At 71.6% G+C, this 227,218-nt stretch carries 207 protein-coding genes, 3 pseudogenes and 1 riboswitch (2 of these 211 running past the window's edge); of the genes and pseudogenes, 93 read left to right on the top strand and 117 right to left on the bottom strand.

Features of this window, described 5'->3' with window-relative positions; all coding sequences use genetic code 11:
* The 4 genes from OG199_RS40015 to OG199_RS40000 form a co-directional block, all read right to left on the bottom strand.
* On the bottom strand, positions 1-251 hold the 5' portion of the coding sequence (locus tag OG199_RS40015) for a hypothetical protein (protein WP_405833781.1). The gene continues 388 nt to the left of window position 1, outside the view; only the first 251 of its 639 coding nucleotides appear in the window; the start codon lies at positions 249-251; its stop codon lies beyond the left edge, outside the window.
* A 112-nt stretch (positions 252-363) separates the two neighbouring features.
* Entirely contained in the window at positions 364-1,191 is an 828-nt protein-coding gene (locus tag OG199_RS40010) for a rod shape-determining protein (protein ID WP_405833780.1), read from the bottom strand.
* Positions 1,188-1,562, bottom strand: a complete 375-nt coding sequence (locus OG199_RS40005; RefSeq protein ID WP_405833778.1) for a TraR/DksA family transcriptional regulator — start codon at positions 1,560-1,562, stop codon at positions 1,188-1,190. Before OG199_RS40005 ends, OG199_RS40010 begins: the two co-directional genes overlap by 4 nt.
* A 99-nt stretch (positions 1,563-1,661) precedes the next feature.
* Positions 1,662-1,988: a TraR/DksA C4-type zinc finger protein gene (locus OG199_RS40000; protein ID WP_405833776.1), complete on the bottom strand. Its 327-nt coding sequence runs from the start codon at positions 1,986-1,988 to the stop codon at positions 1,662-1,664.
* A 294-nt stretch (positions 1,989-2,282) separates the two neighbouring features.
* Between OG199_RS40000 and OG199_RS39995 the strand changes: the two genes are divergently transcribed.
* The 5 genes from OG199_RS39995 (at position 2,283) to OG199_RS39975 (ending at position 8,077) form a co-directional block, all read left to right on the top strand.
* Positions 2,283-3,236, top strand: coding sequence for a HAMP domain-containing sensor histidine kinase (locus OG199_RS39995; RefSeq protein ID WP_356804719.1), 954 nt, complete (start codon positions 2,283-2,285; stop codon positions 3,234-3,236).
* Positions 3,237-3,238: 2 nt separating this feature from the next.
* Positions 3,239-3,898: a response regulator gene (locus OG199_RS39990; RefSeq protein WP_401803796.1), complete on the top strand. Its 660-nt coding sequence runs from the start codon at positions 3,239-3,241 to the stop codon at positions 3,896-3,898.
* Positions 3,899-3,965: 67 nt separating this feature from the next.
* The gene (locus tag OG199_RS39985; protein WP_405833774.1) at positions 3,966-4,517 is read left to right on the top strand and encodes a hypothetical protein; all 552 of its coding nucleotides are present in this window, start codon (positions 3,966-3,968) and stop codon (positions 4,515-4,517) included.
* A gap of 75 nt (positions 4,518-4,592) precedes the next feature.
* On the top strand, positions 4,593-6,866 hold the full coding sequence (secD, locus tag OG199_RS39980; RefSeq protein WP_405833772.1) for a protein translocase subunit SecD: 2,274 nt from the start codon (positions 4,593-4,595) through the stop codon (positions 6,864-6,866).
* Between the two features lie 380 nt (positions 6,867-7,246).
* Positions 7,247-8,077 carry a ribonuclease BN gene (locus tag OG199_RS39975; protein ID WP_405833770.1) on the top strand — a complete coding sequence of 277 codons (831 nt, stop codon included), beginning with the start codon at positions 7,247-7,249 and terminating at the stop codon, positions 8,075-8,077.
* A gap of 22 nt (positions 8,078-8,099) precedes the next feature.
* On the opposite strand, the gene OG199_RS39970 is transcribed toward OG199_RS39975, so the two are convergent.
* Positions 8,100-9,575, bottom strand: coding sequence for an MFS transporter (locus tag OG199_RS39970; RefSeq protein ID WP_405833768.1), 1,476 nt, complete (start codon positions 9,573-9,575; stop codon positions 8,100-8,102).
* A gap of 220 nt (positions 9,576-9,795) precedes the next feature.
* Here OG199_RS39970 and OG199_RS39965 point away from each other — a divergent pair, with 220 nt between their 5' ends.
* Positions 9,796-10,890 carry an Lrp/AsnC family transcriptional regulator gene (locus OG199_RS39965; protein WP_405833766.1) on the top strand — a complete coding sequence of 365 codons (1,095 nt, stop codon included), beginning with the start codon at positions 9,796-9,798 and terminating at the stop codon, positions 10,888-10,890.
* Between the two features lie 79 nt (positions 10,891-10,969).
* On the opposite strand, the gene OG199_RS39960 is transcribed toward OG199_RS39965, so the two are convergent.
* Positions 10,970-12,100: an ABC transporter permease gene (locus tag OG199_RS39960; protein WP_401803549.1), complete on the bottom strand. Its 1,131-nt coding sequence runs from the start codon at positions 12,098-12,100 to the stop codon at positions 10,970-10,972.
* A gap of 666 nt (positions 12,101-12,766) precedes the next feature.
* Here OG199_RS39960 and OG199_RS39955 point away from each other — a divergent pair.
* Positions 12,767-13,456: a TetR/AcrR family transcriptional regulator gene (locus OG199_RS39955; RefSeq protein ID WP_356801159.1), complete on the top strand. Its 690-nt coding sequence runs from the start codon at positions 12,767-12,769 to the stop codon at positions 13,454-13,456.
* A 101-nt stretch (positions 13,457-13,557) separates the two neighbouring features.
* On the opposite strand, the gene OG199_RS39950 is transcribed toward OG199_RS39955, so the two are convergent.
* From OG199_RS39950 to OG199_RS39935, 4 genes are all read right to left on the bottom strand, one after another.
* Complete coding sequence (locus OG199_RS39950) at positions 13,558-14,169, bottom strand: flavin reductase family protein (protein WP_405833764.1); 612 nt, start codon at positions 14,167-14,169, stop codon at positions 13,558-13,560.
* 170 nt (positions 14,170-14,339) lie between these two features.
* Positions 14,340-15,779, bottom strand: a complete 1,440-nt coding sequence (locus tag OG199_RS39945) for a gamma-aminobutyraldehyde dehydrogenase (RefSeq protein ID WP_405833762.1) — start codon at positions 15,777-15,779, stop codon at positions 14,340-14,342.
* A gap of 16 nt (positions 15,780-15,795) precedes the next feature.
* Entirely contained in the window at positions 15,796-16,197 is a 402-nt protein-coding gene (locus OG199_RS39940) for a nuclear transport factor 2 family protein (protein ID WP_356801157.1), read from the bottom strand.
* Positions 16,198-16,210: 13 nt separating this feature from the next.
* Complete coding sequence (locus OG199_RS39935; protein ID WP_405833760.1) at positions 16,211-16,363, bottom strand: hypothetical protein; 153 nt, start codon at positions 16,361-16,363, stop codon at positions 16,211-16,213.
* A gap of 97 nt (positions 16,364-16,460) precedes the next feature.
* Here OG199_RS39935 and OG199_RS39930 point away from each other — a divergent pair, with 97 nt between their 5' ends.
* Both OG199_RS39930 and OG199_RS39925 read left to right on the top strand, forming a co-directional pair.
* Positions 16,461-17,912, top strand: a complete 1,452-nt coding sequence (locus tag OG199_RS39930) for a PucR family transcriptional regulator (RefSeq protein WP_405833758.1) — start codon at positions 16,461-16,463, stop codon at positions 17,910-17,912.
* Positions 17,913-18,063: 151 nt separating this feature from the next.
* Entirely contained in the window at positions 18,064-18,882 is an 819-nt protein-coding gene (locus OG199_RS39925; protein WP_405833756.1) for an SAM-dependent methyltransferase, read from the top strand.
* 63 nt (positions 18,883-18,945) lie between these two features.
* Here OG199_RS39925 and OG199_RS39920 read toward each other — a convergent pair whose 3' ends face one another.
* Positions 18,946-19,866, bottom strand: coding sequence for a helix-turn-helix domain-containing protein (locus OG199_RS39920; RefSeq protein ID WP_405833754.1), 921 nt, complete (start codon positions 19,864-19,866; stop codon positions 18,946-18,948).
* A gap of 98 nt (positions 19,867-19,964) precedes the next feature.
* Positions 19,965-20,195 (bottom strand): DUF397 domain-containing protein, encoded by a 231-nt coding sequence (locus OG199_RS39915; RefSeq protein WP_187285659.1) that lies wholly within the window; start codon positions 20,193-20,195, stop codon positions 19,965-19,967.
* Between the two features lie 353 nt (positions 20,196-20,548).
* Here OG199_RS39915 and OG199_RS39910 point away from each other — a divergent pair, with 353 nt between their 5' ends.
* Together OG199_RS39910 and OG199_RS39905 are read left to right on the top strand one after the other, a co-directional pair.
* A complete protein-coding gene (locus tag OG199_RS39910) occupies positions 20,549-20,983 on the top strand; it encodes an ATP-binding protein (RefSeq protein ID WP_356801153.1) in 435 nt (144 codons plus the stop codon).
* A gap of 62 nt (positions 20,984-21,045) precedes the next feature.
* Positions 21,046-21,519: a hypothetical protein gene (locus OG199_RS39905; protein WP_356801152.1), complete on the top strand. Its 474-nt coding sequence runs from the start codon at positions 21,046-21,048 to the stop codon at positions 21,517-21,519.
* A 427-nt stretch (positions 21,520-21,946) separates the two neighbouring features.
* Here the strand turns inward: OG199_RS39905 and OG199_RS39900 are convergent, their stop codons facing one another.
* The 4 genes from OG199_RS39900 to OG199_RS39885 all read right to left on the bottom strand — a co-directional run bounded on the left by OG199_RS39900 (position 21,947) and on the right by OG199_RS39885 (position 26,054).
* Positions 21,947-22,171 (bottom strand): hypothetical protein, encoded by a 225-nt coding sequence (locus OG199_RS39900; RefSeq protein WP_356801151.1) that lies wholly within the window; start codon positions 22,169-22,171, stop codon positions 21,947-21,949.
* 410 nt (positions 22,172-22,581) lie between these two features.
* Positions 22,582-23,490, bottom strand: a complete 909-nt coding sequence (locus OG199_RS39895; RefSeq protein ID WP_356801150.1) for a serine hydrolase — start codon at positions 23,488-23,490, stop codon at positions 22,582-22,584.
* A 266-nt stretch (positions 23,491-23,756) separates the two neighbouring features.
* Positions 23,757-24,899, bottom strand: coding sequence for a PP2C family protein-serine/threonine phosphatase (locus tag OG199_RS39890; RefSeq protein WP_356801149.1), 1,143 nt, complete (start codon positions 24,897-24,899; stop codon positions 23,757-23,759).
* A gap of 912 nt (positions 24,900-25,811) precedes the next feature.
* Complete coding sequence (locus OG199_RS39885) at positions 25,812-26,054, bottom strand: DUF5302 domain-containing protein (protein ID WP_356801148.1); 243 nt, start codon at positions 26,052-26,054, stop codon at positions 25,812-25,814.
* 189 nt (positions 26,055-26,243) lie between these two features.
* Here OG199_RS39885 and OG199_RS39880 point away from each other — a divergent pair, with 189 nt between their 5' ends.
* Entirely contained in the window at positions 26,244-26,741 is a 498-nt protein-coding gene (locus tag OG199_RS39880; protein WP_266696397.1) for a peptidylprolyl isomerase, read from the top strand.
* A 174-nt stretch (positions 26,742-26,915) separates the two neighbouring features.
* Here OG199_RS39880 and OG199_RS39875 read toward each other — a convergent pair whose 3' ends face one another.
* The gene (locus OG199_RS39875) at positions 26,916-27,176 is read right to left on the bottom strand and encodes a hypothetical protein (RefSeq protein ID WP_356801147.1); all 261 of its coding nucleotides are present in this window, start codon (positions 27,174-27,176) and stop codon (positions 26,916-26,918) included.
* Between the two features lie 300 nt (positions 27,177-27,476).
* Here OG199_RS39875 and OG199_RS39870 point away from each other — a divergent pair, with 300 nt between their 5' ends.
* Positions 27,477-30,683: an alpha-L-rhamnosidase gene (locus tag OG199_RS39870; RefSeq protein WP_405833750.1), complete on the top strand. Its 3,207-nt coding sequence runs from the start codon at positions 27,477-27,479 to the stop codon at positions 30,681-30,683.
* A 233-nt stretch (positions 30,684-30,916) separates the two neighbouring features.
* Here OG199_RS39870 and OG199_RS39865 read toward each other — a convergent pair whose 3' ends face one another.
* On the bottom strand, positions 30,917-31,534 hold the full coding sequence (locus OG199_RS39865) for a helix-turn-helix domain-containing protein (RefSeq protein ID WP_356801145.1): 618 nt from the start codon (positions 31,532-31,534) through the stop codon (positions 30,917-30,919).
* A gap of 133 nt (positions 31,535-31,667) precedes the next feature.
* Here OG199_RS39865 and OG199_RS39860 point away from each other — a divergent pair, with 133 nt between their 5' ends.
* From OG199_RS39860 to OG199_RS39850, 3 genes are all read left to right on the top strand, one after another.
* Positions 31,668-32,813 carry an NAD(P)/FAD-dependent oxidoreductase gene (locus tag OG199_RS39860; RefSeq protein ID WP_356801144.1) on the top strand — a complete coding sequence of 382 codons (1,146 nt, stop codon included), beginning with the start codon at positions 31,668-31,670 and terminating at the stop codon, positions 32,811-32,813.
* 512 nt (positions 32,814-33,325) lie between these two features.
* The gene (locus OG199_RS39855; protein ID WP_405833747.1) at positions 33,326-33,787 is read left to right on the top strand and encodes a hypothetical protein; all 462 of its coding nucleotides are present in this window, start codon (positions 33,326-33,328) and stop codon (positions 33,785-33,787) included.
* Between the two features lie 104 nt (positions 33,788-33,891).
* Positions 33,892-34,557 (top strand): DUF4328 domain-containing protein, encoded by a 666-nt coding sequence (locus OG199_RS39850; protein ID WP_405833745.1) that lies wholly within the window; start codon positions 33,892-33,894, stop codon positions 34,555-34,557.
* A gap of 28 nt (positions 34,558-34,585) precedes the next feature.
* On the opposite strand, the gene OG199_RS39845 is transcribed toward OG199_RS39850, so the two are convergent.
* On the bottom strand, positions 34,586-34,966 hold the full coding sequence (locus tag OG199_RS39845; protein ID WP_356801165.1) for a CAP domain-containing protein: 381 nt from the start codon (positions 34,964-34,966) through the stop codon (positions 34,586-34,588).
* Positions 34,967-35,674: 708 nt separating this feature from the next.
* Positions 35,675-36,250, bottom strand: coding sequence for a TerD family protein (locus OG199_RS39840; RefSeq protein WP_356801141.1), 576 nt, complete (start codon positions 36,248-36,250; stop codon positions 35,675-35,677).
* A gap of 330 nt (positions 36,251-36,580) precedes the next feature.
* Between OG199_RS39840 and OG199_RS39835 the strand changes: the two genes are divergently transcribed.
* Positions 36,581-37,888: an LCP family protein gene (locus OG199_RS39835; protein ID WP_405834818.1), complete on the top strand. Its 1,308-nt coding sequence runs from the start codon at positions 36,581-36,583 to the stop codon at positions 37,886-37,888.
* A gap of 130 nt (positions 37,889-38,018) precedes the next feature.
* Here the strand turns inward: OG199_RS39835 and OG199_RS39830 are convergent, their stop codons facing one another.
* From OG199_RS39830 to OG199_RS39820, 3 genes are all read right to left on the bottom strand, one after another.
* On the bottom strand, positions 38,019-40,406 hold the full coding sequence (locus OG199_RS39830; RefSeq protein WP_405833742.1) for an ATP-binding cassette domain-containing protein: 2,388 nt from the start codon (positions 40,404-40,406) through the stop codon (positions 38,019-38,021).
* Between the two features lie 489 nt (positions 40,407-40,895).
* Positions 40,896-41,153 carry a hypothetical protein gene (locus OG199_RS39825; protein ID WP_401803578.1) on the bottom strand — a complete coding sequence of 86 codons (258 nt, stop codon included), beginning with the start codon at positions 41,151-41,153 and terminating at the stop codon, positions 40,896-40,898.
* Entirely contained in the window at positions 41,140-41,454 is a 315-nt protein-coding gene (locus OG199_RS39820) for a DUF6400 family protein (protein WP_405833740.1), read from the bottom strand. The genes OG199_RS39825 and OG199_RS39820 overlap by 14 nt, the downstream gene beginning before the upstream one ends.
* 470 nt (positions 41,455-41,924) lie before the next feature.
* On the opposite strand from OG199_RS39820, the gene OG199_RS39815 reads away from it, so the two are divergent.
* The 4 genes from OG199_RS39815 to metE all read left to right on the top strand — a co-directional run bounded on the left by OG199_RS39815 (position 41,925) and on the right by metE (position 49,789).
* Entirely contained in the window at positions 41,925-43,739 is a 1,815-nt protein-coding gene (locus tag OG199_RS39815; protein ID WP_405833738.1) for a methylmalonyl-CoA mutase family protein, read from the top strand.
* Complete coding sequence (gene scpA / locus OG199_RS39810) at positions 43,739-45,910, top strand: methylmalonyl-CoA mutase (RefSeq protein WP_405833736.1); 2,172 nt, start codon at positions 43,739-43,741, stop codon at positions 45,908-45,910. The genes OG199_RS39815 and scpA overlap by 1 nt, the downstream gene beginning before the upstream one ends.
* A 5-nt stretch (positions 45,911-45,915) precedes the next feature.
* Entirely contained in the window at positions 45,916-46,902 is a 987-nt protein-coding gene (gene meaB / locus OG199_RS39805; protein ID WP_356807506.1) for a methylmalonyl Co-A mutase-associated GTPase MeaB, read from the top strand.
* A gap of 228 nt (positions 46,903-47,130) precedes the next feature.
* Positions 47,131-47,281: riboswitch (cobalamin riboswitch) on the top strand.
* A gap of 183 nt (positions 47,282-47,464) precedes the next feature.
* Complete coding sequence (gene metE / locus OG199_RS39800) at positions 47,465-49,789, top strand: 5-methyltetrahydropteroyltriglutamate--homocysteine S-methyltransferase (RefSeq protein WP_405833734.1); 2,325 nt, start codon at positions 47,465-47,467, stop codon at positions 49,787-49,789.
* An 85-nt stretch (positions 49,790-49,874) separates the two neighbouring features.
* Here metE and OG199_RS39795 read toward each other — a convergent pair whose 3' ends face one another.
* Genes OG199_RS39795 through OG199_RS39785 form a run of 3 tightly spaced genes read right to left on the bottom strand, consistent with a single transcriptional unit; the run spans position 49,875 to position 52,345 of the window.
* A complete protein-coding gene (locus tag OG199_RS39795) occupies positions 49,875-50,432 on the bottom strand; it encodes a cysteine hydrolase family protein (RefSeq protein ID WP_405833732.1) in 558 nt (185 codons plus the stop codon).
* 16 nt (positions 50,433-50,448) lie between these two features.
* On the bottom strand, positions 50,449-51,906 hold the full coding sequence (locus OG199_RS39790; protein WP_405833730.1) for an MFS transporter: 1,458 nt from the start codon (positions 51,904-51,906) through the stop codon (positions 50,449-50,451).
* Complete coding sequence (locus OG199_RS39785) at positions 51,899-52,345, bottom strand: MarR family transcriptional regulator (protein ID WP_356807514.1); 447 nt, start codon at positions 52,343-52,345, stop codon at positions 51,899-51,901. Before OG199_RS39785 ends, OG199_RS39790 begins: the two co-directional genes overlap by 8 nt.
* A 166-nt stretch (positions 52,346-52,511) precedes the next feature.
* Between OG199_RS39785 and OG199_RS39780 the strand changes: the two genes are divergently transcribed.
* The 3 genes from OG199_RS39780 to OG199_RS39770 all read left to right on the top strand — a co-directional run bounded on the left by OG199_RS39780 (position 52,512) and on the right by OG199_RS39770 (position 53,549).
* Positions 52,512-52,691, top strand: a complete 180-nt coding sequence (locus tag OG199_RS39780) for a DUF6480 family protein (protein WP_168526039.1) — start codon at positions 52,512-52,514, stop codon at positions 52,689-52,691.
* Between the two features lie 255 nt (positions 52,692-52,946).
* The gene (locus tag OG199_RS39775) at positions 52,947-53,372 is read left to right on the top strand and encodes an ATP-binding protein (RefSeq protein WP_356807516.1); all 426 of its coding nucleotides are present in this window, start codon (positions 52,947-52,949) and stop codon (positions 53,370-53,372) included.
* Positions 53,373-53,423: 51 nt separating this feature from the next.
* Entirely contained in the window at positions 53,424-53,549 is a 126-nt protein-coding gene (locus OG199_RS39770; protein WP_405833727.1) for a hypothetical protein, read from the top strand.
* 28 nt (positions 53,550-53,577) lie between these two features.
* On the opposite strand, the gene OG199_RS39765 is transcribed toward OG199_RS39770, so the two are convergent.
* Entirely contained in the window at positions 53,578-54,045 is a 468-nt protein-coding gene (locus tag OG199_RS39765) for a helix-turn-helix domain-containing protein (protein ID WP_356807518.1), read from the bottom strand.
* Between the two features lie 91 nt (positions 54,046-54,136).
* Here OG199_RS39765 and OG199_RS39760 point away from each other — a divergent pair, with 91 nt between their 5' ends.
* The gene (locus tag OG199_RS39760; protein ID WP_401803604.1) at positions 54,137-54,631 is read left to right on the top strand and encodes a PaaI family thioesterase; all 495 of its coding nucleotides are present in this window, start codon (positions 54,137-54,139) and stop codon (positions 54,629-54,631) included.
* Between the two features lie 565 nt (positions 54,632-55,196).
* On the opposite strand, the gene OG199_RS39755 is transcribed toward OG199_RS39760, so the two are convergent.
* The 6 genes from OG199_RS39755 to OG199_RS39730 form a co-directional block, all read right to left on the bottom strand.
* The gene (locus OG199_RS39755; protein WP_148009846.1) at positions 55,197-55,400 is read right to left on the bottom strand and encodes a cold-shock protein; all 204 of its coding nucleotides are present in this window, start codon (positions 55,398-55,400) and stop codon (positions 55,197-55,199) included.
* A 406-nt stretch (positions 55,401-55,806) separates the two neighbouring features.
* Complete coding sequence (locus OG199_RS39750) at positions 55,807-56,571, bottom strand: carbonic anhydrase (RefSeq protein ID WP_405833724.1); 765 nt, start codon at positions 56,569-56,571, stop codon at positions 55,807-55,809.
* A 300-nt stretch (positions 56,572-56,871) separates the two neighbouring features.
* A complete protein-coding gene (locus OG199_RS39745) occupies positions 56,872-58,581 on the bottom strand; it encodes a SpoIIE family protein phosphatase (RefSeq protein WP_405833722.1) in 1,710 nt (569 codons plus the stop codon).
* A 149-nt stretch (positions 58,582-58,730) separates the two neighbouring features.
* Positions 58,731-59,141, bottom strand: coding sequence for an ester cyclase (locus tag OG199_RS39740; RefSeq protein WP_356806638.1), 411 nt, complete (start codon positions 59,139-59,141; stop codon positions 58,731-58,733).
* A 218-nt stretch (positions 59,142-59,359) separates the two neighbouring features.
* Positions 59,360-60,376 carry a GlxA family transcriptional regulator gene (locus OG199_RS39735; RefSeq protein WP_405833720.1) on the bottom strand — a complete coding sequence of 339 codons (1,017 nt, stop codon included), beginning with the start codon at positions 60,374-60,376 and terminating at the stop codon, positions 59,360-59,362.
* Positions 60,364-61,011, bottom strand: a complete 648-nt coding sequence (locus tag OG199_RS39730; protein ID WP_356806640.1) for an HD domain-containing protein — start codon at positions 61,009-61,011, stop codon at positions 60,364-60,366. Before OG199_RS39730 ends, OG199_RS39735 begins: the two co-directional genes overlap by 13 nt.
* Positions 61,012-61,233: 222 nt before the next feature.
* Between OG199_RS39730 and argG the strand changes: the two genes are divergently transcribed.
* The 4 genes from argG to OG199_RS39710 all read left to right on the top strand — a co-directional run bounded on the left by argG (position 61,234) and on the right by OG199_RS39710 (position 67,052).
* Complete coding sequence (argG, locus tag OG199_RS39725) at positions 61,234-62,676, top strand: argininosuccinate synthase (RefSeq protein WP_356806642.1); 1,443 nt, start codon at positions 61,234-61,236, stop codon at positions 62,674-62,676.
* A 238-nt stretch (positions 62,677-62,914) separates the two neighbouring features.
* The gene (locus OG199_RS39720) at positions 62,915-64,354 is read left to right on the top strand and encodes a hypothetical protein (protein WP_405833717.1); all 1,440 of its coding nucleotides are present in this window, start codon (positions 62,915-62,917) and stop codon (positions 64,352-64,354) included.
* Positions 64,355-64,455: 101 nt separating this feature from the next.
* Positions 64,456-65,718, top strand: coding sequence for an AAA family ATPase (locus tag OG199_RS39715; RefSeq protein WP_405834816.1), 1,263 nt, complete (start codon positions 64,456-64,458; stop codon positions 65,716-65,718).
* The gene (locus tag OG199_RS39710; protein WP_405833715.1) at positions 65,715-67,052 is read left to right on the top strand and encodes a DUF2201 family putative metallopeptidase; all 1,338 of its coding nucleotides are present in this window, start codon (positions 65,715-65,717) and stop codon (positions 67,050-67,052) included. Before OG199_RS39715 ends, OG199_RS39710 begins: the two co-directional genes overlap by 4 nt.
* A 94-nt stretch (positions 67,053-67,146) precedes the next feature.
* Here OG199_RS39710 and OG199_RS39705 read toward each other — a convergent pair whose 3' ends face one another.
* Positions 67,147-68,007 (bottom strand): DUF427 domain-containing protein, encoded by an 861-nt coding sequence (locus tag OG199_RS39705; RefSeq protein WP_405833714.1) that lies wholly within the window; start codon positions 68,005-68,007, stop codon positions 67,147-67,149.
* A 190-nt stretch (positions 68,008-68,197) separates the two neighbouring features.
* On the bottom strand, positions 68,198-69,067 hold the full coding sequence (locus OG199_RS39700; protein ID WP_356806650.1) for an alpha/beta hydrolase: 870 nt from the start codon (positions 69,065-69,067) through the stop codon (positions 68,198-68,200).
* 270 nt (positions 69,068-69,337) lie between these two features.
* On the opposite strand from OG199_RS39700, the gene OG199_RS39695 reads away from it, so the two are divergent.
* Both OG199_RS39695 and OG199_RS39690 read left to right on the top strand, forming a co-directional pair.
* Positions 69,338-71,074 (top strand): MOSC domain-containing protein, encoded by a 1,737-nt coding sequence (locus OG199_RS39695; RefSeq protein ID WP_405833711.1) that lies wholly within the window; start codon positions 69,338-69,340, stop codon positions 71,072-71,074.
* A gap of 497 nt (positions 71,075-71,571) precedes the next feature.
* A complete protein-coding gene (locus OG199_RS39690) occupies positions 71,572-72,261 on the top strand; it encodes a type 1 glutamine amidotransferase domain-containing protein (protein WP_356809405.1) in 690 nt (229 codons plus the stop codon).
* Between the two features lie 81 nt (positions 72,262-72,342).
* Here the strand turns inward: OG199_RS39690 and OG199_RS39685 are convergent, their stop codons facing one another.
* The 3 genes from OG199_RS39685 to OG199_RS39675 form a co-directional block, all read right to left on the bottom strand.
* Positions 72,343-73,335, bottom strand: coding sequence for an aldo/keto reductase family protein (locus OG199_RS39685; RefSeq protein WP_405833709.1), 993 nt, complete (start codon positions 73,333-73,335; stop codon positions 72,343-72,345).
* 146 nt (positions 73,336-73,481) lie between these two features.
* A complete protein-coding gene (locus OG199_RS39680; RefSeq protein WP_356809407.1) occupies positions 73,482-74,048 on the bottom strand; it encodes an SMI1/KNR4 family protein in 567 nt (188 codons plus the stop codon).
* A 96-nt stretch (positions 74,049-74,144) separates the two neighbouring features.
* Positions 74,145-74,504 carry a DUF6204 family protein gene (locus OG199_RS39675; protein WP_356809408.1) on the bottom strand — a complete coding sequence of 120 codons (360 nt, stop codon included), beginning with the start codon at positions 74,502-74,504 and terminating at the stop codon, positions 74,145-74,147.
* A 258-nt stretch (positions 74,505-74,762) separates the two neighbouring features.
* Here OG199_RS39675 and OG199_RS39670 point away from each other — a divergent pair, with 258 nt between their 5' ends.
* The 3 genes from OG199_RS39670 to OG199_RS39660 all read left to right on the top strand — a co-directional run bounded on the left by OG199_RS39670 (position 74,763) and on the right by OG199_RS39660 (position 77,857).
* On the top strand, positions 74,763-75,401 hold the full coding sequence (locus OG199_RS39670; RefSeq protein WP_401803632.1) for a sulfite oxidase-like oxidoreductase: 639 nt from the start codon (positions 74,763-74,765) through the stop codon (positions 75,399-75,401).
* A 131-nt stretch (positions 75,402-75,532) separates the two neighbouring features.
* Entirely contained in the window at positions 75,533-76,402 is an 870-nt protein-coding gene (locus tag OG199_RS39665) for a LysR family transcriptional regulator (protein ID WP_356808814.1), read from the top strand.
* Between the two features lie 228 nt (positions 76,403-76,630).
* Positions 76,631-77,857, top strand: a complete 1,227-nt coding sequence (locus OG199_RS39660; RefSeq protein WP_405833706.1) for an MFS transporter — start codon at positions 76,631-76,633, stop codon at positions 77,855-77,857.
* Positions 77,858-77,927: 70 nt separating this feature from the next.
* Here the strand turns inward: OG199_RS39660 and OG199_RS39655 are convergent, their stop codons facing one another.
* Both OG199_RS39655 and mmsA read right to left on the bottom strand, forming a co-directional pair.
* The gene (locus OG199_RS39655) at positions 77,928-78,446 is read right to left on the bottom strand and encodes a hypothetical protein (RefSeq protein WP_356808816.1); all 519 of its coding nucleotides are present in this window, start codon (positions 78,444-78,446) and stop codon (positions 77,928-77,930) included.
* Positions 78,447-78,737: 291 nt separating this feature from the next.
* Positions 78,738-80,246, bottom strand: coding sequence for a CoA-acylating methylmalonate-semialdehyde dehydrogenase (mmsA, locus tag OG199_RS39650; RefSeq protein ID WP_405833704.1), 1,509 nt, complete (start codon positions 80,244-80,246; stop codon positions 78,738-78,740).
* Positions 80,247-81,193: 947 nt separating this feature from the next.
* Here mmsA and OG199_RS39645 point away from each other — a divergent pair.
* From OG199_RS39645 to OG199_RS39625, 5 genes are all read left to right on the top strand, one after another.
* Positions 81,194-82,351, top strand: coding sequence for a PP2C family protein-serine/threonine phosphatase (locus tag OG199_RS39645; protein ID WP_356808818.1), 1,158 nt, complete (start codon positions 81,194-81,196; stop codon positions 82,349-82,351).
* Positions 82,352-82,503: 152 nt separating this feature from the next.
* A complete protein-coding gene (locus tag OG199_RS39640) occupies positions 82,504-83,019 on the top strand; it encodes a hypothetical protein (protein ID WP_401803638.1) in 516 nt (171 codons plus the stop codon).
* 220 nt (positions 83,020-83,239) lie between these two features.
* Positions 83,240-83,641: a hypothetical protein gene (locus OG199_RS39635; RefSeq protein WP_356809577.1), complete on the top strand. Its 402-nt coding sequence runs from the start codon at positions 83,240-83,242 to the stop codon at positions 83,639-83,641.
* A 156-nt stretch (positions 83,642-83,797) separates the two neighbouring features.
* Positions 83,798-84,283 (top strand): HIT family protein, encoded by a 486-nt coding sequence (locus tag OG199_RS39630; protein ID WP_405833701.1) that lies wholly within the window; start codon positions 83,798-83,800, stop codon positions 84,281-84,283.
* Positions 84,284-84,337: 54 nt separating this feature from the next.
* The gene (locus tag OG199_RS39625; protein ID WP_356809575.1) at positions 84,338-84,997 is read left to right on the top strand and encodes an MSMEG_1061 family FMN-dependent PPOX-type flavoprotein; all 660 of its coding nucleotides are present in this window, start codon (positions 84,338-84,340) and stop codon (positions 84,995-84,997) included.
* Positions 84,998-85,199: 202 nt separating this feature from the next.
* On the opposite strand, the gene OG199_RS39620 is transcribed toward OG199_RS39625, so the two are convergent.
* On the bottom strand, positions 85,200-85,946 hold the full coding sequence (locus OG199_RS39620; RefSeq protein WP_356809574.1) for a VOC family protein: 747 nt from the start codon (positions 85,944-85,946) through the stop codon (positions 85,200-85,202).
* A gap of 330 nt (positions 85,947-86,276) precedes the next feature.
* On the opposite strand from OG199_RS39620, the gene OG199_RS39615 reads away from it, so the two are divergent.
* The gene (locus tag OG199_RS39615; RefSeq protein WP_405833698.1) at positions 86,277-87,311 is read left to right on the top strand and encodes an NlpC/P60 family protein; all 1,035 of its coding nucleotides are present in this window, start codon (positions 86,277-86,279) and stop codon (positions 87,309-87,311) included.
* 976 nt (positions 87,312-88,287) lie between these two features.
* Positions 88,288-88,812 (top strand): hypothetical protein, encoded by a 525-nt coding sequence (locus OG199_RS39610; protein ID WP_405833696.1) that lies wholly within the window; start codon positions 88,288-88,290, stop codon positions 88,810-88,812.
* A gap of 99 nt (positions 88,813-88,911) precedes the next feature.
* Here the strand turns inward: OG199_RS39610 and OG199_RS39605 are convergent, their stop codons facing one another.
* The 3 genes from OG199_RS39605 to OG199_RS39595 all read right to left on the bottom strand — a co-directional run bounded on the left by OG199_RS39605 (position 88,912) and on the right by OG199_RS39595 (position 93,063).
* Positions 88,912-90,309 carry an FAD-binding oxidoreductase gene (locus tag OG199_RS39605; RefSeq protein WP_405833694.1) on the bottom strand — a complete coding sequence of 466 codons (1,398 nt, stop codon included), beginning with the start codon at positions 90,307-90,309 and terminating at the stop codon, positions 88,912-88,914.
* A 110-nt stretch (positions 90,310-90,419) separates the two neighbouring features.
* Entirely contained in the window at positions 90,420-92,543 is a 2,124-nt protein-coding gene (gene glgX / locus OG199_RS39600) for a glycogen debranching protein GlgX (protein WP_405833692.1), read from the bottom strand.
* Positions 92,544-92,547: 4 nt separating this feature from the next.
* Positions 92,548-93,063 carry a pep a2 gene (locus OG199_RS39595; protein ID WP_356809523.1) on the bottom strand — a complete coding sequence of 172 codons (516 nt, stop codon included), beginning with the start codon at positions 93,061-93,063 and terminating at the stop codon, positions 92,548-92,550.
* 318 nt (positions 93,064-93,381) lie between these two features.
* Here OG199_RS39595 and OG199_RS39590 point away from each other — a divergent pair, with 318 nt between their 5' ends.
* The 5 genes from OG199_RS39590 to glgB all read left to right on the top strand — a co-directional run bounded on the left by OG199_RS39590 (position 93,382) and on the right by glgB (position 101,214).
* On the top strand, positions 93,382-93,750 hold the full coding sequence (locus OG199_RS39590) for a DUF5133 domain-containing protein (RefSeq protein WP_356809524.1): 369 nt from the start codon (positions 93,382-93,384) through the stop codon (positions 93,748-93,750).
* A 62-nt stretch (positions 93,751-93,812) separates the two neighbouring features.
* On the top strand, positions 93,813-95,831 hold the full coding sequence (locus OG199_RS39585; RefSeq protein ID WP_405833690.1) for an alpha-1,4-glucan--maltose-1-phosphate maltosyltransferase: 2,019 nt from the start codon (positions 93,813-93,815) through the stop codon (positions 95,829-95,831).
* On the top strand, positions 95,828-97,549 hold the full coding sequence (gene treS / locus OG199_RS39580; RefSeq protein ID WP_401803660.1) for a maltose alpha-D-glucosyltransferase: 1,722 nt from the start codon (positions 95,828-95,830) through the stop codon (positions 97,547-97,549). Before OG199_RS39585 ends, treS begins: the two co-directional genes overlap by 4 nt.
* 46 nt (positions 97,550-97,595) lie before the next feature.
* The gene (locus tag OG199_RS39575; protein ID WP_356809891.1) at positions 97,596-98,969 is read left to right on the top strand and encodes a maltokinase N-terminal cap-like domain-containing protein; all 1,374 of its coding nucleotides are present in this window, start codon (positions 97,596-97,598) and stop codon (positions 98,967-98,969) included.
* Positions 98,970-99,057: 88 nt separating this feature from the next.
* A complete protein-coding gene (glgB, locus tag OG199_RS39570; protein ID WP_405834814.1) occupies positions 99,058-101,214 on the top strand; it encodes a 1,4-alpha-glucan branching enzyme in 2,157 nt (718 codons plus the stop codon).
* Between the two features lie 85 nt (positions 101,215-101,299).
* On the opposite strand, the gene OG199_RS39565 is transcribed toward glgB, so the two are convergent.
* From OG199_RS39565 to OG199_RS39550, 4 genes are all read right to left on the bottom strand, one after another.
* On the bottom strand, positions 101,300-102,724 hold the full coding sequence (locus tag OG199_RS39565; RefSeq protein ID WP_405833687.1) for a M1 family metallopeptidase: 1,425 nt from the start codon (positions 102,722-102,724) through the stop codon (positions 101,300-101,302).
* A gap of 126 nt (positions 102,725-102,850) precedes the next feature.
* Positions 102,851-103,711 carry an ABC transporter permease gene (locus OG199_RS39560; RefSeq protein WP_356800280.1) on the bottom strand — a complete coding sequence of 287 codons (861 nt, stop codon included), beginning with the start codon at positions 103,709-103,711 and terminating at the stop codon, positions 102,851-102,853.
* Complete coding sequence (locus OG199_RS39555) at positions 103,671-104,648, bottom strand: ABC transporter ATP-binding protein (RefSeq protein ID WP_401803666.1); 978 nt, start codon at positions 104,646-104,648, stop codon at positions 103,671-103,673. The genes OG199_RS39560 and OG199_RS39555 overlap by 41 nt, the downstream gene beginning before the upstream one ends.
* Complete coding sequence (locus OG199_RS39550; protein ID WP_405833684.1) at positions 104,645-105,100, bottom strand: MarR family winged helix-turn-helix transcriptional regulator; 456 nt, start codon at positions 105,098-105,100, stop codon at positions 104,645-104,647. Before OG199_RS39550 ends, OG199_RS39555 begins: the two co-directional genes overlap by 4 nt.
* Positions 105,101-105,300: 200 nt before the next feature.
* Between OG199_RS39550 and OG199_RS39545 the strand changes: the two genes are divergently transcribed.
* Complete coding sequence (locus tag OG199_RS39545; protein ID WP_405833682.1) at positions 105,301-106,206, top strand: Gfo/Idh/MocA family protein; 906 nt, start codon at positions 105,301-105,303, stop codon at positions 106,204-106,206.
* An 87-nt stretch (positions 106,207-106,293) separates the two neighbouring features.
* On the opposite strand, the gene OG199_RS39540 is transcribed toward OG199_RS39545, so the two are convergent.
* Positions 106,294-107,637, bottom strand: a complete 1,344-nt coding sequence (locus tag OG199_RS39540) for an MFS transporter (RefSeq protein ID WP_356800283.1) — start codon at positions 107,635-107,637, stop codon at positions 106,294-106,296.
* Positions 107,638-107,752: 115 nt separating this feature from the next.
* Positions 107,753-108,364 (bottom strand): LysE family transporter, encoded by a 612-nt coding sequence (locus OG199_RS39535; protein ID WP_356800284.1) that lies wholly within the window; start codon positions 108,362-108,364, stop codon positions 107,753-107,755.
* Positions 108,365-108,433: 69 nt separating this feature from the next.
* Here OG199_RS39535 and OG199_RS39530 point away from each other — a divergent pair, with 69 nt between their 5' ends.
* Both OG199_RS39530 and OG199_RS39525 read left to right on the top strand, forming a co-directional pair.
* A complete protein-coding gene (locus OG199_RS39530) occupies positions 108,434-109,351 on the top strand; it encodes a LysR family transcriptional regulator ArgP (RefSeq protein WP_405833680.1) in 918 nt (305 codons plus the stop codon).
* Between the two features lie 383 nt (positions 109,352-109,734).
* Complete coding sequence (locus tag OG199_RS39525) at positions 109,735-112,275, top strand: SpoIIE family protein phosphatase (protein WP_405833678.1); 2,541 nt, start codon at positions 109,735-109,737, stop codon at positions 112,273-112,275.
* Positions 112,276-112,334: 59 nt separating this feature from the next.
* Here OG199_RS39525 and OG199_RS39520 read toward each other — a convergent pair whose 3' ends face one another.
* A complete protein-coding gene (locus tag OG199_RS39520) occupies positions 112,335-113,321 on the bottom strand; it encodes an aldo/keto reductase (RefSeq protein ID WP_405833676.1) in 987 nt (328 codons plus the stop codon).
* Between the two features lie 73 nt (positions 113,322-113,394).
* Positions 113,395-113,553: pseudogene (locus tag OG199_RS39515) on the bottom strand (GDP-mannose pyrophosphatase); the annotation flags it as partial.
* A gap of 193 nt (positions 113,554-113,746) precedes the next feature.
* Here OG199_RS39515 and OG199_RS39510 point away from each other — a divergent pair.
* Positions 113,747-114,100 carry a hypothetical protein gene (locus tag OG199_RS39510; protein WP_266696465.1) on the top strand — a complete coding sequence of 118 codons (354 nt, stop codon included), beginning with the start codon at positions 113,747-113,749 and terminating at the stop codon, positions 114,098-114,100.
* A 72-nt stretch (positions 114,101-114,172) separates the two neighbouring features.
* On the opposite strand, the gene OG199_RS39505 is transcribed toward OG199_RS39510, so the two are convergent.
* The 4 genes from OG199_RS39505 to OG199_RS39490 form a co-directional block, all read right to left on the bottom strand.
* Entirely contained in the window at positions 114,173-115,045 is an 873-nt protein-coding gene (locus tag OG199_RS39505) for a universal stress protein (protein WP_356800288.1), read from the bottom strand.
* A 91-nt stretch (positions 115,046-115,136) separates the two neighbouring features.
* Complete coding sequence (locus tag OG199_RS39500) at positions 115,137-116,177, bottom strand: LacI family DNA-binding transcriptional regulator (protein ID WP_356800289.1); 1,041 nt, start codon at positions 116,175-116,177, stop codon at positions 115,137-115,139.
* A 62-nt stretch (positions 116,178-116,239) separates the two neighbouring features.
* Positions 116,240-117,988: a discoidin domain-containing protein gene (locus OG199_RS39495; protein WP_401803681.1), complete on the bottom strand. Its 1,749-nt coding sequence runs from the start codon at positions 117,986-117,988 to the stop codon at positions 116,240-116,242.
* A gap of 105 nt (positions 117,989-118,093) precedes the next feature.
* Entirely contained in the window at positions 118,094-119,188 is a 1,095-nt protein-coding gene (locus OG199_RS39490; RefSeq protein ID WP_351724419.1) for a DUF1996 domain-containing protein, read from the bottom strand.
* Positions 119,189-119,619: 431 nt separating this feature from the next.
* Between OG199_RS39490 and OG199_RS39485 the strand changes: the two genes are divergently transcribed.
* A complete protein-coding gene (locus OG199_RS39485; RefSeq protein ID WP_405833672.1) occupies positions 119,620-121,428 on the top strand; it encodes a coagulation factor 5/8 type domain-containing protein in 1,809 nt (602 codons plus the stop codon).
* A 22-nt stretch (positions 121,429-121,450) separates the two neighbouring features.
* Here OG199_RS39485 and OG199_RS39480 read toward each other — a convergent pair whose 3' ends face one another.
* The 7 genes from OG199_RS39480 to OG199_RS39450 form a co-directional block, all read right to left on the bottom strand.
* Positions 121,451-122,722 carry an SGNH/GDSL hydrolase family protein gene (locus OG199_RS39480; RefSeq protein WP_405833670.1) on the bottom strand — a complete coding sequence of 424 codons (1,272 nt, stop codon included), beginning with the start codon at positions 122,720-122,722 and terminating at the stop codon, positions 121,451-121,453.
* Positions 122,719-125,136 (bottom strand): glycosyl hydrolase family 95 catalytic domain-containing protein, encoded by a 2,418-nt coding sequence (locus OG199_RS39475; protein WP_405833668.1) that lies wholly within the window; start codon positions 125,134-125,136, stop codon positions 122,719-122,721. Before OG199_RS39475 ends, OG199_RS39480 begins: the two co-directional genes overlap by 4 nt.
* A 147-nt stretch (positions 125,137-125,283) precedes the next feature.
* On the bottom strand, positions 125,284-127,122 hold the full coding sequence (locus OG199_RS39470) for a CBM35 domain-containing protein (RefSeq protein ID WP_356800293.1): 1,839 nt from the start codon (positions 127,120-127,122) through the stop codon (positions 125,284-125,286).
* Between the two features lie 39 nt (positions 127,123-127,161).
* Positions 127,162-128,082, bottom strand: a complete 921-nt coding sequence (locus OG199_RS39465; RefSeq protein ID WP_405833666.1) for a carbohydrate ABC transporter permease — start codon at positions 128,080-128,082, stop codon at positions 127,162-127,164.
* Positions 128,079-129,053, bottom strand: coding sequence for a carbohydrate ABC transporter permease (locus OG199_RS39460; protein ID WP_401803694.1), 975 nt, complete (start codon positions 129,051-129,053; stop codon positions 128,079-128,081). The genes OG199_RS39465 and OG199_RS39460 overlap by 4 nt, the downstream gene beginning before the upstream one ends.
* A gap of 26 nt (positions 129,054-129,079) precedes the next feature.
* Positions 129,080-130,393, bottom strand: coding sequence for an ABC transporter substrate-binding protein (locus tag OG199_RS39455; RefSeq protein ID WP_405833663.1), 1,314 nt, complete (start codon positions 130,391-130,393; stop codon positions 129,080-129,082).
* Between the two features lie 171 nt (positions 130,394-130,564).
* Complete coding sequence (locus tag OG199_RS39450; RefSeq protein ID WP_356800297.1) at positions 130,565-131,743, bottom strand: ROK family transcriptional regulator; 1,179 nt, start codon at positions 131,741-131,743, stop codon at positions 130,565-130,567.
* Positions 131,744-131,925: 182 nt separating this feature from the next.
* Between OG199_RS39450 and OG199_RS39445 the strand changes: the two genes are divergently transcribed.
* Positions 131,926-134,049 (top strand): alpha-galactosidase, encoded by a 2,124-nt coding sequence (locus OG199_RS39445; protein WP_405833661.1) that lies wholly within the window; start codon positions 131,926-131,928, stop codon positions 134,047-134,049.
* Between the two features lie 109 nt (positions 134,050-134,158).
* On the opposite strand, the gene OG199_RS39440 is transcribed toward OG199_RS39445, so the two are convergent.
* Complete coding sequence (locus tag OG199_RS39440) at positions 134,159-134,797, bottom strand: hypothetical protein (protein ID WP_401803700.1); 639 nt, start codon at positions 134,795-134,797, stop codon at positions 134,159-134,161.
* Between the two features lie 311 nt (positions 134,798-135,108).
* Here OG199_RS39440 and OG199_RS39435 point away from each other — a divergent pair, with 311 nt between their 5' ends.
* Positions 135,109-136,272, top strand: coding sequence for a glycoside hydrolase family 64 protein (locus OG199_RS39435; RefSeq protein ID WP_405834812.1), 1,164 nt, complete (start codon positions 135,109-135,111; stop codon positions 136,270-136,272).
* Positions 136,273-136,321: 49 nt separating this feature from the next.
* Here the strand turns inward: OG199_RS39435 and OG199_RS39430 are convergent, their stop codons facing one another.
* Positions 136,322-137,440 (bottom strand): sulfite oxidase, encoded by a 1,119-nt coding sequence (locus tag OG199_RS39430; protein WP_401803701.1) that lies wholly within the window; start codon positions 137,438-137,440, stop codon positions 136,322-136,324.
* A 37-nt stretch (positions 137,441-137,477) separates the two neighbouring features.
* On the bottom strand, positions 137,478-138,185 hold the full coding sequence (locus OG199_RS39425; RefSeq protein ID WP_356800302.1) for a TetR/AcrR family transcriptional regulator: 708 nt from the start codon (positions 138,183-138,185) through the stop codon (positions 137,478-137,480).
* A 128-nt stretch (positions 138,186-138,313) separates the two neighbouring features.
* Between OG199_RS39425 and OG199_RS39420 the strand changes: the two genes are divergently transcribed.
* Positions 138,314-138,877 (top strand): NAD(P)H-dependent oxidoreductase, encoded by a 564-nt coding sequence (locus tag OG199_RS39420; RefSeq protein WP_356800303.1) that lies wholly within the window; start codon positions 138,314-138,316, stop codon positions 138,875-138,877.
* Positions 138,878-138,991: 114 nt separating this feature from the next.
* Positions 138,992-139,669 carry an AIM24 family protein gene (locus tag OG199_RS39415; RefSeq protein ID WP_405833658.1) on the top strand — a complete coding sequence of 226 codons (678 nt, stop codon included), beginning with the start codon at positions 138,992-138,994 and terminating at the stop codon, positions 139,667-139,669.
* A 55-nt stretch (positions 139,670-139,724) separates the two neighbouring features.
* Here the strand turns inward: OG199_RS39415 and OG199_RS39410 are convergent, their stop codons facing one another.
* The 3 genes from OG199_RS39410 to OG199_RS39400 form a co-directional block, all read right to left on the bottom strand.
* The gene (locus OG199_RS39410; protein WP_405834810.1) at positions 139,725-141,485 is read right to left on the bottom strand and encodes a M4 family metallopeptidase; all 1,761 of its coding nucleotides are present in this window, start codon (positions 141,483-141,485) and stop codon (positions 139,725-139,727) included.
* 356 nt (positions 141,486-141,841) lie between these two features.
* A complete protein-coding gene (locus OG199_RS39405) occupies positions 141,842-142,894 on the bottom strand; it encodes a polyprenyl synthetase family protein (RefSeq protein ID WP_405833657.1) in 1,053 nt (350 codons plus the stop codon).
* Positions 142,891-143,970 carry a tetratricopeptide repeat protein gene (locus OG199_RS39400; protein ID WP_405833655.1) on the bottom strand — a complete coding sequence of 360 codons (1,080 nt, stop codon included), beginning with the start codon at positions 143,968-143,970 and terminating at the stop codon, positions 142,891-142,893. The genes OG199_RS39405 and OG199_RS39400 overlap by 4 nt, the downstream gene beginning before the upstream one ends.
* A gap of 402 nt (positions 143,971-144,372) precedes the next feature.
* Between OG199_RS39400 and OG199_RS39395 the strand changes: the two genes are divergently transcribed.
* Positions 144,373-144,999, top strand: coding sequence for an alpha-ketoglutarate-dependent dioxygenase AlkB (locus OG199_RS39395; protein ID WP_356800308.1), 627 nt, complete (start codon positions 144,373-144,375; stop codon positions 144,997-144,999).
* Between the two features lie 37 nt (positions 145,000-145,036).
* Here OG199_RS39395 and OG199_RS39390 read toward each other — a convergent pair whose 3' ends face one another.
* The 3 genes from OG199_RS39390 to OG199_RS39380 form a co-directional block, all read right to left on the bottom strand.
* Positions 145,037-145,636, bottom strand: coding sequence for a TetR family transcriptional regulator (locus tag OG199_RS39390; RefSeq protein WP_356800309.1), 600 nt, complete (start codon positions 145,634-145,636; stop codon positions 145,037-145,039).
* Positions 145,633-147,078 carry an MFS transporter gene (locus OG199_RS39385; protein WP_356800310.1) on the bottom strand — a complete coding sequence of 482 codons (1,446 nt, stop codon included), beginning with the start codon at positions 147,076-147,078 and terminating at the stop codon, positions 145,633-145,635. Before OG199_RS39385 ends, OG199_RS39390 begins: the two co-directional genes overlap by 4 nt.
* Before the next feature lie 102 nt (positions 147,079-147,180).
* Positions 147,181-148,383 carry an FAD-dependent monooxygenase gene (locus OG199_RS39380; RefSeq protein ID WP_401803714.1) on the bottom strand — a complete coding sequence of 401 codons (1,203 nt, stop codon included), beginning with the start codon at positions 148,381-148,383 and terminating at the stop codon, positions 147,181-147,183.
* Between the two features lie 346 nt (positions 148,384-148,729).
* Here OG199_RS39380 and OG199_RS39375 point away from each other — a divergent pair, with 346 nt between their 5' ends.
* Positions 148,730-149,104, top strand: coding sequence for an apotyrosinase chaperone MelC1 (locus OG199_RS39375; RefSeq protein WP_356800312.1), 375 nt, complete (start codon positions 148,730-148,732; stop codon positions 149,102-149,104).
* Positions 149,105-149,181: 77 nt separating this feature from the next.
* Positions 149,182-150,006 (top strand): tyrosinase MelC2, encoded by an 825-nt coding sequence (locus OG199_RS39370; RefSeq protein ID WP_356800313.1) that lies wholly within the window; start codon positions 149,182-149,184, stop codon positions 150,004-150,006.
* A 277-nt stretch (positions 150,007-150,283) separates the two neighbouring features.
* Here the strand turns inward: OG199_RS39370 and OG199_RS39365 are convergent, their stop codons facing one another.
* The 4 genes from OG199_RS39365 to OG199_RS39350 all read right to left on the bottom strand — a co-directional run bounded on the left by OG199_RS39365 (position 150,284) and on the right by OG199_RS39350 (position 154,440).
* Positions 150,284-151,009: a ribonuclease H gene (locus OG199_RS39365; RefSeq protein ID WP_405833651.1), complete on the bottom strand. Its 726-nt coding sequence runs from the start codon at positions 151,007-151,009 to the stop codon at positions 150,284-150,286.
* 19 nt (positions 151,010-151,028) lie between these two features.
* Positions 151,029-152,045 carry a helix-turn-helix domain-containing protein gene (locus tag OG199_RS39360; RefSeq protein WP_405833649.1) on the bottom strand — a complete coding sequence of 339 codons (1,017 nt, stop codon included), beginning with the start codon at positions 152,043-152,045 and terminating at the stop codon, positions 151,029-151,031.
* 367 nt (positions 152,046-152,412) lie between these two features.
* The gene (locus OG199_RS39355) at positions 152,413-153,300 is read right to left on the bottom strand and encodes a glycoside hydrolase family 19 protein (protein ID WP_401803717.1); all 888 of its coding nucleotides are present in this window, start codon (positions 153,298-153,300) and stop codon (positions 152,413-152,415) included.
* A gap of 420 nt (positions 153,301-153,720) precedes the next feature.
* Entirely contained in the window at positions 153,721-154,440 is a 720-nt protein-coding gene (locus OG199_RS39350; RefSeq protein WP_405833647.1) for an SDR family oxidoreductase, read from the bottom strand.
* Positions 154,441-154,575: 135 nt separating this feature from the next.
* Between OG199_RS39350 and OG199_RS39345 the strand changes: the two genes are divergently transcribed.
* Positions 154,576-155,400: a LysR family transcriptional regulator gene (locus tag OG199_RS39345; protein WP_405833645.1), complete on the top strand. Its 825-nt coding sequence runs from the start codon at positions 154,576-154,578 to the stop codon at positions 155,398-155,400.
* On the opposite strand, the gene OG199_RS39340 is transcribed toward OG199_RS39345, so the two are convergent.
* The gene (locus OG199_RS39340; RefSeq protein WP_401803723.1) at positions 155,344-155,886 is read right to left on the bottom strand and encodes a hypothetical protein; all 543 of its coding nucleotides are present in this window, start codon (positions 155,884-155,886) and stop codon (positions 155,344-155,346) included. The two genes, OG199_RS39345 and OG199_RS39340, sit on opposite strands and share 57 nt — an antisense overlap.
* Positions 155,887-155,978: 92 nt before the next feature.
* Positions 155,979-156,776, bottom strand: coding sequence for a VOC family protein (locus tag OG199_RS39335; protein WP_356804248.1), 798 nt, complete (start codon positions 156,774-156,776; stop codon positions 155,979-155,981).
* A gap of 168 nt (positions 156,777-156,944) precedes the next feature.
* Between OG199_RS39335 and OG199_RS39330 the strand changes: the two genes are divergently transcribed.
* Positions 156,945-157,961: a zinc-binding alcohol dehydrogenase family protein gene (locus tag OG199_RS39330; RefSeq protein ID WP_405834808.1), complete on the top strand. Its 1,017-nt coding sequence runs from the start codon at positions 156,945-156,947 to the stop codon at positions 157,959-157,961.
* A 130-nt stretch (positions 157,962-158,091) separates the two neighbouring features.
* Here OG199_RS39330 and OG199_RS39325 read toward each other — a convergent pair whose 3' ends face one another.
* The gene (locus OG199_RS39325) at positions 158,092-158,487 is read right to left on the bottom strand and encodes a nitroreductase/quinone reductase family protein (RefSeq protein ID WP_401803726.1); all 396 of its coding nucleotides are present in this window, start codon (positions 158,485-158,487) and stop codon (positions 158,092-158,094) included.
* 266 nt (positions 158,488-158,753) lie between these two features.
* Here OG199_RS39325 and OG199_RS39320 point away from each other — a divergent pair, with 266 nt between their 5' ends.
* The gene (locus tag OG199_RS39320; RefSeq protein ID WP_401803729.1) at positions 158,754-160,517 is read left to right on the top strand and encodes an ABC transporter ATP-binding protein; all 1,764 of its coding nucleotides are present in this window, start codon (positions 158,754-158,756) and stop codon (positions 160,515-160,517) included.
* A gap of 39 nt (positions 160,518-160,556) precedes the next feature.
* Here the strand turns inward: OG199_RS39320 and OG199_RS39315 are convergent, their stop codons facing one another.
* The gene (locus OG199_RS39315) at positions 160,557-161,039 is read right to left on the bottom strand and encodes a VOC family protein (protein WP_356800781.1); all 483 of its coding nucleotides are present in this window, start codon (positions 161,037-161,039) and stop codon (positions 160,557-160,559) included.
* A 226-nt stretch (positions 161,040-161,265) separates the two neighbouring features.
* On the opposite strand from OG199_RS39315, the gene OG199_RS39310 reads away from it, so the two are divergent.
* From OG199_RS39310 to OG199_RS39300, 3 genes are all read left to right on the top strand, one after another.
* The gene (locus tag OG199_RS39310) at positions 161,266-162,492 is read left to right on the top strand and encodes an epoxide hydrolase family protein (RefSeq protein WP_405833642.1); all 1,227 of its coding nucleotides are present in this window, start codon (positions 161,266-161,268) and stop codon (positions 162,490-162,492) included.
* A gap of 70 nt (positions 162,493-162,562) precedes the next feature.
* Complete coding sequence (locus tag OG199_RS39305; protein WP_401803734.1) at positions 162,563-163,216, top strand: ATP-dependent Clp protease proteolytic subunit; 654 nt, start codon at positions 162,563-162,565, stop codon at positions 163,214-163,216.
* A gap of 1 nt (position 163,217) precedes the next feature.
* Positions 163,218-163,820 (top strand): ATP-dependent Clp protease proteolytic subunit, encoded by a 603-nt coding sequence (locus tag OG199_RS39300; protein WP_356800778.1) that lies wholly within the window; start codon positions 163,218-163,220, stop codon positions 163,818-163,820.
* Between the two features lie 28 nt (positions 163,821-163,848).
* Here the strand turns inward: OG199_RS39300 and OG199_RS39295 are convergent, their stop codons facing one another.
* Complete coding sequence (locus tag OG199_RS39295; protein WP_405833639.1) at positions 163,849-164,322, bottom strand: helix-turn-helix domain-containing protein; 474 nt, start codon at positions 164,320-164,322, stop codon at positions 163,849-163,851.
* Positions 164,323-164,434: 112 nt separating this feature from the next.
* Between OG199_RS39295 and OG199_RS39290 the strand changes: the two genes are divergently transcribed.
* A complete protein-coding gene (locus OG199_RS39290; protein WP_356800776.1) occupies positions 164,435-165,214 on the top strand; it encodes a class I SAM-dependent methyltransferase in 780 nt (259 codons plus the stop codon).
* A 7-nt stretch (positions 165,215-165,221) separates the two neighbouring features.
* On the opposite strand, the pseudogene OG199_RS39285 reads toward OG199_RS39290, so the two are convergent.
* Positions 165,222-165,742: pseudogene (locus OG199_RS39285) on the bottom strand (DinB family protein).
* Between the two features lie 206 nt (positions 165,743-165,948).
* On the opposite strand from OG199_RS39285, the gene OG199_RS39280 reads away from it, so the two are divergent.
* Positions 165,949-166,176 carry a DUF5133 domain-containing protein gene (locus OG199_RS39280; RefSeq protein WP_356800775.1) on the top strand — a complete coding sequence of 76 codons (228 nt, stop codon included), beginning with the start codon at positions 165,949-165,951 and terminating at the stop codon, positions 166,174-166,176.
* A 121-nt stretch (positions 166,177-166,297) separates the two neighbouring features.
* Here OG199_RS39280 and OG199_RS39275 read toward each other — a convergent pair whose 3' ends face one another.
* The 5 genes from OG199_RS39275 to OG199_RS39255 all read right to left on the bottom strand — a co-directional run bounded on the left by OG199_RS39275 (position 166,298) and on the right by OG199_RS39255 (position 171,786).
* Entirely contained in the window at positions 166,298-167,743 is a 1,446-nt protein-coding gene (locus tag OG199_RS39275) for a diacylglycerol kinase family protein (protein WP_356800774.1), read from the bottom strand.
* 113 nt (positions 167,744-167,856) lie between these two features.
* A complete protein-coding gene (locus tag OG199_RS39270; RefSeq protein WP_168526182.1) occupies positions 167,857-168,300 on the bottom strand; it encodes a response regulator in 444 nt (147 codons plus the stop codon).
* Positions 168,297-169,943: an ATP-binding protein gene (locus OG199_RS39265; protein WP_356800773.1), complete on the bottom strand. Its 1,647-nt coding sequence runs from the start codon at positions 169,941-169,943 to the stop codon at positions 168,297-168,299. The genes OG199_RS39270 and OG199_RS39265 overlap by 4 nt, the downstream gene beginning before the upstream one ends.
* The gene (locus tag OG199_RS39260; RefSeq protein WP_405833636.1) at positions 169,940-171,178 is read right to left on the bottom strand and encodes a PP2C family protein-serine/threonine phosphatase; all 1,239 of its coding nucleotides are present in this window, start codon (positions 171,176-171,178) and stop codon (positions 169,940-169,942) included. The genes OG199_RS39265 and OG199_RS39260 overlap by 4 nt, the downstream gene beginning before the upstream one ends.
* A 155-nt stretch (positions 171,179-171,333) precedes the next feature.
* A complete protein-coding gene (locus tag OG199_RS39255; protein WP_148008389.1) occupies positions 171,334-171,786 on the bottom strand; it encodes an ATP-binding protein in 453 nt (150 codons plus the stop codon).
* A 270-nt stretch (positions 171,787-172,056) separates the two neighbouring features.
* Between OG199_RS39255 and OG199_RS39250 the strand changes: the two genes are divergently transcribed.
* Positions 172,057-172,785, top strand: a complete 729-nt coding sequence (locus OG199_RS39250; protein ID WP_405833634.1) for a MarR family winged helix-turn-helix transcriptional regulator — start codon at positions 172,057-172,059, stop codon at positions 172,783-172,785.
* 7 nt (positions 172,786-172,792) lie between these two features.
* Here the strand turns inward: OG199_RS39250 and OG199_RS39245 are convergent, their stop codons facing one another.
* Together OG199_RS39245 and OG199_RS39240 are read right to left on the bottom strand one after the other, a co-directional pair.
* The gene (locus OG199_RS39245) at positions 172,793-173,155 is read right to left on the bottom strand and encodes an STAS domain-containing protein (protein ID WP_356800771.1); all 363 of its coding nucleotides are present in this window, start codon (positions 173,153-173,155) and stop codon (positions 172,793-172,795) included.
* A gap of 239 nt (positions 173,156-173,394) precedes the next feature.
* Entirely contained in the window at positions 173,395-173,907 is a 513-nt protein-coding gene (locus OG199_RS39240) for a MarR family transcriptional regulator (RefSeq protein ID WP_356800770.1), read from the bottom strand.
* A gap of 128 nt (positions 173,908-174,035) precedes the next feature.
* Here OG199_RS39240 and OG199_RS39235 point away from each other — a divergent pair, with 128 nt between their 5' ends.
* From OG199_RS39235 to OG199_RS39225, 3 genes are all read left to right on the top strand, one after another.
* Positions 174,036-175,229, top strand: coding sequence for a PP2C family protein-serine/threonine phosphatase (locus OG199_RS39235; protein ID WP_405833631.1), 1,194 nt, complete (start codon positions 174,036-174,038; stop codon positions 175,227-175,229).
* Between the two features lie 285 nt (positions 175,230-175,514).
* Positions 175,515-176,093 (top strand): PRC-barrel domain-containing protein, encoded by a 579-nt coding sequence (locus tag OG199_RS39230; RefSeq protein WP_401803754.1) that lies wholly within the window; start codon positions 175,515-175,517, stop codon positions 176,091-176,093.
* Complete coding sequence (locus tag OG199_RS39225; RefSeq protein WP_356800766.1) at positions 176,090-176,518, top strand: PRC-barrel domain-containing protein; 429 nt, start codon at positions 176,090-176,092, stop codon at positions 176,516-176,518. The genes OG199_RS39230 and OG199_RS39225 overlap by 4 nt, the downstream gene beginning before the upstream one ends.
* A gap of 80 nt (positions 176,519-176,598) precedes the next feature.
* Here the strand turns inward: OG199_RS39225 and OG199_RS39220 are convergent, their stop codons facing one another.
* Positions 176,599-177,009 (bottom strand): hypothetical protein, encoded by a 411-nt coding sequence (locus tag OG199_RS39220; protein WP_168526199.1) that lies wholly within the window; start codon positions 177,007-177,009, stop codon positions 176,599-176,601.
* A 383-nt stretch (positions 177,010-177,392) separates the two neighbouring features.
* Here OG199_RS39220 and OG199_RS39215 point away from each other — a divergent pair, with 383 nt between their 5' ends.
* Positions 177,393-177,770, top strand: coding sequence for a nuclear transport factor 2 family protein (locus tag OG199_RS39215; protein WP_405833629.1), 378 nt, complete (start codon positions 177,393-177,395; stop codon positions 177,768-177,770).
* 239 nt (positions 177,771-178,009) lie between these two features.
* On the opposite strand, the gene OG199_RS39210 is transcribed toward OG199_RS39215, so the two are convergent.
* Positions 178,010-178,939, bottom strand: a complete 930-nt coding sequence (locus tag OG199_RS39210) for an AraC family transcriptional regulator (protein WP_401809486.1) — start codon at positions 178,937-178,939, stop codon at positions 178,010-178,012.
* Positions 178,940-179,041: 102 nt separating this feature from the next.
* Here OG199_RS39210 and OG199_RS39205 point away from each other — a divergent pair, with 102 nt between their 5' ends.
* A complete protein-coding gene (locus OG199_RS39205) occupies positions 179,042-180,031 on the top strand; it encodes an oxidoreductase (RefSeq protein ID WP_405833626.1) in 990 nt (329 codons plus the stop codon).
* Positions 180,032-180,064: 33 nt separating this feature from the next.
* Here the strand turns inward: OG199_RS39205 and mgrA are convergent, their stop codons facing one another.
* Positions 180,065-181,054 (bottom strand): L-glyceraldehyde 3-phosphate reductase, encoded by a 990-nt coding sequence (mgrA, locus tag OG199_RS39200; protein ID WP_266696571.1) that lies wholly within the window; start codon positions 181,052-181,054, stop codon positions 180,065-180,067.
* Positions 181,055-181,181: 127 nt separating this feature from the next.
* Between mgrA and OG199_RS39195 the strand changes: the two genes are divergently transcribed.
* From OG199_RS39195 to OG199_RS39185, 3 genes are all read left to right on the top strand, one after another.
* Positions 181,182-182,075: a LysR family transcriptional regulator gene (locus tag OG199_RS39195; protein ID WP_401809481.1), complete on the top strand. Its 894-nt coding sequence runs from the start codon at positions 181,182-181,184 to the stop codon at positions 182,073-182,075.
* Positions 182,076-182,276: 201 nt separating this feature from the next.
* Positions 182,277-183,116 (top strand): DUF1206 domain-containing protein, encoded by an 840-nt coding sequence (locus tag OG199_RS39190; protein WP_405833624.1) that lies wholly within the window; start codon positions 182,277-182,279, stop codon positions 183,114-183,116.
* A 138-nt stretch (positions 183,117-183,254) separates the two neighbouring features.
* Complete coding sequence (locus tag OG199_RS39185; protein ID WP_405833622.1) at positions 183,255-183,770, top strand: DinB family protein; 516 nt, start codon at positions 183,255-183,257, stop codon at positions 183,768-183,770.
* Here OG199_RS39185 and OG199_RS39180 read toward each other — a convergent pair.
* Both OG199_RS39180 and OG199_RS39175 read right to left on the bottom strand, forming a co-directional pair.
* Positions 183,752-184,822 carry an adenosine deaminase gene (locus tag OG199_RS39180; RefSeq protein WP_356800759.1) on the bottom strand — a complete coding sequence of 357 codons (1,071 nt, stop codon included), beginning with the start codon at positions 184,820-184,822 and terminating at the stop codon, positions 183,752-183,754. The genes OG199_RS39185 and OG199_RS39180 overlap by 19 nt on opposite strands.
* 75 nt (positions 184,823-184,897) lie before the next feature.
* Positions 184,898-185,290: a VOC family protein gene (locus OG199_RS39175; protein WP_356800758.1), complete on the bottom strand. Its 393-nt coding sequence runs from the start codon at positions 185,288-185,290 to the stop codon at positions 184,898-184,900.
* A 296-nt stretch (positions 185,291-185,586) separates the two neighbouring features.
* Here OG199_RS39175 and OG199_RS39170 point away from each other — a divergent pair, with 296 nt between their 5' ends.
* The 3 genes from OG199_RS39170 (at position 185,587) to OG199_RS39160 (ending at position 188,153) form a co-directional block, all read left to right on the top strand.
* Positions 185,587-186,363 (top strand): phosphatase PAP2 family protein, encoded by a 777-nt coding sequence (locus tag OG199_RS39170; protein ID WP_356800757.1) that lies wholly within the window; start codon positions 185,587-185,589, stop codon positions 186,361-186,363.
* Entirely contained in the window at positions 186,317-187,369 is a 1,053-nt protein-coding gene (locus tag OG199_RS39165) for a sodium-dependent transporter (RefSeq protein WP_405833619.1), read from the top strand. Before OG199_RS39170 ends, OG199_RS39165 begins: the two co-directional genes overlap by 47 nt.
* Positions 187,370-187,442: 73 nt before the next feature.
* The gene (locus OG199_RS39160; RefSeq protein ID WP_356800755.1) at positions 187,443-188,153 is read left to right on the top strand and encodes a dienelactone hydrolase family protein; all 711 of its coding nucleotides are present in this window, start codon (positions 187,443-187,445) and stop codon (positions 188,151-188,153) included.
* 127 nt (positions 188,154-188,280) lie between these two features.
* Here the strand turns inward: OG199_RS39160 and OG199_RS39155 are convergent, their stop codons facing one another.
* The 6 genes from OG199_RS39155 to OG199_RS39130 form a co-directional block, all read right to left on the bottom strand.
* Positions 188,281-189,204 (bottom strand): aldo/keto reductase, encoded by a 924-nt coding sequence (locus tag OG199_RS39155; protein ID WP_405833617.1) that lies wholly within the window; start codon positions 189,202-189,204, stop codon positions 188,281-188,283.
* 142 nt (positions 189,205-189,346) lie between these two features.
* Entirely contained in the window at positions 189,347-189,745 is a 399-nt protein-coding gene (locus tag OG199_RS39150) for a DUF4440 domain-containing protein (RefSeq protein WP_405833615.1), read from the bottom strand.
* A gap of 124 nt (positions 189,746-189,869) precedes the next feature.
* Positions 189,870-191,192 carry an aldehyde dehydrogenase family protein gene (locus OG199_RS39145; RefSeq protein WP_405833613.1) on the bottom strand — a complete coding sequence of 441 codons (1,323 nt, stop codon included), beginning with the start codon at positions 191,190-191,192 and terminating at the stop codon, positions 189,870-189,872.
* Between the two features lie 288 nt (positions 191,193-191,480).
* A complete protein-coding gene (locus OG199_RS39140) occupies positions 191,481-192,083 on the bottom strand; it encodes a TetR/AcrR family transcriptional regulator (RefSeq protein WP_356800752.1) in 603 nt (200 codons plus the stop codon).
* A gap of 158 nt (positions 192,084-192,241) precedes the next feature.
* Positions 192,242-193,432 carry an RNA polymerase sigma factor gene (locus OG199_RS39135; RefSeq protein ID WP_405833611.1) on the bottom strand — a complete coding sequence of 397 codons (1,191 nt, stop codon included), beginning with the start codon at positions 193,430-193,432 and terminating at the stop codon, positions 192,242-192,244.
* On the bottom strand, positions 193,432-193,779 hold the full coding sequence (locus OG199_RS39130; protein ID WP_266696584.1) for a YciI family protein: 348 nt from the start codon (positions 193,777-193,779) through the stop codon (positions 193,432-193,434). Before OG199_RS39130 ends, OG199_RS39135 begins: the two co-directional genes overlap by 1 nt.
* Positions 193,780-193,890: 111 nt before the next feature.
* Here OG199_RS39130 and OG199_RS39125 point away from each other — a divergent pair, with 111 nt between their 5' ends.
* A complete protein-coding gene (locus tag OG199_RS39125) occupies positions 193,891-194,967 on the top strand; it encodes an acyl-CoA dehydrogenase family protein (RefSeq protein WP_356800749.1) in 1,077 nt (358 codons plus the stop codon).
* Positions 194,968-195,499: 532 nt separating this feature from the next.
* Here OG199_RS39125 and OG199_RS39120 read toward each other — a convergent pair.
* From OG199_RS39120 to OG199_RS39100, 5 genes are all read right to left on the bottom strand, one after another.
* Positions 195,500-196,642: an LLM class flavin-dependent oxidoreductase gene (locus OG199_RS39120; RefSeq protein ID WP_405833609.1), complete on the bottom strand. Its 1,143-nt coding sequence runs from the start codon at positions 196,640-196,642 to the stop codon at positions 195,500-195,502.
* A gap of 13 nt (positions 196,643-196,655) precedes the next feature.
* The gene (locus tag OG199_RS39115; protein WP_356800783.1) at positions 196,656-197,825 is read right to left on the bottom strand and encodes an SfnB family sulfur acquisition oxidoreductase; all 1,170 of its coding nucleotides are present in this window, start codon (positions 197,823-197,825) and stop codon (positions 196,656-196,658) included.
* A gap of 144 nt (positions 197,826-197,969) precedes the next feature.
* Positions 197,970-198,524: an NADPH-dependent FMN reductase gene (gene ssuE, locus OG199_RS39110; RefSeq protein ID WP_356800747.1), complete on the bottom strand. Its 555-nt coding sequence runs from the start codon at positions 198,522-198,524 to the stop codon at positions 197,970-197,972.
* A gap of 35 nt (positions 198,525-198,559) precedes the next feature.
* Positions 198,560-199,684 carry a dimethylsulfone monooxygenase SfnG gene (gene sfnG / locus OG199_RS39105; RefSeq protein WP_356800746.1) on the bottom strand — a complete coding sequence of 375 codons (1,125 nt, stop codon included), beginning with the start codon at positions 199,682-199,684 and terminating at the stop codon, positions 198,560-198,562.
* A 176-nt stretch (positions 199,685-199,860) separates the two neighbouring features.
* Positions 199,861-199,944 carry a putative leader peptide gene (locus tag OG199_RS39100; protein WP_351720866.1) on the bottom strand — a complete coding sequence of 28 codons (84 nt, stop codon included), beginning with the start codon at positions 199,942-199,944 and terminating at the stop codon, positions 199,861-199,863.
* Between the two features lie 137 nt (positions 199,945-200,081).
* Between OG199_RS39100 and OG199_RS39095 the strand changes: the two genes are divergently transcribed.
* Positions 200,082-201,008, top strand: coding sequence for a LysR family transcriptional regulator (locus OG199_RS39095; RefSeq protein ID WP_405833607.1), 927 nt, complete (start codon positions 200,082-200,084; stop codon positions 201,006-201,008).
* Between the two features lie 145 nt (positions 201,009-201,153).
* A pseudogene (locus OG199_RS39090) lies at positions 201,154-203,136 on the top strand (hypothetical protein).
* 53 nt (positions 203,137-203,189) lie between these two features.
* Here the strand turns inward: OG199_RS39090 and OG199_RS39085 are convergent.
* Positions 203,190-203,357, bottom strand: a complete 168-nt coding sequence (locus OG199_RS39085) for a hypothetical protein (protein WP_356803679.1) — start codon at positions 203,355-203,357, stop codon at positions 203,190-203,192.
* Positions 203,358-203,895: 538 nt separating this feature from the next.
* Between OG199_RS39085 and OG199_RS39080 the strand changes: the two genes are divergently transcribed.
* From OG199_RS39080 to OG199_RS39070, 3 genes are all read left to right on the top strand, one after another.
* Positions 203,896-205,431, top strand: coding sequence for an SDR family oxidoreductase (locus OG199_RS39080; protein WP_356803682.1), 1,536 nt, complete (start codon positions 203,896-203,898; stop codon positions 205,429-205,431).
* Positions 205,432-205,606: 175 nt separating this feature from the next.
* On the top strand, positions 205,607-206,980 hold the full coding sequence (locus OG199_RS39075; protein ID WP_356803683.1) for a deoxyribodipyrimidine photo-lyase: 1,374 nt from the start codon (positions 205,607-205,609) through the stop codon (positions 206,978-206,980).
* 161 nt (positions 206,981-207,141) lie between these two features.
* On the top strand, positions 207,142-207,864 hold the full coding sequence (locus tag OG199_RS39070) for a DUF4142 domain-containing protein (protein ID WP_266696594.1): 723 nt from the start codon (positions 207,142-207,144) through the stop codon (positions 207,862-207,864).
* A 26-nt stretch (positions 207,865-207,890) separates the two neighbouring features.
* Here OG199_RS39070 and OG199_RS39065 read toward each other — a convergent pair whose 3' ends face one another.
* A complete protein-coding gene (locus OG199_RS39065; protein WP_405833604.1) occupies positions 207,891-208,919 on the bottom strand; it encodes a MerR family transcriptional regulator in 1,029 nt (342 codons plus the stop codon).
* Positions 208,920-209,337: 418 nt separating this feature from the next.
* Between OG199_RS39065 and OG199_RS39060 the strand changes: the two genes are divergently transcribed.
* The gene (locus OG199_RS39060) at positions 209,338-209,922 is read left to right on the top strand and encodes a sigma-70 family RNA polymerase sigma factor (RefSeq protein WP_356803689.1); all 585 of its coding nucleotides are present in this window, start codon (positions 209,338-209,340) and stop codon (positions 209,920-209,922) included.
* On the top strand, positions 209,919-210,689 hold the full coding sequence (locus OG199_RS39055; protein ID WP_405833602.1) for an anti-sigma factor domain-containing protein: 771 nt from the start codon (positions 209,919-209,921) through the stop codon (positions 210,687-210,689). Before OG199_RS39060 ends, OG199_RS39055 begins: the two co-directional genes overlap by 4 nt.
* A gap of 190 nt (positions 210,690-210,879) precedes the next feature.
* Here the strand turns inward: OG199_RS39055 and OG199_RS39050 are convergent, their stop codons facing one another.
* The 7 genes from OG199_RS39050 to OG199_RS39020 form a co-directional block, all read right to left on the bottom strand.
* Positions 210,880-211,686, bottom strand: a complete 807-nt coding sequence (locus OG199_RS39050) for a DUF1295 domain-containing protein (RefSeq protein WP_405833600.1) — start codon at positions 211,684-211,686, stop codon at positions 210,880-210,882.
* Positions 211,683-212,993, bottom strand: coding sequence for a class I SAM-dependent methyltransferase (locus OG199_RS39045; RefSeq protein ID WP_405833598.1), 1,311 nt, complete (start codon positions 212,991-212,993; stop codon positions 211,683-211,685). The genes OG199_RS39050 and OG199_RS39045 overlap by 4 nt, the downstream gene beginning before the upstream one ends.
* On the bottom strand, positions 212,990-214,258 hold the full coding sequence (locus OG199_RS39040) for a class I SAM-dependent methyltransferase (RefSeq protein WP_405833597.1): 1,269 nt from the start codon (positions 214,256-214,258) through the stop codon (positions 212,990-212,992). Before OG199_RS39040 ends, OG199_RS39045 begins: the two co-directional genes overlap by 4 nt.
* Entirely contained in the window at positions 214,255-215,139 is an 885-nt protein-coding gene (locus tag OG199_RS39035) for a DUF1365 domain-containing protein (RefSeq protein ID WP_405833596.1), read from the bottom strand. Before OG199_RS39035 ends, OG199_RS39040 begins: the two co-directional genes overlap by 4 nt.
* Entirely contained in the window at positions 215,136-216,446 is a 1,311-nt protein-coding gene (locus OG199_RS39030; RefSeq protein ID WP_405834806.1) for an NAD(P)/FAD-dependent oxidoreductase, read from the bottom strand. The genes OG199_RS39035 and OG199_RS39030 overlap by 4 nt, the downstream gene beginning before the upstream one ends.
* Before the next feature lie 568 nt (positions 216,447-217,014).
* Entirely contained in the window at positions 217,015-217,458 is a 444-nt protein-coding gene (locus tag OG199_RS39025) for a hydrolase (RefSeq protein ID WP_356803697.1), read from the bottom strand.
* Positions 217,436-217,594: a hypothetical protein gene (locus OG199_RS39020; protein ID WP_356803699.1), complete on the bottom strand. Its 159-nt coding sequence runs from the start codon at positions 217,592-217,594 to the stop codon at positions 217,436-217,438. The genes OG199_RS39025 and OG199_RS39020 overlap by 23 nt, the downstream gene beginning before the upstream one ends.
* 112 nt (positions 217,595-217,706) lie before the next feature.
* Here OG199_RS39020 and OG199_RS39015 point away from each other — a divergent pair, with 112 nt between their 5' ends.
* On the top strand, positions 217,707-218,147 hold the full coding sequence (locus tag OG199_RS39015; RefSeq protein WP_356803700.1) for an SPW repeat protein: 441 nt from the start codon (positions 217,707-217,709) through the stop codon (positions 218,145-218,147).
* A 134-nt stretch (positions 218,148-218,281) separates the two neighbouring features.
* Here OG199_RS39015 and OG199_RS39010 read toward each other — a convergent pair whose 3' ends face one another.
* Together OG199_RS39010 and OG199_RS39005 are read right to left on the bottom strand one after the other, a co-directional pair.
* Entirely contained in the window at positions 218,282-218,890 is a 609-nt protein-coding gene (locus tag OG199_RS39010) for a hypothetical protein (protein WP_401809442.1), read from the bottom strand.
* Complete coding sequence (locus OG199_RS39005; RefSeq protein WP_405833593.1) at positions 218,859-219,419, bottom strand: ATP-binding protein; 561 nt, start codon at positions 219,417-219,419, stop codon at positions 218,859-218,861. Before OG199_RS39005 ends, OG199_RS39010 begins: the two co-directional genes overlap by 32 nt.
* Before the next feature lie 348 nt (positions 219,420-219,767).
* Here OG199_RS39005 and OG199_RS39000 point away from each other — a divergent pair, with 348 nt between their 5' ends.
* From OG199_RS39000 to OG199_RS38990, 3 genes are all read left to right on the top strand, one after another.
* Entirely contained in the window at positions 219,768-220,598 is an 831-nt protein-coding gene (locus OG199_RS39000; RefSeq protein WP_401809520.1) for a helix-turn-helix domain-containing protein, read from the top strand.
* Between the two features lie 27 nt (positions 220,599-220,625).
* Positions 220,626-220,880 (top strand): DUF397 domain-containing protein, encoded by a 255-nt coding sequence (locus OG199_RS38995; protein WP_356803716.1) that lies wholly within the window; start codon positions 220,626-220,628, stop codon positions 220,878-220,880.
* Between the two features lie 92 nt (positions 220,881-220,972).
* A complete protein-coding gene (locus OG199_RS38990; protein WP_402175683.1) occupies positions 220,973-221,788 on the top strand; it encodes an SAM-dependent methyltransferase in 816 nt (271 codons plus the stop codon).
* An 80-nt stretch (positions 221,789-221,868) separates the two neighbouring features.
* Here OG199_RS38990 and OG199_RS38985 read toward each other — a convergent pair whose 3' ends face one another.
* Positions 221,869-223,647, bottom strand: coding sequence for a helix-turn-helix domain-containing protein (locus OG199_RS38985; protein WP_401809518.1), 1,779 nt, complete (start codon positions 223,645-223,647; stop codon positions 221,869-221,871).
* A gap of 155 nt (positions 223,648-223,802) precedes the next feature.
* On the opposite strand from OG199_RS38985, the gene OG199_RS38980 reads away from it, so the two are divergent.
* The 3 genes from OG199_RS38980 to OG199_RS38970 all read left to right on the top strand — a co-directional run.
* Positions 223,803-225,596 carry an Hsp70 family protein gene (locus tag OG199_RS38980; protein WP_405833591.1) on the top strand — a complete coding sequence of 598 codons (1,794 nt, stop codon included), beginning with the start codon at positions 223,803-223,805 and terminating at the stop codon, positions 225,594-225,596.
* Between the two features lie 29 nt (positions 225,597-225,625).
* Positions 225,626-226,624 carry a hypothetical protein gene (locus OG199_RS38975; RefSeq protein ID WP_405833589.1) on the top strand — a complete coding sequence of 333 codons (999 nt, stop codon included), beginning with the start codon at positions 225,626-225,628 and terminating at the stop codon, positions 226,622-226,624.
* A gap of 499 nt (positions 226,625-227,123) precedes the next feature.
* Positions 227,124-227,218: the 5' end (the start) of a phosphotransferase gene (locus OG199_RS38970; protein WP_405833587.1), read on the top strand. 1,276 nt of this gene lie beyond the right edge of the window; the window shows 95 of its 1,371 coding nt (coding positions 1-95); the start codon lies at positions 227,124-227,126; the stop codon falls past the right edge of the window.

Genomic DNA, 227,218 nt, shown 5'->3' with positions numbered 1-227,218 from the left:
GGCTGTCTCACCTGCTGCTGGTGCTCGGCGGTGCGCTTGTAGTGGCGGTAGGCGGTGTCGCCGACGAGGAACATGGCGGCGGGGGCCGCCGCCAGTACGGCCAGCAGCAGTCCGATGCCGATCCACCCCTGCAGCAGGTCGGTGCGGCGCCGCAGCGGACTGCGGCGCAGTCTCCACAGCATGACGCGCGGAAGGTCTTCGGGAGGGGGATCCTCAGCGGGCGACTGTGCCTCGGGGGTGCCGCCTGCCATGGTGTCCTCCTTTCCCCGGCTGGACAGCCGGATCGGGGCGCGGCGGTGCGGCCCGCGCTTGGTGACGCGGAGGCGGGGCCTGGCACGACGGGAAGTGGGGACGGGGCGCGGGTCACGGCCGGTCCGCCGCCGAGGCGACGGATCCGGTCACGGAGGGATGGGCATGGGCGGCTTGCAGGAGCGCCGCCGCCCCGCGGACGGCAGCGGTGTGCGGGGCCGCGACGGTGCGCAGGGGCGTGCGGAGCCCGCGGGTGAGGCGATAAGTGATCTCGGGGCGCAGCGCACCTCCGCCGGCCAGCAGTGCGCCCCTGGCCAGGGCGTCGAGGGTGAGTGACGTACGGTCCTGGCGCAGCATCGTGGTCACCATGGCGGCCACCGCCTCACTGATGCGCGACGCCGGGACGGTGTCGAGGTCGCCGGTGCCCAGGGCGGTGCGGTGCGCGTCGACGACGGCGCCGTCCGCCAGGAGCACCACTTCGGTGAGGTGGGCGCCGATGTCCAGGACGAGCAGCGGCCGGGACAGGTCGGCGCCCGCGCCCAGCGCGATGGCGCGGGCGCCGGGGACGGTGATCACGCCGCGCGGCCGCAGTACCTCGACGGCCGCGCGAGCCGCTGTCCGGTAGGCGACGCCGTCCAGTACGGGTGCGGTCACGACGATCAGCGGGCGGGTGCCGCCGGGCAGCCGGTGGCCGAGCAGCCGGTCCAGCATCCGGGCCGCTCCAGCGGTGTCGACGATGGCGCCGCGCTGGATCGGGTACACGACGCCGGCACCCGGAAAGGTGACCGTGGGGACGTCGAGGACCAGGCCCCGGCCCGCGATCCAGGCGCGGGTGCGGGTACTGCCCATGTCGAGAGCAATCCCGCAGCACTTCCGGCAGAGGGGCCACGGCCGGTGCCGGGCGGGACGGGCTCCGCCACGGAGGCGGCGTGTCGTGGTCACCGGCCGGCCTCCCTGACCTGCTGGCAGCGGGTGCAGTGGCGGGCCTGCGGCACGATCGCGAGCCGCTCGCTCCCGATCGGACGCCGGCACAGCGCGCAGGCGCCGTACCCGCCCTCGTCCATGCGGACGAGGGCGGCGTCGACGTCGGCGAGGACCATGCGGGCGCAGAAGGCGAGTTGGACGCGGACCTCGGCCTGCGGGACGGCCCGCTGTCCGGGCGGCGCGTCCGCGGAGGACGTGGCGGCTATCTGCCGCAGCTGCTCCTGGCGGAACAGGCGCTGCTCGAGCAGGTTCTCGCGGAGCGCCACGAGGTCGAGGTCCTCGGGCGCGAGATGTGGGTCGCGGGCGCCGATGATCTGGTTGTTCACCACTTCACCCCTTGGGCAGGGCAGTTGACGGGAGTCGCAGGACGGGTGTCGGAGAAGGGGACGGGATTGGGAGGAAGGGGACGGGAGCGGGACGGACGGCGGTCAGGTGGCGCGGCGCCGGCAGGCGACGCAGTGGCCTGCGTACGGGAGGATCTCCAGGCGCTCCGCCGGGACGGACTTGGCGCAGCCCAGGCAGGTTCCGTACGTGCCGTCCTCGATACGGGCGAAGGCCGCGTCGATCTCTTTGAGCACGCGTTCGATGGAGTGCTTCTGTGCGGACGTCAGATGGTCCTCGACCGTCAGGCCGGTGTCGGTGAGCGCCCGCAGCTGCGTCAGCCTGGTCCCCCGGGCGTGCTCGAGACGCCTGCGGGTCTCCTGAGCCGTCGGACGGTCGCGGCTCGGTTCGGTTCGGGGGACGTCGAGCGACATGGTGCGTTCCTTTCGCGGGGCCTGCTGAGCAGGGGGTGCGGCATGCCTTCAGCCTGGTCCTCCGGACCGCGGAACCCCATAGGGCGCAGGCTCCATTCGCGCGGGGTCGGGGCATCCACGCCGTACGGGCATGGGTGGTCCGGGCCTCGGGAAATGGGCGCTGGACCCCATGGACCCGGCCGCCCGGGACACGCAGGCTGGCGGCAGGCCGGATCGGGAACCGGGGCCGCACGTCGTCCGGGGTGCGCGATGCCCTCCGTGCAGGCCGCGTCACAGAAGGAGGCTCAACCCGCGATGTCCCTGTTCTGGCGGATCTTCGGGCTCAACGCGGTGGTGCTGGGTACGGCCACCGCGCTGCTGCTCTGGGCTCCGGTGACCGTCTCCGTGCCGGTCGTGCTGACGGAGGCCGTCATCCTGGTGGGCGGCCTGGTGGTCATGCTGGTCGCCAACGCCGCGCTGCTGCGCTGGGGTCTTGCTCCACTGGTCCGGCTGACCGGGCTGATGACCACCGTGGACCTGCTGCGCCCCGGTCAACGGCTGCCCGCGAAGGGCGGTGGTGAGGTCGCCGAGCTGATCCGCACGTTCAACGCCATGCTCGACCGCCTCGAACAGGAACGGGCCACCAGCAGCGCCCGCGTCCTGCTCGCCCAGGAGGCCGAGCGGCGCCGTATCGCGCATGAGCTCCATGACGAGGTGGGCCAGAGCATGACCGCGATCCTGCTGGCCCTCAAGCGCGCTGCGGACGACGCGGACGGGCCGCTGCGCGACGAGCTGCTCCAGGCCCAGGAGATCACCCGGGGAAGCCTGGACGAGGTCCGCCGTCTGGTGCGGCGGCTGCGCCCCGGCGTTCTGGACGACCTCGGTCTGGTCAGTGCCATGACCTCCCTCACCCACGACTTCGCCACCCATACCGGGCTGCGCGTACTGCGTCACTTCGACGCCGACCTGCCCGCCCTGGAGCCGGAGACGGAACTGGTTCTCTACCGGGTCGCGCAGGAGAGCCTGACGAACGTGGCCCGCCACGCCGACGCCGAACGGGCCGAGGTCAGCCTGCGTCACACCGACGGCGCCGTGGTGCTGGCCGTCGCCGACGACGGCCGCGGTATCGAGGCCGTCCGCGAGGGCGCCGGAATCCGCGGCATGCGCGAACGTGCCCTGCTCATCGGGGCCGCCCTCGACATCAGTCCCGCGGCCCGCACCGGTACCCGGATCCGACTGACCGCGCCGGTCCCCGGGAAGCGGCCGTGACCATGACCGGACCCACCAGGATCCGTATCCTGCTCGCCGACGACCATGCGCTGGTACGGCGCGGGGTGCGGCTGATCCTGGACCGGGAACCGGACCTGGAGGTGGTCGCCGAGGCCGGGGACGGCGCGGAGGCGATCGGGATGGCTCGCACCCACGACATCGACCTAGCCGTCCTGGACATCGCGATGCCCCGCCTGACCGGGCTGCAGGCCACCCGCGAACTGGCGTCGCTGAAGCCGGACCTGCGCATCCTGATGCTCACGATGCACGACAACGAGCAGTACCTCTTCCAGGCCCTCAAGGCCGGGGCCTGCGGCTACGTGCTGAAGTCGGTCGCGGACCGGGACCTGGTCGCCGCCTGCCGGACCGCGATGCGCGACGAGCCGTTTCTCTACCCCGGCGCCGTCGCCGCCCTCATCCGCAACTACCTCGACCGCGTCCGTCACGGCGAGGATCTCTCCGGCCAGACGGTGACGCCCCGTGAGGAGGAGGTCCTCAAACTCGTCGCGGAAGGGCACTCGTCCAAGGAGATCGCCGACCTCCTCTTCATCAGTGTCAAGACCGTCCAGCGGCACCGCGCCAACCTGCTGCACAAGCTCGGCCTGCGCGACCGTCTGGAGCTCACCCGTTACGCCATCCGGGCCGGTCTCGTCGAACCCTGACCGGCCTCGGCCGCACCGCCGGACGCCACCACGGAACCCGGCCGCCATCACGAAATGAGGACGGTGCATGCACGACGCCTCGCGCACCGGTCGTCGCGTGACCGGTGACCGGCGCCCCATGGCCCGCACCGTACTGGTGGCCGTCCTGCTGGCGCTGTTCACCACGTTCGCCGTGGGCGCTCCACCGGCAGGGCGGGCGGACCGGGCGGGAGGCGACGCCGCCTCGGCCGGCCTCCACGCCCTCATGACCGCGCCCGACCACCGCCCCGGCCCGAACGCGGCCGACCACCCTCCAGGTCCGGACGCCGCCGACCACCCTCCCGGCACGACCGTGGCCACCCCCGCTCACTTCCCGGACACCACCGACCACCGTCCCGGCGTCGTCCCCCCTGCCCACGAGGAGTGCGCGGCCGTCTGCTCCACCCGGGCCGGTGGTCGCCACGCGCTCGACGGTGAGCGGCCGGCGCCGCCCGTTCACCTCGCCACCACCGCCGACGCGACGGCTGTCCGCCCGGTCGCGTTCGTGCGAACACCCCGCCTCTCCGGCCCCGCGCCCCATTCCGCCGCTCCCGCGGTTCACGACCGTGGGCGGGCACCTCCCGCGTCTTCCGGCACCTGACGACCCGTCCCGTTCCCCGTTCGTTCGCCGCGACCGCGCCGACCGCGGTCGCGGTGTGCCCGCCGGAGGCCACCGTTGATCCGCTCCGCCCGGGTGAGGGCGCTGCTCGCCCTCGCCCTGATCGCCGTATCGCTGTACATCGCCCGCACCGTGCCGGTCCGTCTCGGACTCGATCTGCGCGGCGGCACCCAGATCGTGCTGGAAACCCGCTCCACGCCGACGACCCACGCCGGCCGCGAGGCCACCGACCGCACGCTGGAGGTGCTGCGGGGACGCGTCGACGCGCTCGGCGTCGCCGAACCCACCCTCGTCCGCTCCGGCAGCAACCGGATCATCGTCGAGCTGCCGGGCGTCCGGGATCCCAAGGAGGCGGCCGATGTGCTGGGCCGCACCGCTCAGCTCACCTTCCACCCGGTGCTCGGCACGGTGGGCGGACCCGCGGACCGGCGCGAGGACGCCCGGGACCTCGTCCTGCCCGACGAGTCGGGTCACCCTCTCCGCCTCGCCGGGAACAGTGCCCTGACCGGAAAGGACGTCAAGGGCGCCGCGGCGCGCTTCGACCAGGAGACGGGGGCCGGCTGGCACGTGACCCTCGACTTCGACGGCGCGGGCCGTCACCGGTGGGCCCGGCTGACCGGAAAGGCCGCCTGCCGGCCGGCGGGCGACCCCGCGCGCCGCGTCGCCATCGTCCTCGACGACAGGATCATCTCCGCTCCTCAGATCGACCCGTCGGTGTCCTGCGGGACGGGCATCCCCGGCGGCTCCACGCGGATCACCGGCTCCTTCGACGACACCGAGGCCCGGGAACTGGCCCTGCTCATCAACGGCGGCGCCCTGCCGGTACCGGTCGAGACCGTCGAACAGCACACCGTCGGGCCCACCCTGGGCGCACGCGCCGTCACCGCAAGCGCCTGGGCGGCGGCCATCGGCACCGCCCTGACCTCACTGTTCATCGTCGCCGTCTACCGGCTGATGGGCTTCCTGGCCGCCGTGGCCCTGCTCTGCCACGGCCTGATCTCCTACGCCGCCCTGGCTCTCCTCGGCGCCACGCTGACCCTGCCGGGTCTGGCCGGCTTCGTGCTGGCGATCGGTATGGCCGTGGACGCCAACGTGCTCGTCTTCGAACGCGCCCGCGAGGAGTACACCTCCCGGAACCGTCCCAGTCCGCGCTCGGCCCTCACCGCCGGATTCCGCAACGCCTTCAGCGCGATCGCCGACTCCAATGTCACCACGCTGATCGCGGCCGTACTGCTGTTCTTCCTCGCCTCCGGGCCCGTGCGCGGATTCGGTGTCACCCTCGGCATCGGCGTCGTCGCCTCCATGGTCAGCGCGTTGGTGGTCACGCGGGTGCTCGCCGACCACGCCGCGTCCCGCACGTGGGTGCGCCGTCGTCCTCGTATCACCGGAATCGCGACAGCCGGCCGGGTCCGCGACCGTCTCGTGCGCCGCGGGCCGGATCTGATGCGCCGGCCGCGCCGCTGGCTGGCCGCCTCCGCCGCCGTCCTCGTCCTCGCCTCGTCGGGGATCGCGGTGCGCGGCCTTCAGTTCGGCATCGACTTCACCGGAGGCCGTCTGGTGGAGTACGCCACCGGCGTCCCCGTGGACCCGGAACGCGCCCGCGCCGACCTCGCGGACGCGGGCGTCGCCCGAGCCGTCGTCCAGTCCTCCGGCGACACCGGACTCACGGTACGCACCGAGGAGTTGACCGACACCGAGGCGGCCACGGTGACACGGACCATCGGCTCGCTCGGCGGGGGTGCGGACAAGGTCCGCGACGAGCTGATCGGCCCCAGCCTGGGCGATGAGCTGCGCCGCAACGCGCTCATCGCGCTCGCGGTGGCGCTCGGCGCCCAGCTGCTCTATCTCGCGGCCCGGTTCCGCTGGCTGTTCGGCACCGCCGCGGTCGTGGCGCTCGCCCACGACGTTCTCATCCTCGTGGGCGTCTTCGCCTGGCTCGGCAAGCCCGTCGACGGCGTCTTCCTCGCCGCCCTGCTCACCGTCGTCGGCTACTCGGTCAACGACTCGGTCGTCGTCTTCGACCGGATCAGGGAGCTGCTCCGGCGCGACACCGGGAGCCCGCTGCCGGACCTGGCCAATCACGCGATCCTGCAGACGCTGCCCCGTACCGTCAACACGGGCATGGGCGCGGCGCTCATCCTCACCGCGCTGGCCGTCCTCGGCGGGGATTCGCTCACCGACTTCGCGCTCGCCCTGCTCATCGGTCTCGCGGTCGGCACGTACTCCTCCGTCTTCACGGCCGTCCCCGTGGCGATCGAACTGCACCGGCGTGGCCGGCCCCGGCGTCCCGCACGCCGTGCGCGCAAGGTCGCCCCCGGCGGAATCCCCTGACCAACACACGGCGGGCGGCGGCGAGTTCACGGAACGTGCCGATGAGGTCGGGTCCGTCGGCGCCCACCGCCGGTGCGCCCGGCTCCCTCCGCTGCGGGGCACGCTGCCTCGTCGTGACACGACGCGCCGGCCAGGCCTTCCGCGTCGCGACGGTGACCTCGCCGAAGGGGACCGCCCGCCGGAGGGGTGATCGGCCGCCGGAGCGGGTTTGGCCCGGGAGCGGGACGGGAAACCGTCAACGTTCCCCCAGGCGGCTGGGCCGGACCTCCGGCCCCGCTGTCCGTGGGTGCCGGCTCAGGGAAGGAGCGCCAGATGCCGGGAGCCTTTCGGCGCGCGGGAGGCAGCCAAGGGCCTCGGAAGCGCCGGGAAGCGAGGTGCACATGACGGGCTCCTCCGACGCGCCAGGCAACGGACGACGCCGGCGCCGGACCCCGCGAGCCGTCTGGCACGACTCGGCCCTCGGACGTCTCTGGCAGCACGGCAGCGAACTGGAGCTGCTGCACCGGGCCATGGGGTTCGCGGCACTGAGTCTGGTCACCCTGACGCCGCTGCTGATCGTCGTCGCGGCGGCGGCCCCCTTCGAACACCGGGGATTCGCCCTGTGGGTGATCGACGGCATGAGCCTGTCGGGGCATCCGGCGGACGCCGTGGAGAAGTTGTTCTCGGCGCCGCGGAGGGTGCTGAGCTCGACCAGCGTCTTCAGTGTGCTCGCCGTCGTGCTGTTCGGTGTCAGTTTCGCCGCGAGCGTGCAGAACGGCTACGAGAGGATCTGGGAGATTCCCGCGGGCCCGTGGCACCACGCGTGGCGCCGCGTGGTGTGGCTCGCCGCTCTGACGGCGTACCTGTTCAGCGAGGCGGAGAGCGGCGCGGTGCTGGTCGGCGGGCTCACGGAGACCATCGTGCGCGTCGCTCTCACCGTGTTCTTCGGTGTCCTCTTCTTCTGGTGGGGGCAGCACTTCCTGCTCGGCGAGCGAGTGGCGTGGTCGGCGCTGTTGCCGGGCGCGGTGGCCACGATGGCGGGGCTGGTCGGTCTGCGCGGGTTCTCGTACGTCGTGTTCTCGCCGCTGATCGTGAACAACGCGATCAGCTACGGGACCGTCGGCACCGTTCTCGTCGTGCAGTCGTGGCTCATCGGCGTCGGTTTCGTCGTCTTCGGCGGAGCCCTGGTGGGCCGCCACATCCACGACGCCCTGGAGCGGCGCTCCCTGTGAAGGCCGCGCGTCGGCGGTGGTCTCACGCCCGGTCGCGGTCGTAGCCCCTGTTCCGCGGCCGCGCCGTCATCGTGGCCGCGGCGACCGCGGTCGCCGCCAGGACGGCCCCGGCCGTGCCGAGCGCCGCCTGCGCGGCGCCGCGCGGGGTGCCGTCCGCGGCCAGGTACACACCGCCGACCACCGCGACGCCGAGCGTGCCGCCCAGCTGCTGGACGGCGTTGAGGAGCCCGGCCGCCGAACCGGTCTCCTGCGCACCGACACCGCTGAGCGCGGTGGCGAAGAACGGCGGGGTGAACAGACCGGTGCCCAGGCCCGCGACGACGAGCGCGTAAGGGAGTGCCGCCGGGTACGTGTCGAGCGGGGCGGACCGGTAGGCGAGAACCGCGCCGGCGAGCCCGACGGCGAGGGTGGCGACCCCCGCGTGCATGACTCGGGTCCCGTACCGCGGGACCAGGTACGCGCCCGCGGCCCACGACGCGACGGCCAGCCCGGCGGACCACGGCAGCAGGGTCAGGCCCGCCGTGAGCGGGCCGCGGTGCAGACCCAGTTCCAGGTGGAGCACCACGGTGATCATGACGCCGTTCATGACGGCGAAGAAGAGCGTGGAGGTGGCCAGTGCGGCGGGAAACGCGCGACCGCGCAGCAGAGCCGGTTCGATCAGCGGAGCCCGACCGGTGCGCGCGGTGCGGCGCTGGTGGGCGACGAACAGCACCAGGACGGCCGCGCCCACGGACGCCGCCGTCCATCCGGCCGGTCCCGGTGTGCCGGTCGTCAGCGGACACACCACCAGCGCGATGCCGGCCATCGCCAGCACCGTCCCCACCGGGTCCAGTCGCGGCCGGACCGGCGCGTGGTCCTCACGCAGTCGCCGCGCGACGAACAGCACCACGACGGCGAGGGGGAGGTTGACCAACAGGCAGGCGCGCCATGACATGCCGAACAGGTCGGCGTGGGTCAGGACCCCTCCGAGTACCGGACCCAGGACCGCCGACAGACCCATGACCGGGCCTATCGTGCCCAGCGCCCTGGGCAGTTCGTCGCCGTCGAACATCGCCCGGATCAGGCCGAACGTCTGCGGGATGACCAGTGCCGCGGCACCGCCCTGCAGCGCGCGCAGCCCGATCAGCACCTCGGCGTTCGGCGCCAGCGCGCACGCCAGGGACATGGCGGCGAACGCCGCGACGCCGACGCGGAAGACACGACGGCGGCCCGCGATGTCGCCGAGTCTGGCGCCGGTGAGCAGTCCGAGCGCGAACACGAGGGTGTAGGAGGCGCTGAACCACGGAACGGCGGCCTCCGCGCCGCCCAGCTCGGTGTGGATGACCGGGCCCGCGACCTGGACGATCGTGGTGTCCAGCAGGTTCATCGCCTCGGCGACCAGCACCGCGGCCAGCGCGGGCCACCGCCACCGGTACGCGCTCGGGGCAGGCGGGCCGCCCTTCTCCCCACCCTTCGGGCCGGTGTCGATCGGCGTGCCATGACCGGTGCTGCGGGACATGTGTCTCCCCCCTGGGTGTGCGATACGCGGCTTGTCGTGCGCCGTGTGTCTTTTGCGGTCCGTCGTGCGCGGTACGGCCGGTTGGCGGGCCACCGAGTGCGCGATCCGCTTCCGACCACCGACGACCGACGACCGACGACCACCGTCCCGCCGATCGGGCACGTGGTTCCATTTCCGGGGAAGACCTCGTCGATTACTTCCACGAAGAGGGTCCGGACGGATGGATATGCTCACACTCGATGATCTGGACCGCGGCCTGATCCATGCCCTGCAGGTGGACGGGCGGGCGCCGTTCACGCTCGTCGCCGAGATCCTCGGCTGCTCCACCCAGACCGTCGTACGCCGCTACCGCCGCCTGTACGCGCAGGCGGGCCTTCGCGTGGTCGCTCTGCCGTCGCCGCGCAGCTCCGGCACCCATCAGTGGTTCGTGCGACTGACCGCCGCGACGCGCACCGCGCACGACATCGCGATCGCGCTCGCGCGCCGCCCCGACACCTCCTGGGTGCGGTTGACCTCCGGCGGTACCGAGATCGTCGCGATCATCCACACCACACCCTCGGGCCCGGACGCGCACGCACTGCTGCTGCGTGACATCCCGCGCACCGCCGGGATCACCGCGGTCTCCGCGCATTACCTCCTGCACACCTACCTCGGCGGGCCGACCGCGTGGCGCGGACGCGTCGACGCACTCGACGCCGCCCAACAGGCACGGCTGCGCGCGGAAAGCACGTCAGGCCCGGCGCCGGGAAAGGACACCGGCACGGACTCCAACCCGGGCACGGGCACAGACGCAGACACAAGCACAGAGGCAGGCACAGGCACAGGCACAGGCACAGGCACGACGAAAGCCGACCCGCCCGGCTCCGCATACCTGCTCACCGACGCCGACCGGCTCCTGCTGAACGCGTTGCGCGACGACGCTCGGCTCAGCTACGCCGAGCTCGCCGCCGCGACCGGTTCGACCGCGTCCACCGTGGCCCGCAGACTCACCGAACTGCGGGCGCGCGACGCGCTGTTCTTCGACGTGGACATCGAGCCGTCCATGCTGGGCGTGACCGTGTCGGCGCTGCTGTGGATGCAGGTCGCGCCCGCGCATCTGGACGCGGTCGCCACCGAGTTGGCCGGTCACCAGGAGCTTGCGGTGGTCGCGGCGACGACCGGACCGACGAACCTGGTCGCGCACGTGCTGTGCCGGGACGCCGAGGCGCTGCACCACTACCTGACCCGCAAAGTGGCGCTGGAGGCGGTCGCGCGGATCGAGACCGCGCCGGTCCTGCGCACCTACAAGGCCGCCGCGACGCTGCGCACGGGCTGAGGGCCGGACCGAGCCCCCGGCAGCCCGTGCACATCACGTCCGGACAGCACCGAAAGCCTCCCCAACTGCCCGTCCCCGGTCAGCGGCCGACCACGGCGGCGGGGAGCGCGGTCGCCTCCCGGCGCGCGGCGACACGGTCCAGGAGGTACTGGAGCGCCAGGCAGCCCACGACCCAGGCGACCAGGGCGAGCAGCGATCCGGTGAGGTGCGCGTTGTCGAAGTAGGCGGCGTCGCGCAGAGCCTGTATCGCGGCCGCCGGCGCCAGGAGCTCGGCCAGTGGGGAGAGCCAGCCGGGCAGGAAGGTGGCGGGCAGGATGCCGCCGGAGGTGGCGTTGCCCAGGATCAGCAGCAGCACGGAGGCGACCGGCATGCCGATCGGGCCGAACAGCCGCAGCAGCACTCCGGTCGCGGCGGCGGTCGCCCACGCGAGCAGCCCCACCACGACGGCGACGGTGAGGAAGGACGCGGGGAGCGCGCCGAATCCGGTGTGCGCGATGAGCGCCACCGTCACGCCGGAGGCGGCGGCGAAGACCAGCATCGAGACCGCCCGGGCCGTCAGCGCCAGGCGCGGGGCGATCTGGTAGGAGGACACCGCGAAGAGGAACCCGGCGAGCACCACGCCGAACGCGGCGTAGAACGCCGACAGACCGCGGGCGTCCCCGGCCGCCAACGGCCGCACATCCCGTACGGGTACGGGGTGGCCGACCGCTTGGGTCGCGGCCGTGGCGAGGCTGGAGACGACGGAGGGCCCCTGCGCGCCGGCGGCCAGCAGACGCATGCCGCGGGCGTCACCGACCAGTGCCGCCGGAACCTCGTCGTGGACGATGGCCCGGCGGGCCGCGTCCGCGTTCGCGTAACGGTGGAAGGAGTAGGCGTCCGGTGCCGCGCTGTTGAGAGCGAGTTCCGTGCGGGCGGCCACCGTGTCGGACGCGGCGATGCCGAGCGGCTGGTGACGCGCGGCGGGGGCGTGGAAGGCCGCCAGATAGACGGCGACGAATATCGTCCCGATCGCCAGCGCGGTGACGACCGGCACGAGCATCGCCTTGCGGACTCCGGCGGCGGCCGCGAGCACCGGGGCCGGAATGCCCGGCTCGGTGTCGGCCAGCGCGTGGCGGCCGTGAGCGGGTCGATGGTCCGCCGGATACGCGTGCGGGTCGTACGGGGTGCCGTCGGGTGAGGCGATGGCGGGGAGTTCCGAGCTGGGCTGCATGGAGGAAGGGCTCTCTGGGAGTCCGCGACGTGCCGCGGAAGGTGTTCTCGGTCCAGGACGCGACCGGTGGTCAGGAGGTGGGTGCGGGGTGGTGGCGGGGCTTACGTGACGGGAGTGGGCCGCGGTGCGCCGCCGCTCCGGTGGGCGATGCGGTGGGGCCCGGTCGGGAGCGGGCGATGCGGTGGGGCCCGGTCGTGAGGCTCCGTGTCCGGCCGCACGCGTACGCCTCGGCCGGCCGGCGGTTCGATCGGCGCCGGTGTCAGCTCCGGAGCGACGGCACCGGCCCGCACGGCGACCGCCCCGTGCTCCGACGCGCGCACTCGACGACCAGCCGGTCAGCCACCTCCGTGGCACCCCGGTGGCAGGTCGCCACCGCTCCGCCCTTGCAACGTGCCAACTGCACGGTCGTCACCGCTTCTCTTCTCTCGCGACAGGTGAGGAGTGCCGCGAGAGACACCGTCGGCGCCCGCGACGAACGCCGGCCCGCGCAGCGGGGGCACCCCGCGCCAAGAGGCGCACTCATGGCGTGCCGCTCGAGCCGACCTCGTCGACGGTACACTAAACGCAGAAAATCCTGCACTTGTTGTCCTGTGGGGACCGCCACTGCCGTAACCTCGACGCATCCGCCAGTACAGACCGCACAGACCAGAAGGCGACGGGCCCACGGTGACTCCCAGCGCATCGCGAGAAGACGGCAGACCGCGGTTGCGGGCGGACGCCGCACGCAACCGCGACCAGATCCTGGCCGCCGCGCGAGCCGCCTTCCGGGAGCTGGGCACCGCGGCCCCCCTGGACGAGATCGCCCGCCGCGCCGGGGTCAACATCGCCACGCTCTACCGGCGTTTCCCGGACCGTGACGCTCTCATCCGGCAAGTCGTCGTCGACGGTTTCACCCTGGTGCACCGCACCGTGCGCCGTGCGCTCGAGGCCGCGCCCCGCGACCCGCTGGCCGCCATCAGGGAGTTCCTGCTCACCCTGGTGGACGAGCGGGAGATGCTCGTCCTGCCCCTGATCGGTGGTCCCGTCACCGACGATCCCGAGGCCGCGGCCCTGCAGCGTGAGATCGTGACCGCCCTGGAGGAGCTCCTGGCCACGGCCCGGGCCCAGGGCGTGGTCCGTCCGGACGCGACGGCGGTGGACCTGATCGCCACCGGAGCGCTCTCCTGCCGCCCGCTCCCGTACCTTCCCGCCGACCAGGCCAGCGCGCTCGCCACCCGTCACGTGCGCATCTTCCTCGACGGCCTGCGCCCGGACGGTGCCCGGCCGCTCCCCCCGCCGCCCACGAACGAGGACCTCACCGTCCACCTGCACCCCGTCAAGGGCACCGACCGCGGGAGGGGCCCCGCCGCGAGGTGACCGGGGCCGGCCCACTCCCCGTTCGGGGGGCGAGACCGGCCCACTCCCCGTCCGGGGGGCGAGACCGGCCCGCTCCTCGTACGGCGACGGCCCGGGAACCCTCAGTCCCTCCCCCGCAGTTCTTCGTAGGGGATGCGCGAAAGGTGGAGGACCTCGCCGAGCGTCCCCCACTCGTCACCGCCCAGCTTGGTCAACGGGCGCAGCCGTGTGGAGCTCGGCCGACGCCCGGCCATGAACTGCTCGTGGACCGCCATGTGCAGCACGCGTCCGAAGACCACCGTGGAATTCCCCAGCCGCACCGTCGTGTGCGACCGGCATTCCAGGACGACCGGCGAGGCGGCCACCCTGGCCGGTCGCACATGCAGGCTGGGTTCCCGTTCGATGCCCGCGTGGCTGAACTCGCTCACGCTCCGCGGGAAGTCCGTGGCGGTGGCGTTGACCTGATGGAGCAGGGATTCGGAGGCGAAGTTGACGACGAACTCGCCCGTGTCCTCGACGTTGCGCAGCGAGTCCTTGCGGCCGATCGAGGTGAACTGCACGATCGCCGGATCGGTGCTGGCGATGGTGAAGAAGGAGTGGGGTGCGAGGTTCTCCGTGGCCCCGTCCGGGGTGACGGTGGAGATCCACGCGATCGGACGGGGCACCACGACGGAGGTCATGAGCCCGTAGAAGGACGTGCTGTCCATGGCCTCTGGATCGAAGTCGACGCGCATGGCCTCACCTTCCACGGACGGCGCGCCGGTCGAGGCGTTCGACACGCGCGGGCCCGGCGCGGCACGCCGGCGTCCGGCGGCAGCCGTCCGGGCGCGCCCGTCGCCCCCGTGTTCCCGTGGCGCCGGAGCTGTGCGTGGTCCGGCGCCACGCCGGCGGATGCCCTACGCGGTCAGAGCGACGTCATGACGTGCTTGACGCGGGTGTAGTCCTCGAAGCCGTAGGCGGACAGGTCCTTGCCGTAGCCGGACTTCTTGAAGCCGCCGTGCGGCATCTCGGCGACGAGGGCCATGTGGGTGTTGATCCACACGCAGCCGAAGTCGAGGTTCTTCGACATCCGCATCGCCCGCGCGTGGTCCCTGGTCCACACCGAGGAGGCCAGCGCGTAGTCGACGCCGTTGGCGTACCGCACGGCCTGCGCCTCGTCCTCGAACGACTGGACGGTCATGACGGGGCCGAAGACCTCGTTCTGGACGATCTCGTCGTCCTGCCGGAGGCCGGAGACCACCGTCGGGGCGTAGAAGTAGCCCTTGTCGCCGACGCGGTGTCCGCCCGCCTCGACCGTGGCGTGCTCGGGGAGGCGCTCGATGAAGCCGCTGACCTGGGCGAGCTGGCCCGCGTTGTTGAGCGGTCCGTACAGGACGTCCTCGTCGTCCGGCTGCCCGGTCCTGGTGTCGGCCGCGGCCTTGGCGAGGGCGGCGACGAACTCGTCGTGGACCGACTCGTGGACCAGGACGCGGGTCGCGGCCGTGCAGTCCTGACCGGCGTTGAAGAAGCCGCCGACCACCAGGTCCTCGACCGCCTTCGCCAGGTCGGCGTCCTCGAAGACCACGGCGGGGGCCTTGCCGCCGAGTTCCAGGTGGACCCGCTTGACGTCCTTGGCCGCGCTCTGGGCGACCTGGATGCCGGCGCGTACCGAGCCGGTGATGGAGGCCATCGCCGGAGTCGGGTGCTCCACCATCAGACGGCCGGTGTCCCGGTCGCCGCAGACCACGTTGAAGATCCCGCGAGGCAGGTCCAGCTCCTCCAGGACGCCGCCGATGATCCCGGCGAGCAGCACCGTGGAGGCCGGGGTGGTGTCCGAGGGCTTGAGGACGACCGCGTTGCCCGCCGCGAGCGCCGGCGCGAACTTCCACACCGCCATCAGCAGGGGGTAGTTCCACGGTGCGACCTGCGCGCAGACACCGACCGGCTCGCGACGGATCACGGAGGTCATGCCCTCCATGTACTCGCCCGCCGAGCGACCTTCGAGCATGCGCGCCGCACCCGCGAAGAAGCGGACCTGGTCGATGGCGGGGACGAGTTCCTCGCTGCGGGTCAGGTGGAGCGGCTTGCCGGTGTCGCGGCTCTCGGCGGCGACCAGTTCGTCCGTCCGCGCCTCCATCGCGTCGGCGATCTTCAGCAGCACGCGCTGCCGCACGGACGGTGTCGTGTCGCGCCAGACCGGGAACGCCGCGGCCGCGGCCGCCATCGCCGCGTCGACGTCCGCGGCTCCCGACAGCGGGGAGGTCGCGTAGACGTCTCCGGTGGTGGGGTCCACCACTTCGAGCGTGCGGCCGTCCGAGGCGTCGGCGAACTCACCGTCGATGTAGTTGCGGAACGTGGTGCTCATGGAACGTCTCTCCCGGTCAGGCGGTGGTACGGGCGGACAGGTGCTCGTGGACGGCGGTCCAGCCGCCGGTGTCGGCGCGGGTGAAGACGATGGTCTCCCGCTCGTGGACCGTCTCCTCCCCCGCGTGCGTGGCGACCCGCGTCTCCACGTCGTGGCTGAAGACAGCCGTGTCCCCGAAGTGCTGGATCAGCTGGGCGCTCGAGACGCAGCCGAGGACACGGAAGCCGTCCTGCTCCACCCAGCGCCGCCAGAGCGCTCGGTACTCGGCCGTCGAGCCGAGCCGCTCGGGGGTGGTGTGGAAGACGAAGGTCGCGTCCGGGGCGAACGCCCCGAAGTAGTCGTCGAGCCGGCCCTCGGCGAAGGCGCCGACGAGCGCGTCCGCGGCGGCCCGGACTTCCTGGACGGTGGTGGTGATCATGCTCAGCTCCTGGTCACGGGCGTACGGCGGGGAGGCCGCGCCGCCCGGTGGTGGCGCCCCCGAAGGCGAGCCGGAACAGGCCGATCGAGCGGGCCGCACGGTCCTCGCCCGGGATCCGCTCGACACCGTAGGTCCCGATCTCGGTGACCGAGGCCGTCACGGACATTCCGCCCTCCGTTCATGGGCGGGGGCGGTCCCAGCAGTCTGTGGCCCCGGATGATCACCGACAATTGTGTCCGTCACGGAGATGTACGGTTGATTTTGTGGCTGCCGACAAACTCACCGTCGAGGATCTGCTGTCCTACCCGGCTCTCCAGCTCTCGGTGAAGGCCGGCCGCGGCGGCCTGGGCCGGTCCGTGTCCTGGGCGCACGCGAGCGAGCTCGCCGATCCGACACCCTGGCTCCTGGGCGCCGAGGTGATCATGACGGCGGGCCTGGCGGTGCCCCGTACCGCGGCCGGGCAGCGCGCCTATCTGGAGCGGCTGGACGACGCCGGGGTGTCCGCCCTCGCCCTCTCCGCGCAGCTGCACATGCCCCCGCTCCACGACGCCTTCTTCCAGGCGGCGGAGGAGCGCGGCTTCCCGGTTCTCGAGGTACCGCTCGCCGTTCCGTTCATCGCGGTCTCCCAGGAGGTGGCCGCCTCGGTCCAGGAGGACGCCCGGCACCGGCTGGGGGCCCAGCTCCAGGTCTTCGGCTCGCTGCGCTGGCTGGTCGCCGAGGATCTGGACACACCGGCACTGCTCCGCCGTCTCGAAGGTCTGTCGGGATACGACGTCTACCTCTGTACGCCGCAGGGCCGCCCGCTGCTGCCCGGCGTTCCCACGCCGGATCCCGGCGTGCTGCCCGCGTCCGTCGACGCCCCGCCGACGATCCCCGGCGGGTTCGTGCTGCCGGTGCCCGCGCCCGGCGGACCGGCGGGCTTCCTCGTCGCGTACGAGCGTCAGGGCGCCCAGCCCGCGGGGCTCGCGGTCGTCCAGCACATCGCCACCGTGGCCGCGCTGCGACTGGCGATGGTGCGCAACGAACGCGAGACGCTGCGCCGTGAGGGCGCGGAGACGCTGGCGGAGCTGCTGCAGGAGGTGCTCGACCCCGACGCGGCCCGGCGCCGGCTCGCCCGGCACGCGATCGAGGGCGATGCCGTGCTGCTCGTGGTGCGCCACACCACCGACGAAGCACTGCTGCGCTGCCTGGAGAACCATCCCCATCTGCTGCTCACCTGGGGCGAGGACCACTATCTGCTGGGGGCGCCGGAGCTGGCGGAGGCGGTCGCCGAGCTGCCGGACGTGGCAGCCGGGATGAGCCGCCCCTTCCTGCCCGGCGCCGCGCTGAAGGTCGCCCAGCGCGAGGCGCTCTGGGCGGTCTCGAAGGCCGTGGAGTCCGGCCGCCCCGTCGTCCGGTACGGCGACGACTCGACGGGCCGGTGGCTGCCCGACGACCCCGCCGTCCTGACCGCGCTGGTCGAGCACGTGCTCGGTGAGGTGCTGCGCTACGACGCGGCCCACGACTCGCAGTTGCTGGTCTCCGCCCGTACCTGGATGGAGCGCGACCGCCGCACCGAGACGGCTGCGGCGGCGCTGCACATCCACCCCAACACGCTCTCCTACCGGTTGCGCCGCTTCGGCACGCTCGCCGACCGCGATCTGACCTCGACGGGTGCGTTGGCGGAGGTCTGGCTGGCGATCCAGGCAGCGGGGGCCCTGGGCCTCACCGACTGACCGGCCCCACGGCGCACCGGATCGTGAAGACGGCCGGCCGAGCCTGTTCCGAGATCCTTGGTCAACAGGCTGGCATCCCCAAATGCCCTTTGCCTAGGATGTATTGTCTGTCAAGCCAAGCCACCTGAAGCAGCTTGGAGCTGGGGGAACGATGCAGGCTGGAAAGCAGTTGTCCACGAAGATCGACGCCACGGTACCCACCGCCGCTCGCATGTACGACCACTATCTGGGCGGCAAGGACAACTACGCTGCGGACCGGACGGCCTGCGCCGAGCTGGACAAGGTGGTGCCGAGCACCCGCGCGCTGGCGCTGAACAACCGGCGCTTCCTGCAGCGGGTCGTCAGGACGCTGGCAACCGACTTCGGCATTCGGCAGTTCCTCGACCACGGGTCAGGCCTGCCCACCCAGGACAACGTCCACCAGGTCGCCCAGCGCGTCGACCCCGAGTCGCGGGTCGTGTACGTCGACAACGACCCGATGGTGCTGGTGCACGGCCGGGCGCTGCTGGACCAGAACGACCGCACCACGGTCATCCACGCGGACCTGCGCGAGACGGAGAAGATCTTCTCCCACCCGGACACCCAGCGCCTGATCGACTTCTCGCAGCCGGTGGCCGTGCTGTTCAACTCGGTCTTCCACTGCATTCCGGACAGCGAGACCGACGGCCCTCTCGCCGTGTCCCGCCGGGTGGCCGAACGGCTGGTGCCCGGCAGCTGCATGGTGATGTGTCAGCTGGTCAGCGAGGACGCTAAGGTCCGCGAGTTCGTCACCGATTTCATGGACCAGGCGACCCAGGGGCATTGGGGCCGGGTCCGTGAGGAGAAGGACGTGGCCGAGTGGTTCGAGGACCTCGACGTCCTGGATCCCGGCCTCGTGGAGGTGTCCACCTGGCGGCCCGACAATGAGGTGGCGCCTCGTCAACTGACCCAGGAGTGGATCGAGTTCGGCGGCGTCGGACGGCTCAGGTAAGAGCAGACAGGGCGTACGCGCTTCGGCTCCACCGGCTTCCCGGCCGGTGGAGCCGAAGTGCTTTCACGAGGCGGAATACCGCTCGTCGGCCGTCTTCTGAAGCAGCGTCAGCGTTTCCCGCGGGGTGAGGGCCTCGTCTCCCAGCCGGTCCAGGGCCAGGCGGTACTCCTCGGTCTCGTCCCGGTCCTCCAGGAAGTTCGCGCTCCTGATGTGCTCCAGGTACACGATGTCGGGCAGGTCAAGACCGCCGAAGCGCAGGTAGGTGATGGGGATGGCGGGCGCGGACGCGTTCGTCACGTCCAGGGGAACGATCTGGAGCGTCACGTGGGGGCGCTGCGCCATCTCGACGAGGTACTGCAGTTGCTCGCGCATCACCTCGCGGCTGCCCAGCACACGCCACAGGACCGACTCGTCGATGACCGCCCACAGTTGGGGGGCGTCCTCACGGCGCAGCAGTTCACGGCGGCGGGTGCGCAGCTCCACCCGCCGCTGCACCTCACCGGCCGGTGCCGTGGGCAGACCTCGTTCCACAACGGCCTTGGTGTAGGCCGGAGTCTGGAGCAGCCCGGGGACGTACTGGATCTCGAAGGTACGGATGGCGGCAGCGGCCTCCTGCAGCCCCACGAGCCGGTCGAACCACTCGGGCATCAACCGCTTGTCGTAGCGCTGCCACCATCCCTGCTCGCCGGCCCGCTGCAACAACTGGAGCAGGACCGAAGCCTCGTGGCCGTCGGTGTCATAGAGGTCCAGCAGTGCGCGGACGTCCCCCTCCGTCGGAGGCCTACGGCCCTTGCCCGCCTCGATGCGCGACAGCTTCGCCGGACTGAATCCGATGGCCCGGGCGGCCTGGTCCTGCGAGAGGCCGACATCCTCGCGGATGCCCGCGAGTTGGACGCCGACCAGCATCTTCAGCAGGGTCGGAGCCGGCTCGGTCCGCTTCAGATACGGTTCGAGGCGGGAGATACGAGGTGACTCGGCGGACATCCTTACTCCCTGTGGACCGGCAGACGAGAAGACCTATCCTCGCATCCTCAGGGCCTCTGTCGCATACTCCGGCAGAAGTGGAACCCTATGGCTCCGCTTCACACCAGGTGATCGAACTCCCCGTCCTTCGCTCCGGCCAGGAAGGCGGCCAGTTCGGCGGCCGTGTAGATGAGGGCCGGTCCGTCCGGGTCGCGCGAGTTGCGCAGCGCCACCCCTCCTTCGTCGAGAGGTGCCACCTCGACGCAGTTGCCCTCGGCGTTGCTGTGCCGGCTCTTCACCCAGCGGACCCCCAGCGAACTGGCCCGCGTTCCGTTTCGCACTGATGGCACCGGACTCTCCTTGCTCACGTTCCACCACGGTGTACACGTCGGCCGCCCCCGGGTCGGACCCATCCCGCGCGGTCCTGTTCCAGCCACACCTGTGCAATTTCCCGTGAAATTGCACGACGGGCGTCGACAGGATGGATAATAGCTCGGGCGTCAACCGCACCGTTGGCGCACCGGACCTGACGTCAGATCAGGGAGATGTCGTGTCGTTAACCGCACGCCAAGCACCAAGTCCCGCAGCCGGAAAGGCCGCTCCGTGGGCCAGTCGGACAACTCCGTCCGGTTCGCCCGCTGACGGGGCGCCCGCCCGCGTCCAGGGACAGGAGCAGCCCGGGAGGAGCGATCCCGCGGGCAACGTGCCCAGATCCGCGAGCCTGCGCATCAGCGAATCCCCCCAGGGGTTCGCCCAGGCGCGCGACTTCACCCGCCGCACGCTCGGCCGCTGGGCGCTCGGCGACCGCAGTGACGACGCCATCCTCGTCATCACCGAGCTAGCCACCAACGCGGTGCTGCACGCGGCTCCGCGGGCCGGTGCCGGACAGACGGGAGTGTGGCTGAAGCTGACGCTTCGCCGCGCCCACCTCGTGTGCGCCGTCACCGATCAGAGCGACAGTCCGCCCCTGTGTCCCCGCACGGACGGCGCTCTGGAGGTCCACGGTCGCGGACTGCGGATCGTCGAAGCACTGTCCGAGCACTGGGGCTGGACCCGCTCGCCCGCGGGCAAGACCGTCTGGGCCATGCTGCCGACACCTCCCCGGCCGACATCGCCTGCCTGGCAGGGCCCGGCATGACACACGTCGCGGCGGAGCGTCCCGCCGCACCTCATCACGGAACTCCTCGCGCGGGAGCGGACATGGAGACAGCTCTGAAGGACCTCGAACACGTTCCCTGGCGCGAGCTCCAGGACTCCACCGGAGCGGCCACGGCGATCCCCTCCCTGCTCACCGCCATCACGTCGGGCGACGAGGCCACCGCCGTCGACGCACTCGCGCGTCTGAGGCAGCGCATCTGCCAGTACGGCTTCGTCGTGGACCAGGCGACCGCCGCGACGGTCCCCTTCCTGTGGGAGCTCGCGCAGCTTCCCCAGGTCGCGTGCCGCGTGCAGATCCTCCGGCTGTTGAAGAACATCGCCGACGCCCGGCAGTGGGAGAGCACGGCCATGGCCTACCCCAAGCTGCTCAACCGGCGTGAGAACTACGTGGGTTGGGAGCGCGAGGCGCGCCGGGCCGTACGGGACCATCGCGGGACCATCCAGCGCCTGCTCGCGGAGCCGGACAAGGAAGTCGTGCAGGCGACGAGGGAACTCGCCTCCGCCCTCGCCGACTGACACGCCGTTGGCGAACGCCCCCACTGATCACTTCACGGCCCGGCCTCAGCGGACCCCGTCGCCCGGCGCCGCCCGGTACGTCTCCAGTGCCGAAGCGGCCGGCAGCCACGCGATCAGCACCGGGGAGCCACCGTCGCAGGTGCTCACCGGATCCGCGTCCCGTCCCCGGCATCAGGCATCAGGCACGGTCCCGCGGCCACCACAGGTCCGGCGGCTCGGCGGACTCACGCTCGTCCCGGACCCCGGGAAGACCGTACTGGGCTGCGTCGTGATGGTCGCCGTCAGCCCCGGTCAGCTCGTGCCGGTCGGTGCCGGCGCCCTGCGGCGAAAGCCGTCCCCGCAGCGCTTCCGCCTGGTCGCAGCCCGGTGCGCCCTGGCACACCGGGCGTTCCCGCTCCGCGTCACGGACCCGCGGTCGCTCGATGCCTCAGCGCACGACGATGGGGGCGATGTCGATCGTCCCGTCGTGGTTGTCATAGAGACAGAAGGTCGTCTTCGTCGGGATGTCGAACACGACGCCTCCTGTCGCCGCGCACTCGGCCTTGGTGACCGCGGGCCGGGAGGCGGCGTCGGCGGCCGCCCCCGTGGCGAGGACGAGCCCGGCAGCCCCGAGAGTCGCGGCCGTGGCCAGGGCGGCAAAGCGAGAGCGCATATCTGTCTCCTTCTCCTGATGATCCGCAGTTCGGCAGGAGACAGCCTGCGGCACTCGTCACGAGGAATTCCCTAGTGTGGGAGCACGCGGGGCGGCCGGGCACGTCGTGCCCGGGAGCGACCGCTTCCGCCCGTGCCCGGCCGAGGGCCGTCGGCAAGCGGGCCGCCGACAGCCGGTGCGGGCCGGGCCTGTGGCGCGTGTCCGGCGACGCGGACACCGGCCGGTTGCCGACAAGGCATCGTCGTCCGCACCCGGGCCGGCACCACCCGCACGATCCTCGACGGCGCCGACAGACCCGGCTCGGGCCGGCCGAGCCGGGGACTCGCGCCCGGGGTCGGCGTGGTGCACCGGGTCGTCGGTACCCGGTGCACCACGTCATGGCCGGCGGCGCGCCCCGCCGCCGACGCGGGTCAGTGTCCGGACGCCGAGGTGAGGGCTGCCCGAGCGGCTCTCTCCACCAGCGCGACACCGTCCTTCATCGAGGTGCTGCCGTCCGAGAGGACCGCGACGAGGTAGTGGTGTCCGTCCACCACGATCCGTCCCACGCTGTTGACGTCCCACAGCCCGGAGGTGCTGCGCTGCAGCCAGCCGTTCTTCAGAGCCGCACCGGAGCCCCCGGCCGCCGAGACACCCCATGCCTGCTCGGTCGCGACGCCGGCCATCAGGGTCCGGACATAGGTCCGGGACTCCTGGTTCAGCGCGGTGGCGCCCCCGTCCGACTTCCCGCCCGTGCCGAACACCGCGCGCAGCAGGCGGATCTGGTCACTCACCGTCGTCCGGGTCAGTCCCCAGCGCGTGCCGGATCCGCCCTTGGTCTCGGTCAGGCCCAGGCGCTTGTTCGCCGCCTCCAGACCCGGTGCCCGGCCGATCTCGCGCCACAGCGCGTTCGCCGCCGCGTTGTCGCTGTGCCGGATCATCGGTTCGGCACGTGCGCGTTCCTGCGCGGTGAGTCGCCTGCCCTCGTCCTGCGCCTGAAGCAGCAGTGTCGCGAGGATGTCGACCTTGATGATGCTCGCGGTGTCGTACGTGACGTCGTCGCCGTAGACCGTGGGCACCCGGCCCGTGCCGTCGAGGTCGAGCACCGCCGCCGTCACGCGTGTCGTGTGGCGAGGTTCGGCCATTGCCGGAGGTCCGGTCTCGGCTCCGGTCTGTTCGGAAGGCCTTGCGACCGCGGCGGCCGCGGGTGCCGCGTGCGCCGTGCCGCCCGCGAGAAGTGCCGTCGACAGAGCCAGGAGGACACCGGCGCCGGCGAAGGCGCGCCTGCCTCGGTGTCCCGCCGGGGACTCCGCGTGCTGCGGGGGGCGCGGTTGGTTGGGCATCTTCAAGCGAGCCTCGACAAGTGGTGTGGAAGGGTCACTGAAGAGCGAACATAAACAAATCGCGCACCACGCGGGGTGACCGGGGTCACGACGGCCCTCTTCCCGGCCGGAATGTGAAAAGAGCCATAAGGAGCGCCATCGCCTCGGGCGATCATCAGGCGCGAGTGCCCCGCCCTTGATCCTGACCGACCGGCGCCCGTGCGGACCGCCGTGGTCCGCTCACGCCACCCGCCCACCCGGGGAAGGCGACGCGGCGCCCGCCCCTCTCAGCCTGACGCCGACGCGTTCCGCGCCCGGGCCGGCAGTGCCTGCTCCCCGGTGCGGCGGATGGCGATGAGGGCGGCGTCGTCGCCGAAGCCGCCGCCCGCGTGGGCGAGCAGATCGCGCTGCACGTGCTGGAGGAGGACATCGGGCGGACGGCCGACCCACTGGGCGACACGTTCCATGAGCGGATAGAAGACACCGTGGCGGTCCCGCGCTTCGACGACACCGTCGGTGAACAGGAGCAGGGTGTCGTCCACGGCGAACGGCAGCACGGCGACCGTGACCTCGCCGGGATCGGTGAGACCGACGCCGAGCGGAGGCGCGGGAGCCAGCTCCGGTGCGCTCACCGCGCGGCCCGGACGCAGCAGCAGCGGCGCGAGGTGGCCACAGCTGACCATCCGGACCACGGGATCGTCGTCCGGGATCTCCAGCAGGAGCGCGGTGACGAAGCGTTCCCCCTGCTCGTCCGTGGGCTCGAAGTCGTCGAGGTATCTGCTGAGGCTCCGCTCCAGGGAACCGGCCAGCGCGGGCAGCCCGGCGTTCTGGTGCACGGCCTCACGGAAGGCGCCGAGCAGGAAGGCCGCCTCGCCGATGGCCGGCAGGCCCTTGCCGCGCACGTCCCCGATCACGACCCGGGTGCCTTGCGGGCTGCGGGCGGCCGCGTAGAGGTCACCGCCGATCTCGGCCTCCTCTTCGGCGGCCAGGTAGACACAGGACAGCCGCAGGCTGCCGAGTCGGCTCGGCAGCGGCCAGAGCAGTACCCGCTGTGCGGCCTCGGCGACCGACCGTACCCGGGCGAGCTCGCGGCTGTGCCGGTCGCGCACCACGGACAGGATGACGATCAGCGCGGAGAGCGCGGCCAGGGCGAACAGCTGCACCAGGACGTTCCGCGAGAGCAGCAGGCCCGAGCGCCAGCCGATGAACGCCTGAGCCGCCATCGCCGCGGCCCCGACGCCGCCTGTGACCAGGGGGCCGGCGCCCCATGCGGTGATCGCGGGTGCGATGACCAGCAGGGGCCCCAGCACGATGTCGGAGGGGGCGACGATATCGGCGACGGTGATGAGGACGATGAGCGCCACGGGAATCAGCAGCAACAGACGGCTTGTCCGGCCCGCCTGCGCAAAGCCCCGATTCCACGCCGTCATGGTTTCCACAGTGCACCGACGCGGGCGGGGTCGCGAACCCGAGGGTCACTTGAAGCCGACGATGTCTTCCTGACTTCTTACCTGACGTGACCGCCGGCCTCACCTGGTGTGACCGCTCGTCGCCCGGCACGACCGCTCGCGGTCGTCGCCACGCGCTCCACACCAGGAACACGGTGCTCACCCAGGGCGGACGGCTCTGATCCTGTCCATCCGGACCGGAAGGTAAAATTCGGGTGAGGGACGATGCCGACAGCCGGGCCGGACCGGACCTCTCGCCGCCGCCCGGGGGCCCTGCTCCGCTCGGACCCGCGGGATCACCGGTCCCGATTCGTACGCGGCCGTGCCGGCCTCGTCGACGTCGGTAGTGGCGCACGGCCGCGCGCGTCGAATTCCGGCCGGCCCCCGGGACACCGGCTGCCCGCCGGCCGGACGGCTCCCGGACCACCACGAGCGCGATCAGCGTGCAGGCGACAGGCGGCGGGGGCGTACGCGCTCCTCGGCGCGGCATGAGCGCCGGCCTTCTTGCGGCGGCGTCAACCCACCGCTCCAGCAGGGGTGTTGCAGACGGCGCGGCCGCGGGAGCCGGACCGGCCGGGCAGTAGCCGCCCGCGCTGGGGCGCGGACTCCGGCCGGTGTACGACGGGGCAGCCGCGCCGCCGGCCCCGTCGTCGTGGCACAGCGGCGCCGCCTGCCGTGCGGAGCCGTACGGCCCGTCCCGCTCCGGCCTCTGTCGGGATGCCCGTCCGGGATGGCCCGCGCCCGGCGACGAGCTGCGGGCCGTCGACGTACGACTTCGCGTGGGCGCGCCCTGTCGTCACTGGTGCCTACGCGCCCCGTTGACGACCGTCCTGATGCCCGGTCCCGGCTCCGGCCGGCCGCGCGGAGAGCGGGTACGCGCGATGGGGATCCGGCTCAGCCGCCGCTCTTGCGGCGGAACGACCGCTGGCTGGACGCCGGTCCGTGGGCTCCGCGGATCTTCGACGCGTCCGGTTTGCCGTTGCCCCCGGTGCCGTCCGTCTGCATCCCGCGCTTGCGCGCCAGGGCCTCCCGGAACTTGCGCTTCAGGTCGTACTGGCCGTCTTCGTCGGGCGTCAGGGCGGGGCTCTCGGCCTCGGTGGGCTCCGAACCTTCTTGTGGCTGTGACTCGGCAGTCATGCTGACCTCCTGGGTTCGGGCGCTTGAAGGTACAGCTTGTCATGCCGGCACCGCGCGGACCGCCGCCGCCGGTACACGAGCCCGGCCGGCCGGGCGTGCGCCCGCTCTCCGGGCTAGCACGTCGGGTCCCGGCGCGTCACCCGGGGAGGTGTGTGCCATCGGAGAACGAAGAGATGTGAGGATGTCTTCATGAGCGACAACGTCTACTTCGACATCACCATCAACGACGAGCCCGCGGGCCGGATCGTCTTCAAGCTGTTCGACGAAGAGGTCCCCAAGACCGCGAGGAACTTCCGCGAGCTGGCCACGGGCGAGCACGGCTTCGGCTACGAGGGTTCGAGCTTCCACCGGGTCATCCCGGACTTCATGCTGCAGGGCGGCGACTTCACCCGGGGCGACGGCACCGGCGGCAAGAGCATCTACGGCGAGAAGTTCGCCGACGAGAACTTCCAGCTCAAGCACACCAAGCCCGGCCAGCTGTCGATGGCGAACGCGGGGCCGAACACCAACGGCTCGCAGTTCTTCATCACCACCATCGTGACCGACTGGCTGGACAACAAGCACGTCGTCTTCGGCGAGGTCGTCGAAGGCATGGACATCGTCAAGCAGGTCGAGTCCCTCGGCTCCCGCAACGGTTCCACCAAGGCGAAGATCACTATCGCGAAGTCCGGCGTCGTCGGCGCCTGACGACCGCCGTTCGTCGTCTCCCCCGAACCCGGCCCCGGACAGGCCGTCTGTCCCACGCGGCGCCGGGTTCGGGGCGGCCGAACATCAACCGATCGCGCGGCCACCCGACTTCGCCGGCCCGGCCGAGGACGACGTCCGCGCCCGGGAGGGCTCGCGGGAGCCGGACTGCGTGTTTCAGGACTCGATGGGATGACCGCCGTCGCCGTCGACGACGATACGGTCCTCGCCCGGCTCGTCGGCTCGTTCGACCATCGTGACGTCCACCTCCCCGTCGCCCGTCGTGTCGAACTGGTAGAGGTCGGCCTTGCCGTCTCCCGTGGTGTCGGTCATCCACACATCGGGCTTCCCGTCACCATTGGTGTCGGCACTGAGGACGACATGGTGTTCGTCCCCCCGGGTTTCGATCGCTTCCGCCTGATCTTCGCCGTTGTTCATAGCGGCCGGTTGCCCGCACCCGCGCATCCGAAACAGCCCGCGCCGGAACGTGGACCGTGGCCCACGGCGGACACCGACGACGGCGAAGGCACGTGCGCTACCCGCGGCCGGGGACCCAGGGATTGAAACCGTTCAATCGGTCGCCTCGCGAGCCCCTCGGGAACCTCCCGAAGCCCGTTCCTTGGTGATGGCCCGTCAAGAAATACCCTGCACACTCATTGACCCTCACACCGCGCGCCCCTACGTTCACCTCAGTCCACCGGTGTGAATCGATTCATCATTCCTGCGTGAGGGGCCGTAGTGATCAGTAGGAGGAACATCCTGGCGGGCGCGGCGGCCACGGTCGGTGCCGTGGTCGCCGGAGCCGGACCGTCCGTGGCCGCACCGTCCGCATCCGCTGCGACGGGGGCCCGGCACGGCGCCCCGCGCGTCACGGTGCCGACCGTCGAGTACGTCCAGCACCCGTTGGGCCTCGACGTGCAACACCCCAGGCTGAGCTGGCCGGTGGCCTCGGACGAACCGGGCATGCGCCAGAGGGCGTATCAGATCCACGTCGCCTCCAGCGCCTCGCGTCTGTCGCACCCGGACGTCTGGGACAGCGGGAAGGTCGTCTCCGGCGACTCCGTCCTCATCCCCTACGCGGGCCCCCGACTCGAGCCGCGGACACGCTACTTCTGGAGTGTGCGCGTGTGGGACGCCGATGGCGGGGCCTCCGGCTGGAGCGAGCCGTCGTGGTGGGAGACCGGTCTCATGGACGCCGCGCAGTGGTCCGCGGAATGGATCTCCGCGCCCCCGGTCCTCACCGACGCTCCGTCCCTCGAAGGCAGCGACTGGATCTGGTTCCCCGAGGGTGAACCGGCCAACAGCGCCCCGGCGGCGACCCGTTGGTTCCGTCGTACCGTCGATCTGCCGGCCGGGATCACGGCGGCGACACTGGCCATCACCGCGGACAACGTGTACGCCGTCTCGGTGAACGGCACCGAGGTGGCCCGCACCGACCTGGAGACGGACAACGAGGGCTGGCGCCGTCCGGCCGTCGTCGACGTGCTCGCCCAGCTGCGTTCCGGTCAGAACGTCCTCGCGATCGCGGCGACCAACGCGAGCGAGGGACCCGCCGGTCTCGTGGCCGTCCTCGCGCTCCACACCGCGTCCGGCGAGCAGCGGATCCTGACCGACGCCTCCTGGAAGTCGACGGACCAGGAGCCCGCAGGCGCCTGGCGCGAGGCCGGTTTCGACGACAGCGCCTGGCCGGCGGCGAAGGAGGCCGCCGCGTGGGGGGCCGGGCCGTGGGGCAGGGTCGTCCCCGCGTCGTACGCCGCCAACCAGCTGCGGCACGAGTTCAGGCTGCCCCGCAAGAAGGTCGCCCGCGCGCGCCTGTACGCCACGGCTCTCGGCCTGTACGAGGCCCACCTGAACGGCCGCCGCGTGGGTCGTGACCACCTCGCTCCCGGCTGGACCGACTACCGCGAACGCGTCCAGTACCAGGCGTACGATGTCACCACGCTGCTGCGGTCGGGCGGAAACGCCCTCGGCGTGTACGTGGCGCCTGGCTGGTACGCCGGCAACGTCGGCATGTTCGGGCCCCACCAGTACGGTGAACGTCCCGCGCTTCTGGCCCAGTTGGAGGTCGAGTACGCCGACGGGACGAGCGAGCGGATCACCTCGGGGGCGGACTGGCGGGCCGCCTCCGGGCCGATCCTCGCCGCCGACCTGCTGGGCGGCGAGACGTACGACGCGCGCAAGGAGACCGCCGGCTGGACCTCCGCCGGCTTCGACGACCGGACCTGGCTCGCCGTCCGCGGCGCGGGCGACGCCGCTCCCGCCCGGATCGTCGCGCAGGTGGACGGGCCGGTGCGGGTCGCCGAGGAACTCGCGGTCAAGAAGGTGACCGAACCCGAGCCGGGCGTCTTCGTCCTCGACCTGGGCCAGAACATGGTCGGCTCCGTGCGGCTGCGGGTCTCCGGCAAGGCGGGAACGACCGTACGTCTGCGGCACGCCGAGGTCCTCAACCCGGACGGCACCCTCTACACCGCGAACCTGCGAACCGCCGCGGCGACCGACTCGTACACCCTCAAGGGCGGCGGCGAGGAGACGTACGAGCCCCGCTTCACCTTCCACGGGTTCCGCTACGTCGAGCTGACCGGATTCCCCGGCACTCCCTCGGCGAAGGCCGTGACCGGCCGCGTCATGCACACGTCCGCCCCCTTCACCTTCGAGTTCGAGACGAACGTCCCGATGCTCAACCAGCTGCACAGCAACATCACCTGGGGTCAGCGCGGCAACTTCCTCTCCGTGCCGACGGACACACCCGCGCGCGACGAGCGGCTGGGCTGGACCGGCGACATCAACGTCTTCGCCCCGACCGCCGCGTACACGATGGAGTCGGCCCGGTTCCTCAGCAAGTGGCTCGTCGACCTGCGCGACGGGCAGACCTCGGACGGCGCGTTCACGGACGTGGCGCCCATGGTCGGCACGGTCGGCAACGGCGTCGCGGGCTGGGGCGACGCGGGCGTCACGGTTCCCTGGTCCCTGTACCAGGCGTACGGGGACCGGCAGGTGCTGGAGGATGCCTGGCCGTCCGTCCGGTCCTGGCTGAAGTACCTCGAGAGGAACAGCGACAACCTGTTGCGGCCGGCCAGTGGATACGGCGACTGGCTGAACGTCGACGACGAGACGCCGAAGGACGTCATCGCCACCGCGTACTTCGCGCACAGCGCCGATCTCGCGTCCCGGATCGCCCGGGAGATCGGCGAGGACGCCACCTCCTGGCTCGATCTCTTCGGCCGGATACGCGAGGCGTTCCGGAACGCCTATGTCGCCGCCGACGGCAGGGTGAAGGGCGACACGCAGACGGCCTATGTGCTCGCCCTGTCGATGAACCTGCTGCCGGACGCGCTGAGAAAGGCCGCGGCCGACCGTCTCGTCGCCCTGATCGAGGCCAAGGACTGGCATCTGTCGACGGGCTTCCTCGGTACGCCCCGGCTGCTTCCCGTCCTCACCGACACCGGGCACACCGACGTCGCCTACCGGCTGCTGCAGCAGCGCTCCTTCCCCAGTTGGGGCTATCAGATCGACAAGGGCTCGACCACGATGTGGGAACGCTGGGACTCCATCAAGCCCGACGGGAGCTTCCAGACCCCGGACATGAACTCCTTCAACCACTACGCCTACGGCTCGGTCGGCGAGTGGATGTACACGAACATCGCCGGCATCGCGGCCGGCCGGCCCGGGTACCGCGAGATCGTCGTACGGCCCCGCCCGGGCGGCGACGTCACCTCCGCCCGCGCCACGTTCACCTCGGTCTACGGCCCGGTCTCCACACAATGGCGCACACGGTCCGGCCACTTCGCCCTGACCTGCAGCGTGCCTCCCAACACGACCGCGGAGGTGTGGATCCCCGCTGCCGACCGGCGGGCGGTCACCCATGACCACGGCACCTTCCTGCGCGAGGAGGACGGCTGCGCGGTGTACCGGGTCGGTTCCGGCACCCACCGCTTCAGCGCGTAGCGCGCGGGACCGGCCGCGCCGCGAACAAGCGGGCTCCGGCCCTTCACTCCCCGGTTCGAGCGACCGGGGGGTGAAGGGGTACGGGGAGGGCTCGGGGTCGTCGCGGACAGGAACTGAACGCCGCCACCGAACGCCTGGTATGTGCGGCTGAACCACAGGTCGTTGCTGGTTTCACGCGTGCCCGCGACGCGGTCGGACTCGATCAGGGTTCCGTCGAAAATGACCTGGGTCCCCTAGCTGCGGTCACGTTGGGCGACGGTGGTCGTCCAACCCTGGTCGAGCAGGAGACAGGCCTGGTCGACGGCCGCGACGGGATCGGGACGGGAGTCGGCGAACGCGAGGATTTCGAGGGTGAACCGGGCGTAGGCGGCGCAGACGAGGTCGCCGTGCGGCAGGCCGGTCTCGTCGGCGAGAGCGTGGGCCAGAGCGCTTTCATGGCGCAACCACATCGTGCGGGAGTACTCGCGCAGGGCCGGGGTCTCCTGGATGAGCCGCTGGAAGTCGGCGAAGCGGGGGTCCCTGGTGTGGGCCGAGTCGACGAAGCCGGTGAGGTGGGCGCGCAGAGCCTGGGGGACGGTCCGACCTGGCGGTCGGTCGGTGACCGCGCGGACCAGGGCGGCCTCGTTGCGGGCGTCCTCATCGAAGACCAGGGCCTCTTTGCCTCGGGGGAAGTAGTTGAACAGGGTCGACACTGACACGTCGGCTCCCTCGGCGATCTCGCGGACGCCCACCTGCTCGTAACCGCGTTCCAGGAACAGTCGCAGCGCCGTGTCGGCGATCGCCTGGCGGGTGGCGGCCTTCTTGCGTTCGCGCCGCCCGCCCGTTCCTGCGCGGTCGATCGTCTCTGCCATGTCTTCAACCCTACCCGGCGTCGAACAAACTTGGAATGGTTGTATGTTTGTATCTGTTGCAAAAAATGGCGGTGCCCGACGGGTCCGCGGCACAGGGCCGCGCCCATGATCCGGCGCCGGCGAAAGGAACGACATGAACCACGCAGCACCTGCCCAGGCCAGGATCAGCATCATCGGCGCCGGACCCGGCGGGCTGACCTGCGCCCGCATCCTCCAGCGACACGGCATCGCGGTCACCGTCCACGACCGCGCACCGGGCCCCGACTCCCGCGATCAGGGCGGCACCCTGGACCTGCACGCGGACAACGGCCAGATCGCCCTGCGCGAGGCCGGCCTGCTTGACGAGTTCTTCGAGCTGGCCCGCCCCGAAGGGCAGGAGATGCGGCAGATGGACCCGACCGGCACGATCACGTCCCACAAGGTCCCGGAGGCCGACGAGCTCTTCAAGCCGGAAATCGACCGCGGCCAGCTGCGCGACCTGCTGCTCGACTCCCTGCGGCCGCGAACCGTGCGCTGGGGACAAGCCCTTGACACGATCAGCGGCCCCGCCGACGGGCCCCGACGCCTGCACTTCGCCGACGGCACGACCATCGAGACCGATCTGGTCATCGGCGCCGACGGCGCCTTCTCCCGGGTACGCCCGGCCGTGTCCCCCGCCGTCCCCGAGTACACAGGGGTGAGCTTTCTGGAGGCGTGGTTCTCCGACGTCGAGAACCGCCACCCCGACATCGCCGAGCTGGTCGGCCGGGGCGGCGCCCATGCCGCTGACGGCGATCGTGGCCTGTTCGCCCAGCGCAACAGCGGAGAACACATCCGCGTCTACCTCATCCAGCGAGTCCCGGTCGACTGGATCAGCCGGAGCGGCCTGACCACCGACGACACCGACGGCATCCGCACCCTGCTCCTCGACAGGTACGCCAACTGGTCGCCCCGGATGCGCCAGATGATCACCGACAACGACGGCCTCTACGTCGACCGCCCGATCTTCGCCCTCCCCGTCCCGCACACCTGGGAGCACGACCCGACCGTGACCCTGCTCGGCGACGCCGCCCACCTCATGCCCCCGCTCGGCGTCGGCGTCAACCTCGCCATGCTCGACGCCTGCGAACTCGCCCTCGCCCTCGCCGGCTCCGCCACCGTCGAGGACGCCGTCCGGACCTACGAGAAGACCATGCTCCCCCGTTCCACCGGAACGGCAGGGATCCTCGAAGGCGGCGCCGAGCACCTGCTGTCCGCCGACCTCCCCGACTTCGGCGACGACCACGACGCCCAGCCCTGAGCCCCTGTCCGCGAGAACGAGCGCACCCCGGAGAAACCATCGGGCAGCCAGGCCGTGGGACCGAGTGGTTGGTCCGGACCGGCGACATCGCCCGCGCCTCCGTCGCCCTCAACGGCCAGGGGAAGTGACAGTCAGCCCTTCGGCACTCGGCGCCCCGCGCGGGATTCCGAGTTCTCCACCGCGGGCCGTGTTTCATCGGGGCGGCGACGCACACCGCCCGTCGGCGACGGGGCCGACGGAAGCCGGCGGTTCCAACCGGCTCGGTCGAATCGGTGGAAGCCGGTGCGGGCGTCGCCGGAGACCATTCGCAGGAAGGAACTCGGCGACAGCGGGGGCCTCTTGAGCGGGGGCCTCTTGATCCCCAGAGTCTCGCCGAGACCGCTCGTCCCGGCGGACACGCCGAACCCGCTCCCCCGGGACCACGCGGAGGTCGAGTAGCCGTCCACCCCGCACACAAATAGCCTGGTACCAGACGATCCGACCGGTCTGGGCGCCACGCGCACCACAGGGGGATGCCTTCTCGTCAGGAGTCCAACGTGATGTCCACGCTCCGCTCTCGCACGGCCCGCGCGCTCGCCGCGGGTGTCCTGTCCGCCGCTCTGCTGTCGGCCGGCACCGCCGGCGCCTTCGCCGCCGGACAGGCCGCCGTCTCGAACCCCGCTCTCACCAGGACCAGTACCACGAAGGCCACACCGTCCGGCAAGAGCTCGATCACCATCAAGGCCGACAAGTCAGAGGTGAAGGCGGGAGAGTCGGTCACCTTCACCGGCCACTCCAAGGGCCTGAAGATCCACACCAAGGTGACGCTCCAGCACAAGAAGGACGGCAAGTGGAACTCGCTGAAGGCGAGCACCACGGTCAAGAACGGCAGCGGGTACACCCTGAAAGCCAAACTCAACACCAAGGGCAAGGAACAGCTGCGCGTCAAGGCGGACAAGACTGTCTCACCGACCGTCACCGTCACGGTGAAGTAGCCCGGTCCGACAGCACCGTTCACGCTGCTGACCTATGATCCGAGGCGCCGATTCCCCCGCCGCGCTGCCGCAGTGCGCGCCGCCCGCGAAAAGTAGGTCTCCCCGTGACCAGGCTCGCCAGTACGCCGCCATGGCTCCTTGCCCGCTTCGCACAGGGCGCGATAGCCGTCGCGGGTGTCGCGGAGGTGTTCCGGGCAGTGGCTGTCCGGGCCCACCACCTGCATCCCTCGGACGCTCCGTCGAGGGACTCGGGACTCGGGTCGATGGTGTTCGTCTATGTCATGACGGGGACGTTCGCCGTCTTCCTGACGTGGTTCAGCCGGTGCTGGGCGAACGCGCGGGCACTCTCGTCCGAAACCGAAACCGAAACCGGAACCGGAACCGGAACGGGCACCGGCACCGGCACCGGCATGGACGCCGTCACCGGGTCCGGCACCTGGGCCGTGGTCGCCTGGCTCGTCCCGGTGGTCAACCTCTGGGCCCCGCGCCGACTCGTTCTCGCCGTGGACCACGCGAATGCCGCGCGCGGAGCCGATCAGGGACGAGGCGATCTCCTGGTGAACGTCTGGTGGTCGGCCTGGACCGGGTACGCGGTGGTCACCGTGGTCTCGCAGACCGGTCAGGGAACCTCGATGCCCCTCCTCGTCGCCTCGGGAGCGCTCGACATCGCCGCGGCGGTCCTCGCGATCCTCGTCATCCAGCGCATCACCGCGGGACAGGGCGCCGCGCTCCGGGCCGACCCGGCCGTCGAACCACTCACTCCCGCCTGACCACACCGGCGACGGTCGCGCGGGTGGGTCACAGGGGGCCGCGAGGTGCCGGCCGGCGGACCGTGCCGAAGTCCTGGGTCCAGTAGCTGCCGGGCTGCGCGAAGCCGACGCCGATCTCCCTGAACTCGCACGTCAGGATGGTGTGCCGGTGGCCGGGGCTGGACATCCAGGCCGCCATGACCGCCGCGGAGGTCGGGTAGCCGTACGCGACGTTCTCGCCGTACGCACTCCAGTCGTAGCCGGCCCGCGCGATCCGCCGGCCGGGACCCGAACCGTCGGATCCCCAGTGCGACATGTTCCGATGGCGCGCCATGTCCACGCTGTGGTGTCGAGCGGCCTTCGAGAGCTTCGCGTTCAGGATCACCGGGTAGCAACCGGCCCTGTGACGGGCTCTGTTGACCAGGGCCACGAGGTGAGTCACGGCCACGTGAGCCGGGGCCGCCGCGCCAGGGGCGCTCAGGGGCGCTCCGCCCCCGGCCCCCCGTCCCTCCGGGCACGCGACGGCGGCGGACGGTATCACCAACGCGCCCAGCGCGATCGCGACGACGGCCGCCTTCCGGTGGCGCGTCTTCCTGCGGTACTTCCTCAAACGGACCTCGCTGGGTCACGGGGCGTCTCCGGTGAGGGCGGCGCCGCACGGACGCCGTGTCCGAGCCGCGGGGACACCTGGTGGGACGTGCTGGTCGGAACCTGTGTGAGTGGGGGCGACGAGCATCAGTCCTACCCGCCCCCGTGGCGCACGACGACGCCGGCATCGGGTGCTCGGGGGCGCGGGCCCGGCTCACGGGAGCGTGACGCCAACGGCGGCATCCTCAGGGCGCCCTGTACACGCGAGGAACAGCGTGATCCGGTACAACCGGCCAACCGGGGCGGAACACGGACCCGTTGGGCCAGCACGGCGCCAGGGGGCTACCGCGGCGTCGCAGATCTTCATCGAGAAGGACGCGCGGTCACCGCGTCCCCGACGGCATGGGGTGGAGCGTGGCCGGGGTGAAGTCCGGTCGGCCCGCCGGTCGGAGGCGGGACGCGTGGGAGGGGTGGTCCCCCGGCGGGCTCGCCGGCGTCGGGGGTGAGGACCCGGGCACTGCCCTCACCCCCGACCCCGGGGCGCGGTTCGTCAGACGTTGACGCCGAAGTCGGCGGCGATCCCGGCCAGACCGGAGGCGTACCCCTGACCCACCGCCCGGAACTTCCACTCGGCGCCGTTGCGGTACAGCTCTCCGAAGACCATCGCGGTCTCCGTCGAGGCGTCCTCGGACAGGTCGTAGCGGGCGAGTTCGGTCCCGCCGGCCTGGTTGACCACTCGGATGAAGGCGTTACGGATCTGTCCGAAGCTCTGTCCGCGGGACTCGGCGTCGTGGATCGACACCGGGAAGACGATCCTGTCGACGTCGGCGGGTACGGCGGCGAGGTTCACCTTGACGCTCTCGTCGTCGCCCTCGCCCTCACCGGTCAGGTTGTCGCCGGTGTGCTCGACGGAACCGTCCGGGCTCTTCAGGTTGTTGTAGAAGACGAAGTGCTGGTCCGAGACGACCTTGCCCGACGCGTTCAACAGGAGCGCGGAGGCGTCCAGGTCGAAGTCGGCGCCGGTGGTGGTCCGAACGTCCCAGCCCAGCCCCACCAGCACCGCGGTCAGACCCGGCGCCTCCTTGCTCAGCGAGACGTTGCCGCCCTTGCCCAGGGAAACACCCATGGCTGATCCCTCCACGTAGTCGGTCGGTTCGGGTCCGCAGAACGGACCCGGTCAGAATCTACAACACTGTAGAAATCGCAGCTGGGGCGGCGTGTGCCACCGCGACGAGGGAGCGGTGTCGACAGACCCGAGGTGGCGGTCGGCTGTTGAACGCCGCGCCGCCCGGGAGCGTAACTCCCTCGACAACTGCGTAGAGTTCAAGGCTCACGTGGCCGGACGGTCGTGAACAGTGTGGCAGCGGAGCGGGCGATCGGGCCGGAGGTGGTCGGGGTGGGGCAGCGGGGCGTACAGCGATCGGGGGGTACGCGCGCGGGGCGGCGCCGAACGCTGCTGTGGGTCGCGGGAGTTCTGTCCGCGACACTCCTCGTCGTCGCCGGCATAGGTGCGTGGGTCTACAAGGATCTCAACGACAACATCCAGGCCGCGGACCTCGACAACAAGCTCGGTGAGGGCAGGCCGGTCAACCTCAGCCCGGGTTCCAAGAACATCCTCCTCGTCGGTTCGGACACCCGCGCGGGCGGCAACGCCAAGTACGGCAAGGGGCTGACGACCATGCAGTCGGACACCCTGATGGTGCTGCACATCGCCGCCAACCGGAAATGGGCCACCGCCGTGTCCTTCCCCCGCGACTCCTGGGTGCGGATCCCGGCCTGCGACAAGGGCGACGGCAGCACGTCCACCGTCCACCGCTTCAAGATCAATGAGGCGTTCGCGATCGGCGGGAGCAACGGTAAGGTCGCCGACGCCGCCGCCTGCACCATCAAGACGGTCGAGCGGAACACCGGGCTGCGCATCGATCACTTCATGTCCATCGACTTCCAGGGCTTCAAGGGCATGGTCAACGCGCTGGAGGGAATCGAGGTCTGCCCCGAGCAGGCCATCCACGACACCAAGGCCCATCTTGACCTGAAGGCCGGCTGCCAGACCATCAAGGACGAGAAGGCACTCGGTTACGTCCGCGCCCGCTACAGCGTCGGCGACGGCTCCGACCTCGGACGCATCGGCCGCCAGCAGGAGTTCATGCAGGCCCTCGCCGAGAAGGCGCAGTCGAAGCTGACCAGTCCCGGTTCCCTGTACGGCTTCCTGCAGTCGGCGACCAAGTCGCTCACCACGGACAAGGACCTGGCCGGCATCAAGCCGCTCTACGGCCTGGCGTCCCAGGTCAAGGGAATCCCGAGCGACCGCCTCGCCTTCCTGACCGTGCCGAACTACCCCCGCGAGGCCGACGCGCCCACCGACCAGGCCAACGTCGTGTGGCAGTACCCGCAGGCCGCCGACCTGTTCACCGCGCTGGCCAGGGACCACGAAGTCCGCAAGAAGCAACTCCAGGCGGAAACCAAGGACTTGGTGTACGCGTCGTCCGTGCGCGTCCAGGTCCTCAACGGCACGGGGGTCGGCGGGCGAGCCGCGGCCGTCGCCGAGCAGCTCCGCGAGGTGGGCTTCACGGTCGTCGCCACCGGCAACGCGCCCTCTCCCGTCCGCACGACGACGGTCAGCCACCCGCGGGGACTCGACCGGCAGGCCGCCGTGCTCGTCTCCCGGCTCCCCGGGGTCTCCGCGGAGCAGGACACCGCGGCGACGGGCGGCGCGGTGACCCTGGTGGTCGGCCCGGACTTCAAGCTCGACGCCGTCCGATAGCGGCCCCGGGCCGTGTGGGGCAAGGCGGATCAGTCGCGCGGGACGAGCCGGATCAGCCGCGCGGGACGAGCCGGATCGAACGAGACAGCTCGTCCGGCCGGGCCGGTAGGTCGCGCGTCCGGGGCCTCGGTCAGCCGCCGACGTAGGCCGCGAGGTGCTCGCCCGTGAGCGTGGAACGGGCGGCGACCAGATCGGCGGGGGTGCCCTCGAAGACGATGCGGCCGCCGTCGTGACCGGCGCCGGGACCGAGGTCGATGATCCAGTCGGCGTGTGCCATGACCGCCTGGTGGTGCTCGACGACGATGACCGACTTGCCGGAGTCGACGAGTCGGTCGAGCAGGCCGAGCAGCTGCTCGACGTCGGCGAGGTGAAGGCCGGCGGTCGGCTCGTCGAGGACGTACACACCGCCCTTGTCGGCCATGTGCGTGGCCAGCTTGAGCCGCTGCCGTTCACCGCCGGACAGGGTCGTGAGGGGCTGACCCAGGCTGAGATAACCGAGCCCCACGTCGGCGAGGCGGCCGAGGACGCGGTGCGCGGCCGGCGTGCTCGCCTCGCCGGCGCCGAAGAACTCCAGGGCCTCGGTCACCGACATCGCGAGGACCTCGCTGATGTCGCGGCCCCCGAGGTGGTACTCCAGCACCGACGCGTCGAACCGCTTGCCCTCGCACTCCTCGCAGGTGGAGGTGACGCCGGCCATCATCGCCAGGTCGGTGTAGATGACGCCGGCTCCGTTGCAGGCGGGGCAGGCGCCTTCGGAGTTGGCGCTGAACAGGGCCGGTTTCACGCCGTTGGCCTTGGCGAACGCCTTGCGGATCGGTTCGAGCAGTCCGGTGTACGTCGCCGGGTTGCTCCGTCGCGAGCCGCGGATCGCTCCCTGGTCGACCGACACCACGCCCTCACCGGCGGGGATCGACCCGTGCACGAGCGAGCTCTTGCCGGAGCCCGCGACGCCCGTGACGACGGCGAGCACCCCGAGCGGGATGTCGACGTCGACGTCCCGCAGGTTGTGCGTCGTGGCGCCGCGGATCTCCAGCGTTCCGGTGGGTTTGCGCACCGTCTCCTTGACGAGGGCCCGGTCGTCGAAATGGCGGCCGGTGATGGTGCCGCCCGTCCGCAGACCCTCGACGGTGCCTTCGAAGCACAGGGTGCCGCCCGCCGTACCTGCGCCGGGGCCGAGGTCCACGACGTGGTCGGCGATCGCGATCACCTCCGGCTTGTGCTCCACGACGAGCACCGTGTTGCCCTTGTCCCGCAGGCGCAGCAGCAGGCCGTTCATGCGCTGGATGTCATGCGGATGCAGGCCTGTGGTGGGCTCGTCGAAGACATAGGTGACGTCGGTGAGTGAGGAGCCGAGGTGCCGGATCATCTTGACGCGCTGTGCCTCGCCGCCGGACAGGGTGCCCGAGGGACGGTCGAGCGACAGGTAGCCGAGGCCGATCTCGGCGAACGAGTCGAGGGTGTGTCCCAGCGCGGCCAGCAGCGGCGCGACGGACGGTTCGTCCAGACCTCGTACCCACTCCGCCAGGTCGCTGATCTGCATCGCGCAGGCGTCGGCGATGCTGATCCCGGCGATCTTCGACGAGCGGGCCGCCTCGCTCAGCCGCGTGCCGTCGCACTCGGGGCAGACGGTGAACGTCATCGCGCGCTCCACGAAGGCGCGGACGTGCGGCTGCAGGGCGTCGACGTCCTTGGACAGCATCGACTTCTGGATCTTCGGGATCAGTCCCTCGTAGGTCAGGTTGACGCCGTCGACCTTGATCTTGGTCGGCTCCTTGTGGAGGAGGTCGTGGAGCTCCTTCTTGGTGTACTTGCGGATCGGCTTGTCCGGGTCGAAGAAGCCGCAGCCCTTGAAGATGCGCCCGTACCAGCCGTCCATGCTGTAGCCGGGGATCGTGAGGGCGCCCTCGTCGAGGGACTTGCTGTCGTCGTACAGCTGGGACAGGTCGATGTCGGTGACCGTGCCCCGGCCCTCGCAGCGTGGGCACATGCCGCCGAGGCGGTTGAAGGTCGCCTTCACCGCCTTCTTGGCACCCCGCTCGACCGTGATCGCTCCGCTCGCCCGGACCGAGGGCACGTTGAAGGCGAACGCGCCCGGCGAGCCGATGTGCGGCTGCCCGAGCCGGCTGAAGAGGATGCGCAGCATGGCGTTGGCGTCGGTGGCGGTGCCGACCGTGGAGCGCGGGTCGGTGCCCATGCGCTGCTGGTCCACGATGATCGCGGTGGTCAGGCCTTCGAGCACGTCGACCTCGGGCCGCGCCAGCGTCGGCATGAAGCCCTGCACGAAGGAGCTGTAGGTCTCGTTGATCAGGCGCTGCGACTCCGCGGCGATCGTGCCGAACACCAGAGAGCTCTTGCCCGAGCCGGAGACGCCGGTGAACACGGTCAGGCGCCGCTTCGGGATCTCGACGCTGACGTCCTTGAGGTTGTTCACGCGCGCGCCGAGCACGCGGATCAGGTCGTGGCTGTCGGCACCGTGCGGCGCAGGCGACTGCGTGCCCGTCCTCGTGACCTTGCTCATCGTGTCTCCATCTGTTGCGCGGGGCCGCGCTCACGGTCCCGGGCGGCGTCGCCCGGCTCGATCTAACCACCTTCGACCACTGCGTCCGGGTCGCTCGCGCTCCGGCCCGTGGGCCCTGGATCCCGGCCGCACGCAGTGCCGCCGTGGTGTCCGGGCCGCCCTCGGCCGACGCGTCGTACCGGAGGAAGCCCGCGCGAGGGGTGCCGTCCAGGACCGTCACGCTAGCCGCGGCTCACCGGTCCTGGCTTCTCGATTCCTGATCGATCCGGCCGCGCGGGGCCGGCGGGGCCAGGGCCGCCGGCGCGGATCGCGTACGAGCGCCTCGACGTCCCGCGGCGCGGGTCCCCGGCGACCGGCCGGCGATCGGCGGGCGAGGAGTCGCGACGGCGGGGTGGACGCGGCAGCGCGTGGCAGGGACGCGCCGCCCGGCGGACCCGCGGACGGATCGTGCGGGAGGCCGGCCGGACGACCGGTCACCGGGTCCGGCGGTCAGCTCCGCGGACCGCCGCCGGTGATGCGGTTCCACAGGGAGCGGGTGGCGCCGAAGCCGCTCTCGTGCACCCAGACATGCGTGCACGACGGGCACTGCAGGTGGAGCAGGCTGCCGGTGTTGGTCAGCAGGTAGCGCCAGTGCTCGGAGCACGTGCGCCGCTGCTCGCACGGCTCGCATCCGCGGCTGTCGTCGCAGTTCGGGCAGGCCACCCAGGCGCGGCGCCCGAGGTCCGCCTGCGGGTCAAGCGGCAGCATGGCCGTCGCCTCGCCGGGGCAGCACACCCGCCGCGACGAGTTCGTCGTACACGCGCTGCTGCTCCTCGTCGAGACCGGAGTACAGCAGGTCGTACGCCGCCTCCTCGCCGTGCAGCGCCTCCACCGGGCTCCAGTCGGCGCCGAGCGCGTCCAGGACGTGGGCCTGCCGGAGCACCTCCTGTGAGGTGAGGTCGACGATGAAGTCCACCAGCTCGGGGTTCTGCGATCGTCCGGCTTCGGGCGTGGGCCGGCCGGCGGCCTCGTCCGGGCCGTGCGGATGCGGGGGGTCATGTGAAGCCATGACAAAGAACTTAGGGTTGCCTTTTTTCATGGGGCAAGAGGGGGTGGGGGAAGTCACAGCAGGTCAGCGACGCGGGCGGTACTCCTCGTCACGCACGGCGACGGCCCGTCCGAGGCCGCGCGGCGCCCGCGACATCGACGGCCGATCGGCCTCCCGCGCCGCCATGGACCGGGGTCAGGCTGCTCGGCACCCTGCTGCCGCCTGCCCTCGACGACGGACCGGGACGCTGACCGGCCGTCAGGAAGCCACGCCGCACGGCCTCTTCCGGTTCCGGGGCAGGCGCGACCGTGCACCGGGGGCGCGCCCTGCCGTGGCCGGCGCCCTCCTGGTGCCGGGGCAACCGGCATTGTCCGACGCGGACGTGCTCTCGTGACAGGGAACCGGCCGAACGACCAAAAGATATGAGAAGAGTGCTAGGTCACAGCCGCGCCCTCTGCTGCCCGTTTGTGGGTCTGCCCTAGCATCCGAGCATGACGGTCCTGCCTGACGACGAGTTTTCGCTGGCCGCCGAGTTTCCTGACGCGACTCATGAGCAGTGGCAGCGCCTCGTGGCAGGCGTACTGCGCAAGTCGGGGAAGGAAGTCTCGGGCTCAGCGGCCGAAGACGCCCTGTCCACCACGGTGGAGGACGGGCTCACGACCCGCCCCCTGTACACCGCGCTCGACTCCGCGCCCGATCCCGGTTTCCCCGGCTTCGCTCCCTTCGTACGCGGAGGCCGGGCCGAGGGGAACACCGTCGGCGGCTGGGACGTACGCCAGCGGCACGGGGCGGTCTCGGACGGCGCGGTGCTCGCGGATCTGGAGAACGGCGTCACCTCGCTCTGGCTGCTCGTCGGTGAGAGCGGCGTTCCGGTGTCGTCGCTCCCGCGTGTGCTGGACGGCGTCTACCTCGACCTGGCGCCCGTCGTCCTGGACGCGGGGCCCGAAACCGAGTCCGCGGCACGGGAGTTGCTGGCGCTGTACGAGAAGCGCGGCGTCGCGGCCGGGGACGTGCGCGGCAATCTCGGCGCCGACCCGTTGGGCCACGAGGCCCGTACGGGCAAGGCGTCCGGCTTCACGCCGGTGGCCGAGCTCGCGCGGCGGTGCGCCGCGGAGCACCCGGGACTGCGGGCGCTCACCGTGGACGCGCTGCCGTACCACGAGGCGGGCGGCTCCGCCGCGCAGGAACTGGGCTGCTCACTCGCCACCGGCGTCGCCTATCTGCGGGAGCTGACCGCGGCGGGGGTACCCGTCGAACTCGCCTCCGCTCAGCTGGAGTTCCGCTACGCGGCCACCGCCGACCAGTTCCTGACCATCGCCAAGCTGCGGGCCGCGCGCAGGCTCTGGGCGCGGGTCGCCGAGGTCTGCGGGGCGCCCGGGGCCCAGCTCCAGCACGCCGTGACCTCACCGGTGATGATGTCGCGCCGCGACCCGTGGGTGAACATGCTGCGCACGACGGTCGCCACGCTGGCCGCCGGAGTCGGCGGCGCCGACGCGGTCACCGTGCTCCCCTTCGACGACGCGCTCGGTGTGCCGGACGCGTTCGCGCGGCGCATCGCCCGGAACACCTCGACGATCCTGGTCGAGGAGTCGCATCTGGCCCGGGTGATCGACCCGGCGGGCGGGTCCTGGTACGTGGAGCGTCTCACCGACGAACTGGCCCACGCGGGCTGGGAGTTCTTCCAGCAGATCGAGCGTTCGGGCGGCCAGGCGGCCGCTCTGCGCTCGGGCCAGGTCGGCGAGGACCTGGCGCGGACCTGGGCCGCGCGCAGCGCGAAGCTCGCCAAGCGGCGCGAACCCATCACCGGTGTCAGCGAGTTCCCGCACCTCGCGGAGCGACTCGTCGAACGCGCACCCGCGCCCGCGCCACCGTCCGGCGGCCTCCCGCGTGTGCGGCGCGACGAGGCGTACGAGACGTTGCGTGCCCGCTCCGACGCCCATCTCGCGGCCACCGGCACCCGGCCGCGGATCTTCCTGGCCACCCTGGGCCCCGCCGCCGCCCACACCGCTCGGGCGACCTTCGCCTCGAACCTCTTCCAGGCGGGCGGCATCGAGCCGGTCACCGGGGAGCCCACCGCCGAGGCGTTCCGCGCCGCCGGTGCCACCGAGGTCTGCCTGTGTTCCAGCGACGCGCTGTACGAGGAGCAGGCCGAAGCGGCGGCCGGGGCGCTCAGGTCGGCGGGCGCACGGCATGTGTTCCTCGCCGGGCGCCCCGGGCAGTACACCGATGTCGACGCGTACGTGTTCGCGGGCTGTGACGCCGTGGACGTGCTCTCCACCACCCTCGACCGCATGGGAGTGTCCTGATGGGAATCCCCGACTTCTCCGGGATCGAACTGGGGACGCCCACCGTCGAGGGCGGCTCCGACGAATGGCGCGCCGCCGTCAAGGGCGCGTCCGGAGGCGACGACCTGCTCTGGGAGACGCCCGAGGCCATCGCGGTCAAGCCGTTGTACACCGGCCGTGACCTCGAGGGCCTGGACTTCCTGGGCACCTACCCGGGCATCGCGCCGTATCTGCGGGGCCCGTACCCGACGATGTACGTCAACCAGCCCTGGACGATCCGCCAGTACGCGGGCTTCTCCACCGCCGAGGAGTCCAACGCGTTCTACCGGCGCAATCTGGCGGCCGGTCAGAAGGGCCTGTCCGTCGCCTTCGACCTGCCGACCCACCGCGGCTACGACAGCGACCACCCCCGGGTGACCGGTGACGTCGGCATGGCGGGCGTCGCCATCGACTCGATCTACGACATGCGCCAGCTCTTCGACGGCATCCCGCTGGACAGGATGACGGTGTCGATGACGATGAACGGCGCGGTGCTGCCCGTGCTCGCGCTGTACATCGTGGCCGCCGAGGAGCAGGGTGTCCCGCCCGAGAAGCTGGCCGGGACCATCCAGAACGACATCCTCAAGGAGTTCATGGTCCGCAACACCTACATCTATCCGCCGAAGCCGTCGATGCGGATCATCTCCGACATCTTCGCCTTCACCTCCCAGCGGATGCCGCGCTACAACTCCATCTCCATCTCCGGGTACCACATCCAGGAGGCGGGCGCGACGGCCGATCTGGAGCTGGCCTACACGCTCGCGGACGGCGTGGAGTACCTGCGGGCCGGACAGGAGGCAGGGCTGGACGTGGACGCGTTCGCTCCCCGGCTCTCGTTCTTCTGGGCGATCGGCATGAACTTCTTCATGGAGATCGCCAAGATGCGGGCCGCCCGGCTGCTGTGGGCCAGGCTGGTCAAGCAGTTCGACCCGAAGAACGCCAAGTCGCTTTCCCTGCGCACACATTCCCAGACGTCGGGGTGGTCCCTCACCGCGCAGGACGTGTTCAACAACGTGACGCGCACGTGTGTGGAGGCCATGGCCGCCACCCAGGGCCACACGCAGTCGCTGCACACCAACGCCCTCGACGAGGCGCTCGCCCTGCCCACCGACTTCTCGGCGCGCATCGCCCGCAACACCCAGCTGCTGATCCAGCAGGAGTCGGGCACGACGCGGGTGATCGACCCGTGGGGCGGCAGCGCGTACGTGGAGAAGCTGACGTACGACCTGGCGCGCCGGGCCTGGCAGCACATCGAGGAGGTCGAGGCGGCCGGCGGCATGGCGCAGGCCATCGACGCGGGCATCCCGAAGCTGCGTGTGGAGGAGGCCGCGGCCCGCACCCAGGCCCGGATCGACTCGGGCCGTCAGCCGGTCATCGGCGTCAACAAGTACCGGGTCGACAGCGACGAACAGATCGACGTCCTCAAGGTCGACAACTCCTCCGTACGGACTCAGCAGATCGAGAAGCTGCGGCGGCTGCGCGCGGAGCGCGACGAGTCCGCGTGCCAGCACTCGCTGCGCGCGCTGACGGCGGCCGCCGGGGGCACCGGCAACCTGCTGGAGCTGGCGGTGAACGCGGCCCGTGCCAAGGCCACCGTCGGTGAGATCTCCGACGCTCTGGAGAAGGTGTACGGGCGGCACGCGAGCCAGATCCGTACGATCTCGGGTGTGTACCGCAACGAAGCAGGCGAGTCGCCGTCCGTGGAACGCACCCGCACCCGGGTGGACGCCTTCGAGGAGTCCGAGGGCCGCCGGCCGCGCATCCTGGTGGCCAAGATGGGCCAGGACGGCCACGACCGCGGGCAGAAGGTCATCGCCACCGCCTTCGCCGACCTCGGCTTCGACGTGGACGTCGGCCCGCTGTTCCAGACCCCGGCCGAGGTGGCACGGCAGGCCGTCGAGGCCGACGTGCACATCGTCGGGGTGTCCTCGCTGGCCGCCGGGCACCTCACCCTGGTCCCGGCGCTGCGGGAGCAACTGGCCGAGGAGGGGCGCGAGGACATCATGATCGTGGTGGGCGGGGTGATCCCGCCGCAGGACGTGCCGACCCTGCTGGAGATGGGCGCGGCGGCCGTCTTCCCGCCCGGAACGGTGATCCCGGACGCGGCGTACGACCTGGTGGAACGGCTGGCCACCGGTCTTGGACACGGCTGAGGCCCATGGCGATCGACCTCGACTCCTATGTGAAGGGCGTGCTCGACGGGAAGCGTGCGTACATCGCACGGGCCATCACCCTCGTCGAGTCGACCCGGGCCGACCACCGGTCCCTGGCGCAGGCCCTGCTGACCGAGTTGCTGCCGCACGGCGGCAACGCCCGGCGCATCGGCATCACCGGGGTGCCCGGTGTGGGCAAGTCGACCTTCATCGACGCGCTCGGCACGATGCTCACCTCGCTCGGGCACCGGGTCGCGGTGCTCGCCGTCGACCCCTCGTCGACCCGTACGGGCGGTTCGATCCTGGGTGACAAGACCCGGATGGAGCGCCTGGCGGTGGACCCCGCCGCTTTCGTACGCCCCTCCCCCACCGCCGGCACCCTCGGCGGCGTGGCGAAGGCGACACGGGAGTCGATGGTGGTGATGGAGGCGGCGGGCTACGACGTGATCCTGGTGGAGACGGTGGGCGTCGGCCAGTCGGAGACCGCGGTGGCGAACATGGTCGACTCCTTCCTGCTGCTCACGCTGGCCCGCACCGGCGACCAGTTGCAGGGCATCAAGAAGGGGGTCCTGGAGCTCGCGGACGTGATCACCGTCAACAAGGCGGACGGCCCGCACGAGCGCGACGCACGTTCCGCGGCACGGGAGTTGGCGGGCGCCCTGCGTCTGATGCACCCGGTGGACGCGGCCTGGACTCCCCCCGTGCTGAGTTGCAGCGCCCGGGAGTCGACCGGCCTGGACACCGTCTGGGAACGTCTCGAACAGCATCGCGTCCTGCTCGACTCGACCGGCCGCCTCGCCGCCAAGCGCCGCGACCAGCAGGTCGACTGGACCTGGACGATGGTCCGCGACGAGCTCCTCGGCCGGCTGCACGCGGATCCGGCGGTACGAGCCCTCACGCCTTCCCTCGAACGGCAGGTCCGGGACGGGGAGTTGACGGCCACGCTGGCGGCGGAACGCATCCTGGGCGTGTTCGGCGGCGCCGCCGACTGACTCGTCGCGCCACTCCGCCCGTCCACGACGGGGCCCGGCACCGTGTCCCTCGGGCGGACACGGTGCCCACCCGTGCCTCCTCGGACGGATCCTGCCGAGCCGTGGGCGACCGCGGCCAGTGTCCCATGTCACCGTCCGCGATGTGAGCCGCTCCCCGCACAAGGCCGCGTCGCCCTCTAGGGTGGCCGGTGCAGCTGGTTCGCCCCGTCCGCCAGGCGGGATGCGTCGTAAGAGGGAACCCGGTGGGAATCCGGGACTGCCCCGCAGCGGTGAGTGGGAACGAACGCCGTCATACGCACTGGGCCCGACCGGGTCTGGGAAGCGACGGCCAGTAGGTGGTGGCCCTTCGGGGAGACCGCGCCCGCGAGTCCGAAGACCTGCCCGTTGCCCGCGCGTGACCGTTCGCGCGCGGACATCCCGGTGACCTCGTGGGCGGGTCGGCGTACATACCGGCGGACGGCCGCGCCTCCTGGCGCGGGTCGACTCCGCCCGGTTCGTCACCCCTTCGCGCTCACGTCCCGCCGCCGGGATCTCAGGGAGACATCTCGCGAAGGAGATTTCCGTGACAGCCAAGCCCGCAGCCGCGGCAGCACGGTCCACCGTGTACGGCTACCCCCGTCAAGGCCCGGACCGTGAGCTGAAGAAGGCGATCGAGGGCTACTGGAAGGGCCGGACCACCGCCGCCGCCCTCCGGGAGACCGCCTCAGGTCTGCGCCGTTCGAACTGGCGCCACCTGGCGGAATCCGGCATCCACGAGGTGCCCACCGGCGACTTCTCGTACTACGACCACGTCCTCGACACCACTGTCATGGTCGGTGCCGTCCCCGAGCGGCACCGCAAGGCCGTCGAAGCCGACCCGCTCGACGGGTACTTCGCGATGGCGCGCGGCACCCAGGACGTGGCGCCGCTGGAGATGACCAAGTGGTTCGACACCAACTATCACTACCTGGTGCCGGAGTTGGGGCCGGACACGGTGTTCAGGACGGACTCCGCCCAGCAGGTCGGGCAACTCGGGGAGGCGATCGCCCTCGGTCTCGCCGCCCGGCCCGTCCTCGTCGGTCCGGTCACCTATCTCCTGCTGGCCAAGCCGGCGCCCGGTGTCGCCGCGGACTTCGAACCGCTGACTCTGCTGGACCGGCTGCTGCCCGTCTACGCCGAGGTGCTCGCCGACCTCCGCGCGGCGGGAGCCGAGTGGGTGCAGCTCGACGAGCCCGCCCTGGTCCAGGACCGTACCCCCGCCGAACTCAGCGCCGCCGCACGCGCCTACCGCGGCCTCGGCAGGCTGACCGACCGGCCGAAGCTGCTGCTCGCCTCCTACTTCGACCGCCTCGGCGACGCCCTGCCCGTACTGGCCAAGGCCCCGGTGGACGGCCTCGCGCTGGACTTCACCGGCGCGGCCGCCGCCAACCTCGACGGCCTGGCCGCCGTCGGCGGACTGCCCGGAAAGCGTCTGGTGGCCGGTGTGGTCGACGGCCGCAACATCTGGGTCAACGACCTGGAGAAGTCCCTCGGCACACTCGGCACCCTGCTCGGGCTCGCCGACCGGGTGGACGTCTCCGCCTCCTGCTCGCTCCTGCACGTACCGCTCGACGCGTCCGCCGAACGGGACATCGACCCGCAGATCCTGCGCTGGCTCGCCTTCGCCCGCCAGAAGACGGCGGAGATCGCCGTCCTCGCCAAGGGCCTCGCCCGGGGCACCGGCGCCATCGCCGCCGAACTGGCCGCGAACCGGGCCGACCTCGCCTCCCGGGAGTCCTCCGTGATCACCCGTGACAGCGCGGTACGGGCCAGGGTCGCCGCGGTCACCGCCGCCGACGGCCACCGCTCCCAGCCGTACGCCGAGCGGGCCACCGCCCAGCGCGCCGGCCTCGGGCTGCCGCTGCTGCCGACCACCACGATCGGCTCGTTCCCGCAGACCGCGCGACTGCGCACGGCCCGCGCCGACCTGCGGGGCCGCCGGATCGACATCGACGGGTACGAGGAGCGGGTCAGGAACGAGATCCGCGAGGTGATCTCCTTCCAGGAGGAGGCCGGTCTCGACGTACTGGTGCACGGCGAGCCGGAACGCAACGACATGGTGCAGTACTTCGCCGAACAGCTCACGGGTTACCTCGCCACGCAGCACGGCTGGGTCCAGTCGTACGGCACCCGCTACGTCCGTCCGCCGATCCTGGCCGGCGACATCTCGCGGCCCGAACCGATGACGGTGCGCTGGACGACGTACGCCCGGTCGCTCACCACCAAGCCGGTCAAGGGCATGCTCACCGGACCGGTCACCATGCTCGCCTGGTCCTTCGTCCGCGACGACCAGCCCCTCGGCGAGACCGCCCGCCAGGTCGCACTCGCCCTGCGCGACGAGGTCGACGACCTCGAGGCGGCCGGCACCCCGGTCATCCAGGTCGACGAACCCGCGCTCCGCGAGACGCTGCCCCTGCGCGCCGCCGACCGCGCCGCCTACCTGGAGTGGGCCACCGAGGCGTTCCGTCTCACCACCGGCGGTGTACGGCCGGAGACCCAGATCCACACCCACATGTGCTACGCCGAGTTCGGTGACATCGTCCAGGCCATCGACGACCTCGACGCCGACGTCATCAGCCTGGAGGCCGCCCGCTCCCACATGCAGGTCGCCCGGGAACTCGCCGCCCACGGCTACCCGCGCGAGGCCGGACCCGGGGTGTACGACATCCACTCACCGCGCGTGCCCAGTGCCCACGAAGCCGCTGAACTGCTGCGTACCGGACTCAGGGCCATCCCCGCCGAACGGCTGTGGGTCAACCCCGACTGCGGCCTGAAGACCCGCGCCTGGCCGGAGGTGCGGGCCGCGCTGGAGAACCTGGTGGCGGCGGCCCGCGAAGTCCGCGGCGACCTGGCGCCGACGGTTTCCTGACACAGGTGTGGCCGGGGCGGACCATCTCGGTCCGCCCCGGCCGTGCGCCGTTCCCGCAGGACGTTCGCCGGGCTCACCGGCCCGTTCACGAAGCGGCGTTGAGGCTGTCGGCCCACTCCTCGACGGTGGTGACCTCGCCGCGCCGGCTGAGGACGTCGTTCACGAGCGTGTGGTGCAGTGCGGTGTCGGGGTCGGCGCAGGCGTCGGACAGGACCGTGACCCTGTACTCGAGGTCGGCTGCCTGAAGGGCCGTGGACAGGACGATGCCGCCCGTGGCGATGCCGGCCAGGACGAGGTGGTCGATGTCCTGGACGGCCAGGATCTGCTGGAGGTTGTTGCCCGAGAAGGCGCTCACGCGGTTCTTGTGGACGACGATCTCGCCCTTTGCGGGCGCGACATCGGGGTGGATGGCGGCACCAGGATCGTCGGCGGTGAAGAGGTGCGACGGAAGGGAGCCGAAGATCTTGTTGCGGGGGTGGGCGTCGAGGTGGCCGGGACGCAGTCGCAGTGCCACGTGGATGACGGGGACGCCCGCGGCGCGCGCCGTGCCGAGTGCCCGTACGGCGTGCGGCAGGTAGTCGTCGGGTGTGTGGGCGACGTGGTTGAGCTGGAGATCCATCAGGAGGAGGGCGGTGCGGGGCATGGGTCTGCGCTCTCGTTCAGGTGTGGTGGGAGCCACCGGGTGGACTACGACGTCCGCGGCGCGTCGGCCGAGGTGTCCCGGCCGTCGCGCGGCCGAGCGTGCGGTCGAAGGCGGTCAGGAGGAGGTAGAGCACGCCCGCGCCGAGCATGACCCAGGCGAGGTGGTGCATGCCGCCGGTGTCCGCGCGCCGCCCGAAGGAGGCGGCCGTCGTGGAGGAGGCGACCATCGAGCCGACGTAGGCGAAGGTGCGCAGCAGGCCGGCCGAGGAGGCGGTCCGCTCGGGATCGGCCTGGAAGTAGACCGAGTTCTGCAGGGCCAGGCTGTTCAGTCCCTGCGGGACGCCGAAGATCAGGGCGACGAGAACCAGCGTCCACACGGGGCTGTCCCCGGTGAGTGTCAGCATCACCACACAGGCGACGACCTGCCCCAGCCCGCCGACGAGCAGCTTGCCGCGCACGCCCTCGCGGCGCCCGGAGACGATCGAGACACCGATCGCCACCAGGAACATGGGGATCTGCGCCAGCCCGGCGTGGAAGGGCGAGAGCCCGAAGCCCTCCTCCGTCCACTGGGTGAACCCGTACAGGAAGGCGTAGGAGACGACGTAGGCGACCAGGGCACGCCCGTAGGTGGCCAGCAGTGGTGTGTTGCCGCCCAGCACCCGCAGGTCGATGAACGGGGTGGTGGCCCGTAGCTCCCGCGCCACGAACACGGCGAACGCGGCGACGGCGGTCACCGGCAGGTACCAGTCGCGCAGGTGCGGGTTCATCAGGAACAGCAGCAACGAGACGAGCGTGACGGCGAACAGTGCCATGCCGGGCAGGTCGAGCCGGGCCGTGAGGCGCCCGCGCCGCGGGGACTCCCCCGTAGCAGCCTCCTTGGGCAGCCGGAGCAGCCCCAGCAGCACGGCCGCGGCGGCCAGTGGCACGTTCAGGGCGAAGGTGGCGCGCCAGCCGCCCAGAGCGATCAGGAGGCCGCCCAGCAGCGGGCCGATCACGGCGATGGTCTGGTTGGTGACCGCGAGGGCGGTCAGCACCCCGCCGGGGCTGTCCCGCCCGGTGCGCCGGGCCTCGCTGCGCAGCAGCGCCATCGCGGCGGGATACCCGGCGCAGGTGCCGAAGCCGAGCAGGACCCGGGAGGCGATCAGCACGCCCAGGTTCGGCGCCAGGGTGCCGACGACGCCGGCGACCCCGACGAGACTCGTGCTGACGAGGAAGAGCCTGCGCGGCCCGAAGACGTCGATGAGCCGACCGACGACGGGCTGCCCGAGGGCGGTGGCCAGGTAGAGGGCGGACACCAGCCACGCGGTCTGCGAGGGCGGCGCGCCCAGCGCGTCGCCGATGGGTATCAGCGAGACGGCGATGATCGTCGAGTTGACCGGGTTGAGGACGGAGCCCAGCATCATCGGCGGCAGCAGCCGCCGGTCGAAGCCCGCCGTCGCCGCCGTGCCCCGTTCCTCCGTCTTCGGTTCAGTCATGGGTGAGGCGCTCCAGTACCGTCATGGCGGCCATCACGGTCCGTAGTTCCTCTTCCGTGCACTTCTCCCGCAGCTGACCGGCGAGCCATTCCTGCCGGACCTGTCGCCCCTCCTCCACGCGCCTGTGCCCCTCCTCGGTCAGCGCGATCAGCAGACGGCGCCGGTCGTCGGGGTCGGGATGCCGTTCCACCAGTCCCAGGGCGGTCAGCGACGCGATCGTCGTGGTCATCGACTGGTGGCGCACCCCCTCGGCGGCGGCGAGTTCACTGGCCGTGACGCCCGGCTTGCCGGACAGGTGAGTGAGTACGGACGCCTGCCCGAAGGTGATGTCCTCGGCCTCTGCGGCGTTCAGGATGCGGCGCCGCAGGCGGCCGATGACCGTTCGGACCTGTCGCGAGGCCTGAACCGCCGAGGGCGACGGGCGCGGGGTCTCCTTCATGCGTTCCACAGTAGAACCCGCAGCTTGAGTTGTACAGTTTCAGCTGTACAGCTGAGGCTGCCTGAAAGGCTCCACCCTCGCGAGGCCGTTCGGGCCACGCCGTTCGGGCCTTCCGGGCCCGGCCTCCTGAGATGCGGCGGCGTCCCTGGAGGTGGAGAGTTGAAACATGTCACAGCCATTGGTGCCACCGGGCGAAACCCCTCCGGTCGAGGGTTCGATCGCCGAGGCACATCAGGAACGGCCGGACGGCGGGATCTGGGAGCACCCCCTGTGGTGGCTCGGACTGATTGTCATCGGGGCGATCATCGTGGCGGCCTATTTCGCCGCTCGCATCATCGGCTACTGAGGTCACCGGGACCCGCCCCGCGTGGAGCTCGCTCCGTGCGGTGCGGGCGCTCCAGGTCCCGGGAACGCTCGTGTCCGACGCGTGGCGCACGCGGCGTCCTCACTCCCGCTCCACTCCCCACCCCCCTCGCCCGGGCCGGCCTCGGACGTGGGCCCCTTCGCGCGGCTCGACCGCACGTGGGTGACGCCACTCCCTGAGGCATCCGCTCCTCCCTTGGCGCGAAGAACCGCTGGAGGCCCACAAGGGATGCGCATCATGACATCTGAACCAGATGGTTTCGTCTGCGACCCGACCCTCGGCACGAGCGCCGCACGCCGGAACGTGCGCAGCTGCCTCAGTCAGTGGCATGTCGAAGGGCTCGCCGACGACGCGGCGCTCGTACTCAGCGAACTGCTGTCGAACGCCCTGCGGCACGGAGCACCGCCCGTCCGGGTCTCCGTGACCCTTCGACGTACGCGCCATGACGGCCCCACCGTGCACATCGAGGTCGCCGATGCGGGCCACACCCTCAACTGCGGTGTCACGGGCTCCCGTTGGGGGCACCCCACCTGCACGTTGGACGAGAACGGCAGGGGTCTGTGCCTCGTCGACGCGCTCTCCAGCCGCTGGGGCGACGAACCGACACCACAGGGGCACACGGTCTGGGCCGATCTCGCCTGCGACGCCGGGAGAGCCACCTGAATCCCGTGGAGGACGGCCGACACCGGCCCCGGCGGCGTCGTCCACTGCCCCATGGTCGCCAGCGACGTGAAGGACGGCGGCGGTGCCTTCGAGGTCGTCATCGGGCACCGGGACGACCTGCCAGTCGGTGACAAGGGTGCACCGCTCGCGCGTGGACGCGTCGTCGGCACGGGCTGACCTCGGTCACACCCGCCACCGACCTCACTCAGGTACGAGGTCGCGCGCTCGGACCGGGCAGGACCGTGACCTCCGCCGGGGTGAGCGCGACGTGTTCGTCGGCGCACTCGACCACGACCCGGACCGGTGCCGCGCACTCACTGTGCCGAATGTCGAGAACCGGGCCCTCCGGATCCGCCACGTACGCCTCGCCCCACTGTCTGAGCGCCACCAGGACAGGCCACAGGTCCCGACCCTTGCGGGTCAGGCGGTACTCGTGCCGCGTACGGCTGCCCGCTTCCCGGTACGGCTCGGTCCGCAGGATCCCGGACGCCACCAGCTTGCGGAGCCGGCCGGCCAACACCGCCTCCGAAAGCCCCACATGACGGCGGAAGTCGTCGAATCGGCGGACGCCGTTGAAGGCGTCGCGCAGGATCAGCAGCGTCCACTTCTCGCCCACCAGGTCGAGCGTGCGCTGGACCGTGCAGTTCTCCGTGCTCACTTCGAGCCACTCCATACCCGCATCATAGGCGAGCTGGCTTCGTCATTGACAGTCAGCTGCGGCCCCGGCTAGCTTCGATTTACGCAGTCAGATGAGGAGCACGGGCATGGGCAGGTCACGTACGTACGAGTGGGAAGACCCCTCGGTCTCGGCCTCGGAGGTCGGACGGACCAGTGGTCTCGACTTCCTGCGCGCGATGATCGATGGCCGGCTGCCCGGCCCGCCCATCGGCGCCACGCTCGGGTTGGTGCTCGAAGAGGTCGATCACGGGCACGCGGTGTTCTCCCTGGAGCCCGGCGAGGAGCACTACAACCCCATCGGCAGCGTCCACGGCGGGATCTACGCGACCCTGCTCGACTCCGCGGCGGGGTGCGCCGTACAGACGACGCTTCCGCAGGGCATGGCCTACACCTCGCTCGACCTGACCGTGAAGTTCCTGCGCCCGATCACGGTGGACACCGGCAAGGTCCGCGCCGTGGGCACCGTCCTGAACGGCGGCCGTCGCACCGCGCTGGCCCAGGCCGAGCTGTTCGACTCCACCGACCGGCTGCTCGCCCACGCCACCAGCAGCTGCCTGCTGTTCCCGGCGCCGACGGCCTGAACCGCGTACGGCACGTCGGGACTGTCGTCGCCGCAAGGCCCCTTGAGAGGCGAAGTCGTCGTCCTGAGGTCTGGTGAGCCGACTCGGCATCCGCGCGGCCGTGGGGCTCCGCTCGGGGCGCGAGATGCGCTCTGGCGGGACCCGGGGGCGCCCAGGCGCTCCGCCCCAGGGTGGCCGCGGGACGCGCAATCACGGCGCGCGAGTCGTTCACGGCTTCGGTGCGGTGGCTTCCCTCAGCACACAGACGGGTTCTCCGCTGCTCGAAGGCCGGTTCGCCGCGGCCGGGAAGTCGACTCGGATCGACGGCCGGTTCGCCCCGCCAGGAGGTCGCTCTCGCCTCGGTGAGGGAGTCGGCTCACCGCGGGCCGGAAATCGGAACTCGGTCCGGAAGCTGCGGGTCGGGCGCCGGGCGGCCCGGGCGCGTGTCGCGCCCCCGCACCTGCTGCCGGGGCGTATGTCGCGCCCCCGCGGCTGCTGTCGCCCCTGAACCTGCCTCCGGGACCGGGACCGCCCGTGCCCGCGGAGTCTGCGCTCCGCAGGCACGGGCAGGCTGCCCTGCCGTAGGTCAGGCGGGGGTGATGTTCTCGGCCTGCGGGCCCTTCTGGCCCTGGGTCACGTCGAACGTGACGGCCTGGCCCTCCTGGAGCTCACGGAAGCCACTCGAGTTGATGTTCGAGTAGTGCGCGAAGACGTCGGGGCCGCCGCCGTCCTGCGCGATGAAGCCGAAGCCCTTTTCCGAGTTGAACCACTTCACGGTTCCGGTGGCCATGTCAATGCCTCTCAGTCGATTTCGGATCCGCACCGCGCGGATCCGGAGGTGATCGCCCTGGTCCTCAGGCACTGCACAGCAAAAAGCCCGCACCGGAGCGCGGGCAGGTACTGCGAACCACGACATCTGCGAGCGACGCTACACGGCGAATCCGCGTACCACCAGAGAGCAACGGCCATCAGGAGACGGAGCCGCCCCGGCCCGGGCGCGGCAAAGGCCCGCAGTTCGGGCCGTTTCACACCAGGGGGTGACGGCCGAACGATGGGCGGCACCGGCCTCCACAACGGACGGCACGGGCGTCCACCACCCTTTCCGCACCCCCGGCCGGGTGAGCGGGCCGCGCGGAACCACACGCGGGCTCGCTCTCCCGGGGACTCCACGGTGGGTCGACCGGGCTCCGAGTGGTTCAGGAGGGCGCGCCGGTCAGGACTTCCACCTTGCCGGTGTCGAGCGAGTAGTAGGCGCCGACCACGGCGAGGGCGCCCTTCTTCACGAGCGGCGCGAGGTCCTTGTTGGAGCGCAGGTCGTCCGCGGTCAGCTTCACCTGGACGCGGGCCATGGTCTCGACGGGGTCGGAGCCGCCTTCCCGGGCCGCCCGGTCGTATGCCGGACGCAGGGCCTCGACGATCGCCTGCAGATGGCCGGGCAATGGTTTGCTGTCGCGAATCGACTTGTACGCCGCCTCGACCGCGCCGCACCGCTGGTGTCCGAGGACCACGATGAGCGGAGTGCCGCTCGTCATGGGCCCGTATTCGACCGAACCGGTGACGACCGGGCCGATCGCCTCCCCGCCCGTGCGCATCACGTAGAGGTCGCCCAGTCCGGTGTCGAAGAGCAGTTCGGGCGGCACCCGGGAGTCGATGCACGAGAGGACCGACCCGAAGGGCACCTGCTCCTGGGCGACGAGTTCCCGGCGGTCGGGATCCCGGTCGGGGTGCTCGAGGTCTCCGCTCACCCAGCGCTTGTTCCCGTCCATGAGTCTCGCGAAGGCCGCGGCGGGCGTCGTCGGACGTGCCGCCGGCGACGTGCCGGTCGCCGGCGAGGTCCCGGGCGCCGACACCACGGCCTTCGTGGCGGAGGAGCACCCGGCGATCGCGGCCGCCGCCACCGCGAATCCACCGGCAAGAAGCACTCTGCGTGCCGGGCGTTCCGGACGTCCGGTTGTGTCCATCGTCTTTCCCCTCGCCGCCACTCGGACACGTCTCCGCGTCTTGACCAGGGCGATTGTTCAGCGCGGCGCGAGGATCCAGGCGACAGGCGCAAGCAGGCGCGGACCGCATTGCCACCAACGGCCCACACATCCGGGTCGGACCACCGCCCGGGGCACCCTGCCGGCGCCGCGCCCCGCCGCGCCCCGCGCAGAACGGCAGGTCACTGCCGCGCCGACGCCATCCGACCGTTCGCAAGGGTTCGCATGACATCGGTCGGCGAACGCCGGTCTCCGCCGGGCCCGGTCACCGGTCGGGCCCGGTCACCGGCCGGGCGACCCGTCGTCCGGCGCGGCCGGGTCACCAGGGGGTCGGTGCACGCCGACGGGACCTGTCCGGGCCAGCAGCAACGTGGTGTCGTCGGACGGCGAGGGGGTGCGTCGGGCGGCGAAGGCCCGCTCGCACAGTTCCTCCAGGGGCAGCCTCGGGTGGGCCAGCGCGGCGGCCAGGCGACGTATCCCGAACTCGATGTCCTCGGTAGGGAATTCGACCAGTCCGTCGGTGTACAGGGCGATCAGACTGCCGTCGGGGATCTCGATCCGGACGGATTCGAAATGCCCCAGACCCAGGCCGATCGGGACTCCGGGGGGAATCTCCGTGACGGTCGCCTCGCCGGCGGGACTGACCAGGACGGGCGGAAGGTGTCCGGCTCCGGCGATGTCGACGTGCCGTTCGGCCGGGTCGTAGACGACGTACAGACAGGTCGCGCCCACACCGGAGACGGTGGCGCCCGGGGAGTCCGCGTCCTCCTGCGTCAGGCGGCCGACCGTGCGGTCCAGGCTCGTCAGAAGCTCGACGGGCGGCAGATCCAGGTCCGCGAGCGTACGCAGCGCGGTACGGAGCCTGCCCATCGCGGCCGCCGCCTGGATACCGTGCCCCACCACGTCGCCGACGACCAGGGCCACCCGGTCACGGGGCAGCGCTATCACGTCGTACCAGTCGCCTCCCACACCGTGGTCCAGGTCGGCGGGGACATACCGTGAGCCCACCTCCAGGGAGGGTCCGCCGGACAGGCGGGACGGGAGGAGGTTGCGCTGCAGTGCCAGGGCCGCGGTGTGTTCGCGGGTGTAACGATGGGCGTTGTCGAGGCTCAGCGCGGCACGGTCGACGAGTTCCTCCGCGAGGACCAGATCGTCCTGCTCGAACGGGGCGGGATTGTCCGTCCGCACGAAGACGGCGATACCGAGTGCGACGCCCCTCGCCTGGATCGGCACCATCATCACGGTGTGCATGTCGGTCCTGCGGATGACCCGGGACCGTTGCGGATCGCACCGCAGCCAGGTGCCGAGGGATTTCCGCAGCATCGGCTCGATGTAGGACTTCCCCGTGGTCAGAACCTGGGTGAACGGCGAGGCGGGCGGGACGAAGACGGGGTCGCCACGGTGCCACAACGCCTCCGGGATGCCTTCGTGGATCGACGCCACCCCCGCCCGGCGGAAGACGGGGATGCGTCCGGCGTCGGGTCCCAGCCGCGCCAGGGGCTCCTCACCGAGGGGCACCGAATCCGCCAGATCCACGGTGACGTAGTCGGCCAACCGCGGGACGGCGAAGTCGGCCAGTTCCTGCCCGGTCTGCATGACGTCGAGGGTGGTGCCGATCCGGGTACTGGCCTCGCTCAGCAGGGCGAGGCGCTCGCTCGCGAGCCGTCGGCGGGCGTCGGGATGAGGGTCGAACGTGACCAGCCACCGGGGCGCGCCGTCCCGGGCGGCCAGTCGGGACACGCGCAGTTCCACCTCCAGCCGGTGCCCGCGGCGGTGACGCAGCCGAGCGGTGCCCGTGGGGGCCAGCAAGTCCCCGAACGGCCGGCCGATGACCTCCTCGGCCGGGTAGCCCAGGAGTCGCTGTGCCCCCAGAGTCCAGCCCGCGACGCTCCCGTCCGCGTCGATGACCGCCGCCGCCATGCCCTCCGTCTCGACGGGCGCGCCCCACAGTCCGTCCCGGCGGTCGGCGGCGGCTCCCTCGTCGGTGGTCATGGCTGTCTCCCGGTGAGCGGACCGGTCACTGCCCCGACGGTGCGGAACCAGCGTCTGCCGTGGTCACCGGAGTGCGGGGACCGTGAAGCCGAACTCGGCGCCGTGGACGTGTCCCTGAGGCAGCCGCGCTCATGGAGGGCCCGCGGTGATCACGGGGTGAGACCGAGCTGGCGCAGCATGCCGAGCTCATCGCTGCTGCCCCAGCGCTCGACCATCTTCCCGTCGGCGAACCGGCTGATCTGCATGCCCCGGTAACTCACCGTCCGGCCGGTCGCGCCGTGCCCCATCAGTTCACCGAGATGTGTGCCCGTGATCGTGTACGCGAAGGCGATCTCGTCGTCGGTGGCCATGACGTGCTCGACCTCGACGTGCAGATCGGGGAAGGCCCGTCTCATCGTGGCGAACATCTCCTCATAACCCTCGGGTCCGGGCACCTGGCCCGGGGCCGGGTCGTGGTCCACGGAGCCCGGTGCGACGTATTCGTCCAGCTCGCCGAGGTGGTCACCGTTCACCGCTGAACCGAAGCTCTCCAGGACGGCGATGTTGCTGCTGCGCGACATGACGCGCTCCCTGAGGTCGGGGGGGGTCGGTCTCGGGCGCACACACTCCCAGGATGTGCGGTCGCCTGTTCCTCCCCTCCACGATAGGTCTGGCGGACTGGGGTGGCCTGCTGGAACCGGCGGCGCCGGCCCCTTCACGCGTCAGGTGCGTCCGGCGGCCCGGACGCGGAGGACGACGAGCCGGGCCACTCCGCCGGGCGGACACCGCGGCACCCGGTTCATCCCCGGGTGCCCTGCGCCGCCGTGCTCCGGAATCGGGCGCGGTAGACCGTGGGCGCGATACCGATGATGTGCTGGAAGCTGCGTCGCATGGATTCGGCGGAGCCGAAGCCGGACCGCTCGGCGACGGCGTCCACCGAGTCGTTGCCGCTCGTGAGGAGCGCCTGCGCGGCTTCGACGCGCACCAACTCCACGTACCGCCCGGGTGTCATGCCGACCTCCGTGCGGAAGAGCCGGCTCAAGTGCCGGGTGCTGACGCCCGCCTGCAGCGCGAGCGCGTCCATGTGGTGGGCCTCCGCCGGGTCGGCCACGATGGCGTCCATGACTCCGCGCAGCACGGGATGTCCGGAGCCGCGCGGGGTCATCCGGGCGCTGAACTGGGACTGCCCGGCCGGCCGGGCCATGAAGACCACGAGCTGCTGGGCGACGGCGCGTGCCAGGTCCGCCCCGTGATCCGCCTCGACGAGCGCGAGCGCCAGATCGATGCCGGTCGTGACACCGGCCGAGGTCAGGACAGGACCGTCCTGGACGAACACGGGATCGGCCTCGACGCGCACGCGGGGGTAGCGCGCGGCGAGTTCACCCGCGAGCCGCCAGTGCGTCGCGGCGCGGCGGCCCTCCAGGATCCCGGCCTCGGCCAGCAGAAAGGCGCCCGCGCAGACGGACGCCGTGCGGGACGAACGCGTGGAGAGCGCCGTGACGAGGTCCACCAGGTCACGGTCGCCGACCGCCTGCCGCCAGTCCGGGCGGCCGGGCACCACGAGGGTCCCGAGCCGCTCGGGCAGTTCGGCGGCCGACGTGTCCGCGCTGAGCCGCACCCCGGAGGAGGTACGGATGCCCGCGCCGGTCTCCGACACGATGTGTACGTCGTAGTCGGCACCGTCCTCGTTCGCGGTGGTGAACACCTCGGCGGGACCGGCGACATCGAGCAGTTGGACTCCGTCGAAGGCGAGCACCGCCACCGTGTGAGGCGAACTCGGGCCGCCCGTGCGGGGATCGGCCCTCACTCGGGCCATGGCGAGTCCAGGATGGTGCTGACGAAGTCTCCGCGTTCGAACCCGGGGACGTAGTGGGCGAGGACGTCGGCCTTGACGTTGCCGAAGGTGGTCTCCGGCTTGTTCCGGACGCCTTCGGTGAAGGAGTCGAGGATGCGGCGCTTGAAGTCGGGCCGGGGATGCAGGGCGGTGATCGCCGCGCGGTCCTCGTCGGAGACGTCGGCGTAGCCGATGCCGAGCACGTCGTACTCGACCCCCGCGGTCACCAGGGCGACCTCGGGTTCCATGAACTGCGGTACGCCCGGGGTGGTGTGCAGGGCGATGGCCGTCCAGACCCTGCGGATGCTGTCCTCGGGCACGTCGTGCGTGCGCAGGAACCGGCGGGCCTCGTCGGCGCTGTCCACCTCGAACCGGCGGCCGCTGTGGTGGAAGCGCTCGCCGAGTCCGAGGTCGTGGAACATGGCCCCGATGTACAGCAGCTCGGGATCGAAGCTCAGGTCCCGGTTGCGCCCCTGCAGACTGCCGAACCAGAACACCCGGCGCGAGTGGTGGAAGAGGAGTTCGGTCGAGGTGTCGCGCACCAGCTCGGTGGCTTCGCGCGCCAACCGCGTGTCGGGCACCGTCACCCCTGCCGCTGTGTCTGTACGACTCGACATCACATCCGCCTCCTTGTCGCCGTCCACCGGTCGGGGCCGGGGGATCTTCCGTGTTCCTCCTCAAGGTTCCGCTCGGATCGCGGGAGCCGCCATGGCGCTGGAGCCATATGCCCCACAGATCCGGACACCGGAGTACGGGCCGCAGGACGAACGCCGGGACACCACGGACGATCCGACACCGAGGACTTTGCATGATCATGCGTTTCAATGCATACTCTTTCTATGTCTAAGGTCCTCACCTCCCTTCCCGCCGACGAGCGCGTCGGCATCGCCTTCTCGGGCGGTCTCGACACCTCGGTCGCGGTCGCGTGGATGCGCGACAAGGGAGCCATCCCGTGCACCTACACCGCCGACATCGGCCAGTACGACGAACCCGACATCGCCTCGGTGCCCGGCCGCGCGAAGACCTACGGCGCCGAGATCGCGCGCCTGGTCGACTGCCGCGCGGCACTGGTCGAGGAGGGCCTGGCGGCGCTCACCTGCGGGGCGTTCCACATCCGCTCGGGCGGCCGCGCCTACTTCAACACCACCCCGCTCGGGCGTGCCGTCACCGGCACCCTGCTGGTCCGGGCGATGCTCGAGGACGACGTACAGATCTGGGGCGACGGCTCGACGTTCAAGGGCAACGACATCGAGCGTTTCTACCGGTACGGCCTGCTCGCCAACCCGCACCTGCGGATCTACAAGCCCTGGCTGGACGCGGACTTCGTGACCGAGCTCGGCGGCCGCAAGGAAATGTCGGAGTGGCTCCTCGCCCACGACCTGCCCTACCGCGACAGCACGGAGAAGGCGTACTCCACCGACGCCAACATCTGGGGTGCCACCCACGAGGCCAAGACGCTGGAACACCTCGACACGGGCGTGGAGAGCGTGGAGCCGATCATGGGCGTCCGGTTCTGGGACCCCTCGGTCGAGATCGCCGCCGAGGACGTCACGATCGGGTTCGACCAGGGCCGTCCGGTGACGATCAACGGTGAGAAGTTCGACTCCGCCGTGGACCTGGTGATGGCGGCCAACGCCGTCGGCGGCCGGCACGGCATGGGCATGTCGGACCAGATCGAGAACCGGATCATCGAGGCCAAGAGCCGCGGCATCTACGAGGCGCCCGGCATGGCCCTGCTGCACGCCGCGTACGAGCGCCTGGTCAACGCGATCCACAACGAGGACACCGTCGCCCAGTACCACAACGAGGGTCGACGCCTCGGCCGGCTGATGTACGAGGGCCGCTGGCTGGACCCGCAGGCACTGATGGTGCGTGAGTCGCTGCAGCGCTGGGTCGGCGCGGCCGTCACCGGCGAGGTGACCCTGCGGCTGCGGCGCGGCGAGGACTACTCGATCCTCGACACCACGGGCCCCGCGTTCAGCTACCACCCGGACAAGCTGTCCATGGAGCGCACCGAGGACTCGGCCTTCGGCCCCGTGGACCGGATCGGCCAGCTCACCATGCGCAACCTCGACATCGCCGACTCGCGCGCCAAACTGGAGCAGTACGCCGGGCTCGGCCTGATCGGCACCTCACCCGCCATCGGTGCCGCGCAGGCGGCCGCCACCGGACTGATCGGCACCATGCCGGAAGGCGGCGCCGAGGCCATCGCCTCCCGGGGCGAGGTCTCCGAGGACGAGGAGATGCTGGACCGCGCCGCGATGGAGTTCGGCACCGACTGACCCGCCCGGTCGAACGCGGCGTCAGCATCCCCTGGGACGCCGCTCGTCGGGAGGGACGGGCCGCGCCCGCCCCTCCCGACGAGTACTGCGGGACGGCACAACGACGGGGCGCACCGGGCGGGTTGGCGCTCCGATCGAAAACTCCTGGCGCATCGCCGACGGGGAACGCTACGATCCCGGCGATGACGACTCACTCTGTTCACAGATTGGGGGCCCCGTCCGCGCAAGGTGAGTGCTGATGCTCACTCGAACCGCGAACCGGGATTCCCGCCTTTCCCTCTGGCTGCGCGTGCGCGAGTTCGCCGTGCCGCCCTCCATGATCGAGACGTCGACCGCCCGCCGCCGTGCCGGCGACTGGGCGGGGGCCTGTGCCGCCGCGCGGATCGACATCGACTTCGGTCCCCGTTCGGTGGCACGCACCCATGGCCGGGAGCTCGCCGCCCGGATCCGATCGGACCTGCGCCATCTCGCTCCCGACCTGCTGCGCTGGCACATGCCGAGGATCGCCCCCGACGGCCTGTTGCGGCCGGGTCTGACCATCGCTCTGGCGCGGTACGACGAGGCGGGGCCGGACGGTACGGGCCCGGTGCACCTGGTCGCACGGACACCGCCGGCCTGGGCGGACGCCGGTCAGCGGATCAGCCTCGCGCTCTGGGACGGCTCCCGCTCCGACGTCGGCACCCGTCGCCACCCCCACCCCCATCCCGACCGGCGGTTCCGTCTCGACCTCCACCGCCATCTGTGGGACGCGCGAAGGACGGATGAGCTGGGGATCCGTTCGGGTGCCGAGCAACTGCCCACGGACGCCCGCCCTGTGGTGGATCCGGACCCGCCGACGCGGGCGCCGCTGGGACACCGGTGCGCCGTCGACCGGTGGGCGGCCGAGGCGGCGATCGTGCTCCGCGCCGAGGGGCGACCCGACGATGCCGTCGTCGCCGTGCGGATCGGAGCCCGGCACCGAGTGGTCCTGAACCTGGTCGGGGACGGCGTAGGGCCGCCCGTATTGCGGATCACGTCGGTGCCCGCCCAGGCTGACACCTCCACGCTGCCGGTCCTGCCCGACGCGGCGACCTGGGTGCTGCCCGACCTGGACCTGATCCGCGCCGGCGCGATCGAGCTGGACCGGCTGCACCCGCTGGTCGCCTCGGCACTGGCACCGGGGGGACCGGGCCGTCACGAGGTCCGCCCGGCGCCGACCGTGGACCGCCCAGGACAACCGCACCTCGTCGAGTGCCGGGGAGCCCGGCACCGGATCGGCCTGGTCGACGGAGCCCTGGCCCCACTGGACCACGACCCGGACGAGATCCGCCGCGAGGAACTCCTGGCCGCGCTGACCGGGACCCCACTCCCCTGCCTGCGCGCCATCGATGTGGCGCACCGTCATCCGGACTGCCTCGCCGGCGTCCGCGAGCGACTGGACCACGGGGACACCGCCGGTGCGCTGACCGTCGTCGAAGATCTGCTCGGCCCCGACGCGCTGCTGCGCAAAGGCGCCCTGCGGGACGAACTGGAGGCGGCGGCGCGGCGGCGGATCACGTACGGGCTCTACAGAGCGGGCCTGATCGGCCCCGGACCGGACACCGACACCGGACCCGGCACCGGACCCGGTGGTATCCGCCGCGACCGTCGTCACACCCACCCCGGCCGCCCGCACCCGCGCCACGCGACCTTCCGCTGACCCGGGGCGTTCCTCCCTCGCACCTCCCCGCCGCCCCGGTCTCCGTCCCCCGCGCCCCCTTCGGGCCGCCGCACATCCCAAAGGTGATCACACACATGTCCATGTCCACACACACCCGTTCCCGGCCGACCGGCATCCGCACGGCTCCGCCCCGTCCCGCCCAGCTCGACGTCGCCGGCGCGTTGCTGACCCTGCTGCGCGACACGTCCACCGAACCGCGCCCGGACATCCAACTGGAGGCCCTGACACTGGCCGTGGCCGCCGACCTGCCCGTCCTGCTGTGGGGTGAACCGGGGATCGGCAAGACCGCGGCGCTGACCCAGCTCGCGGACTCCCTCGACCTGCCGTTGACCACGGTGATCGCCAGCGTGCACGAGCCGTCCGACTTCTCGGGGCTGCCCGTCATCGGCGACGATCCGGCGGAACAAGGGGTGCCCATGGCCCCGCCGGACTGGGCGGTGCGGCTGGTCCGGGCCGGCCGGGGACTGCTGTTCCTGGACGAACTGTCCACCGCGCCGCCCGCCGTGCAGGCCGCCCTGCTCCGCCTCGTCCTCGAACGGCGGATCGGCGCCCTGCGACTGCCGCCCGATGTCCGGATCGTGGCCGCCGCCAACCCACGGGCCTCGGCGGCCGACGGCTGGGAACTGAGCCCGCCGCTGGCCAACCGGTTCGTCCACCTTCAGTGGACCCACGACCACGAGGTCGTGGTCCGCGGGCTCGGTGGGACCTGGCCCCGGGCCACACTGCCGCGGCTCGACCCCGAGCGGTTGCCGGCAGCGGTGGACTTCGCCCGCCGCGCGGTGTGCGGACTCCTCGCCGCCCGCCCCGGGCTCGTACACCGGCTGCCCAGCAACGAGACGCGCAGGGGCGGCGCCTGGCCGTCTCCCCGGAGCTGGGAGATGACACTGTGTCTGATCGCTTTCGCGACCGCGGCCAGCTCTTCCCGCGAGGTGCTTTCCCTGCTGGTCAGGGGCACCGTGGGGGACGGTCCGGGGCTGGAGTTGCTGGCCGGTCTGGACCGGATGGACCTCCCGGACCCCGAGGTGCTGCTCGCCGACCCGGCCGGTGCCGCCCTGCCGGAACGGGGGGATCTGCGTCAGGCCGTGCTCGACGGCGTGGTGGAGGCGGTCCGCAAGCGCCCGGAGAGGTCCCGCTGGGAAGCGGCCTGGGCGCTCCTGGTCCGGGCGGTGGAGACCGGGGCACCGGACCTGGTCGTCGTGCCCGCGAACACACTCGCCTCGCTGCGCCACGAGGACTGGGACGTTCCGGCGTCGATCGAGAAGCTCGCCGGAGCGGTCTCCCTGTCCCGCCGGGCCGACCTCGCGGCGGCCCGGACCGCGGTCGCCCCATCGGCCGGCCGATGAACGCGGCCGCGCCAAGGACGCCGCCACTGACCGTACCGGGGCCCCCGGACACGCCCGCTGTCCCGGACACGCCCGCGGCAGCGGACGCACCCGGGGCGCTGGACCGCGACAAGCTCTTCGCCGCCCGGCTGCACGCCGCCCGGGTCCGGCCCTACCTGGCGACGGCACTCTTCGCCCTGCACACCGTGGAGTCGCGGCGGGTGCCGACGATGGCCGTCGACCGGTACTGGCGGTGCTATGTGTCACCGCCGTTCGTGGACCGGATGTCGGTGGAGGAGCTGGCCGGAGTGTGGGTGCACGAGGTGTCGCACCTGCTGCGCGACCATCACGGGCGCAGTGACCGGGTCGCGCGTGAGCGCGGGCTGACCGGCCCGGGTGAACGGCTGCGGATGAACATCGCGGCGGACTGCGAGATCAACGACGACGCGTTCGGCGAAGGGCTCCTCCAGCCCGAAGGCGCTGTCACGCCGGGGGCTCTGGCGCTGCCCGAAGGTGAGCTCATGGAGGACTATCTGCGCCGGTTCCGGCTCGGGCCGCGCACGCAGGGTCTCGTGTGGCTGGACTGCGGCAGTGGCGCCGACGGACTGGACCGGGAATGGGAGCGGGGACCGGACGGAGCGTACGGCCTCAGCGACCAGGAACGGGACGCCGTCCGGTTCCGCGTGGCGCAGGGCATCACCGCACGTCCGGGAGACACCCCCAAGGGGTGGCGGCGATGGGCACAGGAGGCGTTCCAGCCGCCGCAGCCGTGGCGGGACCTGCTGGGAGCGGCCGTCCGTTCGGCGGCCTCCGGCTCCGGAGCGGGTGAGGACTACACCTACGGCCGGCCGTCGCGGCGCTCGGCCGGGGTACCCGGCGCCGTACTGCCGAGCCTGAGACGCAGACCGCCTCGGGTCTCGGTGGTCATCGACACCTCCGGGTCGGTCAGCGACGCCGAACTGGGCAGTGCGCTGCGCGAGGTTGCCGCGATCTCCCGTGCCGTGGGTGGCCGTCGCGACCTCGTCACCGTACTGCCGTGCGACGCGTCCGCCCGGATCGTGCACTCGCTCTGCCGAGCCGAGGGGATACCGCTGGTGGGCGGCGGGGGCACCGACCTGCGTACGGGCTTCGCCCGAGCCCTTCGAAAGGGACCCCGACCGGATGTCGTCGTGGTCCTGACCGACGGTCAGACGCCCTGGCCGAGCAGCCGGCCACCGTGCCGGACGGTGGTCGGCCTGTTCCCCCGACACCTCTCGTCCGCCTCGTGGGACGAGGACGATCCCGACTACGTCCCTGACTCACCGCCCGAGTGGGCGCGGGTGGTCGTCATCGAATCGGATGCCGCCGCTCGGTGAGTTCTTCGAAGCCTCTCGGGACGGGAGGAGGCCGGAAGGGCGTGCCGGAGCGACCTGACGGGGCGGCCGGCGTGGGTTCGAGGGGCATCAGGGGTCAGCGGGACCTGATCTCGTCGGCGTCCAGGCCGCGGTCGACGCCGTGGGGGACGACGTGCTGGCCCGGCTCGATCTCCAGCCGCCGGCCGTCGAGACGGACCTCGACCCGGTCCGGCTCGAAGGAGACCATGTCGTCTATGCGGCCGACCTCGCCGTAGGCGTCGCGGTACGACCAGGCGGCGCGGTGCGCGGTACCGATGTCGTAGTAGTCGCACAGCCCCTTGTACGGGCAGAAGGTCTGCCCTTCGACGGGGCTCAGGCGGCTCTCGTCGATGTCCGCGCGCGGGACGTACCAGCGCGGGGCGAAGCCGGACTCGTAGAGCACGACCGGGTGCTCGGAGCGGGCCACCACGGCGTCGTCCAGGCGCACTTCGAGCGTGCGGGAGGTGTCGCGGATGTCGATACGGTGGTAGGCGTCCGCCGCGTGTCCCAGGATGCGTTCGTCCTCCTCGTAGAAGGCGTCCATCGCCCGCCAGGCGAAGGCGACACGGTCCTCGAACGCGGCGGCGTGCCCGGGCGGATCGATGAATTCCCAGGCGGCGCGTTCGGTGGTGCGGTCGCCCACGTGCGCGGCGTACCAGGCGGTTTCGCCGAGATCCTGATGCCGGGTGACCTTGTCGCTCCTGACCAGGACCTGCGGATCCACGTCGGCGCGGGGGTAGTAGGCGACCGGGTAGCGGCCCGGCTCGTGCAGCAGGAGTACGTTCTCGCTGTCGGCGATCCAGCTCCCGTTGAACCGCACGCGCATCCGGCGACGCAGCGGCTCGGCGAACCGCAGGCGCTGCGGCAGGGGTTCGGGAGTGAGGAAGTGTCCGATCGCGGTCTCCGCGAGGGGCCCTTGTTGCCAGGACAGTCCCATGGCTCGTTCCTTCCGGGTGCGGGGTGGCAGGGTGCCGGACGCGGCGGACGCCTGCGCCCCGAGGGGGTGTTGTCGCGGTCCGCTCCGGGTGTGCTGGAGCAGCGCATGCCCGCGGAGTTGCCCCCGGGAGCAGGGGCCGGTCGGGGCCCGCGCGGCCCTCGGCCGCTCCGGTCACCCCGGCCCTGGCGCGTCAGGCGACGACGCGGCCGAGGAAGTCGCGGATGTACTGGGTGATGTTCTCCAGGTGGCTCTCCAGCGCGAAGTGCCCCGATTCGAGCAGATGGACCTCGGCCTGGGGCAGGTCCTGGCGGAACGCCTCCGCGCCCGCGGGCCCGAAGATCTCGTCGTTGGCGCCCCAGACCGCGAGCACCGGCACCTGGGAGTCGCGGAAGTACTGGTGGACCTTCGGGTAGAGGTCCACGTTGGTGGGGTAGTCGCGGAAGAGCTCGAGCTGGATCTCGTCGTTGCCGGGCCGGTCCAGCAGGGCCTGGTCGTGGACCCAGTTGTCGGGGCTGACGAGACTGGGGTCGGCGACGCCGTTGACGTACTGCCAGCGGGTGATCTCGGGGGTCAGGGCACCGCGCATCGGGGCTTCGGTCTCCGGTCCGGGCGCCTCGGCGTAGGCGAACACGCCGTCCCAGAAGGGTTTGACGAAGCCCTCGACGTACGCGTTGCCGTTCTGGGTGACGATCGCGGTGACGCGGTCCGGCGCCTGCAGCGCGAGCCGCCAGCCGATGGGAGCACCGTAGTCCTGCACGTACATCGCGAAGCGGTCGACACCCAGTTGTTCGAGCAGGTCGGAGGTGACCTGGGTGAGGGCCTCGAAGGTGTAGGGGAAGTCGCTCGGCGCGGGCATCGCCGACTGACCGAAGCCGATGTGGTCGGGGGCGATGACGTGATAGCGGTCGGCGAGCGCCGGGATCAGGTGACGGAACATGTGCGAGCTGGTCGGGAAGCCGTGCAAGAGGACCAGGGCCGGCGCCTGCGGGTCGCCGGCCTCCCGGTAGAAGACCTCGAGGCCATTGACGGTGGCGGTGCGGTGATGGACTACGGAAGTCATCTCTCTAACCTCTCACTTCACCTTTAAGGGTTACGCGATCAGTCGACCACGCCTCGCTCTAACCTGTCAATGCATTTTTACTGGTTAGCTTGACGCGGGTCCCTCCTCCGGGGCTGGAGCCGCCCGGGCCCTCACCTCCAGCGTCCGCCCGCGAGCGCCCCCGGGCCACCGAGCCGGTACGACAGCGGACGAAGAACTAAAATCGACCGTGGCGCAACAAGAGCCACAGGGGAGTTGCTCCCGGCCGGCCACCCACGCAGGAGTACCGCAATGGCGACGCTGCTGTCCGTGAACGTAGGGGAACCCAAGGACGTCCCGTGGCAGGGAAGGACCGTCCACACGGGCGCGTGGAAGGCACCCGTGCACGGCCGCCGGATGGTGCGGCACCTGAACATCGACGGGGACGGCCAGGGAGATCTGGCAGGGCACGGGGGCGAGAACCGGGCGGTCCTCGTCTACCAGCTGCAGTCCTACCAGTACTGGGAGAACGAGCTGAGCCGCCGGGACCTCACGCCCGGCAGCTTCGGAGAGAACTTCACCGTCGACGGGCTCCCCGACGACGAGGTGTGCATCGGCGACCGCTACCGGATCGGCGAAGCGGAGTTCGAGGTCACCCAGCCCCGCGTCACCTGCTACCGCGTCGGAATGCGCCTGGGCGAACCCGCCATGGCCTCCCTCCTGGTCGCCCACCACCGCCCCGGCTTCTACCTGCGCGTCATCACCGAGGGACATGTGCAGGCCGGCGACGACATCACCCGCACCCGGCGGGGCCCGGAAGCACTCAGCGTCGCCGACATCGACGCGCTGCTCTACCTCCCCGACCGTGATCCCGCGAAGCTGCGCAGAGCGCTGAGCATCCCTGCCCTCAGCCCCGGATGGCAGCAGTCGTTCCGTGAACTCGCGCAGGGCGAGTCACCGCAACAGGAAACGGGATGGCCCGGCTTCAGGACCTTGCGCGTGGCCCGCGTCGTCCCGGAAACACCCAGCGTCACGTCGTTCCACCTCGACGCCACCGACGGCACTCCGCTGCCCGGGGCCCGGCCCGGTCAGTACTTGTCCATCCGGCTCACCACGGGGAAGGACGCCCCCGCGGTACGGAGCTACTCCCTGTCCTCCGCGCCGGACGCCGGCACCTACCGCATCAGCGTGAAACGCGAGCCCCACGGCCGGGTCAGCGGCTACCTCCACGCATGCCTCCACCCCGGGGACCTGATGGACATCGCGAGCCCCCGCGGGACGTTCGTGCTCGACGAGGGCACCGGCCCGGTCGTCCTCGTCTCCGCGGGGATCGGCGCCACCCCCGTGCTGGCGATGCTCCACCGGCTCGCCGCGGCCCGGGACCCCCGCCCGGTGTGGTGGATCCACACGGCCCGGGACCACACGCAGCATGTCTTCGCGGCCGAGACCCGGGCGCTGCTGGCCCGGCTCCCCCAGGGCCGCGCGTACATCTCCTACACCGCGGCCGGCGAAGTCCCCCGGAGCGACGGTGCGGCCCACATCCGCCAAGGACGTCTGACCGCCCAGGCCCTGGCGGACATGGCCATTCCCGCCGACGCGGACGCCTACCTCTGCGGCCCGGCCGCCTTCATGGACACCGTCGGAGGTCATCTGCGCGCCCAGGGGCTGACGCCCGAGCGGATCCACACCGAGGTGTTCAGCGCCCTGCCCGCCATCAACCCGGGCATCACGGCCACGCCGGCGGTCCGGCCGCACCAGCCGGCCGATCCCGTGGCCACCGGTTCCGTGGCGACCGGGCCGCTCGTCACCTTCGCCCGCAGCGGCATCGCCACGCCCTGGTCACCGGAGCGCGCGTCCCTCCTCGACCTCGCCGAGGCCTGCGACGTCCCCACCCGCTGGTCCTGCCGCACCGGCGTGTGCCACACCTGTGTCACCCCCGTCGTCTCGGGCGACATCGCCTACACGGCCCAGCCCCTCGAACCTCCCGAGGCCGGCACCGTCCTGATCTGCTGCAGCCGGCCGGCCACCGACGTCGTCCTCGACCTCTAGGACTCGGACACGTCCGGTCCGCGAGAGGTACGGCAAGCAGCCCGTCCCGGGCGAGGCGTCCGCTCGGAGAGGGGCCCTGAACAGGTCACTCTCGGTCACCGGCCACGACATGCGTGCTACGCCATACGGGCCCATACTCGAATAGCGGCACCACGGCGGCCCACAGCTTGACTACCCCCTGGGGAGGTCCTGTGATCATGCTTGCTTTGCTAGCGCCGGGTCTCATGATGGCGTTCCTCTTCGGGATGGACGCCCTCGAAGATCGACTCATCCCGCGACCAGTCCCGCTCCCGAGCGACGACGGCGAGGGCACTCCGGTCCCGGACGACGTGCCACCGCCCTCGCCCTGACGGCATCCCCCGAGGTACGGGCCGGCGACCGCGGAGACTCCGTGAGAAGGGGCCCCACCGCACCGGTCCGCCGCACCTCCGTCCCAGGCAGTTGCGCGACGCGCTGCCCGCGCCCGTGCCGGGCAGAGACGAGGAGGCAGTCCCACCATGGCGAAACTTCTGTTCGTGATGACCGGAGCGACGTACTGGACGCTCAAGGACGGCACCCGGCACGCAACCGGTTACTGGGCCGAGGAGTTCGCGGCCCCGTACAAGGCGCTCACCGAAGCCGGACATCAGATCGTCGTCGCCACCCCCGGCGCGGTGGTGCCGAACGTGGACATGATGAGCCTGCGCCCCGAGATGGCGGGCAGTGCGCAGACCGCTCTCGATCTGGAAGCGATCATCCGCTCCGCGGAGGAGATGCGGCGGCCCATCCAGCTGGCCGACGCCCGCCTGGAGGACTACGACGCCGTCTACTTCCCCGGCGGTCACGGTCCGATGGAGGACCTGTGTGTCGACGCCGACGCCGGCCGGCTGCTGACCGCGGCGCTCGCCTCCGGTAAACCCCTCGCCGTGGTGTGCCACGCCCCGGCCGCCATGCTGGCCACCAGGATCCGCGGCGTCTCGCCGTTCGCCGGTTACCGGGTCTCGGGCTTCACCAACGACGAGGAGAACGCCGTCGGTCTCGGCTCCCGCGCCAGATGGCTGTTGGAGGACGAACTCAACGACCTGGGCGTCGAGTTCACCCGCGGCGAGATGTGGAAGCCGTACACGGTGGTGGACCGCAACCTGTTCACCGGGCAGAACCCCGCTTCGGCCGCCGTCCTGGCGGAGAAACTGGTCAAGGTCCTCTGACGGAGCGTCGGCCGTGGCGCCGCACGTGGCGCACCGACCGGGACGGCGGACTGGCGGGGCGGCAGGCTGCGGCCGGGTGCGTCAGCGGCGCAGGACCCCCTCGGCCGCGAACGGTGCGAGGGTCGGACGACTGACCGGTACGTCGCCGAGCGCCGCGTCGACGGCGGCCAGTACGTCGTCCGTGAGGTGCACACCCGCGGCCGCGGCGTTGGCGCGCACCTGCTCGGGCCGCGAGGCTCCGGTGATCGCCGACGCCACCTCACCGCGGCGCAGCACCCAGGCCAGCGCCAGGGTCGGCAGGCTCACACCCGCGCCCTCGGCCACGGGAACGAGCCGCTGAACGGCCTCCAGGCCGGCGTCGTTGAGGACGAGGTCCTTGGAGCCGCTCATCGCGTCGTTGGCGAAACGGCTGTCGGCGGGGAGCGGCTGTCCCGGCTTGTACTTGCCCGTGAGCACACCCTGCGCCAACGGGGACCAGACGATGTGCGAGATGCCGTTGGCCGCGCACACGGGGAACACCTCCGCCTCGGGCGCCTGCCAGAGCATCGAGTACTGCGGCTGCGAGGAGACGAAGAGCTCCGGCCCCGCGAGGTCGACGGCCGCCTGGATCTGCTCGGGAGTCCACTCGCTGAAACCGAGGTAGCGGGCCTTGCCCTGTCGCACGACCTTCTGGAGTGCCTCGACCGTCTCCTCGATCGGCACGGTCACGTCGAATCGGTGGGCCTGGTACAGGTCGACATGGTCGGTCCGCAGCCGCTTCAGCGAGGCGTCGATCTGCTTGCCGATCTGGTCGGCGGACAGGCCCTGGTCGGTGTCCGACATCTGCCCCCAGACCTTGGTCGCCAGGATGTACGAGTCTCGGGGGTGCGCGGAGAGGATCTCGCCCCAGGCCGACTCGGCCGCGCCCCGGCCGTAGACATTGGCCGTGTCGAAGAAGTTGATGCCCGCGTCGAACGCGGCCTCGGTGCAGGCGCGCGTCTGCTCGGCCTGGATGCCTCCGGAGTAGGTGAGCCAGGAGCCCAGGGAGATCTCCGAGACCTCCAGGTCCGAGCTGCCGAGTTTCCGAAAACGCATGACGGTTCCCTTCCGTGGTTCCTTCGACGAAGCGGACGATCACCATGTAACCCGCAAACGCTCTGGCGTGGAAACCGGGCCCGGCACCGGGAAGGGCGGCCGGCGGGGCTCTCCTGTCCACGCGCCCCGGTCCGGGCTTCCGTCGTTCACTCGGCGGCGTCGTACCAGGAGTTGCCCGCTGCCCAGTGTCCGACCCAGCCCGCGAAGCCCGGATCGGCGGTCGTGTGACCGAACGGTGCGCCGAAGGGGTTCGCGCCCTCGCCCGTGATGTTCCAGATGTGCCCCCGGTGCGGACCGGTGACGACCAGGTGCCAGTTCATGCCGCAGCCGTCGGTTCCCAGCACGATCGAGCCGTGTCTGAAGACCTGGTCGAGGGTCGGTTCGAGCTCTTCGGCGGGCCGGGGGTCGTCCTCCCACAGCCACGCCTCGGTCAGCGGGAACGGCCGGCTGAGGACCTGTCCGCGCTCCTCGTCGGTCGCTTCGCCGTCGGGGTGGTCGGCGAGCCCCACCAGTCCGTGGTCCGGTGGACCGGCGTAGGACCCGTCGGTCACCTCGGCGACGAACGTCCGGTAGGGCTCCGGCAGCACGATGCCGTGTTCGTTCTCGAAGGCGTGCACCGCCGGCCAGCCGAGCGCCGACGCGCCGTCGTCATCGACGTCGAAGGCCGCGCGAAGCGCCTCGATCTCCGCAGGGGCGGCATGATCCGTGTTCATGTCGCCCATGGATATCACTCGCCTGCGACAGCGGGATTCCTCGGTGGCGGTGTGGAATGAGGAGTGGTTCTCGGCGGCGGTGGCGGCTGTGCGGAATCAGGCGTACTTCTCGGCGGCGGCGCGGCGCTGCCGCTTGCCCAGGGGTGCCAGGGAGAGGTCCTCGGCGGTGGACCTGAGGTTCTTGTAGGGATAGCCGCGCTGGGTCAGCCACGCCTTCGCCGCCTCTTCGGCGCGTTCGGTCGCCTCCAGGATGTCCTCCTCCTCTTCGCCCGAGTCCAGGAAGCGGAAGGTGAAGGCGGACCGTGCGGCCAGGTCGTAGCTGAGGTGCCCCTCCGCGGTGAACGCCGCGCGCAGCACGTCGTGCTCCGCCGCCCGGGCCAGGAGCTCGGATCGCTGGTCGGCGCCGAGGCCGTCGAAGACACCGCGCACGGTGACACGGAAGGTACGAGTACTCATTCCGCGACCCTAGCCAGTGACGCCCCCGGGGCTCCAGCGCATTTGCGTCCGCGGCGTCCCACGGGCCGGGCGCCGTCGCACGGTGTCGGGGCGGGGCACCGGCCGAGTGCGTCCCGGGTGTCGTGGACGCCCGTGCGCCGCCGCGGCGAACTGCCGCGGGCTGCGCCGGGACGGGCGCGCCCCTGCCTCGGCGTCACCATGAGTGAACGCTTACCCTGCACAGGTGGAGAGGCGGCCGCAGGAGAGGGGAGCCGGAGCATGACAGGCGACCGACCGGGCGCGATCGGCGGCGCACCGAGTGCACCCCACCCCATCCCTCCGGGTCAGCGCCGAGTGCAGGGCTGGCCCGTCTCGCACTACGGCCCGGTACCCAGGTTCCGCCCGGAGCGCTGGGACCTGCGGGTCTTCGGGGCCACCGCCGCGGGCGAGGAGCGTGCGTGGTCCTTCGACGACCTCACCGCGCTCCCGCACATCACGGTCGTCGCCGATCTGCACTGCGCGACGGGCCCCACGTCGACGGACCACGAGTGGTTCGGCATCGCCGCCGCGACCCTGCTGGACCTGGCGCGTCCGGCCCCTGAGGTCACCCATGTGATGGCCTGGGCCGAATACGGCTACGGGGCCAACCTCCGCCTGGCGGACTTCACTGCCGAGCGGACCCTGTTGGCCACCCACCACAACGGTGAGCCACTCACCGCCGAGCACGGCTTCCCGCTGCGTCTTGTCGTGCCGCACCTCTACGGCTACAAGAGCGCCAAGTGGCTGCGCGGCATCGAGTACATGACCGAGGACCGGCGCGGTTTCTGGGAGGAGCGCGGTTACCACAACCTCGCGGACCCCTGGAAGGAGCAGCGGTACTCCCACCAGGAGCAGGAGGGCGACGGCCCGGCCGGGTGACCGGCCCGGCGGCGTCCGCGACGCACGGCCGGCGGAACTCCCCGGACCTCGCGGACGGGGCTCACGGTGGGGGACACCGTCGGCGGGAGGTCATCATCATGGGGAGATGATCCGCGGCGTCGGGAGAGCACATGGATCTGCGGCAGATGGAGGTCGTGGTCGCGGTGGCGGAGGAAGGCGGCTTCACCGCGGCGGCGCAGCGGCTGCATGTCGTGCAGTCCGCCGTGTCGAGCACGGTGCGCGCGCTGGAGCGTGAGCTGGGAACGGCGCTGTTCGACCGCACCACGCACCGGGTGTCGCTGACCACGGCCGGCGAGGCCTTCGTACCGGCGGCGAGGGCGACCCTGCGGGCCGCCGAGCAGGCCCGGTCGGCGGTCGACGTGGTCCAGGGACGGCTACGGGGACGGGTGACGGTCGGCACGATGCAGGGGGTGTGGGCCGATCTTCACCTCCCGCTTGCCGCGCTGCGGGCGGAGCATCCGGAGGTCTCGGTCCGGCTGCGGCAGGCGGCGGTGACCGACATCCGCCAGGCGCTGCGCGAGGGCACGGTGGATCTGGCCGTGGTCGCCCTCGACCGCCAGCAGCAGCGCGGGCTGGTCACCCGGCTGCTGTCCCGCGAGGAGATGGTGCTGGTGTCCGCGCCGGAGCGGGCGCTCGCCGGGTCCGGCACGGAGGGGACGGTCACGCTCGCGGACGCCGCGCGGCTGCCGCTGGTGGACTTCACGCCCGGCTGGGCGATCCGGCTCTCCGTCGACCGGGCGTTCCGTGCGGCCGCCGTCGAGCGCGAGCCGACCTTCGAGGTCAACGACATCGTGGCGGCGTCCGAGCTGGTCCGCAACGACCTGGGCGTCTGTGTCATGCCCGGCTCGATCGCCGCCCGGTTCCCCGACCTGCGGACGCACCGGTTCGACCGGCACGCGCCGAGCTGGAAGGTGATGGTGGTCCGGCCGCGGGGCGAGGCGCCGCCGGCCGTCGCCGCACTGCTGCGGCACATGACCTGAGTGGAGCCGGCGCCGCTCGTCACGCCGTGCGCGCCCGTCCCTCGACGCACCCTGGGCACACTCATCTCTCTTCGAGATGACAGACATCTTCGATCATCGTCAGGACGGGGGAAGCAATGCGGCCGCCGCAACGCTGAGGCAACCATGCGAACGACATGGAAGCCGTTCCGCCGCCACCCGGTCCGTCCCCGAACCGTCCACCCGGTTCCCCTTTCCGAGAAGGTGCCCGTGTCCGTATCCCCCGAACTCAAGCGCTCGGACCCGACCGCCACCGGCACGACCGCGCAGGGCGTGCCGGGATGGCTGGTCGCCCTCTTCGCCGTCGCCTCCGGCATGACGGTGGCCAACCTGTACTACGCCCAGCCCCTGCTGTCCTCGCTGCGCGACGTCTTCCACGTCGGCACGGCGGCCGCCGGCGGGCTCATCACCCTCACCCAGGTCGGCTATGTCCTGGGCATGCTGTTCCTGGTGCCGCTCGGCGACCGGCTGGAGAAGCGCAAGCTGATCACCGTGCTGCTGACGGTCACCACGCTCGCCCTGGTCGCGGCCGGTCTCGCCACGAACTTCCCGATGCTGCTGATCGCGTCCCTGATCAGCGGCGGCACCTCGGTCGTCGCCCAGATCCTGATCCCCTTCGCGGCGAGCCTCGCCCCGGATCACGCCCGCGGCCGGATCGTCGGCCGGGTGATGAGCGGCCTGCTCACCGGCATACTGCTCTCCCGCACCCTGAGCAGTCTGGTCTCCGACGTCGCCGGCTGGCGCGTCGTCTACCTCGGCTCCGCCGTCCTGATGGCACTGCTGGCCGTCGCCCTGCGCGCCGCACTGCCGCGGCACGCGCCGACCACGACGATCCCGTACACCCATGTGCTGCGCTCGACGCTGCAACTGGTGCGCACCCACCCCGTGTTGCTGCGCCGCGGTCTCTACCAGGCGGCGATGTTCGGTGCGTTCAGCGCGTTCTGGACGACCGTGTCATACGTCCTGACGGGCCCCCACTTCCACTACTCCCCCGTCGGAGTGGGCCTGTTCGCCCTGGTGGGTGCCGCCGGTGCGGCCGTCGCCCCGCTCGCCGGGCACTGGGCGGACCGGGGTCACGTACGTCCCGTGACCGGCATCGCGTTCGTCGTCGCGGCCCTGGCCTTCGCGGTCGCGGGCTTCGGTCAGGGGTACGTGGCCCTCCTCGCGGTGGCCGCGGTCCTGCTCGACATGGCCGTCCAGACCACACTGATCCTCGGCCAGCACACCATCTACCAGCTCGACGCCAACGCCCGCGCCCGGCTCAACAGCGCCTTCATCGCCACGTTCTTCGTCGGAGGCGCGCTCGGGTCCCAGTTCGGGTCGATCGCGTACCACGCGGCGGGCTGGACCGCCGTCAGCATCCTGGGCACCGCGCTGCCCGTCCTGGCCCTCCTCTACTGGACGACGGAGCGCCGTGCCGCCACCGCCGCGGCCTGACCGGCACGCTCAGGACGACCGGACGGACCGGCCGGCCGGACACAGGTCCCGACGCGGCTCGCACCGCCTGTCAGGAACCGGCTTCCTTCCTGAGGAAGTTGCTCACCTGGCAGGCGAGGCTGTCCCCGCCGAGGTCGGCGCGGGTGTCGGCGTCGGCCGAGCCCTCGGACAGATCGATACCGCCCGCCCAGAGGTACCGGTCGGTCCACTCGTCGTCGACCTTCAGCTGGATCTGGATGTCCACCCGGGGCAGTGACGCGTCCGGACCCGCGGCGTAGAGGACCGCGGTGGCCCGGCGCAGCGGGTAGACGTCATACCCCTCGATGAACTGGGAGTTGCGCCAGTCCAGGAGGGCGCTCTCGCCGTCGGGGCCGATACGGATGTCGATCTGGCCGTCTTCGAGGTGGATGCCGAAGTGTTCGCCGGCGCGGTTCTCGACGGTCACACGGCAGCGGAAGTAGGTCAGTCCTTCGGCGGCGTCGTCGCGTCCCCGCGGCGGCTCCGCCGTCTCCACGCCGTGGACGCGGACGCGCAGGCCGGCATGCTCGTCGTACTCCTGCCAGTCCCCGACCACGTTCGGCTCGTGCACAGTCCACCTCTCCACCTCAGAGAGCTGTTTCCTATCTGTGCCCTCAAGTGGGTGTCAAATGAGCCGAACATGCCGTGGCCAGCGTTTTTGCCCTCGTTGATCGGCGATCAAGCCGTGCCCAGCCAGAACCTGGGCCCGTGCCGTCGAGGGACATTTCCGCGCGTGCTGCACATCACGTTTCTCAGGCGTCGCGGCGCACCGCCCGGGTCCGCTCGTCGAGCGGACCCCGACCGGCGTCGCGACGCCGCTCTGAGGCGGTCTTCCATGATCGAAGATCATCACCCGTGGCGGTCAGCGGGACGCGGGGAAGCCCAGGTCCGGGCCGGCCGCGGTCTCGGCCGGGTCCGGCCAGCGGCTCGTGATGACCTTGCCGCGCGTGTAGAAGTGCACGGCTTCGCTGCCGTACATGCGGTGGTCGCCGAAGGCCGAGTCCTTCCAGCCGCCGAAGGAGTGGTAGCCCACCGGCACGGGCATCGGCACGTTCACCCCGACCATGCCGGTCTCGACCTCCAGCTGGAACCGGCGGGCCGCGCCGCCGTCGCGGGTGAAGACGGAGCCGGCGTTGCCGAACGGGGAGCCGTTGATGATGTCCATGGCCTCCTCGTAGGTCTCCGCGCGGACCACGCACAGGACGGGACCGAAGATCTCGTTCCGGTAGGCGTCCGAGTTGGTGCTCACCTTGTCGAGGAGCGAGATGCCCATCCAGTGTCCGTTCTCCAGGCCCGGGACCGTGAAGTCCCTGCCGTCGAGCACCACGTCGGCTCCCTGGGCGGCCGCGCCCGCGACGTAGGCGGCGACCTCGTCGCGGTGTGCCTTGGTGACGAGCGGGCCCATCTCGGACGTCGGGTCGTTGCCCGGACCGATCCTGACCTTCGTGGCCCGCTCGGCGATCCGGGGCACCAGCGCGTCGCCCGCCGAGCCGACCGCGACCACCACGGAGACCGCCATGCAGCGCTGGCCCGCGGAGCCGAAGGCCGCGGTCGCGGCGGCGTCGGCGGCCGCGTCGAGGTCGGCGTCGGGCAGTACCAGCATGTGGTTCTTCGCCCCGCCGAGGGCCTGGACGCGCTTGCCGGCGGCGGACGCCCTGCTGTAGACGTGGCGGGCGACCGGCGTGGAACCCACGAACGACACGGCCGCCACGTCCGGGTGGTCCAGCAGCGCGTTCACCGCGATCTCGTCGCCGTGCACGATGTTGAGCACACCGGCGGGCACCCCGGCCTCGGCCGCGAGTTCCGCGAGGAGCATGGATGCGGAAGGGGCTTTGCTGCTCGGCTTGTGGACGAAGGTGTTCCCGCAGGCGATCGCCATGGGGAACATCCACATGCTGATCATCGCCGGGAAGTTGAACGGTGAGATCCCGACGATCACACCGAGCGGCTGACGGACGGACGCCACGTCGATGCGGCCGGACACCTCCGTGGACGTGTCGCCCTTGAGCGCCGTGCCGAGCCCGCAGGCCAGTTCGACGATCTCCAGGCCCCGGGCCACCTCGCCCAGCGCGTCCGCGTGGACCTTGCCCTGCTCGGCGGTGATCAGCGCGGCGAGGTCGTCGCGGCGCGCGTTCAGCAGCTCGCGGTAGCGGAAGAGGATCGCGGTCCGCTGCGCGAGCGAGGACGTGCGCCAGGCGGCGTACGCCTCCTTCGCCGCTGCGACCGCTGCGTCGACCTCGTCGGCGCCCGCCGTCGCGACCAACGTGGTGACCTCTCCACTCGCCGGATCGGTCACCGGGCTCCAGGTGCCGGAGGCCGTTGAACCATCCCCGTAGTGCTTGCCACCGATCCAGTGGGTGACGGTCTTCATCGGCGGAACTCCTTCGCTGAGGGTGGGGGCGGGGCCGCGAGGTCGTCGTCGGTGGACCTCGGGGGCCTCGACTACGGCCGGTCGGTCTCGGCCACGGGCACGTCCCACCAGGTCTGCGGGCGGGACCGCCGGTTCAGCATCCCTCCGCGCAGAGGCCGACAACGGCTTCGGAGCCCCTCGCGGCCCGAAGTGCCTCACCCAGGTCCCGTTCCGTCGTGGCGCGGATCACTCGTACGCCGGGGCAGCCCCGTATCCCCATCAGCCCGCGCGGCACGGGGCGGCGGGCGCCCTCGTGAGGGAGAGGCCGGTGTGCCCGGCAGGGTGCACGTGCAGCGGGCCGGGCCGATACGGGCTTGGAACGGGCGGGGGCGCCGTGCGGCTCGACCACAATGGACAAAAGAGGACTTTCTTGCGCAAGTCTTCCCTCGGTCTTACCCTTGGCCGAAATGAGGCTCCCCTCATCAGGGCATGCCGAGTCGCCGACACTCCGGCGGCCCGGACAGCGCAGGCCCTCCCTGCGGGCCCCTGGTGCTCGCGTGCCTCGTAAGGGCGCTCGCCCCCACACCGGCTACCGATGGCTGTTTCGTGAGTCGTCGGTCGTGCGGGACGAACGCAGCGGCCGCGGTGGAGCAGCGCGCGGGAAACGCTGCCGCTCCTCCGGTCGCCCAGACGCACGGCCATGTGCGCGCGATGGACCGCGCAGGCCAGTCGTCCCAAGGATCGCCGTAGCGGAGATACAGATGGTGGACCATGCCGGGCGTCGTCGTACCAGAGCCCTCAAGAGCCGCTCTGAGCACCGCCAGAGCCGCGCCGGGACCGCTCGCTTCGACGAGACCCCACGGTTTCTCACACGCACCGCCCGGCTCCTGCGCCTCGTGTACACGGAGCGCCGCTCGGCCCCGCCCCGCACGGCGCGATCGGCTCGCATCCGGGCTGCGGGGCACGCCGTGACAGCCAGCCGTTACGGCCCGTTCCTCTTCGCGATCGCCATGATCGCCGCGATTCTGGGCTTCGGCTTCATGCTGCCCACGTCCGAACACCTCGGCTCACTCATGGCCACGGTTCCCGCGGCAACGGCCGCGCTCGCCGGAGCACGGGTCACCGCGACCATCGCCGGCCTCTCCTGTGCGGCGTCCGTCGTGCTCGACGCGCACGACGGGCTCTACGGCACCTCCACGTTCGTCGTGCACCTCGTGTCGATCGCTCTCGTCTCGCTGTGCGTCATCACCTTTCGCGCCCTGCGGGAACGGTCCACCCGTGAACTGCTCGGAGTACGGGCCGTCGCCGAGGCGGTTCAGCGCGTCCTGATACGTCCGATGCCACCGTCCATCGGTTCGCTGCGCATTCGGGCGGAGTACCGGGCCTCCCACCCCCAGGCGCGCGTGGGGGGCGATCTGTACGCCGTCGCTTCCGCCGACGGCGCGGTCCGCTTCCTCATCGGAGACGTCAAGGGAAAGGGCCTGGCGGCTGTGGACGACGCGGCCGCCCTTCTCGGGGCGTTCCGCAGTTCATCGCGCCGGACACCGTCTCTGGCCGAGCTCATGGCCCTCCTCGAGGAAGCTGTGCAGGCCCACTTCGAGGAGGTGGCCGCCACCGACCCCGATGTCGCGGAGCGATTCATCACCGCGCTCCTCCTCGAGATACCCGCGGACGGTTCGTGCGTGAGAATGATCAACTGCGGCCACCCTCCGCCCTTCCTCGTCGAGGGCGGCGCGGTCCGGTCCGTTCCGGCCCAGCGGCCCGCGCCGCCCCTCGGTCTGAACAGCAGTGGCACACAGGAATACGCCACGACCGTGTTGCCGCTGGCCGAGGAAGCGCTGTTGCTCCTCTACACCGACGGCGTCATCGAGGCCCGTGACCCGAAAGGCAACTTCTTCGACCTCGAGGACCGGCTCACCGCATGGCAGGGCAGCGACCCGGATGAGCTGCTCCCGTACATCCTCGACGGTCTGACCGCTCACGTGGGCGGGAACATGCGCCTGAACGACGACGCCGCCATGGTCACGGTCAGGCGCCTGGGCGGCGGCACCGTCCGGCGGCAGCACGACGGCAGGGAGATCGGCCTGGCCACCCTGGAGAACCCGGCCCGGGTGGGATGCGGCTGACCGGCCGCGGCAGACGGGCCCCTTGACCGGCCGCGGCCCGGACGGACGGTGACGGCGAGGCCCCGTACCCCCGTGGAGGGCTGCTGCCCAGATGGTGTCCGCGCCGCGTGCAACGGTGATCGGCGCGGCGTGGGACCTGCGATGCTGAGATCATGCTGAGAGTTCAACTGCAGCCCTTGAGCACCGCGGTGGGGCAGGTCGTCGTGTGCGAGGTCGACGGACCGGGCAGCGCTCCGCACACGCACGTCTACGTGGCCGTGGTGACCAGGCCCGAGCCTCACTACGGGGGCAGTCCTCTCGCGATGATCCTCACGATCCATCATCCGAACGAGGCCCCGGGCTGGCTTCGTGAGGACCCTCCGCCGGGTGTGACCTGGCTGCGTGATCCACCGGACCCCACCGTCGCGAACGTCTATGCCCGCCCCTCCTTCCGGGTGCCAGGAGTCCCACAGGACAGGCCCGCCGTGCAGGTTGGGCGCCAACTCGTCGGGGAGGGACTGCTCGGACGGCATTCGACGTCCCGGTCGGTCCGGGGAAGTCAGTGGGCCGAGGCGGTCGGCGGAAGGGTCCCGCCTGTCGAGGACGAGGCCGTCGCCGCGGGGTTCGACTCCTGGGCGGAACGCGAACTGGACAGGCTGGAGCGGCAGTCGTGGTGGCACGACCTGTAGGACGGAGGTGTCGTCCGGTCTCCTCTCCACAGAGACCGGCTCCCTCTTCCCGAGGGGCCGGCGTCGAGCCGGGCGCGGGCACCCGCGGTGTCTTGGCGGCACCGCGACCCAGGTTCTCGTGCCCGCACGCGCACAATGAGGACGTGGTCGACGGACGCCGTATCCGCCGCCGTGCGGCCCCTGATCCCCATCGACGCCTTCGGGCAGCAAGGAGAAGGGAATGACCAGCGACACTCGTGACTGGCTGTTCTTCACCGGATGGCTCCTGACCGGGTCCTGCTACGGGCTCGCCCTGCTGACCGTGTTGTCGATCGGGGTGTTCATCCTGCCGATCCCTCTGATCGCCACCGTGGTGCTGGCGACGCGACGGGGGGCCCTTCGATGCCTGCCCGGTCTGGTGTCCAGCGCGAGCCTGCCGCTGTTCCTTCTCGCCTACCTCAATCGACATGGCCCCGGTACCTACTGCACCGCCTCCGCCGACGGCGGGAGCTGCACCGAGGATCTGCTCGACCCGTGGATCCTGCTGGCCGCCGGCCTGCTCGTCCTCGCCGCTGGAATCGCACTGTTCCTCAGGATTCGGCGCCGGCCGGTCACCACCCACGTGCCGGGTAACCCTGCGTAGCGTGGCGAGCAGGACGGGTAAGGGTGTGTCGTTCTTTCCCCGGGTCGGTGTGCGCGTCGGGTCTGTCAGCGACTCCGCCGGCGCCCTGGTGGTGCAGGACGCTGTGTCGCCGAGGGGAACGGGCCCGAGGACGATGCGGTTCTACCATCGCGGTTCATGGCGACTCCCGACTGCTACGCGTGCGGCATGGAAGCAGAGTTCGACGACCTCCCGCCACGCGAGTGCGTGGCACACGACCGACTCTGGCGGGTGGCCCACGTCTTCGACACCACGGTGCGTGGCTGGCTGGTGCTGCTGCCCCGACGCCACGTCACCGCGGTTCACGACCTCACCGACGCGGAGGCATCCGCCCTGGGGGTGTGGCAGGTCAGGCTCTCCCGGGCTCTGCGGAGCGTGACCGGTTGCGCCAAGACGTACGTGGTCCAGTTCGCCGAAGCGGAGGGATTCGCGCACGTGCACTTCCACATCGTGCCGCGCATGGCGGATCTGCGACCAGAACATCGCGGGCCGGGGATTTTCGAGCTGCTTCGTGGACCGGAGCAGGAGCGGGTGACGGCTGAAGAGGCGGACCGCGTAGCCCACTCACTGCGAGCTCGCCTTCATGAGCACCAGAACACTCGTCAGCCCGATCAGATGAGTTGAGCCGGAGCCCGCGAGCGGAGATGAATCGCAGGTCGGCTGGTTAGGGTCGGAGGCATGACCACATCCCTTGCCGGCAGTTCCTTCGACTCGCTCCGCCTCGACGCCGTGCCGGACCAGGAGGCGTTGCGCCGGGTCTACGAACTCCCCGGCGCCGCGGCCGTCCGCAAGCAGATGACCGAACTCACCGAGCAGACACGGCGGTTGATCAGCTGCTCATCGCTGGTCCTGGTCGCCAGCGCGGACACCGAGGGCAACTGTGACGTCTCCCCGCGTGGCGGCCCCGCCGGGTTCGTCGCCGTCCTCGACGCACGGACCGTGGCGATACCCGACGCGACCGGCAACAAGCGTCTGGACACCCTGCAGAACGTCGTCGCCACCGGACGGGCCGGTCTGCTGTTCCTCGTCCCGGGGCGCACCACGACGCTCAGGGTGAACGGCCGGGCCTGCGTCTCCACCCGCCCTGACCTGCTGTCGCAGCTGACCGCCGTGGGAAAGCCGCCGGCCAGTGCGCTGGTGGTGGGGATCGAGGAGGTCTACCCGCACTGCCCCAAGTCGCTGATGCGCAGCGGGGCATGGAAGCCGGAGCAGTGGCTTTCGGCGGACGCCCAGCCGACCTCCGCCGAGGTGACGCTGGCCCAACTGCGGATGCCGGAGCTGACGATCGCCGACATCGAGCGGACGGAGGCGGACTCGCTGAAGTACCGGTACGAGTAACGGGCCGAACGGCGCCCACCGGACCACCAGCCGGCCGGACCCCAGGTCGAGTGTGCGGCCGGCGAGCGGGCTGTTCTCACCCCTGTACGCGGACTCTCGCCATCCGAATCGACCGGGACGCCGCGGCCCCCACCACCCGCCCAGGGGCCATGGCACCTGAGCCCACAGGAGTCACGTGTCCGGGAGTCGTCGAGGCTCCGCGTCAGGGCCGGGGGGCGAGGACGCAGAGTTCGTGGCCCTCCGGGTCGGCCAGGCACGTCCACGGGACGTCGCCCTGGCCGAGGTCGAGGTCGGTGGCACCGAGGGCCCGCAGCCGGGCCACCTCCGCCGCCTTGTCGTCGCCGGGGTACGGCAGCAGGTCGAGGTGGACGCGGTCCGGCACGGTCTTCCCGCCGGGCGCGCGGAGGAACTCGAGATACGGGCCGACGCCCTTGGCGGAGCGCCACACCGCATGATCGTCGGTCACCTCGTGCAGGGTCCAGTCCATCGCCTCGTCCCAGAACCGGGCCATGGCCCGCGGATCCACGCAGTCGACCACCACCGCGGCGATCGGCCCGGTGTCCCGGTAGATCTCCCGCGGCTCCAGCACGCAGAACTCGTTGCCCTCCGGGTCGGCGAGGACCGTCCACGGCACCTCTCCCTGACCCACGTCGACGGGCGTCGCTCCGAGAGCCTGGAGGCGCGCGACCAACTCCGCCTGATGGGCCGCGGAGGTGGTGGCGAGATCGAGGTGCACCCGGTTCTTCGTCGCCGTCTTGGGTTCGGGGACGGTCACGACGTCGACGCAGACGGCAACCGGGTCCGGCCAGACGAAGCCGCCACCCGGTTCGACGTTGGTCACACCGGGTTCCTCGCTGGAAACACTCCAGCCGAGCGCCTCCGCCCAGAACCGGCCGACCGCCGAGTCGTCAAGAGCCTTCATGTTCACCTGCACAGGTCGCAGCGCCATGCCCGCGATCCTATGTTCATGGCGGGACCGCACGGCGTCCCGGGACTCCCCGCGGCCGGAGGACCATCGTCTGTCGGTTGGCGCTCCGTACGGTCACCGGGAATCGACGCCCGTTACGACCCGCCAGCACTCCACGGGACCATGGCTCGTCCCTGTTGTCTCCATCATCGAACGACAGTTGTCACAACGCTACTTGCTCTGATCACGACCAGGTCACTAGAGTTCACATCCGAACCTTTGCTCGGGTGTTCGCTCGTTGGGAGTGACGGCGGAGGGGCACCGCCCGTCGGCGTTTCGGCAGGCGGGTGGAGGAAGAAGGAGCTCGCCTTCGTGGCGTCCCACCGTCGACCCAAGCAGCCGAGCCGCACCCGTGTGACCGTGCTCACCACCGTCGCGGCGGCCGCTGTGGCCCTCAGTGCCAACGCCGCCAACGCCGCGCCCAGCGAGAAGCCGAGCAAGGACGCGGTCAAGGCGAAGGTCGACGCCCTCTACGAGCAGGCGGAGCAGGCCACCGAGAAGCTCGACGGGGCCAAGGAGAAGCAGGACAAGCTGGAGAAGCAGATCAGCACCCTGCAGGACAACGTCGCCCGCGGTCAGGAAGACCTCAACGAGCTGCGGGACGCTCTCGGTTCGATGGCCAGCGCCCAGTACCGCACCGGCGGCATCGACCCCTCCGTGGCGCTGTTCCTCTCCTCGAACCCGGACGACTACCTGGACAAGGCGTCCGCGATGGACCAGCTGAGCGGTCAGCAGGTCGAGGCGCTGAAGAAGGTCCAGGAGAAGCAGCGCGAGCTCGCCCAGCAGCGCCAGGAAGCGTCCGAGAAGCTCAAGGACCTCTCCGACACCCGCGCCGAGCTCAAGAAGAAGAAGCAGGAGGTCCAGGGCAAGCTCGCCTCCGCACAGAAGCTCCTCAACACCCTGACCGCCAAGGAGAAGGCGGCTCTCGCCGCCCAGGACCAGGAGCGCGCCACCCGCGCCAGTGAGCGCGTCGATCTCGGCAACTCCAAGGCTGCCTCCGGGCGCGCGGCCGCCGCGTTCGCCGCGGCCCAGAGCGTGATCGGCTCCCCGTACGACTACGGCCACGCCGGCCCCAGCACCTTCGACTGCTCAGGCCTCACCTCCTGGGCCTACGCCCGGGCCGGCGTCTCCATCCCGCGCACCTCGGAGGTCCAGGCCAACGCGGGCACCCGCATCTACTCGCAGAGCGATCTGCAGGTCGGCGACCTGGTCATCTTCTACGGGGACCATCACCACGTCGGGCTGTACGCGGGTGGCGGGCAGGTGCTGCACGCCCCGCACAGCGGCGCGCTCGTCCGCTACGAGTCGATCGGCAACATGCCGTTCCAGTTCGGAGTCCGCATCTGAGCCGTACCGCTCGAGCGGATGCCACCGACGACCCTCCCTTCGCACGGCGAACCATCCGGCGTCGATGACGCAGGAGAGCGGCCGGGGCGTGCTCGCCAGGAACCGGCCGCCGGTCGGCCGGCCCGGCCCGGGAGGTTCAGCCGCTCAGGTCTGGCATTGCTTCGTGGACGCGTGAGACCAGTTGCTCCAGGCGGCACCGTCGGCCCGAGCGTGTACCCGGATCTCCACCTTCACGGGGCCGCAGACCCGGGTGGTACTTCCCACCTCGGCGGGACCGATGGCTTCGCCTGCCCTCACGTAGGCGCGTCCGCTGCCCAGTTTCACCCAGTGGCCGCCGTCGACAACACGGAAGAACGCCTCGTACGAGACGTTCAGCCCTTTGGTTCCCGTGTTACGTGCCTTGATGTGTGCCGTGATCTCTCGGGTGGGGACTCTGCCGACAGATCCCCGCTGGGCGCCCCAATGAGCAGCGGTGGCCTTTGATATGACAGGCGTTTCCGCGCTCGACGAATGGCATTCCGCCCACCGCCGGGGAGGGGCCGGACCCACCACCGTGACGCGGTCGGCGATCCCCTCGCGTCACGGTCGCCTGCGGTGACCCGCCCCAGCTGTCGGCGGGTCAATTCCACTATGGCAGCGCGCAGTTGCGATCATTGCCGGAGTCCGTGCGGCACGTCACTCGATCACCATGGTCTCCGCCGGGCTCGGCACGCAACCGGCGCTCCTATGCGTTCCCCGCCCGGCCCGCGCGGCCGTGGGCGTCCGCCTCCGTGCCCCCCCTGTGTGCCGGACCTGTTGCAGACGTACCGGTACGTCACCGCGCATAGACGCGGCCACCGGGGCCGCACCACTACGCCCCCACAACCGGACAGCCCGCCAGCACACTCCCGCCGTGCGGGCTGTCCGGCGACACTGGGGGAATCGGTCCTCCTGGAGGGAGCGGCATGCGCACCGGCCCTTGTTCCGAGGTGCGGGGATGACCCTCCACCTGCCTTCGCACCACCCCCTCCACCAAGCTCTCCGACAGGCCCTCGCCCAGTGCCGGACCCTTGTCGTCGAGGGCCCCGACGGCATCGGGCGTGGCGCCCTGATCGCCGAGCTGGCCAGCCGGGGATTCCTGGTCCGGCGCGCGAGCGGACCGCTCCACCATGCGGACCCCACCCAGCCGTACCGCGAACTCCTCGCCGCGCCCGGTCGGTTGGCCGTCGACGGCAGCCTCGTCCACGAACTGGTATACGGACCGCTGCGCCGCGGGCGCTCCCGGGTGACCTGGATCCAGGCCCTCGATTTCGCCGAGGCGGTGGCGGAACGCGACGGGGCCCTTCTTCATGTGACGGGCGAGACGGACGGCACCGAGGCCGTGGAGGGATTCGGACGCGCTCTGCGAACCCTCGGCCAGCACGTCCTCGTCATCACCCTCGACGCCCGGGGCATCGGCGACCCGGTCCGCGAACCCGCCCGTGCACCCACCGGCAACCAGGCGCACCCGCAAGGGAATTGACGGTCGGGGGACGACCGGTCGCGTGGCGAGAGGAAGGAGACACCGCGTGGCGGGCAGCAGGCCGGGCTCCGATCAGGAGTACGGCCCCCGAGTCGGGCGTCAAGCCCCCTGCACCGGCTGGATGTTCTGGTTGACCCGGAAGAGGTTGGCCGGGTCGTAGGCGGCCTTGGTCCGGGCGAGGCGTGGGTGGTTCCCGCGGTAGCCGGCCCGTACCCTCTCCTGGCCTTCGTCCATCATCATGTTCACGTAGGCCCCGCCCGCGGAGTACGGGTGCAGGGCGTCGGAGTACTCGACGCTCCACCGCTTCACGAGTTCCGCGTTGGCCGGGTCGGAGTCGACGCCCGCGAAGACGGAGGCCCAGCCCGTGTCGCGATAGCCCCAGGCGGTGTCCGTCGGCGCGACGTCGTGGACGGCGCCGTCGATCGGGTACAGGTGCATCCCCGATTTCCAGGTCGGCGGCTCGGCACCGAACCTGGCGTGCAGCGCGACGGCCTCGTCGGGGATCTCGTCGACGAAGTCCGCGCGCCAGTACCACTGGTCACCGGGGGGATAGACCGCGTCGAAGGCGGACTGCAGCACGGGGTGGGGCATCGGCGCCGGTGCGTGCAGCAGCGGCGCGGGCAGCGCGGAGAGGAGGGGCGCCATCTCCGTGGCCGCGAGCTCCGTGTCGTCCCCGACGCGGCACCACATCACGCCGCAGATCCTGCGCAGATGGGTCTCCTCGGGGAACGGCGGGCCGGGCGGGACGGATCCGAACATGAAGAAGCCGTTCAGCTCGCGGGGGGCGTGCGGGATGAAGTCGCGGTAGGCGGCCAGGACGTCGGCGCCGAGTTCGGCGGGCCAGAAGGTGGGGCCGGCGACGACCGTGCTCACCTCGTGCAGCCGGAACAGGAACGAGGTGACGACGCCGAAGTTGCCGCCGCCCCCGCGGATCGCCCAGTACAGGTCGGGGTTCTCGGCGGCGCTCGCCCGCACCTGCTCGCCGCTCGCCAGGACGAGGTCGGCCTCCAGGAGGTTGTCGACGGTCAGGCCGTGGGCGCGGGTGAGATGGCCGAGGCCACCGCCCAGCGTGAGGCCGCCGACGCCCGTCGTGGAGACGATGCCGGCGGGTGTGGCCAGGCCGTGCTCGTGGGTGGCGCGGTCGACCTCGCTCCACACACAGCCGCCGCCGACGCGTGCCGTGCGGGCCTTCGGGTCGACCTCGACGTCCTTCAGCGGTGCGAGGTCGAGCACCACGCCGTCGTCGCAGACTCCCAGCCCCGCGCCGTGGTGGCCCCCGCCGCGCACGGCGAGGGGCAACCCGTGGTCGCGGGCGAAGCCGACGACCGAGGAGACGTCGTCGGGGTCGGCGCACCGCGCCACGAGTGCGGGCCGCCGGTCGATCATCCCGTTGTAGACGGTGCGCGCCCGGTCGTACCCGGCGTCGTCGGGTCCGATCAACCGACCCTCGAAACCGGTCAGCTCCTGTCGCGCTGCCTGTGCCGGTGCGATGGACATGTGCATCCCCCGGGTCCGGGGACGGGTGCGGGGCCCCCGGTGAGCGGGGGCCTCGTTCCAGTGTCCCTCCGCTGGGCGCGCCGCGCCCGTTCTGCGCGGGGGCCGCGCCCTCAGCTGCCGGCGGCGGCCCGGGGGGACCTGGACAGCAGCAGCAGGCTGCGGGCTTCGAGCCGGACGTCGGTGTCGGCCTTGCGCTCCCGCTCGTCGGGGAGGACCGCCGGATCTGCCGTGTCGATCCGTGCCGTCCATCGCTCGCCGTAGTCGGGACCCGGAAGGCGGAAGACGACCGGCTCCCAGTAGCTGTTCAGGAGCAGCAGAAAGGAGTCGTCGACGACCGGGCCGCCGTACGGGTCGGGCTCGGCGATCGCGTCACCGTTGAGGAAGACGGCGACGGCGTGTGCGTCGGCGCGCTGCCAGTCCGCGTCCGTCATCTCGTGCGCGTCCGGCCGCAGCCACACCAGGTCGGGCAGCGGCTGACGCTCGTGCGTGGCCGTGTCGCCGAGGAAGAAACGGCGGCGGCGCAGAACGGGGTGGGCGGCGCGCAGCGCGACGGCACGCCGGGTGAACTCGATGAGTTCGCGCTGCTCGTCGTCCAACCGCCAGTCGATCCAGGAGAGTTCGTTGTCCTGGCAGTAGGCGTTGTTGTTGCCCCGCTGGGTGCGGCCCAGTTCGTCGCCGTGCGCGAGCATCGGGATGCCCTGGGAGAGCAGCAGGGTGGCGAGCAGGTTGCGCTGCTGGCGGGCGCGCAGTTCGAGGATTCCCTCGTCGTCGGTGGGGCCCTCGGCACCGCAGTTCCAGGAACGGTTGACGCTCTCGCCGTCCCGGTTGCCCTCGCCGTTGGCCTCGTTGTGCTTGTCGTCGTACGAGACGAGGTCGCGCAGGGTGAATCCGTCGTGCGCGGTGACGAAGTTGATTCCCGCGCGCGGCCTGCGCCGGTCGTGCTGGTAGAGGTCGGCGGAACCGGTCAGGCGGGAGGCGAACTCACCGAGCGTGTGTTCGCCGGAGCGCCAGAAGTCCCTTACCGCGTCCCGGTACTTGCCGTTCCACTCCGACCACAGGGGCGGGAAGTTGCCGACCTGGTAGCCGCCGTCGCCGAGGTCCCAGGGCTCGGCGATCAGCTTCACCCGTCCGACGACCGGATCCTGCTGGATCAGGTCGAAGAACGCCGAGAGCCGGTCCACGTCGTGGAACTGCCGGGCGAGCGTGGCCGCCAGATCGAACCGGAATCCGTCGACGTGCATCTCCGTCACCCAGTACCGCAGCGAGTCCATGATCAGCTGCAGTACGTTCGGGTGCCGCGTCAGCAGGCTGTTCCCGGTGCCCGTGGTGTCGTAGTAGTGCGCCGGGTCCCCCTCCACCAAACGGTAGTAGGAGGCGTTGTCGATGCCGCGGAAGGAGAGCGTGGGGCCGTTCTCGTTGCCCTCGGCGGTGTGGTTGTAGACGACGTCGAGGATCACTTCCAGGCCCGCCGCGTGCAGCGCCTTGACCATCGACTTGAACTCGGTGACCTGTTCTCCGCGGGTGCCGTGCGCCGCGTAGGCGTGGTGCGGGGCGAAGAAGCCGATCGTGTTGTAACCCCAGTAGTTGGACAGTCCCCTGTCCCGCAGGAAGCCGTCCTGGGTGAACTGGTGGACCGGCATCAGTTCGACCGCGGTCACACCGAGCGAGGTCAGATGCCCGACGACCGCCGGATGGGCCAGGCCCGCGTAGGTGCCGCGCAGTTCGGCGGGGACGTCCGGGTGGGTGCGGGTCAGCCCGCGCACATGGGCCTCGTAGATCACCGTCTCGGCGTACGGCCGCAGCGGTGGCCGGTCCTCACCCCAGTCGAAGGCCGGATCGGTCACCACGCCGAGCATGGTGTGCCCGGCGCTGTCCGCGGGATCGGGCCCGTCGGCCGCCCGCTCGTAGAGCGAGGCGTCGTTGTCGATCTGCCCGTCGACCGCTTTCGCGTACGGGTCGAGGAGCAGTTTCGCCGGATTGCAGCGGTGTCCGGCCGCCGGGTCCCACGGTCCGTGGACCCGGTAGCCGTAGCGCCGTCCCGGCCCGACGTCGGGCAGTCGGCAGTGCCACACGTATCCGTCGACCTCGGTCATCGTGACGGTGCGCGAGGCACCGTCGTCATCGACGAGAACGAGGTCGACCCGTTCGGCGGCTTCGGTGAACAGGGCGAAGTTGGTGCCTTCGCCGTCGTATGACGCCCCCAGCGGGTACGGGCGTCCGGTCCAGGTGCGCACGTGATCACCGTACGGCGGTCACGGCCTCGGTGTCCTCCCGTGCCGCCGCGAAGGCGGGTACGGGCAACGACAGCGCCCGGGGCATCCGGCACGCCTCCCGCAGGCTCGGCACGGGGCCGGCCGGGACCAGTGGAGCGCGTTCGGCGGAGCGGGCCCGCCAGGAGAACCAGATGATCTTGCCGCCGGCGCCCGTGGCACAGCAGCCCCAGTTGTCACTCAGGGCGGCGATTCGTGCGAGACAGCCCTGGGGTGCGTTGTGCGGGCGGATGTCCTGGTCGTTGTCCGAGACGGCGGTGATGAGGTGCTTGCCGTTCCACCACATCTCGACGGTCGTGTTCTTGTCGGCCGAGTGCTGGGCGATGGTGTCCAGCAGCGATTCGGCGCAGTGGCAGACGGACTCGACGAGGAACTCGAGGTTCCAGTACCGGAGATGGGCGGCCAGAATGCGTCTGACCTGTCCCACTCGGTCCGGGCTTACCTCGACGTCGAGGTGGTAGTAGCAGGGAACTGCAGGTTTCATCTTCGTTGGCTCCTCACCGGCGAAGCTCCCGCTCCCTCTCCCGCCCTTTCCGGACGAGCCCCGAATACGAAGCGTGAGTGTTGGTCGCTCCTGAGTAAGTCCAAGAATGCGAGTGCTACTCCGTTCGTGCAACACGAGAGCACTCCTGACCACTCCTGGTGTAGTTGAAGAGCCAACAAGACGCTTTGTGGTGACACAGGCACCATGGGTGAGGGCGCCGGCCTCGATGACAGGTCGGTGCCCCTCTGTACACGCCCGCCCCGCAGCAGCCGGACGGGCCCGTGCGCAGTCCTGGAGAGTGGAAAGGTGACCAGCGCCATGCTGCTGCCTGCCAAAACCGAGGTCGCCAGGCATCTGGAGCAATACCGGGCCTGGGAACGTCTGCTGCTCGTGGCTCCCATGGACCACGCGGTGCGGGGGAACTTCGAGAACTCGGGGTACACCCTGTGCGTACTGATGGGGAAGCGCTGCGCGCGGGAGGCCGTGGACGCGGCCGAGCAGTATCTGCGCGGCGGTGCGCGGGCTTCGGGTGCTTCGAAGGCGTCGCCCGCCCCCTCGGCGGCGTCGGCCTCGGCCACCACGTCCGTGGCGGGTGCGCACCGTCCGCGAACTCCCGGGGCGGTCAGGGCCTTCCGGCCCGCTGAGCGGGCCGTAGGGCCCGGGGGTGTCCCTGAGACGGGACAGTGATCAGGGGATTCCAGAACAAGTCGGAATGGCAGGCGCGATCGAGAACGGCGGAGGCGAAGGACATGGACGCACACCCGGCCGACGGCCGTGACCCGATCGACCCCACTCCGGTCGACCGGATCCCGGTCGTCGACGTCCGCCCGGTGGTCGAGTGCGGGCGTCGCCCCGCCAAGGCCGTCTGCGGGGAGAGCTTCCAGGTCACCGCGACCGTCTTCGGTGAGGGCCACGACGTGGTCGGCGCCAATGTCGTCCTGCGCGGTCCGACGGGGCTGGCCGGTCCCTGGACCCCGATGCGCGAACTCGCCCCCGGGACCGACCGCTGGGGCGCCGAGGTCACGCCGGATTCCGTCGGCCACTGGACGTACCTGGTCGAGTCCTGGAGCGACCCCGTGGCCGCCTGGCGCCTGGCCGCCGGCATCAAGGTCCCGGCCGGCATCGACACGGAGCTGATCCTGGAGGAAGGCGCCGCGCTGTTCGAGCGCGCCGCGGCCGGCGTACCGGACGCGGACGGACGGACGGCGGTACGGGCCGCGGCCGAAGGGCTGCGCGACGCGTCGCAACCACCGGCCGCCCGTCTCGCGGCCGCCCTGACCCCGGACGTGACCTCCGTCCTGTCCGCGCACCCGCTGCGCGAACGGGTCTCGCACTCGCTGCCGCTGCCGCTGCTCGTGGAGCGCGAGCGGGCGCTGTACGGCTCCTGGTACGAGTTCTTCCCGCGCTCGGAGAGCGGACAGCTGGACCCGTCCGCCCACGGCACGTTCCGTACCGCCGCCGAACGCCTGCCCGCCATCGCGGAGATGGGCTTCGACGTCGTCTACCTCCCGCCGGTCCACCCCATCGGCACGACCTTCCGCAAGGGCCCCAACAACAGTCTGTCGGCGAGCCGTCGGGACGTCGGTGTGCCGTGGGCGATCGGCTCGCCGGAGGGCGGGCACGACGCGATCCACCCCGCTCTCGGCACCATCGACGACTTCGACGCGTTCGTACGCCGGGCGACGGACCTGCGTCTCGAAGTCGCTCTCGACTTCGCGCTCCAGTGCTCTCCCGACCACCCGTGGGTGGAGAAGCACCCGGAGTGGTTCCACCATCGTGCCGACGGCACGATCGCGTACGCGGAGAACCCGCCGAAGAAGTACCAGGACATCTACCCGATCGCCTTCGACGAGGACATGCCGGGGCTGATCGCCGAGTGCGTGCGCCTGCTCCGTTTCTGGATGGACCACGGCGTCCGCATCTTCCGCGTGGACAACCCGCACACCAAACCGGTGGTCTTCTGGGAACGGGTCATCGCCGAGATCAACCGCAGGGATCCGGACGTGATCTTCCTGGCCGAGGCGTTCACCCGGCCGGCGATCATGGAGAGGCTGGCGACGGTCGGCTTCCAGCAGTCGTACACGTACTTCACCTGGCGCAACACCAAGGAAGAACTGACCGACTACCTCACCGGGCTGTCGGGCGAGACGGCCGCCTTCATGCGGCCCAACTTCTTCGTCAACACCCCGGACATCCTGCCCGGCTACCTCCAGCACGGCGGCCGGCCCGCCTTCGAGGCACGGGCCGTACTGGCCGCCACCCTGTCGCCCGCCTGGGGCGTCTACGCCGGATACGAACTGTGCGAGAACACCGCGGCCGCGCCGGACAGCGAGGATTACCTCGACTCGGAGAAGTACCAACTGCGCCCGCGGGACTGGGAGTCCGCCGCCCGTGCGGGCACGACCATCGCCCCGCTGATCACGAGCCTGAACCGGATCCGCAGGCGCCACACCGCCCTGCACGCACTGCGCAACCTTCACTTCCACCAAGCCGACAACGATGCCCTGATCGCGTACAGCAAGCGCACAGGCTCGGACACGGTGGTGGTGGTGGTCAACCTCGACCCCCACCACACCCAGGAGGCCACGGTCTCGTTGGACATGCCGCAACTCGGCCTGGACCGGGACGAGTGCGTGCCGATGCATGACGAGCTCACCGGCGAGACGTACTACTGGGGCAGGACCAACTTCGTCCGACTGGAGCCGGGCAGTGCACATGTGCTCGCCGTCGGACCGGCACCGCAGATCGGAGGGTCACCCACCATATGATCGTCAACGAGCCCGTACCGGACACCTTCGAGGACACTCCGGCCAAGGACCGCGACCCCGAATGGTTCAAACGCGCCGTCTTCTACGAGGTCCTGGTCCGCTCCTTCCAGGACAGCAACGGCGACGGCGTCGGTGACCTCAAGGGCCTCACCGCGAAACTCGACTACCTCCAATGGCTCGGCATCGACTGCCTCTGGCTGCCCCCGTTCTTCAAGTCCCCCCTGCGGGACGGCGGCTACGACGTCTCCGACTACACCGCCGTACTCCCCGAGTTCGGCGACCTCGCCGACTTCGTCGAGTTCGTCGACGCCGCCCACCAGCGCGGCATGCGCATCGTCATCGACTTCGTCATGAACCACACCAGCGACCAGCACCCGTGGTTCCAGGAGTCCCGCTCGAACCCCGACGGCCCCTACGGCGACTACTACGTCTGGGCCGACGACGACAAGCAGTACCAGGACGCCCGCATCATCTTCGTCGACACCGAGGCCTCCAACTGGACCTTCGACCCGGTCCGCAAGCAGTACTACTGGCACCGCTTCTTCTCCCACCAGCCCGACCTCAACTACGAGAACCCGGCCGTCCAGGAGGAGATTCTCGCGGCCCTCCGCTTCTGGCTGGATCTCGGCATCGACGGGTTCCGTCTCGACGCCGTGCCCTACCTCTACCAGGTGGAAGGCACCAACTGCGAGAACCTTCCGGCAACGCACGAGTTCCTGAAGCGGGTGCGCAAGGAGATCGACACGCACTACCCGGACACGGTCCTGCTGGCGGAGGCGAACCAGTGGCCCGAGGACGTCGTCGACTACTTCGGAGACTTCCCCTCCGGCGGCGACGAGTGCCACATGGCCTTCCACTTCCCGGTCATGCCCCGCATCTTCATGGCCGTGCGCCGCGAGTCCCGCTACCCCGTCTCCGAAATCCTCGCGAAGACCCCCGCGATCCCGAACAACTGCCAGTGGGGCATCTTCCTGCGCAACCACGACGAGCTCACCCTCGAAATGGTCACCGACGAGGAACGCGACTACATGTACGCGGAATACGCCAAGGACCCGCGCATGCGCGCCAACATCGGCATCCGCCGCCGGCTCGCCCCCCTGCTCGACAACGACCGCAACCAGATCGAGCTGTTCACCGCCCTGCTGCTGTCCTTGCCGGGCAGCCCGATCCTCTACTACGGGGACGAGATCGGCATGGGCGACAACATCTGGCTCGGCGACCGCGACGCCGTGCGCACCCCCATGCAGTGGACCCCCGACCGCAACGCCGGATTCTCCTCCAGCGACCCCGGCCGCCTCTTCCTGCCCACCATCATGGACCCCGTCTACGGCTACCAGGTCACCAACGTCGAAGCCTCCATGTCCTCCCCCTCGTCACTGCTGCACTGGACCCGCCGCATGATCGAGATCCGCAAACAGAACAAGGCCTTCGGCCTGGGCACCTACACCGAACTCCCCTCCTCCAACCCCGCCGTCCTCGCCTTCCTGCGGGAGTACAAGGACGACCTGGTGCTGTGTGTGCACAACTTCTCCCGCTTCGCCCAGCCCACCGAACTCGACCTGCGGACCTTCGACGGCCGCCACCCCGTCGAGCTCATCGGCGGAGTCCGCTTCCCCGCCATCGGTGAACTCCCCTACCTGCTCACCCTCGCAGGCCACGGCTTCTACTGGTTCCGGCTCCGCCGCGCGGTCGCCCCGAGCGCCGTCAAACGGTCCTGAGCCATCGCCCGGCAAAGATCGCCTGCCTCTGAAAGGACGTGTCGCCATGCCGAAGACCGCGTTGCACCGTCCGGGCCGCCACGCCCCCGCCGCGCTGCTCACCTCACTCGGTGATCTGCTGCGGGAGTGGCTGCCGCGGCAACGCTGGTTCGCGGGCAAGGGACGCCCCGTCACCGGCCTGAGCGTGGCGTCGTCGACCGAGCTGTACCCGGGCTGCCTGCATCTCCTGGTACACACCGAACACCTGGGCCGGACCACCCACAGTGGATCCGGCACTCCCCCGCCCGACGACTGCTACCAGCTCCTCCTCGGCGCGCGGAAGGTTCTGCCGCCCCGGCTCGCCCATGCCTTCATCGGCCGCGCGAGCGCGGGACCCCTGGCCGACATGAGTGTCTACGACGCGCTCCACGACCCGCGGGCCACGGGGCTGCTCCTGGAGCGGCTGCGTACTCCGGGGTCAGCGGGGCCGCTGCTCTTCGAACGCGACGCACGCGTGACGGTCCCGGCCGGCCTCGCTCCCCGACTGCTCGACGCCGAGCAGTCGAACTCCTCGCTCGTGTACGGGGATTCCTTCATCCTGAAGTTCTTCCGCCGCGTCCAGCCGGGCATCAACCCGGACCTGGAGCTGCCGTGGGCGCTGGCCCGGCAGGGCTGCACCCGGGTGCCCGCCCCCGCGGCGTGGTTCGGCACCTCGCAGCCTCGGGAGGCGACGCTGGGAGTGCTCCAGCCGTTCCTGCCGGACGCGGCCGACGGCTGGACCCTGGCATTGCAGTCACTCGCCTCGGAACGGGAGTTCACCGAGGAGGCCTACGAACTGGGACGGGCCACCGCCGAGGTGCATCTGGCACTGGCGACGGCCTTCCCCGTCCACGCGCCGAGTCCGCTGCAGCACGAACAGCTCGCCGCCGCGATGAGCGAGCGCCTCGACGCCACCGCCGGCGCGGTACCCGAACTCGAACCGTACGTACCGGGGTTGCGCTCCGCCTTCGACGCCCTCGCGTCACTCGACGTCGCGGCGCGGCCGTCTCAGCGGATTCACGGCGACCTCCACCTCGGCCAGGTGCTGCGGGCGGGGCGCCAGTGGTCCGTCATCGACTTCGAGGGCGAGCCGGCTCGTCCGGTCCTCGAGCGGCGGCGTCTGCAGTCACCCGTCCGCGATGTCGCGGGCATGCTGCGCTCCTTCGACTACGCCGCGCGTTCCCGCCGCCCCTGGCGCCCGGAGTGGGCGCACCGCTGCAGGGAGGCGTACGGCGCCGGCTACGCCGCCGCGGCCGCCTGGGATCCGCACGAGGAGCCCGAGTTGCTGCGCGCGTACGAGACGGACCGGGCCGTGTACGAAGTGCTGTACGAGGCCCGGCACCGGCCCGACTGGCTGCCTGTTCCGATGGCGGCGGTCGCCCGTCTCGCCGAAGGTCTCTGAGAACCCGCCCTGTTCCGTGTTCGCTCTTGAGGAGGATGAAGCCGTGGCCGTTTCCACCACTGCTGTCGGCGCGGGGCCGGTGGCCCCGATGGACGCGGCGGACCGCGCACGCCTGTTGTCGGGCGCCCACCACGATCCGCACGCCCTGCTCGGCGCCCACGAGGTGCCGGGTGGTGTCGTGTTCCGGGCGCTGCGTCCGTACGCCGAGGCCGTGGCCGTGGTGGTCGACGGGCGGCGTACCGCGCTGACGGACATCGGCGACGGCCTGTTCGCCGCCGTGCTGCCGCTCGACACGATCCCCGCGTACGTGGTGTCGGTGACGTACGCGGGCCGTGCGTTCGAGGTGCAGGACCCCTACCGATTCCTGCCCGCGTTGGGCGAGACGGATCTGCATCTGATCGGCGAGGGCCGCCACGAGGAACTCTGGCGAGCGTTGGGCGCTCACCCCATGGACCATCAGGGCGTGACCGGCACCCGTTTCACGGTGTGGGCTCCGAACGCCCGGGGGGTCAGGGTCTGCGGACCGTTCTCGCACTGGGACGGCACGGCGTATCCGATGCGCTCGCTCGGCTCCACGGGCGTCTGGGAGCTGTTCGTGCCCGGCATCGGCGAGGGCGAGCTCTACAAGTTCGAGATCACCCGCCCCGACGGCTCCCGCAACCTGCGCGCCGACCCGATGGCCCGCCGCACCGAGGTCCCGCCGGCGACGGCCTCGATCGTGACGCGGTCGTCCCACGTCTGGGGGGACGACGCGTGGATGGCGAGCCGCGGAGAACGGCCCGTGCACGAGGCGCCGTTCTCCGTCTACGAGGTGCACCTTCCGTCCTGGCGACCCGGCCTGACCTACCGTCAGCTCGCCCAGCAGCTCCCCGCCTACGTCGCCGACCTCGGCTTCACCCACGTCGAACTCATGCCCGTCGCCGAACACCCCTTCGGCGGCTCCTGGGGATACCAGGTCACCGGCTTCTACGCCCCCACCGCCCGCCTCGGCACCCCCGACGACTTCAAACACCTCGTCGACGCCCTCCACCAGGCCGGCATCGGCGTCCTCATGGACTGGGTCCCCGCCCACTTCCCCCGCGACGAATGGGCCCTCGCCGCATTCGACGGACGCCCCCTCTACGAACACGCCGACCCCCGCCGCGCCGCCCACCCCGACTGGGGCACCCTCGAATTCGACTTCGGACGCCGCGAAGTCCGCAACTTCCTCGTCGCCAACGCCGTCTACTGGTGCCAGGAATTCCACATCGACGGACTCCGCGTCGACGCCGTCGCCTCCATGCTCTACCTCGACTACTCCCGCCAGCCCGGGCAGTGGACACCCAACGAACACGGCGGCCGCGAAGACCTCGACGCCGTCGCCTTCCTCCAGGAGATGAACGCCACCGTCTACCGCCGCAACCCCGGCGTCGTCACCATCGCCGAGGAATCCACCGCCTGGGACGGCGTCACCCGGGCGACCTCGGACGGGGGGCTGGGGTTCGGGCTGAAGTGGAACATGGGATGGATGCACGACTCACTGGAGTATCTCCAGCACGAGCCGGTGCACCGCAAGTACCACCACCACGAGATGACGTTCTCCATGGTCTACGCCTACAGCGAGAACTACGTCCTGCCCATCTCCCACGACGAGGTCGTCCACGGCAAAAGAGCACTGGCCTCCAAGGCACCCGGCGACTGGTGGCAGCAACGCGCCACCACCCGCGCCTACCTCGGCTACATGTGGGCCCACCCCGGCAAACAACTCCTCTTCATGGGCCAGGAGTTCGCCCAGGGAGCCGAATGGTCCGAAGCGCAGGGGCCCGACTGGTGGCTCCTCGACCCCGCCTATCCGGCCGAAGCCGACCACCGGGGGATCAGGGACCTGGTCCGTGACCTCAACACGGTCTACCGCCGGGAACCCGCTCTCTGGCAGCGCGACACGGACCCCGCCGGCTTCGCCTGGATCACCGGTGACGCCGCGGACGACAACGTCTTCGCGTTCCTGCGTCACGACGGCGACGGCAACCCGCTCCTCGCCGTCAGCAACTTCTCCCCGGTCGTCCGCCACGCCTACCGCCTCGGCGTCCCCGACTCCGTCCCCGCCTGGCAGGAGACCCTCAACACCGACAGCGCACGGTACGGCGGAAGCGACGTCACCGACCCGGACGTCGTCAAGGCCGAATCCCGCCCCGCCCACGGCCGTTCGGCGAGCATCCGGCTCACGCTCCCCCCGCTCAGCACCCTCTGGCTCCGCCCCGCCTGACCCCGGCCGCGCCCCCGCCCACGGGAAGGCTCGCCGCCCGACGCCGGGCGGGACAGGAGCCTTCAGGGGGCGGGGGAAGGCAGGTTCAGGGAGAGGACGGCTTGCCCGCCGTACCGATCCAGGTGTGGAACAGCGCGTGAAGGTCCTTGCCGGACAACCGCTCGGAGAGCCGGACGAACTCGGCGGTGGTGCCGTGCCCGGCACGGTGCTCGGTGGCCCAGGTGCGCAGGATACGAAGGAACGTCCTGTCACCGACGGCCGTCCGCAGCTTCTGCAGGGCCATGGCACCACGCGAGTAGACGGGCGTCTCGAAGATGTGCTCGCCGCTGCCGGGATCGGCCGGCGCGAACGCCCACAGGTCGTTCCCGGCCGGCTTGGCGTACAGGGCGTCGAAGGCCTGCTGCGCGGTCCTGCCGCCGTGCTGCTCGGTGTAGAGCCACTCCGCGTACGTCGCGAAGCCCTCGTTGAGCCAGATGTCCTTCCAGGTGGTGAGGGCGACGGAGTCCCCGAACCACTGGTGCGCGCTTTCGTGGACGAGCGTGCTCAGGTCCGGCGCCGAGTCGTACAGGGGCCGCGTCTGGGTCTCCAGCGCGTACCCGACCTGCGGAGCCCGGTCGACGATGGCCCCGGCGGCGCGGAACGGGTAGGGGCCGAAGACGGAGCTCTCCCAGGCGAGCACGGAAGGCAGCTTCTTCAGCACGGGCGCCGCGGCGCTCGCCTCACGGGGGTCGACGGCGTTGAAGACCTTGAGGCCGTCGGCGGTGGTGTACTGCTCGACCTTGAACTTCCCGACCGTCGCCGTCGCGAGGTAGGCGGCCATCGGCTCGGACTGCCGCCAGCGGAAGGTGGTACGGCCGTGGCTCGTCGTCCGCCCGCGCAGAACGCCGTTGGCCACGGCGGTCGTTCCGTCGGGAACGGTGATCGTGAAGTCGTAGGAGGCCTTGTCCTTGGGGTGGTTGTCGGCGGGGAACCAGGTCATCGCGCCCTGCGGCTCACCGGCCACGAACGCCCCGTCGTCGGTGGGGATCCAGCCGTCCGGGGAGCCGTCCGGATCGGTGACCGGCTTGGGGGTGCCCGAGTAGGTGACGGTGACCCGGAACTCCTGGTTCCTGCGCAGGGCGTGGCGCGGGGTGATCACCAGTTCCTGTCCGGCACGACGGTAGGACGCCTTGACGTGGTCGACGGTGACACCGGTGACCTTCAACCCCGAGAGGTCGAGGTCGAAGCGGGTCAGCCGTTCGGTGGCCCGGGCGGTGACGACCGCGGTGCCGTCGAGGTGGCGGCTGTGGGGGTCGTATCCGAGGGTCAGGCCGTAGTGCCCGACGTCGTAACCGCCGTTGCCCGCCAGCGGGAAGTACGGATCCCCCGCGCCGGAGGTGCCCACCGGACCGGCCGCCGCCGGACCGGCCGCTACGAGCAGGGCCGCGACGGCGGCCGGGACCACGGCGACGACGGCCTCCCGGCGAAGGACGCTGCTGCGTCTGCTGACCTGCTGCGGGCGTGACGTCACGTTGACTCCTCCTGGGCGACAGTGATCACTGGCGCACAGCCTATGAGTCCGCCCGGCCGTAAACCCTCTCCTTCTGGTCAAGTTACCCGGCGTGGCCGCCCGGCAGAGGCCCCGGTGTCCGGGCGGTCAGCGGGCCAGGCGGCCCAGCAGTGACGAGGCGGACAGGATGCCGAGGGCCGCGGCCACGACGAGAACGCCGTAGTCGAGGGCCAGGTGCGCATGGGTGCCGAGCAGCAGGCCCCGCAACGCGTCCACCTGGTAGCTCAGGGGGTTCACCTTGCTGATGGCCTGTAGCCAGCCGGGCATGACGGCCACCGGGTAGAGGGCGTTGGAGCCGAAGAACAGCGGCATCGTGATCGCCTGGCCGATCCCCATCAACCGGTCCCGGGTGAGCACGATGCCCGCGATGGTCATCGAGAGGCAGGAGAAGAAGGCGGAGCCGAGGACGACGGCCACCCCGACGCCGAGCAGCCGCAGCGGGTTCCAGGTCATCGCGACGCCGAGCAGCGCGGCGATGACGACGACCACAAGCGCCTGGATCAGCGCCTTCACCCCGGCGGCGAAGGCCTTGCCCGTGATGAGCGCCGAACGCGGGGTCGGTGTGACGAGGAGTTTGGTGAGGATCCCGGCGTCCCGTTCCCAGATGATCATGATGCCGTAGAAGATGGCGATGAACATCGCGGACTGGGCGATGATGCCGGGTGCCAGGTAGTCGAGGTAGGGGATGCCGCCGGTGGGTATCGCCTTGATCCGGGTGAAGGTCTCGCCGAAGATCAGCAGCCACAGCGCGGGTTGCACCGCCCGGGTGTACAACTCGGTGCGGTCGTGCCGGAGTTTCTGCAGCTCGACCGCGCACATCGCGCCGACCCGGGCGGGCAGTACCCGCCATCCGGTACGGGCCCGGGGCGGGACCACGAGCAGGTCGAGACCGCCCGGGTGAGCCAGGTCAGCCGACACGGGACGCGGTACGGCGGGTGCTTCGGACATCGCTGAAGTCTCCTGACTTGTCGTCGAGGCCGCTGCCGGCGATGTCACGGAAGACGTCCTCCAGCGTGGGCTGTTCACCGCTCCCGGCGCCGCGCCGTTCGGCGAGGCCCGTCCTCAGTTCGTCGGGGGTGCCGAGGGCACGGACGCGGCCGCGGTGCATCAGCGCGACCCGGTCGCAGTACTGGTCGGCCTCGTCCATGTAGTGGGTCGTCACGAGGACGGTCATCCCGGTGGCGGCGCGTACGGCGTTGATGTGCTCCCACACGCTCGTCCGGGCGATCGGGTCGAGGCCGATGGTCGGCTCGTCGAGGATCAGCAGCCGGGGCGCGCTGACCAGTGCCTGGGCGAGTTCGAGACGGCGGACCATGCCTCCCGAGTACGTCTTGGCCAGCCGGTCGGCCGCGTCGACGAGGTCGACCGCCGCGAGCGCCTGGCCGACGCGTGCCGCCCGCTCCCGGCGGGAGACGTCGAAGACGCGGGCGAACAGCTCCACGTTCTCCCGGCCGGTGAGTCCGGAGTCGGCGGAGAGCTGCTGCGGTACGTAGCCCAACAGGCGGCGTACCGCCATGCGTTCGCCGGCGGCGTCGTGTCCGAAGACACGGACCGTGCCGGCCGGGACCGGCAGCAGGGTGGTGATGCAGCGGATCGCCGTGGTCTTGCCAGCGCCGTTGGGCCCGAGCAGTCCGAACACCTCGCCGTCGCGGACGGAGAGTTCGAGTCCGTCGACCGCGGTCGTGTCACCGAAGGCGTAGGCGAGCCCCGTGCAGGTCACGGCGTCCGGCCGGGACGCCTCCGCGGTGTCCGTGACGGTGTCCGCCACAGCGGTCTGCGTGCCGGGCCCGTCCGGCACGGCCGGGGTGCGCCCGGCGTCCGGTCCCCCGGCGGGCGCGTCCCCGCCGTGCCCGGGGTCCTCGCCACCGGTCGTGTAGCGCGTCATGTCTCCTCGGCCTCCTCGTGCAGGTTCGCCGCCAGCTTGCGCAGGGCCGGAAGAGCGGCCTCCAGGGCCGCGCGGTCGGCTTCGTCGAGACGGGCGACCTGGTTCCGTACGAGGGCCGCGCGCCGCTGTCGCCAGTCGCGCAGCCGTGCGTCCGCCGCCGGTGTGGGCACGAGCCGCGCGGCGCGCCGGTCGGCCGGGTCCGTCTCCCGGATCAGATAACCGTCCCGCGCCAGCTGGTTGACCAGCGTCGAGACCGAATTGCCCGCCAGGTAGAGCTCCTTGGCGGCCTCGGACACGCCGATGCCCGGGCGTGCCATGACCAGGCGCAACAGGTCGACCTCGGCGCCGCGCAGCCGCGGGGCGGTCATGCCGCCGCGCAGCCGTCGGCGGATCAGCCGCTGCACCCCGGCCAGGGTGTCGGCGAGTGCCTCGGGAAAGCTCTCCGGTTCCACATCACGAGAATAGCTCTGTGTCAGAGGTAATTCGCAAAAGGGCGGGTCAAGAAGAGGCGGACGGGGGTGCACCGCGTTCCGATTTCCGCGCGCGGCCGCCCCGCGGCCGACCCGGCGACCGTTCCCCCCTGGTCGAGACGGCGGGCCTCGTGATGGAGTTTCCCCACCCGACGCCGGGCACCAGCCGAAGGAGAACCACAGTGACCGCGACAGCAACCGGCACCTCGCTTCCCTGGCCCCATGAACCGGTCAGGGTCGGTCTGGTCGGCGCCGGCCCCTGGGCGCGGGCCGTGCACGCCCGCGTCCTCGCCGCCGGCCCCGAGACGCGACTGACGGCCGTGTGGGCGCGGCGCGTCGAAGCCGCCCGCGAGACGGCGTCGCCCTACGGAGCCGACACGGTCGCCCGTTTCGAAGAGCTGCTCGACGGCTGCGAGGCGGTCGCGTTCGCCGTTCCGCCCGCGGTCCAGGCGGAACTCGCGCCCCTGGCCGCGAAGGCGGGCAAGGCGCTGCTGCTGGAGAAGCCGCTCGGGGTGGATCTGGCGTCGGCGCGGCGGGTCGCCGACGCCGTCGCCGAGGCGGGCGTCGTCTCCCAGCTCGTCCTGAGCAACCGCTACCACCCGGCCACCCGGGAGTTCCTGAGCGCGGCGCAGGCGATCGAGGTCACCGGAGCGCGTTCGTGTCTTCTGCACGGGGCCTTCCTGGGCGGCGAGTTCGCCACGTCCTGGCGGCTGGAGCACGGCGCCCTGCTCGACCTGGGTCCCCACCTGCTGGATCTGCTGGACGCGGCCGTCGGGACGATCGTCCGGGTCCGCGGTACCGGCGACCCCCGCCGGTGGATCGAGCTGACCTGCGAGCACGCCAGTGGGGCCGTCAGTCAGGCGTCGCTGTCGGGGTCGGTCGACATCGAGCGCGGCAGCACCCGGATCGAGCTCTTCGGGCCGCAACCGCCGCTGGTGTTCGACGCCGCCGGACTCGACGGCGAGGAGATCTGGCCGGTGCTGCGCCGGGAGTTCGCGACGGCCGTGCGTACCGGGGTGTCGGGAGCGCTCGACGCCCGCCGGGGGCTGCACCTGCAGACCCTGATGGACCAGGCCACGCCGCGCTGACGTCGCTCCGCCTCCCCGCACCGGCGACGCGGACCGACCGGGGTGCCGGGCCGAAGGGTGGGCCCGGGCACCCCGGCGCCCTCTCGGTCAGGCCGTGTACCGCCGCAGCGCCGGCGTCGCGGCGGCCAGGCCCAGGGTGGCGACGATCACCAGCAGACCGCCGCCGGCGACGGCCGCGCGGGCCCCCAGGAGGGAACCGGCCGTTCCGTGCAGGACGTCGGCGAGGCGCGGCCCGCCCGCGACCACCACGGTGAACACTCCCTGCATCCGGCCGCGCATCTCGTCGGTGGCGGCCGACAGCAGGATCGCCCCGCGGAAGACCATGGAGACCATGTCGGCGACTCCGGCGACGGCGAGGAAGGCCACGGCCACCCACAGGCTGCCGCTGAGACCGAACCCGGTGATGGCGGCCCCCCAGGCCAGCACCGCGACGATCACCATGAGGCCGTGCCGGCGCGCGCGGGAGAAGGTGCCCGACATCAGTCCGCCGATCACCGCGCCGATGGGGATCGCCGCGAACAGCAGTCCGAGCGCGAGGCCCTCGCCGTAGGGCGCGTACGTCTCGGCGGCGAGCTGCGGGAAGAGCGCCCGGGGCATGCCGAAGACCATGGCGATGATGTCGGCGAGGAAGGACAGCAGCAGCACCTTGTGCAGGGCGATGTAGCGGAACCCCGCGACGACCTCGCGCCAGCCCGCGCGACGGCCCGTCGCTCCCGTCAGAGGCGGCAGCGAGGGCAGCCGTACGACCGCCCACACGGTGACGCACAGCGCCAGGGCGTCGATCAGATACAGCTCGCTCAGACCGATCACCGGAATCAGGGCGCCGGCGAGCAGGGGTCCGGCCACCAGGCCCGTCTGCATGACGGTCGAGCCGAGCGCGTTCGCCGCGGGAAGCTCGTCCGCGGGGACCAGCCGGGCGATGGACGCGGTGCGGGCCGGTGCGTTCAGGCCGAAGAAGGCCTGCTGGAGGGCGAGCAGGACCATCAGGACCAGTACGGAGTCGAGTCCGGTGACGGCCTGTATCCAGAAGAGCAGCGAGGTGACGGCTATCCCGGTGTTGGTGATGAGGAGCAGCTTGCGCCGGTCCATGCTGTCGGCGATGGCGCCGCCCCACAGGGCGAAGACCACGAGCGGCAGCAGACCGGCGAGGCTCGCGTAGCCGACCCAGGCCGAGGACCCGGTGATGTCGTAGATCTGCTTGGGGACGGCGACGGCGGTGAGCTGGCTGCCCACCGACGTGACGATGGTGGAGGACCAGAGCCTCCGGTACGCCGGACGCCGCAACGGGCGGGTGTCCATCGTCCAGCGGCGCCAACCGGTGCGGTCCGGCTGTCCGGGGTCCGCCGCCCCGACCGCCCCGTCCCGCGGTGCCGGTGCGCCGTCCGTACTGCTCTTGCTCGTGTCCACGACCGTCCTGGCTGCTCGATACATCTTTCGGTGTCAGGGTTCACTATCGCGGAACGGGAGCGTGCGGAGTCCCCGTGGGTCCCGCGCGGTCGGTCACACCGGTTCCCCACGGTCCGTCCCGGCGCATGACGTACGTCGCTCAGGCACCGGCGATCAGCAGGGTCCCCATGACGATCATCGTCGCGGCGACCAGGGCGTCCAGCACCCGCCACGAGGAGGGACGGGCCAGGAAGCGGCCGAGCAGCCCGGCGCCGAAGCCCAGAGCGGCGAACCAGCACAGGCTCGCCAGCGCCGCCCCGAGTCCGAAGGTCCAGCGCAGCGACCCGCGGTCGGCCGCGAGGGAGCCGAGCAGGAAGACGGTGTCGAGGTAGACGTGCGGGTTGAGCCAGGTCAGCGCCAGACAGGTGAGCACGGTCCGCCGCCGCGAGCCGGTGGCACCGCCCGCCGCCTCCAGCGCCGAGGGACGGAGCACCCGCCGGGCGGCGAGGACGCCGTACACCAGGAGAAATCCACCGCCGATCAGTCCGACGACGGTGAGCGCCTCCGGTCGGGCCACCACCAGCGCGCCGACGCCGCCCACCCCGAGCGCGATGAGCGCCGCGTCGGACACCGCGCAGATGCCCACCACCGCGAACACCGCGTCGCGGCGGATGCCCTGGCGCAGCACGAAGGCGTTCTGGGCGCCGATGGCGACGATGAGCGAGAGGCCGGTGCCGAACCCGGCGGCCGCGGCGGTGAGGGCGTTGGTCATGACGAAGACGTTAGGAAGACCACTGTCAAGAGTACAGCTAAAGATTCTTACGTATCATTAGCGCTCGTGATGGCAGAACTCCCTCTCGACCAGGTGCGCACCCTGCTCGCGGTGGTCGACGAGGGCACCTTCGACGCGGCGGCCGCCGCCCTGCATGTGACGCCCTCGGCCGTCAGCCAACGCGTCAAGGCGCTCGAACAGCGCACCGGACGGGTCCTGCTGACGCGGACGAAACCGGTGCGCCCGACCGAGTCCGGCGGGATCGTCGTGCGGTTCGCGCGTCGGCTGGCCCGGCTGGAGCGCGATGCCCGGGCCGAGCTCGGCATGAGCGACTCCGGAGAGCCGACCCAGCTGTCGATCGCGGTGAACGCCGACTCGCTCGCCACCTGGTTCCTGCCCGCGCTCACCCGCGTGCCGCGCGAGCTGCGGCTCTGCTTCGAACTGCGCCGCGAGGACGAGGACCACACGGCCGCCCTGCTGCGCGAGGGGGCGGTGATGGCGGCGGTGACCTCGTCCCCCGACCCGGTGGCGGGCTGCTCCGTCCGGTCCCTGGGCCGGATGCGGTACCTGGCGACGGCGAGTCCCGGCTTCGCCGGGCGGTGGCTCGGCGCCGGGACGGACACGGCCCTGCACGACCTGCTCGCCCACGCTCCGGTGGTGGTCTTCGACCGGAACGACGACTTCCAGGACGACTTCGCCGCGCGTCTGCTCGGCGGCCGCGGCGCGAGCCCGCTGCGGCACTCCGTGCCCACGTCGGAGGGGTTCGTGGACGCCGTCGTCGCCGGGCTCGGCTGGGGCATGGTGCCTCAGGCCCAGGCCGGGCCGCTGCTGCGCGCCGGGCGGCTGGTCGGCCTCGCCCCGGACCGCGCCGTGGACGTGCCGCTGTACTGGCAGCAGTGGAAGCTCGACTTCCCGGCGCTCGCCGTGGTGGCCGAGGCCGTGGCGTCCGCCGCCGCGGACGCGTTGGAGCCCGCGCCGCGCTCCTGACCCCGCCCGGCCACCTCACCGCCCGGCCACCTCACCGCCTGACCGCTGCTCCGCTTGGCCGCCACCACATTGCCGACCGACCGAGCGCGTGCCCACCCGACCCGCCTCACGGAGGACCACCTCGCCACCAGGGACCGGAAAACCGCCGCTCCTGACCGAGGACGCGGGGCCCGTCGTCCAGGACCGGGCCGACGACATCGTCCCGGGACTCCTCGCCGGGGCGCGGGCGCGGTATCTTTCGCGCTGAGTGAAGCCGATACGCTGAGTGAAACCGAGGCCGACGAAAGGCGACCGGCGCGCGGGAGGCGTCGACGTACGGGCGGGTGCCGGTGAGGCGCATTCTTGCCGTGGTCACCTGACGGCAGGCGGACGAGGACAGACCGATGACTGGGAGCGCCGAGCAAGCGGACCGGGCGCCGGACGGCCTGGCAGTCCTGCTCAGCGGGGCTGTGGCGGACGCGATCCGCGCGGCCCGCGGCTTCGCGGGAGGTGTGTATCTGCGCACGTCCACGCCCGGACTGCTGAGACTGGCCGTTCTCGCGGGCCTGCCCGACCAGTTGTTCCGTTCCTGGTGGCGCCTGCCCCTGGACCGGCCCTTCCCCGCCGCCGACTGCTACCGGCAGGGCATGGAGGTGCTGCTCGCCGACGCCACCGAGACGATGCGCCGCTATCCGCAGCTCGCGGCCGGTCTGCCGTTCCAGTTCGGCTCGCTGTACGTGCCCGTGACCGGCTCCTCGGCCTCCTACGGCGTCCTGACGGTGCTGCGCCCCTCGGCCTCGGACGCCACCGACGTACTGCCGGACCGTGACCGCATGACGGCGGTCGCGGAGAGTCTCGGCACCGCCCTGGCCGCCTGGGAGAAGGACGGATCCGCGGTCACGTGGGACAGCGAGCCGTGGTGCGTGCGGCCGCCCGCCGACGGTCCTCCCCCGCGGTGCGCCGGACGGTTCACCTGGGATCCGGTCCGCGGCACGGTCACCGCGGACGACGCGTTGCGGTCCCTGCTCGGTACCGGTGCCGGGGCGTTCCCCGGGACCCCGGAGGCGCTCGCCCGAGGGCTGTCCCCGGGCGATCCGCACGCCCTGCTGGCCGCGCTGCACGAGACGGCCGCCGGCCACCCGCCCGCCCATTCGCTGCCCCTGCACACGTCGGGCGGCGGCCTGTGCCTGCTGCACCTGTCACCCGGACACGACGCGCCCGACCCGCCGTTCCCGGTCCGCGGGACGATCGTCGACCCCGGCCCGGGACCGACCGCGGCCGGTGCCGCGGACCTCCTCCCGGAGGGCGTGTTCGCGCTGGACCGGCTCGGGCTGATCACCTACGTCAATCCGCGCGCCGCCGAACTCCTCGGCCGGCCGCACGGGGAACTGCTCGGGCGACCGCTGTGGCAGGCCGTCCCCTGGCTGGACCAGCCGTCCTACGAGGATCACCTGCGCGGCGCGCTGCTGTCGCCGGAGCCGGTGCACTTCCAGGTCGCCCGCCCGCGCGAGGGACGCCGGACCTCCCTGGCGGGCCGCGGGGACACCTGGCTGACGCTGTCGGTGTATCCCGGCCCCCGCGGGTTGACGTGCAAGCTGATACCGATGGGGCGCCTCGCCGACACCGCCAGCGCCGCGGAGGCCGCGCCACCCGGCGCGGGTCGGCCGTCGGAGGCGGCGCCCCGTCTCGAAACATCCGTGTCGAGCGTCACCACGGCGGGGCTGTACCACCCCATCGTCCTCGCCATCGCGCTGTCCGAGGCCGTGACCGCCCGTCAGGTGTCCGAGGTGGTGATGCGGGAGCTGCTGCCCGCGTTCGGCGGACGGCGGCTCGCCATCTACCTGTTGCAGGAGCGGCGGCTGTACCTGGCGTGGGAGACCGGCTTCCCCCAGGGATTCCTCGCCCCCTTCGACGGGGTGGGGCTGGACGCCGAGCTGCCCGGGGTGGAGACCCTCACCTCCGGACGAGCCCTCTTCTTCGAGTCGATGCCCCGGCTCGAGTCCGCCTATCCCGGTATCGCCCTGGACGCCAAGGTGGGCGCGCGGGTCTTCCTGCCGCTGATCGCCTCGGGCCGGCCGGTCGGTTCCTGCATCCTGGGCTTCGACCGTCCGCGTGACTTCAGCACCGAGGAGCGTACGGTGCTGACAGCGCTCGCCGGACTCGTCGCGCAGGCCCTGGAGCGAGCGCGGCGCTACGACTCCGAGGCCGCCCTCGCCCGTGGCCTGCAGGAGGCACTGCTCCCGCACCGGCTGTCGGCACACCCCCAGGTGGAGACGGCCGGGCGCTATCTGCCCGGCACCGAGGGCATGGACGTGGGGGGCGACTGGTACGACGTGGTGGAGGCGGGCGACGGACTGGCCCTGGTCATCGGCGACGTCCAGGGACACGGTGTCCAGGCGGCCGCCACCATGGGTCAACTGCGCAGCGCTGTACGGGCGTTCGCTCTCGGCGACCACGCTCCGGACGAGGTGATGAGCGGCACCAACCGGCTGCTCATCGACCTCGATCCCGGCCAGTTCGCCAGTTGCTGCTACATCCGGCTCGACCCGGTGACCGGCGTCGCCCGTGCCGCGCGCGCCGGACATCCGCAGCCCCTGTTGCGCCACCCCGACGGCCGCGCCGAGGTCCTGAACCTGCCCGGCGGTGTGGTGCTCGGCGTGGACCCGCACGCCCGTTACCCGGTGACGGACCTGCGCCTGGAGCCCGGCGCCGTCCTGGCCCTCTACACGGACGGCCTTGTCGAGAAGCCCGGCACCGACATAGACGACGGTATCGAGAGGGTGCGCGCCAAGCTGTCCGGGGCGGGCACCCCGCACGCCCGCCCCGGCGCCTCCTCGCTGTCCCGCGCGGCCGACCTGCTGACCGAGGAGGCCCGGCAGGCCGCCGAACGCCCCGACGACATCGCGCTGCTGCTCACCACCCGCCGCCGCGGTCCCCGTCCCTGACGCGACCGGGGGCGGTGGCCGCTCCTCCGCCCCCGCCCCGGCCGGGGCGGCGGGGCACCTCAGTGCGCCGTGTCGAGTCGTTGCCGCTGATCCGGCGTCAGTTCCAGGTCCACGGCCGCCAGGTTCTCCTCCAGCTGTGCCACGGACGACATCCCGACCAACGGGATCACCGGGAAGTCGGCGCCCAGCTGCCAGGCGAGCACCACCTGGTTCGGACTCGCTCCGGTCTCCCGCGCGACCGCCCGCAGCGCGGCGAGCCGGGGCGGTGTTCCCGGGTGGTCGTAGTCCGCGGGCAGCGGCTTGTCCGCGCGGCCGTAGGCGCCGCGCAGCAGCGGCGAGTAGGCGACCAGGGTGACGGCGGGCTCGGCGCGCAGATAGCCGAGGAGTTCCCCGGTCGCGCCGCCGAGGCTGCCGTCCCGGAAGAGCGCGTCGGGTATGTCGGTACGGGGCCGCAGCAGGCTGTGCTGGTACTGCAGCACCTCGTAGCCGGGCAGCCCCGCGGCAGCGGCGACGGCGCGGGCCCGCTCGACCCGCCAGACGGCGTGGTTGCTCGCGCCGAGCAGGCCCACGGTCCCCTCCGCCACCAGCGCGCCGAACCCTTCGACGGTCTCCCGTATGTCGACGGTCCGGTCCTCGATGTGCGCGTACAGCAGATCGATCCGCTCCAGGCCGAGCCGTTCCCGGCTGCGCTCGGAGGCCTCGCGGATCGTCTTGGCCGACAGCCCCTCCGGGTTGTCGGTGTACCCGGTGCCAGGAGCCAGCGGCCTGGCACCGAGCTTGGTCGCGAAGACGATCTCGTCGCCGACGCCTCGGCTGCGGCGCCAGCGTCCGAGCAGTTCCTCGCTCTGGCCGCCCTGGCCGCCGTCGACCCAGAAGGCGTAGTTGTCCGAGGTGTCGATGAAGTTGCCGCCGGCCTCGACGTAGCGGTCGAGTACGGCGAAGGAGGTCTTCTCGTCCGTCACCGAGCCGAACAGCATCGCGCCGAGCGCGAGCACACTCACCTCACGGCGGTTGTCCGGATCGGCGCCGATGGAACGGTACTTCATGCTGGTTCCTCCCGTCCGGGCCCGGCGTGCGCGGGGCCCGGAGGGGAGTCTGGAACTTGAAGAGCACTTCAGGTCAAGGGCGCGCGAACGGTCCCTCCGGAGCGGCCCACTGCAACAACATGATCGTCTTGGCGTCGGCGATCCCCCCGCCGCGGATCACGGCCAGGGCGTCGCGGAAGGGCAGTTCGACGATCTCGATGTCCTCGCCCTCCTCCTCCAGCCCGCCTCCCTCGTCCTGACCCGGGGGTTGCCGCTCAGGCCGAGGCCCGTCCGGTCGAGCCCGGTACGGCCACGGCGGTCCGGGGTGTCGATGCCCGCGGTGATCGTGCGCGGTCCGCGTCGGAGAGGTCGTTCATGGCCACTGTCCATCACTGCGGCACGAACATCGAGGCCACAGCGGGGCTTCGCCCGTCTAGGCTCACGGCATGGAACAGACGGAGATCATCCTGCGCGCCATCGGCGTGCTCACCGAGACCAACGCGATGGTCCGCAGGATCGCCCAGGACGAGGACGCCGAGGCCGAATCGACCGAGACACAGCTCGGCGCGCTCGTCACCGAGGTCTTCCCCCGCGTCGAGGTGCCCGCGGACGCCGGACCCGCCGAGGCCGGACAGGCCGTCGCGGACGCCTATCTGCCCGCCACGATCTCCCTCGTGGGTGCCTTCGCCTTCCTCTTCTCGGAACTCGCCGACGTCCACGACTCCGGACAGACCGACATCAAGACGGCCGATCTGCTCCAGGATCTCGCCCTGCGGATGTCCAGGGCCGACAACGAGTAGCCGCCGGCGGCCTCGCCGTGGCGCCGACCGGCGGCACGGCGAGGCGGCAGCCGGTCCTCGGGCCTCCGGCGTTCAGGAGTGCGGAACCACCGCCACCGGACACGGAGCGTGGTGGATCACCGCGTGCGCGACCGAGCCGATCCGTGAGCCCAGCGCGGAGCGGTGCGCGCGGCGTCCGACCACGATCAGCTGGGCGCGGGCGGTCTGCGCGAGGAGGACCTGGCCGGCGCTCCCCATCTCGACGTGCGGGGTGACGGGCACGTCGGGAAACCGCTCGCGCCACGGCTGCAACGCCTCGGCGAGCGCCTTCGTCTCGTACGGTTCGAGACCGCCGGCCTCGTCCAGGAGTCTCAGCGAACCCGGACTGTAGGCGAACACCGGCGGCAGACTCCAGGCCCGTACCGCGCGTACCCCGGCGCCTCGGGCCGCCGCCGTCTCGAACGCGAACTCCAGGGCCGCCGCGCTGTCGTCGGGCTCACCCTGCTGACCCACGACGATCTCCCGGCCCGTCGCCTCGGACGCCGCCCGGTCGTCGGCACGCACCAGCACGACGGGGCAGCCGGCCTCGGCGATCACCTGCTGTCCGACCGAACCGAGCAGGAAGCCGACGACCGCGCCGTGGCCGCGCGAACCGAGTACCAGCGCGCGGGCACCGGCCGCCTCGGCGACCAGGGCGTCCACGGCCGTGACGTCCACCACCTCGTCCGAGACAGCCAGGTCCGGGTGCGTGTCGGCGACCGTGCGGGCTACGTCGCGGACCATCTCCCCGGCCCAGCGGGCCTGCTCGTCCCGGTCGCCGGCGGCCGCCGTGCCGTGGGGCGGCCAGTGCCACGCGTACATCACGCGCAGGGGCACGCCGCGGCGGACGGCTTCCCTGCCCGCCCAGGCCGCCGCGGCCCTGCTCTCGGGTGATCCGTCCACGCCCACGGTGATCGGGTGGGTCATTCGCCTGCCTTCCCGCCGCCGGCTGGTCGTCCTGCCGGCTCGCTCCGCAACCTGACCGCTCCAGTGTCCGTCATCGACGCGGGAGGGGGCCCTACGCGGACTCTCTCACCACGAGTTCCGGATCGAAGATCACCGAGGTGGGGTCGGTGCGCAGGCCCTGGATGTGCTCGTCGAGGAGACCGGCCATCGTCGAGGCCATCTCCTCGACCGGCTGGCGCACGGTGGTCAGCGCGGGCCTGCAGGTCGCCGCCACGCTGGAGTCGTCGAAGCCGACGACCGCGACGTCGTCCGGCACCCGTCGGCCCTGCTCCCGCAGCACCTGGCAGGCGCCCTGGGCCATCAGGTCGTTGGCCGCGAACACCCCGTCCACGTCCGGGTGTTCGGCCAGCAGTCCGGACATGGCGGCCATTCCGCTGTCCAGGGTGAACCCGCCCTCGGCGACCGGCACGTACGGATGCCCGCTGCGTGCCATGGTGTCGCGGAACCCGGCGAGCCGGTCCTGGCTCGCCCCCACCCCCAGGGGTCCCGTGACGGTGACGATCCGTCGGCAGCCCCGCTTCAGCAGATGCTCGGCGGCCTGCCGCGCGCCGTCCCGGTGCGCGAGGTCGACGTAGCTCAGCGGGACGGGCCGCGACGGCCGGGCGAAGAGGACGGCGGGCACGCCGGCGTCGGCGAGCAGCGCGGGCATCGGGTCGTCGGCGTGGGTGGAGACGACGAGGGCGCCGTCCGCGCTGCCCTGCCGCAGATCCGACAGCACCTGCTGTCTGGCTTCGGGGGATTCGGCGAACATCAGCAGCGGGTGCATCGAGCGTGGTCGCAGATAGCCCACCACACCGGCGACGACCCGTCCGAAGAACGGGTCCGCGAACACCCGTGCCGTGAAGGCGCTCTGTTCGCCGTCCGAGGTGTCGCCCGCGCCGGAGACGATCAGTGCGACCGTCTGGGTCCGCCGGGTCACCAGCGATCTGGCGGCCCTGTTGGGGGCGTACCCGGTCCGCTCGACCGCCTGGCGCACCACTTCCTGAATGCCGGGATCGACGTTGCGGACGCCGTTGATGACCCGGGAAACCGTCGCGCGGGAGACACCGGCCTCCCGCGCGACATCCTCCAGCGTGGGGGCCTGTCTGCTCATGCCCCGCACCTTAACCGCCGCGTACTGCGCCGGGATAGAGCGCTCTCCCATCGAGCTCCGAATCAGCGGTAGACACCGAACTCGTAGAGCGAGTAGCCCCATCCGGTCCCGCGGGCGGTGCCGTTGACGCGCACGTAGCGGCCGGTGCCCGAGACGTCGAGGTCGTCGACGCCGCCGTTGCCGTCGGTGACCGAGCGGACGGTCGTCCAGTTCTGTCCGTCGTCCGAGGTCTGCACGGTGTAGGCCTTGGCGTACGAGGTCTCCCACACCAGTTGTACGTGCCGGAACGAGGTGCGGGTGCCGAGGTCGACGCGGAGCCACTGGGGGTCGCTCCAGTCGCTGGCCCAGCGGGTGGTGGGGTTGCCGTCGACGGCGCCCGCGGCGGTGCAGGGGCAGTCCCCGCCGCCGGCCTGGGACGAGGACGCGGTGGCCGGCCTGCCGAGGGCGACGTTCGTTCCGCTCGGGACGGGCGGCACCACCCGCACGGAGCGGGTCTCGACACCGACGTTGCCCTTGCCGTCCTTGGCCTTGACGTAGATCTTCCAGACGCCGGGCCGGTCCGGTGCGGTCACCCTGAGCCGGCCGCCGCCGAGATCGGTGGAGGGAAGGGAGATCAGCTGCTTGCTCTGGTCGATGTAGTTGCTGTTGTCCAGGACCTCGTACGTGATCGGATCGCCGTCGGGGTCCGTGGCCTTGACCGAGAGCGTGAGGTCACCCCCGGCGGGCACCTTCGCCGCGTCGCCCTCGACGGTCAGGTCGGAGATGACGGGCGGGGTGTCGTCGTGGGAGGTGTCCGCGCCGTACGCCCTCTTCACGGCGTAGTACGACAGCCGCTTCTCGCCCGCGGGCAGCAGATTGAACCAGATGCCGCCGAAGTCGTACTCGGTGCCGTAGTGGAACATCGTGGCGCCGAGCGCGACACCCGGGTGCCCGGTGACGCAGTTCCACGCCCGGGTGTATCCGTCGGCCTTGGCCCGGTCGGTGGGTTCCGCGGGGACGCCGTTGGCGTCGTCCGGCACCTCCCACTCGCCCGCCGGTCCGGTCTCGGTGATGATGTAGGGCTTCGTGTAACCGCCTTGCTGCCACGCCGACTTCACGTCGCAGACGGCGTTGTAGGCGTTCACCGCGTACAGGTCCAGGTCGGGCGCGTTCTTCTTGTAGTAGGGCCAGGCCCCGGTCCACGCGTCGGTGGAGGTGACCGGGTGGTTGGGGTCGACGGCGTGGATCTTCTTGGTGATGTCGTTGACGAGCGTGGTGTAGGCGTCGCGCTGGCGCTCCAGCTCGTCGCCGCTGTAGCAGTTCTGCAGTCCGAGCACGGACTCGTTGCCGACGTTCCACATCAGGACACCGGGGTTGTCCTTGTAGGTGGCGGCCCACTGGGGGAACTCGGTGAGCACCTGGTTCTTGTAGGTGGTGTCCGTCAGGTAGTTCACGCAGCCGCCGCTGCCCGGGCCGCCGCCGGGTTGCAGCCAGAAACCGGCGATCACCTTGATGCCCTGGGCGGCCGCCGCGTCGAAGAGCGGCTTGCTGGAGGCGTCGGTGCCCCAGGTGCGGACGGTGTTGACGCCCATCGACCTCAGGTCGGGCAGGTAGCGCCCGGCGTCGGCGGTGGACGGCCCCCAGGTGAGGCCTTTGATCTGGTACGGGCTTCCGTCGACGGTCAGTTGCCAGTTGCCCTGCGAGCCGGTGACCTTGACGACGCTGCCGGCCGCCTGCGCGGGGTGGGACGGCAGGGCGAGGGCCCCCGCGGCGAGCAGGCCCGCGGTGACGGGCGCCGCGATACGGCGCCGGGTGGTTCGGGATCCGGTCATGGGTGTCCGTCCGGTGTGCGGGTGAGGGGGAGTCGAAGGGGGCGAGGCGAGGGACGGGGGCGTCCCGCCGGCCGAGGTGTTGCGGACCGGCGGGACGCGACCGCGTCAGGGGAGCCGGTAGTTCGCGTCCAGTGCCGCGCCCGCCTCGGGGTGCGTCTGGTCGTAGCCGCGGGCGTCGCACTGGAGCCCGCCGACGACGCAGTGGTCGACGAGCGCCTTGAGGGTCGGTGCGTCCCACGCGTTGAAGAAGTCGTAGTGGAACGAGTAGCCGGCGCCGCTCGCCAGCCTGACCTGCGACATGTCACCGTTGACCGGGAAGGCCATCTTGAACTCGATCATCGGCAGGGCGACGGGGTGGTCGTCCGGGCAGATGTTGTTGTTGGTGCCGGGATTGACGACGGGATACGCCATGTGACTCTGGTGGTTGGGCGTGTCCAGGTACTTGCCGTCCCAGCAACTGGGGGCCTGGAAACGGATGTTGAGCTGGACGTCGGCCCTGTTCGGGCATTGTTGCGGGAAGTCGACGTTGAAGAAGCTGTCGCCGCACTCCCACCCCTCCACGAACCCGTGGTGGTTGCGGAAGTCGGCCGCCGACTGCATGGGACTGCCGACGACGAAGCGCAGTCCCTTCGGGAAGGGCCGCACGCTGGTGTAGTCGGTGACCCCGGCCTTGTAGTAGATGACCTGGGGGCCCACCGGAAGCACCGGAGTGTCACCCTTGAGCAGGGTCGGCATCCAGTAGGCCGACTTGTCGCCGGGCGCCTTGCAGGTGGTGCCACCGGCGTCGAGCGAGGCGGTGGTGCTGGCCGCGTTCGTCGTGGTGTTGCCCATGAAGGTGTGGTCGTGCGACTTGCCGGGCTGGCCCGGATAGACGATCGGGTCGTCGGGCCGGGTGTGGGACACCGAACAGTTCGCCTGGAACTCGTGGAAGTAGCGGTGCGTAGGCTCCGCCTTGGAGGGGACGACCCCGGTCACCTGCGGGTTCGCCGGGATGTAGCCGTCGCCGTCCGGGTCCTCGGGCGAGGCGAGCGTCGAGGCCGGCATCGCATGACCCGTGTGCACGGTCGTCGACGCGGCCACGGAGGATGCCGGGCCGGCCGCCGGATCGGCGCTCATCGCCACTCCGGCCAGGCCGAGCGAGGTCAGAACCAGCGCGCTGGACATCAGGATTCCTGAGACGATCTTCGATCTCCGTGCCATGGAGACCCTCCTGCCACATCGGTGGGGGCGGTGGGGTCGGGCGGCCGTGAGCGGCGTGGGGTGCACGGTGCTGCCGCGGTCGCCCGCGTGACGGACCATCACATGTGCCGGAATGCATGGGAGAGCGCTCTCCCAGCCAGGAGTGTTGTGGCGGTGACACAGGAGTGTCAAGGGAAACGGACGGAGGATCACTCCCCGCCCTTCGCGCACCTCTTGAACGCAAGCACGCCCCGGAGCGCATACCAGAGGGGGTTCAAATGAGCCTGAACCACCCGATAAACAGGACGAGTTGACGGTTCACTCCGCAACAACATCCGGGACTACGGTCACAACTCTTGACGCGTCGTTCACCTGGATGAAGCATGCATCGGCAAGAGAGCGCTCCCCCATACCTCCCACCGTTCACTTCCTGAACCAGGAGAGTCGCCCCCATGCCTTCAACCCCCACAGAGGCCCAGGACTCGGGCCGGTCGCCGGTGGCACGGCGTTCCGTACTCGGCGCGATGGCCGCCGCCGCGGCCGCTCCCGGGCTGCTCGGACTGTCGTCGCCGGCGTCCGCCGCCCCCGCCGCGCCCGTGAAACAGCCGCAGGCCCTGCCGGGCGGCGGCGACCTCGGCCCGAACGTGATCGTCTTCGACCCCTCCACCGCGGGTATCCAGTCCAGGCTGGACCAGGTCTTCGGGCAGCAGGAGTCGGCCCAGTTCGGCACCGGACGCTACGCGCTGCTGTTCAAACCGGGCACCTACAACGGGCTCAACGCCCAACTCGGCTTCTACACCTCGATCGCGGGCCTCGGGCTGTCCCCGGACGACACCACCATCAACGGCGACGTGACCGTCGACGCGGGATGGTTCAACGGCAACGCGACCCAGAACTTCTGGCGCTCGGCGGAGAACCTGGCTCTCAATCCGGTCAACGGCACCAACCGGTGGGCGGTCGCGCAGGCCGCTCCCTTCCGTCGGATGCACGTCAAGGGCGGTCTCAATCTGGCGCCCAGCGGCTACGGCTGGGCCAGCGGCGGCTACATCGCCGACAGCCGGGTCGACGGCTCGGTCGGACCGTACTCCCAGCAGCAGTGGTACACCCGCGACAGTTCGGTGGGCGGCTGGGCCAACGCCGTCTGGAACATGGTGTTCTCCGGTGTCCAGGGCGCGCCCGCGCAGTCCTTCCCGAACCCGCCCTACACCACGCTCGACACCACACCCGTCTCCCGGGAGAAGCCGTTCCTCTACCTGAACGGCAGTGAGTACCGCGTCTTCCTGCCGGAGAAGCGCACCAACGCGCGCGGCACCACCTGGGGCAGCGGAACCCCGCGCGGCACGTCGCTGCCGCTCAGCCAGTTCTACGTGGCCAAACCCGGTGTCTCCGCCGCCACCCTGAACGCCGCGCTCACCCAGGGACTCCATCTGCTGCTGACGCCGGGGATCTACCACCTCGACCAGCCGATCCAGGTCAACCGCGCGGGCACCGTGGTCCTGGGCCTCGGTTACGCCACCCTGATCCCGGACAACGGCGTCACCGCGCTCAGGACGGCCGACGTCGACGGGGTGCGGCTGGCCGGTTTCCTGATCGACGCCGGGCCGGTCAACTCCTCCACACTCCTGGAGGTCGGGCCTGCCGGGGCCTCGGCGGACCACTCCGCCAACCCGACCACCGTGCAGGACGTCTTCGTCCGGATCGGTGGCGCGGGCGCGGGCAAGGCCACCACCAGCGTGGTCATCAACAGCCGTCACACGATCATCGACCACACCTGGGTCTGGCGCGCCGACCACGGCACGGGCGTCGGCTGGGAGACCAACCGGGCCGACTACGGCATCCGCGTCAACGGCGCCGACGTCCTGGCCACCGGCCTGTTCGTCGAGCACTTCAACAAGTACGACGTCCAGTGGTTCGGCGAGCGCGGGCGCACCATCTTCTTCCAGAACGAGAAGGCGTACGACGCGCCGAACCAGGCCGCCATCCAGAACGGCGGGATCAAGGGGTACGCGGCCTACAAGGTCGACGACTCCGTGACCACGCACGAGGGATGGGGCCTGGGCAGCTACTGCTACTACAACGTCGATCCGACGATCGTCCAGCACCACGGGTTCGCGGCACCGAACAAGCCGGGGGTCAAGTTCCACGACCTGCTGGTCGTCTCGCTGGGCGGCAACGGGCAGTACGAGCGGGTCGTCAACGACACCGGGTCGCCCACCTCGGGGACCTCCACCGTGCCGTCCACGGTGGTCTCCTACCCCTGACCGTGCCCCCGGGAGCCCGCTCTCAGCAGGAGGTGAGGCTCCCGAGGGCGACCGCGTCGGCCATCGCCTGCATCCCCTTGTCGTTGGGGTGCAGGTGATCGCCGCCGTCGAAGAACGGCAGGATGCGCTGCGGGTCGTAGGGACTGCGGGTGATCCTGTCGAAGTCCGTCACACCGTCGAGCGCGCCGCTGGTCCTGATCCACTCGTTGACGCCCTGGCGCACCGCCTCGGATGCGGCGTCGTACTCGGACCAGTCCTTGAACGGCATGACGGTCGCTCCGACGACGCACTTGCCGGCGGCGTGCGCCCGGTCGATGATCTGCCGGTAGCCGGTGATCATGTCGTCCACCGTGACGCCGGTGTGGGCCTTGATGTCGTTGATCCCTTCGAACAGGAACACCGTCCGCACCCCGGGCTGGGAGAGCACATCACGGTCCAGCCGGTTCAGCGCGGCCTGTCCGGCGCCGTCCGCGAGCACCTTGTTGCCCGAGATTCCCTCGTTCGCCACTCCCTTCACGGGGATGCCGGGCGCTGCCTGCAGCCGCTGGGCGAGATAGTCGGGCCAACGGCGGTTGCCGTCCGTGGTCGAGGCCCACCCGTCGGTGATGGAGTCGCCGAGGGCCACCACCGAGCCGACCGTCGTGGGCGTCTCCACGTCGACGGCGTCCAGCCAGTACCAGGAGCCCATCGGATCGGTCCAGTTGGCCGCGCCCTCCTCGGCGGCGTGGTCGCCCGCGGTCGCGTAGTTGGTCTGCATGGCCATGCCGTGACCGGTCGTCGGTCCCTCGGCGCCCGTCACGTACAGACTGATCACCAGATCGCTCCGGGCGGCCAGCTTGCCGGGCAGCGGATCGCTCAGCACCACCTGTCCGGCCGGGACGGTCACGGACGGGGCTCCGCCGTTGAAGGAGAGCCGCCGGTTGGAGCCGTGGACCAGTTCCGCACCCTGCTTGCGCAGCCCGGCGTACGCGCTCGCGAAGGTCACCGGGTGCTCGCCGAAGGCGTTGGACAGCCGGATCCGCAGGTCGGTGCCTCCGACGCTGGTGCGCACGATCAGGCGGTAGCTGCGGTCGGCGGGCCCGGCGCCCTGCCGGTCGGCGCTGGCACCCCAGGTGACGACGGAGTGCCTGCCCTTGGCGGCGGCCGGGTTCGCCACCGCCGCCGGGACCTGTGCCTGCGGCAGGGCCGCCTGCTGCGCCTGCGCCGTCGACGAAGCGGTCAGGGGCCCGCACAGGGCCAGGACCAGGGCCGAGAGGACGCCCACCGCGCGGCGGCGGTACGAGCCGGCGCTCATCCGAGGTTCCGCAGCGTGACGGACTCACCGGGCTTGAGCGTGATCTTCCGTGCGGTGCCGCCCGCGACGACCGTGGTGGCACGGCCGCCGACGCTCTTCAGTGTCACCCGGGTGACCTTGCCGTTCTTCCAGCTGAGGTCGGCGACGAAGCCTCCGCGGACGCCCACGCCGGTCACCGAGCCGGATGCCGACCACGCGGCGGGCAGCGCGGGCAGCAGTTCGACGTGGCCGGGGCGCGAGTAGACCAGCATCTCCACCATCGCGGCCGGGGTGCCGAAGTTCGCCTCGATCTGGAAGATGCCGCGGCCCTGCTCGACCTCGTAGATGTCGAAGAGGTTCATCGCGCTGCCGTTGCTGCCGTCCGACGACGGCTTGAGGTTGTTGACGACGAGCTGGTACGCCTTCTCCGCGTCCTTGAGTCGCGCCCAGCAGAGGCTGCGCCAGGCGTTGGCCCAGCCGAAGCTGTTCATCCCGCGCGCGGTGAGGAGGGCGGTGGCGCCGGCGACGATGTCCTTCGGCGTGGAGTCGTCCGGACGGATCCGGTCGCCGGGGAAGAGCCCGATGAGCGGGGAGAGGTGCCGGTGCGTGGTCTCGCCGAGGTTGTCGGGCGACATCCACTCCTCCAGCCAGCCGGTCTTGGGACTGACCACGGGCAGGTACAGGCGCTTGCGGAGGCCGTCGACGGTCCTGCTGTAGGCGGCGTCCCTGGCGAGTACCCCGGTCGCGGTGCGGAAGTTGCCGAAGAGGTTCCACACGAGTTCCTGGGCGTAGGTGATGCCCTTGGCGTCCAGCGGACCCTGCTCGGGCGACCAGTCGCTGTCGGCGACCAGGACCTCACGCGAAGCACCTGACGCGTCGGTGACGGTCGTGGTGACGAGACGGGCCTCCCAGAACTCCACGGCGCCCTTGAGGAGCGGGTAGATCTTCTTCAGGTAGGTACGGTCCTGAGTATACTCGTAGTGCTCGAACAGGCTCTGGCAGAGCCAGGCGTTGCCCGCCGGGTGCCACCACCAGCCGCCCCCGCCGTACGGGTTGGTGGAGATCGCCACGGTCCAGCCGGCGATCTTCCCGCTGGAGTTCCGGTAGCGGTTGGACGGGTCGTTGAACAGCCGTTGGGTGACGTCCGTCCAGGAGGACAGCTGCGCGAGGCAGTAGTCCGTGAGGGCGTCGAAACAGTCGGAGAGTCCCGCCCGGTCGGCCATCCAGTAGTTCATCTGGATGTTGATGTCGGTGTGGTAGTCGGCCATCCAGTCCGGGTCGTTGCCGTCCAGCCAGGGGCCCTGAAGGCCCATCGGCAGGCTGCCCCGCGACCCGGAGATCATCAGATAGCGGCCGAACTGCAGGTAGGCGGCCTCCAGTTCCGGGTCCGGGACGTCGTCGCGGTGACGTGCCTGTATCCGGCCCCAGGTGTCCAGTTCGCGCTGCGCGGCGGACGACGTACCCAGGTCGATGTCCAGCTGTCCGAACACGCCCCGGAAGTCGGCGACATGGGTGTGCAGCAGGGTGCTCGCCGAGTGGCCCGCCGCGTTCAGGACCTTGGTCCTGGCGAGACGTTCCGGGGCGAGGGACGGGTCGCGGAACTTCTTCGCCGCGTCGGGCGCGTAGTTGGTGCCGCCGCTGACGACGACTGTGAGGTCCTTGCAGCCGTTGAAGGCGATCGACGTACCGTCGACGCGGACCCGGCCCGTGCTGCTGTACGCGGTGACGGCGGCGCCGTACTTGAGGCCGTTGGCGAGGGAGGCGCCGAACGACGCGTAACGTCCGGCGCTGTTGGCGGTGGTGGACTCGCCATGGGTGCCGGCGAGGGTGACGGTGCCGGTGTAGGACCCGCCGCCCCGCTGGGAGAAGTACAGGACGACGGCGTCGTCGGGCCGGCTGGCGAAGATCTCCCGCCGGTAGGTCACGCCCGAGACGTCGTACGAGGTGGTGACCAGGCCCTGGGCCAGGTCGAGGGTGCGGCGGTAGTTGTCGACGCCGCCCAGGTCGTGGTCCGGGATGACGACGTCGAGCTTGGCCAGCAGGGTGAGGGAGCCGAAGTCGTCGCGCCCGTAGGGGAACTGGCCGTCGCTCTGCAGCTTGTCGTTGAGATGCCCGGTCCACAGAGTGGCGTCGGTGATCATCACGAGTTCGTCGGCGGGGTCGTTGCTCACGAGCGCCCCGAGGCGTCCGTTCCCCACCGGCAGCCCCTGCTCGATCATCGAGTGGGCGGAGCCGGGAGCCTGCCACCACAGCTGGTTGCGCGCGGCGCCGGCCGGGGACAGCAGAGGTGACTCGGTGGGACGCCCGGGAGCCGCCGAGGCGGTGAAGGCGGGCAGAGCCCCGAGGGCGGTGACCGCGCCGGCAGCGGCGGCGAGGGCGAGAAAGCCCCTGCGACTGGGCGTGTTGTCGCGAGGTTCGGTGTGCTGGATGTCCACGGTGGTGCACTCCAAATCCGAGAACGGCTCGTGCGGGAACGGCTCGTGCGGGAACGGCTCGTGGGGGGAAGACGGCTGCGGACCGTCGGCGAAGGGGCTGGTCCCCGCGGGGCCCGGGGCGTGTCACCGGGCCCCGCGGGAAGCCGGTCAGACGGACTGCGGTACGACGATCCTGTCGATGTCGGGTGCGTATCCGCTGCCGCTGTCGAAGGTGATGGAGTTGGACCCCGCCTTGAGCGCCAGCTGCACGCTGACGGTCTCGGCCGTACCCCAGTCACCCGTGGACGGGAACTTCAGACTGGTGCCGTTGCCGTTGTTGGAGAGGACGGTCACCGAGCGGGGGTCGCCGCTCACGTAGGCCACCTTGACGGTGTAGATCCCGTCCTTCCTCACCGTGACGTCGTTGATCCGCACCTTGCCGCCGGTGTACAGGTTGCCGACCTTCTTGCCGCCGGAGCAGGCGTCGCACCCGGCGACGGAGGCGTTGCCCGACAGGGTGTTGGCGGTCGCCTCGGCCTCGTAGCTCGTGGTCGTGAGCGCGCTGCCGCCGGGCTTGACGGTGAACAGCCGCGAGCCGTGTGCCGGAAGCGCCTCGGTGATCCTGTTCTTGTGCGTCCCGAGGTTCGCCTTGTTCCACAGGTCGCGCACGGAGGCGTTGCCGGTGAATCCGAAGGACGCCCAGTCGGCGGTGACGGAGGCCGGCGAGTCGCCGAGGTTGAACAGGGCGACGGTGTAGCTGCCGTCGGAGTTCTTGGTGCCCCAGACCTGCTGGTCGCCGACCGGGGTGACCGGACGCGCGACGGGCGAGTCGTTCTGGTCGACGCCGATGACCTCCTCGTTGGTCAGCAGGGAGACGCCGTAGCTGTCCAGCTTGGTGATGTCGTCACCCGTGAACAGCGGCGACTTGTTGATGGCCCACAGCGTCATGTAGCTCTGCCGCTCGGCCTTGGTGAGGCCGTCCATCTCGCCGTTGCCGACGTCGATGGCGTCCAGGTCGTTCCAGCCGCCCGGGGCCGCCTTGCGGCTCCACGCCGGTGCGTCGTCCCACCGGTCGTTGACCGAGTTCTCCCAGGTGACCAGGGTGTTGCAGTAGCACTCGACGTCGGTGTCGATGCGCCAGCCGTTGGAGTACTGCTTCCAGTCGGCGGCGTGGCCTATGTCGAGCGACCAGGACAGTTCGAGGTGGATCGGGCGGCCGGCGGTGGCGATGGCCTTCTGCCAGGCCGCGACGTCGGCGACGTTGTTGTAGTTGTCACCGGACTTGAACGAGCCCGGGCCCACACCGTCCAGCTTGAGGAAGTCGTAGCCCCAGTCGGCGAACTGCTGCGCCTGCGAGTCGATGTACTTCTGCGCACACGGGTTGTCGAAGTCCAGCTTGTAGGCGTTGTCCCAGCCGTTGGTGGTGCGCAGGTCCGAGTAGACCACGTCGGCGGTGGTGCAGCCCGGGGCGTTCCAGACCGGCACCTTGCCGTCGCCGTAGGCCCCCTTCTCCAGGCCGACGGGCAGGTAGATGCCGGCCTTGAGGCCCTTGGAGTGGATGTGGTCGGCGACCGACTTCATGCCGTGCGGGAAACGGACGGGGTCGGGGGTCTGCCGGCCGTACTGGTCGAAGCCGGTCTTCCAGCTCTTGTCCATCCACCAGCCGGCGTCGATGTTGACGTGGTCGTAGCCGTACTTCTTGAGCTTGGCGGCGAGGGCGTCCGTCTGCTTCAGGACGTTCGCCTCGGTGAGGTAGCTGTAGTCGCCGTCCGGGTTGAGACCGGGGTACTTCGACGACTGCATGCTCCAACTCGACCAGCCCATGTAGGGCTTGGCGGCCACCGCGGGGGCGGCCTTGGCCGGGGCGGCCTTGGCGGAAGCGGCCTCGGCGGCTGCCGGGCCGGCGTGCGCGGCCGGGGCGGTGGTCGCGATGCCCGCGGTGAGGGCGAGGACGACCATGGCTCTCAGGGCGCGGGTGGGCAGGACGGGGTACGAGGGTGACCGCATGGGTCGTGCCTCCTGGGAGTGGGTTCAGGGCGGGGCGGCTCAGCCCTTGCCCGAGCCGATGGTGAGTCCGCTGATGAACTGGCGCTGGAGCGCGAAGTACACCAGCAGCGTGGGGATCGCGGTCATCAGGGCGCCGGCCGCGATGAGGTTGGGATTGGTGAAGTACTGGCCCTGCAGGTTGGCCAGGGCCGAGGTGACGGGGCGCTTGTCGCCGGTCTCGATCAGCGCGAGCGGCCAGAAGAAGTCGTTGTAGATCCAGATCGATTCGAGGGTCGCCAGGGCCGCGAACGCGGGGCGGCACAACGGCAGGACGATCTGGAAGAACTGTCGCCAGACCGGGGCGCCGTCCACGAGCGCCGCCTCGGAGATCTCCTTGGGGATCGTCTTCATGTAGTTGCTGAGGACGAAGGTGCAGAACCCCGACTGGTAGGCGATGTGGATGGCGATGATGCCCCACACCGAGTTGTAGAGCAGCAGTGAGTCGCTCATCCACTGCGGCAGTGGGACCAGGAGGTAGAGGCGGTACAGGGGGGTGATGAGGACCTGCGCCGGGAGCAGGTTGCCCGCCGTGAACAGCATCAGCAGGACGATGTTCCAGCGGAAGTCGAAGCGGGAGACGAAGAAGGCGACCGCCGCCGAGAACAGCAGCGTGCCCAGGACCGCGGGGACGGTGATGAGGACGGAGTTCCAGAAGAAGTGCGGCATCCCGGACTGCTGCCAGGCGTCCGTGAAGTTGCCGAGGCTCAGGCTGCGCGGCCAGGACAGATAGCCGTGCTTCGCGGTGTCCGAGTAGGGCCGCAGCGAGGTGTAGACGGCCCAGAGCAGCGGGACGAGCCAGAGCACGGCGATGCCGGCGAGCATCACGTGGCGGCCGGTCTGACGGCGGGGCCCCTTGCCGGTCCCCGGCGGCTCGTGCCGGGCCGTGGTCCCAGCGCCCGGCCGCGTCATGGTCGTGGTCACCGGTCCTCCTTGCGGAAGGTCTGGACGAGGAAGGTCCCGATGGCGGCGAGGGAGACCAGGAGCAGCACGACCGCGAGGGCGGAGCCGTAACCGATGTGGCTGGACTCACCGATGATGTTGTCGGTGATGAGCAGGGAGAGCAGTTCCATGCCGGGTTTGCTGCCGACGCCGCCGCCGAGGACGTAGACGATGTCGAAGGCCCGCAGGGACTCCATGACCGTGACGACCAGGATGATGATGTTGACCGGTTTCATGGCGGGGAACACCACCCGCAGGAAGGTCTGACGGCCGTTGGCACCGTCGAGTGCGGCGGCCTCCTTGAGCGCCGGGTCGAAGCCCTTCAGGCCGGCCAGGTAGAGGATCATGATGTAGCCGGTGTGCCGCCAGCCCGAGGCGACGAGGACGGCCCACAGGTTGAGGTCCGCGTTGCCGAGCCAGTCGATGTGGTGACTCGAACCGGCCGCGTTCAGAAGGCCGTTGAGGAGTCCGGTGTCGGGGTTGTAAATGATCTCCCAGATGAAGCCGACGACGGCCAGGGAGAGGACCATCGGCAGGAAGATCGCGGTCTGGTAGATCCTGGTGAAACGGATCTTCCGGTCGAGCTGGTAGGCGAGGAAGATGCCGAACGGTGTGGGCAGCAGGGCCGTGAACAGCAGCCAGATGACGTTGTGCCGCACCGCGGGCCAGAACGGCGGGTAGTTGGTGAAGATCTGCTGGTAGTTGTCCAGGCCGATCCAGTGGATGTCGGCCAGGTCGATGCCGTCCCAGGTGGTGAAGGACAGCCCCAGGGAGGCCAGCGCGGGCAGCCAGACGAAGAAGAGCAGGGCGGCGAGCGGGATGCCGATGGCGACGGTCAGGAAGAGCCGGTCGCCGGGGCCGAGACGGCGGGGACGCGTGGGGCGACGCGTGCGGGGACGGTCCGGCACGTCGGGCGTGACGGGTGCGGCGGGCGTGACAGGGGTGGAGGACACGGTGCGGGAGACCTTTCCGGTCCTGGTCAGACCGTGAAGAATCGCGAGCGCTGGGATTCGATCTTCTTCAGCGTTCCCGAGCCGTCGTCGGGGTGGCCGAGCCACTGGGTCAGGCCGGGGAGCACGACGGTGGAGATGAAACCGGGGTCGCTGTCGCGGTCCGCGAACTGGCTGATGTGCTTGGCGGACGCGATGAGTTCCGCGGACTTCTTCTGGAGCGCGTTGTACGAGCCGGTGTTCGCCTGCTCGTTGACGGCGAGGTTGCTCGGGTCGACCCCCATGTACAACTCCTCGGCGTGGGCGCCCCCGAGGAACTCCAGGAACTTCTTGGCGCCGTCCGCGTTCTTGGGCCTGCGGCTGAGCATGAAGCCGTCGGTGGGGGCCTCGACGGCGTCCTGTCCGTGGGCGGAGTCGATCTCGGGGAAGGGGAAGAAGTCGATGTCGGCGCGGATCGCCTCGTCGCTGATCTGCTGGCCGAGGAAGAGCCCGATGACGGCCATGCCCGACTTCTTGTCCAGCAGCGACTGCGCGGCGTCCTGCCAGGAGCGGCCGCCCGCGCCCTGCTGGTAGTAGGGCGTGAGTTCGCGCCAGTGGTCGAGGGTGGCGACGGCGCGCGGGTCGGTCCAGGAGACCTTGCCGCGCATCAGCGACATGTGGAAGTCGTAGCCGTTGGTGCGCAGGTTCAGGTAGTCGAAGGCGCCGAGGATGCTCCAGCTGTCGCCGCCGCCGTACCCGGAGGCGATCGGGGACAGGCCGTCCCGCTTCATGCGCTTGGCGAGCGCAACGAACTCGCTCCACTTCTGCGGGACTTGGTAGCCGCGTTCCTTGAAGAGGCTCTTGCGGTAGAAGACCGCCCACGGGTAGTTGTACAGCGGAACGAAGTAGTACTTTCCGTCCTCGCCGCGGGAGAGCTGCTTGGTGGCGTCGCTGAAGCCGGCGCCTATCTTGTCCCACACGTCGTCGAGCGGCGTGCAGAGCTTCTTCTTGGCGAAGTACTGCATGCGGTATCCGGCGAACCACGTGAAGACGTCGTCCGGAGTGCCCTGCAGATAGGTGGAGATGCTCTTCTGGAAGGTGTCGTGGTCGACGGTGTTCGTCTTCACCGTCAGACCGCTGTCCTTGCCGAACGCCTTGGTCAGGGCGGCGTAGGCGGACTTGGGGGTGGCGTCGGCGCCGTTGGAGCCGAAGGTGACCGTCTTCGGGTCGGCCCCCGCTCCCCCGCCGCACGCGGTCAGTACGGGCGCGGCCAGTGCGGCGGCGCCGAGTCCGAACAGCCCGCCGACCACTCTGCGCCGGCCGGGGTCACGCGCAGCCAGGGGATTGCGGCTCTGCTGCGTCATCGTCGCTCCTCATGCGTGTCATTACGTGGTTGGTCTTCGGTGCGTGTCTGCGGTCGAAAGGTCGGGGCCCGATGCGAGTTCGCGGCCGATGCGGGTGCGTGGTCGGTGCGGGTGCGTGACCGATGCGGGGGACGACCCGTACGTGGCTGGTCCTCGGTGCGCGCTCCGTCCTCAGTGCGCTTCCGATGTGATGAAGGACTGGATCGCGGTGGCCGCGGCCCCGCGCGCCCACTCCTCGAAGGGCAGCGGGCGGGTCTGTACGTCGCACATCGCGGCCGACCCGAAGGCGGCCGCACCGAACGCGTCGCGGATCTGTTCGGCGAACAGGTCGTAGGCGGCGAGTCCTTCGCCGGAGATGATCACACGCTCGGGGCCGAGGAGGTTGGCCACCGTCGCGATGCCGCGGCCGATCGCCTCGCCCGCGCGGGCGTACACCTCGCGCGCTCCGGGGTCGCCGTCGTGGGCCAGGTCCAGCGCCGCGGCGGCGTCGGCCACCCGCACGCCCGTCACCTCCCGCACCCGGGCGACGATCGCCGAGTCCGAGGCGATCGCCTCGACACAGCCGCGGTTGCCGCAGTGGCACAGCGGACCGGCCGGGTCGATGGCGACATGCCCGATCTCACCGGCCACGCCGTGGGCTCCCGCCACCACCTGACCGTGCACGACCAGGCCGCAGCCGATGCCCGCGCCGACGGTCACCACCGCGAAGTCGGACAGACCCACGCCGGCGCCGAACCACTGCTCGGCCACGGTCAGGGCCCGTACGTCGTTGTCCACGGTGACGGGAAGTCCGGTGGTCATGCCGGCCAGTTCGGCCAGCGGCACGTCGCGCCATTCCAGGAACGGCGAGTAGCGCACCACTCCGGCCGAGCGGTCCACGTCGCCGGAGACGGCGATGCCGATGCCCTGGACCCGCACCCCGAAGCCGTCCGCCTCCGTCAGCAGCTCCTGGACGAGCGCCGCGGCCGAGGCCAGCACCGACCCGGGCGCCCGGGACGTGAGCGGGACGTGCCGGGCGACCCTGATACGGCAGCACAGGTCGGTGAGGACGGCGATGAGTTCGTCGCCCGTGACCTTGATCCCGATGAACAGGGCCCTTCCTCCGTCGACCCGCACCGGGTTGGCGGGCCGTCCGAGGGCGGGCTGCCGCGCGTCCTCGGCGACGTCCTCGAGGAGATAGCCCGCCTCGATGAGGGGACGGACCGCCTTGGTGACCGCCGCGGCCGACAGCCGGGTCCGCCCCGCTATCTCCGACCGCGTGAGCGGGCCGTGGGACAGCACGGTGGTGAAGATCTGGGAGGCGGCCGGCGTATGGGCCGGGAACGCCTCGGGGGGAGAGGTCGAGCGCATGGCCGGAACCTAGGGTCATTATTTTCTGCTGTCAATGAAAGAAACAGGATTCGCCTGAGGATGCTTGATGAGGTGCCTGTGACCTGCGAATGCAAAACCTGGATGGGGCATTGACACGTGATCCATGGTCGGGGTTGGCTTTCGCTCGTCTCGTACGTGGCACCGTCTGAACGTGAGGACCCATGTCGCCGATCTCCTTCGCCCCGGACACCGGGGTCTGGCTGCTGTCCACCCCGCGCACCTCGTACGCGCTGCGGGTCGACGAGACCGGGGCGCCGTGCCACGTCGCGTGGGGGCCGCGGCTGACCCTCGAAGAGGCCGAGCGGATCGCCGCCGTCCCCCCGGCCGTCGCGGCCAGCAGCTTCGAGGGCAGACCCGGGGTCGGGGAGGAGCTCCCCGTCGACGGCGGGACGCGTTACGGACCGCCGTCCCTGCAGGTCCATTTCGAGGACGGGTCCCGTGCCTTCGAGTGGCAGCCGGCGGGCCACGACGTGCGCGAGGGCGAGGGCGAGGGCGAGCTGACCCTGTCGTTCCGGGACCGTCGCTACCCCCTGCGGGTGGAGCTCCACTACCGGGTGCGCGACGACACGGACGTCATCGAGCGCTGGACGGTCGTGCGCAACCTGGGCGACGAGCCGGTCACCCTGCTGCGGGCCGACTCGGCCGCGTGGGCCCTGCCGCTGCTGCGGGACTACCGGCTCGCCCACGTCACGGGCCAGTGGTCCGCCGAGAGCCGGCTCCACCGGGACCGACTGGCCCACGGTGAAACGGTGTTGACCAGTCGCCGCGGGATCACCAGCCATCACGCGAACCCCTGGGTGATGCTCGACTCGGGCGAGGCGACGGAGGACCACGGCCGGGTGTGGAGCGCCGCCCTCGCGTGGAGCGGGAGTTGGCGCATCACCGTGCAGCGAACCCCCGACGGACGGGCCGGATTCACCGGCGGCCTCGGCCAGGACGGCACGACCGTGCCGCTCGCGCCGGGCGAGGAGTTCACCGCTCCCCCGTTCGCGGGCCTGTGCACCGACGGCGGCTTCGGCGCGGCCAGCCGTGCCTGGCACGCATACGTCCTGTCGCATGTGCTGCCGCACGCGCGGGAGGACGCGCCGGTGCTCTACAACTCCTGGGAGGCGACCGGCTTCGACGTCGACGAGGTCGGACAGAAGGCACTGGCCGAGCGGGCCGCGGCGCTCGGGGTGGAGCTGTACGTCGTCGACGACGGGTGGTTCGGGGCGCGCCGCAGCGACCACGCGGGACTGGGCGACTGGACGCCGGCGACCGACCGGTTCCCGGACGGGCTCGCGCCCCTGGTCCGCGCGGTGCACGGTCTCGGGATGCGCTTCGGCCTCTGGGTGGAGCCCGAGATGGTGAACCCGGACAGTGACCTGTACCGCCGGCACCCCGACTGGGTCCTGCACTTCCCCGGCCGGCCCCGCTCCGAGCTGCGCAACCAGTTGGTCCTCAACTTCGCCCGCCGCGAGGTCGCCGACTGGGCCTACGCGTGGCTGACCCGGCTGGTCGGCGACCACGGCATCGACTTCCTCAAGTGGGACATGAACCGCGCGTTCAGCGAGGCGGGCTGGCCCGGGCAGCAGGACGGCACGGACCGCCTCGGACCGCAGTACGTGCGCAACCTCTACGGTGTTCTCGACCGGCTGCGCGCGGATCATCCGGCGCTGCGGATCGAGTCGTGCAGCGGCGGGGGCGGCCGGGTCGACCTGGGCATTCTCGCCCGTACGGACCAGGCGTGGGCCTCGGACAACACCGACGCAGCCGACCGGATGTGGATCCAGCACGGATACGGCCAGGTCTACCCCGCGCGCACCATGGGCGCGTGGGTGACGGACGTGCCCAACCAGCTCACCGGCCGTACGGTCCCGCTGCGTTTCCGCTTCCATGTGGCGATGGCCGGGGCGCTGGGCATCGGCGGTGACCTCACCCGCTGGTCCGAGGACGAACTGCGCGAAGGCGCCGCGCTGGTGGCCGAGTACAAGAAGGCGCGCCACCTCGTGCAGCACGGCGTGCTGGACCGGCTCGCGCCGCCCGCGGAGGACTCCGTCGCCGTGCTGCAGTACACCGCCGCGGACGCCTCGGAGACGCTGCTGCTGGCGTATCGCCGGGTGGCCCGGCACGGCAGCCCGTGTCCGCCGGTCCGGCTGCGTGGCCTGACCCCCTCGGCCCGCTACCGCGACGCGCGCACCGGCGCCGTGCACCACTCCACCGTGCTCGGGGAGTACGGACTCCTTCTGGATCTGCCGGAGGGCGACTGGTCGAGCACGACGGTGCACCTGGTCCGGGAGGCCTGAGCCGGCGGCTCCGAGCCGGTGATCCCGCCCCGTCCGGAAACGGACCCGGGCCCGATCACCGGCGGAGCCGGCGAGCGCAAAACCGACGGGCGGCGGCTCGTGCGACCGGTCAGTACCGCTGGGCCTTCGTCAGGCGCGGGGTCAGCTGGGGCGTGGTGGGCTGCCTGCTGATGGCGACGGGCTGGGCGCGCTTGCCCGGTTCGAGGTTCTCCGCGCCCACGAACCGGGTCTCGACGACCTTGCCCTTCGCGTCCTCGAAGTCGACCCGCACGGCGTACGACGCCTTCTTGTCCGTCTTGTTGGTGATACTCACGAGCACCGCGAGCAGCCCGCCGGTCTGATCCCGGGGCAGGCCGGTCATCGCGACCTCGGACCGCGCGTTCCCGCCGCCCTTCACCTTCTTCAGCTCGGCCTCCGCCGCCGCGCTCGCGCGGGCCGTGTCGGCCGAGACGGACGCCGCGAACTCCGAGGCCGCGGCGGACAGGGACGAGGCCGCGGCCGAGGCCGAGGACTGGGCGGACGCCACCGCCGAGGAGGCTGCCGACGCCATGGCGGACGGCGCGCTGCCGGAGAACGAGGACGTGACCGGCGCCGTGGGGCGGGCGCTCGCGGAGGCGGCACCGCTGCCGTTGCCGTTGTCCGAGCCGCACGAGACGAGCGCGGCGCCGCAGGTCAAAGTGGCCAGGAGGGCCGCGGCCGGACGGGTTCGGCCGGTCCGTCGGGGGTCACCGTAGGTGCGTCTGCTCATGAAGCTCGTCCTCTTCCTACTGGTCCGGAACCCGGTCCACGGGCCTGTTCCATGCTCGGCGGCCGCCTCCGCGTCCGCGATCGGTGCTGACCCGTTGGGGTGCTCCGCCCGCCGGAGGTCCGGATCAGGTCCACCCGCGGCTGGACCAGACCAGTTCTGCGTGAATCGTTGACATGTACTCCACCCGACGCAATTCTGAGAGCGCTCTCAGAGAATCCGGACGACTTCCGTCCGCAGCGATCCACCTCGTTGGAACCCCCACGTCAAGGAGGAAGAGAGTGCCCAGAAAGCGCACATGGCGGGCCCTGGCGGTGGCCGCGGCCACCCTCACCGCGGCGCTGTTGACATTCGGAGCGCCGTCCGGGGCCGAAGCGGCCGTCCCGGAGACGATCCCGCTGAAGGTCACCAACAACTCGGGGCGCGGCGACGCCGTCTACCTCTACGATCTCGGCACCCTGCTGTCGACGGGACAGCAGGGCTGGGCCGACGCGAACGGCACCTTCCACGCGTGGCCCGCCGGGGGCAATCCGCCGACGCCCGCTCCGGACGCGTCGATCCCCGGGCCGGCGAACGGCCAGTCGAAGACGATCCGCATCCCCAAGTTCTCCGGCCGGATCTACTTCTCCTACGGCCAGAAGCTCGACTTCCGGCTGACCACGGGCGGTCTGGTCCAGCCGGCCGTGCAGAACCCGAGCGACCCCAACCGCAACATCCTCTTCAACTGGTCGGAGTACACGCTCAACGACTCGGGGCTGTGGATCAACAGCACCCAGGTCGACATGTTCTCGTCCCCCTACGCCGTGGGGGTCCAGCTCGCCGACGGGAGCACGAAGACCACCGGTCACCTCAAGGCCGGCGGCTACACCGGGTTCCTCAACGCCCTTCGGGGGCAGCCGGGCGGCTGGGCGAACCTGATCCAGACCCGGTCCGACGGCACCGTCCTGCGGGCTCTCGCCCCGGGCCACGGCATCGAGTCGGGCGCGCTCCCCGCGACCGTCATGGACGACTACGTCAACCGCGTGTGGCAGAAGTACAGTTCATCGACGCTGACGGTGACTCCGTTCGGCGACCAGCCGAACACGAAGTACTTCGGGCGCGTCTCCGGCGACGTCATGAACTTCACCAACAGTGCCGGAGCGGTCGTCACCAGCTTCCAGAAGCCCGACTCCGACAGCATCTTCGGCTGCTACAAGCGGCTCGACGCCCCCAACGACCAGGTGCGCGGGCCGATCTCACGCACCCTCTGCGCGGGCTTCAACCGCTCCACGCTGCTGACCAATCCCAACCAGCCGGACACCGGTTCGTCCGGCTTCTACCAGGACACGGTGACCAACCAGTACGCCCGCAAGATCCACGCGCAGATGGCCGACGGCAAGGCCTACGCGTTCGCCTTCGACGACGTCGGCAACTACGAGTCGCTCGTCCACGACGGCAACCCCCAACAGGGGTACCTCACGCTGGATCCGTTCAACTGACCGTGTTACGGGCGGCCGGTGGCCCACGAGCCCCCGGCCGCCCGGGAGTTCACTCCTGCCCCACGCACAGGACGGGCACGTCCTGGACGAGGTTGTTGGCGAACCCGCCGCGGTTCCAAGGCTGCCGCAGTGGCTGCGTGTTGCCCTCCGCGTCGGTGGCCCGCGCGCTCAGCGTGTGCCGGCCCGGCGTGGCCGCCCAGGCGAACCACCAGCGCCGCCAGGCCCAGCGGTGGCCGCCGGCCGGTTCCAGCTCCGCCTCCCGCCACTCCCGGCCCCCGTCCGTACTCACCTCCACGCCGGTCACCGGCGCCCACCCCGACCAGGCCCGCCCCTCCAGCGGCACGGCCCCCTCCCGGACCACCCGGGCCCGGGACATGAAGTCGGGAAAGCCGGGCGGGACCAGCAGGGCCCGCGGGGCGATCCGGGTGAGCGGCTCCCCCACCTCCCCGGCGTCCTGGCGCAGCCGATGGGCCGCCATCTGCTGGAAGCCCTCGAACGGTATGTCGATCACCGTGATCCCGCGCAGCCACTTCACCTGCGCCATCCCGTACCAGCCGGGTACGACCAGCCGCAGCGGAAACCCGTGCTGCGGCGGCAGCGGGGCGCCGTTCATGCGGTACGCCACCAGCACCTCGGGGTCGTCCCCCAGGGCCGCGGCCACGGGCAGCGCCCGCTGGTAGTCCTGCTCCACCCCGCACTCGACCCCGTGGTCGGCGCCGGTGAACACCACGTCCACGGCCCCGGCTCCGACCCCGGCCTCGGTCAGCAGCACCCGCAGCGGCACACCCGTCCACTCGGCCGTGCCCACCGCCTCGACCAGCCACGGCTGGCTCACCGGCCGGGGGGTCAGCAGCGCCCGCCCGTTGCCCTCGCACTCCATGGTCACTCGCTGGGTGACGGCGGGATACGAGGTCAGTTCGGCCGTCCCGAGCACTCGTGGCCTCCGTACCCGGCCGCCGACCGAGAGCCGCCAGGGGGAGCCCTCGGCGTACGGGATGTCGTAGTGGGTCAGTACGTAGTGCAGGCCGGGCGGGGTGACGTCGTAGCGCAGGGCCTCCAGGGGCAGCCCGTGGTTCCGGGCGGCGAGAGCCAGCTCCTGCCGGCTGATGTCCTCGCCGGGGCCGGCCACCCTCGCGGGTCCGCTCACCTCGTCAAGGTGATGTCCCATGCCCGTATTCTCCGCCCGGACGCCGGGTGGGGCCAGATCATGCCCGGCCCGTCGCCTCCGGCGGACGCGAAGGACCGGACGCGGCCCGCGACGGCACCGGGCGGGTGCTCCGCTCCACCAGGTCGTGCCAGCCCGACTCCAGTCGCTCCACCGTCATCCCGCGCTGCCGGGTCAGATGGAGGATCAGCGCGGGTTCGAGATAGCCCATCAGCGTCTGCGCGAGCAGTTCGCTGTCCGCGGCCGGGACGGCCTCGCGCACCAGCATGGCGACGTGGGTGAAGCGGACGCGGTACGGAGCGGAGTTGAAGCGGCGGGAGGCGTCCGGTTCGGCGGCGATGTAGAGATCAAGCCGGTCGCAGGTCTGGCGGAGCGCACCGCAGCCGTACGCGTGGAGTCGGTCCGCCGGTGAGGCTCCGGGGCCCAGCGGCGGGGGGCCCGCGAGGAAGGCGGCCTGGAACTGCTGCTCGGTGTGGTCGAGCAGGGCCATCAGGAGGCCGGTGCGGTCGCCGAAGCGCCGGAAGACGGTCCCCTTGCCCACGGACGCGGCAGCGGCGACGGCCTCCATCGTGACATTGGTGACCCCGCGCTCCTCCACCAGGCGGGCCGCCGCCTCCAGCAGCCGGGCGCGGTTGCGCGCCGCGTCGGCGCGCAGCTGCGGGCCCTCGGGTCCGGACGACAGCTCCAGCAGCACAGGCTCGATGGCGGGTTCCGGTCCCTTCGGGAAGGGCGGCAGCGGGGTGGACATGAACACAGCGTAACGGCAACCGGGGACAACTGGACCCTGGTCCGCTTGAGTGATACAACCTTGAACAGACCAACAAACGGACCTCGGTCCGGTTTATTACGGCATTGTTTCGTCCCCGGGAGTCACCCATGTCCGTACGTATCCTCGCGCTCGTCGGCAGCCTGCGCGCCGGCTCGCACAACCGTCAGCTCGCGGAGGCGGCCGTCAAGCTCGCCCCCGAGGGCACGGAGATCGAGCTGTTCGAGGGCCTCGCCGAGGTCCCCTTCTACAACGAGGACCTCGACGTCGAAGGCGGTGTCCCGGCCGCCGCCGTGACGCTGCGCGAGGCCGCGGGCCGCGCCGACGCCTTCCTGCTCTTCTCCCCGGAGTACAACGGCACGATCACGGCCGTGCTGAAGAACGCCATCGACTGGCTGTCCCGCCCCTACGGCGCCAGCGCCTTCACCGGCAAGCCGGTCGCCGTGATCGGCACCGCTTACGGCCAGTTCGGCGGCGTGTGGGCGCAGGACGAGGCCCGCAAGGCCCTGGGCATCGCCGGAGCCACCGTCCTGGAGGACGTCAAGCTCTCGGTTCCCGGCTCCGTGATCCGCTTCGCCGAGACCCACCCGGTCGACGACGCCGAGGTCGCCGGCCAGCTCGCCGAGGTCATCAACCACGTCACCACCGCGGTCAACACCGCCGACGCCGCCTGACGCCCCGCCCGAGAGGCCGGTCCGGCACTGCCGGGCCGGCCCTTCGCGCGTCCCCGGCCGGCGGGCCTGTCCACGATCTTGGCGGAACGGAACCTTCCGGGCCAAGATGCCCGCATGAAGGGTGATCTTTTCTCCAGTGACCACATGGTGCAGCCCGCCGTCGCGCCGGGCATGACCGTCCAGAACGCCAAGTCGATCAAGTACGCCGTCAACGGCGACATGCTCGCGCGCCAGGGGGCGATGATCGCCTACCGGGGCAACCTGCAGTTCGAGCGCAAGGGCCAGGGCGTGGGCGGCATGCTCAAGCGCGCGGTCACCGGCGAGGGTCTCCCGCTGATGACGGTGCGCGGGCAGGGCGAGGCCTGGTTCGCGCACGAGGCGCAGAACTGCTTCATCGTCGACATCGAGCCGGGCGACGTCTTCACCGTCAACGGGCGCAACGTCCTGTGCTTCGACTCCACGCTGTCGTACGAGATAAAGACCGTGAAGGGTGCGGGCATCACCGGTGGCGGCCTGTTCAACAGCGTGTTCACCGGGCACGGCCGACTGGGACTGATCTGCGACGGGAACCCGCTGGTCATTCCCGTCTCCGCGCAGCAGCCGGTGTTCGTCGACACGGACGCGGTCGTCGGCTGGACCGCTCATCTGAACACCTCGCTGCACCGGTCGCAGTCCATCGGCTCGATGATCCGGGGCGGCTCCGGCGAGGCCGTCCAGCTGAAGCTGGAGGGCGAGGGCGTGGTCGTCGTACGCCCCAGCGAGGTGACACCGCAGAAGGCGCAGCAGCACTGAGACCAGTACGGGAAGGGGGCTTCGCCGGGCGGCGGAGCCCCCTTCCCGTGCTCCGTCAGTGCCTGGCGGCGGGGGTGTTGGCGGTCGTCACGTTGACGGCGGCCCACGCCCTGTCCACCGCCCGATGCTCCGCGCCGGTCGCGCCGTACAGGTCGGCGGCGGCCTTGAGCGTGGCGGTCCGCGCGTCGTGGAAGTCGGTCGTGGACACCATGTAACGGGTCAGCGCGCGATAGAAGATCGCGGTGGCCTTGGCCCGGCCGATTCCGGTCACCGACGAACCGTCGTACGTCGGCGACTCGTACTTCACGGTGCCGATCGTCTTGCGGCCGCTGCCCTCGGCGAGCAGGTAGTAGGCGTGCGAGGAGACGCCGGAGCCCGCGTGGACCTCGGCGTCGTAGGCCGCCGGCGACCAGTAGTCGATCGTGCCCTCCAGCTTGTCCAGGGAGGGGTGGTCGAGACGGCGCAGGAACTTCTGGGCGAGACCCAGTTTCTCGCCCATGAGGTAGTTCGGCGGGTTCTTCGGGTTGTTCGCGGTGAACTCGACGTTCGAACCGAAGATGTCGGCGAGCGACTCGTTGAGGGCGCCCGGTTCGCCGTACTGGTTGCCGTCGCGGTCCACCCGGGTGGGTTCGAGGGCGGCGGTGGCGTCGACGACGCCGTGGGTCAGTTCGTGTCCGGTGACGTCGAGGACGACCAGCGGCTTCTTGAACATGGCGCCGTCACCGTCGCCGTACAGCATGCATCCGCACGTCGAGTCCCAGAAGGCGTTGCCGACCTTCTTGCCGAAGTGAACCATCGCGCGGGCGCCGGTGCCGTTGTTCTTGATGCCCTTGCGACCGAAGGTCTTCTTGTAGAAGTCCAGTGTCTTGGTCACGCCGTACTGCGCGTCGACCGCGACGGTGGCCCGGTTGGCGGTCGTGCCGGTGCCCCACTTGTCGGTGGTGCTGGTGAACTTCTTGCCCCGCGCGAAGGATTCCAGCTCCCGGCCGCCGGCGTCGCGGGTCTCGGTGTTCCACCGAGTGGGGTCCTTGAGGAGGTAACTGGTGCGCGCGGTACGGGTGGTGGTCAGCGCCACCTTTCCGACGAAGAGGGACGCGCCGCTGCCGGTGGCGGTGACCGGGTAGTGGACCGCCCCTGCCGCCGTCGCCGCGAAGAGGCTGGTCGGCTGCGCGGCCGCACCCGTCGCGGGGTTCGCCGTCTCGCCCCGCTCGCGCAGCTTCTCCCGCAGGGACGGCGAGATGAACTCGTCGCTGTCGGGGTTGTTGCTGCGGATCCGGCCGGTCGCGGCGTCCACGACGACCGTGCGGGAACCGGCGTCCGACGCGGTGCCGGCGTCCGACACCCGCACCTGGTAGGCGAGGGCGGCGGCGCCGTCCCGGGCGTCCACGACCAGTTGAGCGGTGCCCGCGTCGCCCCCGGCGGCCGCGGCGGCCTTCTGCTCGGCCTGCCCGGCGGTGAGCTTCGCCTCCGTGGTGGACGGCTCGACGCTGTGGTCGGCGGCCCGGGTCACGCCGAGATAGGCGGACTGCCCGCCGAGATGGATCACGAGGTCGCCGCCGAGCACCGGGAGTCCCTGATGGCTGCGGACGAAACGGACGTGCCGCTTGCCGTCCGGGTCCGTCATGACGTCCGTGGCCCGCAGGGTGTCACCGGGGCCGACCCCGGTGGCCGACGCGTGGGCGAAGGCGGCGGCCCGGGCCACGTCGACCGGCGAGGAGGCAGGAGTCGCCGGGCGGGCGGCTGAGTCGGGGACCGCCGCGAAGGCGGGGCCCACCGGGAGCGTGACGGCCGTCGTCACCACGACGGCGATCGCCATGCGGCGTATGTGGGGTCTACGCACTGAGTTCCTTCGAACAGGGGCGGCAGGCATCGCCAACCGCCCTGGCACACGGCGGAGTTGAACGCCGTGGGGACTGTCGGGCCCCGAGGCCACACCCTCACCGATTCACCATGTCCATGTAAAGGAAGAAGATCCCTTTCGGGAGCTTCGAGGTGATCTCTTTACGAATGTTCACTTCTCGGTGACCGGAGTGTGACCAACCGTGCGTCTCTCGAACAGATGAGTGGGCGCGGCGAACGGTTGCCTCGCGAGAGGCGCCGACCGGCACATGTGACCGACGTCGCAGCGCCTCCGGCGCCGCCGCGGCGGGCGGCGCCGGAGGCGACCAGGTGTCAGATCGTGCGGTGGGCGAGCGAGGAGAGCACGGTGCGCAGGTCTCCGACGGGGCGCGGAGCCAACGACGCGCCCGCCAGGAGGGTGTCCGCCGCGGCGAGGTGCCGGCGCGCCTCGCGCAGCGCCGTCGAACGGCCGCCGGCCCGTTCGACGAGGGCCGCCGCCCGGCGCAGGGCGGTGTCGTCCAGGAGGTCCGGGGCGGCGAGGAGTTCGGCGAGCGCGCCCCGCCCCGGGGCGGCGAGGGCGGCGAGGACCGGCAGGGTCTTCTTGCCCTGCCGCAGATCGCCGTGGACCGGCTTGCCGGTGACGGCCGGGTCGCCCCAGATCCCCAGCAGGTCGTCGGCGATCTGGAAGGCCACCCCGAGATGGCGTCCGGCGCGGTCGAGCGCGGCGGCCGTCTCCCCCCGCGCCCCGGCGAGCTGGGCCCCGACGGCCAGCGCGCACCCGAGCAGGGCACCGGTCTTGTGCTCGGCCATCACCTCGTACTCCCGTACCCCTACCGCGTCGGGCCCCGTCCACGGACGCCGGGCGAACAGCAGGTCGTCCGCCTGTCCCCGGACCAGGTCACGCAGTGCGGTGGTCAACTGCCGTACGGCCGCACCGGAACGCGAGGTCGAGGGTGCCGCCGTGAGGGTGTCCACGGCCAGCGCGAACAGCGCGTCTCCCGCGAGGACGGCGGGACCGGTGCCGTACGCCTTCCACACCGCGGGGCGCCCGCGGCGCAGCGCGTCGCCGTCCATGATGTCGTCGTGCACCAGCGAGAAGGTGTGGACCAGTTCCACCGCGACCGCCCCCGGCACGCCCGTCTCGGCGGAGCCCCCGACCGCCTCCGCCCCGAGGACGGCGAGCGCCTGTCGTACGCCCTTGCCCTGGCGGTGGGCCGCCGGGGCGCCACCGACCTCGCAGCGCCCCAGTGCGTAACCGGCCATCTCGCCCACCCAGGGGTGCAGTCCGCCGATCGACTCCGCGAGGGCCGGGGCGACCAGTTCCCGGCAGCGGTCGAGGATCTCGGGGGTGGCGGGCGGCGACTGCAGGGTCGTGGAGTGCGTCATTCGGCGGCCGCCTGGTCCGTGCCGCCCGCGCCCGCGCCCGGCACGGGTCCGGGCGTACAGCCCAGTTCCGTCCGCGCCCGCTCGACCATCTCCCTGGCGTGCCGCAGCCCGATGCTCTCCAACACCCGCGCGACTTCGGTGAGTTCCACCTCCGTCTCGGCGCGGTCACGGCCGAGGCGGGCCAGCGACTTGACCAGTCCGAGCCGGGAAAGGGCCTGCCCCCGCAGCTCGCTCATCGCCTCGAACTCCGCCAGCGCCTGTGCGTAGACGTCCCGGGCCTCCTCGTGACGTCCCGCCCGGTAGAGCACGTTGCCGCGCATCTTGTGGTTGTAGGCGAGAGCGCCGGACAGGTTCATCGCGCGGCAGGAGACCTCCGCCTCGCTCAGCAGCTCCAGCGCGCGGTCCGGGTCGCGGTCGCGTACGGAGACGATGTCCGCGAGGCCGCGCAGGGCCCAGGCATGGCCGCGCCTGTCCTCGGCGCCGGCGGCGATCCCGGCCGCCTCCTCGAACAGCGCGTACGCGGTGTCGTAGGCACCGGTGTTGCGGTGTATCTGCGCGATGCCCTCCAGCGCCCACACGGTGTGGCGGGCCTCGCCGCGCAACCGGGCCTCGGCCAGGAGCTGTTCGTGCAGGGTGGTCACGGCGGCGTAGTCGCCCTGGATGCGACCCGTCTCGGCCAGCCCCGCAAGGGAGTAGCCGCGCACGACCACATCCCCTGCCCGGCCGCCGAGTTCGGCGGCCCTCCGCAGCAGCCGCCACGCCAGCGGGAAGGCGCCGCGCTGCCGGGCCAGTGTGCCGCCGCTCCACAGCGCCCACGCCATGGCGCCGGTGTCCCCGGCCTCGCGGGCGGTGCGATAGCTCGCCTTCCACGCCCGGTCGGCGTCCGCGACCTGCCCGAGCCGGCGGTGCGCCTCGGCGACCGCGAGGCCCGAGCGGGCCGCTTCGGCGCGGGATCCCGCGCGCTCCGCCGCACGCAACTGCTCGGTACCCGCGGCCAGTACATCGGTCAGCGAGGAGTTCACGGACAGGGTGGTCAGAGCGCCCTGGTACTCGGGGGCGAAGGCCTTGCCGTACATGAATGCCTTTCGGTCTGCCGCCGGTGGGCCCGGTATCCGCCCGGCCGCCCGGCGGGACGGAGTGTGGGGGGCGGCGGCGCGCGGTGCCTTGCTGCATCCGTTACGTATACACACGATGTATACACCGAGCGTATAGTTGACCGGTTCTCCACCCGTGAATCCCCGGCCCACCACGGTCGGCGCGCCGCCTACCCGTCGTCGATCAAGACGGCGTCGGCACGCGCGAGGTTGCCTGCCGCCACGAAGAAGAGCGGACCGGACGCGGGCGAGCCTCGTCCCGGACGGCGCAGGGGCAAGGAACGCGCCACCCACGGGACCCTGCACAGGCCTGGGCCGAGGCCCGAGCGACGTCATGAAACCACACAATGGAACGTACATTCGATTACGGAGTACGCTGGACGCATGTCCACGCATCTCCAGGGGTCGCTCTTCGACCAGACCGACGAGCTCCACCTCGCTCCGCTGAACGGAACGCGCCGGACCGCACTGGGCGCCGGGGCCTGGATCGACCTGCTGCCCGGGTGGCTCGGCGGGGCCGACGCGCTCTTCGAGCGGCTCGTCGCCGAAGTGCCGTGGCGGGCGGAGCGCAGGCAGATGTACGAGCACGTGGTCGACGTACCGCGGCTGCTCTCGTACTACGGGGCGGGCGACGCCCTGCCCCACCCGATCCTCGACGAGGCCCGGGCCGCGCTGTCGGCCCACTACGGCGACGAGCTCGGCGAACCCTTCACCACCGCGGGCCTGTGCTACTACCGGGACGGCCGGGACAGCGTGGCCTGGCACGGGGACCGGATCGGCCGGGGCGCGCGGGAGGACACCATGGTCGCGATCCTCTCCGTGGGCGCCCCGCGCGACCTGCTGCTGCGCCCGCGCCACGGCGGGGACACCGTGCGCCGCCCCCTCGGCCACGGTGACCTCATCGTGATGGGCGGCTCCTGCCAGCGGACCTGGGAGCACGCCGTACCCAAGACGGCACGGGCGGCCGGACCACGGATCAGCGTCCAGTTCCGCCCGCACGGGGTGAACTGAGACCCCGCCCGTTCCCGTGCGGGGGCCGGGCGCGGCCCTACGGTGTCAGCAGCGCCTGCACCGTCGGGCCGTACCGTTCGACGATGTCCTCGACCGCGGTCGCCCGCAGCCGGGAGCCGCGCGCGATGCCGTACATCACGCCGAGGCCCAACAGGGTGCCGACGGCGAGTTCGGCGCGCAGGCCGGCGTCGGGGCCGTCGAGGCGCACGGCCAGGTGATCGCTGACCTGCGTACGGAAGTTGGCGCGCAGTATGTCGCCCTGCTCGCCCTGGAGCGGGGCGAAGACGATCCGCAGGATGGGGTCGGCGCCGCGCTCCGTCTGGCCGACCAGCAGATGACGGACCATGTGCCGACCGAGGTCCTCCAGCGGCGCGTCCAGCAGGGCGGCGGCGTCCGTCTCGAACGACATCACCCGCGCGAACAGCGCGTCCTTGTTCCCGAAGTACTTGAGGATCAACGGCGCGCTCACACCGGCCCGGTCGGCGACCGTCTTGAGGGTGATGTCCGTGTGCGCGTGCCGTGCCATGAGGTGACGGGCCGCGCGCAGGATCGCCGCCTTCGTGGCCTCGGCGTCACGGCGCTGGACGGCACCCGGGGCCCCCGCGGGTCCGGGAGTCGGGACGGACACGGTGCTCACGCTCCTTCCAGTGCCCCGTCCCGGGACGCCTCCGTACTGGCCGAGGTCCGCCGGGTGCCGTGGGACGGGGGGTCGGCGGGGATGGCGAGGGAGGCGGCGCAGGCCACCAGGGCGACCGTACCCGCCATGGCGAAGGCCAGCAGATAGCCGTGCAGGGTCGGGATGGGGGCGCCGCCGATCAGGCTCGTGTGGTGGACGAGGATCGCGGCCACCGCGGCGCTGCTCACGGCCTGCCCGATGGTGCGCATGAGCACGTTGACACCGTTGGCGGAGGCGGTCTGCCCGGCGGGGACGGCCCGCAGGATCAGGGTGGGCAGTGCGGAGTAGGCGAAGGTCGTGCCCGTCGCGCAGACCGCGGAGCCCAGGACGACCACCCACAGATCGCGGCTGTCGAGGATGCGGATGCCGTAGCCGAAGGCGATGATCACGGTCCCTATCGCCAGCGTCACCCGGGCGCCGCGGGCCGCCGAGACGCGGGCCGACACCGGGGAGAGCAGCAGCATGGTCACCCCGCCCGGCAGCAGGCACACGCCCGTCGCGACGATGGACAGGCCGAGTCCGTAGCCGGTCGCCTTGGGCGCCTGCACCAGCTGCGCGGTCACCAGGGAGTTGGCGTAGAAGGCGAATCCGGTGAGGAGCGCGGCTATGTGCGGCAGGGCGACCTTGGGGCTGGTGGCCAGCTTCAGGTCGACCAGCGGCCGTTCGGCGCGCAGTTGCTGCGTCCACCAGAGGGCGAGGACACCGACGCCGCCGGCGAACAGGCCCAGGATCGTGGGGCTGGTCCAGCCCCACTGTCCGCCCTGCGACACGCCCATCAGCAGGCAGGTGAGGCCGACGGCCAGACCCAGCGCGCCGACACTGTCGAAGCGGCCCGGTTCACGCACGGGCGACTCGCGCACCGCCCACCAGGCCAGCACGGTCCCGAGGGCGCCGAGGGCGGTCGTCCCCCAGAACATGACGTGCCAGTTGGCGTACTGGACCACCATCGCCGCGAGCGGCAGCCCGAGCGCGGCGCCGATCCCCACGGTGGAGCTCATCAGCGCCACCGCGGACCCCGTGCGCTCGGGCGGCAGTTCGTCCCTCAGGAGGCTGATCGACAACGGCACGACGGCGGCCGCCGCACCCTGCAGGGCGCGCGCCACGATGAGCACGCGGATGTCGGACGTGAGCGCGCACATCAGCGACCCGACCGTCATCATCCCGAGGGCGATCAGCAGGACGCGCTTCTTGCCGTACATGTCGCCGGCGCGCCCCAGTACGGGGTTCAGGACGGCTCCGGTCAGCAGCGTCGCCGTCACCATCCAGGACACCGCGCCCGCCGACGCGCCCGTCAGCCGCGGCAGGTCGGGGAGCAGCGGCACCACCACCACCTGCATGACGGCCATGAGGCTCCCGCCGAGCGCGAGGACCGGCACGGTCAGCCGGTCACGCAGTGCCGCCATGAACACTCCAGGGGTAGGGGCGCCAAAAAGGAGGTGAATAGGAATTCACCATAATGGGTGAATCACTATTCACTCAACGCGCGCCCGTCTCCCGGCGGGCGGCTACCGGCGCGAGCGGGCCTGCACCGTGCGCGCCACGCGCGGTCCCAGCCAGCGTTTGAAACGGCGCAGCGCCTCCAGCCGCCCGGCCGCGCGGTCGATCCGGTAGTACAGCTGAGGCGGGACGTACGGGAGCAGCGGAGAGTGCCGCTGGCCGAGCAGGGCGAACATCTGCGCCGCCGGCAGGCGGACGTACCGCGGCAGGTTCTCGTACCACTGGGCGCTGTGCCGGGCGGCGCTCTGGACCGACAGGAGCGCGGACCTCCGCTCCTGTTCGTACCGGCTCAGGGCGACGGACAGGTCCCGTTGCTCGCCCAGGGCTCCGGCCAGGGAGATGGCGTCCTCCAGCGCGAGCGTGGTGCCGGCGCCGATCGAATAGTGCGTGGTGTGGGCGGCGTCGCCGAGCAGGACGAGGTTGCCGCGATGCCAGGTGCGGTTGGTCAGGGTGCGGAAGTGCAGCCACTGGGCACTGCCGTCGGCGTGCTCCCGCCCGATCAGGCCGTGCCCGTCGAGGAGGTCGGCGAAGATCTTCTCCAGCAGGGCCAGACCGTCGGCCTCCCCGGTCCGGTCGAGACCGAGGCCGGTCCAGGTCTCCGGTGAGCACTCGACGACGCAGGTGCTGAGGTCCTCGCCGAACCGGTAGGCGTAGCACCAGATCCAGCCGTGCTCCGTCTCCACGAAGGCGAAGGTGAAGGAGTCGAAGACCTTGGTGGTGCCGAGCCAGATGTACGTGTTGCGGCCGAGGGTGACGTCGCTGCCGAAGTGGTCGGCATGGGCCTCGCGCAGCGCGCTGTTGACCCCGTCGCAGGCGACGACGAGATCGGCCTCGGGCATCCGGTCGGCGGTGATCTCGTGCTCGTACTCGATGCGCACCCCCAGGGACCGCGCACGCTCCGCGAGCAGGTCCAGCATCAGTCGGCGGCCGATCCCGAACCCCTCGTCGCCGTGGTGCACCGTCGTCTCGCCGCCGATGTGGGCGACCCCGTCGCTCCAGCGGACCGAGTTCGCCCGGACGGCGCGCGCGGACTCGGGGTCACCCTCGTGGAGCTTGTCGAGCAGGGCCGCCCAGTACGTCACCCCCCAGCCGTAGGTCGATCCGGCCGGGTTGCGTTCGTGGACGGTGATGTCGTGGGACGGGTCCTGGCGTTTCATCAGGATCGAGAAGTAGAGGCCGGCCGGTCCGCCGCCGACGCACGCGATCTTCACGCGCACTCCCATATGTCACACAGAGCGGTCAATTGAACACGAAGAGTAGCAGGGGCCGCCGAGGGCGCCCGTCTCACGGTTCACGCCAGCTTGAGGGGGTGAGCCGCGCCACTCGACCCGCGTCAACCCGGGAAGATCGTCGACGGCGCACGGGCCAACAGGAGGAATTCCGGCTTCCGGTCGATCACAGGAGCCTCGACCGCAAGATCATCTTCGTTCAACCGTGGACGACATCTCAGCAATTGTCCGGATCGCAGCCAACCGACATTCGGCGATTTCTCCGCCTCTCCTACGAACCGATAGGCATGTCGGGTCATCAACGGAGCTGATCCCAGGAGGAATCCGCATGCCGGAACTCACTCGTCGCCGTGCGCTCGGGGCCGCGGCCGCCCTCGCCGCCGTGGCCGGTGGCCAGGCACTCACCGCCACCTCGGCCACGGCCTCGGCCTCGGCGTCCACCGCCGGACACCACGACGGGCCCGAACCCTTCGACGAGGTCTACCGGGGCCGCCGGATCGAAGGCCGTGCCGGTGGCGGCGGCCACCATCACGGCGCCGGGTACGGCGTGTTCATCGACGGGATGGAACTGCACGTGATGCAGAACGCGGACGGCAGCTGGATCAGCGTCGTCAGCCACTACGACCCGGTGGCCACCCCGCGTGCCGCGGCCCGCGCCGCGGTCGTGGAGTTGCAAGGGGCGCCTCTCGTCCCCCTCGCCTGACCGCATCCGCACCGCACCCGCGAACAGCGACGCCAACAGCACGTCAGCACCGCACAGCAGACCGTGGAGTCCCGCACATGACCGTACGCAAGAACCAGGCGAACCTCTCCGCCGACGAGAAGCGGCGTTTCGTCGACGCGCTCCTCCAGCTCAAGCGCAGTGGCCGGTACGACGCCTTCGTCACCACGCACAACGCCTTCATCATGGGCGACACGGACAACGGTGAACGGACAGGTCACCGTTCACCGTCGTTCCTTCCCTGGCACCGCAGATTCCTGCTGGAGTTCGAACGGGCCCTGCAGTCCGTGGACGCCTCGGTCGCCCTGCCGTACTGGGACTGGAGCACCGACCGTTCGCCCCGCTCCTCCCTGTGGGCCCCGGACTTCCTCGGCGGCACCGGCCGCAGCCTGGACGGCCGGGTGATGGACGGTCCCTTCGCGGCCTCCGCCGGCAACTGGACGATCGGTGTGCGCGTCGACAGCCGTACGTACCTGAGGCGTTCGCTCGGCAGCGGCGTCCGGGAGCTGCCGACCCGTGCGGAGGTGGAGTCCGTCCTCGGGATGGCCACGTACGACATGGCGCCGTGGAACAGTGCCTCGGACGGCTTCCGCAACCACCTCGAGGGCTGGCGCGGCGTCAACCTCCACAACCGGGTGCACGTCTGGGTCGGCGGCCAGATGGCCACCGGCGTCTCCCCCAACGACCCGGTGTTCTGGCTCCACCACGCCTACATAGACAAGCTCTGGGCCGACTGGCAGCACCGCCACCCCGACTCCGGTTACCTGCCGCTCTCCGGGACGCCCGACGTGGTCGACCTCGGCGAGACGATGAAGCCCTGGAACGACGTACGGCCCTCGGACCTGCTGGATCACACCGCGTTCTACACGTTCGACGTCGCCTGACCCGAGACACCGGCGCTCCCGGCCGAGGCACTCCCCTGCCGACGCCGGGCACGGTGCGGTGGCCCCTGGCACGACGGGGCCACCGCATCGCCCGTCCCGCGCGTCACCCGTCGTGCGCAACGCCCGTCTCGCGCGCCGCGCAAACGCCGCTCGCTCCGGTCCGGTCCGGTCCGATTCGGTTCCGTCCGGTCCCCTACGACGGTCAGCGTGTCACCGTACGCCCAGAAGCCCTGACGCCGTGGAGTCGTGGAGCCCTGGCGGCGTACCAGACGTCGCTCTAGACGTCGCTCGTCTCGGGCGTACGGCACTCGGGGTGCCCCCAGCCCTGGCCGTTCTTGGCGATGGACTCACCCGCCGCGTACGAGCGGCCGCAGACGCAGCGTCCGGGGAACTTGGCCTTGATCGTGCGGGCCGACGCGCCCTGCCGCGCGGCCGACGCGCCCTGCCGGGGCGTCTTGGCGGGAGCGCGGCGACGGACGGCGCCCGAGGCGGGGGTGTCGGGAGACGCCGGCGGCTCCGGAGACCCGAGGTCGCTGCCCGCGGGCTGCTGGACGACGGCGGCCTGGCTCGCGGCCCGGTCGGCGAAGTCGTTCAGCCGGTCACCGTCGACCTGGTGGGCGGGCACGTAGCGGAACTCCACGGTCCGGCCGTCGAGGAGTTCGTCGATGCGCGCGACGAGTTCCTGGTTGGCGACCGGCTTGCCGGAGGCCGTCTTCCATCCCTTGCGCTTCCAGCCGGGCAGCCACGTCGTGACGGCCTTCATCGCGTACTGCGAGTCCATCCGGATCTCGAGCGGGACCTCCGGCGCCATCGCCGTCAACAGACGCTCCAGTGCGGTGAGTTCGGCGACGTTGTTCGTCGCCTTGCCCAGCGGACCGGCCTCCCAGCGGGTCGGCGTCTCCTCGTGGTCGGCGACGACCCACGCCCATCCGGCCGGTCCCGGGTTTCCCTTCGAAGCCCCGTCACAGGCGGCCACAACGCGTTCAAGCATGGCCCCGATCATGCCACGCCCCGGCGACCGCTCACCGCACGGGGCGCAGCTCCCTCGGCCGGATCCGCGGGCTGTTGCCGAGCAGCCGCAGGCCCATCAGGGTGGCCGTGTGCAGGACGTACTTGCCGTCGCGGTGGCTGGCCACGAGACCCCCGTCGCGCAGTACGCCGATCTGGTAGCTGGCGCTGGGCAGCGCGATCCCCACGGCCTCGGCGACCTCGGAGGTGGTGCGGGCGCTCTGTCCGGCGACCTCGGTCAGGACGGCGGCGCGGGTGCGGCCCAGCAGGCGTTCCACCCCTTCGTCCGTGCCGTCCGCGAGGGCGAGGGGTGTCTTCGCCACCGGGTAGACGAGGACGGGATCGAGACCGGGGTCCGCCAGGGCGGTGGGCCGGCGCCAGCAGAAGTAGGACGGGACGAGAAGCAGTCCGCGGCCCTCCAGATACAGGTCGCGTTCGATCGGGTAGTTCACCTCGAGCACGGGCGCGTTCCAGCGCGCCATCGGACGCAGACCCTCGAGCAGCGCCTGGGTGCCGCCGTCGAGCAGGGCGCGGGAGCGCACCCCGACATCGTTTCCCACCGCCGAGCGGATGTGCGGCCAGTGCGGTTCGAGCAGGCCACGGAAGTAGATGCCCAGGGCGTTCGCGAGCGACTTGAGGGCGTCGCCGCCCGGGCGGCCCAGCGAGGCGGCCCAGGTCGGCAGGGGGCGGGACTCGGCCAGCCGGGTCATCTCACGGACCAGTTGCACGCGCGGGGTGCGCAGCAGTTGGTCGAGGCCGGCGGACAGTCCGCCACCGGTGACCGGAGGGGTGAGGAAGTCCGGAATGTAGCCGGTCGAGGGAATCAGGGCCCGTAACGGGCGGAGTGCGCGGCCGACGGTCGAGTCACCCGCGAACCGCTGGGAGACGGAGCGGCGCCAGTGTCCGAATTCCAGCGGTCCCTGGCCGGCCTCCAGCCGGCACACGCTGCACATCAGTTCCCACAGGGGATCGGGTTGACGGGCCACTCGGATGTTCTGGAGGTCGTACGACGTGAAGTGAATACGGAGCATGCGGTCTCTTTCGCTCGCCATGCCTGTGGGGGGTTCGGCCGCCCGGACGTGCACAGCCACAAGGGGGGACGAATACCGCATGCGCATGGTTGCCCCCGGGCGAAGGGGACCGGCCCGCCCCCGGAAAGAACGCGTCATTCTCTCCGCGGCGGGCCGGGGGCTCGCGACGCCGGGCGTGCAGCCCGCCAGGTGTGAACGAGCGTCACGGCCGCGCGAGGGCGAGGGGGACCACGAAACCGCTCGGGCAGCGCGGCGCCCGGGGTGACACCGGTCGCTGACCTGCGGTGTCACCCCGCAACGCCGAGGGCCGGCCGCGCCCGCGACGACGAGGTCAACGAGGGCGGCCGGCCGGACCCGGGGGTGTCGGTCAGCAGTACAGGTTGGCGCCCGCCGAGGTGCCCAGGATCTGTACGAACCGCTGGTAGGCGTCCACACGGCTCTGCACCTGCGCGGGGTTCCTGCCGTCGCACTCCAGGGAACCGTTGATGCTCCGGATGGTCTGGCCGAATCCAGCACTGTTGACCATCGCGTTGTGCGGCGTCATCGTGCCGGGGCCCGACTGCGTGTTCCAGTACCAGAGTCCCGTCTTCCAGGCGACGGAGGAGTCGGTCTGGACGAGATTGGGATTGTTGAGCAGATCGATCCCCAACGCGTCGCCCGCGGCCTTGTAGTTGAAGTTCCAGCTGAGCTGGATCGGGCCGCGGCCGTAGTAGGCGGACTGACCGGCCGGGCAGCCGTAGGGCTGGCTCCAGTCGCAGTAGTGGGGGTAGTTGGCGGTGTTCTGTTCCACCACGTAGACCAGCCCGCCGGTCTCGTGGTTGACGTTGGCGAGGAAGGCCGCGGCCTCCTGCTTCTTGACGGTGTCGCTCCCGGTGTTGGCGAAGCCCGGGTAGGCACTCAGGGCGGCCTTGAGGCCGTTGTAGGTGTAGAAGGAGTTCCGGTTCGGGAACATCTGGTTGAACTGCGCCTCGCTCACGACGAAGCCGGAGGGGTTCGTGGAGCCGCCGTCACAGGCGTACGGCTCCCAGTACCAGGTGCTGATGACGGGGTCGTAGCCCGGGTTGTCGTGCTCGGCGATGTAGGCCTTGCCGTCGGTGTAGCGGACGATGTTGCCGGTGACGTACGACGTGCCGGCCACCCAGTTCGGATAGCTCGAACAGGACGCGGCGGACGCACCGGCTGCCGGGATCAGTACCGGTGCGGCGGTTCCGACCACGATCGCGGCCAGCAGGGCGGAGAGGCGGCGCTTCGACAAGGGATCAGTTCCTTTGCGGTGCCAGGCCGCACCGGAGACAAGGCCGGAGCCTTGTGCGCACGCGCCGAGGGGGTCGGTCACGGCATCCGGGACGGCCACGGTGGGGGGTGTGGTGGGGCCACACTCAACCGCTTTGGTCTGTACCAGTCAAGGGTGTAGACCAGTCGGATCTGACAACGTTGGCGCGGAAGTGCCGTGAGCTGCGGGGAAGTTGGCGGCCGCGTCCGCCGCCCGGGACGCGGGGTCGTCGACACCGGCGCCGCGCTCGGCCCGAACGCCGATGCCGCGCTCGGCCCGAACGCCGATGCCGCGCTCGGCCGGAACACCGGCGCCGGGGCGCGGCCGGAACATCTGCGCCGGCCTCTTCAGCCACCCGAGAAGCCGCGGCCCGACCGTCCCCACGGCCGGGCCGCGCACGGTTCAGACCAGGACGCCACCGCCGTCCACGACCACGACGGATCCCGTGCTGTAGCCGCCGCGCATCAGGTACAGGTACGCCTCCGCGACGTCCTCCGGAGTGCCCACCCGGCCCACCGGAAGAGACTCGGCGGAGGACCGGAACAGTCCGTCCCGTTCCTCTTCGGCCAGGTCACGCCAGAGCTCGGTGCGGACCACGCCGGGCGAGACCGCGTTCACCCGGACCGGTGCCAGCTCCAGGGCGAGAGCCCGCGTCAGCGATTCCATCGCGCCGCACAGACTCGCCGCCACGCTCGTGCCCGGCAGGGGGCGCCGCCCCGCGGTCCCCGTGGTCAGCACCACCGAACCACCCGGCCGCACGGAGGCGGCGCCGTACTTCACCGCCGCGTAGGCGCCCCAAAAACGCGTGTCCAGAAAGCGCCGGGCCCGCCCGAGGTCGGCCTCCGCGAGACTCCCCATCAGCAGGGACTCGCCGGCCGTGTAGACGAGGTGGTCGAATGCCCCGACCCCCTCGAAGTAGGCACGCAGCGCGTCCTCGTCGGTGGCGTCGAGGGTGTGCCCCTCGGCACCCTCCGGCAGCCGCTCCAGTGCCGCGTCCACGCTCTCCTGCCGCCGCGAGGCGACGACCACCGCGGCGCCTTCCCGCGCGCTCGCCGCGGCGACCGAGAACCCGATGCCGGCGGTACCGCCGATGACGACGACGCGCTGTCCTCGCAGGTCCATGACGTGTCCCTTCACGTTGATCCGATGTGATCCAGCCTGCGCCCACCTCCCCACGGCCGTCCAAGACCTCTTTCGGTGTCGGCGATACCCTGGAGGCATCGCCGTCGGCGGGCTCGTACGACGAAAGGGGCGGCCATGGACCTCGACCTGCGCAAGGTCCGGTACTTCGTGACGGTCGCGGAGCTGCTGCACTTCGGACGCGCCGCTGAGCGGCTGCACATCTCCCAGCCGGTGCTCAGCCGTCAGATCCGGGCGCTGGAGAAGGACGTGGACGCCAAGCTGTTCGTCCGGGACAGCCACACGGTGACGTTGACCCGGGCGGGAGTCCAACTCCTCGACGACGCACGCCTGTTGCTCGCGTCCGCCGATGCCGCCCGGCGGCGGGCGCACCTGGCGTCCCGCGGCCCCAGCCGCCTGGTCGTCGGTTTCCGCGCCGGGATCGTCGTCACCCGGGCACTGCGTGCCTTCGGTGCCCGGCACCCGGAGGTCGAGGTCAAGGCGCGCCGTGTGGAATGGGACGACCAGGAGCGGCTGATCCTGGACGGTTCGGTCGACCTCGCCTATGTCCGCCGGCCGATCCGGGAGGAGGGCCTGACGCTGCTGCCGCTGTACACCGAGCCCAGGGTGGCGATGCTGCCGGAGGGCCACCGGCTCGCCGGCAAGCAGGAACTCTCCCTCGCCGACCTCGACCACGAGACCTGGCTGCGCTACTCCGACCCGCGGCCCGGGGACGTACCCATCCGCACCATCGAGGAGAAGTTCGAGTCCGTCGCCGCCGGGACCGGTATCACGCTGGTCCCGCACTCGGTCGCCGAGCAGTACTCACGGCCGGACATCACCTACGTACCCGTACCGGACGCCGAGCCCGATCAGGTGCTGCTGGCCTGGGAGTCCGGCCGTCGCTCACCCCTGATCGCGGCGTTCGCCGAGGTCGCGGCGGCCTCTCCACTCGGTGGCTGAGCGTTCCGACGCCGGTGCGCCGAGGGGCACGACGAACTGCTCCGCCGCAGGCGTACGGCGGCGGCGCACTCCCCCGAGGACTCCTGTCACCAGGGCGGCCACGAACAGGATGATCCCCAGGAAGATCACGGGATTCACCCAGCCCGGCACCAGTTCGGTCCCCACGCCGCCCGACGTCACGCACTGCGCGCTGACCGGCAGCGCCTCCCGCGTCACGATGTGATCGCCCGGTACGCCCTTCGCCGCGCACATCTGGTCCGGGTCCAGGATGTAGAAGCCCGACATCACGCCCCACGCGTACGCGCCGCACGCCGCCGCGCCGGCCATGACCGCGACCAGCGCGCACGTCGAGACGCTCGGCAGGTGCCACCCGCTGCCCGGTAGCCGCTGGTGGGCCCGTCGGGCGAGCGCCACGGCGGCGGCCAGGAACACACAGGGCGCCAGCATCGGCGCGAAGGCCAGGAACAGGAACAGAAGACTCGCCATGCCTGCCCAGACAGTGCCGGCGGAAGATCGGTTCCGCCGGGTGACGGCGAGGCCGGCCCCTCGCGCGTCCCGGCTCCCCCGCCCGTCCGGCCTCAGGACACCTCGGTCGCCCCCGGCATCGAACCCTCGGTCGTCTTGACGTCGATCACGGAGAAGGCCGCGCCCTGTGGGTCGCTCAGCGCGGCGAACCGGCCGAACGGGCTGCTCATCGGCCCGAAGCGGAGGATCGCGCCGCGCCCGGTCGCCTTCGCGACGGCCGCGTCGCAGTCGTCGACGGTGAAGTAGACGTTCACGTACGACGGCACCTCGGGCGGGAAGTCGTCCGTCATCCTCATCCTGCCCAGGACCGGGTCCTGGCCGAGGTCGTAGAGCCTGAAGTCGATCGCGGAGTCGTCCAGTTGCTTCGCGTGGTAGCCGAAGACGGCCGGGAAGAAGGCGTCCGTCCTCTCCGGCTCGCGGGTGAAGATCTCGGCCCAGCAGTAGGCGCCGGGCACGGCGCGCGCCTCGAAGCCCTCGTGGCGGCCGCCCTGCCACACTCCGAAGACCGCGCCGGCCGGGTCACGGGCGATCAGCATCGAACCGAAGTCGCCGACCTTCATCGGGTCCATCAGGACCTCGCCCCCGTGCGAGCGGATCTTCGCGGCGGTGGCGTCCACGTCCGGCGAGGCGAGGTAGAGGCACCAGGCGGACTGCCCCTCCTGGCCGGGCATCGGCGGGACGACGGCGGCCACCGCCTTGCCGTTCGCGTAGGCCTGCGTGTAGTTGCCGTACTCCGAGGACGACTCGCCGAACGTCCAGCCGAGCACGTCACCGTAGAAACTCTTCGCTCCCTCGACATCACTGAACATCGCGTCCGCCCAACAGGGCGTTCCCTCGGGCTGTACGGCCATGGCGTTCCACTCTTCCTGGTGCGGCGGGTTCCGGGGGCACGTCTCCCACGCTCTGCACCCCCCTGCCACGCTAGCCAGGCTCCTCGCCCGCCGCGCGCCGGGCGAGGCCGCGTGGACCACACTGGAGAGGGCACTCGGGTGGTCGTCGAGGGGACGGAACACGTGATGATGCACGCGTGGGAAGTGGCCCGCCCCGGGCCGATCGAGCGGGAACCGCTGCGCTTCGTGGAACGGCCGGTGCCGGTGCCCCGGTCCGACGAGCTCCTCGTGCACGTCCGGGCCTGCGGGGTGTGCCGCACCGACCTGCACGTCAGCGAGGGCGACCTGCCGGTGCGCCGGCCCCGCGTGACACCCGGCCACGAGGTGGTCGGCGTGGTGGCGACGACGGGCGAGGACGTGCGCGGTTTCACGACCGGCGACCGGGTGGGCGTCGCCTGGCTGCGCCGTACGGACGGCACCTGCGGGTACTGCGCGCGAGGGGCCGAGAACCTCTGCCCGGCCTCGGAGTACACCGGCTGGGACGCCGACGGCGGCTACGCGGAGTACACGACCGTGCCGGCGGCCTTCGCGTACCGGCTGCCCGACGGCACGGACGACGTCGCGTCGGCACCGCTGCTGTGCGCCGGCATCATCGGCCACCGCGCTCTGCTGCGGACCGCGCTGCCGCCGGGCGGGCGGCTCGGACTGTACGGCTTCGGCGGCAGCGCCCACCTGTGCGCTCAGGTGGCCCTCGCGCAGGGCGCCACCGTGCACGTACTGACCCGTGACCCCGCCGCCCGGCGGCTCGCGCTCGAACTCGGGGCCGCCTCCGCCCGCGGCGGGTACGACGAGCCGCCCGAGCCGCTGGACGGCGCGATCCTGTTCGCGCCCGTCGGCGACCTGGTCCCGGTCGCCCTGCGCGCGCTCGACCGGGGCGGGATCCTGGCGGTCGCCGGGATCCATCTGAGCGACACCCCGCCGCTGCACTACGAGAGCGAGCTGTTCTACGAGAAGGAACTGCGCAGCGTCACCTCCAACACCCGCGAGGACGGGCGCGGCTTTCTGGAGATCGCGGCCCGACACGGGGTCCGTGCCACGACGCACACCTACCCGCTGTCCGAGGCGCAGCGGGCCCTGCGGGACCTCAAGGCGGGCCGCTTCGACGGGGCGGCCGTCCTGGTGAACGACCTGCCGGCGCGCCACTGAGCATCCGGGCCGGTTCGCCACGGAGCATCCGGGCCGGCCTCGTTCCGCCACAGCATGCGGTCCGGCCGCGTTCCGGCGTCCTCCTCCGACGAGGTCCACCGGCCTCAACCGGCAGGCAGGTCCACCGGCTTCAACCGGTGACGTCGACCCGTACCGTCATCAGTCCCGCGCCCATCGCGCGCACCGCCGCGCTGTTGAACCGGGGCAGACTCCTGAGGCGCGCACGGGCGTCGTCCTCGGGCATCAGGTGGGCGACGCCGGAGTACCACCGGCCCCTGACCCGGATCCGCACCCGTGGATCCGCCTTGATGTTCCGTACGTACTGCGACCGCTCGCCGTACTCGCTGACGAACCAGAACTCCCGCCCCGTCAGGCGCCCGCCGACCGGTGTCCGGCGCGGCAGCCCCGAGGTGCGCCCCGTGGTCTCCAGCAGGGTCTGGACCGGCAGCCGTCGCAGCAGCGGATTGCCGATCCACCGCTGGAACGTGGTGACCGTCCGGTACTTCAGCTCGGGATTGCGGGACATGTGTGGCCTCTCCTGTGCGGTGCCGGTCACGGTTCCGGGTGGTCCGGCAACCGTCTCACGGCTGTCGTCCGCATTCCGTGCCGACCAGGCCGTTGAGGTGGCGGTGCCTCGAACTCGCCCTTCGTCGGGCCCCGTTCGGCGCGTCCGCGGACCTCGCCGTGCCCCGTCGTACCGCCCCGGGCGAAGACCTGGACCGGGTGTACTCCGGTACGGGACGGGAAGAAAGCGCTCGCCCTGTATCCGGCCACTGGGGAGGACCACCGCCGATGGCGTCGTCCGAGAAGCCGCTCGACCACCGCTACCAGGACGAGCACCCGATCCGCACCCTCGCCTATCTGTTCCGCGCCGACCGCCGGCACCTCGCCGTGGCGTTCCTGGTCTTCACGGTCAAGCACAGTCCCGTCTGGCTGCTGCCGCTGATCACGGCGTCCGTCATCGACACCGTCGTCCAGCACCGGCCGGTCGGCGGGATCTGGCTCAGCGCCGGCGCCATCCTGGTCATCCTGCTGGTCAACATCCCCCTGCACCTGCTCTACGTACGCCTCCTCCACGGCAGCGTGCGCCGCATGGGCACCGACCTGCGCTCCGCGCTGTGCACCCGGATGCAGCAGCTGTCCATCGGCTATCACTCGCGCGTCAGCGCGGGCGTGCTGCAGGCCAAGGTCATCCGTGACGTGGAGACCGTCGAGCAGATGGTGCAGCAGACCGCCGAGACCGGGCTCGGGGCACTCACCGTGCTCACGGGCGGCATGGTCGTCATCGCCGTCCGCACACCCGAGTTCGTGCCGGTCTTCCTGTGCGTGGTACCGGTCGCGGCGCTGCTCGTGACCAGGCTGCGGACCCGGCTGCGCTCGCACAACGAGCACTTCCGGCTCGAGGTCGAGCAACTGTCGTCCCGGGTGACCGAGATGACCCGGCTCATCCCGGTCACCCGGGCACACGGACTGGAGGGCAAGGCGCTGCGCCGGATGGACGGCACCCTGCGCCAGGTGCTCAGGTCCGGGCTCCGCCTCGACCTCCTCAACGGCCGGTTCGCCTCCCTGGCCTGGGTGTTCCTCAATGTGGTCGGCGTGCTTCTGCTGACCGGCGCCGCCCTGGTGTCGTACTACGGCTACTGGGGGGTCACCGCCGGTGACGTCGTCATGCTCAGCGCCTTCCTGACCACGCTCACCAACTCCACCACGACGCTGGCGAGCCTCGCGCCGGTCATCACCCGCGGTCTGGAGTCCGTGCGCTCGGTCGGAGAGGTGCTCCAGGCTCCCGAACTGGAGGACAACGAGGGCAGGACGGAGGTCACCTCGGTGCGCGGGGCCGTCACCTTCGAGGGTGTGGGCCACGCGTACGACGGGGGCCGGGCGGCCGTGCGGGACTTCACCCTGACCGTCTCCCCCGGCGAGACGATCGCACTCGTCGGCGCGTCGGGTGCCGGGAAGTCCACCGTGCTCAACCTCGTCATCGGCTTCATCCGCCCCACGTCGGGCCGGCTGCTGCTCGACGGGGCCGACATGAACACCCTGGACCTGCGCACCTACCGGCGTTTCGTCTCGGTCGTACCGCAGGAGTCGATCCTGTTCGACGGCACGGTGCGGGAGAACGTGGCGTACGGCATGGACGACGCCGGGGACGCCGCGGTGCGCCGGGCGCTGCGGGACGCCAACGCCCTGGAGTTCGTGGACCGGCTGCCGCAGGGCCTCGACACGGTGGTCGGCGAGCACGGGGCACGGCTGTCCGGAGGGCAGCGGCAGCGGCTCGCCATCGCGCGGGCGCTGATCCGCGACCCCCGGGTGCTCATCCTCGACGAAGCCACCTCGGCGCTGGACACACGGTCGGAAGCCCTGGTCCAGGAGGCGCTGGGCCGACTGTTGCGCGGCCGCACCACGTTCGTCGTGGCGCACCGGCTCTCCACCATCCGGGGTGCCGACCGCATCGTGGTGATGGACGACGGTCTCGTCCGGGAGGTCGGCTCGCACGAGGAACTGCTGCGCCGGGAGGGCGCGTACACGGCCCTGCACAGCGGTCGGCCCGCCTGATCCCCGGGGGAGGAGCGGGCCGCCCGTGGCACTTGTGGGCTACTCCCCCGCGTACGCCTTCTCCAGGGCGGCGATGTCCAGCTTGGACATCCGCAGCATCGCCTGGGTCGTGCGGGCGGCCTTCTCGGGGTCCGGGTCGCCCATCAGGTCGATGAGCCGGGAGGGGACGACCTGCCAGGACAGGCCGTACTTGTCCTTGACCCAGCCGCAGGGTCCGGCCTCGCCGCCGTCGTCGATGAACCTGTTCCAGTAGTGGTCCACCTCTTCCTGGTCGTCGCAGTGGATCTGGAACGAGATCGCCTCGTCGAACGTGAACTGCGGGCCTCCGTTCAGTGCGACGAACCGCTGGCCGTTGGCCACGAACTCGGCCACCAGCACGGAACCGGCCGGCCCCGGGCCGGCCTCGGTGTAGCGGCCGATCCTGCCGAGCCGGGAGTTCTTGAAGATCGATACGTAGTAGTGGGCGGCCTCTTCGGCCTGGCCGTCGAACCACAGACACGTGGTGAATCCCTCGGCGGACATCCGTACCTCCTCGAACGGGGAACATCGGTCGTCTGTGCAGACCGATCGTCGCCGCAAAACTCATCGGCGGCACGCACCGACCGGCCGGCGTACGGAGAACCGTCGGGCGCGCGCCGACGCGTCCCCCGTACGGCGGTGGCGCGGTCGTCCGCGGCCCCGGGAGCGGCGGCGCGCCGGGCGAAATCCAACGGCGTGCTCGGGCGGCCCGGCGTTAGCATGCGCGGACATGACCTCTTCAGACGCCCCCCATATCGAACCGTTCACCGTCGACTTCCCGCAGAGCGACCTCGACGACCTGCATCAGCGCCTCGACCGCATCCGCTGGCCCGACGAACTGCCCGGGGTCGGCTGGGCGTACGGCGTGCCCGGGGAGTATCTGCGGGAGCTCGTACGGTACTGGCGGCACACCTACGACTGGTGGGCGGCGCAGAACCGGCTGAACGCGTGGCCGCAGTTCACGACGGAGATCGACGGCGCGCGGATCCACTTCGCGCACATCCGCTCGCCGGAACCGTCGGCGACCCCCCTGATCATGACGCACGGCTGGCCCGGCTCGATCGTCGAGTTCACCGACGTCGTCGGCCCGTTGACCGATCCGCGCGCGCACGGCGGGGATCCGGCCGACGCGTTCCATCTGGTCGTGCCGAGCATTCCCGGATTCGGACTCTCGGGGCCGACCCGGGAGACCGGCTGGGAGTTCCAGCGGGTGGCCGCCGCGTTCGCGGAGCTGATGACGCGGCTCGGCTACCCGCGGTTCGGCGCCCAGGGCGGCGACTGGGGCGGCGCCATCTCCCGTGAGCTGGGCCGGGCCTTCCCCGAGCGGCTCACCGGCGTCCATCTGAATCTGCTGCCCGGCTCGTCCGCGCACACCGAACCGACCGACGGGGAACTGGCAGCGCTGAGTCCCGAGGAGCGCGAGCGCACCCTGACCTCGTGGCGGCGGACCCAGGAATGGCGCCGGGACGAAGTCGGGTACGCCGAGATCCAGTCGACCCGCCCGCAGACCCTCGGCTACGCGCTCACGGATTCACCGGTCGGCCAACTCGCCTGGATCGTCGAGAAGTTCAGGCAGTGGACGGATGCCGAGGACCGCCCGGAGGAGGCCGTCGACCGGGACCTGATGCTGACGAACGTGATGCTGTACTGGCTCACCGGCACGGCCGGCTCCTCGGCCCGCATCTACTACGAGCGAGCGCACGCGGACTACCAGGGCGCCCAGCCCGGCATCTCGACCGTGCCGACCGCGCTGGCGGTCTTCCCGCACGAGTCCTTCGTACCGCTGCGGCACCTCGCGGAGCGCACGAACAACATCGTGCGGTGGACGGAGTTCGACCGGGGCGGCCATTTCGCCGCGGCCGAGGAACCGGGGCTCCTGGTCGACGACGTCCGGGCCTTCTTCAGGTCGCTGCGCGCCTCTGCCCACAGCGAATCTGCCGGGGGCCGAGAAAGCTGACCCGGGCGGGCCTCCGGTCCGATGGTGGAGAGCGCGGCACCACCTGCCGCACCACCACGAGGAGGAACCGATGACCGCATTCGTCAACGGCCTGCACCCGTCGCGCGCACCGCGCGCCGAGGAGGGCGACACCCCGCCGACGCGCTTCGACGACCATCTGTCGGCGCAGCTGCTCGCGCAGCGGATCGTCCTGCTCGGCACCCAGGTCGACGAGGTCTCCGCGAACCGGGTCTGCGCCCAGCTGCTCGTCCTGTCCGCCGAGGACCCGCGTACCGACATCAGCCTGTACATCAACAGTCCGGGCGGATCGGTGACCGCGGGCCTCGCGATCTACGACACCATGCGGCTGGTCCCGAACGACGTGTCGACGCTCGCCATGGGGTTCGCCGCGAGCATGGGGCAGTTCCTGCTCAGCGTGGGCACGCGCGGCAAGCGCTACGCGCTCCCCAACGCGCGGATCATGATGCACCAGCCGTCGGCGGGCATCGGCGGCACCACCGCCGACATCGAGATCCAGGCACAGAACCTGGAGTTCACGAAGAGCGCGATCGAGCGGATCACCGCGGAGCACACCGGCCAGAGCGTGGAGACGATCTCCCGGGACGGCGACCGCGACCGCTGGTTCACGGCCGAACAGGCCCGGGAGTACGGCATGGTGGACCGGGTGGTGGAGTCGCTCGACGACGTCCGCCCGGCCGCGTCGCGGCGACGGATGGGGCTCTGACATGGGTACGTACACGATTCCGAACGTCGTCGAGCGCACCCCGCAGGGTGAGCGGTCCTACGACGTCTTCAGCCGGCTGCTCTCGGAGCGGATCATCTTCCTCGGCACCGAGATCGACGACGGGGTCGCCAATGTCGTCATCGCCCAACTCCTCCATCTGGAGTCGTCGAGCCCGGAGAGCGAGATCGCGCTCTACATCAACTCGCCCGGTGGTTCGTTCACTTCACTGATGGCGATCTACGACACGATGACGTTCGTCCAGGCGCCCATCTCGACCTTCTGCGTCGGGCAGGCGGCCTCCACCGCCGCGGTGCTGCTGGCCGCGGGCGATCCGGGGCGGCGGTTCGTGCTGGAGCACGCGCGGGTGCTGCTCGGCCAGCCCGCGAGCGGCGGCCGCCAGGGCACCGTCTCGGACCTCGCGCTCCAGGCCAAGGAGATGCTCCGGATCCGCTCCCAGGTCGAGGAGGTCCTGTCCCGGCACACGCACCACGACGTCGCGGCGCTGCGCGCGGACATGGACCGCGACAAGGTCTTCACGGCGCGGGAGGCGGTGGCGTACGGCATGGCCGACGAGGTGCTGAGCCGGCGGCTCGCGGCGGTCTGAGCCGGCCCGCCGCGAGCGTCGTCGCGCGTCAGGCGGCCAGGCACAGGCCGTCGTGGCGCGAGGACGACGGGGTGTGGCGGCGGCCCGGGCGCACCTGGGCCGGACGGGTGAGCTCCTCCTGCGCCCGCGAGAGCAGGTCGGTGAGACCGAGGCCGAGGGCGCGGGCGGCGGCCGCGAGGACTTCGGACGAAGCCTCCTTGCGGCCCCGCTCCAGCTCGGAGAGGTACGGCATCGAGATCCGGGCCGCGTCGGCCACGTCCTTGAGTGTGCGCTCCTGCGCCAGCCGCTCCCGGCGCAGGACGTCACCCACGAGGTCGCGCCACAGCGGCTCCCTGCGTCCGGAGGCGGGAGGCGTCGGCCGGGGCGTGAGGGCCGGAAGGGTCCGCCGCGGCGTGTGGTCCGCGGGGGCGCCGGCCCCCGGCGGCCGACGGGTGGCCTGATCCGGTGCGGTGGCCGGGCGCAGCGGGATGACACGGGCTTCGTTCGACGCGTGGTTGCTCACCCTCCCAGCCTAGGAGTCCCAGGCCGCACGGGAAGGGATCGGCATTCCGCTCTCGGGGGAATCGGACCGTGAGCCCTTAGGGTGGGCGCCTGACCGGTGGAGGTGTGCGACGGTGCTGCGGGACAGGTTCGACGAGGCGGCGGAGCTGTACGACCGGGCCCGCCCCCGCTATCCCGCCGCGCTGGTGGACGAGCTGGCCGGGCGGGTGGGCCTCGGGCCCGGTGTGCGGGTCCTGGAGATCGGGCCGGGCACGGGGCAGCTCACCGTGCCGCTGGCGCGGCTGGGATGCGACGTGACGGCCGTGGAGCTGGGGCCCGCGCTCGCGGCGGTGGCCCGGCGCAACCTCCGCGGCTTCCCCCGGGCGCGGGTGGAGGTGGCGGAGTTCGAGCGGTGGCCACTGCCGCGCGAGCCCTTCGACCTCGTGGTGTGCGCCACGGCGTTCCACTGGCTCGACCCCGCGGTACGGGTGGCCAGGGCTGGGGACGCGCTCGGCCCGGACGGAGTCCTCGCGCTGGTCACCACGCACCATGTCGCGGGCGGCAGCACCGACTTCTTCGCCCAGGCCCAGGCGTGCTACGAGCGCTGGGACCCGGCCACCCCGCCCGGACTGCGGGCGTCGGACGAGGCGGACGTCGCCACGGACACGGCTGAGCTGGAGCGGTGGGGCCGGGTCACCTCGTACCGCTTCGCGCAGGAGATCACCTACTCGACGCGGGAGTACCTCGACGTACTGCTGACCTACTCGGGGCACCGCGCGCTGGACGCGCCCGCGCGCCGGGGTCTGCTGCGGTGCGTGGCGGAACTGGTCGAGACGCGCCACGCGGGGTCGGTCACCAAGCGCTACCTGCACGAACTCCTGCTGACGCGGCGGGAGTCGGACGGGGACGACTGACGGACGCTCACTGGCCGACCTTGCCGTCGATCCGTTCGCGCAGGAAGTCCGCGTGGCCGCTGTGCCGGGCGTACTCCTCGATCATGTGCACCAGGACCTCGCGGAGCCAGATCGGTTCGTCGCCGTTCGCCTCGGTGACGTCGAAGTCGCGGGCCTCGTCGACGAATTGTTCGGCGAAGGCCACCTCGGAGCGCCAGGGGCCCAGGCCTCGGCCACCACGTCGGCATCGGGCACCGCGCCGTCGAAGTCGCCGTTCGGGTCGTCCTCCGACCGGTGGTGCCGGGGCACGTCCTGACCGGCCATCACCCGCCGGAACCACGTCTGTTCGACCCCGGCGTGGTGGCGCACGAGGCCGAGCAGGGAGAGGTTCGACGGCCCGACCGAGCGCCGGGCCATCGCCGCGGCGTCCAGACCGGCGCACTTCATCTCCAACGTCAGCCGCTGGTCGCGGAGATACCCGACGAGGGTGTCCCGCTCCCCGACGAATCCGCCGTCGGTGCGTGGATCGTCGTCGGGGTGGACGAACATGTCCCACCAGCCGAAGCTCCGATCGGGTCGGGTGCTCCCGGACTGTGCAGCGGCGGTATCGGCCATGCCCAAGAGCATCGCCCCGCCGGCCCGGCATCCGTCACCGGATTTCCGGTCCTCGGACTCGGGTCGACTACGCCCGGGGGGAGGGGGTAGCCGACGACGGAAACTCACCGACATTTCGGCCCACCCGTCCGGAGGACACCGTGCTGATGGCCCACCCCGTGGTTCTGCGCAATCTCGTCGAGCAGTACGTCACCCTGCGCACACTCCACGCCGAGAACGGCGGCGCGGAGGTCCGCCGACGCATGGACGACCTGGCCTACACGCTCTGTGTCTCGACCGGTACGAAGGACGTCGACGCCGCACTGGTCGCGGCCCGCCACCGGCTGCCGGGAGCCCGGACCGCCGACGACTCCGTACTGACCGGCTGACCACGGCTCCCCCCGGCGACGCGAACGCGAGGGGGAAGGAGTCGACGCCCTGCGTCCCGAGGGCGTCGACTCCTCCTCGTCCCGGCCGCTCGCGCGAGCGGACCCGTACCCTGAGCACGCGTCAGCGCAGCCACTGGTCCTTCTCCGCGGGCCGGTACAGCGTCACGGCCCGGGTCAGCTTGTCCAGTACCAGTCGGCCGGCCGCGACGCGGGTGACCTCGCCGTCGTACGAGAACTGCGGGTCGCCGTGCAGTGCTTCGAGGCGCAGGCTGCGTACCTGCGCGGTGGTGAGGACCCGGCTGTTGTGCAGGGTGCCGGTCAGCACCGCCAGCAGCAGACGTGTCCTGGCCAGCGGGGTGCCGGCGTCGACGGCGCGGACGTCCAGCAGCCCGTCGTCGAGCTGGGTCCGGTAGGTGGGCGCGAACCCGGCGGGGTGATAGATGCCGTTGCCCGCGAAGAGCAGCCACAGGCGCTTGGGGCGGCCGTTGACGGAGACGTTCACGGGGTTGCCCTTGGCGAGGACACCCGCGAGGCCGACCACGAGCGCCGGCCACTTCCCGATCCGTTCCTCGAGCTTCGCGCGGGCGCCGACCAGCTCGGAGTAGACACCGAGGCTGAAGGTGTTGAGGAACACGTGCTCCGCTCCGCCCGGCGCGCGGGCCCGCCCGAGGTCCGCGACCACCGCCTCACCGGCCTGCACGGCGCCCACCACGTCCTCCAGGGACTGGTTGCCGAGGTCCACGGCGAAGTGGTTGAAGGTGCCGCCGGGGAACACCGCGAGGGGCACGCCGAGCCGGGCGGCGACCTCCGTCGCGGCGTTGATCGTCCCGTCACCGCCGCAGGCGCCGAGCGCGCCGCCCTGCTCCTTCGCGCGGCGGCCGGCCTCCTCCAGGAGTTCCGCGAGGTCCTGTCCCTGGAGGGCCACCGTGATGTCGGCCTTGGGCAGCGCCGCGCGCAGATACTCGCTCGCGTCGGGACTGTCCGCGCTCCACGACAGGCCCGAGGCCGCGTTGACCACGATGTGCAGCCCGGCGCCGCCGGGCAGTGCGGGCGCGGGGCGGCGCGGCGGCGCCGCGGCGGCGGCGGCCTCCGGCTTGACCGGCCACCAGCGGGCGGTCAGGGCGGCGGCACCGGCGCCTATCGCGACCCCCACGGCCACGTCGCCCGGGTGACGGACCTCGGCGCGCATCCGTGCCGCGGTCAGCGCGGCGGCGCCGGGCACCACGAAGAGGCCGTACCGGGGTGCTTCGAGCAGTACTCCCGCCGCGAAGGCGGCCGCGGAGGCGATCCGGCCGGCCGCGTCCAGCGGCTGCGCCTTGCGCACCGCGGGGCGGGCGACGGCGCGGGTCACGGCCGAGGCGATCGCGACGGTGCCGATGCCCCGCAGGGCCGCCCGGCGCGCGGTCCGGTCCCCGGACGCGCCGAGGGCCGCGGCGGCGCCGCCCCACAGAAGGCCGCCCGCCACGGTCCGCCGCCACCCGGAGGGCCCGGCCCGCAGCAGGGACTCCACGTTCGGCAGGCGGGCCGTCCCGGCGCCCGTTCGTCGCCCTGTCCTGCGCCTTCTCATGGGAAGCCCACCCTCGCGTCTCGGCAACTGATCTGCTGGTCGGCAAGGTTGGTGCCGCCCCTGTCCCTGTTCCCCGACTTCGCCCGTTCATGGACGCGCGGGTACGGCGGTGGTCAGGAGCTCTTCGGCAGCTTCACCACGGACACGAAGAAGTCGTCGATCTGCCGGACGGCGGCGATGAACTGGTCGAGGTCGACCGGCTTGGTGACATAGGCGTTGGCGTGCAGTTTGTAGCTGCGCAGGATGTCCTCCTCGGCGGAGGAGGTGGTGAGGACCACGACGGGAATGTGCGCCAGCTCACTGTCCGACTTGATGCGCTCCAGCACCTGGCGCCCGTCGTACTTGGGCAGGTTGAGGTCGAGCAGGATCAGGTCGGGCCGCGGCGCGTCCACGTACTGGTTGACGCGGTACAGGAAGTCGAGGGCCTCCTCGCCGTCCCGTACGACGTGCAGGGCGTTGCGGATCTTGTTGTCCTCGAACGCCTCACGGGTCATGAGCTCGTCGCCGGGATCGTCCTCGACGAGCAGGACCTGGATGGGTTCGACGCGGGTGGTCACGTGCGTACTCCTTCGGGTGGGCGCGCTGGTTCGTCGACCCGAGGATCGGGTTCGGGCCGCGCCATGGGCAGGGTGAAGGACACGTCCGTACCCTCGCCCGCGGCGCCGTCCAGGGTGATGGTGCCACCGTGATGCTCGACGATCTTCCGGCAGACGGCAAGCCCGATCCCCGTGCCGTCGTACTCGTCACGGCCGTGCAGCCGCTGGAAGATGACGAAGACCTTCTCCCTGAACTCGGAGTCGATGCCTATCCCGTTGTCGCGCACCCCCAGCCGCCACTCCCCGTCCGCCGCGTCGCAGTGGACGACGATCTCGGGTACCCGCCCGGGTTCGCGGAACTTCACGGCGTTGCCGATCAGGTTCTGCCAGAGCATCGTCAGGGTGGTCGCGTCGCCCGTCACGGTGGGCAGCGGTCCCTCGCGCACGACACGGGCGTCGGTCTCGTCCAGGGCCACGCTGAGGTTGGCCAGTGCCCGGTCCAGTACGTCGTCGAGCGCGACCGGCACCAGCTTCTCGCCCACGCGGCCGACCCGGGAGAAGGTCAGCAGGTCGTTGATGAGGGTCTGCATGCGCTTGGCCCCGTCGACGGCGAAGTCGATGTACTGCTTGGCGCGGTCGTCCAGTTGGTCGCCGTAGCGCTTCTCCAGGAGCTGGCAGAAGGACGCGACCTTGCGCAGGGGTTCCTGCAGGTCGTGGGAGGCGACGTAGGCGAACTGCTCCAGTTCCGCGTTGGAGCGCTTCAGCTCCAGCGCCTGGGCGTCGAGTTCCGCGGTCCGCTGTTCCAGGAGCGTCTCGCGGGCCATGGAGGCGGAGAGCTCCTCGACGATGCGGCGGCGCATCTCCTCGACGGCCCGTGCCACCGCCTCCAGGTCCCGTGGCCCGTCGAGCCGGATCGTACGCTCGAACGCTCCGCCGCTGACGTCGACCGAGGCCGCTTCCAGGGTCCTCAGCGGCCGTCCGACGATGCGGTGCAGCAGCAGGGTCAGTGCCAGTCCGCTCGCCAGGAAGGCGGCGAGCGTGCCGCCGAAGAAGAGGTTGCGGGACTGCCGGCTTTCCTCCGCCGACGCGCGGGTCCGGTCGCGCAGCTGCCCGAGGTGCGTCTCCATGGTGGAGAGCAGCTTCCGGGTCTCGTCGAACTGGGCCTTGCTGGCCTCCAGTCCGGGCGCGCCGCGACCGCCCGTACGGACCGACTCGATCAGGGGCCTGGCGTAGTCGCGGCGCCAGGTGTCGCCCGCCCGCTGCACCGCGCGCAGGTCAGCCGCGATCCGGGGCTGGCCGGTGAGCAGCGTGCCCAGACGGACGCGCAGTGTGGCCTCGTCGCGCACCCCGGACTCGTAGGGCTCCAGGAAGCTGGTGTCCTTGCTCAGCACGTAGCCGCGTACGCCCGTCTCCTGGTCCACCAGCGAGGTCTCCAGCTGGAAAGCGGTGGAACGGGCGGGCTGGATGAGGTCGGTGAGCAGGTCGGTGCGGTCGTCGGCACGGGCCTGGAGAATTCCACCGGAGACCGCGAAGACGATCACCAGCAGCACGTTGACGGCCAGTACGACGTGGATCCAGCCCTGCACGGTCAGCCGGGCGACTCCGCTGGTCCGGCCCGTCGCGGAGTCGTCGGCGGGCCCGGGGGTCCCTGGGGTACGGGTCACGAGCCGCCGTCCGTCGCCAGGTGCAGGACCGCCACGTCGTCGGCGAGTCCTCCGTGGAACGTGCTCTGCGCCGCGACGTCCTCGACCACCGCGTCGACGAACGGACGGCCGTGCAGGTCCATGTGTTTCCTCGCCACCTCGAGCAGTCCTTCCTCACCCAGCCGCCGGTCCGGTCCCACGACGCCCTCGAAGAGTCCGTCGGTGAACAGCGTCACCGCGCTGATGTCGTGCGCGGGCAGCTCGGTCTCCGGCCAGTACGCCCCGCCCGGGACCAGCCCCAGCGCGGGTCCCACCGGCGGTTCGAACAGTTCGATGCCCTGCGCGGTGCGGACGAGCAGCCCCGGGTGACCGGCACGGATCACGGTCAGCCGGCTGTGGTCCCTGGACAGTCTGAGGATGGTGAGGGTGGCGAAGATGTAGTCCTCGGCGCGCTCGGCCTCGAGGATCTCCTCCAGGAGGCGGACCTGGGGCGGCCCGACGCATCCGGAGAGCACGGCGGCCCGCCAGGCCACGCGCAGACAGACGCCGAGGGCCGCTTCGGCGGCGCCGTGGCCGGAGACGTCCCCGATCACCGCGTGCACCGTGCCGTCCTCGCTCTCCACGACGTCGAAGAAGTCGCCGCCCAGCAGCGCGTGGTCGCGTCCCGGGCTGTAGCGGGAGGCGACCTGGCACCGATCGCCGCGCAGCAGGGGCGTGGGCAGCAGCCCTCGCTCCAGCCGGGCGTTCTCCTGTGCCAGCAGCCTGCTCGCCTGGAGTTCGGCGCTCGACCGCTCCACCTGCTTGCGCTGGAGGGCGTACCGGACCGCCCGGCTCAGCTCCTCCGGGTTCAGGCCGTCCTTGGAGAGGAAGTCCTGGGCGCCTTCCGCCACCGCGGCGAGACCCGCCTCGTTCTCGGCGAGGCCGGTCAGTACCACCACGGCCGCGTCCGGTGAGGCGTCGCGCACCAGCCGCACCGCGCTCAGTCCATGGGTGTCGGGCAGGTGCAGGTCCAGCAGCACGCACACCGCGTGCTTCGATGCCTGCAGAAACGCCCGCGCCTCGGCCAGGGACTTGCACCAGGTGACGTCCATCGGCAGACCGCTGTCGGCCAGTACTTCCCGTACCAGCAGGGCGTCACCGGCATCGTCCTCGACGAGCAGCAGCGCCGCGGTGGCATCCAGGCCCCAGCGGGGGTCGGAGCTCACCTGGCGCGGTACCGCGGTACGTTCATTGATCCGCGGCGTGCGCTCCGCCACGTTCGTCCCCCTTGAGTGACCGACGCCGACCATCGACTGTGGCGAGCCTACTGGCATTCCGCCCCGGTCCATGCCCGGGGCGGTCGACTCGACGGCCCCGCCGCCCCCTGCCGTGCCGTCGGCCCGGGTCCGTCCCCGCTGCGCGGGCGGCCGGGTCAACGGCGCAGGTCGAGCTGTGCCTTGACGCACTTGCCGACCGGAACGCGCCCGACGGTCACCTCCGTCGCCAGCGCGTGAACGATCTCCAGTCCGTGCCGCCCGATGCGCTGCGGATCACGCGGATAGCGCCGGGGCAGGGTGGCGCTGCTGTCGTAGACCGTGACCGTCACGGAGACGTCGGTCCCCTCCAGCTCCAGGATGTAGGGCCCGTGGCTGTGCCGGTCCGCGTTGGTGACCAGCTCGCTCACGACCAGCAGGAGGTCGCCGTCGGCCCGCGCGTCGATCTCGGCACACCACTCCGACCGGAGCTGTTCGAGGAACAGTTCCGCGAAGGCGCGTGCGTCGGCGATGCACCCCGGTTCGCCGGTGTAGTGCGCCGCTCGCCGAAGCGGGTCCACGGGCACGTCGAAGCCAGGCGGTATCACTGCTCCGTCCAAGTGCTCGATCATGTGGTTCTCTCTCGGATGCCGATACGTCCGCGGACCGCGTGTCCGGACGCCGCTGCACAAGAGCGCATACCCAGTGGCGCCCTCCACATTCACCCCGATGTCCACTCGGCTCGCACCGGGCCCGGAGCCGGCGCCGCGAGCCGCCCTCACCCCCTTCGGCACACGATCCCCACACGGTACCGGTGTCATCCGGGCACGGACGGGCAGGGCCACCAGTCGGGGGGCCTGACGGGTCACCGAATCTCCGGTACGAGCAAAGGGTGCGGACGGATGGATGGACAGACCCCCGAAGGCCGGGACGGCGCACCGCCGAGGGGACCGGACGACGCTCCCCCCGGGGAGACGGACGAGCACGGGGGCTTCCGCCGCGGACCGGACACGGACGGGGACGGTGGCGGGGACTCCGTCGAGGAACACCACGAGGCCCGCGAAGGGGTGACTCCCCGGGGACCGGACGAGGGTTTCCTCCCGGGGCCGGACGACCGGCCCCCGCGACTGTCGGCAGCGGACGCCGCGCCTCCTCGGGTACGGGACGACGTGCTGCTCCGCTCGGCCGATCAGCTGGCGGACGTGGCCGAGGTGCTGGTCTCCGTGTCCGCCCGTACGGCGCTCGCCGTCGACAGCCGGCTGTCGCCACCGTTGCTGCGGGCGCTGACCCTGGTCGGCACGTCTCCCGGTCTGAGTCTCGCCGCGCTCGCCGACCGGGCACGGATCAGCCGCTCCCGGGCGAGCCGCGTGTGCGACACCCTGGAGGGGGCGGGACTGCTGACCCGGGCGCCTCTCGCCGCGGACCGCAGGGGCGTCGGCCTGAGCCTGACGCGGCACGGCCGTGCCGTGCTCGACCGTGTGCGCGAGCACCGCAGCGAGTGGATCAGGGACGCCCTGCTGCGGATGCCGGATGCCGACCTGAACGGTCTGCTGGCCGCGTTGCGCTCGCTCGGTCCGTCGCTCGCCCACGGACATCGGGCTCTTCGCCCGCCGCCCGGTCCGTCCCGGTGAGCCGCTCTCAGACCGCATCGTTCTCCAGCGCCTCCGCCACGGTCCGGAAGACCGGCACGACCTCCGAGACCCCGGTCACGCCCAGCACCCGTTCCAGGAACGGGGTGAGCGCGGCGAGTCTGAGCCGGGGACCGAGAACCCCGTAGGCGCGCAGGACGACGTTGATCGTGGTCGAGTCCGCGAAGGTCAGCTCGGCCAGGTCGAGGACCACCGGCCCCTCGGGTGTCCGCGCCGCCGCGTCGAGGGCGGCGCCGAGGCTTCCCACGTTGTCGAGATCGGCCTCCCCGGCGACCGCGATCACGGTTGCCGGGCCGACCTCGCGCGTGGACAGCGAAAGGGCCGCCTGACCTGGACTCCGGCCTGAATGCACAGCGATCCTTCGGGATGTCGTCGGAACGTGCGTGTATAGAGGAATACGCGCACGGGGCAGTACACCGCAGCGCCGCGAGGGAGCTGCGCCAGGTCCCACCGTATCCGATCGTTGTCATTTGACAACAATTGCTGTCAGGCAACAATCTGGTCCCCCTGTGACCCCGAGTCAGGCGTCCCTGGGGGCTGGTCGTCGCGGTGGAGGGACCTCTGATGGAGCTAACCGGTACGCAAAGGAACCTAACCGGTACCGGTCGCGCGCCCCGGCTCCCGGCCGGAGCCGCCGCCCCGCTCGTCGAGCTGGTCCAGCGCGGTCACCCGGAACGCTTCGAGCCCCTCGGTGAGCCGGGCGACGTCCGCCGACGACATCTGCTCCAGGACGGCCCGCACCTCGCGCGCGCGGTGGTCACGGAGTTCGCGCAGCACCTGCTCCCCGAGCGGACTCAGCACGACCTCGACCTCGCGCCTGCTCGTCGTGCTCGGCGCCCTGCGGATCAGCCCGACGGCCTCCATCCGGTCACACAGACGGCTGACCGAGGAGGGGCGCGAGGCCAGTGCGTCGCCGAGCGAGCGAAGATTCATCGAACCGCCCTGCTCGATCACGATCAGGGCCCGTAGCTGTGAGGGCGGCACCGGGCCGGACGGCGCGGCCTCCTGCCCTCGGCCCCACAGAAGTTCGAGAAGTTCCGCGACGGCGTCCAGCGTCTGCGCGGCATCGTCTCGGGACACGGGTGGACGGATCGAGCGCGGCACCGAACCACCTTGTCATCTCCTGAGGGGCTTCGCCAGCCATGACGGCCCACCCGGCCGGTCTCCCCGCCCGGCCCTCCGCACCCACCACACGACCCGCACGAGAACCGCACGAGAAAGCCACCACGACCGTGACCTCTGTGAACGACGTCGACCGAGCCCTGCGCGCGACCCCTCCGCACGCGCTGCTCGACACTCTGCGCACTCTCCTGACGGACGTCTGGGGAGCGACCGGCGCCGATCTGCTCATGGCGGACTACGGACTGACCGTGCTCCAGCCGGTCGAGGCACCCGGCGACCCCTCGCGCGCCGTCTCCCTGCACAACAGCGCCGAGGGCCGGGCGTTCGGGAGCCAGGCACCGCACGAGGAACACCCCCGGCACGGGGAGTACCTGCGGCTCCACCTGCCCGTCACCGCCCGCGGCGAGCGCCTCGGTGTGCTCACGGTGCGGCTGCCGCCGGGGTCCGTGGGCGTCGAGGTGACCGACGAGCTCGCTCAGGTGGCCGAGCTGCTGGGCCACGAGATCGTCGTGGCCGAACGCGACACCGACGTCTACCGGCAGGCGCGCCGGGTCGGCCGGCTGACCCTGGCCGCCGAGATGCAGTGGGAGCTGCTCCCCGGCCGGGCCAGCGCCCGCGAGGAGTTCTCCATCGGCGCGCAGCTGGAGCCCGCGTACGCGGTGCGCGGGGACAACTTCGACTGGTCCTCGGACGCGGACCGGCTCTCCCTCTCCATCCTCAACGGCATGGGGGACGGCATCCACGCCTCCCTGCTGACCCAGCTGGCCGTCGGCTCCCTGCGCAACGCCCGCCGCGCCGACCTCCCGGTGGCCGATCAGGCCAGGCTCGCCGACCAGGCGATCTACGCACAGCACCACGGCGACCAGCACGTCTCGGCGCTGCTCCTGTCGTTCGACCTCGCCACCGGCAGGGTGCTCGCCGTGGACGCCGGCTCGCCCCGGCTGTGGCGCAGACGGGGGACGGCCGTCGAACGGATCGAACTCGAGGCACAGCTGCCGCTCGGCATGTTCGAGGAGTCCGACTATCTGCCGCAGGAGTTCGCCGTCCTGCCCGGCGACCGGCTGCTGGTGGTCAGTGACGGTGTCTACGACGCCCTGTCCCCGCTCGGAGAGGCCTTCGGGGAACGGGCGCTGGCCCGGGCGGTGACCGCCACGGCCCTGCTGCCCGCGGCCGACGTACCGCGTGCCGTCCTCGACGAGCTGGCCGGCTACCGCGTCACCGAGCCGCTGGACGACGCGTTGATCGTCTGTCTCGACTGGTTCGGCAGGCAGCGCCGCGAAGGGAGCGGGCCGCAGACCGGCTGAGCGGGGTCGTCCCCCGCGGCCGGTGGTACGCCTGTCGTCCGGGAGGGAATCCCCGCACGGGGCATTGTCCGGTCCTGCCGGGGCACCCGGTCGGAGCCGAATCCGGTCGACCACGGCCGGCCCGGAAGTCCGGAGGTGGACGATGGTCTGGTGGATGTGGCCGGTCGTCGTGGTCGCGGCCTTGGCGCTGCTGGGCGCGACGGTGGTCTGGGTGCAGAGGAGCAGGCGGTCGGGGACCGTCATCGCCGTGCAGCGTGGGCGTCGGTTCGGGAAGCGGGACGTGCGATGAGCGAGCTGACCGCCGCGCGCAGCCTGGGCGGACGACCGGTGGTCACCCTGGGGGGTGATGTGGTCGCGCAGATCAAGGACACCGTCTTCGACGGGCCGGCGGGGCGCGTCACCGGATTCACGCTCAGCGGCCGGGGTCTGCTGGCGGGACCGCTGAAGCTGAGCCTGCCCTGGAGCGCGGTGCACTCGGTCGGCCACGACGCCGTCATGATCCGCGGCCGCGAGGTCCTCGCCGAACCGGCCACGGTGGTCGCGCGGGGCGAGGCCGCGCACGGCCGGGTGGTGGGCGCCAAGGTGCTCACGGACGCGGGCACCGAGGTCGGCACCGTACTGGACCTCGTCGTGGAGGCGGGCACCAGCGGACGTGTGGTGGGCTTCCGGATCGCCGCCCGCGAGACGCCGAAGTCCGGTTCGGGACGCCGTCGCCGCAAGGTGTTCGTCCCCCGGGGCGAGACCCTCGCCGTGTCCGGGCAGGCGCTCGTCATTCCCGCGGACGCGACCCGTTTCGTCGCCGACGACCTGGCCGGTTTCGCCGCCCAGGTCGACGCGTTCCACGCGACGGGGGAGACACCGTGACGCTGTTCTCCGAGATCAACGGACTGCCGGTCGTCACCCTCGGGGAGGCGACCGAGATCGGTGTCGTCAAGTCGCTCACGATCGACGCCGAGGCCGGGCTGGTCAGCCGGCTGCGGATCGCGCGGGCCCGCGGCCGCAAGGCGACCTCGCTCGCCTGGGACGTGTTGCACGCGGTCGGTCCCGACGCCGTCCTGGTGCGTTCGGAGACCGTGCTGGACACCCCGCCGCCGACGGCTCCGCCGCATCGCGAAGCCCTCGGCGCGCGGGTCCTGACCGAGAGCGGCGACGAACGCGGGACCGTGCGGGACATCGCCTTCGACCCCGCCACCGGGCGGATCGAGGGGATCCACACGACGTCCGGCGAGTTTCCCGGTGAGCTTCTGATCGGGCTCGGGGACTACGCCCTCGTCGTGCGCACGGGCTGAGACCTCTCGACGCACCGGAGATCCGGCGAGGTCGGTGCCGGTGACGGTCCTCGGTGCGGCGCGAACCGGGCGCCGGACGGTCAGGCGGCGGAGGTGCCGAGTACGGCGGCGGTCCGCTGCATGCGCAGCGCGTCCACGGATTCGGCGAGCAGTTCGTACTCCGTGGTGTCGTCGCTCGTGGCGATGCGGACGAGCTTCCCGGCGGCCAGCTCCTCGGCGACAAGCTCCTGTTGACCACTGTCCCCGCACCAGGCGCGCAGCATGCTGGGCACGTCCGGGACGGTGTCCGAGACCGGGGCGATCGAGTTCGGCGGGAAGGTCGGGTCCTCGGGCTGCGGGTCGAGCCGTTCGGCCATCCACGAGGCGCGGTCCCGCATCCACCACAGGGCAAGCGCCAGGGTGGGCGCGCGGTATGTTCCCAGGGGGACGCCGACGCGTCTCCCCCCGCACACTCCGTATGCGGTGACATGGCACAGGAATTCGTCGTGCACGATCGCTCCCCCATTGCAACGCTCGCTGCCGGGCCGTCCTCACTTTCCCTGCGGCTCGTTCACTGCACGCGGCTCGTCCGTGGTCGACGGTCGTACCGGGCATCCGTGGTACACAGTGGTGCTGCACTCGGGCGTGGCTGAATCGCCCTCCTTATCGAGTATCGCCACTCCTGACACTCTGTCACCATGCCATTCCAGCCAGTCTCTTGGCATATTCACCTACCCCTTTGGCCGAAACGCGACCGGGCGCCCTTACCCGGGAGGTAATCGACGCCTTCAGGGGCCGCCGGGCATGGTTCCGGTACCGGATGACGGCGCGCCACCGCACCTCCGCATCCGGCCCTCGACCAGTCCGTATCCCCTTCGCCGGAGGCCGATCAGCCATGTCCGAGAGCACCGACCGTTACGAATCCGCCGTCGTCCGCTACCTGGAGGCCTGGAACGCGGCCGAGCCGGACGCGCTCACCAAGGCGGTCGCCGCCGCCTGGAGCGCCGACGGCCGCTACACCGATCCGCTGGCCGACGTGCGCGGGCACGAGGGGATCGCCGCCGTGATCTCGGCGGCGCACGAACAGTTCCCGGGGTTCACCTTCCGGCTCGCGGGGACGATCGACGGGCACCACGACATCGCCCGGTTCGGCTGGGAACTGGTCGACGAGAGGGACGGTTCGGCTCCCGTCGCCGGATTCGACGTGATCACCCTGAACGACGACGGCCGGATCCGCGACGTGCACGGATTCCTGGACCGCGTGCCCGCGTAGGCCGGCGATTCCTTCCTCGGACCGCGCGGGCGGGTGTCCTCCTTCGGACCGCACGGGCCGCGACGAGCTCCGCCGCTTCCGGTGGCCTCCTGAACAGGGCACTCACCGGGAGCGGCGGACCACATGAGCACGGGAGGCGGGACGGGCGGGATGAACCGGCACTTCACCGAGGTACCGCGCGGGAGCCCGGGCACGGGCGGCTGGACCTGCGCGGTCCGCGGTCCGCCCGGAGGAGCGCCTCAGCCCGTGAGGGCCGCCCGCGCGACATCCCGGTAGCGCCTCGGAGCGACGCCGGTCGTCCGCTTGAAGGCGTTGCTGAACGCACTCTCGGAGGTGTAGCCCACCTTCTGCGCGAGGGCCGACACGGACGTCTCACCGTCCCGCAGCGCACGTCTGGCCAGGCTCATGCGCCAGTCCAGCAGGTAGGTCAGGGGCGGGACACCGGCCACCGTCCGGAACCGCTGGGCGAAGCTGGTGCGGGACATGGCCGCCGCCCTGGCCAGTTCCTCCAGCTGCCAGGGACGCGCCGGGTCCGCGTGCATGAGGCGCAGCGCCGGGGAGATGCGCTCGTCGGCGAGGGCCCGCAGCCTGCCGGCGGGCAGGGCGTCGGCGTCCGCGAGATAGGCGCGCAGCACCTGGACGAACATCAGCTGGGCGAGCTGGTCGGCCGCGAAGTCGGCACCTGCCCGGCCGCCCGTGAGTTCACCCAGCAACTGGTCGAGCAGCCAGCGCAGCACGGGGGCCTCCTCCGCGGCGGCCCGCACATGCAGCAGCGGCGGCAGGGCGTGCAGCAGCAACTCCTCGCCAGCCCGGCCCAGTTCGACATGGCCGCCGATGAAGACGACGTCCTCGCCACCGCCGTAGCGGATCATCGGCCCGGGTGTGTCGGCGAAGAGCCTCGTCGCGTCCACCGGGGCCGGCGTGGGATCGCTCGCGACCACGAACGCCCGGCTGCCGTCGAACACGGCGACGTCGCCGCGCTCCAGCCGGACGGCGTCCGGCATGCCCTCGACGGCCACCCACATGCTCCCCTTCACCACCGCGGTGATCTTGAGCCGGTCGGGCCGGGGGAAGCGCAGCGCCCAGTCACCACCGGCGGTGAAGCCGCCGGAGACGATGCAGCGGGCATCCATCAGGCCGAGGGTGTCGGAGAGCGGGTCGACAGGCATATCCGTACTATCGCGCAAGTTATGCGGACTCTCAAGCATTCATCGTACGGACGGCCGGTCCTACGGTGGTCGGGAAGGCACAGACAAGGAGACACGAGCCACATGACCACCGCCCAAGTACCCCTGTACTCCGGCTTCGACGCCGCCTCCACCGCCGAGGACGTCATCAAGGGAATCGATCTGACCGGCAAGGTCGCCGTCGTCACCGGAGGCTATTCCGGCATCGGTCTGGAGACCGCGCGCGTCCTGCGTGCCGCGGGCGCCGAGGTCGTCGTCCCGGCGCGGGACACCGAGAGGGCCGAAGCCGCGCTGAAGGGGATCGACGGCGTCGAGATCGCGACCATGGATCTGCTGGACCCCGCCTCGATCGACGACTTCGCCGAGCGTTTCCTCGCCTCCGGCCGTCCCCTGCACATCCTCGTGAACAGCGCGGGCGTCATGGCGACCCCGCTGACCCGGGACGCCCGGGGCTACGAGGTGCAGTTCGCCACGAACCACCTCGGCCACTTCCAGCTGGTGGCACGTCTGCGGCCGGCGCTGCGCCGGGCGCACGGGGCCCGGGTCGTGTCGGTGTCCTCCTGGGGCCACCGGTTCTCGCCCGTCCTCTTCGACGACCCGCACTTCGAGCACCGCGCGTACGACCGCTGGGTCGCCTACGGACAGTCGAAGACGGCGAACATCCTCTTCGCGCTCGCGCTCGACGAGCGGGGCAGCGCGGACGGGATCCACGCCTACTCGCTGCACCCGGGCAGCATCGTCGACACCAACCTGAAGAAGTACCTCGCCGAGGAGGACCTGAGGGCGGCCGGTGTCCTCGACGCGGACGGCCGGACGGTCCTGGACCCGGAGCGGCAGCTCAAGACCGTCGAGCAGGGGGCGGCCACCAGCGTGTGGTGCGCGACCAGCCCCCTGCTGGAGGGGAGGGGCGGGGTCTACTGCGAGAACAGTGACATCGCGCCCCCGATGTCACTGGAGGAGGGCCGCGCGTGGACGCTCAGGAACAGGACGCCGAAGCCCGGCGTCGTGCCCTACGCCGTCGACCCGGTCGCGGCCGACCGCCTCTGGGACCTCAGCGAGCGCCTCACGGCCTGACCGGCCGGACCCGGGGCCCGGCCGGCACGCGCGTCACGCCTTGATGATCGCGTCGATCCGGGCCAGTTCCTCGTCGTCGAAGTCCAGCGCGCGGGTGGCCGTCACGCTGTCCTCCAACTGCTGGGTGCTGCTCGCGCCGATGAGGGCGGAGGTCACCCGACCGCCGCGCAGCACCCAGGCCAGGGCCATCTGCGCCAGGGACTGACCGCGGGCCTCGGCGATCTCGGCGAGGGCGCGCAGCTGCCCCACGAGGTCCTCGGTGACCGTGTCGGCGCTCAGGAAGGGGCTGTCGCTCGCGGCGCGCGAACCCTCCGGGATGCCGTCGAGGTAACGGCTGGTGAGCAGGCCCTGCTCCAGCGGGGAGTAGGCGATGGAACCGACCTGGAGCTCGTCCAGCGTGTCCAGGAGCCCGTCCTCGGGACGGCGGTCGAGCATCGAGTAGCGCGGCTGGTGGATGAGGAGCGGGGTGCCCAGCTCGCCGAGGATGCGGGCGGCCTCCCGGGTCTCCTCCGGCGAGTAGTTGGACACGCCGACGTAGAGGGCCTTGCCCTGCTGGACCGCCGAGTGCAGGGCCCCCATCGTCTCCTCGAAGGGGGTCTGCGGGTCGGGGCGGTGCGAGTAGAAGATGTCCACGTAGTCCAGGCCCATCCGGGCCAGGCTCTGGTCGAGCGAGGACAGCAGGTACTTGCGCGAGCCCCATTCGCCGTACGGGCCGGGCCACATCAGGTATCCGGCCTTCGTCGAGATGACCAGTTCGTCGCGGTAGGGCGCGAAGTCGGCCTTCAGGGCGTCACCGAGGGCCGACTCGGCGGCGCCGGGCGGCGGACCGTAGTTGTTGGCCAGGTCGAAGTGGGTGACACCGAGGTCGAACGCGCGGCGCAGGATCGCGCGCTGGGTCTCCACCGGCCGGTCGGGGCCGAAGTTGTGCCACAGACCGAGGGACAGCGCGGGAAGTTTCAGGCCGCTGCGTCCGGTGCGCCGGTAGGGCATGTCCGCGTAGCGGTCGGGGTGTGCGGTGTACAACGCGTGCTCCTGGAAGGCCGGGAAAACAGATCCCCACTCTCGCGCGCGCACGGTGCAGAGGTCCAACGGGAGAATCGGATCGGATTCAGCGACCGGGACTCTCAATCGGCCAGTACGCTTGTGCCCCATGGAACTGCGCCACCTCCAGCACTTCGTCGCCGTCGCGGAGGACCAGCACTTCACCCGAGCGGCCGAGCGCCTGATGGTGTCGCAGTCGGGGCTGTCGTCCTCGATCCGTGCCCTGGAGCGCGAGCTCCAGGCCCCGTTGTTCGTACGCACCACCCGGCGGGTCACGCTCACGGAGGCCGGTCGTGCCCTGCTCGGCGAGGCGGAGCGGGTGCTGGCCCAGGTCCGCGCGGCCCACGACGCCGTGGCGGCCGTCCAGGGCCTGCTGCGGGGCACGCTCTCGCTCGGCACCGAGCAGTGCATCGCCGGAGTGCACGTGGCCCGGCTCCTCACCGCGTTCCGGCGGCGCCATCCCGATGTCGAGATCCGGTTGCGGCAGGCGGGCTCCGGCGCGCTCGCCGAGGAGGTCGCGGCCGGGCGGCTCGACCTGGCCTTCGCGGTGAGGACGCAGCCGGACAGCGACCAGCTGCGTTCCGTCCCACTGACGAGCGAGCCGATGACGGTGCTCTGTCATCCGACGCACCACCTCGCGACCGCCGCGGTGGTCACGCCGGAGGAACTGGGCGGCGAGGCGTTCGTCGACTTCCATCCCGACTGGGGGCCGCGCCGCATCACCGACGCGGCCTTCGCCGCGGCGGGTGTCCAGCGGACCGTGACACTCGAGGTCAGCGACGTGCACAGTCTCCTGGAGCTCGTCGACGCGGGCCTCGGTATCGCCGTGGTACCACGGCACTTCGGTCTCAAGCGTGAGGCCGGCGGCCTCACCTCGCTCCCGTTGAAGGGCGCGGGCGACGTGCCGTACGAGACCGTCGCCATGCTTCCGCCGCCCGATGCCACCAGCCCGGCGGCCCGCGCCCTGATGGTCCTGCTCGACTCGTCCGAGGCCGACCGCTGACGGACACTGACGCACACGGGCGGACGCCGACGGACGCCGGCGGACCGGCACCGGCGGACGGCCGCTGACGGACCGGCGCCGACCGGGCACGAACCCGCGCGCTCTGTCAGGCATCTCGACATCTGCACTTCGACCCCGGTCACGCCGTCGGCGTGCGTGTGGCATCCCGGAGCGGGGGCAACCGGACTCCGGGAGGTCTACATGAACGCGAGTACGACGACACGGACCGGACGGATCGAGGCCCGGCGCGCGGCGCGGGGCCCGGTGACGGAGTACGCCGCCAGGGCCGGACTGACCGCGCGGGGCGTGATCTATCTGCTGGTCGGCGCGCTGGCGTTGCAGATCGCCTTCGGTGACAGCGGCAAACAGGCGGACCGCGGCGGCGCGCTCGCCGAGATCGCGCAGAAGCCCTTCGGTGCCGTGCTGCTGTGGGCGCTGGGCATCGGGCTGGTGGGCATGGCGCTGTGGCGCCTGTCCGAGGCGGTCTTCGGTTCCGTGGGGCAGGACGGCGGCAAGGCCAAGAAGCGGTTGCTGGCGGCCGGCCGGTGCGTCTTCTACTCCTTCACCGCCTACTCCGTGCTGTCGTTCGCGGCGGGCTCGCGGGGCAGCGGGAGCGGATCCAGCGACCGGCAGTCCCAGGACGTGACGGCGAAGGTCCTCGGCCTGCCCGCGGGGCAGTGGATCGTGGGCGCGGCCGGGGCCGGCATCGTGGTGGCGGGCGTGTGGATCGGCACCCGGGCCGTCCTGCGCAAGTTCCACAAGAAGATGAAGCTCGGCGAGATGTCGGCGCGGACCCGAAAGCTGGTGGACGTCACCGGAGTGGGCGGCGGCGCGGCGCGCGGGCTGGTGTTCGCCGTGGCGGGTGGCTTCGCCATCCGCGCGGCGGTCGAGTTCGAGCCCGACAAGGCCAAGGGGCTGGACAACACGATCCGGTCGTTCGCCGACACCCCGGCGGGACCGTGGCTGCTGGTGTGCGTCGCGGTCGGGCTCGTCCTCTTCGGCCTGTTCTCCTTCGCCATGGCCCGCTGGCGCAGGGTCTGAGAGCGACGTCTGGCGGTACGGGTGGGTGCGCGGGCTCCGCGCACCCACCCTTTCTGCGTCAGGGGCCCGGGTGTCGCGGGATCACCCGGGAACCTGTTTCCGGGCGCAGGGGACGGCGGGATGCGCCATGGTGGACGCATGCATGCAAAGGACATCCTCGTCGACGCGTTCGGCCGTATCCAGGAAGACGTCCACGCCGCCGTCGAGGGACTCCCCCCGGAGACCCTCAACGCGCGTCCCGCACAGGACACCAACTCCGTGTCATGGCTGGTGTGGCATCTCACCCGGGTCCAGGACGACCACATCGCCGATGCCTCCGGGCTCGACCAGGTCTGGCTGACGCAGGGCTGGGAGAAGCGGTTCGGGCTCGATCTGCCCCGCGAGGACACGGGGTACGGTCACACCCCCCGGAAGGTGGCCGAGGTCCGGGTGGAGTCGGGCGAGCTGCTGCTCGGGTACTACGACGCCGTACATGACCAGACCCTGGCCTTCCTGCGCGGGCTGACCGCCGCGGATCTCGACCGTGTCGTGGACGAGCGCTGGACTCCGGCGGTCACCCTCGGGGTACGGCTGGTGAGCGTCCTGGCCGACGATCTGCAGCATGTCGGCCAGGCCGCCTACGTCCGCGGACTCCTTCAGAGCGCGGCTTCGTAACCGGGCAGGACGACGTCCCGGATGAGCGCCGTACGCTCGTCGAACGGGAGGAACGCGCTCTTGAGGGCGTTCACCGTGACCGTGCGCAGATCCTCGACGGTCCAGCCCGCCTCCTCGACCAGCAGCGCCATCTCGCGGGTCATGGTCGTGCCCGAGACCAGCCGGTTGTCGGTGTTGAGGGTGACACGGAAGCCGAGGTCCCGCAGCGCGGTGATGGGGTGGTCGGCGATCGAGGTGGCCGCACCCGTCTGGAGGTTGGAGGTGGGGCACATCTCCAGGGCGATGCGACGGTCGCGGACCCAGCCCGCGAGGCGGCCGAGCTTGCCGTCGACGATGTCCTCGGTGATGCGTACGCCGTGGCCGACGCGCTGGGCACCGCAGACCTGGAGTGCCTGGTGGATGCTGGGCAGTCCGTGGGCCTCGCCCGCGTGGATGGTGAAGGGCACGCTCTCACGGCGCAGATGCTCGAACGCGGCCAGGTGGTCGGCGGGCGGGAAGCCGTCCTCGGCGCCGGCGATGTCGAAACCGACGACCCCGCTGTCGCGGAACGCCACCGCGAGGTCGGCGATCTCGCGGGTGCGGTCGAACATGCGCATCCCGCACAGCAGCGTGCCGACCCGGACCGGGGTGCCCGCGGCGGCGGCCTTGGCCATACCGGCGGCGAGGCCCTCCTGCACGGTCTCGACGACCTCGGGCAGGGTCAGCCCACCGTTCACCATCAGCTCGGGCGCGTACCTGACCTCGCCGTAGACGACGCCGTCCTCGGCCAGGTCGAGCACGTACTCCTCGGCGGTGCGCAGCAGGCCCTCGCGGGTCTGCATCACGGCGAGGGTGTGCTCGAAGGTGGCTATGTAGCGCACCAGGTCACCGGAGTTGGCGGCCTCGTAGTACCAGGCGGCGAGCGCGCGCGGGTCGGTGGTGGGCAGCGTGTGACCGACGGTCGCGGCGAGTTCCACGAGGGTGTCAGGGCGCAGACCGCCGTCGAGATGGTCGTGCAGCACCGCCTTGGGAAGACGGCGGATGGTGTCGATGTCGATGCGGGGCGCGGTCATGCGTGTCTGTTTCCTCGGCAGGTCGGTTCTGGGCGATGGGGCGGTACGGCGGTACGGGGGGGGGAAGCCGGGCCACTACCCGGCGGGCTGGAGAAGGTCCCAGCGGTTTCCGTACAGGTCCTGGAAGACGACGACCGAGCCGTACGCCTCGTGGCGCGGCTCCTCCAGGAAGGTCACTCCGGCGGCACGCATGCGCGCGTGGTCGCGGGCGAAGTCGTCGGTGTGGAGGAAGAAGCCCACGCGGCCCCCGGTCTGGTCGCCGACCCGGGCGCCCTGTGACTCGTTCTTGGCCCGGGCCAGGAGCAGTCCGCTGCCGGCGCCCTCCGTGCCCGGCTCGACGACGACCCAACGGGAGCCGTCGGGCCGGGACTCGTCCTCGGCCAACCGGAACCCGAGTGCTTCGGTGTAGAAGCGGATCGCCTCGTCGTAGTCGTCGACGACGAGGGTGACCAGGGCGATGCGTCTCATCAGGGCCTCTCCGGGGATGCGTGGGTTATACGTAACACGTAGGGTACGACATCCCGCCCCGCCCTCGTCCCGCCCGACCGCGCGGACCACCGTCGGCGCGCGTCCGGAAGGGCGCGCCGGCTCATTCGGCCCCGCCGGGAACGATCCCCGCCCCTCTTGCGTCTACAGTTATGTAGACCGTCCACGGGTTCACCGTCGGCGCGGGCAGCCGGCACGGACGGCCTCCTCCCGCGTCTCCGCGCCCCACCAAGGAAGGGACCTCGCACCATGTCCGCAGCGCCGCGCACCGTGCCCGCGTGGGCGGTCGGCGTTCCCGGGGCGCCCTCGTGAAGCGCGCGGACACGGCCGACCTCGCGGGATCGACCGCGGTGGGGAGCCTGGTCGCCTTCGTGCTGCTCACCCTGGTCGTCACCGGCCGGGACGGCGGCACGCTGTTCGGCGACGACGCCCTCGGCACCTGGTCGGCCGGCCACCGCCCGGCCGTCGCCCTGGCCCTGGCCCGCGCGGTCACGTACACCGGGACGGGTCTCGTGCCGTACGCCCTGGTCGTACTGGCCGGTGTCGTCGTGGGGCGCACGGCGCGGGAGCGGATCCTCCGCGCCCTCGCCTGTCTCGGCTGCCTCGCCGCCGCCCAGGCCGTGCGGTACGCCGTGATGACCCTGGTCGCCCGTCCCCGTCCCGCGGTCGCGGAGTGGGCCACGCACGCCTCCGGCTGGTCCTTCCCCTCGGGTCACACCACCACGTCCGCCGTCAGCGGCGGGCTGCTGATCCTCGCGCTGCTGTCGCGGGCCCCGCGCGGCGGACGGCCGCTCGCCCTGGTCGTCGGCTGCTGGTCCGTGCTCGTCGGGCTGACCCGGGTCTATCTGGGCGTCCACTGGTTCTCCGACGTCCTGGGCGGCTGGCTGTTCAGCCTGTGCTGGCTGAGCCTCACCGTCTACGTCCTCGCCCGCTTCGTCCCGCCCAGGCACTTCGACATATCGGCGCTCCGTCCCCGCCCCGATGCCCTGACGACGGAAGAGCGCCGCGATGAGCCCCACCCTCGCCGTGAGATCCCCCCTCGGCCTCCTCCGTAGCCACCTCGGCTGGGCCGTCGGGGCCGCCTACCTCGCCGCCGCGACCGTGTCGGCGCCGGGTCTGTGGCTGCGCCGCCCGCACACGCTCGGCGACGGCGGAATCCTCGAGGTCGCCTTACGGGCCCCGCACTTCCTGCTGTCCCTGGTGCTGTTCACCGCCGGCCTCCAGGTACCGGTCCACGAACTGCGGGCCCTGCTCACCCGGCCCACCGCGCTGCTGACCGGCCTCGTCCTCCACCTGGTCGCACCCCTGCTGATCATCCCGGGAGTGGCCTACGCGCTGCACCGGACCCCGGACAGCGACGGCGGCAGCGGACTGATCGCGGCGATGATCATGATCGTCTCGATGCCCGTGGCGGCCGGCGCCACCGTGTGGACGAGCAGAGGCGAGGCCGACCAGCCGACCACCGTCGGCCTCGTGCTGGCGTCCACGATCGCCGGCCCGCTCACGATCCCGGTCACCATGACGGCCCTGTGTCCCCTGCTGCGCGGCGGCTACGCGGAAGCGCTGGCGGGCGCCGCCCGGACCGCCGGGCACGGCTTCGCGCTGACCGGGGTCCTGCTCCCGTGCGGTGCCGGGATCCTGTCCCGCCTCGTGCTGCCCGATCGCCTCCTGCGCCTGCTGCTCGGCGCGGCACCTCCCGCCTCCCTGCTCGGCTCGCTGCTGCTGACGTACATCAACGCCAGCGGCGTCCTCGGCCCCTTCGTCGCCCGTCCGGAGCCGGTGCTGATGGCGGCCGCACTGGTCGTCGCCGCCCTCGTGTGCGGGCTGTCGTTCGGCCTGGGCCGGATCACCGCCCGGCTGCTGCGCCTGGACACTTCGGCGAGTGCCTCGGTGACGCTGGCCTGCGGGATGAACAACAGCAGCGCGAGCGCGGTCCTCATCACCACGGCGCTGCCCGACCGGCCCCACGTCCTGCTGCCGGTGCTGGCCTACGGCCTGCTGCAGAAGGTGGCCGCGGGCCGCGTCGTGCGGGCCGGGGCCGGGAAGCGCGCCCGCCCATGACATCGTTGGCAGTGATCCGGGACCGGTTCCGCCGGCCCCTTGACGAGCGCTGTCCTTACAGGAGTTGAGTGCCATGTCCGAGCTGCCGAAGCCGACCGGAGCCCCGGCCCGTCAGAACGTGACCTTCCCCAGCGCCGGAACGACCGCCCACGGCTATCTGGCGTTGCCGCCGTCCGGTCAGGGGCCGGGTGTGATCGTCATCCAGGAGTGGTGGGGCCTGACCGATCACATCGCCCAGGTCGCCGACCGGCTGGCCGCGGAGGGCTTCGTCGCCCTCGCACCCGACCTGTACGGCGGCAATGTCGCCCACGACAGCGGGGAGGCCTTCCGGATGATGCAGGAACTGCCCGTGGCGCGAGGTGTCGAACTGCTCTCCGGCGCGGTCGACCATCTGCTCGGCCTGCCCGAGGTCACCTCGGACACGGTGGGCGCGGTCGGCTTCTGCATGGGCGGCGGCTTCGTCCTGTACCTGGCCGCGGCGGACCCGCGGGTCAGCGCGGCGGTGCCGTTCTACGGCGTCATCCAGGGTGACATGCCCGACTTCTCGGGCCTCAAGGCGGAGATCCTCGGCCACTACGGCGAGCTCGACACCAGCATCCCCAAGGAGAACCTGGAGCAGTTGAGCGAGGTGGTCCAGCGGCAGTCCGGCATCACCCCGGACCTCCGTCTCTACCCCGCCAACCACGCCTTCTTCAACGACGGCCGCCCCGAGACGTACGACGCCGAGTCGGCCGAGCGCGCGTGGGAGAGCACGCTGTCCTTCCTGCACGCGCGGCTGGGCTGAGCCCTCCGGTCGCGACGGCACGGGCCGGGGAGACCTGGACCTGGACCGGGGCCGGCCGCCTCGGTCCAGCCGGCCCCGCCGCCCGTACCGCGAGTGGCTCGGCACGACGGCGGGCGGGCCGCCGGTCTCACTCCCCCGACCGGTGGACCCCGTCCAGCCGGGCCATCTCGTCGTCGGTGAGCCGGAGCGCGCCCGCGGCGACGTTCTCGGTGAGGTGGTCCGGGTTGCCGGTGCCGGGGATGGCCAGTACGTGCGGTCCCTGCCGCAGCGTCCACGCCAGACGCACCTGCGCGGCGGTGGCGCCATGGGCTCGCGCGACGTCGAGCACCTCGGCGCCGGCCCTGTCGTGCGAACCGTCCGCACCGCCGGGGCCCCGCGCACCGCCCTTGCCGGCGATCGCGAAGAACGGCACGAACGCGACGCCCAGTTCCCCGCAGATCCGCAGCACCTCGTCGGTCCCGGGTTGTGCGGAGCCGAGGCCGTACCGGTTCTGCACGCACACCACGGGCGCGATGGCCCGTGCCTCCGCCAGGTGCCGCCCTTCGACGTCGGAGACACCGAGATGCCGGATCAGGCCCGCGTCGCGCAGTTCGGCGAGCGCACCGAAGTGCTCGGCGATCGAGTCCTGCCCCATCCGGCGCAGGTTCACCACGTCGAGGTGGTCGCGCCCGAGCTGGCGCAGGTTCTCCTCGACATGGGACCGCAGTTGGTCCGGCCGGGCGGCGGTCCCCCACTCCCCCGCGTAGTCGCGGTACGGGCCCACCTTCGTGACGATCACCAGATCGTCGGCGTACGGGGACAACGCACTGTTGATCAGCTCGTTCGCGGAGCGCAGAGACGAGAAGTAGAAGGCGGCGGTGTCGATGTGGTTGACACCTAGCTCGATCGCCCGCCGCAACACGGCGATCGAGCGCTCACGGTCGCTCGGCGTACCCAGATGGAAGGCCGCGCTGCCCGTGAGCCGCATGGCACCGAACCCGATGCGGTTGACGTCGAGATCTCCGAGTCTCCAGGCACCCGCGGCCGCCGCGCTGATCATCTCTGAGGTCATCGTGGCAGTTTCGCATACGGTCGTACGAGGCCACGTCGGCGAACCGTGAGACGACCGGGCCCGCGAGAACGTCCCGCCGCGGGAACCCGTACCGGTGCCCCGGCGACCGCCGGGTCCGGCCCGACTCCCCACGCCACGGCGGTCAGGGGTGGTCGTACCAGGCGAAGGCCGAGATGCGCCAACCGGCGGAGGTACGGACGAACTGGATGGTCTTGACCCCGCCGCCCTCGAACGGCTCGCCGTCCAGGATCCCGGACTTGCGGTACTCGCCGAACCGCGAGGCGACATCGCCGGCGATGTCGGTCCGTTCGGAGGTCTCCCACTCGGAGAACTCGACCAGCCGGCCGTCGCCCAGCAACGTCCGGCGAGGCGCGATGAACTCCTCCACCGTCTGGACGGTGAAGTCCGGGCCCGTCTTGACGATCACCCCGCCGGGGAGGACCAGTCGACGGAGACGATCCAGGTCGGCGGTCCTGCCGCCCCGGTTGTCGAAGGCGCCGAAGAATTCGGCGGTCACCAAGTCGATCTCGCTCTGGGACACGGCGCGACGGTAACACGGGCCCGCGTGACTCCGTATGGTCACGCGGGAACCGCTGCCCGGTGCGGAGTCGGCGCGGCCCGGCCGGGGTCGACAGGGCCGCCGATCGGCGGGAACCGTGCCCGCCTCAGCTCAGCGGCTTCTCGAGTACCGCCTTGCGGTGGCTGAAGGTCTCGATGGAGTAGCGGCCGTGGTAGCTGCCCATGCCGCTCTCGCCGACCCCGCCGAACGGCAGGTCGGAGACGGTCAGATGGGCGAGCGGCAGTCCGAGGCCGAGGCCTCCGGACGAGGTCTCGGCGGCCAGCCGCTCCCGGGTGGTGTCCGACTCGGTGAAGGCGTACAGGGCCAGCGGCTTGTCGCGGTCGTTGATGAAGTCGACGGCCTCGTCCAGTCCCGACACCGTGACGATCGGCAGGATCGGGCCGAAGATCTCCTCGCGCATGACAGGTGCCTCGGGGTCGACGTCCGCCAGCACGGTCGGCGCGAGGTACTTGGTGGCACGGTCGCCGGTGCCGCCCGTGACGGTGCGGCCGGAGTCGAGCAGGGAGCTGAGCCGGTCGAAGTGGCGCTCGTTGACGATCCGCCCGTACTCGGTGGACTGCCGCGGTTCGGTGCCGAAGAGTTCCTCGACGGCACGGACGAGTTCGGGCTCCAGCGCGCGGGCGGTCTCCGGGTCGGTGAGGACGTAGTCGGGCGCGACGCAGGTCTGACCGGCGTTCAGGAACTTGCCGCGGGCGAGCCGGTCGGCGACGACGCCCAGGTCGGTGCCGCGGTCGACGAAGGCCGGGGATTTTCCGCCCAGTTCGAGCGCGACCGGGGTGAGGTGCTCGGCGGCGGCCCGCATCACGATGCGGCCGACGGTGCCGTTGCCGGTGTAGAAGATGTGGTCGAAACGCTCTGCCAGCAGCGCGGTGGTCTCCTCGACGGCGCCCTCGACGACCGCGACGGCATCGGTGTCGAGGTACCGGGGCAGCAGCCGTGCGAGGACCGCCGAGGTGGCGGGGGCGAGCTCGCTGGGCTTGACGACGACCGTGTTGCCCGCGGCCAGCGCGCCGAGCATCGGCGTCAGCAGGAGCTGGACGGGGTAGTTCCAGGGAGCGATGACCAGGACGACGCCCAGCGGGTCGAACCGCGTCCACGCGGTCGCGTCCGCGCCGAGGTGCGCCGGGACCGGAGCGGCCTGGGGGCGCAGCCACGCGTCGAGGTGTTCCAGGGTGTGGTCGATCTCCCGGACGGTGAAGTCGATCTCGGTGCGGTGGGCCTCCGTGGAGCTCTTGCCGAGATCGGCGTGGAGCGCTCGCGCGAGGTCGTCGCCGTGCGCGGTGAGCATCTCGCGCAGTCCGCGCAGCTGCGCCGTGCGCCACTCGACGGGCTTGGTACGGCCGGAGCGGAAGGTGGCGCGCAGACGGGCCACGAGGTCGGCGGGCTGCTCGGAGGTGGGGTGGGTCACGGTGCCCTCGCTGGTCGGAGCGGACCGGGTGATCCGCGTACTGGGGTCGCACGGCCTCTTGGCGCGCGCACTGGCCTTCATCGAGACTAGGGGCTCGATGTAATTGGCAACCTTTCAGGTACCCAAGTACATTCCGACTACACGGGAGTCGCCTTCCGTCACCGGCCGGTGGCTCCGAGTGGAAGCGGGGCCCTTCGCGGGCAGGGCCGACGTGAGGCAGACCCGAGGCGGACGTCCACCCGCCCCTCGCCCCGCCTCGTCCGCCTCAACTCCCCTGCGGGATCCGTCTCACCCCCGCCGCGTGGCGCTGTCGCGCAACTGCTGGATACCCAGATCGAGTGCGGCCTCCAGATGGGTCGTCCGCCCGGTGGAGAGCAGCACCACGACCCCGCCCTGAATGCCTGCCAGCAGCGCGGCCGCCGAACGGTCGGCGTCCACGCCCGGACCGATCTCCCCCTGACGCTGCATCGCCCGGACGCCCTCGGCGATCTCGCCCTGCCACTTCCCCAGCAGCTCGGCGACGACCGCCCGGGCACCCGGAGTGCTGCGCCCCAGCTGCGACATCAGCATGTTGAGCGGACACTGCTGCCCCTGTCCCCGATAGCGGGCGATCACCGTGTCGCGCCAGGCCAGCCAGGCACCCCACGACGTGAGGTCGCCCAGTTCGGGCCGCTGGTCCGCCAGCACCTGGTCGGCCTCGAAGCGCGCCACCGCGAGCAGCAACTCCTCCTTGCCGCCGGGGAAGTAGTGGAACAGCTGGCTCTTGCTGGTGCCGGTCCGGGCCCGCACGTCGTCCAGTGTCGTGACGGCGACGCCCCGCTCGCGCATCTCGGCGGCCGCTCCCTCGATGATCCGCCCGCGCGTGGCCGCCCCCTTGGCGGTGAGCTTCACGATCCCTCCCTCTTCCGAACCTGCCCGTTCCCGAACCTGCCGGATTTCAGCGACCGCCGGTTTTCGGAACCTGCCGGTTTTCTGAACCTGCCGGCTTTCTGAACCTGCCGGTCCATTTCCACAGTGCCACCTTCGCACGCCGTGCGGCCGCCCATCCCTCACTCCCTCGCGATGGCCGCCCGGCTCCGTTCGAGGTGGGCGCGCTCCGCCGGGCTCGCGGTCAGCGCGATGGCCGCCTCGTACGCCCGTACGGCCTCGGCGGTCCGGCCGAGGCGGCGCAGCAGATCGGCCCGTACGGCGTGGAACGCGTGATAGCCGTCGAGGTCGAGTACGTCGACCAGGGCGAGCGCCGCCTCGGGGCCTTCGACCTCGCCGACGGCGACGGCCCGGTTGAGGGCGACCACGGGGCTCGGGGTGAGCTCCGTCAGCTGGTCGTAGAGCCGGAGGATCTGACCCCAGTCGGTGTCGGCCGCGGTCGGGGCGTCGCTGTGCACGGCGTGGACAGCGGCCTGGATCTGGTACGGGCCCGGCCGACCGCGGCGCAGACAACGGCGCACCAGGTCCTGCCCCTCGGCGATCAGGTCACGGTCCCACAGGGAGCGGTCCTGGTCCGAGAGCAGGACGAGGGCGCCGTCCGGTGCGGTGCGGGCGGGCCGGCGCGACTCGACGAGGAGCATCAGCGCGAGCAGCCCGAGGGTCTCGGGCTCGTCCGGCATCAGCTCGGCCAGCAGACGACCGAGGCGGACGGCCTCGGCGCAGAGGTCCTCCCGGCCGCCGTACCCCTCGTTGAAGATGAGGTAGACGACGGCCAGCACGCCCCTGACGCGGTCCGGGAGGTCGGCGTCGCGCGGGATGCGGTACGGGATACGGGCGTCGCGGATCTTGGCCTTCGCGCGGACGATCCGCTGAGCCATGGTCGGCTCGGGCACGAGGAAGGCACGGGCGATCTGCGGTGTGGTCAGACCGCCGAGGAGCCGCAGGGTGAGGGCGACCTGGGCGTGCGCGGCGAGCGCCGGGTGGCAGCAGGTGAAGATCAGACGGAGCCGGTCGTCGCGCACGGGGCCCTCCTCGTCCGGTTCGTCCCGCGCGTGGAGCCGTTCGGCCTCGGCGTGCCGGGCCTCGCGCGTCGATTCGCGGCGCAGCCGGCCGACGGCGCGGTTGCGGGCGGTGGTGATGATCCAGCCGGCCGGGCTCGGGGGTATGCCCGACTGCGGCCACTTCCGCAGGGCGGTCGCGAAGGCGTCCTGGACCGCTTCCTCGGCGAGGTCGATGTCGCCGAGGAAGCGGACGAGGACGGCGACCGCGCGGCCGTATTCGGCGCGGAAGACTCCCTCGACGTCCAGAGGCATCAGGCCTCGCCCATGAAGGGCCGCACCTCGATGGGGAGCGTCGTCGCCAGCGTCGCCCTGCGGCCCCACTCCAGCGCCGCGTCCAGGTCGGGAGCCTTGATCAGACAGATCCCGCCCAGGTACTCCTTGCTCTCGGTGTAGGGGCCGTCCGTGACCAGGACGTCTCCGGCCTCGGCCCGCACCACCGTGGCCGTCTCGGGCCCGTGCAGTCCCCCGGCGAACACCCAGGCCCCGGCCTCCCGCAGATCCGCGTGGAAGACCTCGAGATTGTGCATGATCTCTTCGAGCACCTCGGGCGCGGGCGGTTCTCCCTGCGGCTGCATCACGCTCAGCAGGTAGTACTTCATGGTGTGCTCCTTGTTCGTGGGGGGCTCTCGCTCCCGGCGGTCTTCACTGACTACACGAACGGGAGAGCCCCGGATCGACACACGCCACGACGACCGAGGGAGTTTCCTTCGATGACCGCCCCACCGCACCCTCTCGTCTCCCGGGCCCGACGGCTGGCGGCCGAGGTCCTCGCGCCGCGCGCGGAGCGCGTCGACCAGGAGGGCGTGCCCGCGAGCAGCATCGAGGCGGTCAGGAGGTCGGGGCTGCTCGGGGTGAGCGCGCCGGTCGCGTACGGCGGATCGGCCGCGCCCGCCGCGGTGGTCCGCGAGACGGCCGAGATCCTCGCCGGGGCCTGCTGCTCGACCTGGTTCGTACAGGCCCAGCACCACACGCCGGTCCTGACCCTGGCCCTGGCCGAGGCCGGCCTCCCGGTGCGGGAGCGGCTGCTGGGTCCGCTGGCGCGCGGCGAACTGCTGTCGGGGGTCGCCTACGCCCAACTGCGCGCGTATCCCCGCGTCCCGGTGCGGGTGTCGCGCGAGCGGGGCGGCCGGCGCTTCGACGGGACGGTGCCCTGGTACACCGGCTGGGGGCTCAACGACGTGATGCTGCTGGCGGGCGTGACGGACGACGGGGAGGCGCTGTTCGCCTTCACCGAGGCGCGCGAGCAACCCGGTCTGCGGGCGTCGTCCCCGCTGCGGCTCGCCGCGCTGACCGCCTCCCGGACGGTCTCGCTGGAGCTCGACGGTCTGTGGCTGCCCGAGGACGCGGTGGCCCTGTGTACGCCGTACGAGACCTGGGCGGCGGCCGACCGGCCGAAGAACACCAACGCCTCTCCCGCGGTGTTCGGGGTCACAGCGGCGGCCCTCGACCTGCTGGACACCGATCCGCCGGCGAAGGAGACCGCGCGGGTGCTGCGCGCCCGCCTCGACGCGGTGCGGCGGCGGGCGTACGAGCTGGCCGACCATCCCGTGCCCGGCGAGCGGATCGAGGAGCGGCTGGCGGCCAAGACGCTGGCCTACGACCTGATGCGGGCGGCCACGACCGCGGCGGTCGTGGCCGGCGGCGGCCGGGCGATGGACCTGGGCAGCCCGGCGCAACGACTGGCCCGGGAGGGGATGTTCCTGCTGGTCCAGGGACAGACCGCGGCGGTGCGCACGGCGCACCTCGGTGCGCTCGGTGCGACGGACCCGGCCGGCGCGACGGGGTGACCCGGGGGGCTGGGATCAGCCCGGTGCACCGGGCCTGGTGCGAGGGGTCCGGTCAGTTCTACGAGTGCGCCGGATCCGACCGGTGCCGCCGGTCCGCTCGGTGCGAGGGGACCGGGTCCGTGCGGGGGGGCCGGTCGGCGCTACGGGTGCGCCGGGTCCGGCCGGAGTGCCCGGCACGACGGATGACCAGGGCGACGCCGGAGCGCCCGGCACGCCGATGACCAGGGCAACACCCGTGCGCCCGGCACGCCGATGACCAGGGCAACACCCGTGCGCCCGACACGACCGACGACCAGGGCAACACCCGTGCGCCCGACACGACCGACGACCAGGGCGACGCCGGAGCGCCCGGCGGCGTCCGCTTCGTCGGTGCGGCCGGCACGCCAGGTCCACCAGGTACACCAGGTCCACCAGGTCCACCAGGTCCGTCCGGCCTGTCACGCGCCCGGCGCCAGGCCCGCCGGAAGAGCCCGCCCACCAGAACCGCGAAGCCCTCCCGGGCGGTCCCGGCGGTCCCGGCGGTCCCGGCCGCTCAGCTCGTGAAGGGCACCTGCGCCGCGGGCACGGGTGCCGTCGCGAACGGGTGCTGCCACAGGCCCTGCGCGGCGAGGCGCGGCAGGACGCCTTCGCCGAACCAGTAGGCCTCCTCCAGGTGCGGGTAGCCGGAGAGGACGAACTCGTCGATGCCGAGGGCGTGGTACTCGGCGACGCGCTCGGCGACCTCGTCGTGGCTGCCGACCAGGGCGGTGCCCGCGCCGCCGCGGACCAGGCCGATCCCGGCCCACAGGTTGGGGTGGATCTCCAGGCTCTCGCGGCTGCCGCCGTGGAGGGCGCGCATGCGCCGCTGCCCCTCGGACTCGCTGCGGGCGAGCCCGGCCTGCACGGACTTCACGGTCTCCGGGTCGAAGCCGTCGAGGAGCCGGTGGGCCTCGGCCCAGGCCTGTTCGGAGGTGTCGCGGGTGATGACGTGCAGGCGGATGCCGAACCGGAGAGCGCGTCCTTCGCGCTCCGCGAGCCGCCGTGCCCACGCGATCTTCTCGGCGACCTGGGCCGGCGGTTCCCCCCAGGTCAGATACACGTCGGCATGCCGGGCGGCGACCTCGCCCGCGATCGGCGAGGACCCGCCGAAGTAGATCTCGGGCACCGGGTCGGGGAGATGGGCCAGCCTGGCCTCCTCGACCCGCAGGTGCTCGCCCGACAGGTCGACGGTCTTGCCGTCCCACAGGTCCCGGACGATCTGCAGGAATTCGCCGGTACGGCGGTAGCGGGCGTCCTTGTCGAGGAAGTCGCCGTAGGCGCGCTGTTCGTGGCTCTCGCCACCGGTGACCACGTTGAGCAGGAGCCGGCCGCCGGTCTGCCGCTGATAGGTGGACGCCATCTGCGCGGCGAGTGTCGGCGAGACGAAGCCCGGCCGGAAGGCGACCAGGAACTTCAGGCGCTCGGTGTTCTGGCTGACCATCGCGGTGGTCAGCCAGGCGTCCTCGCACCAGGCGCCCGTCGGGGTGAGCGCGCCGACGAAGCCCAGGTCCTCGGCGGCGCGGGCGATCTGGCTCAGATACCCGACCGTCGGCGGCCGGTCGCGGCCGGAGCTGGTGGCCGGGGTGCCGTGGCCACCGCCGACGACATGCCGGCTGTCTCCGTTGGTGGGCAGGAACCAGTGGAAGGTGAGGGACACGTGGGGTCTCCGTTCAGAGCAGGCCGTGGCGGGGAGGCTTGGTGCCGTTGAGCGCGTGGCGGCCGATGTGCTGGATCTTCCAGCGGGCCGGGTCGTGCAGGGTGTGGGTGCGGGCGTCCCGCCAATGGCGGTGCAGATTCAGGGAGTCGAGTGCCGAGCGGGTTCCGGCCAGTTCGAAGAGGGCGCCCGCCACCTCCACGGCGGTGGCGGAGGTGTGCACCTTCGCGGCGGCCACGGCGATGGACGCCTCGGCCGCCGAGTCCTCGGTGAGGTCGTCGCGGGCCGCGTCGACCGCGCGGGCCGCGGCGCCGAGCAACGCCTCGGACGCCCTCACCTGGACGGCGAGTTCACCGAAGCGCTGGATGAGGAGAGGGTCCTCGGCCGCGCTGTCCGCGCCGCTCTCGAACCACGGCCGGCTCTTGGTACGGACGAACTCGGCGGCCTCGGCGAACGCGCCGGCCGCGATCCCCGCGTCGATGGCGGCGTGCAGCAACTGGGCCACCGCGCCGTGGAGCTGGGGTCCGCGGAAGGTGAGGTGGTGCGGGACGACCCGGTCGGCGGGGACGGGTACGGCGTCCAGACGGACGGTGCCGCTCGCGGTCGTACGCTGCCCCATGCCGTCCCAGTCGTCGACGACCGAGACCCCCTCCGCGTCCCGGGGGACGTAGGCGACGTGCAGGTTGTCGTCCTCGGTCCGGGCCAGGACGGGGATCCAGTCGGCGAAGAGCGCGCCGGTGGAGTAGTGCTTGACGCCGGTGAGGAGGTACGAGCCGTCGGGCCGCGGGTCCAGACGGGTGCGGATGTCCTGGACGTGCCGGGTGCCCGCCTCCGACTGGGCGTTGCCGAAACGCCGTCCCGCCAGGACCTCGCCGAAGAAGAACGCCCGCTGCTCCGCGGTGCCCTGACGGCGGATCACGTTGACGTACACGAAGTGGTTCTGCGGGATCTGGGCGAGGCTGGCGTCGGCGGAGGCCAGCAGCCGGAAGATCTCGGCGAGGGTCTCCTGCCGGACATCCGCTCCGCCGTACTCCGCGGGAACGGTGACGGCGAGCAGCCCGGAGGCCGAGAGGCGCTCCAACTCGGCGCGCGGCAGCCGCCGTTCGGAGTCCCGCGTGGAGGCTCCGGTGCGGAACTCCGAGGCGAGCGCGGCGGCGACGGCCAGGGCCTCGGCGTCGTCGGCGATGACTTCGGCGGACGTGTGGCCTGGCGTGTTGTCACCCTGTCCGTCGAGGTCACACTGCCCATCGAGGGGTGCCGCCCCGCGGGGCACGTGGCCGGGTGTCGTCAGGGCGGACACGTTTTCGGGCGTCGTCTGCGCGGCCATGGGTCAGCCCGCCGCGGCCAGCAGCGGTGTGCGGCCCAGTGCCGCCGAGAACTGGTCGACCACCTGGGCCAGGGCTTCGGCCGTGCCCGGGGCCAGGGTGACGCCCCCGTCCTCCCCGGTGGTGATGTCCTTGTCCAGGGTGAACCAGCCCTGGACGATGTGCGCGGCGCCCATGGAGTTGAGCACCGGCCGCAGGGCGTAGTCGAGGGCGAGGACGTGCGCGGTGCTGCCCCCGGTGACGAGCGGCAGGACGGTCTTCCCGGTGAGCGCGTACTGCGGGAGCAGGTCGAGGAGTGCCTTGAGGACGCCGGAGTAGGCCGCCTTGTAGACGGGGGTCCCGATGACCACACCGTCGGCGCGAGCGAAGAGTTCGGTCGCCTCGACGATGGCGGGATGCTTGAAGTCCGCGCCGAGCAGCGCCTCCGCGGGGATCGTACGGACGTCGAGCGGGATCACCCGGTGCCCCTGCGCGACCAGGCGGCCGTCCAGGTGGCGCAGGAGTTTCGCGGTACGGGACGAGACGGAGGGACTGCCGGAGACGGACAGGACGGTGGCCATGGGCCCTCTTTCGTGAGCGGCGTACGGGATGGGTGTCAGACGTGCGCGGGGACGTACTCGGGCTCGTCGTCCGGCAGCCCGGCCTCCAACTCGCGTACGAGGGGCAGCACACGGCGGCCGAAGTACTCGACCTCCTCGTGGTAGTGCAGGAAGCCGAGCAGGAGGAGGTCGACACCGAGGCGCTTGTAGGCGACGATCCGCTCGGCGATCTGCTCCGGGGTGCCGATCAGCCCCGTACGGAAGCCGTCGTTGTACTGGATCAGGTCCTCGAAGCGGGAGTCCTGCCACATGCCCTTGCCGTCGGCGCTGGACTGTCCGGCCTGCTTCACCGCGGCTCCGAAGCCCTCGACGGCCTCCGTGTCGGCCCGGGCGACGATCTCGCGCAGGGTGTCGCGGGCCTCGGCCTCGGTGTCCCGGGCGATCAGGAACCCGTTGAGACCGAACCGGGGTGGCGTGCGGCCGGCCGCTTCCGCCGACGCCCGTACGTCCGCGATCTGTTCGACGACCCCGTCGAAGTCCTTGCCGTTGGAGAGGTACCAGTCGGAGACCCGGCCCGCCATGGCGCGGGCGGCGGTGGAGTTGCCGCCCTGGAAGATCTCGGGGTGCGGCCGCTCAGGGGTGTGGAGAGGCTTGGGCTTCAGCGTGAAGTCGCGCAACCGGTAGAAGTCACCGGCGAGTTCGGTGTGGTCCTCGGTCCAGATCTGGCGCAGGGCGCGGATGAACTCCTCCGAGCGGCGGTAGCGCTCGTCGTGCTCCAGCCACGGTTCACCGAGCGCGGTGAACTCCCCCTTGAACCAGCCGCTGACCACGTTGACGGCGAAGCGGCCGTTCGACAGGTGGTCGGCGGTGGCGCCGAGTTTGGCCAGGACGCCCGGGTGCCACAGACCCGGGTGGACGGCGGCGATGACCTTCAGCCGCTGGGTGGCCAGAAGCAGGGCGAGACTGAAGCTGGTCGACTCGTGCTGGAACTCGGCGCCGTAACTGGCCATGTAGCGGACCTGGCTGAGCGCGTAGTCGAAGCCGTTGTTCTCGGCGAGGACGGCCAGTTCGCGGTTGTAGTCGTATCCCCAGTCGGTGCGCTGCTCGATCGTGCTGGTGACCAGGCCGCCGCTGACGTTGGGCACCCAGTAGGCGAAGCGGACGGGTTCGTTTGCGGACACGGAGGACTCCCGGTGTGCGGAGAGAGGGCATGACGAACGGAGGCCCGGCGGGTCACGGGGACCGCGGGCGGACAACGGCATGCGGCAGGGAGCGGAGAAGGCAGCGGAGTGCCCCGCGGGGAGAGTTCACCTGCGGGCGGGCGGCCTGTGCGAAGGGGACCCTACCGTCGGGATCGTCAGGCTTCGCGACAACAGAAGGCGCTGGAGACACGCGCGAGGTCGACGTGGCGTCGTCGCGTGAGGTCCGGCTGCTTCTTCATGTGGCCGATCGTGGCAGCCGCCGGTCCGGACCGTCAAGGAACGGCGGGCCGGTCTCGCATCCCGGACCGGCGAATTTCACGAAGGCGTGACAGGGCATCCCTTGAACCGCCCGCGGCGCCGGCCGCATTCTGCTGGGATGCGCACGGAGCAGCTGGAATACATCGCGGCGGTCACCCGGCTCGGCTCGCTGCGCCGGGCCGCCGAGGAACTCCACCTCTCGCAGCCCGCGCTGAGCGAGACCGTACGGAATCTCGAGCGGGAACTCGGTGTCGACCTGCTGGAGCGCAAGCGGTCCGGCGCCCGGATGAGCGCCGAGGGGCGCGAACTGCTGCCGCACATCATCAACGTGCTCGACGCGGTCGACCGGCTGCGCGGTGCGGCGGGCGAGCAGCACCGCATCAGCAGGATGGTCCGGGTCGGCACCGTGAACGCGGCGACGGTGCCGCTGCTCATCCCGGTCGTCCGAGGGTTTCGCGCGACGCACCCGCAGACGCAGGTCGAAGTGGTCGGCGCCCAGCAGTCGGACATCCACCGGGGCCTCTCGGAGGGCGGTTTCGACCTGGGGCTGGTGAACCATCTGGACGGCGACGACATGCCCGCCGACTTCGAGACCACCGAACTCCTGCGCGGACGGCCGGTGGTGTGCGTACGCCCGGACAGTCCGCTGGCCGCGTCGGCCGCCGTGTCCGCAGCCGACCTCCTCGACGGGCGCGAGCCCCTGATCGCGATGCGCTCCGGCTATGTCATGCACCGCTACCTGCACCGGTTCCTGGAGGGCCGGGGGCCGTCCCTGTCGTACTCGACCGACGGCGCCGAAATGGGAAAGCTCATGGTCGCCGAAGGCCTGGGCGCCACCGTGCTGCCCGACTTCAGCGTCATCGGCGATCCCCTGGAGCGGTGCGGCGCCCTCACTTACCGGCCGCTCACCGACGGCACGACACGGGTCCTGCTGATGCTCCGGCGCCGCAGGACGGACTCCGTCCCACGCGCCGCGGGCGACCTGCACGACGCGTTCGTGCGCAGGTCCGCGGAGCTCGGCGGCGGTCTCGCACCACCGGCCTGAGCCGAGCCCGCCCGACCACGCCCGCCCGGGGGCGCTCGGAAGCGCTCGGGAGCGCTCGGGGCGCCGTGCTGTGACCATCCGAGGGGTCCCTCGTTTGACGGATCGGCGTGACAGGACGCCGGCTCCTTCGGAAGGCATTCGTTCCATGCCCCTCCCCCCGTTCACCCGGGCCGTCCGCCGCGGCAGGACCGGACTCGACCGGGCCGAGGCAGCCCTGATCGAGGAGTACGGCGACCTGGTGCGGCTGGCGTATCTGACGCTGCCGTCGTCGCTGAGCAGGCACCGTCGCATTCTCCTGGCGCACTCCCTGGTGCAGCGGTCGCTGCCGGGCACCCGGAGCGGGCGGCCGGGTCCCCTGGTGCCGGCCCCGCGGGGGACGGCGCGGCGGCCCGTCCCCGAGAAGGACCGCCTGCGCGGTCAGGTCGTGCGCTCCGCCCTGGCGCACGGCCGCTCCCCGCGCGGCTGGCCCCGCGGACTGCCGCCGCCCCGCACCGTCCTGCCCACGCTGCCCGTCGTCTGGGGGCTGCGGCTCTTCCCGCGCGCGGGCGGGGCGGAGGAGATCGCCCTGAGCCAGGCCCTGGCGGGTACGACGCCCGCGGGGCGCGCGGCGTTCGTGCTGCGCCGGGCGGACGGGCTCGCCGACACGGCGGTCGAGGCGTTGCTGCGCGCGGCGGGCGTCGCCGACCCCGAGGGCGCCCTGCGGTCGGCGAACCGTCTCGACGAGTCGGCGGGCGCGGCGGCGCGGACCCTGCTCACGTCGAGGGAGTTCGACGCCTGCTCGGTGCGGACCCGGCCCACGGATCTGCTGCGCCGCAGACGCCGTGTGCGGTTCCTGTGGGCCGCGCTGACCGCCGCCGCGATCACCGGGTTGATGCTCTCGGTCGCCCGCCAGGAGGCCGCGCCGCCCCGGCCGGCCACCGGCTCCCGTCCCGGCGCGGGAGTTCCCGGACCCGAGGACCTGGTACGCACCGCCGGGGACGTCTGGGCCGACACCTCCCGGGTCGACCTCACCGCGTGGCCCGCACGGGGCGCCCGCGCGAACGACCGCGCACTGCTGGCCAGGGCGCTGTCCACATGGAGCCGGCCCGCGCCCGCGCTGCGGGTCACCACGACGCCGGGCACCCCGACGGACCCTCCGCCGCGCTCGCCCCAGCTGCTCTACGCCGGGAACGTCGACGGCGACGCCGTGGTGCTCCTGTACGACGGCCGGCGGGTGGTGCGCTACAGCGAGCCGCTCGGTGCACCCGGGCGCGGTGCCCTCGCCCTGGCGCGGGCCGACGACGCGGACGTGACGACCGCCGCCGCTCTGGTCGTCCACCGCGGAGCCCGCGGCGCGCGATATCTCCTCGCTCCCTGGATCGCCGAGGCGCGCAGCCGTGACCTGTTGCGCCCCGACTCCCCCGCGCGGCCGGTCGGCGTCGCCCGGGACGGCGTCACCGTGCCCGTTGCCGCTCCCACCAGGAGAGCGGCCTGCGACAGCCGGCCCGTGCTGCAACTGCGTTCCTCCGCCCGCGTCGTGGAGAAGCACGCGTTCCTGTTGACCGACCTCGGCGAGCTGTCCCCGGTGCACCTCACGTACACCCCGCTGCCGGGACACGGGAGCCCTCCGGCACGCCTGCCTCGCGAGGCGACCGGCGGTCCGGCGCTGCTCGCCTAGGCCCACCTGGCGTGTGGACTGGAGGAGTTGCGGGGCACGGGCGTCCGGGCGGTCAACGCCTGGGACTTCGCCGAGCAGGAGCTGCCGGAGCGGGGCGGACACGTGGTGTGGGCGTGTACGCGGGTCTCGACCTGGCGCGGGCCCGGTGACGTGGAGCTGGTGCTGCGTGCCCCGGCCCCCTCGGCGTCCGCTCCCGCCGAGGTGGTCGGCCGGGCCCGGTCCACCGCGGCCTGCGGCAGATTCGGCCGGAACGTGGTGGCCGACGTCCACTGGCGTGCGCGCTCCGGTCACTGGTACCTGCTGGCGGCCGGCAGCCGGGCGGTCACCCGTATCGACGTGACCGGCGAGGTGACGGCCCGGCAGCAGGGCCGGACGCTCGCCGTCCGCGCGCCGCGGGACTCCCGTCTCCGGGTGTCGGCCCGCCTGGGCGACGGCACCTCACTGGAACCGGTCGCTGACCCAGGCCGGTGAGGGGGCGACATCGTGAACGCGACGTGGCCCGCCGGCCGGGCGTGGCGGGTCGCTCAGTCCTCGTCCCCGGCCGGCACGACCACCAGGAAGGCGTCCGACTTCAGGTCCATCACCACGGTGGCCGGCTGACCCTCGGTACGGCGTCGGGCGGCGTACTCCTCCGCCGTCCAGGAGCCACGCGGGGACCCTGCGGGAAATCGTTCCAGCACCTTCGCGCCCATAACGGCGGACACCTCCAGCTCCGGCTTTCGACTCGGACCGCCGAGTCGCCTGGAATTCACTTGCCCGTGATTCCCGTGGACATGTCCAGAAGGGCCGGGGCGACCTCAGCGGGTGCGGGCGGGCCGGTCGCAGGTGGCCGCCTCGCACGATGACGCGCTCCTCGACCGGGGGCAGTGGCGCGGGCCCGCGGCCGAGCCGTCCCGGCCACCGGGCGCGCCGCGCGGTGACCTCGGCGAGCGACCGGACATGGGCGCGCGCCGCCGTCCTGGCCTCGGCGACGTGGTGGAGGTGGACCACCCCGCGGTAGGGGCCCTCCCCGACCCGTCGGACGTCCCTCAGGAGCCGGGTCACCCGCTCGGTCGTCACCGTCGTCCCGTCCGGCCACGCGATCAGCCTAGAGAAGTCCGCCGTCCGCCCCCTCGGGGATCCCCGGTCGCCGGAAAGACCCCTTCCGCGCATCCGCCGTCACCGCCCGCGTGGAAGGCATGACGAGGGGAGTACGGAAAGGGGGCCACGCGGCGAACGACGGAGGGACCCATGAGCGAGGACGACACCGGCCTGAGATGTCTGGTGACCGGTGCCACGGGCTACATCGGTGGACGGCTGGTCCCCGAGCTGCTGGCGGAGGGACACCGGGTGCGCTGTCTAGCCCGCTCCCCCGCCAAGCTGCGCGACTACCCGTGGGCGGGCGAGGCGGACGTCGTGCGGGGCGATGTCCTGGACGCCGACTCGGTGGCCGAGGCGATGCGTGACACGGATGTCGCGTACTACCTCGTCCATGCCCTCGGCGCGGGCCACGACTTCGAGGCGACCGACCGCGAGGCGGCGCGGATCTTCGGTGAGCGGGCCCGCGCGGCGGGCGTCCGGCGGATCGTCTACCTGGGCGGGCTCACACCGCCGGGCGTACCGGAGACGGAACTGTCGCCGCACCTCAGGTCCCGCACCGAGGTCGGCCGCATCCTGCTGCACTCCGGCGTGCCGACCACCGTGCTGCGGGCAGCGGTGATCATCGGCTCCGGATCGGCCTCCTTCGAGATGCTGCGCTATCTCACGGAGCGGCTGCCGGTGATGGTGACGCCGAGCTGGGTGCACACCCGCATCCAGCCGATGGGGGTACGGGACGTGCTGCGCACCCTCGTCGGCAGCGCCCGGATGCCCGCGGACGTCAACCGCACCTTCGACATCGGCGGCCCCGAGATCCTGACGTATCTGGAGATGATGCGGCGGTACGCGACCATCGCCGGGCTGCCCCGCAGGCTCATTTTCCCTGTCCCGGTGCTCACCCCCCGGCTGTCCAGTCACTGGGTCGGCCTGGTCACTCCGGTGCCCGCGTCCATCGCGCGCCCGCTCACCGAGTCGCTGCGGCACGAGGTCGTGTGCCACGAGCACGACATCGTCCGGTACGTGCCCGATCCGCCGGGGCGTCCGATCGGCTTCGACGAGGCGGTGTCGCTGGCGCTGCAACGGGTGCGGGACGCGCAGGTCACCACGAGGTGGTCGTCGGCCTCGGTGCCCGGCGCGCCCAGCGATCCGCTCCCCACCGACCCCGACTGGGCGGGCGGCAGCCTCTACACCGACTGTCGCGAGCTGGTCGTGGACGCGCCGCGCGAGGCGTTGTGGAGGGTGGTCGAGGGCATCGGCGGCGACAACGGCTGGTACTCCTTCCCGCTCGCCTGGGCCGTTCGCGGCTGGCTGGACCGTCTGGTGGGCGGTGTCGGTCTGCGGCGCGGGCGGCGCGACGCGACCCGGTTGCGGGCGGGCGACTCGCTCGACTTCTGGCGGGTCGAGGAGATCGAGCCCGGTCATCTGCTGCGGCTGCGCGCGGAGATGCGGCTGCCGGGGCTCGCCTGGCTGGAGATGTACGCCGAGACGGGCGACAACGGCGGGTCCCGCTACCGGCAGCGGGCCGTGTTCCATCCGCACGGGCTACTGGGGCACGCCTACTGGTGGAGCGTGTCGCCGTTCCACGCCGCCGTGTTCGGCGGCATGGCCCGCAACATCGCGAAGGCCGCCGTCAAGCGGGCGGCCGAGAGCACCCCGACGACGGAACCGGAGTCCGCGTCCACTCCCTGACCGCCGACCCCGCGTCCGCTTCCTGACCCCCCGCTCCCGCCGTGTCCGGTTCCCGTCGCTCCGCGCTCCGCGCATCCGTAGGAGCCCCTCGGGCCGAAGCGGGAAGCGCCGTACCCCTCGCGGCGGTGGTCCTCGTACCCGCACCGCCGGTCCAGCCGAATCCCGGAGCCCCGCCATGAACGTCTCGGTCGTCCTGTTCACCTCGGACCTGCGTCTGCACGATCATCCGGCGCTGCGGGCCGCCCACGACGGCTCGGCCGCGCTGGTCCCCCTCTTCGTACGCGACGACGCCGTCGCCGCGGCCGGATTCACGGCGCCCAACCGGATGGCGTTCCTCGCGGACTGTCTGGCGGACCTCGACGCCGGACTGCGCGAGCGGGGCGGGCGGCTGGTGGTGCGCTCCGGCGACGTGACCGCCCAGGTGTGCAAGGTGGTCGCCGAGGCGGAGGCCGACGAGGTGCACATGGCCGCGGGCGTCAGTGCCTTCGCGCGCCGCCGTGAGGACCGGCTGCGCACGGCGCTGGAGGCCGAGGGGTGCCGGCTCCACGTCCACGACACGGTGATCACCGCGCTCGCGCCGGGCGCCGTCACCCCGGCCTCCTCGGACCACTTCGCGGTCTTCACCCCGTACTTCCGGCACTGGTCGCGGCAGTCGCTGCGCGGCGCGGTCTCCCCGCCGCGGGCGATCCGGGTGCCGGACGGTGTCGTCTCGGAGCCGGTTCCCTCCCGTGCGGGCCTGTCCGGGGTGTCCGAAGGACTCGCGCGGGGCGGCGAGACGGAGGCCCGGAGGAGACTCGTCTCCTGGCTGCGGAGCGGGATCGCGACGTACGAGGACCGGCACGACGACCTGCCCGGCGACGCCACCTCCCGGTTCTCCCCGTATCTGCACTTCGGCTCGCTCTCCCCGGTCGAGCTGGTGCACCGGGCCCGTGGCGCGGGCGGTGCGGGCGCCGAGGCCTTCGTACGGCAGCTCGCCTGGCGGGACTTCCACCACCAGGTGCTCGCCGCGCGGCCGGACGCGGCCGTGGCCGACTACCGGACCCGCCACGACCGCTGGCGCTCGGAGACCGAGGCGCGGGAGGACATCGCCGCGTGGAAGGAGGGGCGCACCGGCTATCCGGTGATCGACGCGGCGATGCGCCAACTGCGCCACGAGGGCTGGATGCACAACCGGGGACGCCTGCTGACGGCGAGCTTCCTCACCAAGACGCTGTACGTGGACTGGCGGGTCGGGGCCCGGCACTTCCTGGACCTGCTGGTGGACGGCGATGTCGCCAACAACCAGCTCAACTGGCAGTGGATGGCCGGGACCGGCACGGACACGCGGCCCAACCGGGTCCTCAACCCGGTGATCCAGGCCAGGCGTTACGACCCGGACGGGGTGTACGTCCGGCGGTGGGTGCCCGAACTGGAGGGGATCGCGGGCGCCGCCGTGCACGAGCCGTGGAAGCTGCGGGGCCTGGACCGGGCCGCCTACGATTACCCGGACCCCGTGGTCGAACTGCCGGACGCGCTGGCCCGCTTCAAGAACGCCAGGGGCCGGGGCTGAAGGAAGTCACCAGGGATTTTACTATTCGTAGAGATTTTTTCGTCGAACGCGTGCGTACTGGTGGGCGTCAGAATCATTTCGTCACCGGATCCACTCGCACCGGATTCACATGCGGCACGACGGGGCTCCCGCTCCGCGCTGCCGCCCCGCCAGGAGGCTCGATGCGCATTGCACGGAACGCAGGAACGCTCTTCGTGGCAGGTGCGTTGACCATGACACTCGCCGCGCTCGCGTACCCTGCCGTGATCGGTGTGCAGACCACGTCCAGCGCCCCGAACCGCGTGATCGCCAACACTCCGACGGGCCCGTTGACCGAGGCCGACCGTGACTTCGTCGTCAAGGTGCGGGCGGCGGGACTCTGGGAGTACCCGGTCGGTCAGCTGGCGCTGCAGAAGGGCACCATCCCGGCGGTGAGAACCGCCGGCGACCACCTGATCAAGGGCCACGCCGCGCTGGACGACACCGACCGCAAGGTCGCCGCCACGCTCGGCATCACCATCCCCAACAAGCCGTCCCCGCAGCAGCAGGGCTTCGTCTCGACCCTGAGCGCGGACAGCGGCAAGCAGTTCGACACGGACTTCGCCAACATCCTGCGGCTGACCCATGGAACGATCTTCCTCACCGTCGCGAAGATCAGGTCCACCACCGAGAACTCGTTGGTGCGTCAGCTGGCCGACCAGGCCAACGACACGGTGCTGGACCACATCACGGTGATGGAGAAGACCGGACTGGTCAACTTCGATCAGGTGTTGTTCCAGGAGACCACCCCGCCGAAGCTGCCCGCCGGAAACGTCACGCCGCCCGCACCCGCGCCGGGCGAGCCGACCGTCGTCCTCACCCCGCCCGCCGGGAGCTCCGCGTCCCCCTCACCGACGGTGCGGTGAACCGGGAACGTCGCCCCGGCCCGGGATCAGCTTCCCGGGGCCGGGGCGACGTTGTCGTAGAGGCCCATGAGGGACCCGAGGGCGTCCCGCAGCCCCGGCGGGCGGAGCATCCCGCGCAACGGGCGCCCGGCCCAGCCGGGGCCGCCCAGCACGACGGCGGGATGGTTGCGGGCTCCCTTGACACCCCAGTGGGTGGAGGCCACGTGCCGGGCGAGTGGGACGTCGGCCGTCGAACGGGTCTGGGCCCACAGGACGACGGCCGTCGGGCCCAGCCGCCGTACCGCCGCGGTCAGCGCCTCGGTGGGCACGGCCGCGCCGAACATCCTTGCGGGCAGCCCGAGTTCGGCGAGCCCGGCGTGCAGTGCCTGCAACGGCAGGCTGTGCTCCTCGCCGGGGACGCACGCCAGCACCACGGGCCCCGGACCGGTGGCCGAGGCGTCGGGCCGGGCCGGCTCGGTGGCCCGGTGGAGCGTCCGGGAGATGTGCCAGGACAACAGGTGCTCCACCTCCACGTAACGGTCGCCGGAGGACTCCCACTTGCGGCCCACCGCGTGCAGGGTGGGCACCATCACCTCGTCCCAGGCGACGACCAGGCCGTGCCGTTCGACGAGCGAGGCCAGCTGGTCGTCCATCGCGGGCGCGTCGAGGCGCACGGCGGCGCGCGCGAGGCCCCTGCACTCCTGACGGACGTCACCGAGCGGCAGCGCGCCGGCCGCCTGTGAACGCCGCCGGCCCGGCCGGCCGGCCTCCTCGGACAGGTCGGGGCCGGGAGGGATCCGCTCGACGCCCTTCCGCGCGGTCCTGGCCGCCTCGGCGGGCGGCACCCCCGCGGAGGTCAGACGGCACATCTCCTCGAGCATCGCCACGTCCTGCGGCGTCCAGCGGCGGTGCCGCCCGTCGGAGCGGACCGCGGGACCCACTCCGTACCGCCGGTCCCAGGAGCGCAGGGTGGTGGGCGACACCCCGAGCCGGCGGGCCAGCGCACCCGTGGTGACGCCCGTCCCGGCGGGCCGTGCGGCCGCTTCTGACGGCCCTGTCGGCCGGTCCTCGCCCATGCGGCGACTATACGACGCAGAAACGATGCAAGTTGTCCCGGATGTCCTGCGGTTCACACGATGGGGCCTCGCAGCGCGCCGCACGGAAGGCGCCCCGTGGGGCCCGTCCGCACCGAGGAGTCGTGGTCATGACCGCAGATCCGACCATCACGGGGCGCGCGCATTACGTACGCACCCGCCGCACCGAGTGGGTCGCGGCACCCGGAGCCGGCCCGGCCCGCCCCGGCGACGACGCCGGCTGCCCACGCGGGTCCACGGGTGAGGACCGGCGGAGCCCGCCCGGCTCCGGGACCGGCTCGCCCCCGTCCGCGCACGCGCCCGTCCGCCGCACCGGGGATTCTCCCGCCGTGGGCCAATCCGCGGCCGGACCCGCTCCGGATCAGTCCCGTACCGTTCGCCCAGCTTGGAGGACCACCCTGTGAAGGAAGCCGTGGAAATCGGGAGAAACCCGGCGGCGGAACCTGGTCTGCCGGACCTGATGGCCGACGTCGCCCAAGGCGACCAGGAGGCTTTCGCCGCGGTCTACGACGTCGTGGCGGGGCCGGTGCTCGGCATCGTCCGCAGGGTGCTGCGCGACCTGGCCCAGTCGGAGGAAGTGGCCCAGGAGGTACTGGTCGAGGTCTGGCGGACCGCCGCCCGATACCGGCCCGAGCGCGGATCGGTGATGAACTGGGTGCTCACCCTCGCCCACCAGCGGGCCGTCGACCGGGTGCGCTCGGCCGAGGCCTCGGCGGCCCGTGAGCACAAGGCGGCCCTCCTCGACCGGACGCCCGAGTTCGACGAGGTGACCGAGCAGGTCGAGGCGCGGCTGGAACGGGAACAGGTGCGGCGCTGTCTGCGGACGCTGACGGAACTCCAGCGCCAGTCCGTGACCCTCGCGTACTACCGCGGCCTGACCTACCGGGAGGTGGCGGAGCTGCTGACGCTTCCGCTCGGCACGGTCAAGACCCGGCTGCGCGACGGTCTCATCCGCCTCCGTGACTGCCTGGGGGTCACCGCATGACCACGTCCGACCTCCACACCCTGACGGGCGCGTACGCGCTCCACGCCCTCGACGAGGACGAGCGCGGCCGGTTCGAGCGGCACGCAGCCGACTGCGAGGCCTGCGCCCAGGAGGTCCGTGAGCTGACCGCCACGGCCGCGCGGCTGGGCCTCGCCGAGACGACCGTCGCGGCCCCCGAGTTCAAGGACCGGGTCATGCGGCACATCACCACGGTCCGGCAGGAAGCGCCCCGCACGGCGCCTTCCACGCCCGCCACGCCCCCCGCGCCGGATCTCCGCCGCGCACGCCGTGCCCGCGGCCTGTCGCGCTGGGCCCTGGCCGCGTGTGCGGCCGCCGCGGCGGCGTTCGGCGGCACGGCGGTGTGGCAGCACGAACGGGCACAGGAAGCACAGAATCAGGCGCGGGACGCCGAGCGCCGGACCGCCGACCTGACCGCGGTGCTGGCCGCCCCGGACGCGAAGAGCCGTACCGCGAGACTGGCGGGCGGGGCCGGCGGGACGGTGGTCGTCTCCGCGAGCCGGGACAAGGCCGTCTTCATCTCCTCGGGGATGGCGAAGCCGCCGAGCGGCAAGGTCTACCAGCTGTGGTTCGACGACGCGGGCAGCATGCGCTCCGCCGGTCTGATGGACCCGCAGCGGACCAGCGAGGCGGTCCTGCTGGACGGGAACCTGGCCAAGGCCTCGGGCATGGGCATCACCGTGGAACCGGCCGGCGGCTCGGCCCGGCCGACCTCGGCGCCTCTCGCGCTGCTGAACTTCCCCTCCTGACCGCGACCGGCCGCGCCGTGCCCCCTCCTCAGGACCGGACCGGCCGGGCCGCTTCCCGCGCCGGGCCCCGCGGGAGCGGCCGGGCCGCTCCCTCCGGACCGGACCGGCCCGTCCCTCTCCGGGGACGAGCCGGTCCTCCCGGCGTCGCCACCGGTCCTCCCCCGGCGGACGACGCCGGCACGCGGTCCCGTCAGTCGCGCGACTTCGGCGGCAACGGAAAGAAGCCGCTGGTCCTCGCGGAGTACTCGGCGAACCCCGCTCGCCCCGCCAAGTGCTTCTCCAGCAACGCCTTACCGCTGCCGTTGATCAGCAGATGACTCATCAGCAGCGGCGAGATCACCGACACCGCGGCCGCCGCGCCCGAGTCGCAGGCGAGCAGGAACAGGCCCCACCACACGCAGAAGTCGCCGAAGTAGTTGGGGTGCCGGGTCCAGCTCCACAGACCCCGGTCCATGACCCGGCCGCGGTTGGCGGGATCGGCCTTGAACCGGGCCAGTTGGGCGTCGCCCACCGCCTCGAAGAAGAGTCCGACCGCCCACAGCGCGGCGCCGGCGAGGGTGAGTCCCGTCAGGCCGGCGGGAACGTACTGCGCCGCCTGGACGGGCAGCGACACCAGCCAGACCAGGGCCCCCTGCAGGAGGTAGACCATGCGCAGGGCGTACAGGTGGCGATTGCCGGGCGCCTTGGCGAGCATCGCCTCGTACCTCGGATCCTCGCCGTGGCCACGGCCCCGCCGCGCGATGTGCAGGGCCAGCCGCAACCCCCACACCGAGGTCAGTACGGTCACCAGGATCCGTCGCCCCTCGTCGCCCTCGCCCGCGGAGGCCAGGAAGGACACCACGGCCACCGCGGTGAACCCGATCCCCCACGCGACGTCCACGATCCGGTGGACGCCCTTGCGTACGGCGACCGCGAAGGTGACGAGCATGACGGCGAACCCCGCGGCCGCCGCGAGACCGAGGTTCTGGACGAACCCCGCCCAGGGGAAGCCGCTCATCGCTCGTCCGCCCCCGCGTACCAGTCCCCCGGCACGGCGGGCATACCGCCGCCGCCTCCGGGAGCGGGCCGCACGCTCAGGATCTGGTCGACGCCCATCCGTCCTTCCCGGAAGGCGAGCGCCCCGCCCACCAGGTACAGCCGCCACACCCTGGCCGTCTCCGCTCCCACGAGCCGTACGAAGTCGTCCCAGCGCTCCTCCAGCGTGCGGTGCCAGGCGCCGACCGTACGGACGTAGTGCTCCCGCAGCGACTCCACGGATCGCACCTCCAGCCCCCCGGCCTCCAGCAGGCCGACGGTGTCACCCAGCGGTCTCATGTGCATGTCCGGTGCGATGTACGCCTCGATGAACGCGCCGCCGCCCGGCGCCACCGAGCCCCGCGACATCTGCTGGACGAGGACGCGCCCCCGCGGGCGGACGAACCGGTGGAGGGCGGCGGCGAACGCCGGGTACTCGGCGTCCCCCACGTGTTCGCCCATCTCGATCGCGGCGACGGCCTCGTACGCGCCGCCCGCGATGTCCCGGTAGTCCTGGCAGACCACGTCGACCTGGTGTTCGAGTCCTCGCTCGCGCACCTGATCCCGTACGTACACGGCCTGTTCCCGGGCCAGGGTGACCGCGGTGACCTGGGCCTTGTACCGCTCCGCCGCGTACAGCGTGAGGGAGCCCCAGCCGCAGCCGATGTCCAGCAGCCGGGCGCCCGGGACGAGGCCGAGCTTGCGGCAGATCAGCTCCAGCTTGGCACGCTGGGCGTCGGCGGGACCGAAGTCCGGTTCCTCGCTGGTCCAGTAGCCGCACGAGTAGGCCATGGTCTCGTCGAGGAGCAGGCGGTAGAACCCGTTCGACAGGTCGTAGTGGTGGCTGATGGCGGCGCGGTCCCTGGACCTGCTGTGCAGGCCGCCGCGCAGTCGTGCCTGGGAGGCGGGGGTCGGAGGCCGCGGGCCCACGGCTCCCAGCCGCAACGCGGTGCCGGCGGCGCGGACCCGGTCGGCGGGGGTGAGCCGGGGCGCGTGCAGACTGCGTTCCCGTACGGCACTCCACATGGCGCTCAGGCCCGCCGCGAGGTCGCCCTCGACATCGATCTCCCCGGTGACGTAGGCCTGGGCCAGGCCCAGTTCGCCGGGCTGCCAGAGCAGCCGTCGCAGGGCGCGGCGCGTGCGGACGACGACCACGGGGGCGTCCCGGGGGCCGGTCTCGCTGCCGTCCCACGCGCGCACCCGCAGCGGCAGGGGGCCACCGAGGGCGTCCTCGGTCAGCGCGGCGAGTCGGTGGGCGGCACCGGGGCGGGCGGTGGTCACGGTGATCACGGGGTGGGGTCCTCCTTCGTGAACAGGTACTGCTGGACGTCGAGGTAGCCGGCGCGGAATCCCGCTTCGGAGTAGGCCAGGTAGAAGGTCCACATCCGGCGGAAGGTCGCGTCGAAGCCGAGCCCTTCGACCTCGTCGGCACGCGCGGTGAAGCGTTCGCGCCACAGCCGCAGGGTCTCCGCGTAGTGCGCGCCGAAGGGGTCCCTGCGGGTGGTGCGCAGCCGGGTGTGCTCACGGGTCGCCTGCTCCACGGCCTCCACCGAGGGCAGCAGCCCGCCGGGGAAGACGTACTTCTGGATCCAGGTGAAGGTGTCGCGGCTCGCCAGCATCCGGTCGTGCGGCATGGTGATCGCCTGCAGCGCGACGCGACCGCCGGGGGCGAGCCGCGCGTCGAGCGCCGCGAAGTAGACCGGCCAGAACTCCGCCCCCACCGCCTCCACCATCTCGACGCTCACCACGGCGTCGTACGTGCCCTCGGCCTCGCGGTAGTCGCACAGTCGGATGGAGACCCGGTCGGCCAGACCCGCCTCGCGCACCCGCCGGCGGGCCAGGTCCCGCTGCTCGCGGGAGAGGGTCAGCGAGGTGACACGGGCGCCGCGAGCGGCGGCGCGTATCGCCAACTCGCCCCATCCGGTGCCGATTTCGAGCAGCCGGGTGCCGGCACCGACCTGGGCGAGGTCCAGCAGCCGGTCGATCTTGCGGTGCTGGGCGGCGGCCAGCAGGGGCCATGAGGCGGGGAAGCCGCGGAAGAGGGCCGCCGAGTAGCTGAGGGTCTCGTCGAGGAAGAGGGCGAACAGGTCGTTGGAGAGGTCGTAGTGCCGGCTGATGTTGTCGCGGGCGCCGGTGGGCGTGTTGCGCTGCGCGTCCGGGCGGCGGGGCGCCCACAGGCCGCGCAGCCGCTGGAGCGGTTCCGGGATCAGCCGCGCCGCGTGGTCGGCGAGCACGGTGAGCGCGGCGACCAGGTCCGGCGCGTCCCATTCCCCCGCCATGTAGGACTCGCCGAAGCCGACCAGTCCGTGGGTGCCGATACGGCGGTGGAAGGCCTCCGGATCGTGGATCTCGATCACCGGGCCGCCGGTACCGAGGCGGCTTCCGTCGGCGAACCGTGCCTGCAGGGGCAGGCGTCGCAGTGCCCTGCTCAGCACGGCGCGGGTGATGGCGGTCCGGGCGCGCGAGGCCTCCGGCGGCGTCACCACGTCCGGCCAGCGGGCGGGATCCACGTCCCGGCGCTGCGCGGTGGCGGAGCGGGGCTCGGCTGTCCTCATGTGTCACTCTCCTGGCTTCGGTGGTGTGGGCGGGGCTGGACGGGCAGTCCCCGCAGGTAGAGGCGGATGCCGTGGACGCGGATGGCCGCCGAGACGGCGGCGGTTGACCACGGGTGGCGCAGCGCGGCACGCAGCAGCGTCCCGGCGGTCGCCGCACGGCGGGTCCCGCGCACGGTCGCGGTGAAGGGCCGGTTGCCCGCGCGCTCCAGGCGCACCATGAGGTCGAGGCGGTCGTCCGGGAGGGGGAGCCGCATGCGGTACTCGCCGTCGACGGGGAAGAAGGGCGAGACGTAGAACCGCTTCTCCGTGCGGTGGAGCCGCTTCCCGAACCGGTGGGGCTCCCGCTCGGGCCGTCGGTCCTCGCGCACGGGCGCCTCCGCCCGGCGGCTCGGCGGCTCCGACGACCGGGCGGGCTCCGCGGGCTCGTCGGCCGCGACGGCGCGGTGGTCGTCCCGCTGTTCCCGCGCTGTCCCGCCGTCGTCCGGGAGCAGCAGATAGCAGTGCCGTTCGCCGTACGTGTTGTGCACCTCGGCGACCACGCAGCGCGGTGCGCCGCCGGGGTCGTGGCACCAGTAGAGGGTGAGCGGGTTGAAGACGTGACCGAGGACCCTCGCGTGGGTGAGCATCGTGACCGGGCCGCCGCGCAGATCGATGCCGTGTCCGGCGAGGAAGCGGTCGAGCCCGGCGCGGATGGTCGGCAGGTCCCCGTCGAAGTGGTCACGGGGGTCGAAGCCCGCCAACGGGCGCAGCGGGAGGGGCAGTCGGGGCGGGTGGTCGGGATCCGTCAGCCACATGTACGTGCGGTGGCGCAGCGCGTACCGGGTCGGCGCGGTCCGTACGTGCGAGACCGTGCAGGGATAGAGCGCGGGGGTACCGGTCACCACGTCACCCCGAGGGCCGCGGCGGCCGCCACGCCGGAGCGGCAGCCGTCCTCGTGGAATCCCCAGCCGTGGTAGGCGCCGGCGTACGCGGTCACGGGGCTGTTCAGTTCCGGGAGCCGGGTCTGCGCGGCGACGGACTGCGGTGTGTAGACGGGGTGTTCGTACACCATGCGGGCCAGGACACGGTCCGGGTCGACGCGGTCCTCGCCGCCGAGAGTGACCACGTAGTTCTCGGGTGCGTCGAGGCGCTGGAGCCGGTTCATGTCGTAGCTGACGCGGACCCGGTCCGCGCCGGCGTCGCACGAGGGCAGAAGGTAGTTCCAGGAGGCCCTCGCCGCCCGGGCGCGCGGCAACAGCGCGGTGTCGGTGTGCAGGAGGGTGGTGTTGCGGGAGTAGCGGAAGGCGCCGAGCACCTCCCGCTCCCGCTCGGTGGGGTCGGCCAGCAGCCTCAGTGCCTGGTCGGGATGGACCGCGATCACCACGGAGTCGTACGACGCGGTGGTGCCGTCCGCCGTGGTGACGTCCACGGCGTCGGGATACCGCCGCACGGCGCGGACGGGGGCGGAGGTGTGCACGGCGTCGAGGTGTTTGGCGATCCGGTCGACGTAGGAGCGGGAGCCCCCGCTCACCGTGCGCCAGAGCGGGGAGCCGCCCACGGAGAGCATGCCGTGGTGTTCCAGGAAGCGGAACAGGTGGGCGGCCGGGTAGCGGCCGGCCGTGACGGCGTCGCAGGACCACACCGCCGAGACCAGCGGGGTCGCGAAGTGCCGCACGAAGTACGGCGAGAAGTGCTCCCGGGTCAGGAACTCGCCCAGCGTCAGGCTCCCTTCGCCGCCCGCGGCGAGCAGTCGCCGGGCCGCGCGGTGGAAGGCCGGCACTTCGGTGAGCATCCGGAGGTAGGAGCCGCGCAGGGCGCTTCGCGGGCGGGCGAACAGGCCTGCCGGACCGCGTGCGCCCGCGTACTCGAGGCCGCAGCCCTCGCACCGCACCGACATGCTCATCTCCGACTCCTGGGTGGCGACGCCGAGTTCGTCGAACAGCCTCAGGAGGTTCGGGTAGGTACGGCGGTTGTGCACGATGAAGCCGGAGTCGACGCGGTGCAGTCTTCCGTCGGACGAGGCGAGGTCGTGGGTGTGCGCGTGGCCGCCGAGGCGGTCGTCCGCCTCGTACAGGGCCACCGGTCGTGCGCGGCCCAGCACGTGGGCGGCGGTGAGTCCCGCCACGCCCCCGCCGATGACGGCGGTACGCCGCGCCGGACCGTGCCCTCCGCGCTGCCCGCGCTGTCCGCGCTGTCCGCGGTTCGCCATCTCCTGGTCCGTACCCGAGGCGTCCTCTGACGCTTGCCGCACCATGTCTCCTCCCACCCGGCTCGCCGGTTTCGGCTTCAGAGCTCTCGGCCCTATTCCGAAGCTGCGGCCGTGATGGATTGGCCGGAACGCAGCCTTCCTCCGATCGGGTGAGAGGCCGGTGCCCACAAGGGCGACATGCCTGTTCGGTGAGCAGGGGGGCGAGCGCGCGACGGCCGTACGGAGCGCGTCCGTACGGCTACCGTCGGCCATGGACGGGCGGACTCGCCCTTCGGAACCCTCCCTGCGCGGCATGGAGATCTCGCGGGCCGGCGAGACGGAACCGGCCCGCGTATCGCGAGGCGCGGACCGAGGGGGCGGCGGAGCGGGACCGGACCGCGGGGCGGCGGGGCGACACCGGACCGCGGCGGCGACGGAGCGGGACCGGGCCGCGGGGGCGGCGGAGCGGGACCGGACCGCGGCGGCGACGGAGCGGGACCGGGCCGCGGCGCGGCGGGGCGACACCGGGCCGCGGGGGCGGCGGAGCGCGTCCGGGCCGCGAGGTGGTCGGCGGGCCGGGTTCGGTCCGTCATCCGCCCCCGGGACGCGGCCGCTTGAAGCCGAGCAGCGTGCTGTAGCGCTCGCGCCTCGCGAACTCCCGCAGCGGCCAGATCGCCGGCCGTCCCACCTCGGCGCAGAGATGAAGGACCCGGCCCTCCCCCACGACGACCCCGACATGGGCGCCCCACGCCTCGTCGCCGGGGTTGAAGAGGGCGAGGTCCAGCGGCCGCGACTCCCGTACCCGCTCGGTGAGTACGGTGTCGTCCCACAGGTCGCTCGAGCGCCAGTCGGGCAGACGCGGGCCGAAGTGACGCAGCACTTCGTAGGCGAAGAACTGGCAGTTGGCGCCGTGGGCGAGGCCCGGCCTCTCGGCGACGGACCGGGAACCGGGAAAGCGCCGGCCCACGTACGGAGTGGACCAGATCCGCTCGGGCAGCCGCGCTGTCAGCTCACTCCCACTCTGTTCCCGCACCCGTGACTCCGTCCGTGTACTGGGCCGGCTCCCAGGGCCCCTGCGCGCCGAGGACGTCCGCCATGTCGCCGTGCGGGCGTGCCGATTCCCTCGGCCGCGCATGGTCGCCGAGCCGCAGCGGCTTGTCCACTTCCACGAAAACCACCTCTACACATAAAGAGAAAATAAGCGCACAATAGGTGCAAACGGCGCTTACCGCACACCGCATCAGAAGCGGTCAGGCCTGCCGAGAGCGAAGGAGTGGACTCATGGCCGACGTCTCGCACCCCAGAAACGACATCACGACCCACCCGGACGTGTCCGAAATGCGGGACCGGTATGCCCGCGTGGCGGGTGGCCGCGACGTGGCGCTCGTCGACGCACCCGTGTTCCTGCTCGGTCTGTACTGCGCCGTGTCCCCTTGGATACTCCACTACACGACGAGTCAGCCCGCCCTGATGACCCACAACCTCGTTCTGGGCATCGCGATTGCCGTGCTGGCACTCGGATTCACCGTCACACCGGAGAGGATGTACGGCCTGAGCTGGGCCATCTGCGCGATGGGTGTGTGGATGATCATCTCGCCGTGGGTGGTCGGCACCGGCCCGGACACCGGCGTGGTGCTCAACAACATCATCATCGGCGCGCTGGCCGTGGTGCTGGGGGCGCTGTGCGCGTTCACGGCGGCGAAGAGCACTTCCCGGGCGTAGGCCCGACCTTCACTCCCGGATGCCGGCCCGTCGAAGGGAAGGGACGGGGACGACAGCCGCAGGCCGGTCCGCCCGTGCGGGCCGGCCTCGCCGCGCGCCACCGCGACCGCCCGCGACCCCAGCGCGGCTCGGGGTCAGAGCCCCGCGCCGAGCGACCATCTCGGGGCACTTCCCGCGAGACGGCAGGTGAGGAAGTACAGCGGTATCGGCGGTGTGTACGGCGACTCGCCCTCGGGGCGGTGGATCAGACGCGGACGGTCGGAGCGCGGGCGTCGCAGGGCCCGCGTCCAGGACGGTTCGGCCAGCCGGGCTCCGATCGCGTAGCGCGTGGACGACGGCCAGGTGACACCTATGTGGGATCCGGACGGGACGATCCACCACCACCGCTCCTCGTCGGCGAAGACGCAGCCGACGCGGGGCAGGCAGTCCATGATCCGTTCACCGTGTTCCCGTGAGGTGCCCACGGCGTCGTAACCGAGGCTCGGGGACAACTCGGCGGGTATCGCCAGCCGCGAGAGGTGTTCGGGCGACGGCGTCACGGGCAGTCGCGTGCACGGTTCGGGGACGGCGGCGTGCTTGCGCGGGTCGGCGGGCGAGGCGTGCGCACGGGGGCCCGGAGCGGTGCCGTACTCGCGTGGATCGAGGGTGGCGCCGAACTCCCGTGGGTCGAGGGCGGTGCCGTGGTCGCGCGGGTCGTGGGCCGAGGTGTGTTCACACAGGTCGGGAGTGCGCTGTCGTTCCATCAGACGGGGATCCTTCGGCCGAGTGGGGGATGGGCCGGGCGGTATTCGTGGTGGGCGGACGGCTGATCGAGGCAGGACTGCCGCTCCGCGACGGCAGGACGGCCCAGACGATGCGGCCGGACCCGTCGGCGGTGTCCCTGACGCCCCAGTCGCTGCTCAGCGCGCCGACCAGCAGGAGCCCGCGACCGCACTGGTCCTCGGGTCCCGGCTGACGCTGCGCCGGGAGGCTCCAGCCACGATGCTGGTCCTCGACCTCGATGTGGAGCGGGCCCAGGGCGATGTGGAGTCTGCACACGATCCACTCACTCGCCGTGTGTGTCAGAGCGTTGGTGACGAGCTCGGAGGTGAGCAGGACAGCGTTGTCACGCGTCTCACGATCCGTGCCCCATTCACTCAGGAGGTCGCGCACATGTCTTCGGGCCACACCTACTGAAGCGGGGGCCGCGCGCAGCGCGAACACTCCGGCCCGGTGGGGATGTTCGTCCCCCGGCAGTCGGTCCAAAGGCTGGGGGAGGGAGGGCGGGGTCATCGCCGTTCGCCTTTCGTCTGCCTGCACCGCAGGCGGTGCCAGTGCCGTCCCGGAGTTCCGGTACCGCCACGAGATGCGTCCATCTCGTCGCGCAAGCCGTCGCACCACAGCTCCGTCTCCCCCAACTGGGCTGTGCGGCCTGCCTCTTCACCGTTCCAGGGACGATAGGACCACTGTGGCAGCTGCCAACAGCACCTCGCAACCGACAAGTTGAAATTTGCAGAGTGCCAGGTGCATGCTTCCCTGGTCGGCGGATGATCGTGACAGACTGCGACCTCGAAACCCGCTCCGAGGGGGTACGGCGTGTCCACGGATTCCGACTGGGGTGGGGCGCCTTCGGTCCTGCGCATGATCCTCGGCAGACAGCTGGAGGAGCTCCGAACCGCGGCCGGTCTGACGTACGAGCAGGCCGGGGAGGCGATCGGTGTCAGCCACTCCACCATCCGCCGGATGGAAGCGGCGAAGGTGGCCCGGCTGCGGCTCGCGGACGCCGAAAAGCTCCTGCAGACCTACGGCGTGACCGACCAGCAGGAGATCGACACCTTCCTGAAGTCGGTCCGCGAGGCCAACAAACGAGGCTGGTGGCACACGTACCGCGATGTGCTGCCGGACTGGTTCGCCGCGTATCTGAGCCTGGAGCAGGCCGCGCTCCAGATCCGCGCGTACGAGGCGGAGTTCGTGCACGGACTGCTGCAGACGGAGGCGTACGCGCGCGCTCTGCTCGGCGCGGGCAATCCGCACGCCCCGGCCGAGGCGACGGAGCGACGGGTCGCGCTGCGCATGCGGCGCCAGGAACTGCTGACCCGGCCGGCGCCGCCACGCGTCTGGGTCGTGATGGACGAGACGGTGCTGCGGTGGCCGGTCGGCGGCCCCGAGGTGATGCGCGCCCAGATCGACCATCTCATCGCGGTGAACACGCTCCCCCATGTCACCCTGCAGATCATGCCGTTCGGGAACGGCCCGCATCCGGCCATGCGCGCCGGCGCGTTCCACCTCTTCCGGTTCAGGGCACGTGAGTTGCCGGACATCGTGTATTCGAGTGGTCTGGTCGGCGCCGTATATCTCGACAAGGTGGACGACGTCCTGGTCTACCGCGAGGCACTGGACCGGCTGGGCGCCCAGTCGACACCCGCCACGAAGACCGAGGCCCTTCTCGGCTCGATTCGCAAGGAGCTATGAGTGCACCACCACGTGAGCAAGCCCCCGATGAGGCGACACCCCACGGGAGACACGTCGATACGCAATGGCATGCCCGCTCGGGAACTCGGCGCGCAGGGCTGGTCCAAGCCATGGAGCGACGACGCGGGCGGTGCCTGCGTCGAGGCGAAGAGGCTGGTCGACGGGCGGATCGCGCTGCGCCAGTCCACCGATCCCGACGGGCCCGCGCTGGTCTTCACCCCGCATGAGATGACGAGCTTCCTGGCGGGCGTCAAGGCGGGGGCGGCCGACTTCCTTCTCTGACAACCTTGTCCTCTTGCTATGCCCTGTGTGTCCTGCTCACTCACCGCACTCAACACCCACTGTGAACCGACGACTTGATGGGAGGGGCGGCGTTGCCCGACAACGGATGGCCGGCCGACCGTATCGACACCGAGAGCGCACACTCCGCGCGCATCTACGACTACATCCTGGGCGGTAAGGACTTCTACCCAGCCGACCAGGAGGCGGGCGACGCCATGGCGCGGGAGTGGCCCGCGCTGCCGGTCCACATGAAGGCCAACCGCGACTGGATGAACCGCGCGGTGGCCTATCTCGCCAAGGAGGCGGGGGTGCGCCAGTTCCTGGACGTCGGCACCGGCATCCCCACCTCGCCCAACCTCCACGAGATCGCCCAGTCGGTGGCCCCCGACTCCCGGGTCGTCTACGTGGACAACGATCCCATCGTCCTGACCCTCTCGCAGGGTCTGCTGTCCAGCACCCCCGAGGGCAGGACGGCGTACGTCGAGGCCGACATGCTCGATCCGGCGACGATCCTGAGCGCGCCGGAACTGCGTGACACCCTCGACCTCGGCGAACCCGTCGCCCTCACCGTGATCGCGATCGTCCACTTCGTGCTCGACGAGGCCGACGCGGTCGGCATCGTCCGGCGTCTGCTGGACCCGCTGCCCTCGGGCAGTTATCTGGCGATGTCCATAGGCACCGCCGAGTTCGCCCCGCAGGAGGTGGCCCGCGTCGCCCGCGAGTACGCCGCGCGCAACATGCCGATGCGCCTGCGGACCCACGCGGAGGCGGAGGAGTTCTTCGAGGGCCTCGAACTCGTCGAACCCGGCATCGTCCAGGTCCACAAGTGGCACCCGGACGGCACGGACACCGAGCCGATCCGCGACGAGGACATCGCCATGTACGGGGCGGTGGCCCGCAAGCCGTAGGGCCACGGCACAGGTCGCTGCCCCCGCCCGCCGGCCCCACGTCCGTGGCTCCCGGCGGGCGGGGGCAGCGGCAGCGGACCTCACGCGTCGGCCGTGGAGTCCAGCAGGGTCGCGCACTCCGCCGCGAGGGCCACCATCCCGTAGGCCTGTGCCACGCGCAGCGCTTCCCGCAGGAGCCGCGAGGCATGGGCTGCGGTGCCGGGGCGACCCGTCCTGCGCAGCGCGCGGGCGCGGGCCAGTCGCAGGCGGGCCAGTTGGGGCTGGGAGGAGCGGACCGGCTCGGCCGCGACATGGAAGTCGGCGAGCGCGGTGTCCGGTTCCCCCGCGGCCAGCGCGAGCAGGCCACGGGCCCGAGCGGTCGGGCCGACCAGCACGGTGGGCCAGCCCGCGAGGGCGATCTCCTCTCCGTCGTGGGCGGCCAGGCGGTCGCGCAGTCCCGGTACGACCTCGCGCAGTTCGCTCTCGAAGCCGCCCCGCGCGTCGAGTGCGGCGCTCACCTCGGCCAGCAGGACCAGCGTGGGCACCGCCCATCCGGAGGGCGGGAACCGGGTGAAGTCGGCGGTGTCGTGCGCGAAGCCCACGAGCCGGTCCGCCCCTTCGGCGTACTGGCCCGTCTCGCACAGCGCGAGCGCCAGACCGGCCCGCCAGACCGGGAAGTAGCCGTGCCGCTCGACGGTGTCGGCCAGACCGGAGGTGAACAGGTCGGCCATCCGGCCCTGTTCCCGCAGCAGCCAGTAGGCCTGTCCGAGGCGGGTCTGCTCGAGGTTGTCGGCGGGGGCGGCCAGATCGGCGGATAATCGCTCGACGAACGTCAGCGACTCGCCGAAGATCCAGCCCGCCGCCCGGTCGAACCGGCCGTGCCACAGGTCGAGCAGGGCGTCCAGGGTCCGCTGCTGCCAGACGGCGAGGGTGCTGCGGGTGTCGGCGGCGTGCTTGCGGTACTGGTTCGCCGTGGCCAGCGCGCTGTAGACCTTGCCGACGCGCAACTGGTCGAGGGCGAGGGCCATCAGCGCCTCACCGCGGAAGTACGCGGAGTCGTGCCCCGCGGCCGCGTCGCGCAGCCGTTCGGACAGCGACAGGGATTCGGCGGTGGAGACGAAGTCGTACAGGCCCCACCGGCATTCGGTGAGCACCTCGCAGCGCACCTCGTCGTCCTTGCCGTCCACGGCGAGCCGGCGCAGCGTGCCGCGAGCGAGCCGCGCTCCCTGCTCAGGGCCCGCCCGGCCCACCGCGGTGTCCTCACTGACGGCCATGGACAGCTTCTTCGCCAGGTGCGCGTTGAGCCGCAGGCGCAGTCCGGCGGCCTCCACTCCCCCGTCCTGCGCCAGCGCGGCCAGGCTCTCCCTGATCCGTTGCAGCAGTTCGTGGTCGACCTGTCCGGGATCCGACCAGCGGCGGGCCATCCTGATCACGGCCTCCGCCTGGGCCGACGGATCGCCTTCGGCGCTCGCGTACGCCGCCCGGTAGAGACGCTCCGCCTCCCGCATGTTCCCGGTGGCGTGGCTGAGGTCGCCGCGCCTGAGCAGCCGGTCGAACTCGTCCCGCCGCCGCGCCACGACCCAGTCTCCCTGCCTCGGCGGCGACTTGACCACCTTTCCGGTCCGCTCCCGCGGACCGGCGCCGACCGTCTTCGAGATGCGCTCGAAGGAGGGATCGGGAACCAGGGCGAGCAACGCGCCCTTGGCGTCCAGCCGCTCGTCGCAGAGCTGCGCGAGTTCGCGTGTCACGCGGCGCTGGCCCGTCTCGATCCGGCTCAGGAAACTGCGACTGCAGTGCACCTCCTCGGCCAGCTCGCTCAACGACTTCCCGGCCGCCGTACGCCGCCGGCGCAGTTCCGCGCCGAACGCGTTCTCTTCGATCGTGATCCCTCCAACGGCTCGCGCCCTGGCTTCTGTTGCCAGAAATCGTTGGCAACAGCCGACCGCTCCGCGTTGGCGCGGAAACCATCCAGTCTGTGTGTGAGCGAGCTTACAGGGAGCAAGCGCGCGGACACTGGCAGACAGGAGCCTCGGTCATGGGTGCGGACGGTCCCAAAGTGGTGGCGGCGGTCGACTTCGGCACCCATGGCACCGGCTTCGCCTGGGCGGTGAGGACTCCGCCGAACGACGATCCGCGCACCAGGAGGGTGCAGTTCTTCACGCGGTTCCCCGGCCGCCAGCTGGACTACCCGAAGAACCTGACCGCGATCCTGCTGGCCACCGGGGGCGAGACGGTCGCCTGGGGCCACCGGGCCCACGGTCTGTGGGCCGACGCCCTCGCCAAGGGGGAGTCCGACGGGCTCGGCTACGCCTATGCCTTCAAGACGGCGTGGAAGAGTGGCGGCACGATGTCGGACATGCCGACGGTGGGCGGCTTCGTCGACCTCGACGACCGGGACCGGGTTCGCGAACTGACCACCGCCTACCTCAAGGAGATCCGCGAGCTGGCGTTGGCGGAGATCAGGGGGATGACGTACACGGACCGCGAGGTCCGTTGGTGCATCACGGTGCCCGCGATCTGGGACGACGAGGGCAGGGCGGTGATGCGGCGGGCGGCGGTCGACGCGGGGTTCCCCGACGATCCGGAGCGCCTGCTGCTGGCCATCGAACCCGAGGCCGCCGCGCTGTACTGCTACTTGCGGATGACGGACACGGACGCGGCTCCGTCCGAACCCGCCCGGCTGCCCCTGCATCGCGACGGGTTCCGGTTCGTGGTGGTCGACTGTGGTGGCGGCACCGTCGACATCACGGCCTACGAGGCGGACAGCGGAGCCGGACCGTCGATCGCGCTGCGCGAGATCGGCCTCGCCACCGGTGGACACCTCGGCTCCGAGTACGTCAACCAGGCGTTCCGGGACACGACACTCGGTGAGCGGTTCGGGCCGGCGGTCCTGAAGCGCATCGAACGCGACCACCCGGGTGAGTTGTTGCGGATGTCCCGGCAGTGGGAGCACGCCAAGCGCACGGTGGAGGTCGAGCGGGACGCCTCCTCGGTCGCGCACGTGCTGGATCCGGTGCGCATCGAGGTTCCGGCCGTCGTGTGGACCCTCCTCGACGAGCCGGTGCGGGCGCGGCTGACCCGGGACGCCGGCGGCCTGCCCCGGCAGATCGTCCTCCCGCCCGATGAGGTGGAGGGACTGCTCGACGAGACGGTGGAGGGCATCCTGGACAAGGTCGCGGAGCAGCTGGCCACCATCGCGCGGACCGGCGGCACGGGCCCCGAGCCCGAGACCCTGCTCCTGGTGGGCGGGTTCGCCCGGTCCGAGTGGCTGCGCGAACGGATGCGCGCCCGGTTCGGCGGGCGGCACCGCATCCTGGTGCCGCCCGATCCGGCCCTCGCGGTCCTGGAGGGCGCCGTCCACTTCGCCTACCGGCCCGACGTGTTCGTCTCCCGGCAAGCCAGGTACACCTATGGGTTCGAGACGGCCAAGCCCTTCGAGGAGGGTGTGGACTCCACGATGCGCATGTACCGCGACGACGAGGGCGATGTGCTGTGCGTCGGCCGTTTCGGCATCGCCGTGCGCCGTACGGACGGCGTACGGGTGAAGGACGCGTATCCCTTCCGCATCGTGCCGGTCCGTGAGGAGCAGCTCGAGTTGGACGTGCACCTGTACCGCACGGCCGAGCCCGATCCCCGGTACGTCGACGAGGACGGGTGCGAGGAGATCGGCCGGCTGACCGTCGACCTGAGCAGCACCGTGGGCAGGCCGCTGCGGGAGCGTGCCGTGATGCTGCTGTTCTACTTCGGTGCCAGTGAACTCCGGGTCGAGGTGTTCGACCCCGCCACCGAGGAGACCAGCCGGGTCTCCGTCGACTTCGACCGGATGTAGCCATGGCCGGACACCCCGAGGGAGGAACCGTGTTCTTCAACCGCCACAAGGCCGAAGCCCCGCAGGACGACCGGGGCGGGTCCGGCGACCGTCCCGCCGTCGGCGGGCCGCGCCCGGTGGAGGAGGAGACGGCTTTCCTGATCCCGCAGTCCGACTGGAAGCAACTGGCCGTCAGGCTGGACGGCCTGGAGGCGCTGGAGGCCCGGGTCCGGAAGCTGGAGGCGGACGCGCACGCGGAGCGAGCCGCGCTGCGTTCACGGGCCCGGTCCGAGATGGGCGAGTGGGCCGAGCGGGTGGAGCGCCGGATGCGGGGCTTCGACAGCCGGCTGCGGGACACCCTCGCCGGGTTCGGTCCGCTCGGCGACCGGCTCACAAAACTGACCATGCGTCATGAGGAGGTCGACGAGCGGGCCCTGGCGCTGGAGAGCACCGTCGCCGACACCCGTCGTCTCCTCGACGAGTTGGGCGAGGTGCTGGACCTGGTGCGCGTCGCCCAGGTGGAGGAACGCACCGACCTCACCCGGGAGGACTTCCTCGTCCACTACGAACTCGCGGGTCGGCTCAAGGCGTTGTACACGCAGCGCATGCCCGATCTGATCCAGCCCCGGCTGGCGGCGGAGCGGCCCCGTGATGTCGTGCGTCGTCAGGCCGAGTTGATCCGCGGGTTGTGCCTGGCGCTCTTCGGCCCGGACGGACATGACGGGGGCGCGGATCCGGATCTCGACGAGCTGACCCGGATCACCACCGACAATGGGCGGGTCGGGCTCGACCAGCAGCACCAGCGGCTGTTGGAACGGGTCGGCGCGGAGGCCGCGAACCTGTCCCGGGCCATGAACGAGAGCGGCTACGCCAGCCGCTTCGACTTCACGGTGGGGCCCGGCACGGTGGCGGACCCTCGGGAGCACGCCCTCTGGCTCTCCTGCGAGGCGGGCAGCCCCGTCGCCTTCGTGGTGTGTCCGGGTTACCGGGCGGCGGACCGGCGGCTCCTGGAGCCGTTCGTCTTCACCGAGTCCGGCGGGGAGGGCTGAGGAGCGTGCCGCTCGAGTCGGCGGAACAACGGCCAGGCGCCCACGTGTTGGGGTCCGGCAGCCGCTCCCCCGCGGGGATCGGCACAACGATGACGTCCTGTGCGACCTGGGTTCGGAGGCGGCACAGGAAGGTTTCGGTCCGGGGCGCGCGGGGGGCGCTCCGGCCCGGAAGTCCGTACGCGCGCGGGTGGGCCGGCTCGTCGGCTACGCGCCGGCCCTCGGCCGGGACCCGCTCGCGCGGCGGCGGGTGACGAACGGCCTCCGGGCGCGTGCGGCCGCGGACACCATCGACGGCGAGCCGCGCAGGAGGCCGGCGAAGACCACCGGGCGCAGGGGGGACGGGGGAAGGAGGGGGAGCGAAGTGCCCGATGTACGTCCGACGGGGGAAGGTCGGACCTGCGGTGACGGGCCGCGGCCATCGGCTCCGCTCCCCCTCCTGCGTGCGCGCCCGGCCCGATATTCGCTCGCCGGAGCCGCCGGGCTCGCCCACACTGTCGCCGTGACGAGAACGGTGAGTGCGTGGGTCAGTGCGGGTGACGAGGTGCTCGGGGTCGTCGGGCCGTTCGCGGTGGACATCCCATGGTGGTCCGAGGC

The organism is Streptomyces sp. NBC_01176, from assembly GCF_045039825.1.
Lineage (GTDB): Bacteria > Actinomycetota > Actinomycetes > Streptomycetales > Streptomycetaceae > Streptomyces.
Note: the sequence above shows the minus strand (reverse complement) of the source record. Positions and strands in the feature narration are given on the sequence as shown.

Excerpts from the sequence above, each read along its gene's own strand:
- OG199_RS39680 (WP_356809407.1), bottom strand. The coding sequence starts at position 74,048 with ATGAACACGGATCATGCCGCCCCTGCGGAGATCGAGGCGCTTCGCGCG.
- OG199_RS39510 (WP_266696465.1), top strand. The coding sequence starts at position 113,747 with ATGGAACAGACGGAGATCATCCTGCGCGCCATCGGCGTGCTCACCGAG.
- OG199_RS39215 (WP_405833629.1), top strand. The coding sequence starts at position 177,393 with ATGTCCGAGAGCACCGACCGTTACGAATCCGCCGTCGTCCGCTACCTG.
- OG199_RS39760 (WP_401803604.1), top strand. The coding sequence starts at position 54,137 with ATGGGCAGGTCACGTACGTACGAGTGGGAAGACCCCTCGGTCTCGGCC.
- OG199_RS39590 (WP_356809524.1), top strand. The coding sequence starts at position 93,382 with ATGCTGCTGCCTGCCAAAACCGAGGTCGCCAGGCATCTGGAGCAATAC.
- OG199_RS39530 (WP_405833680.1), top strand. The coding sequence starts at position 108,434 with ATGGCAGAACTCCCTCTCGACCAGGTGCGCACCCTGCTCGCGGTGGTC.
- OG199_RS39095 (WP_405833607.1), top strand. The coding sequence starts at position 200,082 with ATGCGCACGGAGCAGCTGGAATACATCGCGGCGGTCACCCGGCTCGGC.
- OG199_RS39555 (WP_401803666.1), bottom strand. The coding sequence starts at position 104,648 with ATGACGCGCTACACGACCGGTGGCGAGGACCCCGGGCACGGCGGGGAC.
- OG199_RS39015 (WP_356803700.1), top strand. The coding sequence starts at position 217,707 with ATGGCCGACGTCTCGCACCCCAGAAACGACATCACGACCCACCCGGAC.
- OG199_RS39495 (WP_401803681.1), bottom strand. The coding sequence starts at position 117,988 with ATGACCGGATCCCGAACCACCCGGCGCCGTATCGCGGCGCCCGTCACC.
- OG199_RS39855 (WP_405833747.1), top strand. The coding sequence starts at position 33,326 with ATGCCTTCTCGTCAGGAGTCCAACGTGATGTCCACGCTCCGCTCTCGC.
- OG199_RS39540 (WP_356800283.1), bottom strand. The coding sequence starts at position 107,637 with ATGTATCGAGCAGCCAGGACGGTCGTGGACACGAGCAAGAGCAGTACG.
- OG199_RS39920 (WP_405833754.1), bottom strand. The coding sequence starts at position 19,866 with ATGTCCGCCGAGTCACCTCGTATCTCCCGCCTCGAACCGTATCTGAAG.
- OG199_RS39100 (WP_351720866.1), bottom strand. The coding sequence starts at position 199,944 with ATGAAGAAGCAGCCGGACCTCACGCGACGACGCCACGTCGACCTCGCG.
- OG199_RS39340 (WP_401803723.1), bottom strand. The coding sequence starts at position 155,886 with ATGGCGAGTCTTCTGTTCCTGTTCCTGGCCTTCGCGCCGATGCTGGCG.
- OG199_RS39155 (WP_405833617.1), bottom strand. The coding sequence starts at position 189,204 with ATGACCTCAGAGATGATCAGCGCGGCGGCCGCGGGTGCCTGGAGACTC.
- OG199_RS39065 (WP_405833604.1), bottom strand. The coding sequence starts at position 208,919 with ATGGGCGAGGACCGGCCGACAGGGCCGTCAGAAGCGGCCGCACGGCCC.
- OG199_RS39895 (WP_356801150.1), bottom strand. The coding sequence starts at position 23,490 with ATGCCCAACCAACCGCGCCCCCCGCAGCACGCGGAGTCCCCGGCGGGA.
- OG199_RS39825 (WP_401803578.1), bottom strand. The coding sequence starts at position 41,153 with ATGCTGCCGCTTGACCCGCAGGCGGACCTCGGGCGCCGCGCCTGGGTG.
- OG199_RS39210 (WP_401809486.1), bottom strand. The coding sequence starts at position 178,939 with ATGCCTGTCGACCCGCTCTCCGACACCCTCGGCCTGATGGATGCCCGC.
- OG199_RS39255 (WP_148008389.1), bottom strand. The coding sequence starts at position 171,786 with ATGATCGAGCACTTGGACGGAGCAGTGATACCGCCTGGCTTCGACGTG.
- OG199_RS38980 (WP_405833591.1), top strand. The coding sequence starts at position 223,803 with ATGGGTGCGGACGGTCCCAAAGTGGTGGCGGCGGTCGACTTCGGCACC.
- OG199_RS39480 (WP_405833670.1), bottom strand. The coding sequence starts at position 122,722 with ATGAGCGCCGGCTCGTACCGCCGCCGCGCGGTGGGCGTCCTCTCGGCC.
- OG199_RS39990 (WP_401803796.1), top strand. The coding sequence starts at position 3,239 with ATGACCGGACCCACCAGGATCCGTATCCTGCTCGCCGACGACCATGCG.
- OG199_RS39705 (WP_405833714.1), bottom strand. The coding sequence starts at position 68,007 with ATGGGACTGTCCTGGCAACAAGGGCCCCTCGCGGAGACCGCGATCGGA.
- OG199_RS39410 (WP_405834810.1), bottom strand. The coding sequence starts at position 141,485 with ATGGCGATCGCCGTCGTGGTGACGACGGCCGTCACGCTCCCGGTGGGC.
- scpA (WP_405833736.1), top strand. The coding sequence starts at position 43,739 with ATGGGAATCCCCGACTTCTCCGGGATCGAACTGGGGACGCCCACCGTC.
- OG199_RS39075 (WP_356803683.1), top strand. The coding sequence starts at position 205,607 with ATGAACGTCTCGGTCGTCCTGTTCACCTCGGACCTGCGTCTGCACGAT.
- OG199_RS39180 (WP_356800759.1), bottom strand. The coding sequence starts at position 184,822 with ATGACCGCGCCCCGCATCGACATCGACACCATCCGCCGTCTTCCCAAG.
- OG199_RS39080 (WP_356803682.1), top strand. The coding sequence starts at position 203,896 with ATGAGCGAGGACGACACCGGCCTGAGATGTCTGGTGACCGGTGCCACG.
- OG199_RS39985 (WP_405833774.1), top strand. The coding sequence starts at position 3,966 with ATGCACGACGCCTCGCGCACCGGTCGTCGCGTGACCGGTGACCGGCGC.
- OG199_RS39490 (WP_351724419.1), bottom strand. The coding sequence starts at position 119,188 with ATGGCACGGAGATCGAAGATCGTCTCAGGAATCCTGATGTCCAGCGCG.
- OG199_RS39275 (WP_356800774.1), bottom strand. The coding sequence starts at position 167,743 with ATGAGAAGGCGCAGGACAGGGCGACGAACGGGCGCCGGGACGGCCCGC.
- OG199_RS39560 (WP_356800280.1), bottom strand. The coding sequence starts at position 103,711 with ATGTCCGAAGCACCCGCCGTACCGCGTCCCGTGTCGGCTGACCTGGCT.
- OG199_RS39320 (WP_401803729.1), top strand. The coding sequence starts at position 158,754 with ATGGCGTCGTCCGAGAAGCCGCTCGACCACCGCTACCAGGACGAGCAC.
- OG199_RS39940 (WP_356801157.1), bottom strand. The coding sequence starts at position 16,197 with ATGATCACCACCACCGTCCAGGAAGTCCGGGCCGCCGCGGACGCGCTC.
- OG199_RS39455 (WP_405833663.1), bottom strand. The coding sequence starts at position 130,393 with ATGACGCAGCAGAGCCGCAATCCCCTGGCTGCGCGTGACCCCGGCCGG.
- OG199_RS39420 (WP_356800303.1), top strand. The coding sequence starts at position 138,314 with ATGTCCGTACGTATCCTCGCGCTCGTCGGCAGCCTGCGCGCCGGCTCG.
- OG199_RS40000 (WP_405833776.1), bottom strand. The coding sequence starts at position 1,988 with ATGTCGCTCGACGTCCCCCGAACCGAACCGAGCCGCGACCGTCCGACG.
- OG199_RS39350 (WP_405833647.1), bottom strand. The coding sequence starts at position 154,440 with ATGGACCTGCGAGGACAGCGCGTCGTCGTCATCGGCGGTACCGCCGGC.
- OG199_RS39165 (WP_405833619.1), top strand. The coding sequence starts at position 186,317 with ATGAGCCCCACCCTCGCCGTGAGATCCCCCCTCGGCCTCCTCCGTAGC.
- OG199_RS39175 (WP_356800758.1), bottom strand. The coding sequence starts at position 185,290 with ATGAGACGCATCGCCCTGGTCACCCTCGTCGTCGACGACTACGACGAG.
- OG199_RS39950 (WP_405833764.1), bottom strand. The coding sequence starts at position 14,169 with ATGCGCGTCGACTTCGATCCAGAGGCCATGGACAGCACGTCCTTCTAC.
- OG199_RS39185 (WP_405833622.1), top strand. The coding sequence starts at position 183,255 with ATGCATGCAAAGGACATCCTCGTCGACGCGTTCGGCCGTATCCAGGAA.
- ssuE (WP_356800747.1), bottom strand. The coding sequence starts at position 198,524 with ATGGCCACCGTCCTGTCCGTCTCCGGCAGTCCCTCCGTCTCGTCCCGT.
- OG199_RS39485 (WP_405833672.1), top strand. The coding sequence starts at position 119,620 with ATGCCTTCAACCCCCACAGAGGCCCAGGACTCGGGCCGGTCGCCGGTG.
- OG199_RS39925 (WP_405833756.1), top strand. The coding sequence starts at position 18,064 with ATGCAGGCTGGAAAGCAGTTGTCCACGAAGATCGACGCCACGGTACCC.
- meaB (WP_356807506.1), top strand. The coding sequence starts at position 45,916 with ATGGCGATCGACCTCGACTCCTATGTGAAGGGCGTGCTCGACGGGAAG.
- OG199_RS39715 (WP_405834816.1), top strand. The coding sequence starts at position 64,456 with ATGTCCACACACACCCGTTCCCGGCCGACCGGCATCCGCACGGCTCCG.
- OG199_RS39030 (WP_405834806.1), bottom strand. The coding sequence starts at position 216,446 with ATGGCGAACCGCGGACAGCGCGGACAGCGCGGGCAGCGCGGAGGGCAC.
- OG199_RS39310 (WP_405833642.1), top strand. The coding sequence starts at position 161,266 with ATGACCTCTTCAGACGCCCCCCATATCGAACCGTTCACCGTCGACTTC.
- OG199_RS39900 (WP_356801151.1), bottom strand. The coding sequence starts at position 22,171 with ATGCGCTCTCGCTTTGCCGCCCTGGCCACGGCCGCGACTCTCGGGGCT.
- OG199_RS39630 (WP_405833701.1), top strand. The coding sequence starts at position 83,798 with ATGGCGACTCCCGACTGCTACGCGTGCGGCATGGAAGCAGAGTTCGAC.
- OG199_RS39415 (WP_405833658.1), top strand. The coding sequence starts at position 138,992 with ATGAAGGGTGATCTTTTCTCCAGTGACCACATGGTGCAGCCCGCCGTC.
- OG199_RS39370 (WP_356800313.1), top strand. The coding sequence starts at position 149,182 with ATGACCGTACGCAAGAACCAGGCGAACCTCTCCGCCGACGAGAAGCGG.
- OG199_RS39780 (WP_168526039.1), top strand. The coding sequence starts at position 52,512 with ATGTCACAGCCATTGGTGCCACCGGGCGAAACCCCTCCGGTCGAGGGT.
- OG199_RS39230 (WP_401803754.1), top strand. The coding sequence starts at position 175,515 with ATGAGCGAGCTGACCGCCGCGCGCAGCCTGGGCGGACGACCGGTGGTC.
- OG199_RS39250 (WP_405833634.1), top strand. The coding sequence starts at position 172,057 with ATGGATGGACAGACCCCCGAAGGCCGGGACGGCGCACCGCCGAGGGGA.
- OG199_RS39535 (WP_356800284.1), bottom strand. The coding sequence starts at position 108,364 with ATGACCAACGCCCTCACCGCCGCGGCCGCCGGGTTCGGCACCGGCCTC.
- OG199_RS39755 (WP_148009846.1), bottom strand. The coding sequence starts at position 55,400 with ATGGCCACCGGAACCGTGAAGTGGTTCAACTCGGAAAAGGGCTTCGGC.
- OG199_RS39890 (WP_356801149.1), bottom strand. The coding sequence starts at position 24,899 with ATGACGGCGTGGAATCGGGGCTTTGCGCAGGCGGGCCGGACAAGCCGT.
- OG199_RS39880 (WP_266696397.1), top strand. The coding sequence starts at position 26,244 with ATGAGCGACAACGTCTACTTCGACATCACCATCAACGACGAGCCCGCG.
- OG199_RS39425 (WP_356800302.1), bottom strand. The coding sequence starts at position 138,185 with ATGTCCACCCCGCTGCCGCCCTTCCCGAAGGGACCGGAACCCGCCATC.
- OG199_RS39730 (WP_356806640.1), bottom strand. The coding sequence starts at position 61,011 with ATGTCGAGTCGTACAGACACAGCGGCAGGGGTGACGGTGCCCGACACG.
- OG199_RS39610 (WP_405833696.1), top strand. The coding sequence starts at position 88,288 with ATGACCCTCCACCTGCCTTCGCACCACCCCCTCCACCAAGCTCTCCGA.
- OG199_RS39905 (WP_356801152.1), top strand. The coding sequence starts at position 21,046 with ATGGAGACAGCTCTGAAGGACCTCGAACACGTTCCCTGGCGCGAGCTC.
- OG199_RS39795 (WP_405833732.1), bottom strand. The coding sequence starts at position 50,432 with ATGCCCCGCACCGCCCTCCTCCTGATGGATCTCCAGCTCAACCACGTC.
- OG199_RS39775 (WP_356807516.1), top strand. The coding sequence starts at position 52,947 with ATGACATCTGAACCAGATGGTTTCGTCTGCGACCCGACCCTCGGCACG.
- OG199_RS39735 (WP_405833720.1), bottom strand. The coding sequence starts at position 60,376 with ATGGCCCGAGTGAGGGCCGATCCCCGCACGGGCGGCCCGAGTTCGCCT.
- OG199_RS39700 (WP_356806650.1), bottom strand. The coding sequence starts at position 69,067 with ATGACTTCCGTAGTCCATCACCGCACCGCCACCGTCAATGGCCTCGAG.
- OG199_RS39785 (WP_356807514.1), bottom strand. The coding sequence starts at position 52,345 with ATGAAGGAGACCCCGCGCCCGTCGCCCTCGGCGGTTCAGGCCTCGCGA.
- OG199_RS39995 (WP_356804719.1), top strand. The coding sequence starts at position 2,283 with ATGTCCCTGTTCTGGCGGATCTTCGGGCTCAACGCGGTGGTGCTGGGT.
- OG199_RS39520 (WP_405833676.1), bottom strand. The coding sequence starts at position 113,321 with ATGAAGTACCGTTCCATCGGCGCCGATCCGGACAACCGCCGTGAGGTG.
- OG199_RS39965 (WP_405833766.1), top strand. The coding sequence starts at position 9,796 with ATGGATATGCTCACACTCGATGATCTGGACCGCGGCCTGATCCATGCC.
- OG199_RS39860 (WP_356801144.1), top strand. The coding sequence starts at position 31,668 with ATGAACCACGCAGCACCTGCCCAGGCCAGGATCAGCATCATCGGCGCC.
- OG199_RS39335 (WP_356804248.1), bottom strand. The coding sequence starts at position 156,776 with ATGGCCGTACAGCCCGAGGGAACGCCCTGTTGGGCGGACGCGATGTTC.
- OG199_RS39745 (WP_405833722.1), bottom strand. The coding sequence starts at position 58,581 with ATGACCACCGACGAGGGAGCCGCCGCCGACCGCCGGGACGGACTGTGG.
- OG199_RS39205 (WP_405833626.1), top strand. The coding sequence starts at position 179,042 with ATGACCACCGCCCAAGTACCCCTGTACTCCGGCTTCGACGCCGCCTCC.
- OG199_RS39430 (WP_401803701.1), bottom strand. The coding sequence starts at position 137,440 with ATGGGACATCACCTTGACGAGGTGAGCGGACCCGCGAGGGTGGCCGGC.
- OG199_RS38995 (WP_356803716.1), top strand. The coding sequence starts at position 220,626 with ATGAGGCGACACCCCACGGGAGACACGTCGATACGCAATGGCATGCCC.
- OG199_RS39400 (WP_405833655.1), bottom strand. The coding sequence starts at position 143,970 with ATGTACGGCAAGGCCTTCGCCCCCGAGTACCAGGGCGCTCTGACCACC.
- glgB (WP_405834814.1), top strand. The coding sequence starts at position 99,058 with ATGGACGCGGCGGACCGCGCACGCCTGTTGTCGGGCGCCCACCACGAT.
- OG199_RS39330 (WP_405834808.1), top strand. The coding sequence starts at position 156,945 with ATGCACGCGTGGGAAGTGGCCCGCCCCGGGCCGATCGAGCGGGAACCG.
- OG199_RS39500 (WP_356800289.1), bottom strand. The coding sequence starts at position 116,177 with ATGAGCAGACAGGCCCCCACGCTGGAGGATGTCGCGCGGGAGGCCGGT.
- OG199_RS39670 (WP_401803632.1), top strand. The coding sequence starts at position 74,763 with ATGACAGGCGACCGACCGGGCGCGATCGGCGGCGCACCGAGTGCACCC.
- OG199_RS39070 (WP_266696594.1), top strand. The coding sequence starts at position 207,142 with ATGCGCATTGCACGGAACGCAGGAACGCTCTTCGTGGCAGGTGCGTTG.
- OG199_RS39305 (WP_401803734.1), top strand. The coding sequence starts at position 162,563 with ATGACCGCATTCGTCAACGGCCTGCACCCGTCGCGCGCACCGCGCGCC.
- OG199_RS39130 (WP_266696584.1), bottom strand. The coding sequence starts at position 193,779 with ATGAAGTACTACCTGCTGAGCGTGATGCAGCCGCAGGGAGAACCGCCC.
- OG199_RS39055 (WP_405833602.1), top strand. The coding sequence starts at position 209,919 with ATGACCACGTCCGACCTCCACACCCTGACGGGCGCGTACGCGCTCCAC.
- OG199_RS39605 (WP_405833694.1), bottom strand. The coding sequence starts at position 90,309 with ATGTCCATCGCACCGGCACAGGCAGCGCGACAGGAGCTGACCGGTTTC.
- OG199_RS39595 (WP_356809523.1), bottom strand. The coding sequence starts at position 93,063 with ATGAAACCTGCAGTTCCCTGCTACTACCACCTCGACGTCGAGGTAAGC.
- OG199_RS39585 (WP_405833690.1), top strand. The coding sequence starts at position 93,813 with ATGGACGCACACCCGGCCGACGGCCGTGACCCGATCGACCCCACTCCG.
- OG199_RS39195 (WP_401809481.1), top strand. The coding sequence starts at position 181,182 with ATGGAACTGCGCCACCTCCAGCACTTCGTCGCCGTCGCGGAGGACCAG.
- OG199_RS39815 (WP_405833738.1), top strand. The coding sequence starts at position 41,925 with ATGACGGTCCTGCCTGACGACGAGTTTTCGCTGGCCGCCGAGTTTCCT.
- OG199_RS39865 (WP_356801145.1), bottom strand. The coding sequence starts at position 31,534 with ATGGCAGAGACGATCGACCGCGCAGGAACGGGCGGGCGGCGCGAACGC.
- OG199_RS39945 (WP_405833762.1), bottom strand. The coding sequence starts at position 15,779 with ATGAGCACCACGTTCCGCAACTACATCGACGGTGAGTTCGCCGACGCC.
- OG199_RS39365 (WP_405833651.1), bottom strand. The coding sequence starts at position 151,009 with ATGATCGGGGCCATGCTTGAACGCGTTGTGGCCGCCTGTGACGGGGCT.
- OG199_RS39665 (WP_356808814.1), top strand. The coding sequence starts at position 75,533 with ATGGATCTGCGGCAGATGGAGGTCGTGGTCGCGGTGGCGGAGGAAGGC.
- OG199_RS39445 (WP_405833661.1), top strand. The coding sequence starts at position 131,926 with ATGTCGCCGATCTCCTTCGCCCCGGACACCGGGGTCTGGCTGCTGTCC.
- OG199_RS39010 (WP_401809442.1), bottom strand. The coding sequence starts at position 218,890 with ATGGAACGACAGCGCACTCCCGACCTGTGTGAACACACCTCGGCCCAC.
- OG199_RS39190 (WP_405833624.1), top strand. The coding sequence starts at position 182,277 with ATGAACGCGAGTACGACGACACGGACCGGACGGATCGAGGCCCGGCGC.
- OG199_RS39710 (WP_405833715.1), top strand. The coding sequence starts at position 65,715 with ATGAACGCGGCCGCGCCAAGGACGCCGCCACTGACCGTACCGGGGCCC.
- OG199_RS39675 (WP_356809408.1), bottom strand. The coding sequence starts at position 74,504 with ATGAGTACTCGTACCTTCCGTGTCACCGTGCGCGGTGTCTTCGACGGC.
- OG199_RS39790 (WP_405833730.1), bottom strand. The coding sequence starts at position 51,906 with ATGACTGAACCGAAGACGGAGGAACGGGGCACGGCGGCGACGGCGGGC.
- OG199_RS39635 (WP_356809577.1), top strand. The coding sequence starts at position 83,240 with ATGACCAGCGACACTCGTGACTGGCTGTTCTTCACCGGATGGCTCCTG.
- OG199_RS39765 (WP_356807518.1), bottom strand. The coding sequence starts at position 54,045 with ATGGAGTGGCTCGAAGTGAGCACGGAGAACTGCACGGTCCAGCGCACG.
- OG199_RS39135 (WP_405833611.1), bottom strand. The coding sequence starts at position 193,432 with ATGCCTCTGGACGTCGAGGGAGTCTTCCGCGCCGAATACGGCCGCGCG.
- OG199_RS39360 (WP_405833649.1), bottom strand. The coding sequence starts at position 152,045 with ATGCTCCGTATTCACTTCACGTCGTACGACCTCCAGAACATCCGAGTG.
- OG199_RS39040 (WP_405833597.1), bottom strand. The coding sequence starts at position 214,258 with ATGAGGACAGCCGAGCCCCGCTCCGCCACCGCGCAGCGCCGGGACGTG.
- OG199_RS39345 (WP_405833645.1), top strand. The coding sequence starts at position 154,576 with ATGGACCTCGACCTGCGCAAGGTCCGGTACTTCGTGACGGTCGCGGAG.
- OG199_RS39685 (WP_405833709.1), bottom strand. The coding sequence starts at position 73,335 with ATGCGTTTTCGGAAACTCGGCAGCTCGGACCTGGAGGTCTCGGAGATC.
- OG199_RS39050 (WP_405833600.1), bottom strand. The coding sequence starts at position 211,686 with ATGAGCGGCTTCCCCTGGGCGGGGTTCGTCCAGAACCTCGGTCTCGCG.
- OG199_RS39640 (WP_401803638.1), top strand. The coding sequence starts at position 82,504 with ATGCTGAGAGTTCAACTGCAGCCCTTGAGCACCGCGGTGGGGCAGGTC.
- OG199_RS39300 (WP_356800778.1), top strand. The coding sequence starts at position 163,218 with ATGGGTACGTACACGATTCCGAACGTCGTCGAGCGCACCCCGCAGGGT.
- OG199_RS39450 (WP_356800297.1), bottom strand. The coding sequence starts at position 131,743 with ATGCGCTCGACCTCTCCCCCCGAGGCGTTCCCGGCCCATACGCCGGCC.
- OG199_RS39000 (WP_401809520.1), top strand. The coding sequence starts at position 219,768 with ATGATCCTCGGCAGACAGCTGGAGGAGCTCCGAACCGCGGCCGGTCTG.
- OG199_RS39695 (WP_405833711.1), top strand. The coding sequence starts at position 69,338 with ATGGCGACGCTGCTGTCCGTGAACGTAGGGGAACCCAAGGACGTCCCG.
- OG199_RS39820 (WP_405833740.1), bottom strand. The coding sequence starts at position 41,454 with ATGGCTTCACATGACCCCCCGCATCCGCACGGCCCGGACGAGGCCGCC.
- OG199_RS39505 (WP_356800288.1), bottom strand. The coding sequence starts at position 115,045 with ATGACCCACCCGATCACCGTGGGCGTGGACGGATCACCCGAGAGCAGG.
- OG199_RS39935 (WP_405833760.1), bottom strand. The coding sequence starts at position 16,363 with ATGTCCGTGACGGCCTCGGTCACCGAGATCGGGACCTACGGTGTCGAG.
- OG199_RS39525 (WP_405833678.1), top strand. The coding sequence starts at position 109,735 with ATGACTGGGAGCGCCGAGCAAGCGGACCGGGCGCCGGACGGCCTGGCA.
- OG199_RS39885 (WP_356801148.1), bottom strand. The coding sequence starts at position 26,054 with ATGACTGCCGAGTCACAGCCACAAGAAGGTTCGGAGCCCACCGAGGCC.
- OG199_RS39830 (WP_405833742.1), bottom strand. The coding sequence starts at position 40,406 with ATGAGCAAGGTCACGAGGACGGGCACGCAGTCGCCTGCGCCGCACGGT.
- OG199_RS39740 (WP_356806638.1), bottom strand. The coding sequence starts at position 59,141 with ATGTCGCGCAGCAGCAACATCGCCGTCCTGGAGAGCTTCGGTTCAGCG.
- OG199_RS39975 (WP_405833770.1), top strand. The coding sequence starts at position 7,247 with ATGACGGGCTCCTCCGACGCGCCAGGCAACGGACGACGCCGGCGCCGG.
- OG199_RS39405 (WP_405833657.1), bottom strand. The coding sequence starts at position 142,894 with ATGACGCACTCCACGACCCTGCAGTCGCCGCCCGCCACCCCCGAGATC.
- OG199_RS39125 (WP_356800749.1), top strand. The coding sequence starts at position 193,891 with ATGACCGCCCCACCGCACCCTCTCGTCTCCCGGGCCCGACGGCTGGCG.
- treS (WP_401803660.1), top strand. The coding sequence starts at position 95,828 with ATGATCGTCAACGAGCCCGTACCGGACACCTTCGAGGACACTCCGGCC.
- argG (WP_356806642.1), top strand. The coding sequence starts at position 61,234 with ATGTCTAAGGTCCTCACCTCCCTTCCCGCCGACGAGCGCGTCGGCATC.
- OG199_RS39440 (WP_401803700.1), bottom strand. The coding sequence starts at position 134,797 with ATGAGCAGACGCACCTACGGTGACCCCCGACGGACCGGCCGAACCCGT.
- OG199_RS39960 (WP_401803549.1), bottom strand. The coding sequence starts at position 12,100 with ATGCAGCCCAGCTCGGAACTCCCCGCCATCGCCTCACCCGACGGCACC.
- OG199_RS39770 (WP_405833727.1), top strand. The coding sequence starts at position 53,424 with ATGGTCGCCAGCGACGTGAAGGACGGCGGCGGTGCCTTCGAGGTCGTC.
- OG199_RS39690 (WP_356809405.1), top strand. The coding sequence starts at position 71,572 with ATGGCGAAACTTCTGTTCGTGATGACCGGAGCGACGTACTGGACGCTC.
- OG199_RS39315 (WP_356800781.1), bottom strand. The coding sequence starts at position 161,039 with ATGTCCGCCGAGGGATTCACCACGTGTCTGTGGTTCGACGGCCAGGCC.
- OG199_RS39395 (WP_356800308.1), top strand. The coding sequence starts at position 144,373 with ATGTCCACGCATCTCCAGGGGTCGCTCTTCGACCAGACCGACGAGCTC.
- mmsA (WP_405833704.1), bottom strand. The coding sequence starts at position 80,246 with ATGAAGACCGTCACCCACTGGATCGGTGGCAAGCACTACGGGGATGGT.
- OG199_RS39625 (WP_356809575.1), top strand. The coding sequence starts at position 84,338 with ATGACCACATCCCTTGCCGGCAGTTCCTTCGACTCGCTCCGCCTCGAC.
- OG199_RS39720 (WP_405833717.1), top strand. The coding sequence starts at position 62,915 with ATGCTCACTCGAACCGCGAACCGGGATTCCCGCCTTTCCCTCTGGCTG.
- OG199_RS39970 (WP_405833768.1), bottom strand. The coding sequence starts at position 9,575 with ATGTCCCGCAGCACCGGTCATGGCACGCCGATCGACACCGGCCCGAAG.
- OG199_RS39375 (WP_356800312.1), top strand. The coding sequence starts at position 148,730 with ATGCCGGAACTCACTCGTCGCCGTGCGCTCGGGGCCGCGGCCGCCCTC.
- OG199_RS39875 (WP_356801147.1), bottom strand. The coding sequence starts at position 27,176 with ATGAACAACGGCGAAGATCAGGCGGAAGCGATCGAAACCCGGGGGGAC.
- OG199_RS39470 (WP_356800293.1), bottom strand. The coding sequence starts at position 127,122 with ATGCGGTCACCCTCGTACCCCGTCCTGCCCACCCGCGCCCTGAGAGCC.
- OG199_RS39325 (WP_401803726.1), bottom strand. The coding sequence starts at position 158,487 with ATGTCCCGCAATCCCGAGCTGAAGTACCGGACGGTCACCACGTTCCAG.
- OG199_RS39575 (WP_356809891.1), top strand. The coding sequence starts at position 97,596 with ATGCCGAAGACCGCGTTGCACCGTCCGGGCCGCCACGCCCCCGCCGCG.
- OG199_RS39085 (WP_356803679.1), bottom strand. The coding sequence starts at position 203,357 with ATGGGCGCGAAGGTGCTGGAACGATTTCCCGCAGGGTCCCCGCGTGGC.
- OG199_RS39385 (WP_356800310.1), bottom strand. The coding sequence starts at position 147,078 with ATGGCGGCACTGCGTGACCGGCTGACCGTGCCGGTCCTCGCGCTCGGC.
- OG199_RS39750 (WP_405833724.1), bottom strand. The coding sequence starts at position 56,571 with ATGGACACAACCGGACGTCCGGAACGCCCGGCACGCAGAGTGCTTCTT.
- OG199_RS39840 (WP_356801141.1), bottom strand. The coding sequence starts at position 36,250 with ATGGGTGTTTCCCTGGGCAAGGGCGGCAACGTCTCGCTGAGCAAGGAG.
- OG199_RS39160 (WP_356800755.1), top strand. The coding sequence starts at position 187,443 with ATGTCCGAGCTGCCGAAGCCGACCGGAGCCCCGGCCCGTCAGAACGTG.
- OG199_RS39005 (WP_405833593.1), bottom strand. The coding sequence starts at position 219,419 with ATGACCCCGCCCTCCCTCCCCCAGCCTTTGGACCGACTGCCGGGGGAC.
- OG199_RS39620 (WP_356809574.1), bottom strand. The coding sequence starts at position 85,946 with ATGGCGCTGCGACCTGTGCAGGTGAACATGAAGGCTCTTGACGACTCG.